The following is a 230,686-nucleotide window of genomic DNA, read 5'->3' on the forward strand; positions in this document are numbered from 1 at the left end:
ACGTGGCTGGACTCAGCGGCGGCGTCGGCGAGCGCCTTGGCGTGCATCGCATCGGCATCAGCGAGCTTCTTTGCCGCTTCGGCACTTTCGGCAAGGGCGACGCGGATGGCCTCCTGCTGCTTGACCATCAGCCCCTTGATCAGGGGAACCACCCATTTGCTGAGGATGAACACGATGACGGCAAAGCCGATCAGCTGTCCGATGAATATCGACATCTACCTATTTCCGTCCCGAATTCACGTCGACGCCGAGGATGCGGCTGGCCAGGGTGGCCGAAAGGCCATCCACTGACGAGGACAACTCGGCTTGAGCAGCGGTGCCCTGTTGGGACAGTTGCTCATTGGCCTGGCGTACCGTCTCGGCGACCTCTCCGCTGGCCTCGGCGCGCTTGGCGTCGACGACCTGGCGGCCCTCGTTGCGCGCCTCGTCACGCAGAGCCGATGCCTCGGCGCGTGCGCCGGCCATCGCCTCCTGGTAGTCGGCCTGCGCAGCAGCCACCTGTTCGGCGGATTTGCGACTGTCGGCCGCGGTCTTGGCCAGCATGGCCTCGCGCTCGGCCAACACCTTGCTGATCGGCGGCACCACCCACTTCCAGATCACGCCGAGCGTGATCAGGAAGATGAGCAGCACTGCGAAGAAGGTGCCGTTGGGGAGCAGGAAGTTACTGGTCCCCCCGCCCTCTTCGGCCGCGAGAATGGTCGTGGTGACTTCACCCATGTGGCAGGTTCTTAACCCTGGAGGCCGGGCGTGGCGAAGACGAACAGCGCCATGAAGGCCAGGTTGATGAAGTACGCGGCCTCGACCAGACCGACGGTGATGAAGAACGGCGTGAACAGCCGGCCCTGGGCCTCGGGCTGGCGGGCGATGCCCGAGATCAGCGCGTTACCGGCGATACCGTCACCGATACCGGCGCCGATGGCACCGCCACCCATGATCAGACCGCCACCGATCAGAGCGCCAGCAGTGATGATGGCGTTGGGATCGAGTTCCATTACTTTCTTCCTCCTTGTAACTGGCGGCGGTGCCACCAGGACTGCTTCATTCGGGTCGTGCGGGTCGTGTTAGTGCGCGTGCTCTTTGGAGTCGTGATCGTCGTGAACTTCCATCGCCTGGCTGAAGTACAGAATGGTCAGCAGGCTGAAGATGAACGCCTGGATGAGGCCGACGAACAGGTCGAAGGTCTTCCAGATGGCGTTGGGCGCCCACTGGATGTACCAGGGGAACATCGCGATCAGGCCGACCAGGATGCCGCCGGCGAAGATGTTGCCGAAAAGACGGAGGGCCAGCGAGATCGGCTTGGCGATCTCTTCGACGATGTTGATCGGCGCCAGGAAGGCCACGTGGCCCTTCACGACGGCCACCGGGTGACCGACGATGCCGCGACGCCAGATACCGGCCGCGTGGTAGGCCAGGAACACGAACAGAGCCAATGCCAGCACGAAGTTGATATCCGAGGCGGGCGGCTTGTAGATCTCGCCCGCGGCACCGTCGGACCCGCCGTACTGCCACGGGAAGACCGCCAGCCAGTTCGAGATGAGGATGAACGCGAACAACGTCACGGCCAGCGGCAGGACGAACGGCGCGATCTTCATGCCGATCGAGCTCTCGATCTGCTGGCGCATCTGGATGGTCAGTGCCTCCCAGAACAGCTGCACGCCACCGGGGACACCGGTCGAGGTGACCTTGGAGCGCAGATAGAACGCCAGCCCGATGATGATCAGCGCCGTGATGGCGGTCGCCATGATGGTGTCGCCGTTGAAGGTCATGCCGAAGAGTTCGAACACCATGACGTGGTGTCCGACGTGGATGGCGGCGCCACCCTCTTCGGCGGCGAGAATGGTTTCAGTCATGCCCGTGCGCTCAGCCCTTCGAATCCGATGCAGGGACGTCTTCGACGTCCAAACCGTTGGCGCGGATCTTCCGCAGTACCGGGATGCTGGTGCTCATCACCAGCAACGCCTGGAAGATCGCCAGCCCGAACAGCACGGCGATGCCGCCGTGACCCTTGAAAAAGATTGCGATTGCCAGCCCGACCGCGGTGATGACCAATAGACGCGTGGCGGAGTTTACGGCCATCTTCTTCTTCAGCGGATGGTCTTCCATCGTGATCGACTCGACGGCCCGGCGCACCATGAGTGCGTTGAGCAAACCGAGACCGAGCCCGATACCGAAGAAGACACCGAAGAAGATGTGACCGACGAAGCCTGCCGCGGCGACGGCCAATGCGGTGAGGGCGACGCATACCACCAGCAGACGCACCGGACGGAAAGCGACTGAGGGGAACACCAAGGGCGCATCATGCGCTGGTGTCGTCACCTGGTTCACCTCAATCCCGCGGCGTCGAGGGGCGTGGTCGTCTGGTCCGTCAAAAACACTGAAAACTGCAAAATCCCTGTGCGTGCCCGCCGAGAATATCGGAGGGCAGCAGGCTCGCTGAACTCACCCAAGGGGAAGCTCCCTTTGTCGGTCGTGTATCGGCACCGATCGGTCTGTTCGACCGATGGGCCGGGCCGGCAACCCGCGAGGTTTTTCGGGTTATGAGGCGAACGGTACCACAAGGTAGGAGGCACAAATACAGGCCTACTACTTTTCGTCGTACACCTGCGTTCACGGCTCCTCGATGGGACCGTTGCGGCCCCGGAGCAGCGGAATGACGGTGACGACCCCGGCGACGACGATCGCGGCCAGCATCACCGCCCCGGTGTATCGCGGGTCGAAGAAGATCGTGCTGGCGGCGCCGAGGGCGACGATGCCCACCCACATGTAGATCAGCAACACCACCCGTCGATGCGAGTGGCCGATCTGTAGCAGCCGGTGATGCAGATGCATCTTGTCCGGGCTGAACGGGCTCTTGCCCGCCCGGGTGCGGCGCACGATGGCCAGCAACATGTCCAGCGCGGGCACGAACATCACCGCGACCACGAGCAGGAACGGCGAGAGCAACGCGAAGACGTCGCGCGCGCCGTAGGCGTTCTGCGATATCGGGCCTGCTGCTGTCGTCGACGCGGCGGCCAGCATGAGCCCGATGAGCATCGAGCCCGAGTCGCCCATGAAGATCTTGGCGCGATGGAAGTTGTGCGGCAGGAAACCCAGGCAGGCACCGGCGAGCACCACCGAGATCATCGCCGGCGGGTAGAACAACACGTCACCGCCGTGGTCGCGCAGCAGCCCCACCGAGAAGATGCAGATCGCCAGCGCGGTGATCAGCCCGAGACCGGCAGCCAACCCGTCCAGGCCGTCGACGAAGTTCATCGCGTTGACGATCGAGACCGTCAACGCCAGCGTCAGCAGGATCGAGGTGACCTGGTCGAGCACGATCGTGCCGACACCGCCGAACGGGATGTAGAGAACGCTCCAGGCCACGCCCATCGTGACCAGCACACTGGCCGCGGTGATCTGACCGGCGAACTTGGTCAGCGCATCGAGGCCCCACCGGTCGTCGATCAGGCCGACGACCATGATGAGCCCGCCCGCGACGACGACGGCAGGCATGCCGGTGGAGTACACGAAGCCCCGGTTCAGCGCAGGCAGTTGGGAGGCCAGCAACACCGCTGCCACCACCCCGATGTACATGGCGAGCCCACCCATCCGCGGGGTCGGCTGGACGTGGACATCGCGCGTGCGCGGGTAGGCGACCGCACCGATCCGGGTGGCCAGCACCCGCGCCCATCCGGTCGCGAAATAGGTGATGATCGCCGCGGTCAGCCCCACCAGCGCGAGCTCGCGCAGGGGTACGCCGGCGCCGCGGTCCGATAGCGCCAGCAGTCCGTCGGCCAGCAGTCGGTCAGCCAGCAGAACCATCGGCGTCCTCGGGTGCGAGGGCGGCGGCGTCGATACCGAGCACGCGGGCGATGTCGGCGACCGGGACCGGGCCCTCGCGCAACACCCGTGGCTCCGGCCCGGACACGTCGACGATGGTCGACGCGGCACCCTGCGGGGACGGCCCGGCATCCAGGTAGACCTCGACCCGGTCGGCCAGTTGTGCCTTGGCATCGGTGGCGGTGAGCGCGGCCGGGAAACCCGAGACGTTGGCGCTCGACACCGCCATCGGTCCGACCTCGCGCAGCAGATCGATGGCCACCGGATGCAGCGGCATGCGCAGCATCACGGTGCCGTTGGCGTCGCCGAGATCCCATTGCAGTGACGGAGCGTGCCGGACGACGAGGCTCAGGGCCCCTGGCCAGAAGGCCTGGATCAGCTCGCGCGCGGCGGGGGGCACGGCGTAGACCAGACCGTCGATGGTGTGCCAGGACCCGACCAGCACGCCGACCGGCATATCGCGACCCCGGTTCTTGGCCGCCAGCAGGGCGCCCACCGCGGCGTTGTCGAAGGCATCCGCACCGATCCCGTAGACCGTGTCGGTGGGCATCACGACCAGCCGGCCGCCTTTGGCCGCGCTGATCGCCGAGGCCAGACCACTGGCCCGCTGGTCGGGATCGGAGCAGTCGAAGGTTGCGCTCATGATGTTCAGCTTCTCACCGCGGTCACGAAACGCGGACGGCCGGTCAGGTCGCGGCGCGCCGTGATGCCGTCGAACGCCCCGTGTCCGGCGAAAACGTCGGCGGTGGCCGCCGATGTGGTGTCGTCGTGCTCGACGCCGATCCCTCCGCCGGGACGCAGCAGCCGCGCGGCCAGTCCGACGATCGGCACGATGACATCCATCCCGTCGGGTCCACCGAACAGCGCTTGGTGCGGATCATGTTCGGCGACTTCGGGTTCCAGGACGGCACCGTCGGGAATGTAGGGCGGGTTGGCGACGATCAGCTCGACGGTTCCGTCGAGTTCGGCGAGCAGACCGGGCTGCCGCACGTCGGCATGTACCAGCTCCACCCCGGATCCTTCGGTGTTCATCCGGGCATAGCGCAGCGCCTCCGTCGAGCGCTCCACCGCGATGAGGCGGGCATCGGGACGGTGCGCGGCCAACGCCAACGCCAATGCCGCCGACCCGGTGCAGAGATCGACGATCACACCCCCGGCGGACACCGGCACGGTGTGCGCCCATTCCAGCAGGGCCTCGGTCTCGGGCCGCGGGATGAACACCCCCGGACCCACCGTCAGCGTCACCGGGCCGAACGCCGCGGTGCCGATCAGGTGTTGCAGCGGGACGCGCCGCGCCCGCTGGTCGACAAGGGCCCGGTACCGCTGTCCGAAGTCGGGTTCGGGCTCGACGAACGCGAGCAGCCCACGGTCCACACCGGCTATGTGGGCGGCCAGCTGTTCGGCATCGGCGCGCGCCGAGTCGATCCCGGCGGCGGCCAGGATGGCGGCGCCGTCGGAGATCTCCCGTCGCAGTCCGCTCATCCGTTCACGCCTGTTGCAGTCGGGCCTGCTTGTCGGCGGCGGCCAGGGCGTCGAGCAGCGCATCCATGTCACCGTCGAGCACCTGGTCGAGGTTGTGGGACTTGAAGTTGATGCGGTGGTCGGCGATGCGGTTCTCGGGGAAGTTGTAGGTGCGGATCCGCTCGCTACGGTCGACGGTGCGGATCTGGCTGGCCCGGTCGGCCGAGGCGTCCGCCGAGGCCTGCTCTTCGGCCAGCGCTTGCAGCCGCGCGGCCAGCACGACCATGGCGCGGGCCTTGTTCTGCAGCTGGCTGCGCTCGTTCTGGCAGGTGACCACGATCCCGGTGGGCAGGTGGGTGATGCGCACCGCCGAGTCGGTGGTGTTGACGCCCTGGCCGCCCTTACCGGAGCTGCGGTAGACGTCGATGCGCAGATCGGATTCGTCGATCTGGACGGCCTCGACGTCTTCGGGCTCGGGGTAGACGAGCACGCCGGCGGCCGAGGTGTGCACCCGGCCCTGCGATTCGGTGACGGGCACCCGCTGCACGCGGTGCACGCCGCCCTCGAACTTCATCCGCGACCAGACACCGTCGGCCGAGTCGCCCTTGCTGGCGATGGTGATGGTGGCGTCCTTGTAGCCGCCGAGGTCCGACCAGGTCTCGTCGAGCACGGTGACCGTCCAGCCGTGGCGTTCGGCGTAGCGGATGTACATCCGGGCCAGGTCGGCGGCGAACAGCGCGGATTCCTCGCCGCCCTCACCGGATTTCACCTCGAGCACGACATCGTCGGCGTCGTGCGGGTCGCGCGGGGCCAGCAGATCGGTCAGCTTGGCGTCCAGGTCGGCGACGGTCTTTTCCAGTTCGGGCACCTCGGCCGCGAACGTCTCGTCCTCGCCGGCCAGCTCGCGGGCGGCCTCCAGGTCGCCGCGGGCGGCCTCCAGCTTGCGATAGGTCGACACGATCGGCGAGATCTGGGCGAAACGGCGCCCAACCTTGCGGGCGGCACCGGCGTCTGCGTGCAGCGCAGGGTCGGCGAGTTGGCGCTCGAGGTCGGCGTGCTCGGCGAGCAACGCCTCGATCATGGGCGCGGTGTCAGTCACCGGCAAACCTCCCTGCAAACGCAGATCGGCGCCCGGCCTGACACGTGGACAGGAACGGGCGCCGATCGGACAACTAGTTTTCGGCTGCGGCCTTCGTGTTGCGCTTGCCGTAGCGCTTCTCGAAGCGGGCGACGCGGCCGCCGCTGTCGAGGATCTTCTGCTTGCCGGTGTAGAACGGGTGGCACTGCGAGCAGACCTCGACCACGATGTGGCCGCTGTCCTTGGTGCTGCGGGTGGTGAAGCTGTTACCGCAACCGCAGACCACAGTGGTCTCGGCATAGTTGGGATGGATACCCGATTTCATGGTTTTCCTCTTCAATCGTTGGCCGCCGGGTCGCCCGAGCCCAGACCTGGGAGTCTTCGAGCGTGAACCGGAACCGAGGGTCGACGGTCCATTATGCCAGGTCAACCGCCAGTTGCGAAAACGCGTGACCAGCGGCAACTATTCCCGGCCGATCGGCACATAGGTGGCACCCTCGCGACGCCAGATCAATCGGCCCGCCGGCTCGACTCCGAGGGCCACCAGCTCGCGTTTGAGGATCTTGTTGGTCGCGGTGCTGGGCAGGTCCTCGGCGATCCAGACATAGCGCGGGCGGGCCTTGGTGGCCAGGTCGGACTGCGCGGCAAGGAACTCGGCGAAGTCGTCGGGGGTGAGCTCGGCGCCATCCTGCAGGACGATGGCGGCCATCACCTGATCGCCGACATACTCGTCGGGCACCGGGTACACCGCGACGCGGTTGGCCTGCGGCAGCCGCAGCAGGATCCGCTCGATCGGCGCGGTGGTCAGGTTCTCCCCGTCCACCCGCATCCAGTCGGCGGTTCGCCCGGCCAGGTAGATCCAGCCCTCGGCGTCCCGGTAGGCCAGATCCCCCGACCAGTAGATGCCGCCCCGCAGGCGTTCGTCGGTCGCGGCCCGGTCGTTGTAGTAGCCGCGGAACAGTCCGCTGCCGGTCGTGTTGACCAGTTCGCCGGTGGCGGCGTCGGCGTTGACCAGCAAGCCGGCGGCGTCGAACTGCGCGACCGGGCATTCCTGCATGGTCTCCGCGTCGTAGATCGCCACACCGGGAAAGCCCTGCCCGATCGATCCCGGTGGGGTGTCCTCGGGGCGGGTGATGATGATGGCGGTCTCGGTCGACCCGAAACCGTCCCACACCGTGCATCCGAAACGTCGCCCGAACGCCTCGATATCACGGTCGGCGGCCTCGTTGCCGAAGGCGATGCGCAGCGGGTTGTCCGCGTCGTCGGGTTGCTCGGGGGTGGCCAGGATGTAGGCCAGCGGCTTTCCGACGTAGTTCATGTAGGTGGCGCCGTAGCGCCGGATGTCACGCAGGAACGCCGATGCCGAGAACGTCGCGGGTGCCATCGCGGCCCCGGCGCCGACGGCCACGCTCCAGCCCGCGTAGACGGCGTTGGAGTGGAACAGCGGCATCGCCAGGTAGCAGGTGTCGGCAGGGCCGAGTCCGTAGCGTTGGACCAGCGCGCCGCCGGCGAACAACACGGTCGAGTGCGGTACCTCGACGGCCTTGGGCTCACCGCTGGTACCCGAGGTGAAGATCATCATGAAGGTGTCGTCTCCGGCGACCTCGCGATGTGGGCGCAGGGCGGGAGCGGCGGCCAGTCGTTTGGCCCACTGTTCGTCGGTGACGTCGTACACGGTGACCCCGGGCAGGTCGACACCGTCGAGCAGCCCGCGGTGGTCGGCGTCGGTCAGCAGGATCTGGGTGTCGACCTTGGCGATATCGCGGGCCAACGCCGCACCGCGGCGGGTGGTGTTGAGACCGCACAGGACGTATCCGCCCAGGCCGGCCGCGGCCAGCGCGGTGAGCATGGGCGGGGCGTTGCCCAGCAGCGCGGCGACGTGCAGCGCGCGCTTCGGGTCGGCGGCGGCGATGACGGCGGCAGCCTGGCGGGCGGCATCCTCGATGTGCGTGCGCCAGCTGATGGTGGCGTCCGCGTGCTTGACGGCGGTGCCGTCATCGTCGGCCCTGCTGCGCAACAGCTGCTGCAACGTCTCCGCCATGCGCAGACACCTCTCGTCGGTGAACAGATTTCCTCAACTGTCTACCATCGTCGACTCCCCCGCGGCACCGACGCGCTTGTTGGCAGAATGCAGCACAACACGTGCTCGAGGAACCGAATCCGAGGAGACCACCCTTGCCGACCGCCACGGCCACCGTTCGCGACCGCCTGATCGACGCGGCGGAGGTCTGTCTGCGCGCCAAGGGCATCCGGGCCACCACGGTCTCGGAGGTCGCCGAGACCGCCGGGGTGTCCCGCGGCTGGCTGTACCGGCATTTCCCGGACAAGGTGACGTTGCTCGGCGCGGCGATCGTGCGCCTCAACGAGGTGTACTGGTCGCAGGCGCACGCCGTGCTCGCGTCGGTGACGGGCCTGGACCGACAGATCGTGGCGGGGATCCGGCACGGCCGCACCGCCTATGACGATCCGGGCGCGCTGCTGATGAAGCTACGGATCGCCGAACCGGAGGAGTTCGCGGCGTGTGCGGGGGCCGGTGTGCAGGGACTGGTGCCGGATCTGGCGGGCTTCTGGTCGCGCTATCTGGTGGCCGCCCGCGATGCCGGTGAAATCCATCCTGACGTGGTGATCGATGAAGCCTCGGAATGGGTTGCGCGCGTGGTGATTTCGATGGCGACCGTTCCCGGTGACACCTTGGACCCGAAGGACGCCGCCCAGCTGCTCGTGCACGTCCGCCGGTACGTCATTCCGGCGCTGAAGGCCGATCCGAACGTCTGAGAAACGACTTCGGCGCGGTCACGCTCGCTGAGCGAGCGTTTCCGCGCCGAAATCGTTGGGGCCGATCAGTCGTTGTCCATGCCGCCCGGGGTGGTCTTGGACACCTGGACCAGGAACTCGTAGTTGGTCTTGGTCTTGCGCAGCTGGCTCATCAGCAGGTCGATGGCCTGGTGGCTGTCCAGCCCGGACAGCACGCGGCGCAGCTTGTGCACGACGGCGAATTCGTCGGCGCCGAGCAGCAGCTCGTCCTTGCGGGTGCCCGACGGGTTGACGTCGACGGCAGGGAACACCCGGCGCTCGGCGATCTTGCGATCGAGCTTGAGCTCGGCGTTACCGGTGCCCTTGAACTCCTCGAAGATCACGGTGTCACCGGTGGAGCCGGTCTCGACCATCGCGGTGGCGATGATCGTCAACGAACCACCGTGCTCGATGTTGCGGGCCGCGCCCAGGAACCGCTTGGGCGGATAGAGCGCGGTCGAATCGACACCACCGGAGAGGATGCGTCCCGAGGCGGGCGAGGCGTTGTTGTACGCACGCCCCAGACGGGTGATCGAGTCCAGCAGGACGACGACGTCCTTACCCTGCTCGACCAGGCGCTTGGCCCGCTCGATGGCCAGCTCGGCGGCCTGGGTGTGATCTGACGGCGGCCGGTCGAAGGTGGAGGCGATGACCTCACCCTTGACCGAGCGCGTCATATCGGTGACCTCTTCGGGGCGCTCGTCGACGAGCACGACCATGAGGTGACATTCCGGGTTGTTGGTGGTGATCGCGTTGGCGATGTCCTGCATGATCGTGGTCTTACCGGCCTTGGGCGGCGACACGATCAGGGCGCGCTGCCCCTTGCCGATCGGCATGATCAGGTCGATCACGCGGGTGGTGAGACGATCCGGAGTGGTCTCCAGGCGCAGCCGCTGATTGGGGTAGAGCGGCGTCAGCTTGGTGAAATCGGGCCGGTTCTTCGCATTCTCCACCGGTCCACCGTTGACGGTGTCCAGCCGGACCAGCGGGTTGAACTTCTGCCGCGGGTTGTTGCCACCGCCGCTGCTCTCACCCTCGCGGGCGACGCGCACCGCACCGGTGACGGCGTCACCGCGGCGCAGGCCGTTCTTGCGGACCATGTTCATGGAGACGTACACGTCATTGGGGCCGGCCAGGTAACCCGAGGTCCGGACGAACGCATAGTTGTCGAGCACATCGAGGATGCCCGCCACGGGCTGCACGACATCGTCCTCGCGCAATTCGGTATCGCGCTCGCCGCCGCCACCGCCCTGGCCGCCGCCCTCGCCGCCACCGGAGCGCTCGCCGCGCCGCCTGCGGTCCCGGAACCGCCGACCGCGACGGCCACCGCGGCCGTCGTCATCGTCGGCATTGTTCTGATTGTTGGCGTTTTGATTGTTGGCGTTCTGATTGTTGGCGTTTTGACTGTTGGCGTTCTGGTTGTTGCCGCCGCTGTCATTACGGTCGTTGCGGTTCGAGTTCTCGTTGCGGCCCGAGTTGTCGTTCCGATTCGCGTTGTCGCGGTTCGCGTTCTCGCTGCGGTTCGCGTTCTCGTTGCGGTTGCCCTGCTGGTTGCCACCGGACTTGGCGTTGTCGGTCTCGCCGCCCTTGTCCGTGGTGTCCTTGGCTTCGCCGGAATCACCGTCCTGGCGGTTGCCCGGTGCACCGGACTGGCGACCGGCGCTGCGGCGTTCACGGCGCTGCGGGCTCTGCTGCGGGGCGTCGCTGTCCTGGCCGGCGTCTGCCGCGGCGGGCTGCTCAGGGGCCGAATCGAGCGTCGGCTGCTCCACCGGAGCGGCCTTGGGTGCCTTCTCCGCCTTCTCGGCGGGTGCGGCCTTGGCGCCGGCAGACTCGCCGCGCTGCTCCTTGATGGCGGCGATCAGATCGCTCTTGCGCATGCCCGAGGTGCCCTTGACACCTACTTCGCTGGCCAGTGCCCGCAGGTCTGGGAGCAGCATCGACGTCAGCGAGCCGGAACGGCTGCGGCTGGCGCCTGCGCTCGGCGCGGCATTGGTCGAGTTCACGGCTTCCGAGGGCGCACTGCCACTGTCGGCTGCCGAGATGAGGTCCGTATCAGTCACGGATTTCCTTTCTTTCCCCCGCATATGACGTTGCGCGAGGGGATCCCCGAAGGTCAGCTGCGCTCAGCCAAGCGGCCGGGCGCGTGGTTTCTCGCGACGCCACCGCCACATACGCGACGGCGATCGTCAGGGTCGGCCGAGGTTCGGCAGACCATGAGTCCACGAGTGAAACACGAGAAGATTGGGTGTCGTCCTAGTGTCGGCGCAGGTAGAAATGCTGCGATTGCTGGACAAAAGCGAGAATAACCCGCATCAGGCGCGGTTGCAAGAAACGCGACACTTTGCGTGTTGTCCCGCGCCTTACGTCCCCGAACTCCACCGAACGCCGTCGCCGGCGGACATCTCGGTCACGGTGAACCCGTTGGCGGCGCCGTAGTCCAGCGCTTCCGCCGGTAGATCGCGACCATCGGTCAAGGCGATCACCGCAGGTCCGGCACCGGATAACACCGCTGCCACCCCACAACGCCGCAGCACGGCCAGGTATTCCGCGGAGGCGGGCATCGCCGGACCGCGCTGGCTTTGGTGCAGGCGGTCACCGGTTGCCTCCAGCAGCAGGTCCGGTCGCTGGGTGAGTGCCACCACCAGCATCGCCGCCCGCGCCACGTTGAACCGGGCGTCGGTGTGGCTCACCTCATCGGGCAGCAGACCGCGGGTCGTCGCGGTCGAGGACCGGGTTTCGGGCACCGCCGGAAACAGCCGGATATCCGGGTGCAGCTGCAATTGGGCGGCGTCGTAGCGGGCGGGATCACTTCCGTCGACGGTCCAGGACACCACTGCCCCACCGAGGACGGCGGCCGCGGCGTTGTCGGGATGACCCTCGAACTCCGAGGACAGTTGCACCAGTTGGTCGCGGGTCAACTCCGGTGAACCCGATTGGGCGGCAAAGCCGTTGGCGACAGCGAGACCACCGACCACTGCCGCCGCGGATGATCCAAGCCCGCGCGAATGCGGAATGACATTGCGGCACAACACTTTCATCCCGCCAGCATGCAGACCGGCAGCATCCAGACCGCGCCGGATCGCCCGCACCACCAGGTGGTCGGCATCCAGCGGCACCTGTCCGGCACCCTGCCCTTCGACATCGACGACCAACCCGCAATCGGTTGTCTCGACTTCGATTTCGTCATACAGACTCAGCGCGAGACCCAGGCTGTCGAAGCCCGGGCCCAGGTTGGCACTGGACGCCGCGACGACGGCTCCGGCCCGCAGTCCGGAGGGCAGGGTGTGGGACACGTCAGATCGCCGCCTGTCAGCCCAGGCCCAGCGCCGCGACGACGGCGGCGGCGTCGACCGGGATCGGGGTGACGTCGGGCATGGTCTTGAGCGCGGTGTCGGGATCCTTGAGCCCGTTGCCGGTCACCGTGCACACCACGGTCGAGCCGGGCTTGACCCAGCCGTCCTCGATCGACTTGAGCAGACCGGCGATGCTGGCCGCCGACGCAGGCTCGACGAACACACCCTCGGCCGCAGCCACCAGGCGATAGGCGGCCAGGATCTCCTCGTCGGTGGCGGCCAGGAAGCGACCGTCGGACTCCTGCTGCGCGGCGACCGCGGAGTTCCAGGACGCCGGCGAGCCGATACGGATGGCCGTCGCGATGGTCTCGGGGTTGGCGACCGGCTCACCGGACACCAGCGGCGCGGCACCGGCCGCCTGCGTTCCGAGCATGCGCGGCAACCGATCAGACACTCCGTCGTGATGGTATTCGCGGTAGCCGCGCCAGTAGGCGGTGATGTTGCCTGCATTGCCGACCGGCAGCGAGTGCACATCAGGTGCGGCGCCCAGCGCGTCGACGATCTCGAAGGCGGCCGTCTTCTGCCCCTCGATGCGGACCGGGTTGACCGAGTTGACCAGGCCGATCGTCGGATAGTCGGCGGTGAGCTTGCGGGCCAGTTCCAGACAATCGTCGAAGTTGCCCTCGACCTGAATGATCTTGGCGCCGTGCATGACCGCCTGGGCCAGCTTGCCCATCGCGATCTTGCCCTGCGGGATGAGCACCGCACAGGTCATCCCGGCGACAGCAGCGTAGGCCGCCGCCGAGGCCGAGGTGTTACCGGTCGATGCGCACAGTACCGCCTGCTGTCCGCGGGCCAGCGCATCGGTGACCGCCATCGTCATACCGCGGTCCTTGAAGGAGCCGGTGGGGTTGAGCCCCTCGACCTTCAGATGCACCGTGCAGCCGGTCTGCTCGGACAGCCGCTTGGCGTGGATGAGCGGAGTTCCGCCCTCCAGCAGGGTGATCGGGGTCCAGTGGTCCTCGATCGGCAGCCGATCCCGGTAGGCGGCGATCAGGCCGGGCCAGGGGCGGTGAACGGGGTTGCTCACGAATCGGAACCTTCCATGCGAAGCACGCTGTTGATGTCCTGCACCACGTCGAGCTCGGCGAGTGCCTTGACGGTGTCCGACAGGGCGGCGTCGGTGGCCCGGTGGGTGACGACGACGATGCGCGCGCCACAGGGCTCGCCCTCGGGATCGGTCATGCCCTCCTGGCGGACCTCGGCGATGCTGACCTCGTGCCTGCTGAACTCGGCGGCCACCGCCGACAGCACACCGGGCTGATCCTTGACGTTCATGTTCACGTAGTAGCGCGTCGGGATGGCGCCGATCGAGGCGATCGGCAACTTGGCGTACTTGGATTCCCGCGGCCCGCGGCCGCCCTGAACGCGGTTGCGCGCGGCCATCACCAGATCACCCATCACCGCCGACGCGGTCGGGGCGCCGCCGGCGCCCTGGCCGTAGAACATCAGCCGGCCGGCGGCCTCCGCCTCGACGACCACGGCATTGAAGGCGCCGTTGACCGAGGCCAGCGGATGATCCAGCGGGACGAGCGCCGGGTAGACCCGCGCCGAGACGCGGTGCTTGCCTTTGCCGCTGACCAGCCGTTCGCAGATCGCCAGCAGCTTGATATTGCAGCCGAGCGCCTTGGCCGAGGCGAAATCCTCGGCGCTGACCTTGGTGATGCCCTCGCGGTAGACGTCGTCGGCGGTCACCCGGGTGTGGAAGGCGATCGACGCCAGGATCGCGGCCTTGGCTGCGGCGTCGTAACCCTCCACATCGGCGGTCGGGTCGGCTTCGGCGTAGCCCAGCGCGCTGGCATCGGCCAGCGCACTCTCATACGACGCGCCGGTGTCGTTCATCGCCGAGAGGATGTAATTGGTGGTGCCGTTGACGATTCCGGCCACCCGCACCACCGAGTCACCGGCCAGGGACTGGGTCAGCGGTCGGATGACCGGGATGGCACCGGCTACGGCCGCCTCGAAATAGAGGTCGACGCGGGCCTTTTCGGCGGCCTGGGCCAACTCACCGGTGGACTGCGCCATCAGCGCCTTGTTGGCGGTGACCACCGACTTGCCCCGCTCCAGGGCGGCCATGATGGCCTTGCGGGCGGGCTCGACCGGGCCCATCAGTTCGACGACGATGTCGACATCGTCGCGAGAGACCAGCTTTTCGATGTCGTCGGTGAGAAGTTCCTCGGGAACCCCGCGGTCCTTGGCGACCCGCCGGACGCCGATCCCGCGCAGCTGCAGCGGCGCGCCGATGCGCGCTTCCAGATCTGCCGCGCTCTCCTCGATGATGCGCACCACCTCGGTCCCGACATTGCCGAGTCCGAGAACGGCTACTCCGATTGGCTTCTCACTCATTGACCCACCTCCAGGCTCAGAAGATCCTCGACGGTTTCCCGGCGCAGAATCAGCCGTGCGCTTCCGTCTTTGACTGCGACCACGGCCGGGCGCCGCAGCAAGTTGTAGCGACTCGACATCGAGTAGCAGTACGCGCCGGTGGCGGCAACCGCCAGCAGGTCACCGGGCACCAGGTCCTCGGATACCCAGGTATCGCGCACGATGATATCGCCGCTCTCACAGTGCTTTCCGACGATCCGTGCCAGCACCGCCGGCGCGTCGCTGGTGCGCGACACCAGCCGGGCGTCGTATTCGGCGTCGTAGAGGGCGGGCCGGATGTTGTCGCTCATCCCGCCGTCGACGCTGACGTAACGGCGGTGCTCATCAGCCGAGACGGCGACATCCTTGACCGTGCCCACCTCGTAGAGCGTGATGGTGCCGGGACCGGCGATCGCGCGCCCCGGCTCGACCACCAGCGTCGGGGTCGGCAGGCCGACGGCGGCCGATTCGTTGGCGACGATGGCCTTGAGCTTGTCGGCGAGTTCGCGCATCGGTGGCGGATTGTCGCTCGGCAGGTACGAGATACCCAGTCCCCCACCGAGGTCCAGGATGTCCATCTGCGCGGTCTTCTCGACACCGAACTCGGCGACGATATCGCGCAGCAGCCCGAGCAACCGGCGCGCGGCGATCTCGAAACCCGACACATCGAAGATCTGCGATCCGACATGGCAGTGCAGACCGACCAGGCGCAGGTTCTCGGTGGCGAAGACCCGCCGTACCGCTTCCAGCGCGGCACCACTGGCAAGTGACAGCCCGAACTTCTGGTCCTCGTGGGCGGTGGAGATGAATTCGTGGGTGTGGGCCTCGACGCCGGGCGTGACACGGACCAGGACATCCTGGACCACGCCGGCCGCACCGGCGATGGCTTCCAGGCGTTCGATCTCGATCTCGGAGTCCACCACGATATGCCCGACACCGGCGGTGACCGCGGCGGTAAGTTCATCGACCGATTTGTTGTTACCGTGCACGGTGATTCGCTCGGCCGGGAAGTCCGCGTGCAGAGCCACCGCGAGTTCGCCGCCGGTGGCCACGTCCAGCGACAGGCCTTCTTGGTGCACCCAGCGCGCGATCTCGGCGCACAGGAACGCCTTGGATGCGTAGTGCACGTGCTCGCCGCCGCCGAAGGCCGATGCGATCTCGCGGCAGCGGGACCGGAAGTCGTCCTCGTCGATCACGAACAGCGGGGTGCCGAATTCGGCGGCCAACTCGGCGACGCTGACCCCTGCGACAGAGACGACGCCATGGTCGTCGCGAATCAGGTTCTTCGGCCACACGTTCGGGGCGAGCAGCATCACCTCGTCGGCGGTCTGCGGTCGGGGTGGCGCACCGGCGCCGGGGTGGGCGCTCACATGCGCTCCGGCGCGCTGACCCCGAGAATGGCCAGGCCGTTGGCGATCGTCTGCCGGGTGGCCTCGCACAGCGCAAGGCGCGCGGTATTGAGGTCGGTGGGATCCTCGTCGCCCTGGGGCAGCACCCGGCAGGAGTCGTAGAACCGGTGGTAATCGCCGGCCAGGTCCTCCAGGTAGCGGCACACGCGGTGCGGTTCGCGCAGGGTGGCGGCGGTTTTCAGGATGCGGCCGAACTCGCCGAGGTTGCGCATCAGGGTGGCTTCCCGGTCGTGGGTCAGCAGATCCAGATGCGAGGTGTCGGCGGACAAGCCCAGTTCGGCGGCGCTGCGGGCCAGTGCCGACAGCCGCGCGTGCGCGTATTGCACGTAGTAGACCGGGTTCTCGTTGGACGCGCTGGCCCACAAGCCGAGGTCGATATCGATCGGGCTGTTGACCGAGGACCGGATCAGCACATAACGCGCGGCGTCGACACCGATCGCGTCGACCAGGTCGTCGAGGGTGATGACGGTGCCGGCCCGCTTGCTCATCCGCACCGGCTGGCCGTCGCGGACCAGATTGACCATCTGCCCGATGAGCACCTCGACGGTGGCCGGGTCATCACCGAGTGCGGCGGCAGCGGCCTTCAGCCGTGCGATGTAGCCGTGGTGATCGGCACCGAGCATGTAGATGCACAGGGTGAAACCGCGCTCGCGCTTGTCCAGGTAGTAGGCGAGGTCACCGGCGACATATGCCGGGTTACCGTCGCTCTTGATGACCACCCGATCCTTGTCGTCACCGAATTCGGTGGTGCGCAACCAGGTTGCGCCGTCCTTCTCGTAGATGGCGCCGTTGTCGCGCAGCCGCTGGATGGCCTGCTCCACCCGGCCCGAGGTGTGCATCGAGTCTTCGTGGGTGTAGACGTCGAAATCGGTGCCGAATTCGTGCAGGGATTTCTTGATGTGGGCGAACATCAGGTCCACACCGATGGAGCGGAAGGTCTCCTGCTGCTGCTCGGCGGGCTGGCTCAACACATCGGGGGCCTGCGCCACGATCGCGGCGGCGATATCACTGATGTAGCTGCCCGCGTAACCGTCCTCGGGCGCGGGCTCACCCTTCGCGGCGGCGACCAGCGAGCGCGCGAACCGGTCGATCTGCGCGCCGTGATCGTTGAAGTAGTACTCCCGGGTGACCGCGGCGCCCTGTGTGCTCAGCAGCCGGCCCAGCGCGTCACCGACGGCGGCCCAGCGGGTGCCGCCGATATGGATCGGTCCGGTCGGGTTGGCCGAGACGAACTCCAGGTTGATCACCTGATCGGCCAGCTCGGTCGAGTTGCCGTAGTCGGCGCCGGCGGCCAGCACGTTGGTGACGACGACGCCCTGGGCCGACGCCTCGATGCGCAGGTTGACGAAGCCCGGTCCGGCGATCTCGGCGGCGGCGATACCGTCGGCGTCGGTCAGCGCGGCGGCCAGCCAGCCGGCGAGCTCGCGCGGGTTGACCCCGACCTTCTTACCCAGCTGAAGTGCGATGTTGGTGGCGTAATCGCCGTGTTCGGGGTTGCGCGGGCGCTCGACGGTGATGGTGTCGGGCAGCGCGCTGGTGTCGAGGCTGTGCTCGGCCAGGACCGCGGCGGCGGTGGCCTTGAGCAGGGCGGCCAGATCGGCAGGTGTCACGAGGGACCATCCTATGGTGCGGGGTCCTCAGGTCCCGAATCCATTACCGGTTGGAGATGGGTTACGCTATGCACGCCCAACGGCGCAGCACCAGTTGCTCGCGCCCCCGTAGCTCAGGGGATAGAGCGTCTGCCTCCGGAGCAGAAGGCCGCAGGTTCGAATCCTGCCGGGGGCACACTTGGACGCGGTTCTTTACCTAGGTCGGGCTATGAGGTAGTCACCGCGTGTCCCTAAGTTCGGCCCTCGAAACAGAGCAAACACTTCAAGGCAATGCGGGACGTTGCCGCCCGCCGACGCAGTTTGTCAATGATCGAACGTCTGTCGTAGCCGTCGATTAGGTTGCTTGAGGTACAGGTCTCATCACGCTCAGGCCATAGGGGGGGTATCGGTGGACAGAGTTACGAAGGGGCTTCTGAAGACCTACGTGGATGGTGCGGGGCTCGGAAAGCTCAACGAAAGCCAACAGTTCGAACGCTTCGTCACCCACATCGCTTTGTCCAAAGTCTACGCGGGCAGTTTCTCGGCCGATGATTTCTGCGTTGGCGATGGGGTTCAAGGGGTCGACGCGGTCGCATTGTCGGTCAACGGAGCGTTGATACAGGATCTATCAGAGCTTGAGGACGTTCTCTCTGACTCAGGATCGATACGAGCAGAATTGATTTTCTTGCAAGCAAAGACATCCGAGAAATTTGAGCTAGGCGACTTAAGTGTTTTCGCCGATACAGCAGCTTCTCTTGTTACAACTGACGATTCTGACGCACTGCCCGAGTTTTCCCAAATGGTGAACATGTTACTGGAACACTCGGACCGGTTTGTTGAGAATCCGGTGGTTCGCCTCTATTACATCACCACCGGTAAGTGGGAGTCACCTGATCCACTACAAAGAAAGATTGCTCAGACTAAGAGTGCGCTGCTCGACTCGAATCTGATATCTAAGGTCGATTTTCATACCTGGGGCGCCCTCGAAGTTCAGACAAATTGGCGGGCAATCGACCGTGGACTAAAAACGACGATTCTCTTCGAGAACAAAGCGACGCTGCCCGAAATGCCCCAGGTCGAGCAAGCTTTTCTCGGGATACTTCCTGCAGAACAGTTGCTCGAACTGGTCACTGACGAGGAGGGCGAGATACGCAAAGCACTGTTTTACGACAACGTGCGCGATTTCCAAGGAGACATCGATGTCAACGCTGATATCCGCAGGACCCTGCGGTCGAACGACCGGAAACGCTTCTGTGTGCTGAACAACGGTGTGACGGTGGTTGCGAGAGCCCTCAAAACAACCGGAGACCGATTCACACTTGAGGACTACCAGGTAGTCAACGGTTGCCAAACGAGTCACGTGCTATTTGCTGAGCGACAGTTCGCCAAGGGTGTCCACGTGCCGTTCCGCTTGATAGTGACCGCCGACGATCAGGTGGCGAGGTCCATCACAACTGCCACTAATCAGCAAACGCAGGTCAGCAAGGAGAACCTCCTCGCCCTGCTTGATGAGCAGAAGGCGATCGAGCAGTACTTTAATGCCTTTAAAGCCGATGAAGGTCACCGGATCTACTACGAACGTAGGTCGAAACAGTGGGCTGGCTCACAGCAGGTCCGTGGCGCCTGGCGAGTTATCACGCTCCGGAACCTTCTACAGTCATACGCGTCTATGTATCAAAAGGTTCCACACACGGCCGCTCGCTACTACGGCGATCTTCGCGACCGGGCCAAGACAGAAGTGTTCATAGCAGGCAATCACCCGGCTTACTTTTACTCGGCAGCGTATGCATATTGCAAGCTCGATCAGTTTTTCCGTAACGAGCAGATCGATCGCAAGTTCAAACCGGCGCGATACCACTTGTTAGCCGGTGTTCGCACTGCATTCACCGGATCTCAGCAGACCGATAAGATTGAGAAAACGGAAAAGAGGGCCGAACGAGCTCTTGCCTCATTCAACAAGTTCCTTTGGGATGACAAGAAGTACCTACAAGCACTTCTTGATGTTGGGGCGGTAGTGGATAGAATGGCCGGCGGCAACATCACTCGAGACTTTGGTCGAAATAGGGAACAGACAGAGGCATTGCTGGCCGACGTTCTCGACAGTGTGACGCTCGCATAAATGTGAGCGGGGGGTTACTCGCGTCCACGTAGTCAACTGTCAGGCCGATGCGTAGTGGCCGCAAGCGGTTAGAGTTGCTCGACGGGCTGGGTGCCAACTCGCCGCCACCGAGCGCTGTCGCTGCGATGAACGTAACGCCTAGGTTGTTCACCTCTGCCCACGCAACTGCAGCGACGGTTGCGAGTCGGACGGCCGAAACATCAAATGGCTACTCTGACATCCACCGACGAGCCCGAAACTCCGCTACCTTGTCTGTAAGGATCATTCCAGACATAGGAGCGTCCGGTGCCCCCCAGTCAGAAACAACGTCAGGGCGAGAACTCCCGTGAGCAGATCCTCGACGCCACCGAACGGTTGATGTCCACACAGGGTTACGCCGCCACCTCGATCACCCACATCCGCCGCGAGACCGGTCTGCCTGCCAGCTCGATCTACTGGCATTTCGGCTCGAAGGAAGGCGTGCTGGCCGCCGTCATGGAACGCGGCGCGCAGCGGTACTTCGCCCAGATACCGCGCGAGAGCCCGGATGTCGAGACGCAGCGCGCCGCGGTCGCCAAGCTCATGGTGGCCAACACCGACTTCTTCCGGCTGATGTACATGCTGTCCCTGGAACGCAGCGACGACCCCGCGGTGGCCGGCGCGATCCGGCGGGTACGCGACACCGCGATCGACGGATTCGCCTCCGTCATCCGGCCGATGCTGCCCGCCGATGTCCCCGCCGCACGAGCCGACCGTGTGGTCGGCGAACTCGCCGCAATCGCCACCGCCATGTCCGACGGCATCTTCTTCGCCGATCACCTCGAGCCCGACGTCACCGACGTCGACCGCATGTACGTACGGCTGATCCAGGCCGTCCGGGCCCTGATACCGATCCTGTTGGAGGAACAATGACCACCCGAACCGTCACCATCACCGGCGCCAGCGCCGGCCTTGGACTGGAGTGCGCGCGCGCCATTCTCACCGCCGATGATTCCTGGCATATCGTGCTGGCCGTCCGCGATGCCGGCCGCGGGCAGGCGGCCGTCGCCGATCTCGGCGCCCCCGATCGCTGCACCGTACTGACCTGCGACCTCGCGTCGCTGCGTTCGGTGCGCGCGTTCACCGCGGCGTTCCCGGCCGCCGGCCTCCCGCCGTTGCACGCGATCGTCGCCAACGCCGGGCTCCAGATGGTCTCCGGTCTGCAGACCACCGAGGACGGAGTGGAGGCCACCTTCGGGGTGAACCATCTCGGTCACTTCGCACTGATCGAAGGTCTCCGCGAGCACCTCGTCGCGCCGGCGCGAATCATCCTGGTGGCCAGCGGCACCCACGATCCCGAGAAGTTCACCGGAATGCCGCACCCCGACTACACCACCGCCGAGGAGTTGGCCCATCCGCAGCCCGGCGCCCCGGTCGACGGGCGTCGCCGCTACACCACCTCGAAACTGTGCAATGTGCTGCACGCATACGAACTCGACCGTCGGCTCGACCACGGTGCGCACGGCATCACCGTGACCGCGTTCGACCCCGGTCTGATGCCGTCGTCGGGATTGTCCCGTGACTACACCAGGGGGCAGAAGATCGTGTGGCGCATCATCTCTCCCCTGCTGCGTGTACTGCCCAACGTGAATTCGTTGGCGACCTCCGGAGCACGGCTGGCCGCGCTGGCCATCGATCCGCGCCACGACGGGGTGACCGGCGCGTACTTCGAGGGGACGACGGCGATCAGGTCCTCGACCGACTCCTATGACGTCGACAAGGCCAGGGACCTGTGGGAGACCAGCATGCGGCTGGTCGCGGCGAGCGCAGATCGCCCGTCAACGCGCCCTAACCCAGTAGCACCCGGTAACTCTGGGGCCAGTCCTTGCCGCTGATCAGATACTCATCGCCGGCGATATGGGCGATACCGCTGACCACCTGCCTGTTGCGGTCGCGCTGGTCGGAGTTCCACAGGTTGGACACATCGGCCACCAGATTCACCGCGCCGCTGCCCGGATCGATGCGCAGAAAGGTGTCCTGCGGCCAGCCGGCCGCCCACACCTGACCGTCGACACATTCGAGTTCGTTGAGGCCCCGCACGGGCTGACCGTCGCGGGTGACCTGCACGCTGCCGATCTGGGTGAACGACGTATCGAAGAAGCGGAGTCGGTCGCTGCCGTCGCTGACGACGAATCGGTTGCCGTCGCGACACAGCCCCCACGCCTCGCCTGCCAGCGGGATCTCGCGGCGCACGGTCAGGGTGGCCTTGTCCCATTCGAGGACGACGCCGTCGCGGTAGGTCAACTGCCAGATGGTGTCGCCGACGATGGCGATACCCTCGCTCCAATAGTCGTCGGGCAGCGCCGTCGAACGCAGGACCGCCCCGGTGTCGGGATCGATCTGGCGCAGCTCGGACTTGCCCACCTCACCGGTGGCCTCGTAGAGCGCCGGGCCGTCGAACTCCAGACCCTCGCTGTAGGCGCCGGGATCATGCGGCATGGTCGAGACGATGGTCGGGACGATCACCGGCACCGCATCGGCCTGCGCCTGCGGCGACGCGAGCATGCCGCCGCCCACCATCACCATGGCCAGCACCAGCGCTCGCATCATGGATCTTTTCTACCCGAGATCACCACCATCCAGGTAGACCATTGCGGCCTCCGGATGGCCTCAGCTTCATCCCAGTGTGCTGACATGAAACGCTCCCGCCCACTGTGGTGTGTCCTGGGACACGCCACCAAGGACGCCGGACGCGCAGCGGCGCCCGATAGCTCGGGCACAACGCCAAACTCCTTGCTGTAAGTGTCTTTTCGCCATCGCAACCGTTGCCCTTCGACCACCTTGGGCAGGCTTTGCCCGACCTGGAAGCGACGCGGAACACACAGGGAGAACACTGTTTTCTGATCCTTAACCGACGGTTTCTTGCCAGATCGTTGAAAACCGTCGTCTCGGGTCGCTGTGAGCCCATCGGTGTCCGTACTTTCCGTAATCAGTCCCACGACACACGATGATCGGAGCATCAATGACCAAACACCTCGTCCTCTCGGCACTGGGCGTACTGGGTGCGGGCGCGCTGCTCAGCCTCGGTGGCGGCGTGGCCGGCGCCAGCATCAACCAGGTATCGCCCAGCCCCAGCGTGACCGTCGATACGCCGGCGTTCAAGGGCCAGAACGCGGTGCGCAACGCCCCGATCGGCGAGGTGACGGCCCAGGGTGCGGTGATCGACTGCAAGATCGACGTGGTGTGCGCGGACGGCAAGGTCGGCGACACCGTCCAGGCCGCGGAGGGCTCGGCGAAGGCCACCCCGTTCGGCGTCGGCAAGAACGGCAAGTTCATGCAGAACCCGCCGATGGGCAACTGGGACGAGACGCAACACTGACCAACTCACGGTGCGGTCGCGGTGTGCATTGAGCACGGCGCGGCCGCACCGCGTCACAACGCGGCGACGACCTCGGCGACCCGGTGCACCTGTTCGATGTCATCCGAGGTCGGGATGAGGTGCACCTCGTCGGTGCCGATGGCCGCGAAGCGACGCAAGACTTCCGACAACTCCTCTGGACTACCCGACCAACCGGTCGTCGGCGCCATCGCATCGACGAACTCGGCCGGGATCCAGTTCATATACCGCAGTAGATGGCGGCGCACCTGCGCACGGGCCGCCTCGGGCTCGCCGATGGCGAACCAGAACGACGTCGCCAGATGGGGTTTGGGCCTACCGGCCTCGGCCCACGCGCTCCGGGCGACGTCGAACAGCTCGTTCTGCTTGTCGACGTCGAGGTCCAGGGTGGTTCCGGCCAGACCGGCCGCCCAACCGGCGGCGCTGCGCAGGGTTTTCGGCCCGATGGTGCCGACCATCAACTCCGGTCCACCGACCTGCACCGGGGCCGGGCCGACCGGCAGCACCGAATCGGTGATCTTCTCCCCCGCCCAGACGCGCTGCATCACCGCGATCCGCTCGTTCATCCCCCGGATCGTCTGGGTCGCCGGATCGGCGCCGGCGGCCAGATAGTCCTCTTCCCGGCCCCCAACGCCCAGACCGACCGTCAACCGCCCGCCACTGAGCACATCACCGGTGGCCAGGGCCTTGGCAAGTGCCACCGGATTGTGCAGTTGCGGCACGATCACCGTCGTCACCAGTCGCACCCGTTCGGTCCAGGCCGCCACCGCGCCGAGCAGCGTCAGCGAATCCGGGTTGTCGAAGGCGACGCGTTCACCCCAGCACAGTGACGAGAACGGACCCTCGTCGATCACCTCGGCCCACGTCCGCAGGGTTGCCGCATTCAGGTCCGGTTCCATCACCGGCATCGTCATTCCGACTCGCACGTCGGCGATTCTGGCACGCGGTGCCATCCCGGAAGGCGAAAACCGGGGGGTTATCCCCCACCGGACCGGCGGGGAAACGCGGTGTCCTCCCGGCTCGGCAGTCCATAGGTTGTTCCCATGGTCGCAATAAGCCCCGAGCAACCGGTCACCGATGTCGTGGAACCACCGGCCCGCCGTCGCATCGAGCACATCGGGATCGTCCCGACGGCCTCGATGCTCACCAACGCCTTCCTGGCCATCGTGTGGTTCTGGGTCCCGGTGACGATCGTCATCATCGGGGTGTCGTCGATCTTCTCGATCATCGGCTTCCTGATATCGGCGGTCGTCTTCGTCTACCTGATGCGTGCGGTCGAGTGGGTCGAGCGCATACGCAGCGAAGCGGTGTTCGGCATGCAGATCCCGGTGCCGCCGCGGCCGATCACCGGCTACACCGGAATACAGGGATGGGCCCATCAGCTGTGGCTCGATTTCAGCGGTATCCGCTTCTGGAAGGCCACCGCACAGCACTTCCTGCGCATGACCTACGACCTGATCGCGGTGGGTATGGCCACCGCACTACTGGGCTTTGCCTTCCTCGGGCCTGCGGCGGCAACGGCGGTCCAGCGCAGCGATGACGATGCCGGACTCGGATTCATCTCGCCCCCGCTGTCCTGGGTGCTCGCCATCCTCGCCGCCGGCGCCGCGGTCGCCATCCTGGTGCTGGCGCCTGCCCTCGACGCGCGAATCGACCGCTGGCTGCTGGCCGCTTCACCCACCGCGGCGCTCAAGCACGAGGTGCGGGCGCTGTCTCGGGCCCGGCAGGGAGCACTCACCTCGGCGCAGACCGAACGACATCGCATCGAACGCGATCTGCATGACAGCGTGCAACCCCGGCTGGTGTCGCTGGCGATGACGATCGGGCTGGCACAGACGAAGCTCGACAGCGATCCCCCGGCGGCGCGCACGCTGATCGCCGAGGCCCACACCGAGGCGATGAGCGCGCTGGCAGAGCTGCGCAATGTGGTCCGTGGCATCGCGCCGACCATCCTGTCCGACCGTGGCCTGGACGCCGCACTATCCGCGGTGGTCCAGCGCACCGAGATCGCCGGGGTGCCCACCACACTCGACATCAGCCTGCCGCACCGCCTGCCCGCCGAGGTCGAGGCGTGCGCCTACTTCGTGGTGGCCGAGGCACTGACCAACGTGGCCAAACACGCCGACGCAGGCCAGGCTGTCGTCACGGTCCGCCTCGACCCGATATCGAATGCGCTGTATGTCACGGTGTTCGACGACGGGCGCGGCGGCGCCCAGGTCGGCGTCGACGAAGACGCCACCGGGCTGCGCGGCCTGGCCGAGCGGGTGCGAGCCGCCCGCGGCACATTCGAAGTCTCCAGCCCCGCAACGGGTCCCACGATCGTGACGGCGGTGCTGCCATGCGCATCGTGATCGCCGAGGATTCGGCGCTGTTGCGGGCCGGGATCGAGCGCATCCTGGCCGACGCCGGCCACGAGATCGTCGCCGGGGTGCCCGATGCCACCGAACTGCTGCGCATCGTCAACGAGCATCGCCCCCAACTGGCCATCCTGGATGTCCGGATGCCACCGACCTTCACCGACGAGGGAATACGCGCCGCCGCGCTGCTGCGTTCGCAGAACCCGGACTCACCGGTGCTCGTCCTCTCACACTATGTCGAGGAACGCTACGCTGCCGATCTGATCGCCTCGGACACAAAGGGTTTCGGCTATCTTCTCAAGGACAGGGTCGCCGACGTCCCCGCCTTCCTCGACGCGGTGGAGGTGGTCGGGGCAGGCGGCACGGTGCTCGACCCGGAGGTGGTGTCCCAGATCCTGGTCCGCTCCCGCAGGCGCGCGACCCTGGACGCCTTGACCCCTCGCGAACGTGAGGTGCTCCAGCTGATGGCCGAGGGCAAGACGAACTCGGCGATCGCTGCGGCCCTGTACATCTCGGTGGGTTCTGCCGAGAAGCACATCGCGTCGATCTTCACCAAGCTGGCACTGGCGCCCGATGACAGCGAGAACCGGCGCGTTCTGGCCGTGCTGCGCTACCTGGAATCCTGATCCGCTCCGCCCGACCCGAGAGGGACATCGTGACCACCACCCTGACCGATCCGCCCGCACCCGCACCCGCACCACCGCAGTTGTCACCCGGCGGCCGCACCGCGGTACGCGCCATGCTGGTGATCACGGGTGTCACCATTCTGGCCGGCACCCTGGCGCTGCTGGCCACCGGAGCGGCCGGCCTGAGTGCCTTCCGCCTGGTGACCGACCACCGGAGCCTGCCCGCCGCCATGCGGGTGCTGACCGTCGACACGGCGGATTCGCCGGTGGCAGTGCGCATCATCGCCGACAGCAATGCCACCGAACCGCGGGCCGACGTGCGGATGCTCACCACCGACCGCGCCGACCGGCAGGAACTGACCGTGACCGACGAGCCGGGCGGCACGGTGTTGCGCGTCGAGGGCCAGACGAGCTTTCTGGCCTGGGGTGACCCCGGCGAGGTCACCGTGACGTTACCCCCCGAGCTGGGGCGTCGGTTGGCCGTCACCGTGCGCCAGGAAACCGGAATGCTCATGGTCGACGCCGATCTCGACGAACTGACGGCCACCGCGACGGACGCGTCGGTGCTCCTGCGCGGGACGCTGCGACGCAGCGAGATTCGCACCCAGAACGGTGATATCCTTGCTCGCCAACCGATCTCGGTGTCCGAATCGTTCGATGCCAGCACCGTCGACGGCAGTGTCGAGGTCCGCTTCGCCGATGCTCCGCCACGTATCGGCGCCACCACCCGCAACGGTGACGTCTCCGTCGCGTTGCCCGCGCCGGGGCCCTATCTGGTGCATGCGCAGTCGGCCAACGGGCCCTCCCGGGTGCGTGTGCCCGAGGCCACCGATGCCGCAGCCGCGGTGGCCGAGGTCAACGCCGGCACCGAGAACGGCGCGGTGACCATCGAGACCACCAGTGCGCTCCCGTCGGTCGACGATCAGCCGTGGCCGCGCTGGGCCTCCTGGCTGAGGTAGCTGCCGGCCAGCGCGGCGACATGATCGGGAAGCGCACCCGATGCCACATCGGCGAGGCTGGTCTCCTCGAGAACTGCACGCATACTGGCGCGCAGCGCCCGCCACACGTCGGTGAGCTTGGCAGTGGGCCCGGAGTACGGCAGGTCCCCGAGACCGATATCGCGCACGCTGGCCAGCGGTCCGTCGATGCAGCGCAGCACATCGGCGATGCTGATCTCGGCGGCCGGGCGGGCCAGCTCGTAGCCGCCATCGCGGCCGCGGTGGCTGCGCACCAGCCGGTCGGTGCGCAGGTCGGAGAGGATGTCGACGAGGAACTGCGCGGGGATGCCCTGCGCCTTGGCCAGGTCGTCGGTCTTGACCAGCTCGCCGGCGTCCACAGTGGCCAGCTGGATCATGGCACGGACGGCGTACTCCGCCTTCGCCGACATCCGCATACCGCGAATTGTGCCATCTGCGTGATCGGTTACTGCGGTTCCCCGACCGCGCCGGCCCAGATCTGCTCGGCGTCGACGGGATAACGCTGATCGCGCACCGCCTGCGTGACGAGCAGCACTCCGGTCGAGGTCAGGTGAGAGCGCATGGCGCGCAGCGCATCCGAGGGACGATTCGCGATGATCGCGTCGACGACGGGCCGATGCTCGGCGTCGATATCGGACATCGTGCGTTCGGTCGTCGCGCCGAGCAGCCGTGTCGTCTCGCGCAGCGACCGGACGATGGCGCGGGCACGCCCGTTGTGCGCGGCGACCAGGATGTCGTCATGGAGCAGCTGATCCTGGTGGGCGAAGATCCGCGCGTCGCCGCTGTCGGCGGCGGCCTGCATCGCCGCCATCCGGTCGCGTAACCGGCCGGCCAGGGCGTCGTCGCAGCCACTCGCGGCGCGGGCCGCGGCCGGGGGTTCCAGTGCCAGCCTGATGGCGAAGATCTCGGCGATCTCGCGAGGGTCGGGCAGCCGGACGCGGAAGCCCTGGCGCGCTTCGAAGCCGATCAGGCCGACCTCCTCCAGCCGCAGCAACGCATCGCGCACGGGAGTGCGGGACACGCCCAGGGCGGCGGCCAGCTGGTACACCGAGTACTTCACCCCCGGTTGCATGACCCCGGCGTCGAGCGCCTCCCGAACGGCCTCCATGACCTGCTCGGCCCGACGGCCGTCGGAAGCGGGCAGCGGCGCCAGATCCAGCGGCGGCGGGCCGGTCATCGGCACCCGGCCAAGGCCATGTCTTCCCCCGATCCGCCGATTCGTAGCATGCTAGTATTTGTAGCATGCTACGGGACGCTCTGCGGGCGGCGGGCATCGCAGACGTCCGTGTCGACGGCACCTCACGAGCGCTCTATTCTTCCGACGCCTCGCTGTACCGCGTCACCCCGCAGGCCGTGGTGTTCCCCGCCCACCCCGACGAGGTCGCCGCGGCCCTGTCGGTATGTCGCGATCGAGGTGTTCCGCTGACCGCCCGCGGCGCCGGCACATCCATCGCCGGTAATGCCGTCGGGCCCGGCGTGGTGCTGGACTTCAGCCGCCACCTGAACAAGATCGTCTCGGTCGACCCGGAAAGCCGTATCGCCGTCGTGCAACCCGGTGTCGTGCAGGCCGCGCTGCAACGGGCGGCCGCACCACACCGGTTGCGCTTCGGCCCCGATCCGTCGAGCCACACCCGCTGCACCATCGGCGGCATGATCGGCAACAACGCCTGCGGGTCACGGGCGCTGGGCTACGGCCGCACCTCCGACAACATCGCCGGGCTACGGGTGCTCACCGCCGCCGGTGACGAACTCGTCCTGGGCCCCGGACAGTCGACATCGCCGGCGCTCGACGAGCTGGCCGCGATCACCCGCGCCGGCCTGTCGACCATCCGCACCCAATTCGGCCGGTTCGGTCGGCAGGTTTCGGGCTATGCCCTGGAAAACCTCCTGCCGGAGAACACCTTCGACGTCGCGCGACTGATGGCCGGCAGCGAGGGCACCCTGGCGGTGCTCACCGAGGCCACGGTGCGACTGGTCGGCGAACCCGCCCACCGCATGCTTGTCGTGCTGGGCTACCCCGATATCGCGACCGCCGGGGACGCGACACCGGCCATCCTCGAGCACCGCCCCACCGCCTGTGAGGGAATCGACTCGCGCATCGTCGACATCGTCAGGGAACGCAAGGGCCCCCGCGCCGTGCCGCCGTTACCCGGCGGGGCGGCCTGGGTTTTCGTCGAGGTCGTGGGTGACACCCACGCCGAGGTCGAACAGCGAGCCGCACGTGTGGGAACCAGCTGTGCAGCAACCGATTTCCTTGTGGTCGACGATCCGGTGCGGGCGGCGGCGCTGTGGCGCATCCGTGAGGACGGCGCCGGCCTGTCGGCGCGCAGCGTGCGGGACCGGCCCGCGCATGCGGGCTGGGAGGATGCCGCCGTCCCGCCCGAACGCCTCGGCGCCTACCTGCGCGATTTCGACGCTTTGCTGACCGAGTTCGACGTGACGGGAATGCCCTACGGCCATTTCGGCGACGGCTGTATGCACGTGCGCATCGACCTGCCGCTGGACCGCCCCGGCGGCTCCGCGGTGTTCCGTGAATTCCTGCTCGCGGCAGCCGATTTGGTGGTCGGCTACGGTGGATCGTTGTCCGGTGAACACGGCGACGGCCGGGCGCGCTCGGAACTGCTTGACAAGATGTATTCCCCGGAGGCGCTGGCCTTGCAGGCCGCGGTGAAGCAGGTCTTCGATCCGGGTAACCTGCTCAACCCCGGGGTGATCGTCGATCCGGCGCCGCTGGATGCCGATCTGCGCATCCCGGCGGCCCCGCTGGTGCGCCAGAAGCTGGCATTGGCCTACCGCCACGACGGAGGCAATTTCACCCAGGCCGTGCACCGCTGCACCGGAGTCGGCAAGTGCCGCGCCGACAACACCGACACCGGCGGCGTCATGTGCCCGTCCTATCTGGCCACCCGTGAGGAGAAGGACTCGACCCGCGGCCGGGCCCGGGTGCTGCAGGAGATGATCAACGGCACCGACGTGCGCGGGGGATGGCGCTCACCCGAGGTGCACGCGGCACTGGATCTCTGCCTGTCCTGCAAGGGATGTGCCTCCGATTGCCCGACGGGGGTGGACATGGGCTCCTACAAGTCCGAGGTGCTCTACCAGAGTTACCGGGGTCGGCTGCGCCCGGCGTCGCACTACTCGCTGGGCTGGCTGCCCCGCTGGGCGGCGCTGGCCCGCGTCGCTCCCGGTGTGGTCAACACCGCCGCCCGCTGGGGCGGCCGGGCGGGCCTGGCCGCCGCCGGTATCGACCATCGCAGGCATATCCCGGCGTTCGCGCCCAGAAGTTTTCGGTCCTGGTTCGCCGACAACGTGCCCGCCGATGCGGCCGGTGACGAGGTGGTGCTGTTCGTCGACACGTTCACCGACCACTTCACCCCCGAAATCGGCGTCGCCACCGTGCGGGTACTGCAGGACGCCGGTTACGCGCCCCGCCTTACCCACCGACGGCAATGCTGCGGGCTGACCTGGATATCGACCGGCCAACTCGATACCGCGCGGCGCGTGCTGGGACGTACCGTGGCGGCGTTGCGGCCCTTCGCCGACCGTGGTGTGCCGGTGGTCGGCATGGAGCCCTCGTGCACCGCGGTACTGCGCGCCGATGCCGCCGAACTGCTGGACTCCCCCGCCGCCGCCACCGTCTCGGAGGCCACGCGCACGCTGGCCGAGTTGCTGACCACGCGCGGCTGGGCGCCGCCGTCGATGCAGGGCAGGCGGGTCGTGGCGCAGCCGCATTGTCACCACCACTCCGTGATGGGATGGGCCGACGATGCCGCACTGTTGACCACCGCCGGCGCCGAGGTGGTCCTACTCGGCGGATGTTGCGGCCTGGCCGGTAATTTCGGTGTGGAGAAGGGGCACTACGAGGTGTCGGTCGCGGTCGCCGAGCAGCAACTGCTCCCCGCCGTGCGGGCCGCGGACCCTGAAACCGCGGTACTGGCCGACGGTTACTCCTGCCGCACCCAGCTCTCGGATCTGTCCGACCGGCGCGCGCTGCACCTAGCGCAACTGTTGGCGGCGCGGCTACCCGACCGACCGTGATGTCACACCGGGTTGGCCCAGCTCCGCAGCTCGCCGGTCATCGACCGGACCGATGCGGGTTCGGGGATCTCCGGACCGCAGTCGGGCGCACGCCGCGGGGTGCCGTAGGTGACCGACAGCGGCACCACACCGGCCCACGCCCCGGCGGCGATGTCCTCGTCCGGATCTTCCGGCCAATCATCGCTGACCTTGAGCGACCAGTTGTCGGCCGTGATCGGCAACCGCAGCGCCAGACTCGCGGCGAGCTCGCGGCGCGTGCTGACGCGCAGCTCGGACACCCGGCCGGGGATGAACGCGTCGGTCAGCGCCTCCAACACCGCCAGCTTGTCGGCGTCGGCGATCGGCTCGAAGCAGCCGTACAGGGCGGCGCTGCGATAGTGGAACGAGGATTCGAAGCCGCTGCGGGCGATCACGACGCCATCGAGCGTCGTCACCGAGACGGCGGCCGGTACGCCGGCGGACAGCGCGCGCAGCCACGGTGACCCGGTGGACCCGTGGATCACCAGATCGTCACCGAGGCGGGCGAATCCGATCGGGAACGCCACCGGGTGTCCATCGCGGATCAATGCCACCGTGGCCAGCGGTGTGCTGTCGAGCAAGTGGTCCAGACCGGCGCGGTCGGTGCGCTGCTTCTCCCGCAACCGGGTGACCGTGGTGGAGGGCGTTTCGGTGCTCACGCTGCACAGCTTGGCCGGTCCGGGCGGGTTTCGCAGCTTGTTTTCTCAGTCGGGTATGGCTGCGGCGTCGGGAACGACGATCGCGAACAGATCGCTCAGCGCGGCCAGGCTCGCCGATTGCAGTGCCGCGGCGGGCACGTCGGCGCCGTCGGGACCCGGCAGCGACCGGGTCGCCGTCGCGGCGGCCACCACCGTCGGGGCGTACCCGAGGTTGAACGCGCCGCGCGCGGTGGAGTTGATGCACATGTGCGTCATGAACCCGGCCACCACCAGATCGGTGGCGCCCACCGCCTTGAGCCGCTCGTCGAGATCGGTCTGGACGAAAGAGTTCGGGTACTGCTTGACCACCACCGGTTCACCGTCACGAGGCGCGACCGCGTCGACGATCGCGCCGACCTCCGCGGTGATGTCGTACGGCGAACCCACCCCACCGTTGTGCTGGATGTGGATCACCGGGATGCCGGCGCTGCGGGCGCGATCCAGCAGTACCGCGGTCTGCTCGAGCGCGGCCTGCACACCGTCGAGCTCCATCACGCCGTAGGTGTAGGTGTTCTGGCAGTCGACCAGCACCAGCGCCGAGTCCTTCAACGATCGCGGTGCGGCGGGCAGATCTTCCAGGTTGCGCAGGGTGGGGCGACTCATGACATCAGCCTAGTGAGCTTCGCTCCGCGGTAGTACTCCCTCAACGGCTAGTTTGGCGGCATGGTGCGTCCCGCCTCTGCAAGACTCGGACGATGACCGATACCCCACCACCGCGCACCGGCGGCAGTGAGATCGAGGTGTTACGTGGGTTCCTCGACTATCTGCGCACCTCCATCGCGGGCAAGGTCGACGGCGCTCCCGAACCCCAGGTGCGCACCGCGCTGGTGCCCTCGGGCACCAACCTGCTGGGTCTGCTGAACCACCTGATCTTCGTGGAGCGGTGGATCTTCCTCGGCGCCAACGTCTCCGATTGGTCGGCGACCTTCACCGCGGCCTCCGATGACACCGTGGCCGACGTGGTGCAGCGGTACCGGGCGACGGTGGCGCAGGCCAACGACGTGCTCGACCGAGGCCTCGACCTCACCGAACCGGTGGTGACCGGTACGAAGTCGCCCAGCCTGCGATGGGCGCTGACGCACATGATCGAGGAGACCGGCAGGCACGCCGGGCATGCCGACATCCTGCGCGAGCTGATCGACGGTTCGACCGGCCGGTGACTCGACAGAAGGCGGCGCGGAAGCAGAATGAGTTGCCAAACGTGGTACTACCGGCAGTATCACCGGCGGGCCAGTACTACCGGTAGTACCACGGTTCACCTCGCTGTGTTGCCCGGCGGGCGACGACGCAGGCCAACCCTCACTCGAGCTTGGTGACCGTCAGCACCGCCTCGGCCAACTCGGGACGGCACACGATGAGGTCGGGCAGCGAGACATCGGACTGGTTGTAGACCAACGGTGAACCGTCGATGCGGGAGGTGAACAGCCCGGCGGCCCGTGCGACCGCGACCGGGGCCGCCGAATCCCACTCGTACTGTCCGCCGGCGTGCACGTACACATCGGAGATGCCCTGCACCACCGAGGCGACTTTGGCTCCTGCCGAACCCATTTCGACGAGCACCCCACCCAGTGCGTCGCGGACCGCCAGCGCCACCGCAGGCGGGCGGGTGCGTGAGACCACCACCCGGGGCGGACCCGGCGCGGCGGCCGGGGTCTCCACCGTCGGGGTGGCCAGCGTGACACCCTGTGCGGGCAGCGCGACCGCACCGGCGACCAACTCACCGCCCTCCCAGAGCGCCACGTGCACGGCCCAGTCGGTACGCCCGAGCTCGGAGAACTCACGCGTCCCGTCGAGCGGATCGACGATCCAGACCCGTTCGGAGTTCAGCCGGACCAAGTCATCGGCGCCCTCCTCGGAGAGCACCGCATCATCGGGTCGGTGCTCGGCGAACGCGGCCATCAAAAAGTCGTGGGACCGCTTGTCCCCCGCGGCCTTCCGATCCTTGGCCTCGGCCTCGGCGAACTCCTCGCGAACCCTGAGCAGCAGTTCGCCTGCTTCGGTGGCGAGCCGGGCCGCCAACTCGTGATCGGTCACGACCGACTGCTTAGCAGGTCGACCACCTGTTGGGCCAACTCCTCCGGCGACTGATCGGGCGTGAGCCGCAGATCCGGGTTCTTCGGCCGCTGGTAGGGGCTGTCGATGCCGGTGAAGTGGGTGATTTCACCACGGCGAGCTTTAGCGTAGAGACCCTTCGGGTCCCGGCGCTCGCAGTCCTCCAGCGGGGTGTCGCAGAACACCTCGAAGAAGTCGAAACCCTGCTCGGCGTGCACGGTGCGGGCGAGCTCACGATGGGCCTCCAGCGGACTGATCGCCGGGACCAGCACGATCTGACCGGAATCGGCGAGCAACGTCGCGATATGGGCCAACCGGCGCAGGTTCTCGGCGCGGTCGTCCATCGAGAAACCGAGATCGGCGTTCAGCCCGTGGCGCAGGTTGTCTCCGTCGAGCACATAGGCCGGACGGCCCGCCGCCAACAGCTTCTGCTCCACGAGCATCGCGACCGAGGACTTCCCGGAGCCGGACAACCCGGTGAACCAGACCGTCGACCCCTTCGACAGCCGGTCATCGGCGGTGACGAGGTTCTGGTGGCGCACCGCGTTCGGGCTGGCGGCCCGGTTGGCGGCCGGGGTGGTATCGCGCACCATGCCTGCCCCGACGGTGCCGTTGGTGTCCGGGTCGATCAGGATGAACGAACCGGTTGCCGGATTGCGGGAGTACTCGTCGAGCAGCAGCGGCACCTGGGTACGCAGCGTCACGCGGCCGAGTTCGTTGAGCTTCAACGCCGTTGCGCTCTTGTCTCGGTGCAGAGTGTTGACATCGAGTCGGTAGTCCAGCGCCGACACCCGGGCCCGCGTGGTGCGGGTGGTGTGCTTGATGATGTAGTCCCGGCCGGGCTCCAGCGCCGATCCGTCGGCCATCCAGCACACCGTCGCATCGAACTCACTGCTGACATCGGGCTGATTGTTGGGCCGGGCGAGCATGTCACCGCGGGAGATGTCGATATCGTCGGCGAGGCTGATCGATACCGCCATCGAGGCGAACGCCTCGTCCACCGGTCCGGAGGGCCCGGCGATCTCGGTGATGCGACTGGATTTCCCGGCGGGCAGGACCACGACCTCGTCGCCGACGCGCATCACGCCACCGGCCACCGTGCCCGCGTAACTGCGGTGATCGGCGTGTTCACGGGTCTGCGGCCGGATGACGTACTGCACCGGGAATCGCACGTCGACCAGATTGCGGTCGCCGGCGACATACACCTCTTCGAGATGGTTCAGCAGGGCCGGGCCCTCGTACCACGGCGCCACATCCGATTTGGTGACGACGTTGTCGCCGTTGAGCGCCGACATCGGGATGGTCGTGACATCGTGGATGTCCAGACGCGCGGCGAACTCGTGGAAGTCATCGCGAATCTGGTTGAACCGCTCCTCATCCCAGTCGACCAGGTCCATCTTGTTGACCGCCAGCACGATGTGCTGGATGCCGAGCAGCGAGGCGAGGAAGGCGTGCCTGCGGGACTGCTCGAGCAGGCCGTGGCGGGCATCGACGAGCACGATCACCAGCTGCGCCGTCGAGGCACCGGTGACCATGTTGCGGGTGTACTGCACGTGGCCCGGGGTGTCGGCGATGATGAATTTACGCTTGGCCGTGGCGAAATAGCGGTAGGCGACATCGATGGTGATGCCCTGCTCCCGCTCGGCGCGCAGGCCGTCGGTCACCAAAGCCAGGTCGGTGTAGTCGTTTCCGCGTTCCTTGGAGGTCCGCTCGACGGCGGCCAGCTGGTCCTCCATGACGGCCTTGGAGTCGAACAGCAGCCGACCGATCAGCGTCGACTTACCGTCGTCGACGGAGCCTGCGGTCGCGATGCGTAACAAAGTGGCCATCAGAAGTACCCCTCGCGCTTGCGATCTTCCATACCTGCTTCGGAGATTCGGTCATCGGCGCGGGTCGCGCCACGTTCGGTCAGCCGGGAGACGGCGGTCTCGGCGATCACCTCGGCCACGGTGCCGGCCAGCGACTCCACGCAACCGGTGCAGGTGACGTCGCCGACCGTGCGGAACCGCACCGTCTTCTCGATCACCGGTTCGTCCTTGCGCGGCTGCATGAACTTGTGCACCGCCAGCAGCATCCCGTCGCGCTCGAACACCTGGCGCTGGTGGGCGTAGTAGATGGACGGCAGCGTGATCTTCTCCGCCCCGATATAGGACCAGATGTCGAACTCGGTCCAGTTCGAGATGGGGAACGCACGGATGTGCTCACCCTTCTTGTGCCTGCCGTTGTAGAGATTCCAGAGTTCGGGCCGCTGCGCCTTGGGGTCCCACTGACCGAACTCGTCGCGGAAGCTGAACACCCGCTCCTTGGCCCGGGCCTTCTCCTCGTCACGACGGGCGCCGCCGAACGCGGCGTCGAACTTGTTCTCCCGGATGGCCCGTAGCAGTGTGAAGGTCTGCATCGGGTTGCGCGACGGGATGGTCTCGACCACGCGGCCGGCGTCGATATCGTCCTGCACGCTGGCCACCACCAGGCGCACCCCGTGCTCGGCCACCAATTCGTCGCGTACCTGCAGGACCTCGTCGAAGTTGTGGCCGGTATCGACGTGCATCACCGGGAAGGGCAACCGGCCCGGCGCGAACGCCTTGATGGCCAGGTGCAGCATGACGATCGAGTCCTTACCGCCGGAGAACAGCAGCACCGGCTTCTCGAACTCGGCGGCAACCTCTCGGATGATGTGGATGGCCTCGGCCTCCAGCGCGCGTAGATGGCTCAGCTCGTACCGGGCGGCGGCCGGGTCGAGATCGGCGGACGCTGTCATCACATCTCCATAAAGTTGGTAGATTTGACCAGAATTGCAAGCATGGTTGAGTATTAAACCGCTGCGATCCGGTGCTGTCAACGCTCCCCCGCGCGAGCAGACGCAAACCTGCCGATATCGGTGCGATACCGGCAGGTTTGCGTCTGCTCGCGGGTCAGGGCTGCAGGTCGTACACCTGCACGCCGTCGACGTCCACCGCGGTGAAGTGCTGTTGCACCCACTCGGTGATCTGGGTCGCCGCGCCGTCGCGCTGCTCCCGGTGCATCCCGAAGGCCTCACTGGTGAGGAAGTAGCGCACCTGCCCGTCGGCCACGTACTGCCGGAACTGCTGCAGGGTGGGCGAGTTGTCCCCGCCGGAGAAACCGCCGACCGCCATGATCGACGCACCGGACTTGAGCTCCAGGTCACCGGCCAGCATCGAGCCGACCGTCGCCGCTGCCCACCGGTTGTCGAGTCCGGTCACCATCTGGGCGAGCGCGGTGTCCTCGATATGCGAACCCATCCGGATGGACCTGCCCGGCCCACCCAGCCCATTCGGGGCACCCGGGAAGGCCATATCGCGCGGCATCGCGGGCCCGGCGGTGGCCATCGGTCCCCCGCTGCCGCCGTCGGCGACCGTCGCCACCGACCACGCGACGCTGCCACCCGCTCCGGCCAGCAGTGCCGCCACCACGACCGCGACGCCGGCACGGCCGAACCTCTGCACGCCGACGGCGATGGCGACCGCGAGCACCACCGAGGCGACGAGCACCGTCCACCGCACCGCCGGCCACCAGTCCGCGTGCCGGGACAGCAGCACGAACGTCCACCCGCCGGTACCGGCCAGGCTCAGAGCCAGCGTGATGCGCGCCGCGGGATGCGCCCGGCGCTGCCACAACTGGGCCACCGAAATCCCCACCAGCGCAGCCACGGCCGGGGCCAGCGCCACGGTGTAATAGGGGTGGATGGTGCCGTCCATGAAGCTGAACACCACACCGGTGACCAGCAGCCAGCCACCCCACAGCACCGCCGCGGCGCGCACCGGATCGGTCCGCCCGGCCCGTCGCGTCACCCACAGCACGGCGAGAAGCCCGAATAGGGCGGCCGGCAGCAGCCAGGACGCCTCGGTGCCCATCGCCGAACCGAACAGCCTGCCGATTCCCGGCTGACCGCCGAAGAACTGATGCATCTCGGCACCGGGGTCGCCCGGCCCCGCGCCGTGTCCGCCGCCCGGCTGACCCCGACCGACGATGCGGTCGATGCCGTTGTAGCCGAAAGCCAACTGCAGCAGGTTGTTATCGGTCGACCCGCCGATATAGGGCCGGGAATCCGCCGGCCACACGCTGACCAACGCGATGTACCAGCCCGCCGAGACGACCATGGCTGCCGCCCCGGCCAGCAATGATCGGACGCGCTTCCAGAACGGGACGGGCGCGGCGATCAGGAATACCAGCGCCAGTCCCGGGACCACCAGGAATGCCTGCAACATCTTGGTCAGGAAGGCGAATCCCAGGGCGGTCCCGGACAGCGCCACCCAACGGGTGCTGCCCCCCTCGGTGGCCCGCACCATGCAGTACGCGGCGACCACCAGGAGCAGCACCAGCAATGCGTCCGGGTTGTTGTACCGGAACATCGCCACCGCGACCGGGGTGATGGCCAACGCGGCGCCCGCGATCAGACCGGCGGCAGCACCTGCGCTGCGACGGACGGTGAAGTAGAGCACCGCGACGGCCGCCACGCCCATCAGCGCCTGCGGTAGCAGCATGGTGAACTCGTTGAACCCGAACAGCCTGCCCGACAGCGCCATCACCCACATCGCGGCGGGCGGCTTGTCGACGGTGATGGCATTACCGGCATCGAGCGAACCGAACAGCCAGGCCTTCCAGTCCTGAGTTCCCGCCTGCGCCGCAGCGGCGTAGAAACTGTTGCCCCACCCGTGAGATCCCAGCCCCCACAGGTAGAGCACCGAGGTGCTTACCAGCAGGGCCAGCAGGCCCGGGCGTTCCCAGCGGCCCCGTGGGCTGTCCGACTCGGTGGTGGCGCTCGGTTCTTCGACTGTCAATGTCATTGTGGCGGTCCTCAGCTCGTGGAATGGATCAGCGACGGGGGTGGAACACCCAGCCGCGCAACAGGACGAAGCGGGCAGCGGTGGCGATGAGGTTGGCGGCCACCAGCACGGTGGTCTCCAGCACCTTGCCGGGATGCTCGGCGATGGCGTGCAACCCGGCCAGCGAACCGCTGGTGATCGCCAGCGCGACAGCGAAGACGATCAGCCCTTCGACATGATGGCGGGCGACGGCTTTCGATCCGCGGACACCGAAGGTGAAGCGCCGGTTGGCAGCGGTGTTACCGATCGCGGTGATCAGCAACGCTGCGAAGTTCGCCAGCTGCGCACCGAGCAGCGGATGCAGCACCAGGAACAGCACCAGGTAGGCGACGGTGGACAGCACCCCGATTCCGGCGAACCGGACCGTCTGCCGCAACAACGATCCCGGTGCGGCGGCACGGCGTGAACCGAGCTGTGCGGCAAGGGAGTTGATCGGGATGCTACCCCCGGCGAAACCACGCAGCAGTCGACCGATACCGAGCAGATCGGCCTTCGCGGTCGCCACGATGTCGACGCGGCTGTCCGGATCGTCCACCCAGTCCACCGGCACCTCGTGAATCCGCAGTCCGCTGCGTTCGGCAAGCACCAGCAGCTCGGTGTCGAAGAACCACCCGGTGTCGCGGACATGGGGCAACAGCTGACGGGCGACGTCGGCGCGGATCGCCTTGAATCCGCACTGGGCGTCCGAGAAGTGTGCGCGCAGAGTCGATTTGAGTATCAGGTTGTAACAGCGCGAGATGAACTCGCGTTTGGCCCCGCGCACCACCCGTGAACTGCGGTTGAGCCGGGTGCCGATGGCCAGGTCGGAGTGCCCGGATATCAGCGACGCGATCAGCGGTGCGAAGGCGGCCAGATCCGTGGACAGGTCCACATCCATGTAGGCCAGCACCGGGGCATCCGAGAGTGACCAGACGTGGTGCAGTGCCCGGCCGCGGCCCTTCTCGTCGAGCCGGACGACCCGCACACCGGGGAGTTCGGCGGCCAGGTCCGCCGCGATGCGCGGGGTGTCGTCGGTGCTGGCATTGTCGGCGATGGTGATCCGGACGGGGAAGGTGAAGCTGTCCTGTAGGTGCTGGTGCAGCCTGCGCACCGACCTCTGCAGGGCTGCCTGCTCGTTGTACACCGGGACCACGACGTCGACGACGGGGATGTCGGTATCGCGACCGACCTGGACGGCGCTGGGGAGCGCAACGGAGACGGTGTCTGTCATGTCCCCATCGTCGGATCTCAGAGTGTGCCGCCGGTGGGACCGACCTGTGTGCACGCTATGAGTCCGTCAGGTCGTAGATGACGGTGCCGCCAACGGTAACCGGGGCGTAACTGCGGTGTACCCAGTCGGTGATATCGGCCGCGTCGTGGCTGCCCGCGTGCTCACCGCGGCCACCCATCAGGTGCGCATCGATGAAGTAGTGAATCCGGCCGTCGGCCACCAGCTGCCTGAAACGCTCCAGGGTCGGCGCGGGATCCGTGCCGTTGAAACCCCCCACTGCGAGCACCGGCACGTCGGCGCCCAGTTGGTAACCCGCCGCGTTGGTCGAGCCGACCACCGCAGCCGGCCAGGTGTAGCCCTCGGCATCGTCCCTCAGCCGGGCGACGAGGTCGGGTCCGGGTGTCGGGGCCGCGAACAGTCCGCCCCCGAAAGATCCAGCCCCGAACGACCCACCCTCGAACGGTGGTGGGCCCCCGCGGCCCGGACCACCCTCACCGTGCCGGTCCGGCGGCGGACCCGGGAACGATCCGCCGAACGGCGGGCCGGAGTGTGCGGGCCCCACCGTCGGGATCGCCCCGGTGTGCGGGGTGAGCGCGGTGGCGACCGAATACGCGGTGGGCCCGGCGAGCGCACAGGCCACGGCCAGGACGGCCGCGACCGGTGCGAGCGTGCGCGTCACCACCAGTACCACCGCGATCGCGCCTGCCACCACGATCAGCCACCGCAACCATGGCAGCCAATCCGGCAGCCGGGCCAGCAGCACGAAGGCCAGTCCCGCTGTGCCTGCCACCATGGCGGCCATCACCCATCGGCACCAGAGTTCGACGCGGTTGCGCCACAACAGATCTGCACCGACGGCGGCGCACACGGCCACCGCGGGCGCCAGCGCGACGGTGTAGTACGGGTGCACGATGCCGTTGGCGAAGCTGAACACCCCGGCCGTCACCACCAGCCAACCACCCCAGACGATCAGCGCCGTCCGCGCCGGATCGGTGCGGGGCGCGCGTCGGCAGACCACGAATCCGGCGACCATGCCGATCAGCGCCGCAGGCAGCAGCCAGCCGATCTCGGCGCCCATGCCCGGACCGACCAGTCGCGCCCACCCCACATCGAAGTTCGGGTTGCCCAATCCGCCGGCCTGCGCGCCGGTCAACCGGCTCACACCGTTGTAGCCGAGCGCGAGTTCGACGATGCTGTTGTGTTGCGAGCCACCGATATACGGCCGCTCGGCGGCGGGCCACAACTCGACCAACACCAGATACCAACCACCTGCCACCACCAGTGCCGCCGTTGCCGCGGCCAGCCGCCGCAGCCGGGTACACAGCGGAACCGCCGCGCACACCAGGTAGCCGACCGCGAAGGCCGGCAGTACCAGAAATGCCTGCATCATCTTGGCCAGGAAGGCGAATCCGCACAGCACGCCGACGCCCACCAACCACCACCGTCCGGCATCGGGCTCGCAGGCGCGCTGCACACAGTAGGCGGCGGCCACCAGCAGCAGCACCAGCAGGGCGTCGGGATTGTCGAAGCGGAACATCAGCGTGGCCACCGGCGTCACCGCGAGTGCGGCGCCGGCCAACCAGGCGGCCACCGGGCCACTGACCCTGCGCACCGACGCGTACACCAGGGCCACCGACGCGACGCCCATCAACGCCTGCGGTCCCAGCAGCGACCACGAGTTGAATCCGAAGATCCGCGCCGACAGACCCATCACCCACAGCGCCGCGGGCGTCTTGTCGACGGTGATGGCGTTGGCGGGGTCACTGGACCCGAACAGCAACGCCGTCCAGTTCTGGCTACCCGCCTGCACGGCGGCGGCGTAGAACGTGTTGGCCCAGCCGCTGACCGACAGATTCCACAGGTAGAGCGCTCCGGTGAGGCCCAGCAGGGCACCGAGAGCAATTCGTTGCGGGGCACTCCGGACGGCAGTCATCACCCTCATCGTGACAACCGTGGCTACGCGGCCGATTTGAGCTTGCTGTGCCTCAGCTATGAGCCGGCAGAGTGACCACGAACCGGGTCTCGCCGGGCACGCTGTGCAGTTCCAGCCGGCCGCGGTGGGCCTTGACGACGGCGGCGACGATGGCCAGCCCGAGGCCGGTGCTGCCGCCGCGGCGCGACCGCGACGAGTCACCGCGGGCGAACCGTTCGAACACTTCCGGCTGCAACGCATTCGGGATACCGGGTCCGTCGTCGGCCACGGTCAACACGACCTCGCCCGTGCCTGCCGTCGCGACCGACGTCGTCACCGTCGTTCCCGCAGGCGTGTGCACCCGGGCATTGGTGAGCAGATTGGTCAGCACCTGATGCAGCCTGGCCCGATCGCCGGTGACATACACCGGCTCATCGGGCAGGTCCAGCGTCCAATCGTGATCGGGGCCGGCGGCATGCGCGTCACCGGCGGCATCGAGTACCACCTGGGCCAGATCCACCGGTTCACTTTCCAGCGGTCGGCCCTCGTCGAGGCGGGCGAGCAACAGCATGTCCTCCACCAGCGTGGTCAGCCGCCGTGTCTCGGATTCCACCCGGTTCATCGCATGCGCGACGTCATTCGGTAACTCGGCGCTCTTGCGCTGGGCCAGTTCGGTATACCCGCGGATGGCGGCCAGCGGGGTGCGAAGCTCATGGCTGGCGTCGGAGACGAATTGCCGCACCCTGGTCTCGCTGTCGTGGCGCGCCCGCAGCGCCGCGGCGATGCGGTTGAGCATCCGGTTGAGCGCCGCGCTGAGCTGACCGACCTCGGTGTGCGCACTGACCGGGTCCACCGCGACGATGGTCGACGGCAGGCGCACCTCACCGGTATCGAGTTCGAGGTCGGCGACATCGCGGGCCGCCGCCGCCACCCGTTCCAGCGGCGCCATCTGTCGTCGGATGATCATACTTCCGACGATCGTCGCCGCGGCAAGCGCGATCGCCGATACCGCGCAGAACATCACCAGTACCCACAGCAGGGTGTCGTCGACGACGGCGGTGGGTAGTCCGACGATGAGCGTCTGCGGGCCGTGCCGGGCGGGTATCGCGATCACCCGATAGGAGCCCAATCCATCGATCTTCAGACTCACGGGCACCTGGCTCGGAGGAACCGCCGTCAGCTGTTCTGTTGCGGCAGAGCTGATATCGGCGGTCGACCCGGCCGCGGTGATGACACCCGCATCGGTGCGGCCGCCACCGGTCACCACGCCCACCGTGTGAATGGCCTGACCGGGCGCGTTGAGGAAGCCCGGGCCGGGGCCTCGTTCGGGATCGAATCGGAACGGGTTCGGGTTCCCGGACACCTCCGACCCGGGTGGGACGCTTCCCGGTCGCGAAGGAAAGCGGTAGAACGGCGGCGGCAGCTCCAGGATGGCCGCCGAGCGATTGGCCGCCTCGACCACCTGACCGTCCAGCTGATTCATCAGAAAGCGTTGCAACGCAAACTCACTGGCCACGCCGATGGTGACACAGACAACCGCCAGCAAGGTGACCAGAGTGACCACCAGGCGCGTACCCAGCGACCAGGCTTGCGGGGTGAAGACCCGTCTCATCGCGGCGGGCGCAGGACGTAACCGGCTCCGCGGAGGGTGTGGATCATGGGCTCGCGCCCGCTGTCGATCTTCTTACGCAGGTAGGAAACGTAGAGTTCGACGATATTGGACCGGCCGCCGAAATCGTAGCTCCACACCCGGTCGAGAATCTGCGCCTTACTGAGCACGCGCTTGGCGTTGCGCATCATGAATCGCAACAACTCGAATTCGGTGGCGGTCAGGGTGATCGGCTCGCCGCCCCGGCTGACCTCGTGGCTGTCCTCATCGAGGATGAGGTCGCCGACGACCAACTGGGCATCGCTGGCATCGTCGGCGACTCCGGTTCGGCGCAGTAACGCGCGCAGACGCAGCACCACTTCTTCGATGCTGAACGGCTTGGTGACGTAATCATCGCCTCCGGCGGTGAGGCCGGCGATGCGATCCTCGACCGAATCCTTGGCGGTCAACAGCAGCAGCGGCAGCCCTGGCTGGCGCTCGCGCAGCGATCGCAGCACATCCAGACCGCTCATATCGGGAAGCATCACATCGAGCACCACGACGTCCGGTGGGTTGTCGCGCGCGAGTGCGATGGCCGCGGCGCCGTCGCCTGCGGTGGCGATGTCCCACCCCTCGTATCTCAGGGCCATCGACACCAACTCGGCCAGCACCGGCTCGTCGTCGACAACCAGCACCTGGATCGGCTTGCCGTCGGCTCTGCGCATCGTCGCGCGCACCGGAGCGTCGTGGGCCGACCCGCGGGCTGAGGGGGACATGCCTTCCATTATCGACGCCCGGGTGGGCGCGACATGTGCCGTTCCTGTGAGCCCGCTATGAAAGTCAGGGTCAGGGGGCGGGCGGGAGCGTGGTGGTCGTGGTCGGGATGACCGTCTCCTCTGGCGCCGGCCCCGCCTCGGGCGCCGCACCATCGGTGGGCGGCCACGCCGCAGGCTCCGAGGAGCTCGGGGTGGTGACGGCCGTCGGTTCGGTGGGCTCGGCGCTCAGCGTGGGCATCTGGGTGGCAACCGTCAGGCCCGCCATCCCCAGCACAGCACCCACCCCCGCACCGGCAAAGATCAGCTTCAGCTTGTTGGATGTCATGGGCAAAGGACTACCCGCGGCCCGGCCCGCGAAAACCAGTTCGACGCGCCGGACATGGGTCAACGCACCTGGACCGGGCAGATCTCCTAACCTGTCGGGATGCAGCACCGCGGCGGAGCCACCGCATGACCCGCTTCCTGATGCGTCGGCTGCTGAACTACGCCATCCTGCTGGCCCTGGCTTCGGTGCTGACGTTCACGCTGACCTCGCTGACCTTCTCGCCGCTGGACAGCCTGCTGGAACGCAACCCGCGCCCGCCGCAGGCCGTCATCGACGCCAAAGCTGCCGAGCTGAACCTGGACAAGCCGATCCCGGTCCGCTACCTGGACTGGGTTTCCGGTGCGGTGCGCGGTGACTTCGGAACGACCGTCACCGGCCAGCCCGTCAGCGAGGAACTGTGGCGGCGCATCGGGGTGAGCCTGCGGCTGGTGCTGATCGGATCGGTGTTGGGCACCGTGATCGGCGTGGTGGTCGGGGCGTGGGGCGCCATCCGGCAGTACCGATTCTCCGACCGCGCCATCACGCTGGTGTCGCTGTTGATCCTCAGCGCGCCCACCTTCGTCGTCGCCAACCTGCTGATCCTGGGCGCTCTGAAGGTCAATTCGGTCCTGGGTGTGCAGTTGTTCGAATACACCGGGGAAACGTCGTCCGATGCGGTGGGCGGATTCTGGAATCAACTCGTCGACCGGTTACAGCATCTGGTGCTGCCCACCTTCACCCTCGCACTGGCCGCCATCGCCGGCTTCAGCCGGTACCAGCGCAACGCCATGCTCGACGTGCTCGGGCAGGATTTCATCAGGACCGCGCGGGCGAAGGGGCTCACCAGACGCCAGGCGCTGTTCAAACACGGCTTGCGGACCGCCCTGATCCCGATGGCCACGCTGTTCGCCTACAGCGTGGGCGGACTGTTCACCGGGGCGGTCTTCGTGGAGAAGATCTTCGGCTGGCATGGCATGGGCGAGTGGGTGATCCAGGGCATCAGCACCCAGGACACGAACATCGTGGTGGCCATCACGGTGTTCACCGGCGTGACGATCCTGCTGGCCGGTCTGCTCTCGGACATCATCTACGCCGCCCTCGACCCCCGGGTGCGTGTCTCGTGACCGATACCGACTATCAGTTCGTCTCACGTCGCACCCTGGTGCTGCGCCGGTTCCTGCGCAACCGGCCCGCCGTCGTCGCGGTCGCCGTGCTGTGCCTGCTTTTCGCGGGCTGCTGGCTGCTGCCGCCGTTGCTGCCCTACTCGCACACCGATTTGGACTACTACGCGCTGCAGCAACCTCCGTCCACCACGCACTGGTTCGGCACCAACGCCATCGGCCAGGACCTGCTGGCCCAGACTCTGCGCGGCATGCAGAAGTCCCTGCTGATCGGGATGGCGGTGGCGTTCATCTCGACGATCATCGCCGCCACCGTCGGTGCGATCGCGGGGTACTTCGGTGGCTGGCGCGACCGCACCCTGATGTGGATCGTGGACCTGCTGCTGGTGGTGCCGAGCTTCCTGCTGATCGCCATCGTCACACCACGGACCAGGGAATCGGGCTCCATTCTGTGGCTCATCGTGCTGCTGGCCTGCTTCTCCTGGATGATCAGTTCACGCATCGTGCGCGGGATGACGATGAGCCTGCGGGAACGCGAATTCGTCGCGGCCGCACGCTATATGGGTGTCCCGAACTGGCGGATCATCGTCCGCCACATCGTGCCGAATGTGGCCTCCATCCTGATCATCGACACCGCCCTCAATGTCGGGCTGGCGATCCTCGCCGAAACCGGGCTCAGCTTCCTCGGTTTCGGTGTGCAGCCCCCCGATGTGTCGCTGGGCACACTGATCGCCGACGGCACCAGGTCGGTCACCACATTCCCGTGGGTGTTCCTGTTCCCCGCCGGCGTGCTGGTGCTGATCGTGCTGTGCGCGAACCTGGTGGGCGACGGCCTGCGCGATGCGCTGGACCCGGCGGCCCGACCGGGGAGGCGGCGGGCATGACGCTGTTGCAGGTGCGCGATCTGCGCGTCGAATTCCCCGGTGAGACCGAGACTGTCGCGGCGGTCCGCGGCCTGAACTACACGGTGGCGGCCGGTGAGGTGGTCGCCCTGGTCGGGGAATCGGGAGCTGGTAAATCCGCCGGTGCAATGGCCGTCGTCGGGTTGCTGCCCGAATTCGCCGCCGTGTCCGGGTCGGTGCGGCTACAGGGCCAGGAACTGATCGGACTCGGCGACACCGAGATGTCGCGGATCCGGGGCGCACGCATCGGTACCGTCTTCCAGGATCCGATGTCCGCCCTGACGCCGGTGTACACCGTCGGTGACCAGATCGCCGAGGCCATCCGGATCCACCAGGGCGATACCGACGCCAGGAAAGCCCGCAGCCGTGCCGTCGAGTTGCTCGAGCTCGTCGGGATCAACCAACCGGACCGGCGCGCCAGGGCGTTTCCCCACGAACTGTCCGGCGGTGAGCGGCAACGGGTGGTCATCGCGATCGCGATAGCCAACGATCCCGACCTGTTGATCTGCGACGAACCCACCACTGCACTCGATGTGACCGTGCAGGCGCAGATCCTCGATGTGCTGCGCACGGCGCGTGATGTCACCGGGGCCGGGGTGCTGATCATCACCCATGACCTGGGGGTCGTCGCCGAGTTCGCCGACCGGGCCCTGGTGATGTACGCCGGGCGCGCGGTCGAGACCGCCCCGGTCGACCGGCTCTACGCCGACCGCCGAATGCCCTACACCGCAGGACTTCTCGGATCGGTTCCCCGATTGGATGCGCCACGGGGCGAACGGCTGGTGCCGATACCGGGTGCTCCCCCGTCATTGGCCGCACTGCCCGACGGTTGTCCGTTCATGCCGCGCTGCCCGCTGGCCGTCGACGAATGCGGCAGCGCCGAACCGGAATTGGTCACCGTCGGACCCGCGCATCAGGTCGCCTGCATCAGGCACGAGCAGGTCGCAGGCCGCAGCGCCGCGCAGATCTACGGGGCGCCGACGCCTGCCGAGCCGACCGACCCGACGGTGCCTGCCGAGATCGGCGACATCGTGTTGTCGGTGCGTGAGTTGACCAAGACCTACACCCTGACCAAGGGGGTGGTGCTACGCAGGCGGATCGGTGAGGTGCGCGCCGTCGATCGCGTCAGCTTCGACCTGGAGCAGGGCCGCACGCTGGGCATCGTCGGCGAGTCCGGTTCCGGCAAGTCGACCACCCTGCACCAGATCCTCGATCTGAGCGCACCGGAGTCCGGTCGTATCGAGATTCTCGGTACCGACGTCGCCACCCTGGATCGCCGGAGCCGGCGTGCCCTGCGCGGTGACCTGCAGGTGGTTTTCCAGGATCCGGTGGCATCCCTGGATCCCCGCATGCCGGTGTTCGATGTCCTGGCAGAACCACTGCGTGCCAACGGCTTCGGCAAAGCCGATACCCAGGACCGGGTCGCCGAGCTGTTGGGGCTGGTCGGGCTGCGGCGCGCGGATGCCGGCCGCTACCCGGCCGACTTCTCCGGTGGGCAGAAGCAACGCATCGGCATCGCCAGGGCCCTGGCCCTGCAACCGAAGATCCTCGCGCTCGACGAACCGGTGTCGGCGCTGGACGTGTCGATCCAGGCGGGCATCATCAACCTGCTGCTGGACCTGCAGGAGCGGTTCGGGTTGGCGTATCTGTTCGTCTCCCACGACCTGTCGGTGGTGCGTCATCTCGCCCATCGGGTGGCCGTCATGCATCGGGGCAGCATCGTGGAGCAGGGCGACAGCGAACAGGTTTTCACCGACCCCCAGCACGAGTACACGCGTCGTCTGTTGTCGGCGGTCCCCCGCCCCGCACCCGATCACCGTTAGAGTCAGATCGCATGAGTGCGATTTCGCGTCTGCTCGCCGTGGCGTCCGTGGCGGCGCTGGCCCTGACCGGTTGTTCCAGCCCCGACACCTCGGTGCCCTCGGCGGGCGGGAATGCCGAGATCGGCGCCACCGCCGATATCAACCCGCAGGACCCGGCGACCCTGCAACAGGGCGGCAACCTGCGTCTTCCGCTGACCGGATTCCCGCCCAACTTCAACTATCTACACGTCGACGGCAACCTCGGCGAGCTCGGCAGGATGCTGCGCGCCACCCTGCCGCGGGCCTTCGTCATCAAGCCCGATGGCCAGATGACGGTCAACAGCGACTACTTCACCGACGTCGAACTCACCAGCACCGACCCGCAGGTGGTGACCTACACGATCAACCCCAAGGCGGTGTGGACCGACGGCTCGCCCATCACCTGGGAGGACATGGCCGCCCAGATCAACGCCACCAGCGGTAAGGACAAGCGCTTCCTGTTCGCCTCGCCGAACGGCAGCGAGCGGGTCGAATCGGTGACCAAGGGTGTCGACGACCGCCAGGCCGTCATCACCTTCAGCAAGCATTTCGCCGACTGGCGCGGGATGTTCGCCGGTAACGCGATGCTGGCGCCCAAGTCCGTCACCTCCGACCCGGAGGCATTCAACCGGGGCTTCCTCAACGGCCCGTCGGCATCGGCCGGGCCCTTCATGATCAGCACGGTGGACCGGGCCGCGCAGCGGATCGTGTTGACCCGCAACCCGAAATGGTGGGGCACCCCGCCACTGCTGGACTCCATCACCTATTCCGTGCTCGATGATGCCGCGGTGATCCCGGCCCTGCAGAACAATGCCCTCGACGCCGCCGGATTGGGTTCCCTCGACGATCTGGAGAACGCCAGGCGCACCCCCGGTGTCACGATCCGCCGCGCCCCCGCCCCGAACTGGTACCACCTCACCATGAACGGCGCCGACGGCGCGATCCTGTCCGACCCCGGACTGCGCACCGCGATCGCCAAGGGGCTGGACCGCCAGGCCATCGCCCAGGTCACCCAACGCGGGCTGGCCGATACCCCGGCGGCGCTGAACAACCACATCTACCTGGCCGGCCAGGAGGGCTACCAGGACAACAGCATCGCCTTCGATCCGGAAGCGGCCAAGGCCGATCTCGACTCCCTCGGCTGGAAAATGAACGGCCAGTTCCGGGAGAAGGACGGCCGCCAGCTCAAGATCCGCAACGTCTTCTACGACGGACAGAGCACCCGCGCCGTGGCACAGATCGCGCAGAACCAGCTGGCCCAGATCGGGGTCAACCTGGAGTTGGTGCCCGCCGCCGGCGGCGATCTGTTCCCCAAGTACGTCACCACCGGGAATTTCGATATCGCCCAATTCGCCTGGGGCGGAGATGCTTTTCCGCTGGCGAGCCTCACCCAGATCTACGCCTCCGGCGGTGAGAGCAACTACGGCAAGATCGGCAGCGCGGAGATCGACGCCAAGATCGAGCAGACACTGGCCGAGCTCGACCCGGCCAAGGCCCGTGAAGAGGCAAACGAGCTGGACAAGTTGATCTGGAACGTCGGGCACAGTCTGCCGCTGTTCCAGGCCCCCGGCAACATGGCGGTGCGCAGCAATCTGGCCAACTACGGCCCGACCGGCATCGGGGATATCAACTACTCGACGATGGGCTTCATGAAGTAGCCAGGCGCGGTGCCCCGTCGGGCACCACACCTTCTGCCTTGGCGGCCAGTTCGACGCCGCGCACCAGCAGTCGGATGCTGCGATTGGCCGGGAGCGCGTCGAGTTCGGCCGCCCGGGACGCGAGCTCACCCGTCTCGCCCGCGCTGACGGCGCGGCAGACCCGCAACGCGGCCCGCTCGCGGGTGTCCAACATGCTGTGCCCGGCGGTCGGCAGGTCCACCAGCGTCGCGTCCGGGATGAGTCCGGCGATCCGGCGCGCGACCGCGGGCGGTGTGGTGAGGTCGCGGCCGCCCGAAAGCACCGCGGTGGGCCAGGAGAAGCCGGGCATCGCCGCAATCAGATCGTAGGGCTCGGCCGCGAATTCGGGATCCCCGAGCGCGACCTCGCGCAACGCGACGGCGGGATCCAGCGGCAAACCATCGGGCTCGGCACCGTAGTTCAACTCGCGATAGGCGATGCGCTCGACCAGATCTGGCTCGTGGTGAAAGGCCGTCTCCCGCTCGAGCATCAGCCGGGTCCCCAGCCCGACGGCCGCCCACAACCAATCGTGGCCGTTCACCAGCAGCTCAAGTTGGCGGCGCAACACGTCGGGTCCGGCCAGTTCGTAGAGACCCGTCGCGCGCAGCACCGCGGTCGGCCCGAAGTCACCACGGGCCACCAGCTCGCGGATCATGGCCGCGAGTTCCTCGGTGCCCGGTTGGCCGTCCCACAACACCGCGCGGACGTGGGCGCGCACCTCGGCGATATCGTCGGCGGACAGCAGCGGGGAATCCAGCACCATGCCCGCGACACGTCCCGGGTGCCGAACACCGAACCCGGCGGCCAGATAGGTCCCGTAGGACGCGCCGTAGATGTGGGCGGCCTCGACCCCGGCATCGTCGAGTACGGCGGCGATATCGTCGACCGCGGCATCGACGGTCATCGCCTCCGGCGGCAGGTCGCGGCCATCGTCGTCCTGTCGGGACAAACCGATCCCCCGGTGCTCGACCATGATGACGTCCAGACCGGCGTGGGCGGCCTTCCTGCGAAAGGCCCGATAAAGAGCCACCGAGGCGGCCCCGGGCCCACCGGGGATGACGACGATCGGACGAGCGGATTTGCGGCCCGCCCGCACGTAGTGCAGGTCGAACTCATCGCCGGCACAGCCGGCACCGGCGGCACCGGCGAGAACGGGCCGTCGGATGGCTCGCACACCCGCCAGGGCGGCAAGCCTGTCGTGGGCCCGGCGGCGCGCGGTGGAGGTCATCGTTGTTCATTGTGCCCCGCGCGCCGTTCATGTGAGTCCGCGGAGCCCGTTCTCAGGATCGTGGTGAGCACAAGCCGTGCGGGCATCGGGGCTCCCTCGGTACTACTGAGGCATGACGACCGTCGAGAACACCCACCACATCCTGCCGGGAACACCCGAATGGGCCGATCTGCTGAGTACCATCGGAGCCGGATCCCGTGACCGAGACCTCAACGACGAGAATCCATTTGATCAGGTAGCGGCGTTGAAGCGGGCCGGTTTCGGCACCCTGCGCCTGCCGAAGGAGCTCGGAGGCGCGGGCCTGACCGTGCCCCAGCTGTTTTCGGCCGTGATCGACGTCGCCCGTGCCGATCCGATTGTCGCCCACATCTTCCGGGCGCACTTCTGGTTCGTCGAGGAGCGGCTGCGCGCGCAATCCCGCAGTTGGCTGGACCTGGCGGTCGCGGGCAAGATCTTCGGCAACGCCTTCAGCGAAAAGGGCGGCAATGCCGTCGGCAGCCTGGTGTTCAACACCCGCCTGCTGCCCCACCCCGAGGGCGGATTCCGTCTGGACGGTGAGAAGTACTACAGCACCGGCACGCTGTTCGCCGACTATCTGACCGCGACCGCCACCACCGACCACGATTCGGTGGCCACCGTGGTGGTGCCCGCCGACCGGCCAGGAGTCAAGATCATCGACGACTGGGACGGTTTCGGTCAGCGCCGGACCGGCACCGGGACCACCACATTCACCGGTGTCGCGGTGGCCGAGGACGAGGTGCTGGCCGACACCCCCTATGACGCCGAGCCGGTCCCGACCGTGCAGTACGCCTCACTGCAGCTCTACATCCATGCCGTGGTGGCCGGGGTACTGGCCAATGTGGTCGATGACGGCGTGGCGCTGCTGCGCTCCCGGCAGCGCAGCTTCAGCCACGCCGTTGCCGAGAGCCCGACCGACGACCCGCTGTTGCAGCGTCAGCTCGGCGAGCTCGCCAGTACCGCGCACGTGGCACGCATCGCGGTGCTGGACGCCGCCGCGGCCATCGGTGCGGCCACCGATTCGGAGATCAACGGTGTCCCGGACGCCGAACTGGCCGCCGAGGCGCAACTGCGGGTGGCCAAGGTCAAGGTGCATCTGGACACCATCGCCCCGGACGCCGCGTCCCGGCTGCTCGAGCTCGGCGGAGCCAGCGCCGCCAGCCGGACCCGCAACCTCGACCGGCACTGGCGCAACATCCGCACCATCACATTGCACAACCCGGTCGGGCTGAAGGCACGTGCCATCGGGCAGAACCTGCTGCACGACGCGCCGCTGCCCGCCAACGCATACTTCTGATCAGCGATTTGTGGAGCGCCACCCGCGCTCAGCGCGGGTGGCGCTCCACAAATCGCACGGAAAGGTGACCCAATCATGCCCAAGCAACTGCACCTCGGCGGATTCCAGATCGCATCCCAGGTGACCCACTCGCACGCCGCGTGGCGTCACCCGGGCAGTGACACCGACTTCACCAGCCCCGAGTACTACCACCGCATCGGGCGGATACTGGAGCGCGGCAAGTTCGACTTCGTGTTCTTCGCCGATCTGCTGGCCGCCCCGGCCCAGTACGGTCGCGATATCACCGAGCCGTTGCGTCGCGGCACGCAGGCGACCGCCACCCTGGACCCCTCGATCGTCGCGGCCAGCATCGGAGCGGTGACCTCCAAGCTGGGCGTGGCGATCACCAAGTCCGCCACCTTCTTTCATCCCTACGAACTGGCACGCATCTTCGCCAGCCTCGATCACCTCACCCGAGGGCGGGTGGCGTGGAATATCGTGACCTCCTTGACGGCCAGTGAGGCCCAGAACTTCGGGCAGGACAGCCACCTCGATCACGAACTCCGTTACGAGCGCGCCGAGGAGTTCCTGCGCGCCACCCTGGACTTGTGGTCCTCATGGGATCCCGATGCGCTGGTCGTCGACAAGGGCACCGGTGTGTTCGCCGACCCCGACAAGATCCGCCGCGTCGAGCACGACGGAAAATTCTTCCGCACCCGCGGCCCGCTGAACGTGCCCCGATCCCCGCAGGGTCGCCCGGTGCTCATCCAGGCCGGCTCGTCGAACACCGGCCGGGACTTCGCGGCCCGATGGGCCGAGGCCATCTTCGAGATCGACCCCACCCCGGAGGGCCGGCGCGCCTACTATGACGACATCAAGTCGCGGGCAAGCAATTTCGGCCGCAACCCCGATCAGGTGCTGATCTTCCCGGCATTCATCCCGTTCATCGGCGAGACCGAGTCGATCGCCCGCGAGAAGCAGGCGTTCCACAACGAGCTGGCCGATCCGATTTCCGGTCTGATCACGCTGAGTGTGCACACCGACCACGACTTCTCCAGATACGACCTGGACGCACCCGTCGAGGATGTCCAGGTGACCGGAACCCAGGGCTTGTTCGACACCGCCCGGCGGGTGGCCAACCGGGACAACCTGACCTTGCGCGATATCGGCAAGTGGTATGCCCAGGGGGTGCTGCTGCCACAGTTCGTCGGTACCGCCACCCAGGTCGCCGATCAGATCGAGGAGTCGTTCAGCGCGGGCGAGGCCGACGGCTTCATGGTGTCGGCCGCCCAGAGTCCGGGCACCTTCAACGATTTCGTCGACTACGTCGTGCCCGAGCTGCAGCGGCGCGGGTTGTTCCGCAGCGAGTACACCGGTGACACCCTGCGCGAGCACCTCGGCCTCGATACCGCGTCGGCCGGAGCAGGCCGGGTGGAGGCGGTCGCCTAGGTCACGACAACTAGGCGGTCAGCTCGATCAGCTGGGCGTCGTCGATGGCGGCGTACCGGTCGGGGCTGCAGGTCAGCACGATCACCTGACCGTCGCCGCCGACGGCGTCGAACACCGCGGCCATCTTGGTCAACCGCTCGGGGTCGGTGAAGCCGAGCGCGTCGTCGATGACGACGGGCACCGTGTCCTCCTTGGCCACCAGCGAGGCGCAGGCCAGCCGCGCGACGATACCCATCTGTTCCTTCGCGCCGCCGGAGAGAGATTCGTAGCCGACGGTGGTGCCGGCCAGCGTGCGGCTGCGGATGGTCAGATCGGTGTCGATATCGACCTCGAAGTCCGGCCCGAACACCAACCGCCCCAGCCGCTCGATCTCGGTCCGGAACGGCTGGACATAGCGCAGCCGGGCCGACTCACGATGGCGCATCATGACGGTACGCAACAACGCCGCCGCGCGGGCGCGACGACCGACCCGCAGGAACTCGCCGTGGGCGTGCTCACGTTCGGCCTCGGCGGCATCCAGCTCGCCGCGGCGTCCCTGACTGCCGTAGACCTTGAGCGCAGCGGAGATCTCGGCCAGTGCGGTGGCCACGGTCTCGCGCTCACCCAGCAGGGCCTCCAACGCCGCGGTGGCCGATCGGAGTTCTGCGGCAACGATATCCGGCTGCGCTGCGGCCAGTTCGCCCTCGAGGCGGGCCAGCTCCGCGGCCGCCCGGCCTGCCCGTTCGGCATCGGCCTCGGCCTGCAGGCTCAGCTGTTCGTCGGTCGCGGCCATCCGCGCGACCGTCAACCGCTGGGTGGCCGCGTCCAGCTCGGCCTGTACACCTTCGAGCTTCTGCCGCAGCATCCCGGCGGCAACGGCGGCGTCATTGCATTTCGCGGTGGCCGCGGCGACCACGTTGCGCCGCAGGGTCGCCTGCTCGACCGCTGCGGTGTGCGCCGACACGGCATCGGTAAGCGCGGCGCGCGCGGTATCGGTGTCGCCCAGATGACCCGTGGCCTCGGATCCTGCCGGCGGCCGGCCGGCGGTCAACTCGGCATGGCGAGCGCGCAACTGCGCCGCGGTCTCGTGGTCGGTGAGCGCGGCGACCGTGGCCTGGGCGGCGGACCGCGCGGCACGCAGCTCGCGGCGGCGCTCGTCGAGGGCGTGGGCTGCCGCCACATCGGCAACTGTGGCCCGCTCGAGTAGCTGTGCCAGCACCCGCTGCGCGGCATCCAGTTCGGCATGGGTCTGCAGCGCATCGGCACCCGGTGACACCCGGGCGCGCAGTACCCCTGGCACCTCGATCATGGTGGGCTCGGCGATCGCGGCGCCCCAGTCCGTACCGGCGGCCAGGTCGACGGCCGTGTCGCCGACGCGCACGGTGATATCGCCCAGCGCGACGAGTTCCACGTGCGCCGAGGCCAGTTCGGCCCGGCCCGCGGCGCGCTCCACCGCGCGGGCCGCGATGTCGATGTCCTTGACCAGGGCGTCGGTCATCGGATTGGCGGCCAACTCACCTTCGATGCCGGCGAGCTCACCGGTCACGCTGTCCAGCTTGGCGATCCGCGTGGCGAGCCTTGCCGCCTCGTCACGGGCCACGCATGCGGCCAGTTCGGTTCGTGCGGTGTCGACGGCCGCGGCGGCGGCCGCGGCGAGGGCGTCGGCCTGCTCGGCTTCGGCTTCGGCAGCCTCGACCACCTCACCCGCCAACCGATGCGCCTGCGCGGATTCGGCCGCAGTCGCCACCAGTTCCGCTGCCACAGTCGATCTTTCGTCGATATCGATGCGCAAACGACGGCGTTCGGTCACGGCGGCGGCCGCCGCGCTGTGCGCGGCACCGGCGGCCTCGGACAGCAACTTGGCGGTATCCCGGGCGGCCGCCAGAGTACGGACGGCCTCGGCGGACTGCTGCGCCGCGCCGCGCCGCGCCTGGGCGGTGCTGATCCGCTCGGCCAGCCCGGACAACTCCGTGGTCAGCACCGCGTGCCGGGCGACGGCCTGCTCGACCTCGTGCAGCGCGGCGGTGCATCGGGCCACGGCATCGTCTGCCGTGCGCAACCGAGACGTGGCGGCCGCCCAGACTCCGGTCGGCCTGCCGGTCGCGGTGAAGTACTCCAGGTACTCGCGCTCGATCTTGTCGATCAACAGCGGATCGGCATCACCGGCCGGCCCGCCGGGGGCGTCGGAGACCTCGGCGGCACCGTCTGCCGCGCCGGCCGCCACATCCAGTGCCCGCGACAGGGCATCGCAGCCCGAGAGGTCGACCGGTGCGGTCGCCGAGGCCTGCAGCACCCGCTGCGCCTGCCAGAGCGCGGTATCGACAGTCGCGTCGAGGATCGCCAACACCCGGTCATGGGCTTCGTCCCCGGTCAGCTGGCGACGGGTCGGCGCCAGCTCGGTGAGCACGGTCTCGGCCTTCTTGTGGAAACGTTTGCGATAGATGAATCGGTATGGCCCGGTGGAGATCTCGGCACTGACCTCGGCACCCACGTCGGCGTGGGTCGGCTTGACCGCCTTGACCTCCTTCTTCGACGAACGGTCCTTGACGGTCAGCAACAGGTCCAACGCCTCGATCATCGAGGACTTGCCGACCTCGTTGGCACCGCTGACCACCACGACACCACGCTCGGGGAATTCGATGTCGCGGTGCAGCACGCCGCGATAGTTGGTGAGGGTGAGCCGATGCAGCTTCACGCGACATTCCCCTGTCCGTGCGGCACGCTCAGGCGCAGCAGCAATGCCAGCGCCGAGCGCGCGTCGTCGGCATCGGTACCGTCGGCGCGCGCGGCGGCGACCAACTCCTGCACGGCCCCGGTGGCGAAACCGCCGATCGACAGCTCGTCGAACTCGCCGTCGGCGGGCAGCACTGCCAGGTCACAATGCCGGTCCCAGGTGCGCAGCGAGGCGAACAACCGGGCGTAGCGATCGAGGCAGTCGTCGAGTTCGGCCTTGTGCCCGATGGTCAGCGATCCAGTCAGCACCAAACGCACCACGGTGCGCTCCTTATCGGGTAACTGGTCGAGGTTGATGTCCAGCCCGGCGATATCACGGTCGTCGTTGACATCGTGGCGCAGTGTGATGAAGCGCCACCTGCCGACCCGGCGCGCGGTGACCTGCACGGGATGGGCGGGATCGTCCTCGTCGATATCGACCACCAGGACATGTCCCGGGTCGGTCTCGACATCGTCGTAATTGGTCACCTCGGGAGCGCCGGAGTACCAGACGCGTCCCGTCGAGCCGACCTCGGTCCGAGAGTGCCTGTCCCCCAACGCCACATAGTGCACCGCGCCGGCGGCCAGCGTCTCCTCCAGCGCGGCCAACCTGATCAGCGACGGCTTGGACGAATCGGGATCTAGGACGTCCACACCCCCGTGCGCGACCAGCACCCGGACCGTGCCGTCGGCAACCACACCCGCGGTGGCCGCGGCGGCCAGATCGGTGGTCGGGGCCTTGGAACGCCATGGGGCAGCGAGGATCTCCACACCGGGGCGCACCCGGAACACGCCGTCCCGGTCGAGAACCGTCACATTCGCCGGGCGCTCGGCGGCAAACAGCGTGCTGGTGTAGACCGAACCGGCGTCGAGCTGATCATGGTTGCCGGGCAACAGATACACCGGGACCTCGATGGCACGCATGGCCTCCAGCGCCAGGCTGACCTCCCGCGGTGAGAGCTGGTTGTCCTCGAAGACGTCACCGGCCACCACGACGAATTCGGCGCCCACCTCCGCGGCCAGCGCACCGAGCCCGGCGACCGCCTCACGCCGGGCGGCCCCGTAGCGGGACTGCGCTTCTCCACCGGCTGCGCTGAGGAAGTGGCGCGTCATCCCGAGTTGCCAGTCGGCAGTATGCAGAAAGCGCATCGGTGCACTCCCTTCCGTGTTCGTCTCCCGGTCCAGGAAAAGACCCAGCGGTGAGTCTAGGTCGGGCCCCCGACAAGTCCCGGGAGGTGCATCGGCATGGCCTCGCTGTCTTGACCTAGCCTGGTTGCGATGAGGACCCTGTTGTTGCTGCGCCACGCCAAGTCTGACTACCCGGCCGATACCGTCGATCACCAGCGACCGCTGGCCCCGCGCGGTGAGCGTGAGGCGGGACTGGCCGGCGAGTGGTTGCGGTCCCACGCACCGGCCGTCGACGCGGTGCTGTGTTCGACGGCCACCAGGACTCGGTTGACGCTGAAGCGCACCGGAATCGACGCACCGGTGAGTTTTGTCGACCGCCTCTATGACTCCACACCCGGGATCGTGCTGGCCGAGATCAACGACATCGGCGACGAGGTGTCCACGCTGCTGGTGGTCGGGCACGAGCCGGTGATGTCCGGTCTCGCACTCGGCCTGGCCGGTGACGACAGCGATCCCGCGACCGTGGCCGAGATCGAGTCGAAGTACCCGACCTCGGCGATATCACGGCTGGAGGTCAGCTGTTCGTGGCGCGACCTGCAGCTCGGCGGCGCACGCCTGGCCGAATTCCATGTACCCCGCTAGGAGGCACGTACCCGCTAGGAGTTGGTGGCCAGCGTCAGTTCCATGAGCTTGATCGCCATCCCGCAGGCATCGATGCCGGGTGCCTGCGGATTGACCCACCAGCCGACGACACCGCTGGCATCGCTGGCCACCCCGCAGGCGTTGGCGTCGGTGGGGTTACGCATGACGATCGACTGCACGCCGGCGATGCGGCGCTCCTCGACTCCGAACTTCAGCTCCTGGGCGACCTGGCGCTCGTAGTCCAGGCTGCCCATCTCGAACCAGAATCGGGTGATGTCGACCAGCCCGTTCGGGTTGGCTGCCTGCCAGCGGCACACCGCACCGACGAAGGTGCTCTGGATGTCGCGCGGGTCGGCGCCCACGGTCTCGGCAAGGATGTCCTCGGTCAGCACATCGCATTCTTTGAGCAGGTTCGGGTAGCTGCGCTGGGAGTCGTTGTTACGCGGCCCCGCACCCGAGGACTTGATCGCGGTGCCGTCGACCGCCCGCGAGCAGCCCTGCACCCCGAGCACCATCGTCAGCGCCGCGAGCAACGCCACAACCACCGTCAACGGACGCTTCATCATGCTCATCGCTGCGCATTCACAATCGATTGGCGGGTCAGTTCTTTGGCCACTTCACAGGCATCGGGGAACGGCTTCTGGGTGTAGCTCACCGACCACTCGATGAAGTCGTCGCCGAATCCGATGCCGACCTCGCAGAGGTTCCGGCCGAGCACCAGGTCCTCGCCGATGCCGACGAAACCGTCATGTCCTTCGATGCTGACATCCTCGACGCTGGCCCGCGAGAGCTCCATGGTCTTACGTTCACGGCCCATCGGACTGCCGCGGAAGTGCGTGAACGAGAAGTGCGGGCCGATGATGCCGCCACCGACGAGCCACTGGCACCCCACCGAGGTGCGCGCGGTGTTGACCAGCCCACGGACCTGGGTCAACTGGGCGATGGTCTCATCGCTGATGCCACCGCACTCGGGGAACACCGGCCCGTGCTGGGCCTCCGGGGCGGACTCCGTTGTCGAGGGCACCGAGGGTGTACTCGGGCTCTCGGAGTCCGAACACGCGACGACGACGGGCAGCACCGCAGTGGCGACAACCAGCATCTTCGCCGCGCAGCTGAGTCGGGCGTCACCGCGTCGGAAGATCACGACATGCACTGTAGCGGCCGACCCGCACCACACCGTTGACATACGGACTGACCTGCCTTTTCGTGTCTCGGCCGATGAGCGGTCCGGACAGCACGGTGTGCAAGAGTGACCACATGCTGCTGGCACTGGTCCGCCACCACGTGCGGCCCTACCGCGGGCTGCTCGCGGTGGTGGCGGTGCTGCAGGTCATCAGCACCCTGGCATCGCTGTACCTGCCGACGGTCAACGCCGCCATCATCGACGACGGCGTGGCCAAGGGTGACACCGGCCGCATCGTCGACCTCGGCCTGGTGATGCTCGGGGTGACCGCACTGCAGGTGGTGTGCGCGGTGGGCGCGGTGTTCTTCGGGTCCCGGGCCGCGATCGGGTTCGGCCGTGATCTGCGCGCCGCCATCTTCGGCCATGTCCTGACGTTCTCGGCCACCGAGAGCGCCCGGTTCGGTGCGCCGACACTGCTCACCCGGACCACCAACGATGTCCAGCAGATCCAGCTGCTGGTGCAGATGACGGCGACGATGCTGATCACCGCGCCGATCATGGGCGTCGGCGGTATCGCGATGGCGATCCACCAGGACGCCGGCCTGTCGTGGCTGCTGCTGGTCAGTGTGCCGGTCCTGGCGGTGGCGAACTGGTGGGTGGTGTCCAAGCTGCTGCCGATCTTCCGGTCGATGCAGCGGCTGATCGACAACATCAACCGGGTGATGCGCGAACAACTCGCCGGTATCAGGGTGGTCCGCGCATTCGCCAGGGAACCGCTGGAGCGAGAACGTTTCGCCGAGGCCAATACCGCACTGACCGATACCGCACTGGTCGCCGGGCGATGGCAGGCGCTGATGCTGCCCGCGACGACGCTGGTGATCAACATCTCCAGCGTCGCGTTGATCTGGTTCGGGGGCCAGCGCATCGATACCGGCCAGATGCAGGTCGGCTCGTTGATCGCGTTCCTGGCCTATTTCATGCAGATCCTGATGGCGGTGGTGATGGCCACCCTGCTGCTGGTGCTGCTGCCACGCGCCTCGGCATGCGCGGAGCGGATCACCGAGGTGCTGTCCACCGTCGCGCAGATCGGCAATCCCGCCGAGCCCGTCGACGGCACCGGTCTGCGCGGTGAGATCACGCTGGAAAATGCCACATTCAGCTATCCGGGCGCCGACCGTGCTGTCGTGCAAGGAGTCTCGCTGACCGCCCGGCCCGGCACCGTGACGGCGATCGTGGGAAGCACCGGGTCGGGAAAGTCGACGCTGCTGTCGCTGATCTGCCGGCTCTACGATGTGACGGGCGGAGCAGCCCGCCTCGACGGCGTCGACGTGCGCGACTATGACACCGAGGATCTCTGGGGGGCCGTCGGCCTGGTGCCCCAGCGCGGTTACCTGTTCTCCGGAACCGTCGCCGACAACCTGCGGTACGGCAAGGCCGACGCCGATGACGACGAGATGTGGGACGCGTTGCGGGTGGCCGCCGCCGACGATTTCGTGCGCGCTCATCCCGACGGTCTGAACATGCGGGTGGCCCAGGGGGGCATCAACTTCTCCGGTGGTCAGCGGCAACGACTGGCCATCGCCCGCGCGGTGATCCGCCGTCCCGCGGTGTACCTGTTCGACGACGCCTTCTCGGCGCTGGACACCCGCACCGACGCCAGGGTGCAGACCGCGCTGCGGCAGGTGTCCGGGTCGGCCACCGTCGTCATCGTCTCGCAGCGGATCAGCACCGTGGCGCAGGCCGATCAGGTGATCGTCGTCGAGGACGGCATCGTGGTGGGCAGCGGCACCCACGAGTCGCTGCTGCAGACCTGCCGGACATATGGGGAATTCGTGGATTCCCAGACGGTGGGGATCGCATGACGCGCCCGACGCGCGGGATGCAACCGCCGACCGTCCGCTCCCGCGATTTCACCGGTTCGGCGCTGCGACTACTCAAACGGCTGACCCCGCAACGCATGTTGACCGCGACGGTGATCATGCTGGCCGTCGGCGGCATCGCGATCGGTGTGATCGGCCCACGAATCCTCGGCCACGCCACCGACCTGCTGTTCGACGGTGTCATCGGCCGTGGACTGCCGGCCGGGCTGAGCAAGGAGGAGGCGATCGCCGCCGCCAGGGCCCGCGGTGACGACACCCTGGCCGACCTGTTGACCCGGATGAACGTCATACCCGGCAACGGGGTCGATTTCACCGCGGTCGCGCACACCCTGCTGCTTGCGCTCGGGCTGTATCTGGTTGCCGCCCTGCTGGTCTGGCTGCAGGCACGCATCCTCAACGTGGTGGTGCAGCGCACCATGATGACGCTGCGCGCCGATATCCAGCAGAAGGTGCACCGGTTGCCGCTGTCCTATGTGGACGGCCGCCAGCGCGGCGAACTGCTCAGCCGCGTCACCAATGACGTCGACAATGTGCAGTCCACGCTGGGCATGGCGATCAGCCAGCTGCTCACCTCGGCGCTGACGGTGCTGGCCGTGCTGGTGGCGATGCTGACGATCTCCCCGCTGCTGACGGCGCTGACCGTGCTCACCGTCCCGCTGTCGCTGTGGGCGACCCGCGCCATCGCCCGCCGGTCGGCGAAGCTGTTCGCCGAGCAGTGGGCCAACACCGGCCGGCTCAACGCCCATATCGAGGAGACCTACAGCGGTTTCACCGTCGTGAAGACCTACGGCCACCGGGCCGCCGCAGGCCGGCAGTTCGACACGCTCAACGCCGATGTGCACCGCACCAGCCTTGCCGCGCAGTTCCTTTCCGGGTTGGTCGGGCCTGCCACCACCTTCATCGGCAACCTCAGCTACGTCGCCGTCGCGGTGGTCGGTGGCATCCAGGTGGCCACCGGGCAGATCACGCTGGGCAGCATCCAGGCCTTCATCCAGTACGTCCGCCAGTTCAACCAGCCGCTGACGCAGGTCGCCGCGATGTACAACGCGCTACAGTCCGGGATTGCCAGCGCGGAGCGGATTTTCGAAGTGCTCGACGCCGAGGAGGAGCCCTCGGACGCGCCGCCGTCCACCCGGCCGGCCGGCCCTGGTCGGGTGCGGTTCGAGCGGGTGTCCTTCGGCTACCGGCCGGGCTCCCCCGTCATCGACGAGCTGTCGATGATCGCCGAGCCCGGCTCCACCGTCGCGATCGTCGGGCCGACCGGAGCCGGTAAGACCACGCTGGTGAACCTGCTGATGCGGTTCTACGACGCCGACTCCGGCCGGATCACCATCGACGATGTCGACATCGCGACCATGCCGCGGGCCGATCTGCGTTCGCGGATCGGCATGGTGCTGCAGGACACCTGGCTGTTCAGCGGGACCGTCTACGACAACATCGCCTACGGGCGACCCGATGCCGATGCCGACGAGGTGCACGCGGCCGCCCGGGCCGCCCACGTCGACCGGTTCGTGCGAACGCTGCCGCTGGGCTACCAGACCCGCGTCGGCGATGACGGCGGTGCGATCAGTGCCGGTGAGAAACAGCTGATCACCATCGCCAGAGCGGTGCTGGCCCGACCCCAGCTGTTGATCCTCGACGAGGCGACCAGCTCGGTGGACACCCGCACCGAACTGCTGATCCAACAGGCAATGGCCGAGTTGCGCAGGGATCGGACGAGTTTCATCATCGCCCACCGGCTGTCCACGATCCGCGACGCCGACCAGATCCTGGTGATGGAGGCCGGCCGCATCGTGGAGCGCGGCACCCATGCCGAGCTGCTGGCCCGGCGCGGCGAGTACTGGGAGATGGCCCGGGCCTGACGGCTCAGCGCTTGACGAGCACCGCAACTCCCCCGCCGAGAACCAGCGCCACCAACAGCAGTGCCGCCCAGCCGGCCCCCGCGAGCCACCACACCGCGATCAACCCGATGATCGCCGGCGAGGCCAGGAACAACACCATGCCCGGATGCTGCTTGACCACCGCCAGCGCGCTTCTCCCCCGGACCCGATCGATCTCGTCAGCTGCCATGCGACCCAGCATGCCAGCGTGAGGTGATTGGATGGGTGGTGATCGGATACTGGACGAGACGATTGATGTCGAGGAGCACACGGTGAGTGGTCAGTGGTTGCGGGATCCCGAGGGACGCTACGAGTACCGCTGGTACGACGGGCAGAACTGGACCGACCAGGTATCCCACCAGGGCCAGGTGTTCGCGTCCCCGCTGGGCCCGCCGCCGGGCGCCGGCGGCCATCCGCAGGACGAGCAGCAGGCCGCGCCAGTACGCCAGGATCCCCAACCGCAGGGCGGCGGTGACGGGTTCAGCGGTATCAGCGGTGACCTGATCGACGGCCGGTTCAGCGAGAAGGAGTCGTCGGCGATCGCGCTCCAGAACGAGCGGCTGCTACGGGTCCGGGTCGGCGAACCGTTCATGGCCCGGCAGGGCTCCATGGTCGCCTACCAGGGCAACGTCGATTTCGCCTTCGAGGGCGGCGGGGCCGGCAAGTTCCTCAAGAAGGCACTGACCGGCGAAGGCCTTCCACTGATGCGCGTCCAGGGCCAGGGTGATGTGTTCCTGGCCGAGCAGGCCAACTACGTGCACCTGCTGCAGCTGACGAACTCGGGGCTGTCGATCAGCGGTAAGAACGTGCTGGCCTTCTCGGCGAGCCTGGACTGGAACATCGAGCGGGTCAAGGGCGGCAGCATCGCCGTCGGTGGCCTGTTCAACACCACTCTGCGAGGCAGTGGGTGGGTTGCCCTGACCACCGACGGACCGCCGGTGGTGCTCAATGCCGCCGAGGCGCCGACCTACGCCGACACCAACGCGGTGGTGGCCTGGTCGGCGAACCTGCAGACCCAGCTCAAGACCAGCTTCAAGGCGGGTGCCCTGATCGGTCGCGGCTCCGGTGAGGCCGTGCAGGTCGCCTTCCACGGCCAGGGATTCGTGATCGTGCAGCCCTCAGAGGGCATCACCATCCCCGTGCAATAGTCAGAGGCTGTCCAGAATCGACTTCATCTCGTCGATCTCCTTCTGCTGACTGTCGATGATGGCCCGGGCCAGGTCGACGGCCTGCGGGTACTGTCCGCCGTCGATCTCGCTCTGCGCCATGGTGACCGCACCCTCGTGGTGTCCGATCATCTGCTCCAGGAACAGCTTGGTGGCCTCCGGGCCCGGTGCCGCGCGCAGCTTCTCGATATCGGCGGGTGAGACCATGCCGTCCATCGAACCGTGGTCCATGGCGGGCATCGGCGGGTTGCCCCATTGGTCCAGCCAGCCCTGCATCTGCTCGATCTCGGGCGCCTGCGCGGCGCGGATCTGCTCGGCCAGCGTGACCACCCGTGGATCCACGTCGGGCTTGGCCAGCAGGATGTCGACCATCTCCACGGCTTGGCTGTGGTGCGGAATCATGTGCTGGGCGAATGCGACGTCGTCACCGTTGTGCGTGCCGGCGTCGGGACCCGGGTTTGCCCCGCTGCCATCGTGACTGGTGTTGTGACCGCTCTCCTGACCGGTGTCGTGGCCGTGGTCGGTGTGACCGTCGGCGGCGGGTTCGGACTGACTGGTACAGCCTGCCAGTAGCAGGACGGCGGCCGCTCCCGTTGCGATCGCCATCGCCGTTTTCCTCATCGATGTGTTCCTCCCTACAGACGTGGACGTAGACGTTTACCCATACCCCCTACCGGTATACCATGGCGGCATGAGCATCGTCCTTCACGTCCACGGTATGACCTGTGGCCATTGCGTAAAGTCCATCACCGCCGCGCTCACCGCCGTCGAGGGTGTGACCTCGGTGGATGTCGATCTGAGCGCGGGAACCGTCACCGTGGCAGGCAGCGCGGCGACCGAATCCCTCGCGGCCGCCATCGAGGACGCCGGCTACGACGTGGCCGTACCGGCCTGAACCGACCGGCGGGCGCCCGCACGCCGCCACCCCCACCACAACGCCAGAGAACCGGAGGCGAGATGAGTACCGTCACCCTCGACGTCGGCGGCATGACCTGCGCATCGTGCGCGGCCCGAATAGAGAAGCGACTCAACCGGATCGACGGTGTCGAAGCCAGCGTCAACTTCGCCACCGAACAGGCGCGGGTCGACTACCCCGACACCGTCACACCGGAGGATCTCGTCGCCGCCGTCGAGGCCACCGGGTACACCGCCGCGGTGCCCGCCGCCCGGACCGACAGGACCGAAACCGACGACACCGCAACCGAACCCGACGAGTCCGCACCCTGGCGGCAGCGGCTGTTGATCTCGGCGGCATTGTCCCTGCCGGTGGTCGCACTGTCGATGATCCCGGTACTGCAGTTCGACAACTGGCAATGGCTGACCCTCACCCTGGCCTCCCCGGTGGTGGTATGGGGTGCCTGGCCGTTCCACCGGGCCGCCTGGACCAACCTGCGCCACGGGGCGGCCACCATGGACACGCTCATCTCGGTGGGCGTGATTGCGGCCTACGTCTGGTCGGTGTGGGCGCTGTTCTTCACCCATGCCGGCATGCCCGGTATGAAGATGCCGTTCGAGTTCATCTCGCGCAGCAACGAACCGCATCTCTACCTCGAGGTCGCCGCCGCCGTGACGACCTTCCTGCTGGCCGGGCGCTATTTCGAGGCGCGGGCCAAACGGCAGTCCGGTGCCGCGCTGCGGGCGCTGCTGCACATGGGCGCCAAGGATGTGGCCGTGCTGCGCCCCGGGGCGAGCGGAGCGACGGGGAAAAACACCGGGGCGAGCGAAGCGACGGGGGAAAACACCGGGGCTGGTGAGATCCGCATCCCCATAACGCAACTCGCCGTCGGGGACACGTTCGTGGTGCGCCCCGGCGAGAAGATCGCCACCGACGGCGTGGTGACCGCGGGCACCTCGGCCGTCGACGCGTCGATGCTCACCGGTGAGTCGGTGCCGTTCGAGGTCACCGTCGGCGATCCGGTGGTCGGTGCGTGCGTGAACGTGTCCGGGCGGCTGGAGGTCCGCGCCACCCACGTCGGCGCCGACACCCAACTGGCGCAGATGGCCCGCCTGGTCACCGATGCCCAGAGCGGTAAGGCCGACGTGCAGCGGCTGGCCGACCGGGTTTCGGCGGTCTTCGTCCCGATCGTGCTGGTGTTGTCGCTGGCCACTCTGGTGGGCTGGTTGTTGGCCGGAGGTGCGCCGGCCGCCGCCTTCACCGCGGCGGTTGCCGTGCTGATCATCGCCTGCCCATGCGCCCTGGGCCTGGCCACGCCGACGGCGCTGCTGGTCGGTACGGGCCGCGGCGCCCAGTTGGGCATCCTGATCAAGGGACCTCAGATCCTGGAATCCACTCGCCGGGTGGACACCATCGTTCTGGACAAGACCGGGACCGTGACCACCGGCCGGATGTCGGTGGTCGACGTGCACGTCGCCGACGGCGAGAACGCCGACGAGATCCTCAGATCGGTCGGCGCGTTGGAGCACGGCTCCGAACATCCGATCGCGCGCGCTGTCAGCGAGTATGCGGCCCGGCGCGGCCCGCTGCCCGCGGTCGAGGGGTTCACCAATCACGGCGGTCTCGGCGTCACCGGGGTGGTCGAGAACAGGGCGGTGGCCGCCGGCCGGATCAGCTGGCTGCGCGCGGACTGGTCGCTGGATGCACCGCAGCGCCTGGTGCGGCTCGCCGATGAGGCTGCCACCCATGGACATACCCCGATCTGGTTCGCCTCCGACGGGCAGATCCGCGCCGTCATCGTGGTGGCAGACACGATCAAAGACACCGCCGCCGAAGCGATTTCCGGATTTCGTGCGCTCGGCCTGACCCCGATCCTGTTGACCGGTGACAACCGCCGGGCCGCCGAATCGGTGGCCGGCCAACTGGGTATCGAACGCGTGGTCGCCGAGGTCCTGCCCGCGGGAAAGGTCGACGTGATCACCGCGCTGCAGGCCGAGGGTCATGTCGTCGCCATGGTGGGCGACGGTGTCAACGACGCACCCGCGCTGGCCACCGCCGATCTCGGCCTGGCGATGGGCACCGGCACCGATGTTGCCATCGAAGCATCGGATCTGACCCTGGTGCGCGGGGATCTACGTGCCGCCGTCGATGCCATTCGGCTGTCCCGCGCCACGCTGGGCACCATCAAGGGCAATCTGTTCTGGGCGTTCGCCTACAACGTCGCGGCGTTACCGCTGGCCGCGGTCGGCCTGCTCAACCCGATCATCGCCGGCGCCGCGATGGCCTTCAGTTCGGTGTTCGTGGTGAGCAACAGCCTGCGGCTGCGCCGGTTCTCGCCGAGCACGGACTCCGCAGGCGGTCGGGTCGGCTAACCGGGGCCGTAGCGCGCCCGGAACAGCTTGACCTCGTCCTTGATGCCCTTGAGCCGTTTGGCGCCCGCGAAGGACCACTCGATGCCGGCGTCCTCGCCGATGGCATCGTGCACCGCCTCGGTGACCAGCACGGCGCCGGGCCGGGCCGCGCCGGTGACTCGGCTGGCCAGATTGACCGGGCTGCCGAACCAGTCGCCGGCCCGGTTGACCGCCTTCCCCGAGGCCAAACCCACCCGCAGTCGGGGGAATTCGTCATCGGCACCCGCGGCTTCCAGCAGCGCCAGCACCGCCGTCAACAACGCCATCGGTTCGGGACTGACCAGCATCACGGCATCGCCGATCGACTTGACGAATCGCACCGGCGGCGCGACCACCTCGTGTGTGGTCTGCACCAGCCGGTTGGCCAGGCCTTCGAGTTCCTCGGGCGGCACCGCCTCGCCCAGCTTGGTGAAGCCCACCAGATCGGCGAACGCGACGGTCACCTCTCGGGCACCCGGTAGTGGCCGTCCCTCGGCACGCTCGCCCGCGGTCACCGCATCGGACTCCATGGTGCGGCGCAGTTCCAGGCGCAGCATGTCCTCGATCAGCGGGCCGAGCAGCGGGTTGACCTGTCGCAACAACGCTTCGGACGCGACCGCGACATCCAGCTCGCTGACCCCGGGGGCCATGACCGCCGCCATCGAGGTGAACCGCATCGCCTCGGCCGTCTTGGACAATCCGTCGGCGAGCGCCCTCACGACCAGGACGATATTGTCCTCGTCGATACCCATGTCGGCGAATTGCTTTGCATAGCGGGCTATCTCACCATCGACACGCAGGTGCGCAGGCTCGTCGACATCGTCGACCCGTGGCAGGCCAAGGGCCCGCTGAACCCGCTGCAGCAGCTCCAGATCGATCCCGATGTTCTCGCAGATCTCGCGGGCGGACACATAATCGCCGTCATCGCCCAGGATCCGGCGCGACGCCAACAGGACCGGTTCGTCGCAGTCGCGGATCTGTTCGACCGTGACGCCCTGGTCCAGCAACCATGGGATCAGTTCGGCCCGGTCGGCACGGGCCTGGCCGGTCAACCCGTCGAGCAGGCCGGAGGCCTCGACGTCGAAGTCGATATCGGAGTTGCTACCCACCGGGCCAACCTATACCGGAGGCGGGCAAGATCGGGGCGGTGAGCGACGTGCTGCACGGCCTTGCGCCCATCATCGGCGCGCACCCCACCATCCTGGTGTTGGGGAACATGCCCAGCGCACTGTCCCTGGAGCATCGGCAGTACTACGGCAATCCGCGCAACGCGTTCTGGCGGATCTGCGCCGACATCTACGGTTTCGAGCCGGACGCACCCTACCCGCACCGCGCGGCGGCACTGGCCGGGCACGGCGTCGCGGTGTGGGATGTGCTGAAGTCGTGCCGGCGGATCGGCAGCCTCGACTCGGCCATCGAGCCGGCCAGCATGGTGGCCAACGATATCGGCGCACTGCTGGCCGACCACCCCGGCATCGGCCGGCTGGTGTTCAACGGCAAGGCCGCCGAACGCAACCATCGCAGGCTGGTCGTCGATGCGCCGGACCTGCCGATCGTGCAACTACCGTCCACCAGCCCGGCGCACACGATGGCCTATGCCGAGAAGTTGCGGCACTGGCGGGACGCACTCGGCTGACCGCGGGACGGACAGACCGGCCGGGGCGGGCGGATACGGTGTCTGCATGTCCTGCGTGTTCTGCGCCATCATCGCCGGTGAGGCGCCCGCCGTCCGCATCCACGAGGATGACGACCTGCTGGCGATCCTCGACATCCGCCCCTTCACCCGCGGCCACACCCTGGTGATCCCCAAGACCCACAGCGTCGATCTGACCGACACCGCACCCGACACCGTCGCGGCGATGGCGGCACTGGGCCAGCGCATCGCCCGCGCCGCCAGGCGCTCCGGGCTGCACGCCGACGGCAACAACATCGCCATCAACGATGGCAAAGCGGCGTTCCAGACGGTGTTCCACATTCACCTGCATGTCGTGCCGCGCCGTGCCGGCGACAAACTGAGTTTCGCCAAGGGCATGCTGGTACGCCGCGACCCCGACCGCGAGGAGTCCGGGCGACTGTTGCGCACCGCACTGGCAGAACTCGACGCGGCCGAGCAGGATTGACCCATGAGCATGCCGCCATGGGAGCGATACATCGGGCTTCCGCTGCTGTTGTTGCACGACAAGTTGTACAAGGCCACCGACGGCCGGATCGGCCACACGATCCCGTTCGGCCCGAAGGCCCTGATCCTGCACACCGTCGGCGCCAAGACCGGACTGGCCCGGGCCAACGCGTTGACCTACGCCCGCGACGGCGCGGACTACCTGGTGGTGGCCTCCAAGGGCGGCGAGCCCAAGGCACCCGGCTGGTATCACAATCTGAAGGCCAACCCTCAGGTCGAGATCAACGTCGGTCCGCGGCGCATTCCGGTGACGGCCAGGGCCGTGTTTCCCGGCGATCCCGATTTCGACCGGTTGTGGCGGATCGTCAACGATATGCGCGGTAACAAAGACCGCTACATCGGCTATCAGAAGCGCACTTCGCGGCCCATCCCGGTGATCGTGCTGAGCCCCTAGAGCAGTTCCTTGGCCAACAGCTCCAGGGTGCGCTCGCGGGCCGGCGCGGTGCCTGCCGCGGTGCCGGCGAACGCCGACGCGACGGGGTTCACCATCACCTCGTCGACGTCGAATTCCGCTGCCAGCGCCCGCATCTGATCGGCCGCGCCGGCGGCGTCCCCGACGACGGTGCGCGCCACCGACGAGTCGATGATCAACTGCTCCTGCGCCGATACCGAAGTGGCCTCGGCGGCCTCGACCAGATCCAGCGGCCCGAGCGGACGGCCGGTACGCAACCGGCCCATCATCTGCAGATTCGGCAGCAGCAACCGGTGCGCCTCCTCGGCGGTGTCGGCCACCGACGCATTGACGGTCAGGAAGGTCCGCGGCGCGGAAAGCTCGGGGCTGGGCCGGAATTCGGCACGATAGGCGGCCAGCGCCTCGGCGGTCCCCTGCCCGGAGAAGTGGTTGGCGAACACGTAGGGCAGCCCCTTGGCGGCGGCCAGGTGCGCCGAATACATCGACGAACCCAACAGCCACAACGTGCACTCCCCGACCGCGGCCGGAGTCGCCTTGAGGGTGTAGTCCTGCTGGGCCAGCATCCCGCGCGACAGTCCCACCCGCGCCCCACCGGTGCTCATCAGGGCCGCGACATGGTCGAGGTACTCGGGAAACCGCTCGATGTCCTCGTCGTTGGCGGCACGGGCCCCGCGCAGCGCCATCGATGTCACCGGGTCGGATCCCGGCGCCCGGCCGATGCCCAGGTCGACACGGCCGGGGGCCATCGCCTCCAGCAGGGCGAACTGTTCGGCGACCGCCAGCGGCGCATGGTTGGGCAACATCACCCCACCCGACCCCAGCCGGATCCGCTCGGTCTGGTTGGCCAGATAGGCCAGCAGCACCGGCGGGCTGGTGGCCGCCACGGCGGGCATGTTGTGGTGTTCGGCCACCCAGTAGCGGGTGAAGCCCAACCGATCGGCGGTCTGGGCGACCTGCACGGTCGCCGCCACCGCGTCGGCGGTGCTCTGATCGGTACGGACAGGAACGAGGTCCAGGACAGATAGACGCATTAGTGGTTCAACGTCGCCGCGGTCCCGTTTCGTTCCCCGCGATCCGGGCCGCTGTGGTGAAGACATCATCGAGCATCGCCGGGGTCAGCCGGCCGGTGAACATGTTCTGTTGGCTGGGGTGATAGCAGCCCAACAGCACCGCGCCGGAGGTCAATCGCACCTGCACACCGTGGCCGAACACCGGCTTGGGCCCCGCGGCCAGCTCGTCGGCCACCAGCCCGGCCGCCACCTGCCAGGCGAATCCGCCGAGGGCCACCACCACCCGCACCGACGGTCTGACCCGCTGCCACTCCGCGGTGAGCCACGGCGCACAGGTGGTCCGCTCCTGCGGGGTCGGCTTGTTGGCCGGGGGCGCGCACCGCACCGGCGCGACGATCCGGACCGCCTCGGTGCTCAGCCCGTCGGCGGCGTCGACGCTGACCCCGGCGCTGACCAATCCGGCCCGGAACAGCGCCGCGAACAACTGATCGCCGGAGCGGTCCCCGGTGAAGACCCGGCCGGTGCGATTGGCGCCGTGCGCGGCCGGTGCCAATCCGACGATCAGCACCCGCGGGCGGCGCGCACCCCAGCCGGGGATGGGCCTGCCCCAGTACGGCTGGTCGGCGAACGCGCGGCGCTTCTGCACGGCGACGTCCTCACGCCAGGTCACCAGTCGCGGACATGCCCGGCAGACACTGACCTCGGCGTCCAGGATCGGCAGCGAGCGCGCCCCGGCGGCCAGCACCTCGACATCGGCGGCGGCACGCGCCACCGGAGTGGTCCGCTTGGCGGGGTCCCCCGGCCAGCCCGAGCCGGCAGGCACCGGCGAACTGAACGGCTGCCCGGTGCGCGGATGCGGCAGTTTCGGCTCTTTTCCAGGCATCGATCCATCCTGCCCCGCGGTCGGTAAATCGGTCGCGGGGACGCCGATACCGCTGCTACATTTCGCCGCGATAGCCATGCAGACCCCCAGCCGAGGCCCGGCGTACCTCATCTTGTTCGCCGCGCTGATGGCCGGCGCCGGCAACGGCATCTCCATGGTCGCGTTCCCGTGGCTGGTGTTGCAGCGCAACGGGTCGGCATGGGAGGCATCGCTGGTCGCGATGGCCGGGACCCTGCCCCTGCTGGCATCGACTGTCATCGCGGGTGCGGCGGTGGACTATATCGGCCGCCGCCGGGTCTCGATGATCTCCGATGCGCTGTCGGGGCTTTCGGTGGCCGCCGTACCGGTGATCGCGTTGGTATTCGGGGTGGACGCCGTCAACGTCGCGGTGCTGGCCGCGCTGGCGGCACTCGGCGCGGCCTTCGACCCGGCGGGGATGACCGCCCGCGAGACCATGCTGCCCGAGGCCGCAACGCGCGCCCGGTGGACCCTCGATCACGCCAACAGCGTCTACGAGGCGGTCTTCAACCTGGCCTATATCGTCGGTCCGGGCATCGGCGGCATGCTGATCGCCACCGTCGGCGGTATCGAGACGATGTGGGTGACCGCGGCCGCGTTCGGCTGCTCGATCCTGGCCGTCTCGGTGCTGCGCCTCGACGGCGTCGGACCACCGGACCGCTCCCAGCTGCCCGAACAGGTCTGGGCCGGTGTCCTCGAGGGCCTGCGCTTCGTCTGGAACCTCAAGGTGCTGCGCACCCTGGCGTTGATCGACCTGGCGGTGACCGGCCTCTACATGCCGATGGAGGCGGTGCTGTTCCCGAAGTACTTCACCGACCGCGACGAACCCGCCCAACTGGGCTGGGTGCTGATGGCCCTCTCGATCGGCGGGCTGGTCGGCGCGCTCAGCTATGCGGTGCTGTCGAAGTACATGAAACGGCGCACCACCATGCTGATCGCAGTCATCACCCTGGGCGTCGCGATGACGATCATCGCGTTCCTGCCGCCGCTGCCGTTGATCCTCGGGCTCTCGGCGATCGTCGGCTTCGTCTACGGACCGATCCAACCGATCTACAACTACGTCATGCAGACCAACGCTCCGGCACATCTGCGTGGCCGGGTGGTCGGGGTGATGGGTTCGCTGGCCTACGCGGCCGGACCGCTGGGACTGTTGCTGGCGGGTCCGTTGGCCGATTCCGCGGGGCTGCACGCCACCTTCCTAGCGCTGGCGGTGCCGATGTTGCTGATCGGCCTGGTCGCCATCGGGTTGCCCGCGCTGCGCGACCTCGACCGCGATCGCGGCGTCGACCGGTAGTGCGCCCCGCGCCGGAACCGGAACTGCCGCCGTGCCCGACGTGGATCGCCGACTAGGCTTTGCGAGTGCGGTTGAAGTGGCCACTGGTGGGACGAGCGGCGGAGATCCAGACGATCCGCCAGGCCGTCACGTCCCCGGAGCTGCGCGGCATCGTGGTGTCCGGGCCCGCCGGCGTCGGCAAGAGCAGGCTGACACGCGATGCGCTGCAGGGTAGCTCGGCACGGTGGATCGTCGGCACCACGGCGGCGCGCACCCTGCCGCTGGGCGCCTTTGCCGAATGGGCCCCCGACCCCGATGGTGACCGGTTGCAGTTGGTGCGCGGCGTCATCGACGCCGTGACGGCCACCCCGACCGGCGAACCGGCGGTCATCGGTGTCGACGACGCCCATCTGCTCGACGAGCTGTCCGCGTTCGTGCTGCATCAGATAGTGCAGCGCGGCGCCGGCCGCGTCGTGCTCACCGTGCGCGATGGCGAACCGGTCCCCGACACCGTCCGCGAGATATGGAAGGACCATCCGTTCGATCGGCTGGAGCTCCGTCCACTGCGCCAGCCCGACAGTTCCGCGCTGCTGACGGCGGTGCTCGGCGGAACCGTCGACGAGTCTGCGGCGCAACGCCTTTGGGATCTGACCCAGGGAAATGCGCTCTACTTGCGCAATATCGTCGAACACGAACTCGCCGAGGGCAGGCTGGTGTCACGCGAGGGCCGCTGGCAATGGCTGGGCCGCCCGGTGCTGCCGACCGGCCTTGTCGAGCTGATCGAATCCCGGTTTCGTGATCTCGAGCCCTCGGTCGGTGAGGCCATCGACGCCCTGGCCGTCGCCGAACCACTCGAACTCGCGGTTCTGCAACGGGTCACCTCGGTCGACGCGGTCGAAGCGGCCAATGTCCGCGAACTGGTGGTGCTGCAGGACACCGCCGAGGGGGTACAGGCCCGCATCGCGCATCCGCTCTACGGCGAACTGCGGCGCAGCCGCTGCCCGGCGGCCACCCTGCGCCGACTTCGTGGTCGCATCGCCACGGAGTTGACCACCCGCAACCAGGCCGACGACCTGCGGGCGACGGTCCGGCGCGCCACCCTGCTCATCGACTCGGACCTGGCCCCCGATCCCGACCTGCTGGTGCGGGCCACCCGCGGTGCCATCAGACTTGCAGACCTCGCGCTGGCCGAGCGGTTGGCGACGGCCGCCCAACAGGCCGGCGCGGGCCCGGAGGCCACCTACCTTCGGGCGCACGCGCTGTCCTGGCTGTTCCGTGGGCAAGAAGCCGAGGACATTCTGGCGGCGTTGGACACCACGACGCTGTCCGACACCCAACGCGCCGGGTTCGCCCACCTGCGCGCCTCCAACCTGCTCTGGGCGCTGCACCGACCCCACGACGCCAAGGCCCACGCCGACGCGGTCGCCGCGGGCCTCGACCCGGCAGGCAGGCAGTGGCTGGACGCCTTCCGCACCGTGTACTGGTTTGCCATGGACCGGCCCGATGACGCCGAGCGGGTGGCCGAATCGGTCGACCTCGGCGCCCTGCCGGAGGTGCTGCGCGCCGAGACCGCATGGGCCTTGGCCACCATCGCCGCCGACGCCGGCCGGATGACCGCGGCCGGCGAGCTCGTTGCACTGGGCTACCGGACCGCGGCGCACGGTGCCTTCGACACACCCCACATCAGGTTCAACCTCGCCGACTCCGAGCTGACCGCCCTGGTGCTGGCCGGCCGGATCCAGGATGCCCGGCAGGTGGCCGAGCGGGTCGTCTCCGAGGCCACCGATCTTCCCGGCACCGCGCACTCCCTCGGCCCGGCCATAGCCGCCCGCGCCGCGCTGGCGGACGGTGACATCATCGGGGCGACAACGCTTTTCCAACAGATCTCCGCGGTGATGGCCGGACATGAGAAAGGGTGGGGTTTCCGCTACGACATCGCCCATGCGACGGCGTTGGCCATGCGGGGCGCGGCCGATGATGCCGAGGCCATCCTCGACCGGCTCGATACGCTGGACCGCCCCTTCCGCCCGTTGCGCTACGAGCGTGCGGTGGCCCGTGCCTGGGTGGCGGCCGCGCGCGGCTGGGTCAGCCAGGCCACCGCGACCCTGTCGACGGCCGCGCACCAAGCCGGTGCCGAGCACAGGTTCGCCGCCGAGGTCTGGTGCCGACAGTTGGCCACCCAGTTCGGCGACCGCAGCCACGCCGAACGGCTGACCGAACTCGGCGACCTGGTGGAAGGCCCACGGGCCGGCCTGGCCGCCCGGTTCGCCACCGCGCTGCGCGCCGGTGATGCGGCCGAACTGTGCTCGGTGTCAGAGGAATTCGAGAAGATCGGCGACCGCGTCGCCGCGCTCGACGCCGCCGCCCACGCGGCGACGATCTTCCGCAATCAGGATAAGCGAGGATCGGGCCTGACCTGTTCGACCCGCGCGGACGCCCTGGCCGCCGAGTGCGGCGTGCGCACCCCGACCAAGGAGTCGGCCAGCGAGGAGATACCGCTGACCGGCCGGGAACGGGAGGTGGTCGCCGTGCTGGCGGCGGTGACACCGCTGCCGAGCAATCGCGATATCGCCGACCGGCTGAGCCTGTCGATCCGGACCGTCGAGGGCCACATCTACCGTGCGATGAACAAGACCGGCACCACGACCCGCGAAGAGCTGGCCGAACTGCTGCGCCGGCGCCGCCCATAGACTCAAGTGGTGAGTTCCGCGCTGGACGGCCTGATCGCCGCATTGCCCGAGGGCACCGTCGTCACCGACCCCGATATCGTCGCCTCCTATCGCCAGGACCGCGCCGCCGATCCCGATGCGGGCACCGCGCTGGCGGTGCTCCGCCCCCGCGGTACCGAGGACGTGCAGACCATCGTCCGGTGGGCCGCGGCGAATGGGGTCGCCGTCATCCCGCGTGGCGCGGGCACCGGCCTGTCCGGTGGTGCGACGGCGCAGGACGGCAGCATCGTGCTGTCCACCGAACGGATGCGCGATATCACCGTCGACACCGCCACGCGCACGGCGGTGGTGCAGCCCGGACTGCTCAACGCCGAGGTGAAGAAGGTAGTCGCCGAGCACGGACTGTGGTACCCGCCGGACCCCTCCTCGTTCGAGATCTGCACCATCGGCGGGAACATCGCGACCAACGCCGGCGGGCTGTGCTGTGTGAAGTACGGCGTCACCACCGACTACGTGCTGGGCCTGGAGGTGGTGCTGGCCGACGGGACCGCGGTGCGCCTCGGTGGTCCGCGCCTGAAAGATGTTGCCGGACTGAGCCTGACGAAGTTGTTCGTCGGCAGCGAAGGCACCCTCGGCATCATCACCGAGGTGACGTTGCGGCTGCTGCCCCCGCAGCACCCGGCGTGCACCGTGGTGGCGACGTTCGCCTCGGTGGAGGCCGCCGCAGACGCCGTCGTCACCATCACCGGCAAGATCAGGCCCTCGATGCTGGAATTCATGGACGCCGCGGCCATCAACGCCGTCGAGGACAAACTCAAGATGGGGCTGGACCGCACCGCGGCCGCGATGATGGTGGCCGCCTCCGATGACCGCGGACCGGCCGGGGCCGCCGACGCGGAGTTCATGGCCGAGGTGTTCACCGCGGCCGGTGCCACCGAGGTGTTCTCGACCTCGGACCCGGCGGAGGGCGAAGCATTCGTGGTGGCCCGCCGGTACGCCATTCCCGCCGTCGAGGCCAAGGGGTCGCTGCTGCTGGAGGATGTGGGCGTGCCGTTGCCCTCGCTGTCGCATCTGGTCGCCGGTATCGAGAAGATCGCCGCGCAGCACGATCTGCTGATCTCGGTGATCGCTCATGCCGGTGACGGCAACACCCACCCGCTGATCGTGTTCGACCCCGCCGATACCGATATGGCCCGCCGCGCCGAGATCGCGTTCGGCGAGATCATGGACCTCGCGGTGTCGCTGGGCGGCACCATCACCGGTGAGCACGGGGTGGGCCGGTTGAAGAAACCGTGGCTGGCCGGGTACCTGGGCCCCGAGGCGATGGAACTCAACCGCCGGATCAAGGCCGCCCTGGACCCGGCCGGAATCCTCAACCCCGGCACCGGGCTCTGATCGAGGCGCCGAGTCAACGACCGGCGACCTGCCAGGCCGATGCGTCGGTTTGTTCGGTCCAGAACCGGGCGAACCGGCCACCGGCGGCGAGCAACTCGTCGATGGAACCATCCTCGACGATCCGCCCGCCCTCGACGAACAGCACGCGTTCGGCTCCCCGGATGCTGGCCAACCGGTGCGCGACGATCACCCGGGTGCGGTCACGCAGGTCGGCGGTCAACGCCGCGACGACGGCGGCCTCGTTCTCGGTATCCAACGCGCTGGTGGCCTCGTCGACAAGCAGCACCGGAGCCGGTTTGATCAGCGCACGAGCGATGCTCACCCGCTGACGCTCACCACCGGACAGGGCCGAACCGGCCTCCCCCACCACCGTGCGATCACCGTCGGGCAATCGTTCGGTGAGCTCGTCGACCCGCGCGAGTGCGGTTGCCGCACGGTAGGACTGCTCCCGGGCATGTGGCTCGCCGATCAGGATGTTCTCACGCAGTGACCCGTCGAACAGGTAGGGGTGCTGGAACACCATGCTGATCGCAGCGCGCCGCGCCGCCGGGTCGAGGTGCGCCAGATCCTGTCCGTCGAACAGCACGCGGCCGCTGCCGGGTTCGTGCAGACCGGCGATCAAACCGAGGATGGTGCTCTTACCCGAACCGGACGGTCCGACGATCGCGGTGGTGGTACCCGGTTCGAGGGTGAAGCTGAGCCCGTCCAGAACCGTCGATTCGCCGTACCCGAAAGACACCCGCTCGAATTCGATGCGGGGTGCGCGGTCACCGGGCAACACATCGGTGCCCGCGCTGGGGGTGGGGGCATCGAGCACCTGTTGGATCCTGGCCAGCGTGGCGCGGGTGGATTCCAGCGCACCGGACAACTCACTCAGGACGGTGAACGGTTCCAGATAGCGTGCGATGACCACGATGAGCGCGACCGCCTCGGGCACCGTCAACGCACCGCGCACCGTGAGAATGCTTGCGGCCGCAGCGAAGACGATCAGCGCGAGTTGGCTGGCCAGGCTGAACAGGAGCTGCCCGGGAACCTGCATGCTGAGCAGCCGCAGGCCGGCCCCGTGCTGGGCCTGCAGCGCGGAGCCCACCAGACTGCGGGCGGGCTCGACGCGGCGTGCCGCACGCAACGCCTGCTGCGTGCGGGCGAACTCGATGATCCGTTCGGTGAGCGCGGTGTTGGCGTCGGCGGCGATACGGTCGGCGCCGCGGGTCAGCCGACCCGAGCACCACAGGGCGCCGAGCAGCACCGCGACGCCGGCCAGTGCGGCCAGCCCGAGCGGCACCGAGATCCTCAACAGGGCAAGCGATATAGCCGCGGGAAGCAGCACGGCACCGATCAGCGGGGTCAGTAGGTTGACCACCAGGCCGACCAGCTCGGGTCCGGTGGCCGCGATGGCCGCCCGGGTGGTCGCGGTGTTGTCCTGGGACAGCCAATCCAGTCGGATATCCGGGAGCCGGTCGGCCATATCGTGCTGGGTGTTGTCCAGCACGGCAAAGCCGATATCGAAACCGAGTGCCGCCGTGCGGGTGTCGATCACCCAGCCGGCCACGGTGACCGCCGTCAGCCAGCCAAGCCAACCCCAGGCGTCACCGGGTGTGGTGCTGAACAGCGCGGCGACCAGCGGCACCAACAGCACCACGCCGACCGCCCGCAGCACCACCGAGATGACGGCCAGCACGGTGTACAGCCCGACCTTGTTGCGCCGGTCGGCGGGGATCAGGGCCAACAGGGTGCGGATCATCGGGTGGCCTCCGCGGCTTCGGTGGTGGGGTGCGCCGATTCCCACAGCGCCCGGTAGCGCCCGTCTGCGGCGAGCAGTTGTTCGTGGGTTCCGGCCTCGGCGACCACGCCGTCGTCGAGGACGACGATCTGGTCGGCGTGGGTGATGGTGTGCAAACGGTGCGCGATGACCAGCACGGTCCTGTCCTTGGTCAATCGGTTGATCGCCTGCTGCACAAGGTATTCCGATTCCGGGTCGGCGAAGGCGGTGGCCTCGTCGAGGATCAGCACCGGGGTGTCGGCCAGGATGGCGCGGGCGATGGTCAGGCGTTGCCGCTCCCCACCGGACAGTCCCGCACCGGAGCCGAGCACCGTGTCGTAGCCCTGCGGCATGCCCTCGATACGGTCGTGGATGCGGGCGTCGCGGGCTGCGGCGATGATCCGGTCGATATCGGCGTCCGGATCGGCGAGAGCGATATTGTCGGCGACGCTACCGTGCACCAGCTGTGCGTCCTGCAGCACGAATCCCACCCGCCGGTACAGCTCGTCGGCCGACAGCGCGCGGATATCGTCACCGCCGATACTGATGGCGCCCTGCTGGATGTCGTGGAACCGGGCCAGCAGCGCGGCGAGTGTGGACTTGCCCGAGCCCGACGGGCCGACCAGGGCGGTGACCGTCCCGGGCGCCAGGGTCAGCGAAACATCCTTGATCACCGGAACTTCGGGTCGGTAACCGAAGCTCACGCGGTCGAAGACCACCGTCGGTGCACCGCCGTCGGCACCGGTCGCGAGATCCTCACGGACGGTCAGCTCGGGTTCGTCGAGCACGCTCTGCACCCGGCGCGCGGCGAGCGTGCCGCCCTGGATACCGGCCAACCCGTAGCCGATACCCAGCAGCCGCGCCCCGAACGTCGTGCCCAGCAACAGGAATGGCAGCAGATCGACGGGGTCGAGCCCACCGCCGATGACCAGCGGAGTGCCCACGGCCATGATCAGCCACAGGAACGTCGTCGGCCTGGTCACCAGGTCCATCAGGGTCTTCTTGCCGATGAAGGGGCGCTGCCAGTCGACGAGGAAGGCGATGTAGTCGTCGAGCCGGTTGCGGAAACTCGACGATGCGGCGCCGCCGAAGATGCGGACGACCGGCTGCCCCTCGAGGTAGGCGCCGGCCTCCCCGCTCATCCGTTCGGCCCATTTGGGCGCCTGGGTGATCTTGTTTCCGGATTGGATGGTCATCACCGACATCAGCACCAGGTAGACGAGCACCGGGCCGAAGAGCACCAGGGCGATGCGCCAGTCCACGACGAAGAGGTACACCAGCACCGCCACGGGCGCGATGACCGCGGCGACCGCGTCGGGGATGGCGTGGGTGATCAGGTAGTGCAGCGACAGGGTGTCGTCCTGGACGAGCTGTTTGATCGATCCCGATCCGCGCGCGGTGAACCAACCCAACGGCAGCCGCGAGAGCTTGGTCAGCAGCCTGCCGCGCAGGTCCCTGGCGAATGCCGCGTCCACCCGGTGCAGCCACAGCGCCAGGGCCGCGGTCAGGAAGGTGCCGGTACCCAACAGCGCGAGCGCGGCGATACCCAGGTCCCACAGCCGGTCCGCGTCGGCACCGGCAAGCAGCAGCCGGGCCAACTCGACCAGCAACACGAACGGCGCCAGCTCGACCAGGGTGATCAGCGCCTGCAGGACACCGGAGATGATCATGGTCTTCTTCAGCGGCGCCAACAGCCGGCCCGCGGCCTGCGCCCGCCAGGTACCCGTCGGCGCCGAACGCGGCGTGTCCGCCGGCTCGGGTGCCGCAACGGGAGTCTCGACCGTCGGTTCGTCACCGCGCGTGCTGCCCATGGCGCGGCCCTCGGTCCAGTAGGCCTGGGCGTGGATCTCCTGTTTGGGGAAGCCGAATTCGTCGCGCAGCCGGGTCCGCAGACCCTTGAGCGTGCCGGCCTCGGGGCCGGCCCAGGCGTACCAGTTGGACCAGTCGCGGGATTCGATCGCAGCGGTGACCGCGGCGGCATCGGTCCGCGGCACCCGGTGCACCCGCAACCGCGGATGCTCGACCAGTGGGATCAGCGGGTCGTCGTCATGGTGTTGCTCCAGGTACACCTCGACGGGGATGTCGTGTGGGACGGCGCCGATGATGCCGTTGATGGCCGGCTGGGAGGCACTGTCGCCGATCAACAGGTAGCCGGCGGGCCGGTCCGCCGGGTCCTCGGGGACCGAGAAACCCTTGGATCCCATGACCATTGCCGCGATCGTGGCACCGGGTGTGACGTCGGCGGCCCAGCGGGATGCCGGGCCGGCGGGCTCGTGCAGCACCACATCGATGGCGAAGTGCCCGGTGGTCGGGTCGGATTCCGAGAGCGTGTACGCGCGCTGGAACTCGGTGTCGGTGCCGTCGGGATCGGGGAACCAGAACCGCAGCCAGGAGGTGGGTTCGGCGGCCGAGTCCTCGAAGATCGTCGGTGACACCATCTGGATGCGCACACAGTGTGGGGCCAACCGTTGCGTACCCAGCACGGTCACCTGGTGATCGCGCGCACCGAAACCGCGCATCATCACGCCCTGGAATCCGCGTGCCATCTCGGGGCCTCCTTCTCAGATGCCACCGGTCTGCATCCGTTAGGAGTTTAGGCTAGCCTTACCCGGCGCCCGATCCGGGCGCACCTCGGCGCGCGCTCAGTGGGTGTAGAGCTCCGGGCGGCGCAACCGCAGATAGTTCACGTGCCCGCCGAGCGCGCTGCGCAACGCGAGGTCGACGGTGAGGACGTCGTCGTCGCGGCCGAGTTCGGCCACCACCCGGCCGTCGGGGTCGACCGCGCGGCTGCCACCGCAGAATCGGTGCCCGATCTCGGCACCGCACCGGTTGGCGTAGACCAGCGGCAACCGGTTCTCCAGCGCGCGGGACTGTGCGGCGATCAGGTGATCGTTGTACAGCGGATCCATGTTGGCCGAGCTGACCACCAGCAGCTGCGCCCCGCCGTCGGCCAGGGTGCGGGCCACCTCCGGGAACTCCATGTCGAAGCAGTTCACCAGGCCCACCCGCAGCTCGCCGAGCTGCGCGACCACCAGCCGGTCCCCGGCGGTGAACGCCTGTGCCTCGGCGTCGAACAGGTGTGTCTTTCGGTAGTTGGCGACCAACGCGCCGGAGGCGTCGATGGCGGCCATCGAGTTGTAGGGCTTGCCCGGCCCTGGCTCCAGGTAACCGCCCACGAACGCGGTGCCGGAAGCGGCGCAGGCCTCGGCGATCTCGGCCATTGCCCGCTCCGGCGGGGCGGCCAACTCGTCGAGATCGTCAATCTCGTACCCGGTGAGGGCCAGTTCGGGCACCACCACCAGATCGGCGTCGGCGTGCCGGCGGACGAGTGCGCTGAGCCGGGCGCTGTTGCGCGCGATATCGCGTGCGGCGACGTCGAGTTGAGCGATCGCGACTCGGACGGTGTCAGCGCTGTCGGCCATCTGGCCATTCTGCAGCAGCGGCGTGGCGAACCGGCCCACGAAGGCACGGGTACGCCGTTACGCTCCTGGACACGGGTGTTTCGCTTGGGGAGGCGGACGGGGATGGCGGTGCGCGGGGGCGGACGTGTGTATGTGATGCGGCGTGCGGGGGCGGCCGCGGCCATGGCTGCGGCGGCCCTGCTGTTCGGAATCGGCGGGGTCGGGATCGCGTATGCCGACGAGCCGAGCCCGGCGAGCGCGCAGCAGGACGTAGCGACCGCATCGGATCCGGCGCCCGAGACGGCATCCGTGCGGTTGGCCGACGCCGGTGCGATCTCCGGACCGGACGATCACGACCGCGATGCCGCGGTGGGTACCGATCACCCGAGCACGGGCCGGGTCGCGACGCGCGCGCGGACCCTGCTCGATGATGACCCGCCGGCGGCGCGCGCCGAACCGGCGACCCTGCCCGCACCGACCGACGAGATGTCCACGGCGCACGGCGATATCGGGAAGTGGATGCTCACGCCCGCGGGCCAGATCTCCGACTGGGGCGGTAAGCAACACGACGGCCGGACGCTGTTGGAGGCGGTGAACGTGATCATCGTCGATCCGCGGTCGACGTCGCCGGGGCAGGCCGGGCGTCGGCTCAACCAGGCGATGTTCGCATCCGGATTCCCGGCACAGCCGCTGCACAGCTTCGGGTTCCAGGGCCGCATCGACGATGTCACGTACGGCCAGCAGCCGGGCGGGGTGCTGCTGAGCTACTCCGACGACTTCTTCCTGCGTCAGAACGACCATGGCCGGATCTTCGGGCCGGATCCGATCGAGACCGCGACCGGGTTCGTCTGGAGTGGCGCGTTCTCCACCGAGCGGGTCGAGTTCACCGGCTGGGTACCCGGCCACGCCTACGTCTCATCGAATCAGGCGCGGGACTCGCTGGCGACGGCGTTGGTCACGAGCGGGCAGGCCACATTCGGCGGTCTCGTCGCGCTGGACAATGCGTATCAGAGCCTGACGGCCACCACCGGTGACCATGACGGATTCGCCGTCGTGCTGGTGCTCACCGGGGTCGGCGGGCCGTCGCGCCGCGAGCTGCTGGCGAGCACGCGGGGTGCGGCCACCTCCGGGATCGTGGCCGCCCCGGTGACGGCCGAGCGGACGTGCCCGGTCCTCCCGTCGACGGTTCGGAGCCTGACGCAATGCCGGCCGGACGACCCCGTTGTCGCCGTATCCGCGCGACGAGCTCTTGACAGTGCTTTCCAGTTGTCGTAATCATGAGACATGACGGCTCAAATGTCTCACGACGATGCGGTGTTTCAGCTGGCGACCGCCGAGACCTGGCCCGATCCGTGGCCGATGTACCGGGCCCTGCGTGACCACGATCCGGTACACCATGTCCGCGCCGATCACCCCAGCCACGACTACTCCGACCACGACTACTACGTGCTGTCCCGGCATGCCGACATCTGGGCCGCCGCCCGCGATCACCGCACCTTCTCCTCGGCCCAGGGGCTGACGGTCAACTACGGCGAGCTGGAGATGATCGGGCTGACCGACAATCCGCCGATGGTCATGCAGGATCCACCGGTGCACACCGAATTTCGCAAGTTGGTGGCACGCGGCTTCACCCCGCGGCAGGTGGAGGCGGTGGAGCCCAAGGTGCGCGAGTTCGTCGTCGACCGCATCGAGAGGTTGCGCGCCGATGGCGGCGGCGACATCGTCGCCGAGTTGTTCAAACCGCTGCCGTCGATGGTCGTCGCCCATTACCTCGGGGTGCCCGACGAGGACCGCGGTCAGTTCGACGGCTGGACCGACGCGATCGTCGCCGCCAACACCGCCGACGGGGGCATCGGCGGCGCGCTGGAAAGCCTCGGCGACGCGCTGGGCGCCATGATGGCCTACTTCACCGCACTGATCGAGAAGCGGCGCGCCGAACCGGCCGATGACACCGTGTCACACCTGGTGGCCGCCGGCGTTGGTGCCGACGGGGACATCGCCGGGGTGCTGTCCATCCTGGCGTTCACCTTCACCATGGTCACCGGCGGGAACGACACCACGACCGGAATGCTGGGCGGCTCGGTGCAACTGCTGCACCGATACCCCGACCAACGCCGGCTACTCGTCGAACATCCGGACCTCATCGACGATGCGGTCGACGAGTTCCTCCGGCTGACCTCACCGGTACAGGGGTTGGCACGCACCACGACCTGCGATGCCACGGTGGGCGACACCACGATTCCCGCTGGCCGCAAGGTGTTGCTGCTCTACGGTTCGGGCAATCACGACGAACGCCAATATGGTTCCGACGCCGAGCAACTCGATGTCCGGCGCAGGCCACGCAACATCCTGACCTTCAGCCATGGTGCGCACCACTGCCTGGGGGCCGCGGCCGCCAGGATGCAGTCGCGGGTCGCGCTGCAGGAATTGCTGCTTCGGATACCGGATTTCGAGGTCGACCTGGACAAGGTGACGTGGGCCGGTGGCAGCTATGTGCGGCGGCCACTGTCGGTACCGTTCACCGTATGCCGATGAGCGATTGGCTGGCCGCCCGGCGGACCGGGGCCGCCGCCGAACGCATTCTCGATGCCGCCGAGGAACTGTTCGCCCAGCACGACGCGGCCAAAGTGGGAATGAACGAGATCGCCCGCGCCGCAGGGTGTTCGCGCGCCACGCTGTATCGCTACTTCGAGAGCCGCGATGCCCTCTACACCGCCTATGTGCACCGCGAGACGCATCGACTGTTCGGTGAGATCGGCGCACAACTCGCCACGATCACCGACCCACGGCAGCGGTTGGTCGAGGGCGCGCTGGGCGCATTGCACCGCGTGCGGGACAGCCCGGCGCTGGCGTCATGGTTCGCTCACTCGGCCCGCCCGATCGGCGGTGAGATGGCCGAACGCTCCGAGGTGATCAGGGCGCTGGCCGAGGCCTTCCTGACGTCGATGGGCGATGATCAACCCGGCGTCACACTGCGCGCCCGCTGGCTGGTGCGGGTGCTGATCTCACTGCTGCAGTTCCCCGGCCACGACGACGCCGACGAACGCGCCATGTTGGAAACGTTCGTCGCCCCGACGGTCGGCGAGTTCCTCACGCAGCCCAGTACGCGCGTGCTTTGACCGATTTGCGCGGGATCTTGTAGTCCTCGCGCAGCACCTTGGCCACCGCCCTGGTGGTGCGGTTGTCGCAGGCCACCCAGCCGAAGTGGTCCGGAGCGTCGAAGGCCGCCTCGGCGACGGCCCGCACCAACTCGGCACCGCCGTCGACCCGGTCGACCCAGGTGACATCGGCCCTCCCGGTGGGAATCTCGCGGTCATCGTCATGGGACGACTCGAGGAAGATCTGCGCCGGTGCGTCACCGATGGCCGCGAGCAGCGAGTTGATCGCGGGCAGTGACGCGGCATCGCCGACGATGATGTATCCCGCGGGGGCCGGTTCCGGGACGGCGAAATCACTGCCCAGCACCGTCACCTCGAGCGTGTCACCGACCACCGCATGACGCGCCCACCGGGTGGCGACACCGTCGTGCATGGCGAAATCGATATCGACGGTGCCCTTTTCGGGGTCCGGGTTGACCAGGGTGTAACCACGTTGATGGGAACGCGCCCCGTCGGGAAACCAGCCGCGCACCCACATCGTGGGGTGGATGGACTGCTCGCTCAGCAGTTCGGGTGCGGAGAAGTGCAACCGCAGGAAGTTGTCGGTGATATCGGTGCGACCGGTGACGGTCAGTTCGTAGTCCCCGCCGCGCCACAGCTTGACCAGCACGCCCTCGATACCGCGTGACGGCTTCAGATCGATCATGAGCCCTCCTAAGTCGATGCTTAGGTAAGGGTAGCCTAATTTTCCTTCGGGTGTTCTCGCACCCGCGTCAGCCGGTGCAACAACCAGGCCAACGGGACGGTGGCCACCATGGTGCCGAAGAACAGCGCCCACATCGAGCCGGTGTAGATCGGGAAGCGCAGCACCTCGACCATCACCAGCTCCATCAGGATGAGATGGATCAGGAAGATCTCATAGGAGATCTCACCGAGGAACACCATCGGCCGACTCGCCATCGCCCGGTAGTACCAGCCGGTCTGACCCGGCGCCGATTCCGTCAGCGCCAAAGGCGCCGACCCCGTTAGCGCCAAAGGCGCCGACCCCGTTAGCGCCAAAGGCGCCGACCCCGTTAGCGCCAAAGGCGCGACCACCAGCGTGGCGATCGCCATGTAGAACACTGTCTTCACCACCGCCTCGCTCAGCAACGCCGGCGAGGTGGTCGGCGCACCGGCCAACGGCGTGGCGGCGATCAGATAACAGACCGCCGCCAGCGGCAGGCACAGCATCGCGTATGCGCGAACACCGGTGGCCTCCCACACCGCCAACAGCATGCCGCCGACGAACCAGGCCAGATAAGTCGGCAACCACAGCGGTGCGGCGTCGGGCAGGAAATCGGTGCTGTGCACCAACCACAGCCACGCCGGGCTGATCGCGAACAGCACGCCCAACCCGGTCAGCAGCAGACCCGGTCGCCACCGTCGCCGGCACACCACCACCAGCAGCAGCCAGGCCAGCACCGGCAACACCAGATAGAAGGCCACCTCGACGGCCAGGCTCCACATCTGCGTCATGCCCTGGTGCAGATACGAATACAGATAGTTGTCGGTGTAGATCTGGGTCAGAGTCAGGTTGCGCAGCAACCCTTCCCAGGTGTGTCCGGGGTTGGGCCCGGCCTCGCGGAAGTGATACACCGCGTAGGCCACCAGCACGGTCACCACATAGGCGGGCATGATGCGGCGCACCCGGTGCCAGGCATAACGCCGGACCGACGGGGACGGAAGCCCGGCAGCGGACGCGCGCACCCACGGGCGGAACAGCAGAAAACCCGACAGCACGAAGAAGATCGGCACACCGATCTCGGCGCGCGACCAGAACGACCCGATGAACCCCTGCGGGTATTTTCCGGTGGTGTACGCCGCGTGCGTCAGCACCACCAACAGTGCGGCGACCGCGCGCACACCGGTCAGCGCGTCGACCCGACCGGCGGCCGAGACCGACTCCAAACCGCCCTGGGCGTCGCGCTGCGACGTCACGAGTCCTTGCGGCGGGGCTTGCTGGTGCCGCTCCCGCGGTCGGGTTGCAGGTTGATCAGCACACCCTGGATCCGGGTGTTCTCCAACTTCTTGTACACCTCACGCGGCAACTTGGCCGGCAGCTCCACCAGCGAGTGGTCGACCCGAATGGCGATATGACCGAAATCGCTGCGGTTCAGCCCACCCTCGTTGGCGATCGCACCGACGATAGCGCCGGGCGCCACCTTGTGCCGCTTGCCCACCGCGATGCGGTAGGTCGCCAGATCGGTGCGGGTGCTGTGCTTCTTGCGCGGGCGGTCCTCGCGGGCACCCCGATCGTCGCGGTCGGGGCGCTCCTTGCGCTTCTCCGGCGGCGGCTCGGTCATCAGGAACGCTTCGCCGTCACGGGACAACAGCGCCAGCGCCGCGGCGATATCGGCCAACGGCACATCGTTGTCACGCTCGTAGTCCTCGATGAGGCGGCGGAACAGATCGATGCCCGGCGAGTTGAGCGATTCGCTGATCGAGTCGCGGAACTTCTGGACACGCTGGGCGTTGACATCGTCCACCGACGGAAGCTGGATCTCGACGAGCTTCTGGCGGGTGACGCGTTCGATCGAACTGAGCAGGTGCCGTTCGCGCGGCGTCACGAACAACATGGCGTTGCCCGACCGCCCGGCGCGACCGGTACGCCCGATGCGGTGCACATAGGACTCCGGGTCGTGCGGAATGTCGTAGTTGACCACGTGGCTGATGCGTTCGACATCCAGGCCGCGGGCGGCGACATCGGTGGCGACCAGGATGTCGATGGCACCGCTCTTGAGCGAGGCGATGGTGCGCTCACGCTGGGCCTGCGCGATGTCGCCGTTGATGGCGGCCGCGGCGAAACCACGGGCACGCAGCTTCTCGGCGACCTCTTCGGTGGCCTGCTTGGTGCGGACGAACACGATCATCGCGTCGCCCTCTTCGACCTCGAGAAGCCGCGTCAGCGCATCCATCTTGCGCGGGTAGGACACCTGCAGGTAGCGCTGGGTGATGTTCTCGGCGGTCTGCGTCTTCGCCTTGACGGTGACCTCGACCGGATCGTGCAGGTACTTGGAGGTGATCTTCTTGATTGCCGGCGGCATGGTCGCCGAGAACAGCGCGACCTGCTTGTACTCGGGGGTGTCGGCCAGGATGCGTTCGACATCCTCGGCGAAGCCCATCTGCAGCATCTCGTCGGCCTCGTCGAGCACCAGGTAATCCAGATGCGAGAGGTCCAGGCTGCCCTTCTCCAGGTGGTCGATGACGCGACCCGGCGTGCCGACGACCACCTGCGCACCCCGCTTGAGACCGGACAGCTGCGGCCCGTAGGACGAGCCGCCGTACACGGGCAGCACGTTGACCGACAGGTGTGCACCGTAGCGCCCGAAAGCCTCGGCGACCTGCAGCGCCAGTTCCCGCGTCGGGGCCAGGACCAGGGCCTGGGTGTGACGGCTGGCGACGTCGATCTTGGACAGGATCGGGATGGCGAAGGCCGCCGTCTTCCCTGTTCCGGTCTGCGCAAGGCCGACGACATCGGAGCCCGCCAGCATCGGCGGGATGGTGGCCGCCTGGATCGCCGAAGGCGACTCGTAGCCGACCTCCGTGACGGCCTGCAGGACAGACGGGTGAATCTGCAGGTCAGCGAAGGTCAGTTCGGCGGCGGGGCTGGGTTCATCGATCGAGGTCATTTCACGAGCAGTCTAATGTGTGCGCGTCGCCACCCCCGACCAGACGTGGCACACCGGTACGGTGCGGTGTTGTGATGACGACTGCCAACGGTGCACTGGTACTGGCAGCCGCCCTCTTACTGGCGGGTTGCGGGTCCAGCGATTCCACGGTGTCCAAGACCCCGGACGCACCGGCGCCGGTGTCGGCACCGGCCAGTGCGACGGTCACGGCCGCCCCGCCGCCACCACCGCCGGAACCCACCCCGGCCGCCGACCCGTGTGCGGTGAACCTGGCCGCCCCCGAGGTCGTCCGCGCGGTGTCCGAGCTGCCGCGTGACCCGCGCAGCAATCAGCCGTGGAGCGCGGAACCGTTGGCGGGCAACTACAACGAGTGCGCCCAGCTGTCGGCGGTGATCGTCAAGGCCAACACCAATGCCCAGAACGCCAACACCCGTGCGGTGATGTTCCACCTCGGAAAGTTCATCCCCACCGGCGTGCCCGACACCTACGGGTTCAACGATATCGACACCACCGCCAGCACCGGGGACACCGTGGCGCTGATGTTCACCGGTGGCGTGCCCGGAGTGAACAGTGTGGTGCGGTTCCGGTGGAACGGCGCCGGTGTCGAACTGATCGGCAATACCGGCTGACTCGCCTCCGGATCGGTGTCGGCGGCGTCACCTAGCCTGGACGCGTGTTCACCGACCGCGAGACCGAAGGCCTCGTGGTCTACAGCGCCTCCGACCTCGCGGCGGCCGCCCGGTGTGAATACGCGCTGCTGCGCTCCTTCGATGCGCACCTAGGTCGCGGCCCGAAGATTTCCGGTGACGACGAGCTGCTCGCGCGCACCGCCGGTCTGGGCGACGATCACGAACAGCGTCACCTCGAGGCGCTGCGCGAGGATGTCGAGGTCACCGTGATCGGACGGCCGCGCTACACGGTCGCCGGGCTCACCGCGGCCGCCGCCCAGACCATGGACGCCATCGAACGCCGCGCACCGGCGATCTATCAGGCCGCCATGTTCGACGGCCGGTTCGCCGGTTTCGCCGACTTTCTCACCCTGCAGGCCGGCCCCCACGGCGGGCGCTACCGGCTGCGCGATACCAAACTGGCCCGCTCGGTGAAGGTCGAGGCGCTGTTGCAGTTGGCCGCCTACGCCGACACCCTGGCCACCGCCGGTGTCCCGGTCGCCGACGAGATCGACCTGCTGCTCGGCGACGGCGCGGTGGCCACCTATCGCGTCGACGAGCTGTTGCCGGTGTACCGACCGCGCCGCGCCGCGCTGGAACGGCTGCTCGACGAGCATCTGGCCGGCGGCCGACCGGTGTCCTGGGCCGACCCGGGGGTGCGCGCCTGCTTCCGCTGCCCCGAGTGCAGCGTGCAGGTCAAGGACAGTGACGACCTGCTGCTGGTCGCCGGGATGCGGGTCAGCCAGCGAGCCCGGCTGCTGGACGCAGGGATCACCACCGTGCACGAGTTGGCAGGCCATCAGGGCCCGGTTCCCGAACTGTCGGCACGGGCGGTCACCGCGCTGACCGCGCAGGCCCGGTTGCAGATCGCCGAGCGCACCGACGGTAAGCCGCCCTATGAGATCGTCGATGCCCAACCGCTGATGGTGCTGCCCGACGCCGACAAGGGTGACCTGTTCTTCGACTTCGAGGGCGACCCGCTGTGGACCCGCAACGGTGTCGACTGGGGTCTGGAATACCTGTGGGGTGTGCTGACCGTCAGCGATGAGTTCACCCCATTGTGGGCGCATGACCGGGCGGCCGAAAAGCAGGCGTTGCAGGACTTCCTGGCCATGGTCCGCAAGCGGCGCAAGCGCTATCCGAACATGCACATCTACCACTACGCGGCATATGAGAAGAGCACGCTGCTGCGGCTGGCCGGTCGCTACGGAGTCGGCGAGGACGATATCGACGACCTGCTGCGCAACGGGGTTCTCGTCGATCTGTACCCGTTGGTGCGCAAGAGCATTCGGGTCGGCACGGAGAGCTACAGCATCAAGTACCTGGAACCGCTCTACATGGGCAACGAACTGCGTGATGGTGAGGTCACCACCGCCACCGACTCGATCACCCAGTACGCGAAGTTCTGCGCCCTGAACGCCGACGGGCGCACCGCCGACGCCGAGATCGTGCTCAAACAGATCGAGGACTACAACCGCTACGACTGCCGCTCGACACGACGGCTACGCGACTGGTTGGTGGCCCGCGCCATCGAATCCGCGGTCCCCCCGCGCGGCCCGCAACCGGTGCGCGACAACGGCTCTCGGGCTGGATCCCGGGACGGCACCCAGGCCGCCGTCACGGTCATCGACGGTACCGACCGCGCACTGCTGAAGTTCGCCGGAGACAACACGAGCGAGCGCAGCGCCGAGCAGACCGCGGTGGCCATGGTCGCCGCGGCCCGCGGCTATCACAAACGCGAGGACAAACCGTTCTGGTGGTCGCATTTCGACCGGGTCAACAACCCGGTCGACGAATGGGCGGACAACAGCGACGTGTTCGTCGCCGAGACGGCCGAGATCATCGCCGACTGGCACACCCCGCCGCGAGCACGCAAGCCGCAGCGGCACATCCGGCTCACCGGTGAACTCGCCAACGGTGAGCTGTGCCGAGAGATGTTCGCCCTGTACGACCCGCCGTCGCCGGCCGGGTTGTCCGAGGACCCCGACCGGCGCGCCTTCGGCAACGTCGTCGTCACCGAGTGCGACAACCCGGAGGCGCCGACGGCGGTCGTCGTGGTCGAAAAGCACAGCGCGCCGTTCGACCGGCTGCCGTTCGCTCTCACCCCGCCCGGGCCCATCAACACCAAACCGCTGCAGGAGTCGATCGCGGACACCGCGGCGACGGTGGCCACCGGGCTGCCCACCTTGCCCGCGACCGCCGTCACCGACATCCTGTTGCGCCGCCCGCCGCGCACCCGCAGCGGCGGCCCGCTCCCCCGCACCGAGGACGTCTGCGCCGATATCACCGCGGCGCTGCTGGATCTCGACTCCTCCTATCTGGCCGTGCACGGCCCACCAGGAACCGGCAAGACCTACACCTCGGCGGCGGTGATCGCCCGCTTGGTCGACGAGCACGGCTGGCGGATCGGCGTGGTCGCCCAGTCCCATGCCGTGGTGGAGAACCTGCTGGGCGGGGTCATCGATGCCGGTGTGGACGCCGAGCGGGTGGGCAAGAAGAAGAGCCCGGACCGCCCGTGGCGCGAGATCGCCGAGAAGGACTATCCGGCGTTCATCGCCGAGACGCCCGGGTGTGTCATCGGCGGCACCGCATGGGATTTCGCGAATCCTGCGCGGATACCGCGTTCCGCCCTCGACCTGCTGGTCATCGAGGAGGCCGGCCAGTACAGCCTGGCCAACACCATCGCCGTCGCCTCGGCGGCGCGCACCCTGCTGCTGCTCGGCGACCCGCAGCAGCTACCGCAGGTCAGCCAGGGCACCCACCCCGAGCCGGTCGACGGATCGGCGCTGGGCTGGTTGGTGGACGGCCACGCTACCCTGCCCGAGGAGCGCGGCTACTTCCTGGACCGCTCCTTCCGGATGCACCCGGCGGTGTGCCGTCCGGTGTCACGGTTGTCCTACGACGGGCGGTTGCAGGCCATGGCGGAGGTGAGCGGGGCCCGCAGGCTGGCCGGCGTGCAACCCGGGGTGCATGTGCTGACCGTCGAGCACACCGGCAACTCCACCGACAGCCCGGAGGAGGCCGACGCGATCATCGCCGAGATCACGTCCAGGCTGGGCAGTGAGTGGACCGACGAAAAGGGCACCGCCGCATTGGATCAGCACCACGTCCTGGTGGTGACCCCGTACAACGCCCAGGTGGTGACGCTTCGCCGCAGGCTCGACGCGGCGGGGCTCGACGAGGTCGAGGTGGGCACGGTCGACAAGTTCCAGGGCCGTCAGGCGGCGCTGGTGTTCGTCTCGATGACGGCCTCCTCGGCCGATGACGTCCCGCGCGGAGTGTCGTTCCTGCTCAACCGCAACCGCCTCAACGTCGCGATCAGCCGAGCCAAGTACGCCGCGGTGATCGTGCGCTCGGCGACGCTGACCGACTACCTTCCCGCCACCCCGGCCGGACTGATCGAACTGGGCGCCTTCCTGGCGCTCACCGATCCGGTGTAGCCACCCGCTACGGGTCAGTCCCCGCGGGAGTGCCTGCCCCGCGCGGGGCGCGCCACCGACAGGCTCGACCAGTCCTCGGCCGGTGCCGACCAGGAGTCATCGACGCGGTGTGCGCCCAGCGGTCCGCCCGATGCCACCTCCCCGGTGTCGCCGTGCCGCAGGCTCAGCTGATCGGTCACCGAGTCATCGCCCGCGACAACATCGTCGACGAACTCGTCGGCGAACTCGTGAGTGACGGCAGGCACGACATCGGTGGGCATGTGGTGCTGCATGTCGGCGTGCGGACCCGACACCGACCACTCCATGTATTCGTCGTCGGCGTAGTCGTCGTCGTAATCGTCATAGTGGTCCCCATCGGCCCAGTCCTCGCCGAGGGAATGTTGGTCGGCCAGCGGCGTCGCCGCGAGCGGATGGTCGGGCACCACGTCGCCGCGGTCCCCGCCGCGCAGGAAGATCGCCCCCACCACCCCGAACAACGCGATGAACGCCGGCAGCAGCAGCGACTGGGCCAGCGCCGCCGAGAACGGCGCTTCCAGGAAGGACGGCAGATCCGGGGCCGGGCCCTCGCCGGAGACCGGTTGCCCGCCGCCGCCCAGATCGGCTCCGATCCGGCTGGTCATGAAGGCCGCCATCGCGGCGCTGCCGAGCACCGCGCCGACCTGACGGGTGCTGTTGTAGACCCCCGACCCCGCACCGGCCGATTCTGGCGGCAGATTGCGGGTGGCGGTCGCGGCCAACGGTGACCAGACGAACGCCATGCCGACACCCATGACCGTCAGCGGGAGCAGCAACCGCCAGATCGCGGTGGACGGCGTCATCTCGAACGACAACCAGGTCAGCCCGATGGCCAGCAGCGAGAACCCGAAGCCGATGATCGGCGTCGGCGGCTTGCGGTCGACCATGCGGCCGACGAACGGGGCCAGCGCACCCGAAGCGATCGCCATCGGCGCCGTCAGCAGGGCCGAGCGGGTGTAGGACAACCCGAGGACCACCGGGGCGTAGAACATCACCGGCAGGATCATCGCGGTGACGGTGAAGCTGATGACGGCGACACCGACGGTAGAGAGGGTGAAATCGCGGTCGGCGAAGATGCGCAGCGGGATCAGCGGTTCCCGCGGGTTCACCGACTGCCAATAGACGAAGCCCACCAGGAAGGCGCAGCCGAGGGCCATCGTCGCCCAGATCCATGGTGCCCAATCGTGGGACTGTCCCTCCTGCAGACCGAAGACGATGAAGAACATCGCCAGCCCGGACAGCGCCACCCCGAGCAGATCGAAATCGTGCCGCTCGGTGGGCAGCGAGGGAACCAGCCACATGGCCAGCCCGATACCGATGATGCCGATGGGCACGTTGACGAAGAAGATCCACTGCCAGCCCAGGCCGTCGATGAGCACCCCGCCGGCGATCGGCCCCACCAGGGTCGCCACCCCGGCCGTGGCGCCCCACACGCTCATCGCGACGCCGCGGCGCGCGGCCGGGAACAGCCGGGTGATCGTGGACAGGGTCTGCGGGGTCAGCAGCGCCGCACCAAGACCCTGCACGACGCGGGCCGCGATCAACATCTCGATGGACCCGGCCAACCCGCACCACAGCGATGCGGCGGTGAACACGCCGAGGCCGATCAGATAGAGGTTCTTGGGCCCGAACCGGTCGCCAAGGCGCCCGGCCACCAGCAGCGGGACGGCGTAGGCCAGCAGGTAGGCGCTGGTAACCCAGATGACGCCGTCGTAGTCGGTGCCCAGCGCGTCCATGATCGGTTTGTTCGCGATCGCGACGATCGTGGAGTCGACCAGGATCATGAAGAAGCCGACCAGCATCGCCCACAGGGCATGCCACGGGTTGGCAGGACGGGCCTGCCCGGTCATCCGGGAGGCCGAGGGTGATCGGCGATCAGTGGGATTCTCGAACATCTACTCGTCATCGGGGGGTGTGGCGACCGGACCGACGGTACGGTTCGGCCCGTTTCCCGACAAGTCGGGTGGGATCCTCGAGATCCTCGGTCAGACCGTATCGGTCGCGATCTCGGCCGACGACGCCGATCCGTCCTGCCGGGCCGGCGCGCCGACGGTCAACAGGCCGACCAGCGCGACGCCCGATCCCACCAACATCACCAGGGCGAGGCTGAATTCACTGTTGCCGAGCACCCCGACCAAGGGGGCGACGGCCGCGCCGATACCGAACTGGGCGGCACCCAGCAACGCCGCCGAGGTGCCCGCAGCTTCGGAGTGCCGCGACAACGCGACCGCCGGCGCGTTGGGCAGCACCAGCCCCATCGCCCCGAGGATCACCATGACGGGTACCAGGAATCCGGTCAGGCCGGCCACACCGGTGAACGCCAGCGCGATGAACACGACCCCCGCCACGACCGACACACCGAGGGCGGCGACCATGATCTGCTGCGGGGCGAACCGGCGCAGCAGCACGACATTGAACTGGGTGGAGCCGATCAGGACGACCGCCCCGCCCGCGAACACCAGCGCGAACATCTGTTGATTCAGCCCGTAGTCACCCTGCAGGACGAAGGGCGCCGCCGAGATGTAGCCGAACAGCCCGGCCATGCTCAACCCCGCGACGGCGACCAGCGTCACGAAGCGCGGGTCGCGCAGGAGGCCGGCGTAGGTGCGCGCGATCCCGCGCACCTGTAGCGGACGCCGGTGGCTGACGGGCAGGGTTTCGGGCAGGGCGAGTGCCGCCAGCAGCAAGAGCGCGGCGGCCAGTACGACCAGCACCGCGAAAACCCAATGCCAGGAGGCGTGCAGCAGCACCGCCGCACCGAGCGACGGCGCGATCACCGGTGCCACCCCGAGCACCAGGATCAACCGCGACATCACCGTCGCCGCGACATTGTCGACGTACAGGTCACCCACCACCGCGACCGCCACCACCGAGGCTGCGGCCGCACCGAAACCCTGCAGCACGCGGCCGGCGCCGAGCACTGCGATATTCGGGGCGAACAGACAGACCAGTGAGGCCACGATATGGATCGCGATGCCCGCCATCAGCGGCAACCGACGGCCCAACGAATCCGACAGCGGGCCGATGACCAACTGGCCGAGGGCCAGCCCCGCCAACGTGCCGGTGAGGGTGAGCTGCACCATCGAGGAGGACACCGTGAGGTCCTGTGCGATCCGCGGCAGCGCGGGCAGGTACATGTCGATGGTCAGCGGCCCGAGCGCCACCATCAGTCCGAGCACCGCGATCATCCGCAGCCGGTTCGGCGCACCATCCGTTCGGGTCTCGGTTGTCACGGTCGGCGATGGTGTCACGGGTAGGGACAGCAACGCACATCGGTTTTTTCTTCCCGATCACCACGACTGCCCAACCACTCACCACCGAGGCGGCCCGGTTGACGGTCGCGGGCGCGCCGGGCACCAGAGCGCCATCTCAGACGTTGAACGCACGTTAGCCTGGGTATTTAACAGGCACCGCGGGAATGACCCGAGGATGCGAAGGGAAGTGCGCCGATGAACGCCCGCTCCAGCAAGAACCTGCCAGCCACCCGCGACCGCGTCGACGAAGACCCCAGCGCCGCCGCCAAGGCGCTGTCCCAGATCCTGGAGCGCAGCAACCGTCTGCAGGGGCCGGCGGTCACCGCCTATGTGCAACGGCTGCGCAGCCAGCGTCCCGACGCCACCCCGGCGGAGATCATCACCGCGTGCGAGAAGCACTACCTGGCCGCGGTGATGGCCTCCGGCGCCGCGGTCGGGTCGGCCGCTGCGTTCCCCGGTATCGGCACGTTGGCCGCGCTGTCGGCGGTGGCCGGTGAGACGGTGGTCTTCCTCGAGGCGACCGCGGTGTTCGTGCTGGCGGTCGCCGAGGTACACGGTATTCCCGCCGATCACCGCGAGCGCCGGCGCGCGTTGGTTCTCTCGGTGCTGGTCGGCGAGGACGGCAAGGGTGCGGTCGCCGACCTCGTCGGTGGTGGACGCACCAGCGGGGCGTGGATCTCCGACGGTGCGGCGACGCTGCCGCTGCCTGTGGTGTCCCAGCTGAACAACCGACTGGTCAAGTACTTCGTCAAGAAGTACGCGCTCAAGCGCGGGGCGCTGGCGTTCGGCAAGCTGCTCCCCGTCGGGGTCGGTGCCGTCGTCGGCGGCATGGGCAACCGGCTGATGGGCAAGAAGATCGTCGGCAACGCCCGGCTGGCGTTCGGAAAACCGCCCGCGCGCTGGCCATCGGCACTGCACCTACTTCCCGCGGCTAACTCTGAGTGACAAGTCCCACTCTCATGGTGGGGGTTTGCTCCGAGGCGTAGCCTTTAGGGCGGCAAAACGCGGGTAAACCGCACATATCCAGGGGGCGGGTGGCGTAGCACGACGCCTGCCGTGAGCAGATGGAATCGAGGCGAAAAGCTGCTGTGAGCAGTGCACCTTCACCCTTCGGACAAAATGAGTGGCTCGTCGAAGAGATGTATCGCAAGTTCCGCGAGGATCCTTCGTCGGTGGATTCGAGTTGGCACGAGTTCCTCGTGGACTACGCGCCGGAACCGGTCGACGGGAGCAGCGAGCCCGCCAAGAGCGCAGCGCCTGCCCCGACCACCACCAACAAGACCACCACCAACACGACCGCCGCCCCCTCCTCCAACGGCTCCGCTCCCGCCAAGCCGGCTGCCTCGGCCGACAAGCCCACCAAGTCCGCGGCCAAGTCGGACACCAAGTCGGACACCGAGTCGGACACCAAGCCCGAATCGAAGCCCACCCAGAAGCCGGCAGAAAAGCCCGCGGCGAAGGCCGAACCGGCCAAGCCCAAGACACCCACTGCCGCGCCGGTCACCGATGACCAGACCGCCGTCCTGCGCGGTGCGGCCGCCGCCGTCGTCAAGAACATGAACTTCTCGCTGGAGGTGCCCACCGCCACCAGCGTGCGGGCCATTCCGGCCAAGGCGATGATCGACAACCGCGTGGTCATCAACAACCACCTCAAGCGCACCCGCGGCGGCAAGATCAGCTTCACCCACCTTCTCGGCTACGCCATCGTGCAGGCGGTCAAGAAGTTCCCGAACATGAACCGGCACTTCGCCGAGGTCGACGGCAAGCCGAATGTTGTCACCCCGGCCCACACGAATCTCGGCCTGGCCATCGACCTGCCCGGCAAGGACGGCAACCGCACGCTGGTGGTCGCCGCCATCAAGAAGTGCGAGACGATGGCCTTCGGGCAGTTCATCGCCGCCTACGAGGACATCGTCCGGCGCGCCCGCGACGGCAAGCTCACCGCCGAGGACTTCAGCGGTGTCACCATCTCGCTGACCAACCCCGGCACCATCGGCACGGTGCACTCGGTGCCGCGGCTGATGCGCGGCCAGGGCGCCATCATCGGCGCGGGAGCCATGGAGTACCCCGCCGAATTCCAGGGCGCCTCCCAGGAGCGCATCGCCGAACTGGGTGTGGGCAAGCTGATCACGCTCACGTCGACCTACGACCACCGCATCATCCAGGGTGCGGAATCCGGCGACTTCCTGCGCACCGTGCACACCCTGCTGCTCGACGACGAGTTCTACGACGAGATCTTCCGCGAACTCGGCATCCCCTACGAGCCGGTCCGGTGGCGCACCGACAACCCGGACTCGATCTTCGACAAGAACGCCCGGATCATCGAGTTGATCGCGGCCTACCGCAACCGCGGGCATCTGATGGCCGATATCGACCCGCTGCGGCTGGACAAGACGCGTTTCCGCAGCCACCCCGACCTCGACGTGCTGACCCACGGCCTCACGCTGTGGGACCTCGACCGTGAGTTCAAGGTCGACGGGTTCGCCGGGGCCGAGTACAAGAAGCTGCGCGATGTGCTCTCGGTGCTGCGCGACGCCTACTGCCGCCACGTCGGGGTCGAGTACACCCACATCCTGGAACCCGAGCAGCAGCGCTGGATCCAGGAGCGCGTGGAGACCAAGCACGACAAGCCCACGGTCGCCGAGCAGAAGTACATTCTGAGCAAGCTCAACGCCGCAGAGGCCTTCGAGACGTTCCTGCAGACCAAATACGTCGGGCAGAAGCGTTTCTCGCTGGAGGGTGCGGAGACCGTCATCCCGATGATGGATGCCGCGATCGACCAGGCGGCCGAGCACGGTCTCGACGAGGTCGTCATCGGCATGCCGCACCGCGGCAGGCTCAACGTGCTGGCCAATATCGTCGGCAAGCCCTACAGCCAGATCTTCAGCGAGTTCGAGGGCAACCTGAACCCGAGCCAGGCCCACGGTTCCGGTGACGTGAAGTACCACCTCGGTGCCACCGGCACCTACCTGCAGATGTTCGGCGACAACGATATCGCCGTCTCGCTGGTCGCCAACCCGAGCCACCTGGAGGCCGTCGACCCGGTCCTGGAGGGTCTGGTCCGGGCCAAGCAGGACATGATCGACTTCGAGGCCGGCAACGAGCATCCGGCGTTCTCGGTGGTGCCGATGATGTTGCACGGCGATGCCGCCTTCGCAGGCCAGGGTGTGGTCGCCGAGACGCTGAACCTGGCGCTGCTGCGCGGGTACCGCACCGGCGGCACCATCCACATCATCGTCAACAACCAGATCGGTTTCACCACCTCGCCGCACGACTCGCGCTCCAGCGAGTACTGCACCGACGTGGCCAAGATGGTCGGCGCGCCGATCTTCCACGTCAACGGCGATGATCCCGAGGCGTGTGTGTGGGTGGCCAAGCTGGCCATGGACTTCCGCCAGAAGTTCAACAAGGACGTCGTCATCGACATGTTGTGTTACCGCCGCCGCGGCCACAACGAGGGTGACGACCCGTCGATGACCCAGCCAGGGATGTACGACGTCATCGACACCAAGCGCGGTGTCCGCAAGTCCTACACCGAAGCACTGATCGGCCGTGGTGACATCTCGATGAAGGAGGCCGAGGACGCGCTGCGCGACTACCAGGGCCAACTGGAGCGGGTGTTCAACGAGGTCCGTGAGCTGGAGAAGCACGAGATCGAGCCGAGCGAATCGGTGGAGGCCGACCAGCAGACGCCCAAGGGGCTGAACACCGCCGTCGACAAGTCCGTGCTGGCCCGCATCGGCGACGCCCACCTGGCCGTACCGGAGGGCTTCAACGTGCACCCGCGGGTGCAGCCGGTGCTCGACAAGCGTCGCGAGATGGCCTACGAGGGCAAGGTCGACTGGGCGTTCGGCGAACTGCTGGCCATCGGATCGCTTGTCTCCGAAGGCAAGACGGTTCGGCTGACCGGTCAGGACGTGCGCCGCGGCACCTTCACCCAGCGGCACGCGGTGATCATCGACCGCAAGACCGGTGCGGAGTTCACCCCCATCGATCTGCTGACCACCGACGCCGACGGCAACCCCAACGGTGGCCGGCTCGAGGTGTACGACTCGGCGCTGTCGGAGTTCGCGGCCGTCGGCTTCGAGTACGGCTACTCGGTGGGCAACCCCGAGGCGATCGTGTTGTGGGAGGCCCAGTTCGGCGACTTCGTCAACGGCGCCCAGTCCATCATCGACGAGTTCATCTCCTCCGGTGAGGCCAAGTGGGGTCAGCTCTCCGACGTCGTGCTGCTGCTGCCGCACGGCCACGAGGGCCAGGGCCCCGACCACACCTCGGGGCGGATCGAGCGGTTCCTGCAGGTGTGCGCCGAGGGGTCGATGACCGTCGCGGTGCCGTCCACGCCGGCCAACTATTTCCACCTGTTGCGCCGCCACGCGCTCGACGGCATCCATCGCCCGCTGATCGTCTTCACCCCGAAGTCGATGCTGCGCAACAAGGCCGCGGTCTCCGAGGTCCGCGATTTCACCGAGATCAAGTTCCGCTCGGTGCTCGAGGAGCCCACTTACGAGGACGGCGACGGCGACCGGTCGAAGGTCAAGCGCGTGCTGCTGACCAGCGGCAAGATCTACTACGAGCTGGTCGCGCGCAAGGCCAAGGAGAAGCGCGACGATATCGCCATCGTGCGTATCGAGCAGCTCTACCCGCTGCCCCGGCGCCGGCTCAACGCGACGTTGGATGAGTACCCGAATGTCGAGCAGTACTTCTGGGTGCAGGAGGAGCCGGCCAACCAGGGTGCGTGGCCGACCTTCGGGCTGTCCCTGCCGGAGTTGTTGCCCGAGAAGCTGACCGGCATCAAGCGGATCTCACGGCGTGCGATGAGCGCGCCGTCGTCCGGGTCGTCGAAGGTCCATGCCGTCGAGCAGCAGGAGATCCTCGACGAGGCGTTCGCGCCCTGACCTGATCCCGCCGAGCGTGCGTGTCTGCGCCCCGACACTCCGGTGTCGGGGCGCAGTTCGTGCACGCTCGCGGCGCTAGAAGCCCAGCAGCCCCAGCGGGACGGGCGACTCACCATTGGCGATCGAGGTGACCGCGCCCGGGCAGAACGCCGAGATGGCGAACCCGGTGAACATCGTGGCGGGCCCGATCGGGCGGCCGATGGTCTCGGACACCCGGCCGGCGACATCGGCCAGGTTCTGGCCGCCGTCGGCCAACATCGGGCAGACGGACTGCCCGGCAGCCACGGCATCGGCCGGGTTGAGGGTGCTCAGCCCGGTGCCGTCGAGGGTGTTGAGGAAGTCGCCCGCCGGGTCCGCCTGGGCGGGGGCTGCGGCCAGCAGACCGACGGACAGGGCGGCAGCGGCGGCAGCCGCCAATCGCAAACGCATCATGGTGGAGAATCGCTGCCGGACGCCGGATCATTACAGCCGGGTCGCACAGAATGCACCGCATGGACCACGATCGGGTGCGCTTTGCCCCTGGTCAACGGGTAACAGTCATCACATCATGATCGGATGCACGTCGTGAACGTCGATGGCCGCACCGTCCGCGCCCTGACCGCCGGTGATCGAGCCGACACCCCGCTGCTGTTGCTGCACGGTATCGGCCGCAGCCTGGAGGACTGGACCGAGCAGATCGAGCGCTTGTCCGGGCGCTTCTACGTGATCGCGATCGACCTGCCCGGATTCGGCCGGTCCGCACGTCGCGACGGCCCCGCCGACCTGGCCACCGTGGCCGACGGGGTGGCCGGGGCACTGGCCGCGCTCGACGAGGACCGGCCGTGCCATGTCGTCGGCAACTCGCTCGGCGGTGCGGTGGCCATGCAACTGTTGGCCTCGCACCCGGACCGCGTCGCCAGCCTCACCCTGGTCAACAGCGCCGGTTTCGGCGCCGAGGTCACTGCGCTGCTGCGGATGCTCTCTCTTCCCGGCATCGGGCGCTACCTCGCCACCCGCAGCACTCCGGCCGGCGCCCGGCTGATGGAACGGCAACTGTTCGCCGACCCGTCCCTGGCCACCCGCGAACGCATCGACCATGCGCTGAGCATCGCCGCCCAGCCCGGCACCGGAGAGTTCCTGCTCGAGATGGCCAACCACCTCGGGACCATGCGCGGCGTCCGGCCGCAGTGGCGAACCCAGTTGCTGGCCACCGTCGCCGCGCATCCCCGGCCCACCCTGCTGATCTGGGGTGACCGTGACCGCATCCTTCCCGCGGCGCATCTGGCCGCGGCTCGGCGCCAGTTCCCCGACGCCCAGGTCCACCTGTTCACCGAGACCGGGCACATGCCGCAGATCGAGCGGGCCGACGAGTTCGCCGACCTCGTCACCGCTTTCGTGGCGAACGGACCGACCCTGTCGGGCTCGGTACCGCCGGTAACGGCTAAGGTCGGACACAATCGCATAGACAGTCGATCGCAGAGGAGTGCGTGCATGGAGGGCTTCGCCGGAAAAGTTGCCGTCGTCACGGGAGCCGGGTCGGGAATCGGGCAGGCGTTGGCCGTCGAGCTGGGCCGCTCGGGCGCCAAGCTGGCGATCAGCGATGTCGACACCGAGGGCCTGGCCGTCACCGAGGAGCGGCTCAAGGCCATCGGCGCCCCGGTGAAGGCCGACCGCCTCGACGTCACCGAGCGCGAGGCCTTCGAGCTCTACGCCGATGCCGTCAAGGAACACTTCGGCAAGGTCAACCAGATCTACAACAACGCGGGCATCGCCTACCAGGGCGATATCGAGGTCAGTTCCTTCAAGGACATCGAACGCGTCATGGACGTCGACTTCTGGGGTGTCGTCAACGGCACCAAGGCGTTCCTACCGCACCTGATCGCCTCCGGTGACGGGCACGTCGTGAACGTCTCCAGCGTCTTCGGCCTGTTCGCGGTGCCCGGCCAGGCGGCCTACAACTCGGCCAAGTTCGCGGTGCGCGGTTTCACCGAGGCGCTGCGCCAAGAGATGGCGATCAACAAGCACCCGGTCCAGGTGACCTGCGTGCACCCCGGCGGCATCAAGACCGCTATTGCGCGCAACGCCACCGCGGCCGAGGGGATCGACGTCGCCGAGATGGCCAAGGCCTTCGACACCAAGCTTGCCCGCACCAGCCCGGAGAAGGCCGCCCAGATCATCTTGGAAGCGGTCCGCAAGGACCGGGCCCGGGTGCTCGTCGGCGCCGACGCCAAGATCCTGGACGTGCTGATCAGGATCACCGGCTCCGGCGGCTATCAGAAGCTGTTCTCGTCGGTCGCCAAGGGCCTGATCCCCAAGTAGGCGCTAATGCCCCAGCGGGTGGGTGCCCAGCCAGGCACCCGCCACGGCGCCGGGCTCGCCACCGGCGGCGACCTCGGCCCGCATCTGGGCCAGCGCGTCGGTATCGAGGACACCGGCCAGTTCGTTGACCGAACGCTGCTGAGTCTGGGTCAACCCGTTGCGCCGGAACACCGGGACGATGTTCTCGGCCCGGATCAGCGCCGTGCGGTCGGACAGCACGCTCAGGTCCGCTGGTTGATCCGGTGCGGCAGCCGTCGTCCAGGCCAGGTTGATCCGGCCGCTGCGCAGGGCGGCCTGCATCGCCGCAGCATCGGCGAACTCGCGCGGCGCAGGCAGCGTGCAGGCGCCCAACGCGGTGGGCACCTGGGCGCCGCGCACCGCACCGGGTTCCAGTTCCGCGCACCGACCGACCAATGCCAGCACGTCGGTGGCCGCCCAATCCGCGGCAGTCCGCCCGGTCACGGCCACAGTCGGCTTGTCCGAGGCGCTTTCGGTGTAGTCACCGGCACCGAGCCCCTCCGGTAGCGCTCCGACCATCGCGCGGTACACCTGTGCCGCCGAGCGGGCCGGCACGTCGGGGGCGAACCGGTGTAGCGCCCGGCCGGTGAAGGCCGGCACCACGTCGACATCCCCGGAGTCCAACGCGCCCAACGGGTCCGGGACATCCTTGACATGCGCTGCGCTGCCGTAATAGCCGAGCGCGGCGACATAGAGATGGGCAAGCAGAGCCGATTCGGCATCGGCGCCGGCCCCCACCGCCACCGAAGGTGGCGGCGGCGTCTGCCCACCGCAACCGGCGACCAGCAGTGCGATCAGCGCGACTGCCAGATACCGGATCGCCGAACCGATCTCAGACCCCGGAGGCTGCGGCCACGGCCTCGGCGACCGCGGGACCGACCCGCGGATCCAGCGCGCTCGGCACGATGTGGTCGACGGCGAGGTCGTCCCCGACGACGGAGAAGATCGCATGCGCGGCGGCCACTTTCATCTCCTCGGTGATACGGCGGGCGCCCGCGTCCAGGGCACCGCGGAACACGCCGGGGAAGGCCAGCACATTGTTGATCTGATTCGGGAAGTCACTGCGACCGGTCGCGACCACCGCGGCGTACTTACGGGCCGCGTCGGGGTGGATCTCGGGGTCGGGGTTGGACAGCGCGAACACGATGCAGCCCGGCGCCATGGTGGCGATGAACTCCTCGGGGACCAGCCCGGCCGACACACCGAGGAACACGTCGGCGCCGTCGAGTGCCTCGGCGACCCCGCCGGTGAGTCCACGCGGGTTGGTGCGCTGTGCCAGCTCGGCCTTGAACGAGTTCAGGTCGGAGCGACCGCTTTCGACGATGCCCTTGCTGTCCAGCACGATGATGTCGCTGATCCCGCTGTTGAGCAGGATGTTGGTGCAGGCCACGCCGGCGGCGCCGGCCCCGGACACCACGACCTTGAGGTCGGTGATCTCCCGATCGAGGATCTTGACCGCACCGAGCAGGGCGGCGAGCACCACGATCGCGGTGCCGTGCTGGTCGTCGTGCATGACCGGGCAGTCCAGCGCCTCGATGACACGGCGCTCGATCTCGAAGCAGCGCGGCGCCGAGATGTCCTCCAGGTTGACCGCCCCGAACGTCGGGCGCAGCCGGATCAACGTCTCGACGATCTCGTCGGGGTCCTTGGTATCCAGCACGATCGGGATCGAGTCCAGGCCGCCGAAGGTCTTGAACAGCGCGCTCTTACCCTCCATCACCGGCAGCGAGGCGGCCGGGCCGATATCGCCGAGGCCCAGCACGGCGCTGCCATCACTGACGACGGCTACCAGCCGGTTGGCCCAGGTGTACTTCTTGGCCAGCGTCGCATCGGCGGCGATCGCGCGGCTGACCTGGGCTACGCCCGGGGTGTAGGCGATCGACAGTGCACGCTGGGTATCCAGCGGCGCTTTCAGATCGATCGAGAGCTTTCCACCCTCGTGGGCGGCAAAGATCTCGGCGTCGTCGACGACAACCTGTGGGGTTCGCACCAGTTCGGACATGCGCTCGACGCTACTTCATCCGTTCAACTCACCGGCACCCCAACCCCGCTGGTGAGAGGTTGGAAATGCGACTGACGAGTAACATTCTGCCCGGGTTGTCCTGTGATGCTGGGAGGTAGCGATGCCGACGTTCCGCACGCCGTCACCGTCCAAGCTGCGCCCTTCGGCGCGCCGCGCCGCCGAGCCGGATGCCCGCACCATCCACGTGCCGGTCTCGCAGGCGATGGTCGATTGCGGGGTGTACAGCGACGGCGCCCGCCTGCCCGGCAAGTACACCCACGCCGCGGCCCTGGACAAGGTCCGCGAGATCGAGGCCACCGGAACCACGGCGTTCGTCTGGATCGGTCTGCACGAACCCGACGAGCACCAGATGCAAGCCGTCGCCGACGTGTTCGGGCTGCACGAACTGGCGGTCGAGGATGCCGTGCACGCCCATCAGCGCCCGAAGCTGGAGCGCTATGACGACACCCTGTTCCTGGTGCTCAAGACGGTGAACTACGTCGAACACGACTCGGTGGCCAGCGCCCCCGAGATCGTGGAGACCGGCGAGATCATGATCTTCGTGGGTACCGATTTCGTCGTGACGGTCCGGCATGGCGACCACAGCGGGCTGGCCGGGGTCCGCCGCACGATGGACAACTCGCCGGCCAGTTGCGCGCTCGGCCCGTACGCGGTGATGCACGCGATCGCCGACCATGTCGTCGACGGCTATCTCGAGGTGACCGATCGGGTGGAGACCGATATCGACGCGATGGAGGAGAACGTCTTCTCCCCCAGCTCGCCGACCGATATCGAGAACATCTACATGCTCAAGCGCGAGATCGTCGAGCTGCGTCGCGCGGTCAGTCCGCTGACGACGGCCCTGCAGCGACTGGGTTCCGACCACAACGACCTGATCTCCAAAGAGGTCCGTCGCTACATGCGCGATGTCCTGGACCACAACACCAGTGCCTCGGATCGCATCGCCAGCTACGACGAGGTGCTCAGCTCACTGGTGCAGGCCGCCGTCGGCAAGGTGGGCATGCAGCAGAGCACCGACATGCGCAAGATCTCGGCATGGGTGGCCATCGCCGCGGTGCCCACCGCGATGGCCGGCATCTACGGGATGAACTTCGAGAACATGCCGGAGCTGAAGGCCACCTACGGCTACCCGGCCGTGCTGCTGGCGATGCTGACCATCTGCACGCTGCTGTACCGGCAGTTCCGCCGCAACCACTGGCTCTAGTGTTCCTGCGATTTGTGGAGTCTGAGCCGCGACCGTCGCGGCTGCGGCTCCACAAATCGACGAAATCAGGACGGCTCGGAGGCCCGGCGGTTCGGGTCGAACACGTCGACGCCGTCGGTGCGCCAGGCCTCACGCATAGCCTCGGCGCCCTTGAGCCGCACCCAGGCCGCCTCGGTGGGGGTGATCGGCGTGGCCTGCAGCACGGTCACCGCCGACAGCGGTTCCCCCAGCTCGATATCGGCTACCGGGCCGGCACTCAACAGGAATGCCGTGAACGGCGCGGCCTCGAACAGCGGGCCGCTCAGATCGATCAGCGCGTCGGGTTCGAGCACCAGACCCTCGACCGCGGGGGCGGCGGCGAGTATGGCGATGGACTTGGCCAACCCGACCGGGCTGGGCGGGCGCAACGACACCATCACCTCGGCACGCGGCCCACGCACCCCGTCGGCGACCAGATCCGTCGGATCGGCCATCGGATATCGCGAACAGCCGAGCGACACATAGTGATTGACGCCGGCACCATCGGGACCGAAGCGCAGGATGTCGATCCGGTCGGCGCCGAGAAAGGTCACGCTGGCCTCGCCGGGATCGCCGAGCACACCGGCATCGGCGAAGTGCTCGCGCACCCCCCGGCGCACCTCGGCCAGAACGTCGGTCACTAGCCCACCGGCGGGATCGACAGATTCACCCCGGAGTCGGCGTCGAAGATCAGCAGCTTGGAGGTGTCCACCGCCAGCTCGGCCTTGCCTCCCGCGCGCACCTTCGAATCCGCGGAAACCCGCGCCACGAACTCGTTCTCACCGGTTCCGGATTCTGCAGCCAGCTGCTCGAGCTGCGCCGACTTGGCCCCGGAGCCCTCGGTGCGGAAGTACAGGTACTTGTCGGCGCCCAGTGATTCGACCAGGTCGACATCGACCTCGAAGGTGACCGCCCGGATGCGCGAGTACGTATCGATCAACGCGGCATCGTCGAAATGCTCGGGGCGGATACCGGCGATGACGTTGCGGGGCGCGGGATGCTGCTCCAACACCCGCTGCGCCTCGTCGGAGAGCATCACCTCACCGAAGGGCAGCTTGATGCCCCCGTCGGTGAGCGAGGCCGGGAAGAAGTTCATCGCCGGCGAGCCGATGAACCCGGCGACGAAGAGATTGGCCGGGGTGTTGTACAGCTCTTCGGGGGTGCCGATCTGCTGCGCGACACCGGCCAGCATCACCACGACGCGATCACCGAGCGTCATCGCCTCGGTCTGATCGTGGGTGACGTAGACCGTGGTGGTGCCCAGCCGGCTCTGCAGCCGCGCGATCTCGGTCCGCATCTGCACGCGCAACTTGGCATCGAGGTTCGACAGCGGCTCGTCCATCAGGAACGCCTTGGGGTTACGGACGATGGCCCGCCCCATGGCAACTCGCTGCCGCTGCCCGCCGGACAGCTGAGCGGGCTTGCGGTCCAACAGGTTCGCCAGATCCAGGATCTTGGCGGTCTCCTCGACCTTGCGGTTGATCTCGTCCTTGCCGACCTTGGCCAGCGTCAGCGGGAAGGCGATGTTCTGCCGCACCGACAGGTGCGGATACAGCGCGTAGGACTGGAACACCATCGCGATATCGCGGTCCTTGGGCGCCTTGTCGTTGACCCGCTCGCCGCCGATGCGCAGTTCCCCGGAACTGATGTCCTCCAGCCCCGCAATCATGTTCAGCGTGGTCGACTTCCCGCAACCGGACGGCCCGACCAGGATGATGAACTCACCGTCGGCGATCGTCAGCGACAGGTCCTTGACCGCGGTGGCGCCACCCGCGTAACTCTTCGACACGTTTTCCAGCACGATTTCGGCCATGACTTACCCCTTCACCGCGCCGGAGGTCAACCCGGCCACGATCCGTCGCTGAAAGATGAGAACAAAGATGATGATCGGGATGGTGATGACCATCGCGCCCGCCGCGATGGAGCCGGTGGGCTCCTCGAACTGCGAGCTGCCGGTGAAGTTCGCGATCGCGACCGGTGCGGTGATCGCCCGCTCGGTCGCCGTCAACGACAGCGCCAACAGCAGATCGTTCCAGGCGAAGATGAACACCAGAATCGCCGCGGTGACGATGCCAGGCGCGGCCAACGGCGCGATCACCTTACGGAACGCCTGGCCCGGCGTGGCGCCGTCCATCTTGGCCGCTTTCTCCAGATCCCATGGGATCTCCTTGAAGAAGGCACTCATGGTGTAGATCGCCAGCGGCAGCGCGAAGGTGATGTAAGGAATGATCAGGCCGGGCCAGGTGTCGAACAGCCCCAGCCGGCGCTCGATGTTGAAAATCGGTGTCACCAGCGAGATCTGCGGGAACATCGCGATCAGCAACGCCACCCCCACGAGCAGCTTCTTACCGGGGAAGGCCAACCGGGCGATCGCGTAGGCGGCCATCCCACCGATGGTGACCGCGATCAGCGTGGTGATCAACCCGATACCGATCGAGTTGACCAGCGCGGAGGTGAAGATGTTTCCCTCGAAGATCGCCTTATAGTTGTCGAAGGTGATCTGCTCGGGGATGAACTTGCCGTCCTTGACCGACGATGTCGGCTTGAGCGACAGCGACAGGATCCACAGCACCGGGATCAGTGCGTACAGGACGACGATGACGTTGACGATCGCCCACCCGGTCGCGCGGCGGGCATTCACCTGCTCGCTCATCGGATGTCCCTGCTCTTCGCGCAAGCGCTCATCGGACTCATGCTCTTCGCGCAAGCGCTCATCGGACTCATGCTCTTCGCGCAAGCGCTCATCGGACTCATGCTCTTCGCGCAAGCGCTCATCGGCGCGCCCCTTCCTCGTCGCTACCCGGCGCCGCAGCTCCGAAGATCTTGATGAAGATGAACGCGATGATCGCGACGCACAGGAATATCAGCACGCTGATCGCCGAGCCCAACCCGAGGTTGAATGCCTTGAAAAGGTTGTTGTAGCCCAGGATCGACACCGACCCGGTGTCATTGGCGCCACCGGTGAGCACATAGATGTTGTCGAAGATGCGGAACGCGTCCAGGGTGCGGAACAACAGGGCGACCAGGATCGCCGGTTTGATCAGCGGCAGGATCACCTTCGTCAGCCGCTTCCACGGCCCGGCGCCGTCCATCTGGGCCGCATTCAGCAAGTCCTGGGGCACCAGGGCCAACCCGGCGAGCAACAGCAACGCCATGAACGGCGTCGTCTTCCAGACCTCGGCCAGCACGACGATGGCCAGCGACGGAAGCTGTTCGGTCAGCGGCGCGCTGCCGTCGGGCAGCAGGTTGGCCAGATATCCCGTCCCCGGCGTCCAGGCGTAATACCAGCTGTAGGACGCCGCGACGGTGACGATGCCGTAGGGCACCAGGATCGCGGTGCGCACCGTGCCCTTACCGAAGATGGTGCGGTGCATGACCAGTGCCAGCGCCATGCCGAGCACGAACTCGATGACCACCGAGACGATGGTGATACCGACCGTCACCACGAAGGCCGTCCACCAGTACCGGTCGGTGAGGATGGTCTGGTAGTTGCCGAGGCCGATGAACTCGACATCGTCGGGCGCGGCCAGGTTGTAACGCTGCAGGCTGAGCCAGACCGCGTAGCCGATCGGGTAAGCGGTGACCGCCAACATCAGGAACACCGCGGGGCTGATCAACCAGAACGCAAGTCGTCGCTGCGCGGCGAGGTCATCCGTGCCCGTCTTCGCGCTCACGGAATGAGTCCCTTCCCATCGATCGCCTTCTGGACCTGTTCGGCCAGCTCGTCGGCGGTGCGCTCCGGATCGATATCGGTGATCGGGGCCAGCGTTGCCGATATCCGGGTCGACAGCGCCTGGTACACCGGCGTCGCCGGACGCACCGCGGCGTTGGTGAGCTGTTGCCGGATGATCTCGTACTGCGGGTACTTCTGCTGGAAGGCCGGGTCGTCGTAGAGCGAGGCCCGCACCGCGGGCAGCCCGCCCTCCACCGAGGTGTAGCGCTGGTTGTCGACGTTGCGCAGGCAACGGATGGCCTCGAAGGCCTCGGCCTTGTGCTGGGTGTTCTTGCCGACGGCCAGATTCAGCCCGCCGAGGGTGACCTTGGCCTGCTCACCGTCGACCATGCCGGGGAACGGGGCGAACCCGAAAACCTTCTTGCTCGCGTCGTAGGCGATGTTGAACTGCTCGTCGGACGGCGAGAAGCTGCCCGCATCGTTGATGGCACTGGTCAGTGCCGGGTCCTCGTTCAGCGGCAGGAACGGCACGCCGCCCTTGACCGCGTTCTCCAGCATGGAGGGCAACACGAACGGCCAGTTGACCTCGAGCGCGGCTTTGCCCTGTTCGAGCGCGAGGCGCGCGGTGCCCTCGTCGGTCTGGGTGATCGACGGGTCCGCACCCGGTGCGGTGGCAACGTCCTTGATGGTCTTCAGCGCCTTCACCGTCGCGGCACGGTGCTCCGGGGTGTCGGTCAGGGTGACGGTCTGCCCGTCATCGGAGAGCACCTGTCCCCCGGCGCTTTCCAGCAGCGTGTTGAACCACACCACCAGACCCTCGTACTGCTTGGCCTGCACCGCGATCCAACTCGGCCCGCCGGCGGCGTACTGGCGCTTGGCCTCGGCCACCATCTGATCCCATGTCGTCGGCGGAGCGGGCATCAGATCGGCTCGGTACCAGAGCAATTGGGTGTTCGTGGTGATCGGTGCCGCGTACAGCTTGTCCTGCCACTTGGCGGTCTCCAACGGCCCCGGCAGCGTGTTCTCGGTGGCGTCGGCCTCGGCCTGCCCGGCCGGATCGTCCGAGAGTGGCAGTGCCCAACCGGCTTCGGCGAACTCCGCGGTCCACACCACGTCGAGGGCCATCACATCCAGCGATTTGTCGTTGCCGGTGAGCCGGCGGGCCAACTGCAGGCGTTGGTCGTCGGCGCCCTTGGGCAACGACACCTGCCTGATCGTGAATCGGCCGCCGAGTTGCTCATTGCATTTCTGCGCAACAGCGGTGAACGTTGCCATCTCATTGGCGGGTGTGTAATAGCTGATGACGATGCCGTCGTCGGCGGAACCACACGCCGTCATGACCGACCCGGCCGTCAATGCAGCCATCACCGCCGCACAAAGCCGTCGTGTGCGCACTACCGGCCTCCGTTTGCGTCCGATGTCGCCGCCGTGGCGACCTGCAGGAGAAACCTCCGCGGGGCCAACGTAGAGCCATAGGCGCGTACTATGCAACCACTTGCCGGGCGCGTCGGCCCATCAGATCGTCAAGCGTGCCAGCAGATCCCGCCCCTGCTCGGCACTGCGCGGGTCGCACAGCACGTCATAGCGGCCGGCGACCAGCTGTAGTGTCGAGCTGAAATCCCTTGTGCCACGCGCCATCGCGTACGGAATGGCCGAGGTGATCAAGCCGAAGAACACGCCGGCGATCAGACCCGTGGCCAGTGCACCCCAAGGGCTCGGGCTGAAGAAGCCGAGGATCAAACCGATGAACAACCCCAGCCACGCCCCGGACAGCACACCGCCGCCGAGCACCTTGGGCCATGACAGCCGGCCGGTGACGCGCTCGACCTGCATCAGGTCGACGCCCACGATGGTGACCTGCTCCACCGGAAACTGTTGATCGGAGAGGTAATCCACCGCGCGCTGGGCCTCGGCGTAGGTCGGGTAGGAGCCGATGGGCCAGCCCTTGGGGGGTGTCGGCAGCGCGGCGGGCCCGCGAGCACCCGGGTCTTGGCCTGGTCGAAGGGGACCCGTCATGACTCTGCTCTCCTCACGTTGACAAGCCGGTATGCGAACAACCCTATGCCGCTGCGCGCCATCATGGGTACCCGCGTCCCGATCGCCGAATCAACACCACCACCAGCACGTACGCTACGTTTGGGTCATGAGCAATCCGGGAGAGGACGCAGCAGCCACACCGCCGTCGGAGCCGGGTTCACAGGCCGAGTCGAGTTCGCAACCGTCCGCCTCCGGATACGAGGCGCCCCCCATCGAGCGTTCAGCCGAGACGCCGGGCTACCCGGACTACACCCCGCCGCCCGCATACGGGTACAGCCAGCCACCCCCGCCCGCCCAGCCGCCGGGTTACCCGCAGCAGGGTTATGCCGCCCCCGGATACACCGACCCCGGATATGCGGCACCTGACTACGCGGCCACCGGATACCCGCCCCCACCTCCGGGCTACGGCGCCCCGCAGGACATCGGCTCGCCCTATCCGCCGCCGGGGTTCGGCCCACCCCCCATGTCGCCGACCCAGTTCGGCGGACCGCCACCCTATGGCGGCCAAGGCGGCTATCCCCCGGGCTATCCGGCACCCTACGGCGGGCCCGCGGCGGTTCCGCAGAACAGCATGGCCGTCGCCTCGCTGGTGTGTTCCGGGCTTGCCGTCCCGCTGTTCTTCCTGTGCTTCATCATGGGCGTACCCGCCACCATCGCCGGCATAGTCCTGGGGATAGTCGCGCTCAACCAGATCAAGAAGACCGGACAGCGCGGCAAAGAACTGGCGATCTCCGGCATCGTCCTCGGCGGGCTGGTCCTGGTCGCCGGCATAGCGCTGGGCATCTTCATCGGCGTGCTCGCCAGCGTCTCCCCGTGACCGGCGGGTATCCGCACGGTCATCCCGGCGATCCGGGGCTACCGCCGCCACTGCCCCCGCAGGGCTACCCGCCCGCAACCGGGGCCCCGTATGCGCCCTACCCGGGCTATCCGCCGTACGCCGGCTACCCGCCCTACCGCCCGCCGGGCACCAACGGCATGGCGATCGCGGCACTGGTCAGCGCACTGGCCGGACTCGTCTTCTGCGGACTGCCGTCGGTGGCCGGGCTGATCCTCGGCGTGATCGCCATGCGCCAGACCAAGAGAACCGGTCAGGATGGGTACGGTCTGGCGCTGGCCGCGACGATCGTCGGCGCGCTGGCGACCGTCGTCATGGTCCTCGGCGCGCTGTTGTGGATAGGGCTGATCGCCGGCAGCGTGGCCCTGCACTGAGGCGCTATGCCGGCGGCCGATACGGCTCTCCGGTGCGGGCCATACCCGCCGCGCGACCCTTGCCCGCCACCACCAACGCCATCTTCCGGCTGGCCTCGTCGATCATCTCGTCGTCGAGCATCACCGCCCCGCGCGCACCGCCGGCCCGCGAGGTGTGCCACGCGTAGGCCTCCAGGATCAGTTCGGCACGGTCGTAATCAGCCTGGCGTGGGCTGAACAAGTCGTTGCCCGCGGCGATCTGGTCGGGATGCAGCACCCATTTACCGTCGTACCCCAGCGCGGCGGACCGGCCCGCGACGCGACGGAAACCCTCGACATCGCGCACCTTCACGTACGGGCCGTCGATGGCGTTGATGCCGTGGGCACGAGCGGCGACCAGGATCGTCATCAGCACATGGTGGTGCGCGTCGCCGATGTCGTAGCCATCTGGCTGCCCGCCGACCTCGAGGGTCCGCATGTTCAGGCTGGCCGCCATGTCACCGGGGCCGAGCACCAGCGCCTGCACCCGCGGGACGGCGGCGATCGCGTTGATGTTGACCAGGCCCTTGGCGTCCTCGATCTGCGGTTCGATACCGATGCGCCCGATGGGGAGGCCATGTGTCCGCTCCAGCTGGGTCAGCAGCAGATCCAGGGCATGGACATGGGTGGCGTCGGAGACCTTGGGCAGCACGATCAGATCGAGCTGCGCGCCGGCACCGGCGACGACCTCGATGACATCGGCATGCGTCCACGGCGTGGTCCAGTCGTTGACCCGCACCCCGCGCAGCGCCCTGTCCGACCAGCCCGGCCCGGCGAGCGCGGCGGCCACGCGCGAGCGCGCCTCGGCCTTGGCGTCGGCGGCGACCGCATCCTCCAGATCCAGAAACACCTGGTCGGCGTCGAGCGTTTTGGCCTTCTCGATCATTTTGTCGCTGCTACCCGGAACGGACAGGCAGGTTCGGCGGGGGCGATACAGGTTGTCCACGGCTCAAGTCTCTACGCTTTGTCCCATGGTTGCGGTCACCCGGGTGTATGCGGCCCGCCTTGCGGGCATGGTCGTGCTGGGCCCGGACGGCGAATCCGTCGGGCGGGTCCGCGACATCGTGGTGAGCATCAGCATCGTCCGCCAACAACCACGCGTTCTCGGCCTTGTCGTCGAATTGCTCACCCGCAAAAGGATTTTCGTACCGATTCTGCGTGTCACCGCGATCGAGCCCGGCACCGTGACGCTGTCCACCGGAAACGTCTCGCTGCGCAGGTTCTCCCAGCGACCCGGTGAGGTGCTGGCACTGGGCCAGGTGCTGGAAACCCGCGTGCGGGTCGACGATCCCGATCTGGAGCAGCTGGCCGGGATGGACGTCGTCGTCGTCGATCTGGGTATCGAGCAGACCCGCACCAGGGACTGGATGGTGACCAAGGTGGCCGTCCGCCCACAACGCCGCCTCGGCCGGCGCAGCAACGTCTACTCGGTGGACTGGAAGCATGTGCACGGTCTCACACCATCCGGTCTGGCCATGCCGGATCAGGGCGTGGCCCAGTTGCTCGAACAGTTCCAGGGCCAACGCCCGGTCCAGGTCGCCGACGCGATCCGCGACCTGCCGGCGAAACGCCGGTTCGAGGTCGTCAACGCCCTCGACGACGAGCGGCTGGCCGATGTGCTCCAGGAACTGCCCGAAGACGAGCAGGCCACCGTGCTGCGCCAGCTCAAGACCGATCGCGCCGCCGACGTGCTGGAGGCGATGGATCCCGACGACGCCGCCGACCTGCTGGGGTCGATGGCACCCGCCGATGCCGAACAGTTCCTGCGCCGGATGGATCCCGAGGACTCCGAAGACGTCCGACGCCTGCTCAGCCACTCGCCGAACACCGCGGGCGGTCTGATGACCTCCGAGCCGGTGGTGCTGGCGCCCGACACCACCGTCGCCGAGGCGCTGGCGCGGGTCCGCGACCCGGATCTCACCCCGGCGCTGGCCTCGCTGGTGTTCGTGGTGCGCCCGCCGACGGCCACCCCGACCGGCCGCTATCTGGGCTGTGTGCACCTGCAGCGGCTGCTGCGCGAACCGCCCGCGGCGCTGGTCAGCGGCATCGTCGACACCGACCTGCCGAGCCTGCGCCCCGACGAACCGCTCGGAGCCCTGACCCGCTACTTCGCCGCCTACAACCTGGTGTGCGGCCCGGTGGTCGACGAGGAGAACCACCTGCTGGGCGCCGTATCGGTCGACGACGTGCTGGACCACCTGCTGCCCGATGACTGGCGCGAGCACGAGGGTGAGCCGGTGATCATGAAGGAGTCCACGACGTGACCCGGGCCGACGCCGCCACGACCGACGAGAGCGTCGCATGAGCGATTCGGCACGCCAGCGTCTCGACACACCACGCCGCTCACGCTCGCTGCGCCCCCGCTTCGATGTCGAGGCGGTGGGACGCGTCAGCGAGCGCATTGCCCGGTTCCTCGGCACCGGCCGTTATCTGGCCATCCAGACCATCGTGGTGATCGTGTGGATCCTGTTGAACGTCGGCGCTTTTGCCTGGCAGTGGGATCCGTATCCGTTCATCCTGCTCAACCTCGCATTCTCCACCCAGGCGGCCTACGCCGCACCGCTGATCCTGCTGGCCCAGAACCGCCAGGAAAACCGGGACCGGGTGTCGCTCGAAGAGGACCGCCGGCGCGCCGAGCAGACCAAGGCCGACACCGAGTACCTGGCCCGGGAGCTGGCGGCGCTGCGGCTGGCCGTCGGCGAGGTGGTCACCCGCGATTACATGCGTCGCGAATTGGAGGACCTGCGCGACATGCTGGTCGAACTGGTGCCGCCGAAACCCAAGAAGACCAAGGGCAAACGAGCGGTGTCCGACAGCGCGGAGCCGGACGGTTCCGACGAGTCCGAACAGGATCAGTGAACCCATTGGCCCACCACGCCGACCTCGCAATGGGTATGGTGACCTGGTTCACAACGGTCGGGTAACGGATTTAGGACGGTTGAGTGGCAAAACGGGGAAGCGCCGCCCTCGCAGCGGCGCGGCGCCGCGCTGATCAGGCGCTCCGGTCCGTGGCCGATTCGGCTCCCAGCTCACGCGGGTTGTTGGGTGTCGCCGTGCTCGCCCCACTGGTGCTGACGCTCGGCGTCGGCGCGTCCGGGCCGTCGGTCAAACCCGTGCTGGAGGCCACCGTCACCCCGCTGGCCGCGGTGGTGCCCACCCCCGACGAAAGTGCCGGCGCGGTCGTGGTTCCGGTCTACCGGGCGCCGCGTCCGTTCCAGACCGCGGGCACCGCGCTGGCGGCTCCCCCGCCCGCCGCGGTGGTCAGCTCGCCGGGCAGCCTGCGGATCCCGACGGTTGCCCTAAACGCCTACCGCAACGCCGAACGCATGATGGCCACGGCCGCGCCGAACTGCGGGATGAGCTGGAACCTGCTGGCCGGTATCGGCCGCATCGAGTCCATGCACGCCAGCAACGGCGCGACCGATATCAACGGCACGGCGGTGCGGCCGATCCTCGGCCCGGCGCTGGACGGCTCGCTGCCCGGCAACGAGGTCATCGTGCAGAGCCGCAACAACGACCGGATCACCTATGCCCAGGCGATGGGCCCGATGCAGTTCCTGCCGGGCACCTGGTCGCGGTACGCCTCCGACGGCAACGGTGACGGCAAGGCCGAGGTGCAGAATCTCTTCGACGCCACCCTGGCCGCGGCCCGCTACCTGTGCAGCGGCGGACTGAACATGCGGGATCAGAGCCAGGTGATGACGGCGATCCTGCGCTACAACAACTCCGTGGCCTATGCCCGCAACGTGCTGGGTTGGGCGGCGGCCTATGCCACCGGGGTGGTGCCGGTGGACCTGCCGCCGATCACCGGGTCCGTGCCGCAGCTGCGTGACGCCAACGTCCACCTCGCGACCAACGCCGAGGGACTCGGGCCGGGCCTGCCGCTCAACGCGCTGGGACTACCGTCGACCGATCCGATGGCCGTGATGCCGTTCTTCGATCTGGGCCGGGCCAACGTCGCCGACCGGTTACCGGTGCCGCCGGGACCGGATCAGCCCGCGGCCGTGCCGAATTGCGCGGTCTTCTGCATCGGGGAGAACAAGCCCGCCCCGGCGGCACCGTTCAACCCGTTCGCACCCCCTCCGCCGGCCGCCCCGCCCGCGCCGTTCAACCCGTTCGCACCGCCCCCGCCGGCCGCCCCGCCCGCGCCGTTCAACCCGTTCGCACCGCCCCCGCCGGCCGCCCCGGTCGCACCGGTGCTCCCGGCGGCGCCCGGTCCGGCTCCGGGCCCCGCGCCCGGTCCGGCGGCCTGAGGCACCGAGGTCACCAACCGACGAGTCGGCCCGGCGGTCCGACGGTCGACGACTGCGGCCTAGACTCGGTGGCAATGTCCTCGACACATACCGACCTGGAAGCCGCGGTGCGCTCCGCGCTGAACAAGGTCGTCGACCCCGAACTGCGCCGTCCGATCACCGAGGTCGGCATGGTCAAGAGCGTCTCCATCGCCGACGACCATTCCGTCGCCGTCGAGATCTACCTGACCACCTCGGCCTGCCCGAAGAAGACCGAGATCGTGGACAAAGTCACCGCCGCGGTGACCGATGTGCCCGGTACCGGCGCCGTCACCGTCGCACTCGACGTGATGAACGACGAACAGCGCGCCGAGTTGCGCAAGCTGCTGCGCGGCGATTCCCGTGAGCCGGTCATCCCGTTCGCCCAGCCGAACTCGCTGACCCGGGTGTACGCCGTCGCCTCGGGTAAGGGCGGCGTCGGAAAGTCCAGTGTCACGGTGAACCTTGCCGCCGCGCTCGCCGCACGCGGGCTGCAGGTCGGTGTCCTCGACGCCGATATCTACGGCCATTCCGTGCCGCGCATGATGGGCATCGTCGATCGACCGACCCAGGTCGATTCGATGATCCTGCCGCCGATCGCCCATGACGTGAAGGTCATCTCGATCGCGATGTTCACCCAGGGCAATACGCCGGTGGTGTGGCGTGGTCCGATGCTGCACCGGGCACTGCAACAGTTCCTCGCCGATGTCTACTGGGGCGACCTGGACGTCCTGCTGCTCGACCTTCCGCCGGGCACCGGTGACATCGCCATCTCGGTGTCCCAGCTGATCCCCGGCGCGGAGATCCTGGTCGTCACCACGCCGCAGTCCGCCGCCGCCGAGGTCGCCGAACGCGCCGGTGCCATCGCGCTGCAGACCCGCCAGCGCATCGTCGGCGTCGTCGAGAACATGGCCGGTCTGACACTGCCGGATGGCACCGTCATGCGGGTGTTCGGTGAGGGCGGCGGCCGGCAGGTCGCCGAGTCGCTGACCCGCTCGGTCGGTGCCGAGGTGCCGCTGTTGGGGCAGGTGCCGTTGGAACCCGAGCTGGTCTCCGCGGGTGATTCCGGGGTGCCGCTGGTGTTGTCGGCGCCCGATTCGGCGGCGGGCAGGGAACTGCGCAAGGTCGCCGACGCCCTCGGTGCGCGCAAGCGCGGACTGGCAGGCATGTCGCTGGGTCTGGACCCGGCCGCACGTTAGCCGGACACCGACCGACTCAGGTCGCGTCCGCGTCGAACCTGGTGGGTCCGGGATCCCGCGGCTTCGGCGGGGTCTCCGGGACAGCCGGCGCGGGCGCGTCGGGAGAGACCGGTTTGACCGGCTTGTCGAAGTTGCCGGTCAGGAACGAGTCGTCACCGTCGAGTAGATGCTTGGTCAGCGCGGCCCGCGGCGTCATACCGCGAAGCTTCTGCAACTCGCTCAGCGGTTGACGCAGGTCGTCGAACTCGGGGCCGAGATCCTCACGCAGTTGGTTGGTTGCGCCACTGAGATACTCGCGGGCCTGACGCACCGCGTTGGAGGTCCACCGGATCGCTCCGGGCAACCGTTCCGGGCCGAGGATGACAAGACCCGCCACCACCAGGATGAGCATCTCGCCCCAGCCGACATTGGCGAACATCTCAGGCCGTGCCGTCGCCGATCGGCGTGACGGTCAACGTGACCGGGCGTCCGTCACGCAGCACCTCGACGGGCGCCGGCTCGCCGATCTTCAGCTGACGGACCGCGACGACGAACTCGTCGGCGTCTGCCACCTTGCGGTTACCGATCTTGATCACCACGTCATTCTCCAGGATGCCCGCCCGCTCGGCAGGCCCACCGGCCTTGACGTTGGCGATCTGGGCCCCGGAGGCCAGATCGTTGCTGACCGAACGGGCCGTCAGGCCCAGCGACGGGTGCTCGATCTTGCCCGCCTCGATCAGCTTCTGCACGACATCTTTGACCTCGTTGACCGGAATGGCGAAGCCCAGGCCACTGGCGCTGTCGGACAACGACTTTCCTGCCGTGTTGATGCCGATGACCTCGGCGTTCATATTGATCAGCGGGCCACCGGAGTTGCCATGGTTGATCGAGGCGTCGGTCTGCACGCCGTCGATCACGGTGTCGGTGTCCGAACCGTCGCCGGACAGCGGCAGCGGCCGGTGCAGCGCGCTGATGATGCCGCTGGTGACGGTGCTGCGCAGGCCAAGGGGCGCACCGGCGGCGATGACTTCCTCGCCGACCTGGAGCTTCTCGGAATCACCGAGCCTGGCCACGGTCAGGTTGTCGACGTTGTCGACCTTGAGCACCGCCAGATCGGTCTTGGGATCGCGGCCGACCAGGTTGGCGGGCACCGACTTACCGTCGTTGAACACGACGAACATCTTGAACTTGGCCGGATTCTTGGCGGCCTCGGAGATGACGTGGTTGTTGGTCACGATGTAACCGCGGCCGTCGACCACCACACCGGATCCCTGAGATCCCGACTGATCGCTGGTGGCCTCGATGGTGACCACCGAATCGGCCACCGCGGCAGCCACCTCGGCGAGCCGGCCCGCCGGTTCTGCGGGCAGGTCGCTGGTCTCCAGGGTGACCTTGGAGGTGGTGAAGGCCTCGACCACCTCGGCGGTCTTGTTGCCGACCAGACCGCCGAGCGCGCCGATCAGCAGGGCGATCAACGCAAGGATCACCAGCGCGACGACCGAGACCTTGCGGCCGAAGAGCACGTCGCGCACCCCGAGCTTGCCCTGGGGCGCCTGCACCACCACCGGCGCGGAGGCCACCACGGCCGGCGCACCGAGGGCCGCGGCCGCGGCCGGGTCGCGCCATGGGTCGGGGGTGTCGTCCTCATCGGAGAGGTTCTCGGCGTCCAACGCACCGGCGTCGGCGGGATGACGTTGCAGTGAGTCGCCGCCGGCGTACGGCCGACCGAAGGCCTCGGCCAGTACCGGGTCCGGGTTCAGGCTCTTGGGGGTGTACTCCCCCTGGTCGACGTGCTTGTCGGCACCCAGGAACGAGCCGGACACCCCGGCGGGGCGGCCGAAGGCACGCTGCGAGGCCGGATCCACCGGCGGACGCGACACCGGGCGCGGAGCCAACCGAGGGTTGTTACCCGATTCGTCCTTGTTGCTCACCCGTGCATCACTCCCCGGTCACAGCACGCATCCGCGGTTGGGACGCGCGACTATTGGTCTCGATTGCAACCCTACCGGCGCTTACGGCGCGCCCTGGCGACGCCGTCTGCGACGCGCTGTGGGTCTTCATGGGACGGCTGCTCCGGTGGATCCCGGTCCGGGATCTGGGACAACAGGCCGAGTAGAGAGCTGGGCATGGCGATATGGCAGGAATCGCGTAGTGCGGTACGGGCCTGACGCTGGGCTTCGACCTCGTCGGCGCACATCGGACACAGCGAGAGGTGGTGACCGGCGCGCAGATGCGCCGTCATCCGGAGCTCACCGTCGACGAAGGCGGCGATGGCCTCGGGCGAGAGATGCTCGGTGGAGCCGAACCGGCGCGGGCCGACCGGGGCGCTGCTCTGCGACGCGAACTGGGTGGGCAGCCAGGAGAACGCGCGACGGAATACATCCCCGGGATCGGCCATCGCCCCGCTCCTTCCGGATCGCCGCGTCGTCACACCGACAACACTCATCTGAATGTAGCGCGGCACGCCGCGGCGCACACCCACGACCGCTCAGGCCGATGCGCTCAGCTGATCGGAGTTCTTGGCCAGGTGCTCACGGAGAGCCTGGCGACCGCGGTGGATACGGCTGCGGACGGTTCCGAGCTTCACACCGAGGGTGGCGCCGATCTCTTCATAGGACAGACCCTCGATATCGCAGAGCACGACGGCGGCGCGGAACTCCGGCGGCAGCGAGTCCAGCGCTGCCTGCAGGTCCGGGCCCAGCCGCGAATCGTGGTAGATCTGCTCGGGGTTCGGGTCCTCGGCGGGCACCCGGTCATAGTCCTCGGGCAGCGCCTCCATGCGGATACGGGTGCGCCGCCGGACCATGTCGAGGAACAGGTTGGTGGTGATGCGGTGCAACCAGCCCTCGAAGGTGCCGGCCTGGTAGTTGTGCACCGAGCGGAAGACCCTGATGAAGGTCTCCTGGGTCAGGTCCTCGGCGTCCTGCTGGTTACCGGAAAGGCGGTAGGCCAGCCGGTAGACGCGGTCGGCGTGTTGGCGCACCAGCTCATCCCAGGACGGCATGGCCGCCTTGTCGCCGGTGGCGTCGAACACCGCGGTGCCGGTCAGCTCGTCGGAGGGCTCGACCCAGTCGCCGTCGGTGAACTGCTCCAGGTGGGGCATGGTGACGGGACTGGCAGCCGGGCTGCTCGTGGTGCTCACTGAAGCGGTGATCGGATCCTCCAAATCGAGATGGCAGGCGGACGTCTGCTCGTTGCTAGGGGAAACGTGGCCGGTATCGGCCGTATTCCGAAGACGCAAGCTGTCGCCGTGTTCCATGCGTAGTACGTTCTCCCGCCGGGGTGTGCCAGGCATATGAGCAAACTGAACAATTCCTGAGAAAGCAGGTACCCACGCCGCAACCAGGCAAAACGGGCACATTTTCGTTGTGATCTCCGCATCAGGGGCGGGCGTGTCGGCGGGCGTCTGAGCACCGCTGCTCTACGCTGCGGGCATGGCCAGCACCGACGACGCCGCCCAGTCGATCGTCTCGCACGCAGAGGCGTCGATCACCGAGGACGCCGTGACCGCCGCGGCCCGCGAGCGCGCCGTCGACAGCGGGGCAGGCGCGGTCACCCCCGCGGTCGGCGCCCTGTTGTCGGTGTTGGCGCGGTTGACCGGCGCCAAGGCCGTGGTCGAGGTGGGCACCGGCGCGGGCGTGAGCGGGTTGTGGTTGTTGGCCGGTATGCGCGAGGACGGTGTGCTGACCACCATCGACGTCGAGCCCGAGTACCAGCGCCTGGCCAAGCAGGCGTTCACCGAAGCGGGCGTCGGGGCCTCGCGCACCCGGCTGATCGGCGGCCGCGCCCAAGAGGTGCTGACCCGGCTGGCCGACGAAACCTACGACCTGGTCTTCATCGACGCCGCGCCCGCCGACCAACCCCAGTTCGTCGCCGAGGGCGTGCGCCTACTGCGCGCCGGCGGGGCGATCGTGGTGCATCGCGCGGCGCTCGGCGGGCGGGCCGGCGACGCGTCGGCCAATGACGCCGAGGTCAGCGCGGTCCGCGAGGCGGCCAGGCTGATCGCCGAGGACGAGCGCTTCACCCCGGTGCTGGTGCCGCTCGGCGACGGGCTGCTCGCCGCCGCCCGCGACTGACCCTTCTTTACCTCCCGCGAGTCTTTCCTCCCGCGAGCAGACGCAGAACTGCCGAAAACCTCGCATTTTCGGCAGTTCTACGTCTGCTCGCGGTGTTATCCACAGGGCGACGGGGCTCGGCCTTGGTCTGGCGCGTCACCGAGGCCAGCATCACTTCATGGCCATCGAGGATGTCATCGCCGCACACGGTGGCCTGGCGACTGCCCGACAGCTGCTCGGAACAGCGTCACACCGCGCCATCGCCAATCGGCTGCGGAAAGGGCTGATCTTTCGCGCGGCCTACGGCGTCTACTCCCTCACCCCGCCTGACACCCGAATGCGTCTCGCCGCACTGGAACTGGCCTCCGGTGCCCGGATCGTGGGCTGTTTGCACACTGCTGCCGAGTTGTACGGCTTCGATACCGATCACGACCACCGCCTGCACATCCTCGACCCCGGTGTACGCATACGGCCGACGCGTGAGCTCGCCGTTCACCAGCGGGTCGGAGCACCCCTGCGCTCGGTCTCCGGCCGGCTGCTCACCGCGCCGGGCTGGACGACGATCGAGATTGCGCGTACCGTCCGACGGCAACGCGCGCTCGGGGTGCTGGATACCGCTCTGCGTTCGGGTGCCTGTGACCACACCGCGCTGTCGATGGCTCTCGAGGAGCAGCGGGGACGCCGCGGGATCGTGCAGGTCCGCGAGTTGCTTCCGCTGGCCGATGCCCGCTCCGAGTCCCCGCTGGAAAGCGAAGTCCGGTTGATCCTGCACGACGGTGGCGTACCGGCACCCGAGCTGCAGTTCGAGATCGTCGACCGCCACGGCAGGTTATGGCGCGTTGATTTCGCCTGGCCTTCCGCGCATTTGGCGGTGGAGTACGAAAGCATGGACTGGCATGTCAGTGCAGCCGCACTTCGGCACGATCGAATGAAAGTGGCACGGCTGCAGGAGTGCGGATGGACTTCGATGCCGATCGTGATCGACGACGTCCGACGCCATCCGGAAGAGCTGATCGCCCGCATCTTCGGACATCTCGATCGGGGTCGCCACGCCGGTTGAGCAGACGCAGAACTGCCGCTGAACACCGGAAATGCGCAGGTTTACGTCTGCTCGCGGGAGAACCTTGACCACGGCCTGAACGGGCGTTTAATGTGTTGAACATGCGTTCAAGCGAGGACCTGACCACCGCGGCCCGCATCCGCGACGCGGCGATCGAACAATTCGGCACGCATGGGTTCACCACCGGGGTCCGCGCCATCGCCGCCGCGGCCGGCGTCAGCCCCGGTCTGGTGATCCACCATTTCGGCTCCAAGGACGGTCTGCGCAAGGCGTGCGACGACTACATCACCGGGTACATCCGCACCGCCAAATCCGAGTCCATCCAGTCCTCGGATCCGGCCACCTGGCTCGCGCAGGTGGCCGAGATCGAGGAGTACGCACCGCTGATGGTCTACCTGGTGCGCAGCATGCAGACCGGCGGGGACCTGGCCAAGGCGTTCTGGCAGCGGATGCTCGACAACACCGAGCAGTACCTCGACGACGGTGTACGCGCAGGCACCATCAAACCCAGTGACGACCCCAAGGCGCGGGCACGGTTCCTCGGCATGCTCAGCGGCGGCGGATTCCTGCTCTACCTCCAGTTGCACGACAACCCCACCGATATCCGCGCGGTACTGCGCGATTACGCCGAGGACATGGTGTTGCCCGCCCTGGAGATCTACACCCGCGGCCTGCTGACCGACACCACCATGTACGACGCCTTCATCGCCCAACGCCGACAGGGCATCCCGTTCAGCCATCCCACCGAAGGGGGTCAGTGATGACCGACGCAGTACAGATCCAGGGACTGACGAAGCGGTTCGGCCGCAGCATCGCACTCGATGGCTTGGACCTGACCGTGGCACCCGGGGAGGTGTCCGGATTCCTCGGCCCGAACGGCGCAGGGAAATCGACGACCATCCGGGTGTTGCTCGGCCTGTTGCGCGCCGACGGCGGACACGTCCGACTGCTCGGCGGCGATCCTTGGCGCGATGCCGTCGCCCTGCACCGGCGCATCGCCTATGTCCCCGGCGATGTCACGTTGTGGCCCAACCTCACCGGTGCACAGGCGATCGATTTCCTGGCCCGGCTGCGCAACGGCGCGGTCGACACCCGCCGCCGCGACGAGCTCATCGAGCGCTTCGAGCTCGACCCTGACAAGGTGGCGCGCACCTACTCCAAGGGCAACCGGCAGAAGGTTGCCATCGTCGCCGCCTTCAGCACCGACGCCGAGCTCTACATCCTCGACGAACCGACCTCCGGGTTGGACCCGTTGATGGAGAAGAACTTTCAACAATGCGTCGCCGAGGTCGCCGACCGTGGCGCGGCAGTGCTGCTGTCCAGCCACATCCTGGCCGAGGTCGAGCAGCTCTGTGACACCGTCACGATCATCAGGGCCGGCAAGACCGTGCGCTCCGGATCACTGACCGACCTGCGCCATCTGATGCGCACGACGGTCACCGCGCGTACCCGTACCGCGGGCACCGGGTGGGCGGACCTGCCGTTCGTCCACGACTTCGCCGAGCACGACGGCCAGGTCTGCTTCTCGGTCGATCGCGCCGACCTGGACATCGCCATGGAACACCTCACCGGACTGGGCATCACCGAGCTACAGGTCGCCGCGGCGTCATTGGAAGACCTGTTCATGCGTGAGTATCAGGCGGTCAGCTGATGAACGCCGTCATCGAGCGCGCCGGCCGCCATACCGCGACCGGGTCACTGACCGGTGTCACCACGCTGCTGCGACTTGCCCTGTGCCGGGACCGGATTCGGCTGACCGTGTGGATCGTGCTGCTGACCGCACTGCCGGCCTACACCCCCGCCGCACTGGCCATGACCTACCCGGACCACGAGCAGCGGTTGGCCCGCATCGAGTTGATGCAGACCCCCGCCGGAATCATGCTCAGCGGTCCGATGTTCGGGACGGACCACACCACGCTGGGCGCGATGATCGCCAACGAGCTGATGCTCACCCTCATCATCGCGACCTCGATTCTGGCCATCCTGACCGTCATCCGGCACACCCGCGCCGAAGAGGAGGACGGGGCGGCCGAACTGGTGCAGTCCTCGGTGGTGGGACGTCACGCCCGCACCGCCGCGGCGCTGCTGCTGGTCACCGCCACCAACGCCGTGCTCGCGCTCACCATGACCGCGGCGCTGACCCTCGGCGGGTTCGACGTGGCCGACAGCGCGGCGTTCAGCCTCGGTATCTGCATGACGGCAATGGTGTTCGGCGCCCTCGCCGCCGTCACCGCCCAACTCCTGCGTCAGTCGCGGACCGCCACCGGCGCCGCCATGGGCGGATTGGCCCTCGCGGCCCTGATCCGTGGCATCGGCGATGTCATCGAGCATTCGGGCAGCGCGGTGAGTTGGCTGTCCCCCATCGCCTGGGCGCAGCAGATGAGGTCATTCGTCGAACTGCGTTGGTGGCCCCTGGCGATGCTCTCGGGGTTGGCAGCCGCGCTGGTCGCCGTGGCGTCGGCATGCGAGACCCGTCGCCAGTACGACGCGGGCATCATCACCTCGACCGGTGCGCGCCCCCGTGCCAGGACCATCCCGAACCTGTTCGTGCTGAACCTCGTTCTGCAACGGGGGCAGCTCATCGGCTGGGGTGTCGCGCTGTTCCTGGCCGGACTGACGTTCGGGTCGATGACCCGATCACTGCTCGACGCGGCCCGCGGCAACGAACTGCTGGCCCGCATGTTGACCGACGCCGGCGCCGACGGCGCCTACACCACCATGACGCAGTTCCTGGCCGCCGCCACAGGCGCTTTCGTGGTTGCCGCGGTGCTGCGCATCCACACCGACGAACAGCGGGGCCTGGCCGAGCCGGTCCTGGCGGCATCGGTATCGCGCTGGGACTGGCTGCTGAGCGCGGTGGCCGCGACACTGGTCAGCACCGCCGCCCTGCTGGCAGCCGCCGGACTGGGCAACGGTCTGGGTGCCGGCATCGCGACCGGTGTGCCGGCCGAGATCTGGCGGCTGACCGGCGCCGCACTGGCACAGTTACCGGCGATGGCGGTGCTGGCAGGTATCGCCGCCCTCGGCGCGGCGTTGCGGCGACCGCTGATCGGCTGGCTCGCTGCGGGTTTCGTGGTGGTGGCGCTGTATCTAGGGGCACTGTTACGGCTGCCCCGATGGCTTGTCGATCTCTCCCCGGTGGGGCAGACGACCGCACCCACAGAGGTGCCCACCCTCGCCCTCGCGGTCATGGTGGCCGTGGCAGCAGGGCTCACCGCGACCGCCGGATACATCTATCGTCACCGGGACGTCGCATGAGATTCGCGATCCAGACGTGTGCGGGCCTGTTGTTCTTCGTCGCCGTCCTGTTCTGGCCCGCAGGCACATTCGCCTATTGGCAGGCCTGGGTGTTTCTCGCGGTGTTCGTGGCCACCACCACGCTGCCGAGCGTCTACCTGGCCGTCCGTTACCCGGAGGCGCTGGCCCGCCGCATGCGGGCAGGCCCGACCGCCGAGAGCCGGCCCGCTCAACGGATCATCATGTCGCTGATCCTGGTGTCGGTGACCGTGACGTTCGTCCTGTGCGCGCTGGATCACCGGTTCGGTTGGTCGTCGGTGCCGATGTGGCTCGTCATCGTCGGCAACATCCTGGTCGCGGTCGGACTGGCCATCGCGCAGCTGGTCGTCGTACAGAACAATTACGCCGCGGCCACCGTGCGGGTGGAAGCCGATCAACCGCTGGTCTCGACCGGGCTCTACGGCCGGGTACGCCACCCGATGTACACCGGGGCCGCGATCATGATGTTCGGCACGCCCCTTGCACTGGATTCACTGTGGGGTCTGCTTGGCGTCGCGGCGGCGGCGCCGGTGATCGTCGCCCGCATCCGTGACGAGGAGCAGATGCTCGCCGCCGAGCTGGCCGGGTACCGCGAGTACATGGACACGGTGCGATTCAGGCTGATTCCGCACGTGTGGTGAGCGTCGATAGAGTTGTCGGCATGGCAGACAGAGCGTGTTCGGGCAGCGGCAAGAAGTGGACGGTCGACATCGCCGGTAAGCCGATCTGCCCGAAATGCCGTCGTTCGCTGGCCACGGTGGCGGGCCGGGGCCGCAAGATCACGGACCTGCCCCAGGTACCGCGGCACGACAAGCCTGCTCGCGCAGCGCGGACAGCGAACTAGTCACCGGCTTACTGATCGCCGACGTCCTGGTGACCGATGTCGGCGAGCCGACACCCGTTGCGGCCGGCCGCCTTCGCCTCGTACATCGCCCGGTCGGCGGCAAGCAGGAGTTCCTCTGCGTCGTCCGCCGCGCGGGCGATGGCGATCCCTACGCTCAGACCCACGGCACCGGTCCAATCGCCGACCGTCATCGGGGCCGAAACGGTGTCGATGAGCCTGCGCCCCAATGCCATTGCGGATTCGGGTAGCAGTGCGTCACACAGGATCACCACGAACTCGTCACCGCCCCGGCGGGCCACCGTATCGCCGGTCCGCACCACTGCAACCAGCCGCTTCGCCACCGTGGTCAGGACGATATCGCCCGTACTGTGCCCGAGTTGGTCGTTGACCTGCTTGAACCCGTCCAGATCGATGCACAGCAGCGCGAACGGTGTGGCCCGCGCGATGTATTCGGCGAGACGTTGGTAGAGCAGCGCCCGGTTCGGCAGGCCGGTCAGCGGGTCATGGGAGGCGTTGTGCACCAATTGTTCTTCGAGCTCTTTACGGCGCGACGTGTCGCGCACCGACACCACGTAACCGTCACGCTCACCGGTAACGGCGTCCCGGGTGACGCGGACGAATGCCTCGATCCACACCCAGCCGCCGTCCTTGTGCCGCATCCGGTGCTCGGTGGTGAAGCTGTCGACCTGGCCCTCTCGCATCGCCAGCATCTTGCGCCCGAAGGTGCCGACGTCATCTGGATGGGTGATATCGCTGGCCCGTTCACCGACCAACTCGGCGGCCTCGTAGCCCAGCAGCGAGCGGATCGAGGGCGAGACGTAGCGGCGGATGCCGTCCATGCTGCCGCGGATGAGCGTGTCCGCCGAGTTCTCGGCAACCAGCCGGTACAGGCCCGCGGCGGCCGTCAGCTGCAGGTGGTGGGCGGCCAACGATCCGAATGCCTCGAGTTGGTCCCGCAGACCGGCGGTGATGGTGCGTGGCTGCGGGTCGGCGACCCAGAGCGCGCGCTCGGCGGTCGAATCGATGATCACCGGCACGGCGGCGACGAACCTGGCCTCGCCCAGCACGCTCGGCACCGGGTACCCCTGACCCGACGCATCGTCGAGGAACACCGCGCTCGGTGGGATATCGGCCCGATCGCCGAGCACCATCGCCTGCCGGCAATCCAGTGCCGTCCGGACCGTTCGGCAGAGCGTGTCGAGGAACGACGCGCCGCGGTCGGTCAGATCCACACACCCTTGCCGACGGCCACCACACCGCCGGAGCTGATGGAGAATCGCTCGCGGTCCTTGTCCAGGTCGACACCGACCATCTCGCCGGGCCCGACGACGACGTTCTTGTCCAGGATCGCCCGCCGCACCACCGCGCCCCGACCGATCCGTACACCGGGCATCAGCACGCTGCCCTCGACGATCGCGCCGTCTTCGATGGCCACATTCGACGACAGCACCGAGTTGCGCACCGACGCCGCGGAAATGATGCTCCCCGCACCGACCACCGATTCCTGAGCGGAACCGCCGTTGACGAATTTGGCGGGCGCCAGGTTCTCCGAGCCCCCGCGAATCGGCCAGCGCTTGTTGTACAGGTTGAACACCGGGTGCACCGAGACCAGGTCCATATGGGCGTCGTAGAACGCGTCCAGCGTGCCGACGTCACGCCAGTAGCCGTGGTCACGTTCGGTGGCGCCGGGCACCTCGTTGTCGTCGAAGTCGTAGACGCCGGCCATCCCGTCGGCCACCAGTCGCGGGATGATGTCCCCGCCCATGTCGTGGTCGGAATGGTCCTCGTCGGCATCGGCGCGGATCGCGTCGATGAGCACCTTGGTCGTGAAGATGTAGTTGCCCATCGAGGCGAAGGTCTGTTCCGGATCATCCGGGGTGCCCGGCGGGTCGGCGGGCTTCTCGATGAAGCTGCGGATGCGACCCGATTCGTCGGCATCGATGCAGCCGAAGGCCGACGCCTCCGACCGCGGCACCCGGATACCGGCGACTGTCGCGCCGGCACCGCTCTCGATGTGATGCGCGAGCATCTGTTCGGGATCCATCCGGTAGACGTGGTCGGCACCGAAGATGACGATGTAATCCGGGTCCTCGTCGTAGATCAGGTTCAGCGATTGATAGATCGCGTCGGCCGATCCGGTGTACCACCGCGGTCCCAGACGCTGTTGTGCCGGGACGGGGGTGATGTATTCACCGGCCAATCCGGACAGTCGCCAGTTCTGCGAGATATGCCTGTCCAGCGAGTGCGATTTGTATTGCGTGAGTACGCAGATACGGAGGAACCGCGCGTTCACCAGATTGGACAGCACGAAGTCGATCAACCGATATCCGCCGCCGAAAGGCACCGCGGGCTTTGCCCGGTCCGCCGTCAAAGGGTAAAGGCGCTTACCCTCCCCCCCAGCGAGGACGATGCCCAGCACATGTGGCGCTTCCCTCATGGTCCCAACCTATCGGGCTGACCGCGGTGCGGCTAGCCAATCGCCCGAACAACAGGCTGCACGTCAAGGTGTTTGGGCCCGCCGAGATGTCCACGAGATGTCCAGAAAGCGCACAGGGGTGCGCCGGTCCGCCCCCGCCCGTTACCGTGCACACCATGCGGGTGGCGATGATGTCTCGGGAGTATCCGCCGGAGATCTACGGTGGAGCCGGTGTGCACGTGACGGAGCTGGTCTCGCAGTTGCGCCGATTGTGCGAGGTGGACGTGCACTGTATGGGCGCTCCGCGCGATACCGCGATCGTCGCCCAGCCGGACCCCGCACTGAAGTCGGCCAATCCCGCGCTGGCCACGCTGTCGGCGGATCTGGTGATGGCCAACGCCGCCGCGTCGGCGACGGTGGCGCATTCGCACACCTGGTACACCGGGATGGCCGGGCACCTCGCGGCGCTGCTCCACGGCATTCCGCACGTGCTGACCGCCCATTCGCTGGAACCGATGCGGCCGTGGAAGGCCGAGCAGCTCGGCGGCGGGTATCGGGTGTCCTCCTGGGTGGAGCGCACGGCGGTGGAGGCGGCCGACGCGGTGATCGCCGTGAGCTCCGGGATGCGCAACGACGTTCTGGCCACCTACCCGGCGCTGGACTCCGATCGGGTGCACGTGGTGCGCAACGGGATCGACACCGAGGTCTGGTACCCGGCCGCGCCCGAACCGGGCGCCTCGGTACTCGCCGAGCTCGGCGTCGACCCGTCCCGCCCGATCGTGGCATTCGTCGGGCGCATCACCAGGCAGAAGGGCGTCGCACACCTGGTCGCCGCCGCCCACAAGTTCGATCCCGCGATTCAGCTGGTGCTGTGCGCTGGCGCCCCGGACACTCCAGAGATCGCCGCTGAAGTCAGCGCGGCCGTGCAGGAGCTCGGCGCCGCGCGATCCGGGGTGTTCTGGGTGCGCGAAATGCTGCCGGTACCCAAGATCCGCGAAATTCTCTCGGCATCAGCCGCTTTCGTCTGCCCGTCGGTCTACGAGCCGCTGGGAATCGTCAACCTGGAGGCGATGGCCTGCGGTACCGCCGTCGTCGCATCCGATGTCGGCGGCATCCCCGAGGTCGTCGCCGACAACAGCACCGGTCTGCTGGTCCACTACGACGCCGCGGATGCCCGCGGTTTCGAGGACGGGTTGGCCCGCGCCGTCAACGCGCTCGTCGCCGATCCCGAGCGCGCCCGCGGCTACGGCGCCGCCGGTCGACAGCGGTGCATCGAGGAATTCTCCTGGGCGCAGATCGCCGAGCAGACGCTTCGCATCTACGAAGCCGTATCGCGCTGACCTACGGTCAGCGCGATACCGAGGGCATAGCCCTAGCTGGTGACGCCCTTGAGTTCGTCGCCGAGGGCGGCCGCCTCAGCGGGGGTCAGCTCTACGACGAGCCGTCCACCGCCTTCCAGTGGTACCCGCATCACGATGCCGCGCCCCTCCTTGGTCGCTTCCAATGGACCGTCTCCAGTCCGGGGCTTCATCGCCGCCATCGTGTGCTCCCTCCGCGTGAGCCGGCCCGCTGTGAAACGGACCCGATCAAGACCGGCGTGTGCCGGCACAGAATTGCCAGTGAACTCATCCTATTGTTCCCTATCGCTACGGCGGGGTGTGAAAAGACCCGGCAAAACTGACGGAACGTGACCGGATCGAGGCGAGCTACCCCGCACTGGGCACCCAGCACGTCGCTATATGGTCGTCGACCATCCCGGTCGCCTGCATCAGCGCATAGGCCGTCGTCGGCCCCACGAAGCGAAAGCCGCGACGCTTCAGTTCCTTGGCCATCGCGGTCGATTCCGCAGTGACCGCGGGGACATCGGCCATCACTTCCGGGCGGGGCCGCCGGGCCGGCGCGAAAGACCACAGCAAATCCGAGAAGTCGACATCGAGATCACCGATGACACGCGCGTTGTTGATGGTGGCCTCGATCTTCGCGCGGTTGCGCACGATCTCGACATCATCCATCAGGCGCGCGATATCGGCATCGGTGAAGCGCGCGACCTGTTCGGGGTCGAACCCGGCGAAGGCGCGGCGGAACCCGTCACGCTTACGCAGGATGGTCAACCAGGACAGCCCACTCTGGAACGCCTCGAGGCTGACGCGCTCGAACAGGGCACGCTCGCCGCGCAACGGCACACCCCACTCGGTGTCGTGGTACTCCTGGTAGAGCACCGAATTCGGCGCTGAACCCGTTGGCACCCAACCGCATCGGACCCGGGTGTCCACCTCCGCGGCGGTCACGGTTGCTCACTGCGCGTGTGGGCGGCCCGGTGCTCGGCCGGGAACATGGTCGGGTCATCGACACCGTAGGCGGCCCGCAGTGCCGCCAACTCGCCACGCACCGAGTCGAGTTCGGCACCGAGGCGGTCCAACACCCAGTCGACCTCGCTGGTCTTGTATCCGCGCAGGGTCTGGGTGAACTTCACCGCGTCGACATCGGCGCCGGTGACACCCGAGGCGGGCAGGACCGTCGCCGTCGTGGCCTTCGGCAGCGGCGGCAGCTGCTCACCGCGACCGAACAGCACACTTCCGATGGCAAACAACACCGCGCCGACCAGGATCAGCACCACCAGGTACATCAATATCAGCGTCACGATATCGATACTGCCCTACCGGTGTGACAAGCCTGTGCGACGACTTACGGGCGCAGGGTGTTCATCGGCGGCCGGTCGGCCAGCGACACCCCCGACGTGCGGGGCGTGTAGTCGTCACCATCGGCGAAGAACTGCGTCAGCCCCATCCCGGAGTCCTCGATCCCGCACCGGTTGAGCAGGGTGGCGATCACCTGGCGGCTCATGCTGGCCAGTTCGGTCAGCGGGCGGTTGCGGTGTGTCCGCACCCCCAGGTTGACCTGCGCGATACCGTCCAGCCCGTACCGGTTGTAGGTGTCGACCAGCAGGCCGATCTCCACGCCGTATGCCGGTGCGAACGGCACCGAGGTCAGCAGTTCACGGGTGCCTGCGTACTCGCCGCCCAGCGGCTGCAACAGACAGGTCAACTCGGGGCGCAGGGCGGCCAGCAACGGGCGCGCAACCAGTTCGGTGACCCGCCCGCCGCCATTGGCATCCTCGCTGCCGCTGACCTTGAGCGGGCGCCGGTAGAAACCCTTGACCAGGTGCACGCCGTCGACGGTCAACAACGGACCCAACAGCTTCGGGACGAACATCGGGTCGGGATCGATCAGATCCGAGTCGACGAAGACCACCAGGTCGCCGGTGGTGGCGGCCAGTGAGCGCCACAGCACCTCGCCCTTGCCGGACCGCGGCGCAAGTTCGGGCAGGGCGGTTTCGCGGCTGATCACCCGGGCACCCGCGGCCACCGCGCGGATCTCGGTGTCGTCGGTGGAACCGGAGTCCAGCACGATCAGCTCGTCGACCAGGTTGCCCAGCAGCGGGGTGATGGTCTCGACCACCGATGCGACGGTCTCCTCCTCGTTGAGCGCCGGGAGTACCACCGAGATGGTGCGGCCCCGCTTGGCCTCGATGAGTTCCTCGACCGTCCACGCAGGACGGCCGAAGCTGTGGTCTGCGAACCACGGGTGTCCCACCACCGCATCAGTCTTGTCGATATCGGTCAGTTCTGGTGTCAGCTCAGATATCAGAGTCATGCGCGATCCGCCTTCGGCTGCTCGCTGGGTGTCCTGCACAATCTCACGTTCGGCTGCTCGCTGGGTGTCCTGCACAATCTCACGTTCGGCTGCTCGCTGTACGTCATGCCAGTCCCCTCACCGTGCGCGTCGGCGGACGCGATCCCTGTATCGACGCGACCATCTCCAGTACGCGTCGAGTGGGGCCGACCTCATGCACCCGGAACATGGCGGCTCCGTCGGCGGCGGCCAAGGCCGTCGCCGCCAGCGTGCCCTCCAGGCGTTCGGTCAGTCCCACACCCAGAGTCTCCCCGACAAAATCCTTGTTGCTCAGGGCCATCAGGACCGGCCATCCCGTGTTTACAAGATCTTTTACGTGGCGCAACAAACTAAGACCGTGATGAGTGTTTTTCCCGAAATCGTGGGTCGGATCGATCAAGATCCGATCCCTGGCGACACCGATCGCGTGCGCCCGTTCGGCCGCAGCGGTCACCTCGGCGATGACATCGTCGACCACGCCACGCTCGGTGATGCCGTAGTGCACCCGGAACGGCCGGGTGCGCGGAACCGCGCCGCCGGTGTGTGAGCAGACCAGCCCGGCGCCGAACTCGGCGGCGACCTCGGGCAGACCCGGATCGGCACCGGCCCAGGTGTCGTTGATCAGGTCGGCCCCCGCCGCACAGGCCTGCTTGGCCACCGCCGCACGCCAGGTGTCGACGCTGATCAGCTGATCAGGGTAGGCACCACGCAGCCACTCGATGAACGGCACGACCCTGGCGATCTCCTCGTCCGCATCGACGGTCTGACCGGGCCCGGCCTTGACCCCGCCGATATCGATGATGTCGGCGCCGTCGGCGATCTTGCGGTGGGTGGCCTCCTTGGCCGCCTCGTCGGAGAAGGTGGCCCCGCGGTCGTAGAAGGAGTCAGGCGTGCGGTTGACGATCGCCATGATCAGGGCCCGGTCACCGGCGACCGGGCGGCCGAGGAAAGTCCGCTGCACACGTCCAGGCTAGCCGTGCCGCGGACCGCCCCCGGCTCGCGCCGAATCACCCAGCCGAGTCACCCAGCCGAATCACCTACTTGGGGCGCTTGCCCTCGACGACCTCGTCGACGTACTCGGGGTAGAAGGGCACGTAGCCCTCGTCCTTGCCGGCCAGCACGTACAGCGGGTCCTCGACCTCGTCGCCGTAGCCCTGTTTGCGTAGCTCGACCTTCTGGCTCTTGAACGTCGAGGTGTGCGCCAATTCCTTGACGATCCGGACGAACAGCGGAACCGCGTACCCCGGCAGGTTCGCGTAGACCGACTTTGCCAGCGCCGCACCGTCGAATTCCTGGCCGTCCTTGAGCTGCAGCGCCACCATGCCCGCCCGGCCGCCGGCCCCGGGTACCTCGACGCCGAACACGGTCGCCTCCTCGACCTGGCTGTCGGCCGAGATGGCGGCCTCCACCTCGGTGGTGGCGACGTTCTCGCCCTTCCAGCGGAAGGTGTCCCCGAGCCGGTCGGCGAAGGCGGCGTGGCCGAATCCCTGCGCGCGCATCAGATCGCCGGTGTTGAACCAGACGTCGCCGTCCTTGAACGCGTCGCGGACCAGCTTCTTCTCCGAGGCGGACTTGTCGGTGTAGCCGTCGAACGGCTGGAAACTGCTGACCTTGGACAGCAGCAGGCCAGGCTGGCCGCGCTTGACCTTGCGCAGCCGCCCGTCGGGGCCCCTGGCGGGCTCGCCGGATTCCAGGTCGTATTCGACGTAGGCCACCGGGCTCGGGCAGATGCCGGTCGACTTGGACACGTTGAAGACGTTGACGAAGGCGGTGTTGCCCTCGCTGGCCGCGTAGAACTCGCAGACCCGCGGAATTCCGAACCGCTCGACGAACTGGTCCCAGATGGCCGGCCGCAACCCGTTGCCGACGATGACGCGCACCTTGTGCGCTCGGTCGGTGGGCTTGGGCGGCTGGTTGAGCAGGTATCCGCAGATCTCGCCGATGTAGACGAACGCGGTGGCGTCGAACCGGATGACGTCATCCCAGAAGCGTGATGCCGAGAACGACTTGCCAAGGGCCAGTGCGGCTCCCGCGTTCAGCACCGAACCGACCGAGACAGTCAGCGCATTGTTGTGATAGAGCGGCAGGCAGCAATACAGGGTGTCGCTGCTGTTGAGCCGCAGCCCCAATCCGCCGAAGCCGGCCAACGCGCGCAGCCAGCGGTAGTGCGTCATGACGCTGGCCTTGGGCATACCGGTCGTTCCGGAGGTGAAGATGTAGAAAGCCTTGTCCCCGGCCAGCACCGCGGCGGTGGTCGCCGGATTGGTGGTGGGCGCGGTGGTGGCGGCCTGGCGCATCTCCTCCAGAGTCGTCAGACCGGTTGTCTGAACCCCGCTCTCGGTGATCGGCTCGACGAGATCGGACTCGGCGATGATCGCCTTGGCGTTCAGCAGACCGATGCTGTGCGCCAGCACGTTTCCGCGCTGGTGGTAGTTCAGCATGCCCGCGGTGGCACCGCACTTGACCGTCGCCAGCATCAACAGCACCGAGTCGGGCGAATTGCGCAGCATGATGCCGACCACGTCGCCGTGGCCAACGCCCTTGGCCGCCAGCACCGCCGCGTATCGGTTGACCGTCTCGTTGGCCTTGCGATAGGTGATCTGTTGGTCGTCGAATTTCAGGAACACCCTGTCGCCGTACTGTGCGGCGCGTTCCTGGAACACCTTGCCGATGGATGTCTTGGCCGAGGGCCGGGCACTCATGCCGGTCAGGACGCCGCGGGCAATGGCCGGCGCATCGCGGAGGAAGCCTGGGAGTTTGGTGGCGATTTCCAGCAGTCCCACGCTGGTGCGCGTCGTGTCGTCACTCATGACCACACCTTAGTGATTCGGGCTACATGCGCTGAGAGCCGTCTCAACATCGGCGGTGACCACCAACCGGTCCAGCGCACCTTCGCTGACGTATCCGGTCGCAACCAGGCCGCGCAACCAGGTCAGCAAACCGTCGTAGTGCCCGAACGGGTCGAGCATGATGATGGGCTTGTCGTGCATGCCCAGGTAGCCGGCCGTCCATGCCTCGAAGAACTCCTCGAGCGTGCCGATCCCGCCGGGCAGCGCGATGAAGGCATCGGCACGCTCCTCCATGACCTGCTTGCGTTCCCGCATGGTGTCGGTGACGACCAGTTCGTCGGCGTCGACGTCGGCGAGTTCGCGGTGCACGAGCGCCTTCGGGATGACCCCGATGGTGGCTCCGTTGTGCTGGCGGGCACCATCGGCGACGGCGCCCATCGCCGAGACGTTGCCGCCGCCGGAGACCAGGGTCCAGCCCCGGTCGGCGATGGACCGTCCGACCTCGCCGGCGAGTTTGAGCAGTTCGGGATGGGTGGGGCCGGATGCGCAGTACACGCAGACGGCCCAGGGGCGGGTTTCGGGCACGGGTAGAACGTACCGACGGTTTCGCCGAGGTTCCATCGACATTCGCCCTAGACTGCCGCTGTGCCGGATCTGGTCGACGCTGCCGCTGCGGCGCTGGCCCGTGGTGACCTGGCCGTCGCGGAGGAACAGGCGCGCAGCGCGCTGGCCGACGGCACGTCGTTACCCGCCCTGTTGATCCTGGCCCAGGCGCTGGCCTGGCAGGGCCGCGGCACCGATGCCGACGCGGTCTTGGCGCAGGTGGATCCCGCTGGTCTCGGCGACGGGGACCTCATCGCGTGGGCGCTGCCGCGGGCGGCCAATCAGTTCTGGATGCTCGATCAGCCGGAACGGGCAACGGCATTCCTGCGGGCGATCCGCGGCCGGCTGTCTTCGGCGGTGACGATCGATGCGTTGCTGTGCACGTTCGCGATGAACGCCGGTAGCCCACAGCGGGCGCTGGACATCGCCGAGTCGGTGCTGTCGTGCGACCACGCCGAGGATCGTGCGGTCGGCTGGGCCGCGGCGGCCGCCGGGCTGTCTGCGGCCAGGATGGGCCGGTTCGACCAGGTCGATGGACTGGCCGCCCGGGCGGGCGCGGCCGGGCACCCCGGAGTGCTGCGCTTCACCTCGGCCTATGGCCAGATCACCGCGCGACTGCTGACCGGTGACATCGGTGCCGCCGACGAGGTGGCCGACGGGCTGGTGTGCGATACCGGCCCGTCACGGGCGATCGCGCTGGTGCTGCGCGCCGATATCGCGCTGGCCCGCGGGATGCTCGACGAGGCGGTCGAGGGGTTGCGGGAAGCGGCGCCGGCGCTGTCGACGACGGGATACTCGTGGGGGCCGCTGGCGTGGATGTTGTTGGCGCAGGCGCACGCTCAGCAGGGGCGGGCGGTCGACGCGGCCAAGGCCCTGTCGCGAGCAGAGTCCCGGCACGGTTTGAAGTCCATGCTCTTCGCCCCGGAGCTGGCGCTCGCCAAGGCCTGGACGGCGGCTACCCGGCGGGATCAGGCGGGTGCGGTGCGGGCCGCCCGCGAAGCAGCGCGCGCGGCGTTGCGGGGCGGGCAGCATGCGGTGGCGTTGCGGGCACTGCACGATGCGGTCCGCCTCGGTGACACCCGCGCCGCGGAGGCGATCGCCGGTGTGTCGTGTGAGTGTGTGTTCGGCAGGCTGACCGCCGAGCATGCGCAAGCGCTGTCGATGGGCGATATCGCCGGACTCGAATCCGTGGCCGCGCGGTGGGATGGGCTGGGCTGGGGCGCGGCGGCCCGCGACGCGGCGCGGCAGGCCGGTCGGAGCTGACCAGATTCGTGCAGTTCACCGCGGCGGTGCCGCCATAGAATTGGTGCGATATCGAACGGGGGCCGCTCATGACCGATCAGTTTTCCGTCCAGACCGACGGGGTGCGTAACTATGCGCAGACGCATTCGGACGTCAACTCGGGCCTGGTCGGACTGCCCGCTCTCGACGGCACCGGCCTTAACAACAGCCACGGGGCCATCGCCGCGTCGGTCAGCACCGCGTTGGGGTCGGCACTGAGCGGGCGCGGCGGGGCCATGGGCGCCACCTCCACCTCGGCATCGACGATCTCGGATCTGTTGCAGCAGGCGGCCAGGGCCTACGCCGGTGGCGACGAGGAAGGCGGCCGGCGACTGCGGGCGGCCGCCGACGCATTGGACGGCGGGCAGCCCGGTGCCGGTGGGACGGGTGCTGCCGGTGCGGCGGGTGCCGGTGGAGCCGACGCGATGGGCCAGATGGGCCAGATCATGGGTCAGGTCGGCCAGCAGGTCGGCCAGCTCGCCCAGTCCGTCACCGCACCGCTGCAGGGCTTGGCCCAAGGGCTGCAACAGGTTCCGCAGCAGATCATGCAGGGTGTCCAGCAGGCCGTCCAAGCGGCCGGCAGTGCCGGTGCGGCGGGTGCTGCCGGCGGCGCGGGCATGAAACCACCCTCCCGCGACGAATTGAAGGATGCGGAGAAAGCCGTCGCGGAGAACGCCGAGAAGGCCGATCGCGCCGAACGCCGTGAGACCGGCGAGCGCACCGAAGCCGCCGACGCGCAGGGCGGGCAGGACGGTTCCGGGCGGGCGCCGGTCGAGGCCCCCGCCCCGGCGCAGCCCGCGCCGACGCGCCCCCAGGTGGATTAGGCCGGCCGTCAACTACGTCGCCAACACCCCGTCGGCCAGCCGCAACCGCCGCTGGATACCGATGTTGTCCAGGAAGCTTCGGTCGTGGCTGACCACGACGAAGGCGCCGCGGTAGGCGTTCAGGGCAGACTCCAGCTGCGCGACGCTGGCCAGGTCGAGATTGTTGGTCGGCTCGTCGAGCAGCAACAGCTGGGGCGCGGGCTCGGCGAACAGCACACACGCCAGGGTCGCCCGCAACCGCTCGCCCCCGGACAGCGCGGCGATCGGCAGATCGATGCGATCGCCCCGGAACAGGAACTGCGCCAACAGGTGCCGGCGCCGGGTGATCGACAGGCCGGGTGCGGAGACCGCCAGACTGTCGGCCACCGTGGCCCGCTCGTCGAGGAGGTCCAGACGCTGGGACAGATAGGCGATCCGCCCGTCGCCACGCTGCACGACGCCGTCACCCGGTTCGAGATCACCGGCGATGATGCGCAGCAACGTCGACTTTCCGACCCCGTTGCCACCGGTCAGTGCGATGCGCTCCGGGCCACGGATGTCCAGATCGATATCTGCGAAAACCGGCGACGACAAGCCGGTTCCGCTGAACAGCACCCGGCCGGCGGGTACCTCGGTCTCCGGAAGGTCGAGGGCGACCACGTCCTCCTCACGCAGGGCACGCTCGGCATCGTCGAGGCGACTGCGGGCGTCACCGACGCGCCGCGCGTGCATGTCATCGGCCTTGGCCGCGGACTGTTGGGCATCCCGTTTCAACTTGCCCGCAACAATTTTCGGCAGACCGGCATCCTTGAGATTGCGTTTGGCGGTGGACGCCCGCTTGTCGGCGCGTTCCCTGGCCTGCTGCATCTGCTGCCTCTGCCGTTTGAGCTCCTGCTCGGCATTGCGGATGTTGTTCTCGGCCAATTCCTGTGCCGACCGCACCGCTTCCTGGTAGTCGGTGAACCCGCCACCGAAGTGCGACACCTCGCCGTCCCGGAGTTCGGCGATACCGTCCATCCGGTCCAACAACACCCGGTCGTGACTCACCACGAGCAGGCATCCGCCGAAATCGTCGAGAGCCGCGTAGAGACGTTGACGCGCATCGATATCCAAATTGTTGGTGGGTTCGTCGAGCAGCAGCACATCAGGGTGGCGCAGCAGCTGCGCGGTCAGCCCGAGTGAGACCACCTGCCCACCGGAGAGCGTGGACAGCGGCCGGTCCAGCTCCAGGTCCACAAGGCCCAGCCGGTCGAGCTGGGCGCGCGACCGTTCGGCGATGTCCCAGTCGTCACCGATCGCGGTGAACACATGCTCGCTCGCATCGCCTGCGGTCAGCGCATCCAGCGCCGCCAGCACCGCGGTGATGCCGAGGACGTCGGACACCGTGTGCCGGGCCAGGAACGGCAGATTCTGCGGCAGGTATCCGAGGACGCCGTCGACCGTGAGACTGCCTGCGGTCGGTGTCAATTCTCCGGCGATGAGCCGCAACAAGGTGGTCTTGCCCGCGCCGTTGGGCGCGACCAGGCCGGTGCGGCCACGGCCGAACGAAGACGACAGCTCGTCGAATACGACGGTGCCATCGGGCCAGCTGAACGAAAGATGGGACAGCACAATAGACATGCGGGGACTCCACGGAGACGAAGAGGATGGTGGACGACAGCAGAAATCTCGGGGACTTACCCGGAGATGTCGTCGATTCCCAGCACGAAAACCATGCTACCCATCGGGTCAAGCGGTTAAGTACGCCCGCAACGTCTCGGTAGTCGCGGTGATCGCGGTGATGTCGACATGTTCGTCGACCTTGTGCGCCAGGTTCGGGTCGCCCGGCCCGTAGTTCACCGCGGCGATGCCCAGCGCGGCGAAGCGGGACACATCGGTCCAGCCGTACTTGGCGCGCACCTGTCCCCCGGCCGCGGCGACCAGTGCCGCCGCAGCGGGATTGGCCAGCCCCGGCAGCGCGCCGGCGGCCGCGTCGGTGGTCTCGCAGGTCACGTCGAGGCCCGCGAGCACCTCGTGCACGTGCGCCACCGCCTGCTCGACGCTGCGGTCGGGCGCGAAGCGGAAGTTGATGGTCACCGACGCGGCGTCAGGGATGACATTGCCCGCGATGCCACCGTCGATCCGCACGGCGGACAACCCTTCGCGGTACACGCAGCCATCGATGTCCACGCTGCGGGCCTGATACCGGGAAAGTCTGTCGAGCACGGCGCCGAGTTTGTGGATGGCGTTGTCGCCCAGCCAAGATCGCGCCGAGTGCGCTCGGGTTCCCGAGGCCGTGGCCACCACGCGGATGGTTCCCTGGCAGCCCGCCTCGATGAAACCGCCGGAGGGCTCCCCGAGGATCGCCACATCGGCGGCCAACCACTCCGGCAGCTCTCGCTCGATGCGGCCCAGGCCGTTGGCGCTGGACTCGATCTCCTCGCAGTCGTACATGACCAGGGTCAGATCATGGGCGGGCTCGGCGATGGTGGCGGCGAGGTGCAGGAACACCGCGTCACCGGATTTCATGTCCGAGGTACCGCAGCCGTACATCAGGTCCCCGTCGCGACGGCTCGGCACATTGTCGGCGGCGGGCACGGTGTCGGTGTGCCCGGCCAGCAGCACCCGGGAGCTGCGGCCCAGGTTGGTGCGCGCCAACACCGCGTTCCCGGAGCGGATGACCTCGAAGTGCGGGGCCTGCGCCCGGAGCGCGGACTCGATCTCGTCGGCGATGCGCTGCTCGTGACGCGACTCGCTGGGGATGTCCACCAGGGCGGCGGTCAGTGTGATCGGGTCGGCGCGCAGGTCTAGCCCCATGACGGTCAACCGTAGTCCAGTAACGTAGGGCGACGTGACTGCCGCATCTGGCGTCGGCCTGGCCACCATCGCCGCCGACGGAACCGTACTGGACACCTGGTTTCCCGCCCCCGAGCTGACCGGCGACGGCAGCACCGGCACGGTGCGACTCTCTGTGGCCGAGTTGCCCGAGTCCCTCGGCGCGCTGACCGGCCCGGATGCCGAGCGCGATGTCGAGGTCGTGGCGGTGCGCACCAGCATCGCCGCCCTGGACGACAAGCCCGTCGACACCTATGACGCCTACCTGCGGCTGCACCTGCTCAGCCACCGGCTGACCAAGCCGCACGAGGCGAACCTCGACGGCATCTTCGGCCTGCTCGCCAATGTGGTGTGGACCAACTTCGGCCCGGCCGCGGTCGAGGGCTTCGAACTGGTGCGCGCCAAGCTCCGCAGCCGCGGCGCGGTCGCCGTCTACGGGGTCGACAAGTTCCCGCGGATGGTGGACTACGTGCTGCCCGCCGGGGTGCGTATCGCCGATGCCGACCGCGTCCGCCTCGGGGCGCACCTGGCCCCCGGCACCACCGTGATGCACGAGGGCTTCGTCAACTTCAACGCAGGCACGCTCGGCAACTCGATGGTCGAGGGACGTATCTCCGCCGGTGTGGTCGTCGACGACGGCTCCGATGTCGGCGGCGGCGCCTCCATCATGGGCACGCTGTCCGGCGGCGGTAAAGAGGTCATCTCGATCGGCAAGCGCTGCTTGCTGGGCGCCAACGCCGGTGTGGGCATCTCGCTGGGCGACGATTGCGTCGTCGAGGCCGGGCTGTATGTCACCGGCGGCACCAAGGTCACCACCGGCGACGGCCAGACCATCAAGGCCAAGGAGCTGTCCGGGTCGAACAACCTGCTGTTCCGCCGCAACTCGGTGTCCGGCGCAGTGGAGGTCGTCAAGCGCGACGGCACCGGCATCACGCTGAACGAGGCGCTGCACGCCAACTGATCGTCGCGACCGGATTTCTCCCGCGAGCTGGGGGCACCTCCCGCTTGCGGGGGAACGTAAAACTGTCGATTTCGCGCTGAAAGCAGCAGTTCTACGTCTGCTCGCCGGGGATCAGAGGATGCAGAACTCGTTGCCCTCCGGGTCGGCCAGCACGACCCAGCTCTGCTCGCCCTGGCCGATGTCAACGTGGGTGGCGCCCAGCGCGAGCACCCGGGCCACCTCGGCGGCCTGATCATCGGGCCGGAAGTCCAGGTGGATGCGGTTCTTGACCACCTTGTCGTCCGCGACCGCCAGGAACAGCCACTTCGGGCCCTGGCCGGGTGGCGGGGTCAGCACCACATCACCGTCGGCGTCGGTGTGCGCGGGCCAGTCCAGCACCCGCGACCACCACTGACCGAGCGCCTCCGGGTCATGGGCGTCGATGCAGATCTCGTCAAAGGTCAAAGACATCGGTCGACTCCCGCGTTCGCTCCGGTCCTCGCTCGTCCCTCGCTGCGATCCTCACTCACGCCCGTCTCCCGCGCCATCGGTCGACTCCCGGGTCACTCGGCCAGCTCCTTCTTGAGCACCTTGCCCATCGCATTACGCGGCAGACTCTCGACGATGCGCACCTCACGCGGCCGCTTGTGCACCGAAAGCTGTTCGGCCACAAAGTCGATCACCCGTTGTGGCTCGACATTCCCGACGACGAAGGCGACGATGCGCTGTCCCAGATCCGCATCGGGCAGCCCGACGACCGCCACCTCGTCGATGCCGGGATACCCGAGCAGGACGGTCTCGATCTCACCGGCACCGATCCGGTATCCACCGGACTTGATCAGATCCACCGACTCGCGGCCGACGATGCGGTGCATGCCATCGGCATCGATCACCGCGACATCGCCGGTGCGGAACCAGCCCTCGGGATCGAAGGCCTCGGCGGTGGCATCCTCGCGGTTGAGATAGCCCGTGAACACGGTGGGCCCCTTGAGCTGCAGGTGCCCGATCGTCTCACCGTCGTGCGGCACGAGCGCGCCGTGCTCGTCGACAAGGCGGGTCTGCACCCCGTCCAGCGGTAGCCCGACCCACCCGGGACGCCGCTCACCGTCGGCTCTGGTGCTCAGGGTGATCAGCGATTCGGTGCTGCCATATCGCTCGACGGGCGCATGCCCGGTCAGCCGGACCAGCTCCTCGAACACCGGCACCGGGAGGGCCGCGCTGCCGGACACCAGCAACCGCGCCCCTGCCAGTGCGCGCGCGGCCTGCTCGTCGGCGGCGATCCGCGACCACACCGTGGGCACCCCGAAGTACAGCGAACCACGCGCCTCGGCGTAACCGGCCGGTGACGGTTTCCCGGTGTGCACAAACCGGTTTCCGATCCGCAGCGATCCCAGCAGGCCCAAGACCAGACCGTGCACGTGAAACAGCGGCAGCCCGTGCACCAGGGTGTCCTCGGCCGTCCATTGCCAGGCCTGCGCGAGTGCGTCGATATCGGCGGCGATGGCCTGCCTGCTGATCTTCACGCCCTTGGGCAGCCCGGTGGTTCCCGACGTGTACATGACCATGGCCGTAGACTGCGGCGCAGGTTCTGCGTAACGATGCCAGGACCGCGCGTGCATGCGCACCGGAATATGCGGCAGGCCTTCGGTTTCGGCGGGAAGCTCACCGAGCCAGGCCTGCGCCCCCGAATCGTTCAGCAGATGTGCGCGCTCGGTGGCACCGACGTCGGGCGGCACCGGGACGAACGGCACCCCGGCGATCAGACAGCCGATGACCGCCAGCACCGTGGTGGCCGTCGGGGTGGCCAGGATGGCCACCCGCTGTGCTCGCGCGACCCGTTCGGCGACCGAGGTTCCCGCGCCCACCAGGTCGCTGCGACTCAGGCTCACACCATCGATGCGCACGGCGTCGGCAAGGTCGTGCCCGGCGGCGACCGCGGCCGGGTCCAGCGAGGTCAGCAACACCCATGCGAGGTTACTCTTGGGCCATGGCCCGCATCGAACGGCTGTCCAGTCGTGAGGTATACCGCAACAACTGGATGACGGTGCGCGAGGATGCCATCCGCAGGCCCGACGGCAGCGAGGGCATCTATGGCGTCATCGACAAGCCCACGTACGCACTCGTGATCGCCCGCGACTCGGACCGGTTCCACCTGGTAGAGCAGTATCGATATCCGATCGGGTTGCGGCGCTGGGAATTCCCGCAGGGCACCGCACCGGATCTGGCCGACCTGGAGCCCGAGGAACTGGCCGCCCGCGAGTTGCGAGAGGAGACCGGGCTGCGGGCCGAATCCTTGGTGCGGCTGGGCATGCTGGACGTGGCCCCCGGGATGAGCAGCCAACGCGGCTGGGTCTTCCTGGCCACCGGATTGCACGAGGGCGCTCATGAGCGTGAGCACGAAGAGCAGGACATGCGCAGCGAGTGGTTCACGGCCGCCCAGATCGAGGAGATGATCCGCGGCGGCGCGATCACCGACGCGCAGACCATTGCGGCATGGGCCATGGTCCTGCTGTCCGAACGGAATTGACACCGGAATTGCGTCACAATGTGGTCTCTAATTGACGCAACGGATATGACGATCCGCATTTTTGTCATAACCCGCAGTTACGGTTGGACAGAGCTGATTCCACGACTGAAATGGGAAAGGGATGTTGGTCCGTCGACTGTGCGCCGCGCTTGCCGCCCTTATGGTGGCCGGCCTCTTTCCCGCACCCTCGGCCGGCGCTGCAGCCCAGTGGTGGAACGGTCGCTATCAGGTCGTGAGCTACGCGTCGCAGAAGAACGGCACCAGCGTCGCGGCGCGCCAGCCCGAGGGTGACCTGACGGCGCTCTACACATTCGCCACCGCCTGCGGAACCGCCTGTGTGGCGACCGTCGTGGACGGGCCGGCACCGTCGAATCCCACCATCCCGCAACCGCAGCGCTACACCTGGAGCGCAGGCAAGTGGACCTTCAGCTACAACTGGCAGTGGGAGTGCTTCCGCGGTGAGGGGTTGCCGCGGGTGTACAGCCCCGCGCAGTCGTGGGTCACCTACACACCGCAGCCCGACGGTTCGTTGCAGGGCAGTTGGTACACCGACATCCTCAGTGGGCCGTGCCGCGGTAACGTGCTGATTCCGGCCGCGGCATTCCCCGCTCCCTGACGCTCCTGACGATCAGTCCCGCAATGCGCGCAGGAAGAACATGAGGTTGGCGGGTCGTTCGGCAAGGCGACGCACGAAGTAGCCGTACCACTGCGAGCCGAAGGGCACGTACACCCGAACCCGTCCGCCGGCGTCTGCAAGCCGGCGCTGCTCGTCGTCGCGGATGCCGTAGAGCATCTGGTACTCGAAATCATCGGCGCCACGCCCGTATTCGGCCGCCAGACCGGGCACCCTTTCGATGATCGCCGGATCGTGGGAGGCGACCATCGGATAGCCGGTTCCCGCCATCAGGATCCGCAGGCACCGCAGATAGGACTCGGTGACCTCCTCGGCATCGCGGTGGGCCACCGAGGCCGGTTCGTCATAGGCGCCTTTGCACAGCCGGATCCGAGAGTCCGCCAGATCGGCACAATCGGCCGGGGTGCGTTTCAGATAGGCCTGCAGCACCGTGCCCACCCACCCGAAGTCGGCCCGTAGATCGCGCACGATCGACAGCGTCGAGTCGGTGGTGGTGTGGTCCTCGGCATCGACGGTCACCCACACCCCGGCCGTGGCGGCCCGCTCACAGATGACCCTGGCATTCTCCAGCGCCACCTTCTCACCGTCGCGTTCGAGGGCCTGGCCGAGCGCGGACAGTTTCAGCGACACCTCCAACGGTCGTACCGCCGAGGCGGTCTCGGCGCGGGCGTGCAGCGCGTCCAGGAGGCCGAGATAGGCCCGCACGGTGGCCTGGGCGGTCGCGATGTCGTCGACATCCTCACCGAGATGGTCGATGGACACCATCCGGCCGGAATCCCGAAGGTCGGCCACCGATGTCATGGCGTCCTGCACGGTGTCACCGGGGACGAATCGGTGCACCACCGCACGGGTGATCGGTAATCGTTGCGCGGTGCGACGTAGACCGTCGCGCCGGCCGGCTGCCAGGATCGCCGGGCGCGCCACCCGGGTGAACACACTCATCGCCGGTCTCCCATGTGCGGATACTCATGCCGGGTGGGTGGCACGAACGTCTCCTTGATGGATCGCGGTGACGTCCAGCGCTGCAGATTCAACGGGGATCCGGCCTTGTCATTGGTGCCCGAGGCGCGCGCGCCACCGAACGGTTGCTGGCCGACCACTGCACCGGTGGGCTTGTCGTTGACGTAGAAGTTGCCCGCCGTCTGCCGCAGACGATCCTGGGCGGTGACGATGGCGGTGCGGTCATCGGCGATCACCGCACCGGTCAACGCGTACGGCGCGGTCTGATCCACCACGGTCAGGATGCGGTCGAACTCCGCATCGGGATAGATGTGGACGGCCAGAATCGGTCCGAAGTACTCCGTGGCGAACGACTCGTCGCTGGGGTCGTCGGCCAGCAGCACCGTCGGCCGCACGAAATACCCTTCGCTGTCGTCATATTCGCCGCCGACGGCGATGGTCAGCCCGGGTGTGCTCTTGGCCCGCTGCAGGGCGCGGACGTTCTTGTCGTAGGCGCGGGCATCGATCAGCGCGCCGCCATAGTTGCTCAGATCGGTGACATCGCCGTAGCGCAGCGCCTCGGTGGCCGACAGCAGGTCATCGCCCATCTGCTGCCAGACCGACCGCGGCACATATGCCCTCGATGCTGCCGAGCATTTCTGGCCCTGATAATCGAAGGCGCCCCGGATCAGCGCGGTGCGCAGCACATCCGGCCGGGCGCTGGAATGGGCCAGCACGAAATCCTTACCGCCGGTCTCACCCACCAGCCGCGGATAGCTGCGGTAGCGCTCGACGTGCGTACCGACCTGCCGCCACAGGTGTCGGAACGTCGCCGTGGATCCGGTGAAGTGGATGCCTGCCAGCCGCGGATCGGCCAGCACCACCTCCGATACGGCCTTCCCGTCACCGGTGAGCAGGTTGATCACGCCGGGCGGCAGTCCCGCTGCCTCCAGCAGCTGCATGGTGAGGTATGCCGAGAACGTCTGGGTAGGTGCGGGTTTCCAAATCACGGTATTGCCCATCAGGGCGGGCGCGGTGGGCAGGTTGGCCGCGATGGCGGTGAAGTTGAACGGGGTGATCGCGTAGACGAAACCCTCCAGCGGTCGGTGATCGGTACGGTTCCACACTCCGGGACCGCTCACGGGTTGCTGGGCCAGGATCTGCCGTGCGAACGCCACGTTGAACCGCCAGAAGTCGACGAGCTCGCAGGGCGCGTCGATCTCGGCCTGATACGCCGTCTTGGATTGGCCCAGCATGGTGGCCGCCGCGATCTTCTCCCGCCACGGCCCGGCCAGCAGGTCGGCCGCCCGCAGGAACACCGCCGCCCGTTCCTCGAAGGGTAGGTGCGCCCACTGCGCCTTGGCATCTTCGGCGGCCTCGATGGCAGCCTGCGCCTCGGCGTGCCCGGCGTTGGTCATGGTGCCCAACCGCGCGCGGTGTCGATGCGGCTGCACCACATCGATGGACTCGCCGCCGCCCATCCGATGGACACCGGCGATCACGTGGGGCAGGTCGATCGCGTTGCCGGACAGTTCGTTCAGCGCTGCGGTCAGCCGGGTGCGTTCGGGGGAACCGGGTGCGTATTCGTGCACGGGCTCGTTGGTGGGTGCGGGCACCTGTGCGATGCCGGTGATGGCGTTCATGGCCTCAGGATGACGTGGCAACGTCCGGAATCTTTTGGCCGAACGGCCAACACCTCCTCTACCCGATAGTACGATCGGACAGCATGGGTGGCGTCCGTCTCGGCCAGTTGCTGCTGGCGTTGGACGCCACCCTGGTATCGCTCGTCGAGGCGCCGCGCGGCCTGGATCTGCCGGTGGCCTCTGCCGCACTGTTGGACCGCGAGGACATCCAACTCGGCGTGGCCCCGGCCTTCGGATCCGCCGACGTCTTCTTCCTTCTCGGGATCGACCACCCCGACACCATCCGCTGGCTCGACCAGCACGGCCGCTCCCCCGTCGCCATCTTCGCCAAACACCCGAGTCCCGAGGTGATTCGGCGAGCCACCCGTGCGGGTATCGCGGTGGTGGCGGTCGAACCCCGCGCCCGCTGGGAACGGCTGTACCGGTTGGTCGACCACGTCTTCGACCACCACGGCGCGGGTTCGGCACACGACTCGGGCACCGACCTGTTCGGCCTGGCCCAATCGATCGCCGAGCGCACGCGCGGCATGGTCAGCATCGAGGACGCCGAATCGCATGTGCTGGCTTATTCGGCGTCCAACGAGGAGGCCGACGAGTTGCGCCGGTTGTCGATCCTTGGGCGCGCTGGTCCTCCGGAGCACCTGGCCTGGATCGCCCGGCGTGGCATCTTCGACGCGCTGCACGCCAAGCCCGATCCGGTCCGGGTCGCCGAACGCCCCGAGCTCGGGCTGCGGCCGCGGCTGGCGATCGGGATCTTCGCGGCCACCGGCGACACCCGGCGCGCACCGGCATTTCTCGGCACCATCTGGCTGCAGCAGGGTGATCGGCCGCTGGCCGAGGACACCGAGGAGGTGCTGCGCGGCGCCGCGGTATTGGCGGGTCGGCTCATCACCCGGCTGACGGCCAAACCGTCCGGTCACGCGGTGCTGGTCCAGGACATGCTCGGGCTCACCGGGGACCCGCCCGATATCGAGGCGATCAGTCGCGAGCTCGGCATCCCGGCCACCGGTCGGGCGGCCGTCATCGGCATCGATTCCACCGCCGAGGTCACCCGGCTGGCCGACGTCCTTGCCCTGAGCGCCAGTGCTTTTCGACCCGACGCCCAGGTCGCCGCGGCCGGTGGCCGGGTGTACGTACTGTTCCCGGATGCGGGCAAGGGCCTGCCCTCGTGGGTGCGCAGCACGGTGTCCGCGCTACGGACCGAGCTGGGCCTGGAGCTACGGGCGGTGACCGCCGCGCAGCTCGAGGGTCTGGCCGGTGCGGCCGCCGCCCGTGCCGAGGTCGATCGGGTGCTCGACAGCGCTGCGCGCAGGCCGGGCAGCCTGGCGGCGATCACCTCCCCGGCCGAGGCCCGCACCACCGTTCTGCTCGATGAGATCGTCACGATGATCGCCGCCGACGTGCGCCTCGTCGATCCGCGGATCAGGGCATTGCGCGCCGAGGAACCGATGCTGGCGCACACCCTGACCGCGTATCTGGACAGCTTCGGCGATGTCGCGTCCGCCGCCACGGCGCTGCACGTGCATCCCAACACCGTGCGCTACCGGGTGCGCCGCATCGAGGCAATCCTCGGCGCGTCTCTGGCCGAGCCCGACGTGCGCCTGCTGGTGATGCTGAGCCTGCGCGCCACGGCTGACCCGTAACGTCCGTCTTGAGGCAGGATTACCCGGGTGGGACGTTTTCTGGCCGTGTCGGCTCTGGCCGTATCGACCCTGGCCGTATCAACCTTGGCCGTGGGCCCTCCTGCGTCCGCGGCGCCGGCCGCGCTCCCGCCGACCACCGGTGGATTCGACTACCAACTGGGCGGAGCGTCGGATGCGCAGGGGTTGGCGGTCGTGGTGCGCGATTCCACCGCACAGCCCTTGGCGGGGGCATACAACATCTGTTATCTCAACGGCTTTCAGACCCAGCCGGGATCGGACTGGTCCGGCGGACTTGGTTCGGCACTGTTGCGTGATGAGTCGAACACACCCGTCACCGACGCCGACTGGCCCGACGAGTACATCTTGGATCCGTCCACTCCGGCACAGCGCGCCACCATCCTGGCTGCACTCACCCCGGGTCTGAATCGCTGCGCGGACAACGGATTCGATGCCATCGAGATCGACAACCTGGACACCTTCACCCGCTTTCCGGCCATCGAGAGGGCCGGTGCGCTGGACCTTGCCCGAAGCTATATCGCGTTGGCCCACGGCCGCGGACTGGCGATCGGCCAGAAGAATGCCGCCGAGCTCGCCGGGATCGGGCGCGGCCAACTGGGTTTCGATTTCGCCGTCACCGAGGAGTGCGCCGCTTATGACGAGTGCGGCGCCTACACCGGACCGTACGGACCGCACGTGCTGCAGATCGAGTATGTCGACAACCTGCCCGCACCGTTTGCCGCGGTGTGCGCCGCACCGGATCGAGCCCCGCTGACCATCCTTCGCGACCGTGACCTCACCCCGCCGGGCGCGGCGGGCCATGTGTACCAGCAGTGCTCCTGAGCGCCGCGCCGAGTGGCCACTTGTGACACGTAATCCGGCCGGCCGCGTGCCATAACCGGCCGTTCGGCGAATGAAGGGCTACTGCGCCAGCCGCTGCACGGCCGCGGTGATGCGCTCGTCGGTGGCCGTCAGCGCGACGCGCACGTGCTGGGCGCCCGCCGGGCCGTAGAACTCACCGGGCGCCACCAGGATTCCCCGCTGCGCCAGCCAGGCCAGGGTCTGGCGACACGGCTCCCCGCGGGTGGCCCACAGGTACAGGCCCGCCTCGGAGTGGTCGACGGTGAAGCCGGCCGCCCGCAGCGCGGGCAACAGCAGCGCACGCCGGCGCGCGTAGCGTTCGCGCTGCACCGCGATGTGTTCGTCATCGGTCAGCGCGGCCACCATGGCCGCCTGCACGGGACCGGGCACCATCATCCCGGCATGCTTGCGCACCGCCAGCAGCTCGGTCACCACCGCCGGGTCACCCGCGACGAATCCGGCGCGGTATCCGGCCAGCGATGACGTCTTGGACAGCGAGTGGATGGCCAGCAGGCCCGTGTGGTCGCCGTCGCAGACCGACGGATGCAGCACCGAGCGCGGTTCGGCATCCCAGGCCAAGCCGAGGTAGCACTCGTCGGAGGCGACCAGCACACCGCGTTCCCGCGCCCAGCCCACCACCTTGCGCAGGTGGTCGGCTCCCAACACCTTGCCGGTCGGGTTGCTCGGTGAGTTCAGATAGATCAGCGCCGGCACCTGCGGACCGATCTGGGTCAGCGAGTCCGCCGCCATGACCTGCGCACCCGCCAGTCGGGCGCCGACGTCATAGGTCGGATAGGCGAGCTCGGGAATCACCACGGTGTCCTCGGCGCCCAAGCCGAGCAGCGTGGGCAGCCAGGCGATGAGCTCCTTGGTGCCGACCACCGGCAACACGGCCTCCGCCGCGACATCGGTGATACCGAATCGGCGCGCCAGCGCGGCATGAATCGCCGAACGCAACGCGGACGTGCCCGCGGTGGTCGGATATCCGGGCACACCACTGGCCTGGGCCAGCGCATCGCGGATCACCGGGGCCACCTCGTCCACCGGCGTGCCGACCGAGAGGTCGACGATGCCGTCCGGATGAGCCTTCGCCGTAGCGGTGACGTCAGCCAGCGTGTCCCAGGGGAACACCGGCAACTGGGCCGATCTGGCCGGTCGTGACGCGGTCACTCGCCCTTGGGCTCGAGGTCCTTGACGGCCTGCGGATCGTTGTCGGTCTGGCCGACCTTCGACGCACCACCGGGCGAGCCGAGCTCACTGAAGAAGTCGGCGTTGCTCTGCGTGTAGCTGCTCCACTGGTCGGGCACGTCATCTTCGTAGTAGATGGCCTCGACGGGGCACACCGGTTCGCAGGCGCCGCAGTCGACGCACTCGTCCGGGTGGATGTAGAGCATCCGGCCACCCTCGTAGATGCAATCGACCGGGCACTCCTCGATGCACGCCTTGTCTTTGACGTCGACGCAGGGCTCGGCAATGACGTACGTCACTGATGTATCTCCTGTCCAGTGGGCTGCTGGTCCGGGTTTCAGTATTGGGTGGGCGCGCTGAGCGAGCGCCCGCGGGCCAGTATGAACGGCCCGTAACTGGACGTGCGTCTCAGTGTGCCCTAACTTCACACGCCGCCCTCACCGCGGCGGCGTGCGGTTACTGATACTAGACGTCGCACATACAGAAGGCCTAGTCACCACGCGCAGGTTTCCACCCTGTGCAACTTGTTGCATAGGACCGCCGGTACCGTTTAGCCTTCGGACATGGCCTTGCCGCACGCCATCCTCGTATCCCTCTGCGAACAGGTCGGTTCGGGCTACGAGCTGGCTCATCGCTTCGATCGCTCCATCGGGTACTTCTGGTCGGCCTCACACCAGCAGATCTATCGGTCGTTGCGCGCCATGGAGGCCGAGGACTGGGTACAGGTCCGCGCGGTCGCACAACGGGGTCGCCCGGACAAGAAGGTGTACTCGGTGACGCCGGCCGGCCGCGCCGAGCTGGCTCGCTGGATTGCCGCACCCCTTTCCGGACGCGGCTCGACCGTCGCCGACAACCGCACCCGCGACCTGGCGGTCAAGATCCGAGGTTGCGGTTACGGCGATATCGACGCCGTCCGCGAGCAGGCGGTCGCGCTGCGCGCCGAGCGGCTGGCGCTGCTGGACACCTACCGCGGCTTCGAGAAGCGCCAGTTCCCCGATCCACTCCGGCTGACCGGCGCCGAGCTGCACCAGTACCTGGTGCTGCGCGGCGGTATCCGCGCCGAAGAGGGCGCCATCGAGTGGTTGTCAGAAGTCCTGTCGGCACTCGGAGGTGTGCAATGACGTATCCGAAAATGACCTATCCGAACCTGCTCTCGCCGCTGGATCTGGGCTTCACCACCCTGCGCAACCGCGTGGTGATGGGCTCGATGCACACCGGTTTGGAGGATCGTGCCCGCGATACCGACAGGCTGGCCGCCTACTTCGCCGAACGCGCCCGCGGTGGGGTCGCCCTGATCATCACCGGCGGGTACGCGCCGAATCGGACCGGCTGGCTGTTACCGCTGGCCGCCGAGATGCGTTCGGAATCCGATGCGCGCAGGCACCGCAAGATCACCGCGGCCGTCCATGCCGAGGGCGGCAAGATCGCGCTGCAGATCCTGCACGCCGGACGCTATGCCTACCATCCGCTTTCGGTCAGCGCCTCCTCGATCAAGGCACCCATCAACCCGTTCCGGCCGCGGGCGTTGCGCAATGTCGAGGGCACCATCGACGATTTCGTGCGAGCCGCCCTGCTGGCGCGTTCCGCCGGGTACGACGGCGTCGAGATCATGGGCAGCGAGGGGTATCTGATCAACCAGTTCCTCGCGCCGCGTACCAACAAGCGCACCGACGCCTGGGGCGGGACGCCGGAGAAGCGGCGACGTTTTGCCGTCGAGATCGTCCGCCGGGTACGCCAGGCGGTGGGAGCCGATTTCATCATCGTCTACCGGCTGTCGATGGCCGATTATGTCTCCGACGGCCAGACCTGGGCCGAGATCGTCGCGCTGGCGACCGAGGTCGAGGAGGCGGGCGCGACGATCATCAACACCGGAATCGGGTGGCACGAGGCCCGGATCCCGACGATCGTCACCTCGGTGCCATCCGGCGCGTTCGTCGGCACCAGCAGCGCGCTGGCCGAACATGTCGACGTCCCGGTGGTGGCGTCGAACCGGATCAACATGCCTGAGGCGGCCGAGCAGATCCTCGCCGACTCGCACGTTCAGTTGATCTCGATGGCGCGCCCCCTGCTGGCCGATCCGGACTGGGTACACAAGGCCGCCGAGGATGCCGCCGACCAGATCAACACCTGCATCGCCTGCAATCAGGCGTGCCTGGACCACGCGTTCGTGCACAAGACGGTGTCGTGTCTGCTCAATCCGCGGGCGGGACACGAGACGACCCTGATCCTGGGACCTACTCGGCGGACACGCACAGTCGCGGTCGTCGGGGCCGGGCCTGCCGGGCTGTCGGCCGCGGTGAACGCGGCGCAGCGCGGGCATCGGGTGACCCTCTTCGAGGCCGGCTCGACGATCGGTGGCCAGTTCGACCTCGCCCGGCGGGTGCCGGGCAAGGAGGAGTTCAACGAGACCGTGCGCTACTACACCCGGATGCTGGAGGTTCACGATGTCGACGTGCGACTGGGCGTGCGGGCGACGGTGCAGGCGCTGACCGGATTCGACGATGTGGTGCTGGCGACCGGGGTGACCGCGCGGATGCCGAGCATTCCCGGCATCGAACATCCGATGGTGCTGACCTACGCCGAGGTGCTCTCCGGCGCGCCGGTGGGCAACGCGGTGGCGGTGATCGGCGCGGGCGGGATCGGGTTCGACGTGAGCGAGTTCCTGGTCACCGACCAGTCCCCCACGCTCAACGTCAAGGAGTGGAAGTCCGAGTGGGGCGCGCTCGACCCGTTCGAGGCACCCGCGGTGCGCGGCGCGTTGACCACGCCGGTGCCGCTACCACCGGCGCGCCAGGTTTTCCTGCTGCAGCGCAGCAAGGGGCCCCAGGGCCGCGGGCTGGGCAAGACGTCGGGCTGGGTGCACCGCGCATCGTTGAAAGCCAAAGGCGTCGAACAGCTCTCGGGTGTGAACTACGAGCGAATCGACGATGACGGCCTGCACATCAGCTTCGGGTCCGACCATGCGCGGCCCCGGGTACTGACGGTTGACAATGTGGTGATCTGCGCCGGCCAGGAATCGGTGCGCGATCTCGAGGACGGGCTGCGGGCCCACGGTGTCGAGCCGCACGTCATCGGCGGGGCGGCCGTCGCCTCGGAGTTGGATGCCAAGCGCGCGATCCGTCAGGGCACCGAATTGGCCGCCCGGCTGTAACTCCCGTTCCCCGCGAGCGTGCGTGTCTGCACCCCGACACGCCGTGCCCAGCTCAGAGTTCACGCACGCTCGCGGGGAGGAGTCAGGCCTGCTTGAGCGCTTCGATCTCCAGGGTGACGGTCACCTTGTCGCCGACGACGGCACCGCCGGTCTCCAGCGGGGCGTCGAAGTCGATCCCGAAGTCCTTGCGGTTCAGCACGACCGACGCCTCGAACCCGGCGACCGCACCGTGCCCCATACCCGGGTTCACGCCGTTGAACTGAAGATTCAGCGCGACGGGCTTGGTGACACCCTTGAGCGTGAACTCGCCGTCGAGTACGTAGTCGTCGCCGTCGGCGCGCACGCCGGTCGAGGTGAACGTGGCCGTCGGGAACTGTGCGGCGTCGAAGAAATCGGGCGCCTTCAGGTGCGCGTCCCGCTGCTCGTTGCGGGTGTTGATCGAGGCGATGTCGATCGTGGCGGTGACCGACGGGGTGCCATCCTCGGCGATGGTGATGGCGCCGGCGACCGAGTCGAAGGTGCCACGCACCTTGCTGACCATGAGATGGCGAACCGAGAAGTTCACCGAGGAGTGCACGGGATCGATCGCCCAGGTTCCGGCGGTCAGGTCGGCGGCTGCGGCTGTGGTCATGATGTCTACTCCTGTGGTCATCGGGCCGGCTCTCCGGACACCTCTCACCCGAGTCAAACGGACCACGGTCCGATTTCATTCCCCGCGGCCCGGGTCCGTGGGTGTCAGCCACCGGGCGATATTGCGGACATAGTCGAAGAACACGTCCAGACGAGCTGGATCGTCCTTGATCCCACGGCCCGGCCGCTCGGTGACGAAGTCCGGCGCGCCGCGTTCGACGTCCCAGTTGTAATCGGCGAAATGGTGAAACGTCGAGCAGGCCAACGCCCGGCCGAGCATCGAACCGTCGGCGGCACGATCACCGTCCAGCGCCACCGCAAGGTTGAACACCCGCCCCGTCGTCGCGCTGCGCCCCTGTGCCACCACCCGGGCACCCGGAACCTCCGCGGTCACCAGCCCCTCGTGCGGATGCGCCGGGAACCATTCGATGCGGCCACTGCACACCGCGGCGGTCGCGAGCAGTTCATGACCGCAGTCGAGAACCGGCTGATAATCACCGTTGGCACCGGAATGGTAATTCGGCCAGGAAATCTCGGGATTGTCCATATCGTCACGTAGGTCGGCCGGGTCGACGCTCTCGTCGTGGAACCGGTTCACCCCGCCCAGTGATCCGAGTGCCGACAGACACCTGCCGAGGTCCTGATGATCCCGCGCGGTCAGCACACCGCCGCCCCTGCGCCGGAATCCGGCGATGGCCCCGCATTCACGCTCGGTCAACCCGGCTCCGGTGTCGACCGCCAGCAGCCAGAGTTGGTCGAAATCCGACCGATCCAGGCCGGCGAGCACCGGATCGTCACCACCGCGGGCCCGGTTCCTGGCGACCACCTGGTGCCCGGCGACCCGCAGCACGTCGGCCAGCATGGAGAAGCGCTCGACCGACCAATCCTGTGCGTCGAACGGGATCGTGGTCTGGAGCAGGACTCTGGCCATCGACCTCACTCCGTGACACGTAAGCGCGCCCGGGCCGCCAACTCGTCGGTGTCGACGAGCACCAGCATCGGAATTCCCGGGGTGCAGAACATCGTGACGAGGAACCGGCACGGGATGTCGTCGCGGTTGTTGGCATCGCTGTAGTGGATGACGTCCCCGCCGGGTTCCCAGAACGTCTCACCGGCGCGCACGACGCGGGGCGCCGATCCCTCCAGCTCGAACAGCACCTCCCCGTCGAGCACATAACCGAACGCGGGTCCGCCGGGATGCTTGTGCGGCGGCGCCCCGGCACTACCGGGCGGGTACTCGATGACCACCGTCATGGCTTGTGCGCCTTGCGCTATGGCCGGCGGTGTCGCCTCACCCACCACGGTGAGGGCATTCTCCCAACCTGGGTCGTATTTCACGGTCATCTCACTCCTAGGTAGTCACAGGGCGGCACCGCCGCGGGTTCACAGGGCGGCACCGCCGCCAGGTCACAGGGCGGCACCGCCGCCGTCGACGTGCAGTGTCGAACCGGTGATGAAACTCGATCGCGGCGAGGCGAGGAACAACACCGCCTGCGCGATCTCCATCGGCTCCGCGGTACGGCCCAACGGCAGCGAGCTACCCAACTCCTCATTGGATTCGCCCCACTCTGCTTGCACCCCTTCGGTTCTCGTGGGACCCGGAGCCACACTGTTGACCCGGATCCCCGCGGTGCCGAATTCCACGGCCCAGGTACGGGTCAACGATTCCACCGCCGCCTTCGATGCGCTGTAGGCCGACGCCCGAGCGACTCCCTTGGTGGCGACCATGGTGGTGATGTTGACGATGCTGCCGTGGCCGCGTCCCAGCATGCCGCGGACGATCCCCGCGGTCAGGAAATACAGTCCGCGGACATTGATTCCGAAGGTCTGGTCAAAGGAGGCCGGATCTTGGTCGACGGTCAGCGCAGCCGGGAAGTAGGCCGCGTTGTTGACCAGGATGTCGACCTCCCCCGCGGCCCGGACCAGGTGCTCCACCCCACTGGGTGCGCCGAGATCGGCTTGTACGAATTGCGCCCCCAGCCGATTCGCCACCGCCATACCGCGATCGGCATTGCGTCCGGTGATGACGACGGCGGCCCCGGCCTCGGCGAGCAACCAGGCCGAGGCCAGCCCGATGCCCGCGGTGCCCCCGGTGACCAGCGCCCGTCGCCCGGCCAGTTCCATCAGGCGACCTCCTGGTCGATGAGCGCCAACGCCAGCCGCAGCCGTTGCCGCGCCCGCGACGCGCGCGACATCACCGTCCCCACCGGGATGTCCATGATGGCGGCGATTTCGGCATAGGTGTAGCCCTCGACGAACGCATAGAACAACACGTTGGTGAAACCATCCGGCAGCTCGCCCAGCGCATCGCTGAGATCGGGGTGTGCCAGCGCGTTCAGCACCTCGGCTTCGGCCGACACGTGGGCGCCCGCGCGGGCCAGCATCCGGTCGGTGATCTCGTCGACCGGTGTCTCGGTGGGTCGACGTTGTTGGGCACGGTGGTTGCTGACCCACCGGTTGTACATGATCTTGAACAGCCACGCCTTGAGGTTGGTGCCGTGTCGGAACCTCGGATATCCCGCGTAGGCGTGTAACAACGTGTCCTGCAACAAGTCCTCGGCGTCGGCCTCGGACCGGGTCAGTCGGCGGGCACCGCGATGCAGCATCTCCAGCAGCGGTCGGGTCTCCGCCGCAAAACGCACGGCGAGGTGCGGGTCGGGTACGGATGTCAGTGTCATATCGGCGTGTCCCCTACTGGCACACGGCCGCGGAATCGGCCAGCCAGTCCGCGAAGCGGGTACCCAAGACCGTCGCCTCGCCACCGGCGAGCAGCGTCGTGTCGTCGAGCACCACCCCGAAGTAGGGCGCCGCTCGATCGGTGATGACCTCGCGGTCGTCGCCACAGGCCCGCAGCTGCAGGCTCACCAGCTCATCGAGTCCGATACGTTCCGGTCCGCACACCTCGACGATGCCGCCGGCGGGTCGAGCGACCGCGACACCTGACACCGCGGTCGCGACATCGTCGGCGGCCATCGGCCGGCTCGCCGCCGAGGTGATCCGAACCGACCCGCCCTCGGTGGCCGAATCGGCGATGCGGCCGACGAATTCGAAGAACTGGGTGGCACGCACGATGGTGAAGGGGATCCCTCCGTCCCGGATCAACCTCTCCTGGGCCAGTTTCGCGCGGAAGTAGCCGCTGTCCTGAAGCCGATCGGTGCCCACCACCGACAGGGCGACGTAATGCGAGATCCCGGCGGCCCTGCCGGCCGCGAGCAGGTTGTTGCCGGCACGGATGAAGAAGTCCAGCGCAGGCGCGTCCTCGAACGACGGCGAGTTGGCCACATCGACGATGACATCGGCGCCCGTCAGCGCATCGGCCAACCCTTCGCCGGTCAGGACGTCGACCCCCGACGACGGGGATGCCGACAGTACGTCGTGGCCCTGCCTGCCGAGTTCGGCGACCACCCGTGAGCCGATGAGCCCGGTGCCACCGATAACCACGATTTTCACAAGTTCCTCCAGTTCCGACTGTTTATCCGGAACCAGACTGTCCCGATGCGTTGGCACACCGAGCCCTTGAAAGTCCGTAGTCTGCGCGACTACGTGGTCAGCGGGCGGCGGCGCGCAGCTGCCGGCGCGACCTGATACCCAACTTCACGAACACCTTGCGCAGATGCCACTCCACGGTGTGGGTGCTGATGAACAACTGGGCGCCGATCTCGGCGTTGGTCAGCCCGTCGGCGGCCAGCCCGGCGATTTGCGCCTCCTGTGCGGTGAGCGCGTCCCCGGCCCCGAGCGGCTGGGAGCGCACCTTCGCGCCGACCGCCACCAGCTCGCGCCGGGTCCGCTCCGAGAAGGCCTGCGCGCCCATCGCGGTGAACAGCTCATGTGCGACACCGAGCTGATTCCGGGCGTCGGTGCGGCGATTCGCCCGGCGAAGCCACTCGCCGTAGGACAGCCGCACCCGGGACAGCAGCAACGCGATCCCGGCCTGATCCAACCGCTCGATCGCATCGAGGAACGTCGCGTCGGCGTCGGCGTCATCGGCCAGCAGGGCCTGCGCGGCCGCCACCGCACCCCGGCCCCAGTTGGTGTCGCTTGCGGTGGCACGTTCGACGAACCTCGGGAACGTCGCGGCGGCGGTCGTCCGGTCACCGACGTGCACAGCGGCCTCGATCAGCTCGTACAGGCACCAGCTGTGGAACCCGAGATCTTCGTACTCGCAACAGTGTCGGGCGGCAGCCAACGCCTCCGCGTACCGACCGAGGCCGTTGTACAGCACCGCGCCACAGAACGATGCCAATCCGATCAGCCGGCCTTCACCGCGTGCCGCACCACGGGTGGCCGCACTCTCGATGAGCCCGAGGGCCTCCTCCGGTACACCGCGCCAAGCCGCGACATTCAGCGAGTGATACCGCACCGGCTCCTGCCCCATGGCGGCGCTGAGCGCCGCGGACTCCTCCAGAACATCTGCGGCAACACCGAACTCACCTCGATAGAAGTGCACGCCGGCCCGGTAACCCAGCGCCGGCGGCAGCGCGGCCAGGGCACCGGCGTCACGCGCGCGACGCACGGTGTCGGTGGCGATGCGTTCGAGCACCGTGTCGTCCCACAGCTCGTGGGCGGCCGATTCCTGGATCACCGGGAACGGCCAGAAGTGCCGGCGGGCCCGGTTGTGCTCCGCATCGGCATTCCACATGTCCAGTGCCGCGGCGAGTTCCGCCGAACCGGCACCGGGACCGTCGATGATGCGCGCGCACATGCCGGCCAGGAGTAGATCGACCGACCGTGCCGGATCGCCGACCGACCGCGCGGCCTCGGCTCCGCCGGTGGCCACCTCCGCCAGCAGCGTCGGCGGTCCCAGCCGCCCGGCGTACATCGCCGCCGCGAGTGCCTCCAGATAGGTTTCCCTGGCGAGTTCATCATCGAGGCCGACCAGACCACGGGCGGCGGTCAGCAGTCCCACCGCGGCCTCGCCGACGGGTAGCGCGCCCGCCGTCGCCGCCCGACTGCGGGCGAAGTCCATCTGTGCCCGCATGCGCACCACCCGGGCCTTCTGCGCCACATCCAGCGGGGCGGAGTCTGTCATCGCCAACAGCGCGTAGGCCGAATCCGGCTCGGCCACCTCGCGTTTGGCCTGTGCCGCGGCGATGGCGCGTGCTCCGCGAAGGTGCGGATCGCCGGTCAGCACGGCCGCGCGCTCCAGGAAGGTGGCCGCGGCTGCCATACCACCGCGCCGCTGAGCGCGGCCGGCCGATGCTTCCAGTTCGGCCGCCACCACATCATCGGGCCCCAACGCGGCGTTGGCGGCGTGCCAGGCCCGCCGGTCGGGGTCGACCTGCGGGTCCGTCGCCCCAGCCAACGCGCGATGGACGTCGCGACGCTCACCGAGTTCGGCGGCACGGTAGGCCGCCGAACGCATGAGTTGCCCTGTGTCAAGCCGCCCTGGGTTGATCTTGGTTGATCAGCTTTTGGAGGGCCCTGTGTTGGGTGGGATCGTAGGCGACTTCGTCGTGCCAGCAGTGCCAGATGATGTAGAGCCAGGCGCGGGCGAGGATGCGCACGGCGTGGGGGTGGTCGTGTCCGCGGGCTCGGGCGCGGTTGTAGAGATCGGCCGCCCAGGGGTTGGCTCGACGACTGTCGCCGGCGAAGTCGCATACGGCGTCGCGGAGCTGTTTGTCTGCAGCCCAGCGGAATCCGACGTGTTTGACTTTCCCGGATTGGCGGGTGGAGGGGGCGACTCCGGCCAGGCACGCCAGCGATTCGGGTGTGGGGAACCGTGCGCGGCAGTCGCCGATTTCGGCGAGCAGTCGGGCGGCACGGAAGGTGCCCGAGCGTGGCAGGCTGGTGAAGATATGAGTATCGGCGTGAGCGTCGAGTTGCTCGGCGATGCTCTGGTCGAGGGTTTTGATCTGGGCGCTCACAGTGCTCAACACCTCGACGAAGGTCGCGGTGATGGTGGCACCGTCGATACCGGCGGCACCGCGAGGCGCGGCGGTGAGTCGTCGGTGCAGTTCACTGGCGTGGGTGCGGCCGCTGTAGCCGACGCTGGCCAGCCAGTTGGCCATCCGGGTGACCGAGAGCCAATCGGCGCGGTCCTGGCAGTCAAAGCGGGCCAAAAAGGCCAGGCTGATCGGCGAGTCGATATCGGCGAACAGCCCGACCGCGCCGGGAAAGACGATCATCAGATGAGCCCGCAGCTGGTTGGCGATCGCCACGCGGTGAGCGACCAGATTTTTACGGGCTCGGCAGGTCTGGCGCAGGGCCACCGTGGCCGGGCTGTCGGGCTGCAGGGGCCGCAGCCGGGTCCGGTCGGTGCGCAAGGTGTCGGCCAGGACGAACGCGTCGAAGCGGTCATCTTTGTTGCCGGCCGATCCGTAGCGCCCGCGCAGGTTCTTGAGTTGGTTGGGGCTGATCACCACGACGGTGATCCCAGCGTCGAGCAGGGCGTGTACGACCGGACCGTCGGGGCGTTCGATGGCGACTTCGCTGACACCGGCGCGTTGCAGTGTGGTGAGCAGATCTCGCAGCCCAACGGCGTTGTGACCGATCGTTTTGCGGGTGATCTCGCGGCCTTTGGCATCGACGATCGAGACCGCGTGATCATCGCAGGCCCAGTCGATTCCACACGTGAGCCCATTGGCGGGTTCCGTTGGCAGGGTATTTCGGGCAGACTTCATGACAGCCTCCTCGCTGCTAAGCCCAGTGGGGAGGCACCCTTATGTGCAGGTTCCGGGGCACGACTGCCGGTTCGCTCACTGAGCGGCGCTCGGTGGCGCATAGCCCTGTCGACGGTCAACGCGCCCCGGGTAACCACTGACCTCCGCAGAACTCATGCTGGACATCAACAGCGTCGAGCGAGCAGGGCGATAGATCAGCGGCACCTCGGGTGCATCGGCAATCCATCCAAGATCACCGACACAAGGATGGTGCACCAGTGAGCGGATGGGTGAACCGTATCCGCACCCCGAGTTCGATCAGGCCCGCCGCCTCGGCGGGGCCCAGCTCGTCGACCGGAACCCCCAAGAGCGCTGCGGCGCGCAGGAACAACGCCGCGTCACCGACGGGTTCGGCAGCAGCGAGCAACAGTAGCTGCCGGGTTGGCGTGGGCAGCGTCAGGATGCGTTCGATGTACCCGTCCTCGAGGGCGGCCGTCGAGGAACGCCGACCGGAAATCCAGAAACCACCGGCCAATTCGGCGGCCGACACACTGTGCGGCACATCGATGATGGCCAGTGGCACACCGCGGGTTTCGGCGACGATGCGATCACGCACCAGCGGGTCGATACCGCCGATCATGATCGACTCAAGTAGCTCACGTGCGGCGGCGTCACTCAGTCCCGCCACGGTGTGTTCGGGCAACCCGGTGAGCACGTCGGGATTTCCGTCGCGGACGGCGAACACCATGGCCACCGGCTCTGCCAACAGCCGCCGCGCGACGAACGCCAGTACCTGCACCGAGACCTGGTCGAGCCATTGTGCGTCGTCGATCAGGCACAGAACGGGCCGCGCGGCCGAGGCGCCCGCCAGCAGGCTCAGCACTGCCAATCCCACCAGGAACCGATCTGGCGCGGGCCCGGTTCCGTATCCGAACGCGACCTCCAGGGCGGCGCGCTGCGGCGGCGGTAACGTCACGATATCCGCGAGCAGGGGCGCGCACAGCTGTTGCAGCCCGGCGTAGGCGAGCTCCATATCGGATTCCACACCGCCCAATCGGAGCAGAGTGAATCCGGTTGCGTTACAGGCCAGCTGATCCAGCAGCGCCGTCTTTCCGACGCCCGCCTCACCGCGCAGCAACAATACCCGGCCCCGGCCCGACCGGGCGTCATCGGTGAGGGCGTCGAGGACCGCGCAATCATGCTCACGACCGCGCAACCCCACCGACATAGCCGTCGATGCTAACGACTCGAACGCCCCGCCGTGGCGGGGATGACTCCCGCGCCGTGCGGGCGTTCGACCGACCAGAAGTGTGCAGCCCGCACCTTCGCGAGCATCGGAGAAACCATGAGCGTGGACAACCTCACCCGCAGCGACAACGGCCTCGACGAGCTGGTGCCGTCTCGGTACGCCCTGAAAATCGGCGATATCGACGTGCTGATCATCAGCGACGGCGTACTGCCGATCACGGCATCGACGATGGCCACCAACGCCGAACCGACCGAGTACTCGGCATGGCTGAAAGACATGTTCCTGCCGCCGGAGATCCTGGACTGGCCGCTCAACGTCGCCGTGGTGCGCAGCGCGGGCAGGACGATCCTGGTCGATTCCGGTCTCGGCACCGAGTTCCCGGACTTCCCCCGAGCCGGTCAACTGGGCATGCGACTGTCCGCGGCCGGGGTGGAGCCGTCCTCGGTCACCGATGTGGTGCTGACACATCTGCACATGGACCATATCGGGGGCCTGCTGGTCGACGGGCTGCGCAACAAGCTCCGTAACGACCTGCGGGTGCACGTGGCGGCCGCCGAAGCCGAGTTCTGGCAGTCCCCCGATTTCTCCCGCACCGTCATGCCGGCCTCGATACCACCCGTGCTGCGACGGACCGCCACCCAGTTCCTCGACCTCTACCGAGGCCAACTGCGCACATTCGAGAACGTCTACGAGGTGGCACCGGGAGTTGTGTTGCGGCGCACCGGTGGACATACCCCCGGGCACAGCGTCGTGCGTATCGAATCAGGGGGCGAGGCCTTGACGTTCGCCGGTGACGCAGTGTTCCAGCCGGGGTTCGACAACCCCGAATGGCAGAACGGTTTCGAACACGATCCCGAGGAGGCGACCCGGGTCCGGATTTCGCTGTTGACCGATCTTGCGGCCAGCGGTGAACAGCTGGTGGCCACCCACCTTCCGTTCCCGTCGGTCTGCCATGTGGCCGCCCACGGCGGAACCTTCCGCTTCGTCCCGGCGACCTGGGACTACTGACGGGCCGAGCCTGCGGTCGGGTCGGCTACTCGGCGATGACACCCCACTTCGCCTCGGCTCCCGAGTGCCCGATCAGCACCACGCTGACCGTCGTCGACACACCGACCACCACGGCGAGGACCGCCAACCCGACCGCGAGCCCGCGACCAGGTCGCTCCGTGCGCGACTCCCACACGTGCTGGACCGCCTGCAAGATCGCCACGAGCAACAAGCCGATCGCGAAGTAGATCATCCACTCGCCGCGCTCCTCATGCAGCTCGAGGATCGCGCTGTGCTCACTTTCGCGGTTGTACAGCCACTCACCCGCTGACGTCACCAACGGTGTGAGCACCATGACGCCTGCAGCCAGGGCCAGCACCAACCACACCAGACGAGTGCGGGCGGCCCGCCAGAATGCACAGAGAATGAGCAACGCGGCCGTCAACGGCGCCAGCACCACGACGCCATGCACCAGCAGGGCATGGGCGGGGATTCCGGCAATAGTGGTCATGGCTTCGCTCCTCGGATGTGCGCATCCAGAAGATACCCCCTCAGACGACCGAGCGGCGCACCAAACACCTTTTCCGGCAACACGATCCGAGTCAGGCAAGGCTACGCTCACCTCTGCCGCTCGGGTGGGTGATCAGGCCGCCAGCGGCGTGTAGTCCGTGGTGCGCTGCCGGGCAGGCCTGCCGATACCCTCGGCGATGGCGACGAGTTCGGCGACGGTCTTGGCCGACCCGTTCTCCGAACCGGCCATCCGCGAGATGGTCTCCTCCATCAGCGTGCCGCCCAGATCATTGGCCCCACCGTTGAGCATCACCTGGGTGCGTTCGACACCCAGCTTGACCCAGCTGGTCTGAATGCTGGGAATCCTGCCGTGCAACATGATTCGCGCCAGCGCGTGCACGGCACGGTTGTCGCGGTGCGTGGGCCCCGGCCGCGCGCCACCGGCCAGGTATAGCGGCGAGGACTGGTGCACGAAGGGCAGCGGGACGAATTCGGTGAAACCACCGGTGCGATCCTGGATATCGCGCAGCACATTCAGATGCCCCACCCAGTGCTTGGGGGTGTCGACGTGCCCGTACATCATCGTCGAACTCGATCGCAGCCCCACCTCGTGCGCGGTGGTGACGACGTCGATCCACTCCGAGGCCGGTAACTTGCCCTTGGTCAGCACCCAGCGGATCTCGTCGTCGAGGATCTCCGCGGCCGTACCAGGGATCGAGCCGAGACCCGCCGCCCGCAACTCGGTCAGCCATTCGCGCACCGACAACCCGCTGCGCGTGACTCCGTTGGCGATCTCCATCGGCGAGAAGGCATGCACATGCATCGAGGGCACCCTGGCCTTGACCGCGCGCACCAGGTCGGCATACCCGGTGACCGGCAGTTCGGGATCGATACCGCCCTGCATGCACACCTCGGTGGCACCGGCGACGTGCGCCTCCCAGGCCCGGTCGGCGACCTCGCCGGTGGACAACGAGAATGCATCGGCGTCACCCTTGCGCTGGGCGAACGCGCAGAATCGGCAACCGGTGTAACAGATGTTGGTGAAATTGATGTTGCGGTTGATCACGAAGGTGACGTCATCGCCGACCACCTCGCGGCGCAGCGAATCAGCCAGCGCGGCAACGGCGTCCAGCGCGGGCCCATCGGCGGTGGCAAGTGCCAGATACTCGTCGTCACTACAGCCACCCGGGTCACGCTCGGCCGATCGCAACGCCGCCAACACATCGGTGTCGATGCGTTCGGGTGCGCGCGCGGCGAGCTCGGACACCTTCTCCCGGATGGACTCCCAGTCCCCGAAGGCGCTGTCGAGGTCACTGCGGGTATCGGTGCGCCGGCCCTCCGAGTCGATGGCCGTGTGTAAATCCGTGCGACCCAACGATTCCGAGGCCTCGTCGGGCTCCTGCCATGGCCGCCCCACCGGGTTGACATCGCGGGCCAGACCGGTTTCCGGGTCGGCCAACGCGTCGACATGCCCACGCACTCGCGGGTCGATCCATGCCGCACCCGCCTGCACATACTGAGGCTGCGCGGTCAGCCGCTGCACCAGGTCATAGCCGGCCTCGGCGGTGACGGCCGCCAGATCGTCGAGATTCGGCCACGGCCGCTCCGGGTTCACATGGTCCGGAGTCAGCGGTGAGACCCCACCCCAGTCGTCGACACCGGCACCGATCAGCGCAAGGCACTCCGCGGACGACACCAGGTTCGGCGGCGCCTGGATACGCATCTTGGGCCCCAGCACAAGTCGCGTCACCGCGATGGTCGCCACGAAATCGTCGATACCGGCATCGGGCACCCCGGCCATGGCCGTGTGGTCCTTGGCCCGGAAGTTCTGCACGATCACTTCTTGCACGTGACCGAATTCCTTGTGCGACTTGCGGATCGCGTGCATCGTCTCGGCACGTTCGGTGAGCGTCTCACCGATACCCACCAGCAGGCCGGTGGTGAACGGAATGGACAGCCTGCCGGCGTCATCGAGGGTCCGCAACCGGACCGCGGGATCCTTGTCCGGGCTGCCGTAGTGGGCCAGTCCCTTGGTCTCGAACAGTCGCCGTGACGTGGTCTCCAGCATCATGCCCATCGACGGCGCGACGGGCTTGAGCCGGGAGAGTTCGGTCCAGCTCATGACACCCGGATTGAGGTGCGGCAGCAGGCCCGTCTCCTCCAGCACCCGGATGGCCATGGCTCGGACGTAGTCCAGGGTGGAGTCATAACCGCGCTCGTCGAGCCATTGCGCGGCCTCGTCCCAGCGCGCCTCCGGGCGGTCACCCAGGGTGAAAAGCGCCTCCTTACAACCCAGCTCGGCACCCCGGCGGGCGACTTCGAGGATCTCGTCGGGCTCCATGAACATGCCCTTGCCCTCGGCACGCAACTTGCCGGGAACCGTCACGAACGTGCAGTAGTGGCATTTGTCGCGGCACAGATGGGTGACGGGGATGAAGACCTTGCGCGAGTAGCTGACCGGCAGCCGTCCGGTGCCGCCGCGCCGCCCCGCCGATTCCAGGCCGGCGTCACGGACCCGGGCAGCGCTGGCGCACAGGTCGGCCAGGTCGCCCCCGCGGGCGGTCATCGCGATGGCCGCCTCGTCCACATTGAGTGCCACGCCGTCGCGGGCGCGGCGCAGCACACGCCGCAGCGCGGCCGGATTCGACTTCGGCGGGACCACCGGGCTGGGCAGATCGGAGCCGTGCTGGGGGTTCAGAGCCACTCCGGTGTAACCCCGCCGTCGGCGCGGATCATCCGCGCGTCTCACTATCTGAAACAGCTGCCACTGGCATAAGGGTCACGATAGCCTCCGACGAGACACCGCGACGCGACCCGTCCGCCGAATGCCTCCCAGCACGCTGACTAGCGCGTAAGTTATCCGACGTCGGGACTCATCACAGGAGCTGTCATGCGGTTGCGCGTTCGTCCTTATCTGATGGCAGGCGTGGCGGTGGTGGCCGCCGGCAGCATCTCGCTGCCGTCCTCGGTGACGCCGTCGAGCGCGCCGGCCGTCCGCCACGACGGTGTCGCGCTGACCGCGCAGGCACGAACCTTCGACACGCTGCCGGCCGCCCTGGTCGCGGTCCGGCCGTCCGCACCCGATGCCGGTCCGACCGAGCTTCCCAAGCTGCTCGCCGAGGCGCTGGAGGCCGCACCGGCCACCCAGGCGAGCGCTCTGGCCTTGCCGGGGCTGGGCAACGCCATCATCGACGCCTATTACACGGTGATGCCCTGGGTGGACTGGGGCGTAAATCTCGCGGTGTACGCGACCGAGTGGATTCCGCTGGTCAACCTGTTGACCCCGCAGATCGACATCTTCTACTACTCGCTGATCCGACCGATCATCACCAGCGCCGTGTTCAACTTCGCCTATTGGGTCGGCGGAAGCATCGACTTCGGGCAGGGACTGACGAACTTCTTCAACGAATCGGTCGCCGCAGGCGTCAACTTCGTCAACACCGAGATCGACTGGTTCCTGAGCTTCCTTCCCCCGCTGCCACCGTTCTTCCCACTGGCCGCGGCGTCCCAGGCCGTGATGGCCGTCGAAGGGGCGCGCACGGCGGTACAGATCCCGGCCGCCCCCGACGCCGCTGCGGAGTCTTCGGACGAGCAGCAGAGCGAGCCGGACGAGCCCGCGGCGTCGGCCACTGAGCCCGACCCGACGAGCCCCGACCCGACGAGCCCCGACCCGACGACACCGGAGCCGACTCCCGCGCCGCAGGCCCCCGTCGAGACCACCCCGCAGCCCGATATCACCCCGGAGACATCCGAAGGGGTCGACGAGGAGGGCTTCACCGAGCAGGCCGGCGAGCAGCAGGAAGAGGACCTCCGCGACACACTGCGCGACGAGCTCCGCGAGGAACTGCGCGAGGAGGCTGCCCAGGAGTCGAGCGACCTCGGCGCGGACGATATCGGCGACACGACCGGTGCGGACACCACCACCGGCGGCATCGTCGAGAACGCCTCCGATGACAGCCCGAAGACCGCGGACACCACCGCGCCGGCCGATCACGCCGCCGGGAACACTGCATCGGACGCCGGCGGCTCAGACAGCTGACCGGCGCAGGCCACCGGGTTCAGAGGTGGCGACGCAACACCGCCGCCGGCGGTAGCAACCCGCCGACGATCAGCAGGAGCACCGCGTAGGCCATCACGCCCGCGCCGTCGAACACCACGTCGCCGCCCGGTCCACCGAGCGCCAACCCCAGCACGGTCGCCAGCCAGGCCCACATCGGCGCGGCCGCGAGCCGGGGCGAGGACGTCCACTGCAGGGCCACCCACACCAGCGCCGCATTGACCGCGCCACTGACCACCACGGTGATCGGGAAGGGCACCGCGCCGATGCGCAGCGGGAGAAAGAACGCCGAAACCAGCGCCGCCAGCACACCATCGAGGGCGAGCACACCGAGGACGACGGGCGGCAACCAGGCCGGCCCGTCCGCACGATCGGCCGTCAGGTCGGGATGCTGTCGAGCAGCGCGACCAGCGAGCCGACGACCCACTGGAAGTTGTCGGCGCGGTCCTGCTGATGCTGCAGGTTGGGATCCAAGTCCGGGTCCATGACGGTGACCCTACCGCGTCCGCGCCCGGCTATTGCAGATTCAGCCCAGCCAACAGGTCGGATTCGACACCCTCGGCGCCCCGCTCGCCCGCCACCAGGACGTAATGCTCGATACCCCACAGCGGCAAAGCGATCTTGTTCGACAACGCCAGGGAGCGGCCATCCGGGGCGACCATCACCTGGGTGGCGTGCGCACGCAGCGCCGCGGCCTTGGCCGGCAGGTGGTCGGTGGCATCGATGACCGCGTCGACCCGGTCGTCGGGGAATCCGAAGGTGAAGTCCTCGGCCTTGATGACCACCCAATCCGCGGGCGGGGTGCCGATATTGCGGAAACCCTCGACGAATCCGGACACCGCCATCACCGTCCAATAGAACTTCGGCACCGCCCACCCGGCCGCGGCGGACGCAGCGACGGCGGCGGTGCTGACCTCGTGCACCCGGATGTGGTCGGGATGGCCGTATCCGCCGTTGGGGTCGTAGCCGACCACCACATGCGGCCGGAAATCGGTGATGACGGCGACCAACTCGGCCACCGGATCGGCCAACGGGGCCGCCACGAAGCTCTGTCGATGCCGCGCCGGCGTGCCCGGCATGCCGGAGTCCCGCCAGCGACCCGCTCCGCCGAGATAGTGCGGGGCTCCGACGCCGAGAGCGGCCAGCGCCGCGGTCAGCTCGCCGACCCGGTAGCCCCCGAGTTGATCGGCGTGGTCGACGGCCAATCCGGCCCACTCCTCGCCGATGACCTCGCCCTCCTCACCCATCGTGCAGGTGACCACCCGCACGTCGGCACCGGCGGCGGCATACTTCGCGATCGTCGCTCCGGTGGTCAGCGATTCGTCATCGGGATGGGCATGAACAAAGAGAAGCCGCGGCGTTTCCACTCCCCTAGGTTTACCGTGTGCCGCCACCCGATGCGAGACGCCGAGGTCTGCAGTTCGGTTGCGCGATCCTGGCGACCGGCCTGCTCGCCGGTGTGGCGGGGGCGGCGACCACCGTGGCGCTGCACGGAATCGAGCACCTCACCTACCACTACCGGTTCGGCAGCCTGCTCGACGGCGTCAGCGCAGCCCATCCGCTGCGGCGCGTCCTCGGACCGGCGGTCGGCGGTGCGCTCGCCGGCCTGGGTTGGTGGTGGCTGCGCCGCCGCAGCGCGGTGCCAGGCCTGTCTGGCTCGATTGCCTCGCATCGACCGCTGGCCCGCGGCCCGTTGGCGATGGACGCCGGGCTGCAGGTGTTGGTGGTCGGGTCCGGGGCCTCGCTGGGCCGCGAAGGTGCCCCGCGCCAACTGGCGGCCGTCCTGGCCGACGCGGCCACCGCACGGCTGGCACTGACGGCGCGGGACACGCAGATCCTGCTGTTCTGCGCCGCCGGAGCCGGGCTGGGCGCGGTGTACAGCGTGCCGCTGGGCGGTGCCCTGTTCACCGTCAGCATCCTGGCGCGCAGCTGGCACCCGCGGGTGGTGGGTACCGCACTGATCACGTCGAGCCTGGCGGTGGCCGTCGCCGCCCCGGTCACCCACCTGGACCACTCGCTGCGCTGGCCCGATGCCGACCTGTCCTATCTGTTCGTCGCGCTGGCCATCCTGATCGCGCCGTTGTCCGCCTGCGTCGCAGCGGCGTTCGTGCGTGTCACCGCCACCCGCGGCGCACCGCCCACCGGTTGGTGGCTGGTGCCGGCGATCGCCGGCGCGGGTCTGCTGACCGGCATCTGTTCGCTGTGGTGGCCGCAGCTTCCCGGCAACGGCCACAGCATCCTGGTGGTCAGCCTCGACACCCAGCTGAGCATCCCCTCCGCGCTGGCGATCCTGCTACTCAAACCCGTTCTCACGGCGTTGTTCCTGCGCGTGGGTGCCGTCGGCGGCCTGCTGACCCCGGCGCTGGCCACCGGAGCCGCCGCGGGATGCCTTGTGGCACTGCTGATCAACGAACTCACACCGGTCACGGGAGTCCATGTCAACACCGCTGCGCTGGCGTTGACCTGCGCGGCCGGGGTGCTGGCGATCACCCAACGCTCACCGGTCTTCGCCGCGGTGTTCGTCTGGGAGTTGGCACACCCGCCGATCTGGTTGCTAGCGGTGTTCGCCCTTGCGGCCTTCACGGCCACCCGGGTGTGGCACCGCACCGTTGATCGTGCGTGATCGGTACGGTCGAGGGCATCGGCCACCCACCGGAAGGACCACCTGATGGGAACGAACTTCTACTCGGCGGTGCCGTCGGCCTCCGAGCACGCATTGTCCGCGCTGGCCGCGACCGGTGGTACCCGGGTCGGGGTGCACCTCGACCCGATCTACGCCTGGGCCAGGGACCCCGATCCGGCGCGCCGGGTCGGGCTGGTCAGCGGCGGCGGGGCCGGCCACGAACCCATGCACGCCGGTTTCCTCGGTCGCGGCGGGCTCGATGCGGTCTGTCCCGGTGAGGTGTTCACCTCACCGCACAATCGCCAGATCCACGCGGCGAGTGCGAAAGTCGCCGGCGACGGTGGCGTACTGCACATCGTCAAGAACTACACCGGCGACGTGCTGAACTTCGCCATCGCCGCCGAACGATTGCGCGCCGACGGTATCGAGGTCGATCGCGTGCTCGTCGATGACGATCTCGGTTCGCAAGGCCAGGATGTCGGCAGGCGGGGCACCGGTGCGACGGTGGTGGTGGAGAAGATCCTCGGCGCCGCCGCCGATCGTGGTCTCTCGCTACCTGAGCTTGTCGAGCTGGGCCAGGCGGTAGTCGCATCATCGCGCTCGCTGGCGGTGGCCCAGCGCGCCTGCACCCCGCCCGGTGCGGACCGGCCCGCCTTCGACGTGGCACCGGGGACCCTGGAATACGGCGTCGGTATCCACGGTGAGGCGGCCCGTGAGTCGATCGTCCGCCCCGAGTTGGACGCGCTGGTGACGCGGATGGTCGGTGAGCTGCTCGATGATCTCGACATCACCGACGCCGGGGTTGTCGTCCTGGTCAACGGCCTCGGCGGCACCGGGGATCTGGAGCTGTGGCATGTGCTGGCCGAGGTCGCGCGGGCATTGGCCGATCGCGGGGTGCCGCTGCGCAGTGCGGTATCGGGCACGTTCGTCTCCGCACTGGACATGGCCGGGTTCTCGATCACCGTGACCGCGGTGGAAGACGAGCGATGGCTCCAGGACTGGTGTGCACCGCATCGCACCGCCGCTCTGCCGTCGCCGGTGCCCGCCGACATGACCATCACCGGCGACCAGGCGAGGCAGCCGGCGGGTGAACCCTCGCCATGGCTCGGTCAGCTCGCCGACGACGTGGCCCGGATCCGCGAGCCACTCAACGATCTCGACCGGCGGGCCGGCGACGGGGATATCGGCACCAACCTCGACAACGCCCTGCAGGCGGCGGTCCGTCGCGGGGCGGGCGCCGATGCCGATCTCACCGCCGATCTGCATTCTCTGGCAACGGCTTTCGCCGAGGACGTCGGTGGCTCCAGCGGGCCGCTGTTCGGCCTGGTCCTCGGTAGGGTCGCGGCAAGTGTCCACGCGAAAAGTTCGGCGGGCGCGGGCGATGCGGCGGCCGACGGGTTGCGCGACGGGGTGGCGGCGATCACCCGTGCCGGGGGCGCGCGCGTCGGTGATCGCACCATGGTCGACGCGCTGCATCCGGCGGGCTGGGACGGCGAGTCGCCACGGGACGCGCTCGACGACGACGCGCTGACCGCCGCCCTCGACGGTGCGGCCGCGACCAGTTCGATGGTCGGTAAGCGCGGGCGGTCCAGCTATGTCGGCGACAAGGCGATCGGCACCACCGATCCCGGTGCACTGGCCGTCGTCGTGGTGCTCACCGCCATCGTCGAGCGCATCGACGGCCGGCGCCGGGATGCGGTGCGCGCCAGGCTCGCCGAATTGATCGACGGCTGACCGTCAGGGCTGTTTGACCCACTTGCCCGCGTCGCCGACGATGCCGACCGGCACCGCTCCGCTCAGGCTCACCCCGGCCACATGCGGGCCGGCGGCCACGATGGTGGTGTCCTGCAGGATCGGCAGCACCGTGGCCATCTCCCACAGCCGCGGTTCCACGGCGTCGATCACCTTCCCGATCTCCTCGGTGCCGCGCAGCGCGGCATCGATCCTCGGCTGGATGCTGCGGTCGCAGATCCCGGTCAGGTTACTGGGCGCCTGCACCAATTCGCCTGGACCACCAGGATTTTGGGGTTCAGCAGTACCGGATGTCGTCGTCGCTGCGGTTGACGGCACCGTGGTCGGTGACGGTTTCGGCGGCGGCGTCGGGCTGGCGGGGGTGCCAGATTCGGGCGTCGTGGTGGTCACGGTGACGCTGGGGGTGGGCGTGAGGGTCGAGACGGCGGTGGCCTCCAGCGCCGGGCAGCCGTAGCGCGAGGCCAGCGCGGTGGCCAGATCGCCGCCGGCATGATGCCAGCCGACGATCGCGTCGACCGAATTGTCCGCCAGCGCATCGCCATAGAGCTTCACCGGGTCCAGCGCGGACACCGAGGCCGTGATGCCCACACTGCGTAGCTGGTCGGCGGCGGTGTTGGCGACGGCGATCGAGGTGGGGTCGTTGGCGGCCACACCGAGCACCAATGTCAGCGGTTCACCGTCGCGCATGAGCTGGCCGCGCGCCTCATCGGGTGCCGGTGTTCCCGGCGTCGCCGTCGCGGTGGGAGATACCGGGGTGATCTGGTAACCGGAGTCGGCAAGTAGGGCCAGCGCATCCTGCTGGCTCATCGCCTGTGGGGCGGTGGGCACATAACCCGGATCCGACGGGGAACGCACCTGCGATTGCGCCAGCGTCACGGTGTTGTCCGAGCCGGCGCCGACGGCGGCCAGCAGGTCGACGTCGAGCAGGCCCAGCAGTGCCTTGCGCACCCGCAGATCGGTCAGTTCCGGCTGTTGGGCGCGCAGGGTCAGTTGCATCACGCGCGGAGTGACGATCCGGGCGGTGCGCACATCCGGGATCGCCGACAGCTGGGCGAACGCGGCCTGCCCGCCGTGCACCTGGGCTACCTGGGTGTCGCCGTTTCTAATCGAATCGGCCAGGACGGCAGGCGAACCGCCCCGCCGGAACAGGATCTGGTCGGGGGCGGCGGGCTGACCCCAGTACCGGTCGTTGCGGGCGAGCATGATCTCGTCACGCTGCGGGTCGATGCTCTCCACCCGGAACTGGCCGCCGGTGACCGGCAGAGCGCGCACCAGCCCGGCACCGAAGCTGCCCGGCATGTCTTTGACGATGTGCGCGGGCAAGATGTTGTTGAACAGCTCGCGCCAGGCGGGATAGGGCTGGGCGAACGTCACCACGGCGGTCTTCCCGCCCTCGACCGACTGGACCCCGGTGATCAGGTCATACCCCGCCGGGTCGACGACCCCGGGAACGCTGACCATCTGGCGCCACAGGTACCAGAAGTCGTCGGCACCGATGGGCGCGTTATCGGTCCAGGCCGCTTCGGGGCGGATCTTGTAGGTGACCGTGAACGGTTCCTCGTTGGTGACCTCCGCCGAGATCAGCAGGGTGGGGTCCATCTCCCAGCGGGACCCGGTGGGCGTGTTCGCGTCCGGGATCGGCCGGAACGAACTGGGCAGCACCAACGCGGCGACGGCGGCGTTCACCGAGGACTGGTCCGAGAGCAGATGCGGGTTGAACCCGGCACCGATCGCGTCGATGGCCATGATGATCTGCATGGCCTTCGCCGGCGGTGGTGGCGGGGTCTGCGTCGTCTCGGTGCTCTGCGGGGCCGGCGGCGGGCTGACCGTGCAGCCGGCCACCACCAGTGCCGACAGCATGGCCGCAAGCACGGTCACACGGTGTCGGGCTGTCGGCACGAGTTTCAGACTATCGTCGCTCAGCTGTTCTGCTGCTTGGCTCGCGACTTCGCGCGCGCCCGCAGGCTCGCCGTCAGCTCCACCTTGCGCACCCGCACGATCTCCGGTGTGACCTCGACGCACTCGTCCTCGGCGCAGAACTCCATGGCCTGCTCCAGGCCGAGTTCCAGCGGCCGGGCCAGCGTCTCGAAGACATCGGCCGTCGAGGACCGCATGTTGGTGAGCTTCTTCTCCTTGGTGGCGTTGATGTCGAGGTCCTCGGCGCGCGGGTTGATCCCGACGACCTGGCCCTCGTAGGTGTCCTGGCCCGGCTCGACGAAGAACTGGCCGCGGTCGGCCAGCTGGGTCATCGCGAACGGGGTGATCTTGCCGGACCGGTCCGACACCAGCGAGCCGGTGTGGCGGGCGCGGATCTCGCCGGCCCACGGCCGGTAGCCGTCGAACACGGCGTTGGCGATACCGGTGCCGCGGGTGATCGTCAGGAAGTCGGTGCGGAAACCGATCAGCCCACGGCTGGGCACGATGAAGTCCATCCGCACCCACCCGGCGGCATGGTTGGTCATGTCTTCCATGCGGCCCTTGCGGGCGGCCATCAACTGGGTGATCGCGCCGACGAACTCCTCGGGAGTATCGATCGTCATCGCCTCGAACGGCTCATGCAGCTTGCCGTCGATGGTCTGGGTCACCACCTGCGGCTTGCCGACGGTCAGTTCGAAGCCTTCGCGGCGCATCTGCTCGACCAGGATGGCCAGCGCGAGCTCACCACGTCCCTGCACCTCCCAGGCGTCGGGCCGGCCGATGTCGACGACCTTGATCGACACGTTGCCGACCAGCTCGGCGTCCAACCGGCTCTTGACCATCCGCGCGGTCAGCTTGTGCCCGGACACCTTGCCCGCCAGCGGCGAGGTGTTGGTGCCGATGGTGACCGAGATGGCGGGCTCGTCGACGGTGATACGGGGCAGTGCGTGCGCATGCTCGGTATCGGCAAGCGTGTCGCCGATCATGATCTCCGGCATACCGGCGACGGCGACGATATCGCCGGCGATCGCTTCGTCGGTCGGGGTGCGCTCGACGCCGACGGTGACGAGCAGTTCGGTGATCTTGGCGTTGGTGATGACGGGATGCCCGTCGACCTCACGCATCCAGGCCACCTGCTGGCCCTTCTTCAGCCTGCCCTTGTAGATACGGACCAGGGCCAGTCGACCGAGGAACGCCGAGGCGTCGAGGTTGGTCACCAGCGCCTGCAACGGGGCCTCCGGATCGCCCTGCGGCGGCGGGATGTGCTCCATCAGCACGTCGAACAGGGGGTCGAGGTTCTCCCCGTCGGGGTTCTGCCCGTTGGCCGGTTCGGTGGTGCTGGCGATACCGGCGCGACCGGATGCGTAGAGCACCGGCAGACCGAGAGCGAACTCGGCGGCGGTCTGCGCCTCGTCGTCGAGGTCGGAGGCCACATCGAGCAGCAGGTCGTGGCTTTCCGAGACCACCTCGGCGATCCGGGCGTCCGGGCGGTCGGTCTTGTTGACCACAACGATCACCGGCAGGTGCGCGGCCAGCGCCTTGCGCAGCACGAAGCGGGTCTGGGGCAGCGGGCCCTCGGAGGCGTCCACCAGCAGCACGACACCGTCGACCATGGACAGGCCGCGCTCCACCTCGCCACCGAAGTCGGCGTGGCCTGGGGTGTCGATGACGTTGATCACCGTCATGGTGCCGTCCGGGTTCTGCCGGTGCACCGCGGTGTTCTTGGCCAGGATGGTGATGCCTTTTTCTTTCTCCAGGTCACCGGAGTCCATCAGGCGTTCAACGGCATCATCGCCACGGTGCGACAACGCACCGGACTGCCGCAGCATGGCGTCGACCAGCGTTGTCTTACCGTGGTCAACGTGCGCGACGATGGCTACGTTGCGAAAGTTAGGGCGAGAATCCACGTCAGTGATTGTCGCAGTGCGAGTACCCGATCACGAAAACGACGGGATTCAGCGGAAGGCGTGCGTGAAGAAGCTGCTCTTGGCCAAGCCGAAGAAAAAGTGCTGCCGTAGTAAGCCCCGGTGCAAGAAGTGCCCGCTGGTCCTGCACAAGGTACAGAAGGCTGCGCACAACGGGATACGGGGCAAGGATCTGGAGAAGGTGTACAAGCTCGCCAGAAAGGCCTAGTGAGCTGCGGTGATGCGGGTTTCATCCGGAGTCGCCGGCACATCGCGACGGCCCTGTCGGCGGTATCCGGGCGGCGGTGTGGACACCGTGGCACGGTGGCCCCGGCCACGCCGCGCGAGCCGGCCACAACGCCGGCCGCGCACCGGTCGCGACGATCCTCCGGGCGGCCCCGCACACCGCTCGGAATGTGCCGCATGTCACTACCTGCGGACTCGAGACCGAGAGTCTCCGACGGCACCCGCAGCGGCGTTTCCGGCAACCCGACACCGCGCCCGCCGGTGCACATCGACGGCGGCGAGCGCGCCGCCGAGCAAACCTGATCGCAGCCAGCGGACCATCGATTGACGGGCATCCGCACACGCCCCGCTACTGAGAACCTCTCAGATTCCCAATTATCTTGTTCGTCAATACATCTCGGACAGCAAAGCCCATAAAAAACCGCCGACGGCCCCGACCGGGGCGACCCCGGATGGTAACGTTCGCCGTTCCTGAGCGACGAGTAGAGCGACCATATTGGTCCGATGTGACGAAGGGTTCGAGCCGATGCCGGAGAACACCAGAAGCGTGTGGCGCCTCGCCACCAAGATGACCGCCATGGGCCTGGGCACCGCTGCCGTCGCCGCCGCGTTCGCCACCGTCGGCGCGGCCACGGCCGCCGCGGATGTCAAAGAGATCACCCCGCGACCCAACGTGACCAGTCGGCAGGCTTCGGAGTTCGACAAGAACGCGTTGCGTCGGTCGGGCCAAGGTGTCGCGCGTGGCGCGCTGGCCGACAACCGTCGCGCCGACGGCGGCGGCATCCAAACCCAGGGCGAGGTCCGCGACGGCGTCATCGCCGTGCCCGGCACCACCTCGAACCCCTTCGGCGTGCGCCCCAACGGACAGTTCCGGCGCGGTGCACCGCTGGGCAGCTGGTAACCAGCCTCATAGCGACAGCCTCAGCTCAACGCGGCCGTCAGCTCGGGTATCCAGGCACGGTCGGCAGGCACCCAGGCCAGCCCGTCGAGGTCGGCGGCACGCACCCAGCGCAATGCCTGGTGGTCATGGGGATGCGGACTTCCCGACCGCAGGGTCACCAGATGGGCGCGCATCGTCATCGTCGGGCTCAGCATCACCTGTGCGGCCAGCGCGTCGCCGACGCTGACCTCGACGCCGAGTTCTTCGCGCAACTCACGGGCCAGCGCGTCGGCTTCGCTCTCCCCTGGCGCCACCTTGCCGCCGGGCAGTTCCCACAGCCCGCGCAGTTCGACCGGACGTAGCCGCTGGGCCACCAGCAGCGCGCCGCCGGAAATCAGCGCACCCGCAACGACGATCTGCTCGGTCATCGGGCTCGACGGTATACCGTCGGATCCATGGCTGTATTGACCGACGACCGCGTCGACGCGGTGCTGGGCGAGCTGAACGGCTGGGAGCGCTCCGAGGGCGCGTTGCGCAGATCGGTGGAGTTCCCGACGTTTCTGGACGGTATCGGTGCGGTCAGCCGCATCGCCGAGCTCGCCGAACGGAAAGACCACCATCCCGATATCGATATCCGTTGGCGCACAGTAAAATTGGCACTGGTGACGCATTCCGAAGGCGGGATCACGGATAAGGATGTGGAGCTGGCGAAGGCGATCGATCAGCTGCTCGCCGACTGAACGGGCGGCTGCGGGCGGCCAACCATCCGAGGGTGAGCACGGTGGCCACCGGGTAGACCAGACCGGCCCAGGCCAACTGCCACGGCCTGCCGATCTCCCAGATGGTCGGCTGGGCGAAGCTCAGCAACCACGGCACGCCGATCAACGTCAGCACCAACCACCCCCAGCCGAGCACCCGGGCACCCAGGCTGTCGCGCAACGGTCCGTGCACCATCCAGATCATCAACGGGATCAACCACACCCAGTGATGCGTCCACGAGATCGGCGACAGCAACAGCCCGAACAGTTGCACGATGAGGATGCCGCCGAGGCGATCACCGGTGCCGATCGCGCGCCACGCGAGGACGGCGAGCATCGCGGTGAGCGCAAGCGCCACCAGCACGGCCGGCCCGTACCCGGCGTCATGGCCCACGATGCGCGAGATGGCGCCGCGCCATGACTGGTTGAACGAGGTGCCGATGGGCCCGACCCGACTTGCGTCGCCGAGCAGATCGGTGAAGTAGTAGCGGGCCTGCTCCCCCACCACCAGAGCCGACACGCCGATGGTGGCCACGAACACCACGGCCGAGAACGCCGCGACGCCCCAGCGCCGCACCCCCACGAAGTACAGACCGGCCACCGCGGGGGTCAGTTTGACACCGGCGGCCAGCCCGACCAGCAGACCCGACAACCACCACCGACTGCTCTGCACCGCCCACAGCACGGCCAGCACCAGCACCACGTTGATCTGGCCGTAGTCGAAGGTGCTGCGCAGGGGTTCGGTCCAGATTCCGACGGCGGTCCAGGCCATGGCCGGCCGGGTATCGGTGCAGCCCAGCAGGTTCAGGCTGATGCGCACCACACCGTAGAGGGCGGCGAAGATGCCGAGCTGCCAGATGAACGCCACCAGGGCAAAGGGCAACAGGCTCAGCGGGTAGAAGACCACGGCGGCGAACGGCGGGTAGGTGAACGGCAGCGGGAAGTCCGGGGTCTGCTCGGCGTAGACGTAGTCATACAGCGCGCCCGGGGTTTCCAGCGTGTCGGCGCCGCCCACGTAGACATGCAGATCGACGAAGTTCGCCCCGTTGGGTACCAGGTAGGTCCACGCCAGCCGGGCCAGGATGCTCAACACCAACAGCAGCGGCGCCCAGCGATGGAGCTGCGCGGTCGGGGAGGTGTCGCGGTCGGTGTTTACCGGCCCGACTCTATCGACCGAGATGCGCCGTGCCGCCGCGCTCCCGCCGAATGTGAACCCCGGGCGCCCGGGTACCTCAGATCCCGAAGAGGATCCGCGCTCGGCGCCGAACCGCTGACCGCGCCCGGAACGCGGTTCCGATCACCGTCGGCGCACGCCTCCGTAACGGTTGAATAAACCACACTCCTGTCACTTGAGTAACACCAGTAACTCGCTACCTTCGGTTTCAGACGTGCCGCCAACGAAACGGGGAGAACCGTGTCATCTTTCAGAAAACTCTTTGCCACCAGCATGATTGCCGGTGCAGGCGCGGCCGTGGCCGCGTTGACCCTGAGCCCGGCCGCCGTGGCCGAACCGGCTCCCCCGGCGCCCAACCCGCCGGCGATCCCCGGCGCGCCGAACGTGCCGTTCGCGCCGCAACTGGCCAGCATCCAGACCGTCGCCCCGCAGATCATCCAGGGTTTCGCCTCGGTGCTCACCGGCGGTAACCAGGCCCCCAGCACCCTGCCGGTCGATCCGATCACCCCGGCCGGCGCTCCGCTGACCCAGGCCGCGGCCACCCTGCCCGGCGCCGTGCCTGCCGCGGCGGGTCCCGCTGCCGCTGCCGCCCCCGCCGCCGCGATGGCCGGTATGCAGAACCTGGTGCCCGGACTCGCCGGCCTGATGCCGGCCGGCACCCCGCTGGCGGGTCTGCTGCCCGCGACCGGCGTCGCTCCCGCCGCGGCACCGGCAGCACCGGGTGCACCCGCCGCTCCGGCCGCGGGCCTGCCCAACCCCTCGGATGCCGCCCAATCGCTGGTGCCGATGTTCGTTCCGCTGTCGGGCCTGCCCTGATCAGCAACGCCGCCGACACAACCACCACCTAGCCAGGGGGAGACATGCCATCGATCCGGACCACGCTGACCAGCGCCACGGCCACCGCGCTCGTGATGCTGGGCGGGGGCTCGGTGATACCTGCCCACGCTGATCCGGCCGCGCCCATGCCGCTGCCGATCAACAATCTGCAGGCACCGGGACTACCGGCGATGGAGACTCTCGGACCCGCCATCCAGCAGGCCGCCGCCAACCCGGGCGATGCGGCGTCGATGCTGATGGCGGCCGCCGCCGCGTTCGCGGGAAACGCGGCGGCCCCGGCTGATTCGCAGAACCTGGCCACCGCGGTCAACCAATTCGCCGCCGCGCCGCAGGTACACACCCCTGCGGCCGGCGCGGGTGCCCAAGCGCACCTGCCCGCCGGGATCAACCCCGCCTACTCGGTGGGCCCGATCCCCGACGCCCTGCCCGCTGCCCCCGAGGCCGCCGTCGACGCGCCCGTGGTCCCGGCACCCGAAGCGGTGCCCCCGGCCCCCGCCCCGGCCCCGGCTCCCGCCGAACCGCTGGCCGCGGCGGCCGCACCCGCTCCCGCCCCAGGACCAGCGCCGGCACCGGGCGCGATGCCCGACTTCGGCCCGGACGCGCCCACCACACAAGACTTCATGTACCCGTCGATCAGCAACGGGTGCCTCAAGGACGGCGGTAACGTGCTGGCCGCCGCCATCTCGGTCGCCGGTCCGGCGAAGATTCCCGCGCCCGGCCCGGGGCCCGGCCAGACCGCCTACATCTTCACCGCCATGGGCACACCGGGACCGGCCGCCGAGCAGAAGCTGCCGCTCAATGTCACCTGGGTGAACCTGAGCACCGGAAAATCCGGCACCGCGACGCTCAAACCGCAGGCCGATATCAACCCGGCAGGCCCGACCACGCTGACCGCCATCGCCGACACCGGCTCGGGCAGCATCATGTCGACCATCTTCGGTCAGGTCACCACCACCGAGAAGCAGTGCCAGTTCATGCCCACCATCGGCTCGACGGTGGTGCCCTAGATCGGCTGCCTCAGTAGGCCATGAACAGGATCATCTCGCGGTCGTATTCACGCCCGGGATGTGATTCGGATAGATGCGCCTGCGCCTTGGCGACCAGGTCGTCCTCATCGGCGCCCTGAATGGCTTCTCCGCAGGGGCAGTTCAGATGTGTCTTGGCCATATGTCCACAATCGCATACGCACCAAGATGGTGAGCATGGACACCTACGACGTCATGCGTACAACCGGCGCGGTACGCCAGTTCACCGGCGAACCCCTGCCCGATGAGACGCTGACCCGCATCCTGGACAACGCCCGGTTCGCGCCCAGCGGCGGTAACAGGCAGGGCACCCACGTCATCGTGATCCGCGACGAAGCCACCAAGTCGGCGCTGGCCGATCTGAGCGTGACCGGCGCGCGACGCTATATCGCCCAGAAGCGCAACGGCGAAAGCCCGTGGAATCCCTTGCACCCCATGGGCGTGTCCGATGAGGACCTGGCAGCGGTGCAGGTGCCGCGGGCCACCCATCTGCTCGACGCCGAGGTGCTGCTGGTGATCTGCATCGACCTCGGCGTGGTCGCGGCCTTCGATCAGGACCTCGACCGCATCGGCGTGGTGGCGGGCGCCTCGGTGTATCCGCTGGTGTGGAACATCCTGCTGGCCGCGCGGAACGAGGGATTCGGCGGTGTCCTGACGACGATGGCCATCGCCGAGGAACCGGCGGTGAAGCAACTGCTCGCGATACCCGATGACCACGCGCTCGCCGCGGTGCTGCCGCTGGGTAAGCCCGTCACACAGGTCCGCAGGCTCACCCGCAAACCGGTATCGGAATTCGTCACCCGGGAGCGCTTCGACGGCCCCGCGTTCTGAACGTCGGTCCGCGACGGTGCACCCAGATCGAGAAATCAGCCAAAAGTTCGATCCGTACGCACCGTCGGTGCCCAACACGCGTTGACTCTGCGGTGACGGCGAGCGCTACTCGCACTTCCGCGCCGTGAGCGCAGAGTCAGCTGGTGTCAGGCCTGCTTCGCAGCCTTCGGGGTATACGGCTCAGGCCTGCTTCGCAGCCTTCGGGGTATACGGCTCAGGCCTGCTTCGCAGCCTTCGGGGTCGACGGCTCAGGCCTGCTTCGCAGCCTTCGCGGCGGCCTTCATCTTCTTCTTGTACGCCCGCACCTCCTGCAGCGAGTCGGCGTCGACGACGTCGGCCACCGACATGTGCGTGCCCGCCTTGCCGTAATCCCCTGCCGCGGTGCGCCACCCCTTCGGCGTCACGCCGTACTGCTTGCCCAGCAGCGCAAGGAAGATCCGCGCCTTCTGATCACCGAAACCGGGCAGCCGCTTGAGCCGGCGCAACACCTCCGCACCGTCGGGATCACCCTCGGTCCACAGCCGGCTCACCTCACCGTCGTACTCGTCGACGATGGCCTGGGCCAGCGCCTGCAGCCGAGTGGACATCGAACCCGGGAAGCGGTGGATCGCCGGGGTTTCCGAGCACAACGCGGTGAACTCGTCGGGGTTGTAGTCCGCGATCACCCGTGCATCCACCTCACCGATGCGGTCGGCGATCTTCTTCGGCCCGGCGAACGCCACCTCCATCGGGATCTGCTGGTCCAGCATCATCCCGACCAGCAGCGCGAACGGGTTGGATTCGAGCAACGCGTCCGACGCTGGATCTTGGGTCAGGCACAGATTCCCGGTCATGCCGGCAAGCCTACGACGTCCAGTTTCGCCAGAAGCGCCGACGGCAGCGCCACTCCTGCCAGACTGGAAGACATGAGCGCGGCGACCGCGGTGCTGCACCGGCTCCCCGAGATCAGGTCCTGGCAGGAGGACCTGTACCGCGATCTGCACCAGCACCCCGAGCTGTCCCATCACGAACACCGCACCGCACGACTGGTCGCCGACCGGTTGCGCGCCGCCGGTTACGACGTGCACGAGCAGATCGGAGGCACCGGGGTCGTCGGCATCCTGCGCAACGGCAGCGGTCGGTCGGTGCTGCTGCGCGCCGATATGGACGCGCTACCCGTCCAGGAGGCGACCGACCTGCCGTATGCGAGCACCGTGCGCAGCAGCGACGTGCCCGTCATGCACGCCTGCGGTCACGACGTGCATGTCACCTGCCTGCTCGGCGCCGCGACCTTGCTCGCCGGCGCCACCGAGCAGTGGTCCGGGACCATGATCGCGGTCTTCCAACCCGCCGAGGAGACCGGCGACGGTGCCCGCGGCATGGTCGAGGACGGCCTGGCCGATCTCCTCCCGCCGGTGGATGTCGCACTGGCCCAACACGTTTTCCCGATACCGGCAGGCCGGGTCGTGACGCACCCCGGCCCGTTCCTGGCGGCCGCCGACAGCATCCGGATCACCGTCTACGGCCGTGGTGCACACGGTTCGATGCCGCAGTCCGGGGTCGACCCGGTGGTGCTCGCGGCGATGATCGTGCTGCGCCTTCAGACCATCGTTTCCCGGGAGGTCCCCGCCACCGACACCGTGGTCCTGACCGTCGGCGCCATTCACGCCGGCAGCAAGAGCAACGTGATCTCCGACCGCGCCGTGCTGGAGGTCAATCTGCGCACCTATAACGACGGGGTCCGCGAGACGGTGCTGGCCGCGATCCGGCGCGTCGTCACCGCCGAATGCCAGGCATCGAATTCCCCGAAGGAACCCGATTTCGAGCTGTACGACCGGTTCCCCCCGACCGTCAACGATGAAACCGTCACCGCACGGGTCGGCGACGCCTTTACCGAGTTCTTCGGTGAACGACACGGGCCGATCGGGGCAGGCGCGGCCAGCGAGGACTTCAGCGACCTCCCCCGTGCACTCGGCGCGCCGTACACCTTCTGGGGCATTGGCGGCATCGACGAACACCGTTACCGTGAGGCGGCCGACTCCGGCCGCGTCGCCGAGGACATCCCGGTCAATCACGCACCGACATTCGCACCCGTCATCCAGCCCACCTTGGACACCGGCACCCAGGCCCTCGTGGTCGCCGCGCTGGCCTGGTTGACGACCTGAGCCGTTGTCGGTGGGCCGCCCGGTGACCTCGGTTCGACGTGGCCGGGAAGTACGCCTGCCCCGTTCAGTAGCCGCCGCGGCATAGGGTTGGCGCCACCATGTCGGGTCAGCTCACGGTCGCGCTGGCCGCGACGCTGCTGCTGGCAGCCGTCGCGGCCGTGTTCGTGGTGCGGACCCGGCGCGTGGTGGCCACCCCCACCGAGCGGGCCGTGCACGCCGCGCTGCACACCGCGTCGCTCGCCGCACGCGCCCTGCGCCGGGGCCTGGACACCGAATCCGCTGCCACCGCAGCGCCCTTCCTTCGCGATCTCACCGGCACCGACGGGATCGCCCTCTTCGACGGCGACGGGCAGCTGCTCGCCGCCGATCCGCAAGACAAGTTCATCTGGCGGCGCAGCGTCGCCGACACGGCGGCGACCGCCGCGGCGGCATCCATCGACGGTGAACGCCGGGTTCTCGACGATATCGACACCACGACGGTGGTGGCCCAACCCCTGCTCGCCGAGGCCGGCGATGTTCTCGGCGTGCTGGTCGTCGTCACCACCGGCACACCGGGACCCGGCATGCTCGGCGCCGTCGGCGAGGTGGCCCGCTACGCCGCCAGTCAGATCGAATTGGCCGAGCTGGACGCCTCCCGTGCCCGCCTCGACAAGGCCGAGGTACTGGCCCTGCGCGCGCAGATCAGTCCGCATTTCATCTACAACGCGCTCAACACCATCGCCTCGTTCGTGCGCACCGACCCGGCCCGCGCCCGCGAACTCATCTTGGAATTCGCCGATTTCACCCGCTACTCGTTCCGTGCCGCCGGGCAGTACACCACCCTGGCCGAGGAACTGCGCAATATCGACCGCTACCTGACGCTGGAGCGCGCACGATTCGGTACGGCATTGACGGTGCGCCTGCAGGTCGCCCCCGAGGTGCTCAACGTCGTGGTGCCGTTCCTCGCGCTGCAGCCGCTGGTGGAGAACGCGGTCCGGCACGGCCTGGCCGGACGGGGCGGCGGATCCGTGGAGATCATCGCCAATGACGCCGGTTCGGACTGCGTCATCACCGTCGAGGACGACGGCGCCGGAATGGATCCCGACACACTGCGGTCCGGGCCCGGTGACGCGCTGGCCGAGCGGACCCCGTCCGCCGGACACGATCAGTCAGCGCACGTCGGCCTGACCAATGTCGACCATCGACTGCGCGCGGCATTCGGCAACGATTACGGTCTGGTGGTCGAAACGGCGATCGGAGCGGGGACGAAGGTCATCATGCGGGTACCGAAGTTCCGGTCCGGTGTACGCGCCGACGGAGGTGGTTTCGGGTGAGTGCCGAGCTGACCGTGCTCGCCGTCGACGACGAGGCACCAGCCCTGGACGAATTGGCATATCTGCTGGGCGAACATGCCGATATCGCCACCGTCTACACCGCGTCCGACGCCACCTCCGCGCTGCGCGAGCTCAACGCCCACACCATCGATGCGGTCTTCCTGGACATCAACATGCCGGGCCTGTCGGGTATCGAACTGGCCGGGGTGCTGACCAATTTCGCCCATCGCCCCGCCGTGGTGTTCGTGACCGCCCACGATGACAAGGCGGTCGCGGCCTTCGATGTCGGCGCGCTGGATTATCTGCTCAAGCCGATCCGGCAGAACCGCCTCGACGAGGCGGTGCGCCGGGTGGCCACCGCCAGGACCACCGACGTGCCCGACGAGGACGCCCACGATTCCGATGTCATCCCCGCCGAACTCGGTGGCATCACCCATCTGGTGCCCAGGGAGAGCATCGGCTGGGTGGAGGCCGAGGGTGACTATGCGCGGCTGCACTCGGCAACCGGCGCGCACCTGGTGCGAATACCGTTGAGCACCTTGGAGACCCGCTGGCGCGATCACGGCTTCCAGCGCATCCACCGGTCCTATCTGGTGTCGCTGCGCGTGGTCACCGGATTGCGTACCGCCGACGGTGCGGTCCTGGTCCGGTTGCGCGCCAACGGCTCGTCACCGGCGGTCGAGCTGCCGGTGAGCCGGCGCCAGGCGCGGGAGTTGCGCGATCGGCTGGTCCGCGACCCGATGCGCAACCTGAAACCGGCCGGCGCCGATGAATGAGCGTCCTGGGTCGAATGCCCGGGCGGCCGGAGCCCGCCAGCGTGTCGTGCTGGCCCACCGGCGCGGCGCCAGGATGGTCCGCACCCGCGTCGAGGTGCAGGAGCAGACCCAGGTGGGTGACGCCCTGGTGCGCGGACTGGTCCGTGCGCAACTCGGGCTGGCGCTGCGCCTGAGCGTGGTCGTGGTGTGCGCGGTCGGCGGCATCCTGGTGCTCACCTCCGCACTTCCCGATCTGACGCTGCTGGGGATGCGGCTGAACTGGCTGCTGCTGGCCATCCTTGCGTTCCCCATGCTCTACGCGGTCGGCAGCCTCTATGTGCGCCTGGCCGAGCAGGCCGAACGAGATTTCGTCCGCGTCGTCGACAGCGAACCGTGACCGGCTCACCGCTGACGGCGGCCGCGCTGCTGGCCGCGGCGATCGCCACCGTGGTGATCGGCAGTTGGGGGGTGCGGCTGTCACGCACCACCTCCGATTTCCTGGTGGCCTCGCGCAGCGTCGGACCGCGCTGGAACGCCGCCGCCATCTCCGGTGAATACCTCTCCGCCGCATCCTTTCTGGGCGTCGCCGGGCTGATCGCGAAATACGGCGCCGATGCACTGTGGTATCCGGTCGGCTTCACCGCCGGTTACCTCGGCCTGCTGCTGTTCGTCGCCGCGCCGCTGCGCCGGTCCGGCGCTTACACCGTGCCCGACTTCGCCGAGTTCCGGCTCGGCTCACCACGTCTGCGCAAGGTCGCCATGCTCGTGGTGGTCGTGGTCTGCCTGTTCTACCTCGCCCCGCAGTACCAGGGTGCCGGGCTGGCGTTGAAAACGCTGCTCGGCATGCCGGTGTGGATCGGGCCGATACTGGTCGGTGCCATCGTCATCACCAATGTGGTCGGCGGTGGCATGCGGTCGATCACCTTCGTGCAGGCCTTCCAATACTGGCTCAAACTGACCGCGGTCGCGATCCCCGCGCTGGCGCTGCTCGGCCTGTTCCTCAGCGACCGTGGCGAACTCGGCGGGCCGTTGCCGCCGAGCGTGGAGCAGCAGACCACCGTGCTGGTCGAGACCGACGTGGTGGTCCAGGTGATCGACCCGGCCGGTATCACCATCACCGGTGAGCTGGACGGTAACGCCGTGCGCGACAGTGGCTTCGGTGTCCCCGGGCAGCACACACTCGGTGCCGACACCCGCCTCACCCTGGCCGCCGGCGCGGCAACGCCGGTGGTCGCGGGTACCCCGGGCACCGGCAGCGAATGGATTGCCTCCGGTACCGGACTCGGTGGCGAGCACCCGCTGTATCAGGTGCTGTCGATCATCATCGCGACGTTCCTGGGCACCATGGGTCTGCCACATGTGTTGGTGCGCTTCTACACCAACCCCGATGGACGAGCCGCCCGCCGGACCGCGCTCGCGGTGATCGCCCTGTTGTCGTTGTTCTACCTGTTTCCCATCCTGCTCGGCGTCTTCTCGCGCCTCTACGTACCGCAATTGCTGATCACCGGAACCGCCGACGCCGCAGTGCTGTTGGCCCCCGGCGCGGCCATCGGTGGCATCTTCGGCGAACTGTTGGCCGCACTGGTGGCCGCGGGTGCCATCGCCGCGTTCCTGGCGACATCATCGGGACTGCTGGTCAGCATCGCCGGCGCACTGGCCACCGATGTGCTGCGGGGCCGGGTCCGCGATTTCCGGGTGGCCGCGGTCATCGGAGGGCTCATCCCGATTCCGTTGTCGCTGCTGGTGTCCGATCTGGAACTCTCACGGACGGTGGGCCTGGCATTCGCCGTCGCCGCCTCCACACTGTGCCCGTTGCTGGTGCTCGGCATCTGGTGGCGCGGCCTGACCGCGACCGGGGCCGCCTGCGGACTGGCCGTCGGCGGCATGGTATGCGGTGGCGCGGTGTTGGTGGCCATCACCGGGGCCGTCGACGAGCACGCGCTCGGCGGCTGGCCCGCGGTGATGATCGGCTACCCGGCGGCGGTCAGCGTCCCGGTGGCCTTCGCCACGATGGTCCTGGTCAGCCGATTCACCAAGGCCACCCCGGGCGTCGCGCAGATCTTCGCCAGGATGCACGTGCCCGAACGTCTGGGCTTGGGGATCGAGCGCCTACCCGGCGCATGACGCCGGGCCGCCGGGCACCGAACCGCTCATCGTGGTCAGCGCGCCGTTCACCGCAGCGCATCCGGCGTCTGACAGGTTGACCTCGGATGACGCTTCGGTTGTGACGTGAGTCTCAATACGCTCTGGGCACGCTGCGGAACACACTCGATCAGTCAGGAGCAACACGGTGCCCACCACCGAAAGCCGGCCGGCCCCCACCGGTCAAGAGTTCATCGCCATGCAGGCGAGTCCGGAATTCCAGGAGTTGCGCAGTCGGCTGCGCCGGTTCGTCTTTCCCATGACGGCCTTCTTCCTGGTCTGGTACGGGATCTACGTCCTGCTGGGCGCCTTCGCCCACGACTTCATGGCCACCAAGGTCTTCGGTGACGTCAACATCGGGTTGATCATCGGCCTCGGACAGTTCCTCACCACCTTCCTGATCACCGGTCTGTACGTCCGGTTCGCCAACCGTGAGCTGGATCCGCGCGCCGCCGCGATCCGCGAGGAGCTGGAAGGGCCGGCCCAGTGAACATCGACACCGCAACGAACTATCTGGCCGCCACCGATTCCGTCGGCAACCCGGTCGCCAACATGTCCATCTTCGGCCTCTTCGTCGTCGTCACGATGGTGGTGGTGATCCGGGCCAGCAAGAAGAACGCCACCGCGGCGGAGTTCTTCACCGGCGGCCGCGGCTTCTCCGGCCCGCAGAACGGTGTCGCCATCGCCGGTGACTATCTGTCCGCGGCCAGCTTCCTCGGTATCGCCGGGGCCATCGCCGTGTACGGCTACGACGGATTCCTGTACTCGATCGGCTTCCTGGTCGCGTGGCTGGTGGCCCTGCTGTTGGTGGCCGAATTGCTGCGCAACACAGGCAAATTCACCATGGCCGATGTACTGAGCTTCCGGCTCAAGCAGCGCCCGGTGCGGGTCGCCGCGGCCACCTCCACGTTGACGGTATCGCTGTTCTACCTGCTGGCCCAGATGGCCGGTGCCGGTGGCCTTGTCGCGTTGCTGATGAACATCAACAGCAAGAGCGGACAGGCCGTCGTCATCGCCGTCGTCGGCCTGCTGATGATCGTCTACGTCCTGGTCGGCGGCATGAAGGGCACCACCTGGGTGCAGATCATCAAGGCCGTGCTGCTGATCGTCGGCGCCGGTTTCATGACCGTCATGGTGCTGACGAAGTTCGGCCTGAACTTCTCCGAGATCCTGACCTCCGCGCAGGCCGCCATCTCCGGGTCCGCCACCGAGGCCGTGGCCAGCCGTGACGTGCTCGCCCCCGGCGCGCAGTACGGCGGCTCGCTGACCAGCCAGATCAACTTCATCTCGCTGGCGCTCGCGCTGGTGCTGGGCACCGCGGGCCTGCCGCACGTGCTGATGCGCTTCTACACGGTGCCGACGGCCAAGGAGGCGCGACGCTCGGTCGTGTGGGCCATCGCGCTGATCGGTGCGTTCTATCTGTTCACCCTGGTGCTCGGCTACGGCGCGGCCGCTCTGGTCGGACCCGACCGCATTCTCGGCGCGGCGGGCGGGGTGAACTCCGCGGCCCCGCTGCTGGCCCTCGAACTCGGCGGCGTGGTGCTGCTGGGCGTCATCTCCGCGGTCGCCTTCGCCACCATCCTGGCGGTGGTCGCGGGTCTGACCATCACGGCCTCGGCCTCGTTCGCCCATGACATCTACGCCTCGGTTCTGAAGTCTCACAAGGTGACCGAGGAGGAACAGGTGAAGGTCTCCCGCATCACGGCGGTGGTCCTTGGCGTCCTGGCCATCGGCCTCGGCATCCTCGCCAACGGGCAGAACGTGGCCTTCCTGGTGGCGCTGGCCTTCGCGGTCGCCGCGTCGGCGAACCTGCCCACCATCGTCTACTCGCTGTACTGGAAGCGGTTCAACACCCGCGGCGCACTGTGGAGCATGTACGGCGGCCTGATCTCCTGCATCGTGCTGATCGTCTTCTCCCCCGCCGTATCCGGCAGCAAGACCGCCATGATCCCCGCGGCCGACTTCGCCTGGTTCCCGCTGGCCAACCCGGGCATCGTGTCGATCCCGCTGGCCTTCGCACTCGGCATCATCGGCACCCTGACCTCCAAGGACACCGGCGATCCGGCGGTCAATGCCGAGATGGAGGTCCGTTCGCTGACCGGGGTGGGCGCCGAGAAGGCGGTCACTCACTAACCGGGCGCACTAGTTCACATCCGGAACTACCGAGACCGGCGGCGGCGTTGTTCACACTCATGGACACCCGCCGCCGGTTCGCGTTCGCCGCCCTGGCCTACGCCTTCGCCGTCACCATGCTCGGGACGACCGTGCCGACCCCGATGTATGCGCTCTACGGCGAACAGATGCACTTCGCGGTGTTCACCACGACGGTGGTGTTCGCCGTCTACGCCCTCGGCGTGCTCGCCGCACTGCTGGTCGCCGGCGGCTGGTCCGATGTCCTCGGCCGCCGCCCGGTGCTGCTGGCCGGTCTGGCCTTCGCGCTGGCCAGCTCGGCGGTGTTCCTGTTCGCCGACAACATCGCGCTGCTGTTGGTGGGTCGCCTGCTGTCCGGACTGTCGGCAGGGTTGTTCACCGGAACGGCGACGGCGGCCGTCGTGGAATCGGTGCCCGCCCAACGGCGTGACCGGGCGGCCACCGTGGCCACCATGGTCAACATCGGTGGGTTGGGCAGCGGCCCACTGGTGGCCGGGGCGCTGGTCCAGTACGCGCCGCACCCGCTGCTGCTGTCATTCATGGTGCACATCGCGCTGTTGGTACTCGCCATTCCCGCGGTGCTGCTTGCCCCGGAGACCTCGGGCGGGACCGGCCGCATCGCCTTGCAACGCCTGGCCGTGCCCGCCGAGGTCCGCGCCGTGTTCCTCACCGCGGCCACCGCAGCCTTCGCGGGGTTCGCGGTCACCGGGCTGTTCGCCGCGGTCGCGCCGGCGTTCCTCGCCGAGGTCATCGGGGTGACCAACCATGCCGTCGGCGGGGCGGTGGCCGGTTCGATCTTCCTGTCCTCGGCCGTGGCACAGCTGCTCGGGCGCCGCATCCCGCCCACCCTCGCCGTGGCGGTGGGCTGTGCGATCCTGGCCGTCGGGATGGTCATTCTGGCTGTCGCACTATCGGGTTCATCGCTGCCAGGCATCATCGCCGCGGCGATAATCGCCGGGATCGGGCAGGGCATCAGCTTCAGCCGCGGGCTGGCGGCCGTCGTCGAGCAGGTCCCCGACCGGCAGCGCGGGGCGGTCAGCTCGACCTACTTCGTGGTCGCCTATGTGGCGATTGCACTGCCGGTGGTCGGCGTGGGTCTGGCCGCGCAGTCCTGGGGCCTGCGCACCGCCGGGGAGAGTTTTGCCGCCGCCATCGCGGTGCTCGCCCTCATCTGCCTGGCCGCGGTCCTGGTCCAGGAGCGCCGGGCCCGCCAATTGAGTGGTTCTACTCAGGCCTGACCGGTGTCGGGCACCCTAGATTCGGGACATGCCCGTTTCCGCCTTCCCGAGCATCGACGACGTCGCCGCGGCCACGCCCGCCGGGCGGGACCGTGCACTCGATGTCATCCGGATCACCGCACTGCTCGGGGTGATCGCCGGCCATACCGTGATGGCCACCAGCATCATCCGCGATGACGTCTTCGTCTGGGAGAACCTGCTCACCACATCGGTGGCGTTCCAGGCACTGACCTGGATCTTCCAGATCATGCCGCTGTTCTTCTTCGCCGGTGTCGCCGCGTCCGCCGGGTCGTATGCCGGTAATTGGGGCGGCTGGTTGCTGAAGCGCTGCACCAGGCTCTACCGACCGGTGTTCTCCTATCTCGCGTTCTGGGCCGTCGCCCTCGCCATCGGCCACCGGGTGCTGCCGACGCACGTCTACCAGCCGATCGCCGGCATCTCCATTCAGCTGCTCTGGTTCCTCGGCGCTTACGTCCTGGTTCTCGCCGCGGTGCCACTGCTGCGCTCGATCACGACCGTGGGCCGGATGGCGGGTGCCGTCGCGGTCATCTACCTGCTGATCGCCACGATCGACGCCATCCGGGTCAACGCCCCGGGCTGGGCCGCGCTGGGCTACCTGAACCTGGCGGTGTGGCTGATCCCCGGCATCTTCGGGGTGGCATACCGCAACCGGTTGTTGACCGTCCCACAGGCCGCGCTGCTGGGGTGCGCGATGTTGGCGTCGAACGTGGCGCTGCTGCGTTTCGGTCCGTACGAACTGAGCCTGGTGGGCATCGAAGGCCAGGAGCTCAAGAACATGATGCCGCCGTCGCTGTTGCTGGCCGGACACGCAATCATGATGTGTGCGTTCGCGATTGCCGCCGCACCTGCGATCGGCCGGTGGGCCCGCCGCCCGCGGGTCTGGTGGCTGACCGCGATCGGCAACAGCGGTGCGATGACACTGTATCTCTGGCACATTCCCGCACTGCTGGCCGTGCATCTGGCGTTCGACACCGCCGGGTTTCCGCGGTATCCGGGCCAGCCGCATTTCCTGGCACTGAGCATCGCGCAGGTGCTGATCATGGCGGCGCTGGTGGCGGTGTTGTTCGTGGCGCTGCGACCGCTGGAGAACAACCCGCTGCCCTATTGGGACGGCGGCGTGGTCACCGGCGATCGGAGCGTCGCGGTGGGGATGCTGCTGTGCGTCGCGGGGGCGGCGACGCTGGCCTCGTGCGTGTGGGGCCTGAAGGATCTCGGCCTGTACTGCGTGGCGGCCTTGCTGGTGGCGCTGGTCGGCGCCCGGGCGCTCGCCTAGCCGCTCTTGCGCCGGAACTCGCGCCGGTTTTCCACCGCACCGTGCGCGCGGCCCTTCTTGCGTCCACCATCGGCGTGCGAGGCGCCCCCGGTGGCCTGCGCCTTCTTGCGCTCCAGCGCTTCCCGGAACTTGCGCTTGGTGTCGTCTTCCGGAGTTTCGTCGGCCATGCGATCAGCCTAGACGTACGTTCTCGATATGTCCGTCAGCGCAGCCCGGGCGGCATTCCGTACAGATGCGCGATCGGCAGCGTCAGCAGCACGCGGCGATCATCGACCATCGCGCGCCGGTAGTCGGCCCAGTCCGGATGTTCACCGGCGATGTTGCGGTACAACGCAATAAGCCCCTCGACGGTGTCGTCGTGCGGGTTGGCCGCCGGTGGCGTCAGCACCGCATCACCCTCGGCCACCGCATAGGACCAGCCGTCGTCGGCGGACACATGTATCGAGGCGCGCGGATCGCGACGCAGGTTGCGGGTCTTGGCACGCGGTTCGGTGATGGACACCTGCAACGCCGTGTTGGGCGCGTCGAACCAGTAGGACACATTGGACAGCTGCGGCCGGCCGTCGCGCTTGATGGTGGCCAGCACCCCCAGCGCGTTGCCCTTGATCAATGCCAGCAGCTTGTCGTCGAACACCTGACGCCCCATGAGTCGAGCGTACGACTCTACGATCGGGAGCATGACCCGGATCGACGGAACCAGTCTGGAAGGAGTGTCCGCGACGACGTTGTGGACACTGCACAACCGCGGCACCGAGGCCAGGCGCTCCGACGGGGTGATCCGCGACCCGTGGGCGGTCAGCCTGCTCGATTCGATCGACTACGACTACCGCAAGTTCGGAAAGCCCAACCAGTCCCATCCGCTGCGCGCGCTGGCCTTCGACGCGGCGGCCACCGCGTACCTGAAAGCTCATCCGAGGGCGTCGGTGGTGGCGTTGGCAGAGGGCCTGCAAACCAGTTTCTGGCGGTTGGCCCGAGCCGGGGTCGCCGACGAATTGCACTGGTATTCGATCGATCTGGAACCGGTGATGCAGCTGCGCCGCCAACTTCTGCCCCGCGATGAACGAATCACCGAACTGGGCCAGTCGGCGCTGGATCGCAGCTGGATGGACCGGGTGGACGCGCAGGATGGCGTGTTCATCACCGCCGAGGGGTTGCTGATGTACCTGGAGCCCGAGGATGCGCTGGGACTGATCGCCGACTGCGCTGCCCGTTTTCCCGGTGCGCAGTTCATGTTCGACTCGATCCCGCACTGGTTCAGCCGCAAGACGCTCGGCGGTATGGCGCTGTCCGATCGCTACCTCACCCCGGCCATGCCGTTCGCGCTCACCCCCGACGAGGCGGTGTCGCTGGCGGGCACCATCGACGGTGTCCGGTCGGCCCGCGATGTGCCGTATCCGCCGGGGCGCGGGTTCTGGCGGCTGGCCAACCCCGTGCACTGGGACCGCATCGGCGCGTTCCGGCGAAACCGGCCAAGCATCACGCTGCTGGAATTCGCCTAGCGCTGAGTACCCTCGATGTAGTGACCTCCCCGAGAGCCGATGCGCGGTCGCTGACCGGCGTATCCGAGACCGCACTGTTGACGTTGAAGGTGCGCGCCACCGAGGCCGCCCGAGATGATCGGGTCATCGATGATCCGGTGGCCGTCGATCTGGTCGACGCCATCGATTTCGACTTTGCCAAGTTCGGTTTCGTCGGCCGCCAGGACATGGCGCTGCGCGCCCTGGCTTTCGACAAGCAGACCCGCAAGTACCTGCGCGATCATCCGTCGGCGACCGTGGTGGCGCTGGCCGAGGGCCTGCAGACCAGCTTCTACCGGCTCGACAACGGTGATGTCGGGCATGAATTCCGCTGGCACACCGTCGATCTCCCACCGATCATCGCATTGCGCGAAAAACTGCTCCCGCCGTCGGAGCGGGTCACCGTCAGCGCGCAGTCGGCGCTGGATTACAGCTGGATGGATGCCGTTGATGCCACCGATGGTGTGTTCATCACCGCCGAGGGCTTGCTGATGTACCTGCAGCCCGCCGAGGCGATGGGCTTGATCACCGAATGCGCCAAGCGTTTTCCCGGCGGGCAGATGATGTTCGACCTACCGCCCTCGTGGTTCGCGTGGTGGGCCCGGAAGGGGTTGCTGCGCCCCTCACTGCGCTACAAGGTGCCGCCGATGCCGTTCAGCCTGTCGGTCGCCGAGGCCGCCGACCTGGTCAACACGGTGCCAGGGGTACGCGCCGCCCACGATGTGCCGATGCCCACCGGACGCGGCACGGTGCTCAACGCGCTGCTGTGGGCTGCGCACCGGCTGCCACTGCTGGATCCGGTACGGCCGGTGCTGACCCGGCTGGAGTTCGGCTGAACCGCAAGCAGTCATCGGCGACCGGCCCGTTGCGCAGCACCTGGGCGTCTACGGTGTAGTTCATCGTCATCTGCCACGGACCGCGGGTGCCCTGGCGCGGTAACCGGTCGATCGCCCGCTGCACATAGCCCGCCGCGAAGTCCAGCAGCGGCAGGGTCGGCATGGCCGGGTCGGTCAGGACCGGACGCACCTGGTCGACGCCGCGGGCGTCCATATGCGACAAGAGCCGACAGAAGTGCTCGCACAGCAACCCGACCTTGAGCGTCCACGACGAATTGGTGTAGCCGAAGGCGAAGGCGAAGTTGGGCACGCCGCTGAGCATGATGCCCTTGTAGGCGACCGTCTCCGCGAGATCGACCGGCTCTCCGTCCACGGTGAGCGTCACCCCGCCGAACAGCTGGATGTTCAGTCCGGTGGCGGTGACGATGATGTCGGCCGCCAGCTCGGCGCCGGATTCCAGCCGGATCCCGGTCTCGGTGAACGTCGCGATCCGGTCGGTCACGACCGAGGCGCTGCCATCGCTGATGGCGGCGAACAGGTCGCCGTCGGGTACCGCACACAACCGCTGGTCCCACGGATCGTAGGCCGGGTTGAAGTGCTGGTCGACCGGATACCCGCCGGGCAGCTTGCTCGCGTTGATCCGGCGGATCAGCCGCCGCGCCAGCACCGGGTGCTTCTGGCAGAACGTGTACACCGCACGCTGTTTGAGAATGTTCTTGCGCCGGGCCAGTGCGTAACCACGGTCGTCACCGAGCACTCGGCGCGCGGCGTTGGCAAAAGGGTCCTTGGCCGGAACCGGCATGACGTAGGTCGGCGACCGCTGCAACATGGTGACGTGCTCCGCACGGGCTGCCATGGCAGGCACCAGCGTCACCGCCGTCGCGCCGCTACCGATCACCACGACGCGCTTGCCTGTGTAGTCCAGGTCCTGGGGCCAGTGTTGCGGATGGATGATCCGGCCGCCGAACCGGTCGCGGCCCGGGAAGTCCGGGGTGTATCCCTGGTCGTATCGGTAATAGCCGCCCGCGCAGAACAGCCAGCGTGCGTGGAGCTGGATCAGCTCACCGTCGTGCTCGACGTCGACGACCCAACGGCCGTCGGTGCTGCTCCAGGCCGCAGCAAGCACTTTGTGCCCGAAGCGGATTCGCTGGGCTATCCCGTTCTCGTCGACGGTCTCGCGCAAGTAGGCCAGGATCTTGTCCGCGGTGGCGATCGCATACTCGTCACGCCACGGTTTGAACTCGTAGCCGAAGGTGTGCAGATCGGAATCGGACCGAATACCCGGGTACCGGAACAGATCCCAGGTACCGCCGGTGGCCTCGCGCGCCTCAAGGATGGTGTAGTCGCGGCCCGGATGCTCGCGCTGCAGATAGTAGGCGGCTCCGATACCGGAGATGCCCGCTCCGACGATCAGCACGTCAACTGTGTCCATCAACCGATGGTGCCGACTGCGACGTCATCGGTGATAGGGCGAAATGCCCCAACAATGCGCCGACACTGGTGCCATCTGCACCCGCTGGCCTACGGTGTGATCATGAACCCGCCGGGACCCTCACCCGCCGTGCGGGAACTGATCCGCCAGTGCGCGCAGATCGTGGTCAACGCGCGCCCCGAATGGCTCGACGAACTCGACACCACCATCCTTGCCGGCAGCCCGGCCATCGCCGCCGACCCCGAACTGGCTGCGGCGGTGAGCCGCAGCAACCGCGCCAATCTGGCCTTCTGGGCGACCGCCAACATCCGGGATCCGGGTGGGCCCGTCCCGCCGAACACCGGTCCCGAACCGCTGAGCATCGCCCGCGAATTGGTGCGCCGTGGGGTCAACACACTGCCGATGGACGCCTATCGGATCGGCGAGGGGGTGGCGTGGCGGCGCCTGATGGACATCGCCTTCGAGCTGACCTCCGATCCGGCCGAACTCCGCGAGCTGCTGCAGGTCTGCTCGCGTTCGATCAGCGCATTCGTCGAGGCCACCCTGGCCGGTATCACCGCCCAGATCGAGCTGGAACGTCACGAACTCACCCACGGCACCCACGCCGAGCGGCGGGAAACCGTCGCTCTGCTGCTGGAGGGCGCCCCCATCCCCCGCGACCGCGCCGAAGGACGCCTCGGCTACGCCTTGACCGGCACCCACACCGCGGCGGTGCTCTGGGTTGCCGGGGCCGATCACAACCGCACCGAACTCGATCACGCGGCCGAAGCGATCGGCCGGGCGGCCGGGGCGCGGCCGCTGAGCGTGCTGCCCAGTAGCGCGACGCGATGGGTCTGGGTACCGGGCCAGGTGGATGTCGATGATCTGACCGGTTCGATCGGCTCGGTCCGGGTGGCCTTGGGCACCGCAGGCGAGGGTGTCGAGGGCTTCCGCACCAGCCATTTCGAGGCCATCACCACTCAGCAGATGGTGGCGCGTCTGCGTTCCCGCCAGCAGGTTGCGCGGTTCACCGATATCGAACTGGTCGCCCTGGTGACCGCCGATCCCGACCGCGCGGCCAGGTTCGTCGAACGCGTCCTCGGTGACTTCGCCCATGCGCCTGCCGAAGTGCACACCGCGGTGGGTGTATTCATCGCGGCGCAGTGCAACGCGGCGCGCGCGGCCACCCAGCTGTACACCCATCGCAACACCCTGTTGCGTCGGCTGGCCCGCGCCGAGGAGCTGTTGCCCGCCCCGCTGTCGGCGTGCAGCGTGGAGGTGGCCGTCGCCCTGGACGTCCTGCGCTGGACGGGTCAGTCCAGCAGCCCGTCCAGATAGCGCAGCGCCCGGTCCTTGCTGAGGCCCTGGGCGCGAGCCACCTCGGCGAAGGCATGGGCCGCGGCCGCCATCGCATTGTCGGCCGGATCGACCCGTGCGACGAATGTGCCGAAGCGGCCCCGGGTTTCGAGTACGCCGGCCGCTTCCAGCTCGCGGTAGGCGCGCGCAACGGTGTTGACCGCCAGGCCCAGCTGTCCCGCCAGATCGCGCACCGTGGGCAAGCGGGTACCCGGCGCCAGCCGGCCGTCGCGCACCCCGGCGATGATCTGGGTGCGCAACTGATCGAACAGCGGCGCGCCCGCATCGGCTTCCAGGTGTATCCAGTCCCCCAGACCTCCCACGAGTCCAGTATCACGCACACGCGCTAGTTTGGTGAGGTGCGAGTGACGTTGCTGAGCGGGGCCGGCATGTCCGCCGAGAGCGGGGTGCCGACGTTTCGCGATGTCGAGACCGGTCTGTGGGCCAACGTGGATCCCTACGAGATTTCCAGCAGCGACGGCTGGCAGCGCCACCCGGAACGGGTGTGGGCGTGGTATCTGTGGCGGCACTACATGATGAGTGCCGTCGAGCCGAACGCCGGCCACCTGGCGGTCGCCGCCTGGGAGGACTACGCCGAAGTTCACGTGGTGACCCAGAACGTCGACAATCTGCACGAGCGGGCGGGCAGCACCAGGGTCCACCATGTGCACGGCAGCCTGTTCGAATTCCGCTGCGATCGGTGCGGGACACCGTTCACCGGTGAGCTGCCCGCGATGCCCGAACCGGTGGAGGTCGTGCAACCGCCGCGCTGCGCGTGCGGCGGCCTGATCCGACCGAACGTGGTGTGGTTCGGCGAGGGGCTGCCCGATGACGCGTGGGACAGCTCGGTGGAGGCGGTCGCCAAGGCCGACGTGGTGATCGTGGTCGGCACGTCGTCGGTGGTCTACCCGGCCGCGGGACTCCCGGAGGCCGCGGTGGCCAACGGAATCCCGGTCATCGAGGTCAATCCGCAGCCGACTCCGCTCTCGGCCGCCTGCACCGCCGTGCTGCGGGAGACCTCGGCGACCGCGCTACCCACCCTGCTGCAGCGCCTGCCCCAGCTCCTCTGAGCCGCAGGCTATCCGCGCACGGCGCGACCGATCGCCAACTCCGACACCGGTACCGGCACCCAGGCAGGCACGCTCTGTTCGCGCCGCGACCCGGCCACCGTGAACCCGGCGTCGGCGATGGCGGTCTCGGTGTTGCGGTGGGTGTGACAGTTACCGAGCAGTCGCGGCCAGATCGTGGCATCGGCGACCCGCTGCAGCGTGGCGCGCCATCCGGTGCCGGCGACATGTTCCAGATAACGCAGTTCACCGCCGGGCTTGAGCATCGAGAACAGCTGGCGCAGAACACCATCCGGGTCATCAACCGAGCAGAGCACCAACGAGCAGACCACCGCGTCGAACGGCTCGCCTGCCTCGAATTCCTCGATGGTGGCGGTGCTGACCGATACCGGCACCGGCGCGGTGGCGGCCGCCTCCCTGGCCACCTCGGCCAGCTTGCGCTCCGGTTCGAGTGCGACGACCTCGCTGACCGCACCCGGGTAGTGCACGAAGTTGGTGCCGGTTCCCGCACCGACCTCCAGCACGCGGCCACTCAGACCGGCCAGGTTCTCCACCCGCAACCGGCGCACCGATTCCGGTTCGTGTCCACTGGTCACGAGCCACAACCGGGCGAAGAACGGATTGTCGACCGCGGCAGTCATGATCTCAGCGTACCGAGCTTGGCGATGGTCTCTTCCGGCGTCGAATCGGCGCCGACGATGCCGTAGACGATCCGGCCGCAGCAGACCGCACTGAGGACCCGGTCGGCGAACTCCTCGGCGTCGCCCCACGGCAGATACGGCTTGGCGATCAGCAGGGCGGCGACCCCGTGCACCGCTGCCCACAGCTCCAGTGCCGCGGCGGTCGAATCCCCCTGTGGGTAGATACCTTCGGCAATCAAGGCCTCCACGGAGGCGCGCATGTGCAGGAACGCCGAGCTGGCCAGCGTCACGTCGACATCGCTGTTCGGATTGCCCTCGCCCATGGTGGCGATGCGATACAGCTCGGGGGTCTGCCTGGCGAACCGCACATAGGCCAGCCCCTGGGCCCGCAGCACCTCGATGGTCGAGGTCTTATCGGCCGCGACGCGCTGCATCTCCTCGTCGAGTTTCTCGTAGTAACGGGCGCAGACGGCGTCCAGCAGGGCGTCCTTGTCGGCGAAATGCAGGTAGATCGACGGCGGGGTGACCCCGACCCGCTGGGCGACGGCCCGGATGGACACCGCCTTGGCGTGTCCGGTCTCCAGCAGCAACTCGGTGGCGGCATCGAGGATCTCGTCGCGCAGCTGATCGCCGGACCCGCGTGCGGCGCGGCGTCGTCTCAGTCGTGGGGCGGACACGTTATCCAGTGTCCGCCACCGGCGCCGATGCCGTCCGGGCAGGCTCGAGCGCGCCGGATTCGCTGATACCGATCCGCTGATGCAGCCACACCAGCGGTCGCGGCGACCACCAGTTCCAGCCGCCGAGGACATGCATGAAGGCGGGCACCAACACCATGCGCACCAGGGTTGCGTCCACAAGTACCGCCAACGTGAGCCCCAACCCGAACATCCGCATGAACGAGACCTCCGCGGCGATCAGCGCGGCGAACGAGATCGACATGACCAGTGCCGCCGCGGTGATGACCCGCCCGGTGCGGGCCAGACCGAGCGCCACCGCCTCGTCGTTGCGTACCCGCGCGGCGCCGCCGTCGGCACGCAGGGCCAGCCAGTTCTCCCGGATGCGGGCAAGCAGGAACACCTCGTAATCCATGGACAACCCGAAGGCGATACAGAACAGCAACACCGGCATGTTCGCCACCAGCGTGCCCGTCGGGGTTGTCCCGAGGGCCGACAGATGGCCGTCCTGGAAGATCCAGACCAGGGCGCCGAATGCGGCCGTCAACGAAAGCACGTTCAGCACAATCGCTTTGACCGGGAGCACGACACTGCCCGTCATCAGGAACAGCAACCCGAAGGTGATCACCGCGATCAGACCGAGCACCCATGGCAACCGGTCGGTGATGGCATCGACGCTGTCCCGATTGACCTGCGCGGTGCCGGTGAACTGGACGGGACGCTCCCCCGGTCCGGGAACGGCGTGCAGCGCGTCCAGTTGCCGCTCCGAGGCGTCGGAGAACAGCGGCGCGGTACTGGCCACGGTCAGGAAGGCGCTACTGTCGGCCAGGCCGGTGGCCGCCGCCGGTGGACCGGATTTGCGGCCGTCGACGAAGGTGCCCGTCGGGCTCGAGACAGCGGCCACGTCGGGCACGACGGACAACGCGCCGGCGTACCGCTCGATATCGGCGGGACCGAGACCGTCGGAGTCGGGGATCACGACGGTGACGGCGGTTGCGGAGTTGTCGGCGAAGTCGGTGCGCAGCTGGTCGCCGACCTGATGCGCCGATGCCGATGCCGGTAACACCCGGTCGTCGGGGAAACCCCACTTCACCCCGAGGAACGGCGCGCCGAGCATCAGCAGCAGGATCACCAGCGCGAGTCCGAGCGGCAGCGCGCGACGCATCACGCCGTGGGTCCACCGGTACCAGAACTGGGTCTGGACCGGTTTGGGAGTGGCGCTGCGGCGGAAGACGTTCAGGGCATCCAGCCGGTCGCCGAGCAACCAGATCACGGCAGGCGTCACCACGATGGCCGCGAGGGCGGCGAACCCGACGGTGGCCACCCCGGCGTAGGCGAAGGACGTGAGGAAGTACATCGGGAACAGCAGCATCGCGGCCATGGACAACGCGACCGTCGTGGCCGAGAACAGCACGGTGCGCCCGGCGGTGGTCATGGTGCGGGTCAGTGCGCGGTCGCGGGAAAAGCCTTCTGCGCGTTCGTCGCGGTACCGGCTGATGATGAGCAGCGTGTAGTCGATGGCCAATGCCAGGCCCATCGCGATGGACAGGTTGAGCGCGAAGATGGACACGTCGGTGGCGAAGGTGATGAGTCGCAGTACCGACATCGATCCGACGATCGCGAACAGTCCGACCAGCATGGGCAGCGCGGCGGCGACCAGGCCGCCGAACACCCACACCAGCACCAGGAAGCTGAGCGGGATGGCAATGGACTCCATGCGCAGCAGATCGCGTTCGGTCTGGGCGTTGATCTGCGCGTAGACCATCGCGCTGCCGCCGGTACGCACGGTGACGCCCGGCCGGTCGTGGTCGATATCGTCCGACAGCGCCGCGGCGTACTTTTGCGCGTCGTTCTCACCTCCGCTGATGCCCGCGATGATCAGTCCCGCGGTTCCGTCCTTGCTGAGGAGTTCGGCGGCGGCTCCCGGCGGAGCCGTCCACGCCGAGGTCACCTGTGCGACGTGTGGCGACCGGCTCAGGCGGTCGGTGATCTCGGTGGCGGCAGCGGTGGCGTCCGGGGCGAGTGCGCCCTGCGGTGAGGCGACGGTGACGAGCAACTGCATATCGCTCTGATCGAACTTGTCCGCGAGCAGTGCGGCCGCCTGCGACGATTCCGACGTCGGGTCACCGAAGCCGCCTGCGGACAGTGTCGATGCGACAGGGACGCCGAAGATGGCGGCGGCGGCCAGCAGAAGTCCCGCGAGGGCCAGCACGCGGCGTGGTGCGGCCATCGAGAGCTGCGCGACTCGGTTCAACATGGTCCCCCCTCAATTGACATATCGACGTTAAGTTAACAGCGATAAGTCACGCGTGGCAATACCCGCGGCGCGTCCATCCACCCGACCCGCTCCGCCTCTGGCTTACCGGAACACTCAAGTCACTTCAGTCACATCAGCCCCAAAAATCACTTCTGCCACACCCTCACACGGCTGTCGCCCTACTCGTGAGTAAGGATTTGCTGAGACACCCCCCGAAACCGATGGTCCCGGCAAACTTCGGATTCCGGGGTTTGGCCCGGCAAAACACCGCTAAGAAGCAGCTCAGGCATACTTTCAGGAGTGCGGAAAATGCATGTTTGAAACACGCCAGCAGCGGTAACCTACCCGCCGGTAAGAACTGCCACGAAATTGCGAGCGCAGCCTCAAAGAACCCTTAATGAGCGGTCATACGCTCAGTGTCATGTGGATCGACGACACCAGTGCCGATGTCATCAAGGTTGATTTCGACGCCCTCTATCACGGGGACGTCCTGGTCGAGGGTGACACCTCCGAGCAGTTCCCAGATCTCGCTGAAGCTGTCTGACTCCAGCTGCTCGACAGCGAGGCCCTGACGCGGCCCACCCGGAGACGTCAGGCTCTCCTCAGTTCTGTATGCGCTCGCGCCGTTGAGACGCACAGCACCGCCCGATCGGCCCATAGCGGGTCCGGCCGGGCGGTGTTCTGTCTCTGCGGTCGACGCCCGCGGCGTGACGCCGCCCGTCGACGACAAAGACCGCCCGGCCGATCACCGCGACGCTGCGGTGCCGACCGGGCGGTCTTCGTCTTGGAGCGGGCCGACGCCTACGCGGGGTCGTCCAGCTTGACCATATCGCCGAGCCGTCCGGTGATGATGTCTTCGGCTTCGTCGACGACGCGGCTGATCAGCTCCGCACAGGTCGGGATGTCGTCGATCAGACCCATCACGGTGCCGACCGTCCAGATTCCGGCATCGATATCGCCGTCGTCGAACACCTTGCGGCCACGCACCCCGGCGACCAGATCCTTGACGTCCTCGAACTGACCACCGTCGGCCAGGATCTGCACCACCTCACGCGAGACCGCGTTGGACGCCACCCGCGCGGTGTTGTGCAGGCTGCGGAAGATCAACTCGGTACCGCGCTCGTTGCCGGCCACGATCGCATCCTTGACGTTCTGGTGGATGCAGGACTCGACCGTGCACATGAAGCGGGTGCCCATGTTGATGCCGTCCGCGCCCAGCGCCAGGGCGGCCACCAGGCCGCGCGCGTCCCCGAAACCGCCCGAGGCGATCATCGGGATCTCGATCTCCTTGGCTGCGGCGGGAATCAGCACCAGACCCGGCACATCGTCCTCGCCCGGGTGGCCGGCACATTCGAAACCGTCGATGCTGATGCCGTCGACGCCCAGGGTCTGCGCCTTCACCGCGTGCCGCACCGAGGTGCACTTGTGCAGCACCTTGATGCCGTTGTCATGGAACATCGGCAGGTGCGGACCGGGGTTGGACCCCGCGGTCTCGACGATCTTGACGCCGGAGTCGACGATCACCTGTCGGTACTCGTCATACGGCGGCGGATTGATCGACGGCAGGATCGTCAGGTTCACCCCGAACGGCTTGTCGGTCAGGTCCCGGGTGCGGGCGATCTCGTTGGCCAGATCGGCCGGAGTCGGCTGGGTCAGCGCGGTGATAAAACCCAGACCGCCCGCGTTGGCCACGGCCGCAACCAGTTCCGCGCGGCCGACCCACTGCATACCGCCCTGGGCGATCGGGTGTTCGACACCGAAGGCCTCGGTGAACTTGGTAACCAAAGACATATCGGTTCCTTACTTACCTGGGAGCCATACGGATGGCACCGTCGAGGCGGATGACCTCACCGTTGAGCATCGGATTTTCCACGATGTGCACGGCGAGGGCGCCGTATTCGTCGGGATCGCCGAGGCGGGCCGGGTGCGGCACCTGCTGGCCTAGGGACTTCTGCGCCTCTTCGGGCAGCGAGCCCAGCAGCGGGGTCTTGAACAGGCCCGGGGCGATGGTGTTGACGCGGATCAGGCTGCGCGACAAGTCGCGTGCGATCGGCAGGGTCATGCCGACGACGCCACCCTTGGAGGCCGAGTAGGCGGCCTGGCCGATCTGGCCGTCGAACGCGGCGACCGAGGCGGTGTTGATGATGACGCCGCGCTCCTCGTTCTTGAGCGGCTCTTGCTTGGCGATCCGCTCGGCGGTCAGGCGCAGCACGTTGAACGTGCCGATCAGGTTGACCTCCACGACCTTGCGGAAACCGTCCAGCGGGAACGGCCCCTCCTTGCCGAGGGTCTTGATGGCGTTGCCGATACCGGCGCAGTTGACGTTGATGCGCACCGGCCCCATCGACTCGGCCACATCGAGTGCCTTGCTGACGGCGTCCTCGTCGGTGACGTTGGCGGCGACGAACTTCGCGCGCTCACCGAGCTCGGCGACGGCCTCCTCACCCTTGAGGTCGATGACGACGACCGAGGCACCGGCGTCGAGCAGCCGCTTGGTGGTGGCAAGTCCCAGGCCCGAGGCCCCTCCGGTGACGACCGCTACCGAATCTTTGATTTCCACGTGCTGAATGTCCTTTCTGGATGGTGATTTTCGAGATGAGCAGTGAGGGAGAAAGAGCCGTCAGGCCCAGTCCTTGAGGATGGTGTCGTTATCGGCACCGATCACCGGCGGCGCGCTCGGCACATCCGGCGCCGTGCGCGAGAACCGGGGGGCCGGCATCGGCTGCAGCCCGTCGGCGGTTTCGTAGAAGGTGGAGCGAGCCGTCACATGTGCCTCGTCGAGGACCTCGCCGAAGCTCAGCACAGGGGTCGCGCAGGCGTCGGTGCCGGCGAAGATGGCCGCCCATTCGTCGCGGGTCTTGGTCTTGAACGTTGCGGTGAACACCGAGCGCAGCTCTTCCCAGCGGCTCATGTCGTTCTGCCCCGGCAGCTCGGCGGCATCCAGACCGAGACCGGTGAGCAGCTCGGCATAGAACTGCGGTTCGATGGCGCCGATCGAGAAGTACTTACCGTCGGCAGTCTCGTAGGTGTCGTAGTACGGGGCGCCGGTGTCGAGCATGTTGGTGCCGCGTTCGTCGCTCCACATGCCCTGCGCGCGGAACGCCCACATCATCTGGATCAGCACCGAGGAGCCGTCGATCATGGCGGCGTCGACGGTCTGGCCCTTGCCCGAGGTCTGGCGCTCGAACAGTGCCGAGAGGATGCCGAGCAGCAGGAACAGCGAGCCGCCGCCGAAATCGCCGGCGAGGTTCAGCGGCGGGACCGGGCGCTCGCCCTTGCGGCCGATAGCGTGCAGCACACCGTTGAGAGAGATGTAGTTGATGTCGTGACCGGCCTGCAGTGCCCGCGGGCCCTCCTGGCCCCATCCCGTCATCCGGGCGTAGACCAGCTTCTCGTTGACCTTGGCGCAGTCCTGCGGCCCCAGACCGAGACGCTCGGTGACACCGGGGCGGAAGCCCTCGATCAGCACATCGGCCTTGGCGACCAGATCGAGGACGAATTGCCGTCCCTCATCGGATTTCAGGTCCGCGGTGACCGAACGCCGGTTGCGCAGCATGGCGTCCTTGCCCGGGCTGTTCTTCGACGAGGGACGGTCCACCCGGACCACCTCGGCGCCCAGATCACCGAGAATCATCGCCGCGTGCGGACCTGGGCCGATACCGGCCAGCTCGACGACTCGCAAACCCTGTAATGGTCCTGCCATGGCTACCGTCCTCCGCAGTTTCAAATCCTGATTAGTTGACCGCCGACATAGCTTACTTGTATAACCAAGTCGACCGGCTTCGGGCCACCCGCCCGCCGAACGTGAAGGCAACAGATGACCTACCGCAGCATCGATCAGCTCCCCGTACAGCTCGCCGACGGCGTGCTCTCGGTGACCTTGAATCGCCCCGACACGCTGAACTCGTTGACGGAGGACATGCTCAACGGCATCGCCGACACGCTCGAACAGGCCGCCACCGACGTGGACGTCCGCGTCGTGAAGTTGTCCGGCGCGGGCCGCGGTTTCAGCTCGGGCGCCAGCATCGGCGCCGATGACGTCTCCGAGACCGACACCGACGGTCCCCGCCGCGCCCTCGACGGTGCCAACCGCGCGGTGCGGGCCATCGTCGCACTGCCCAAACCGGTGGTCTCGGTGGTGCAGGGACCCGTTGCGGGCGTCGGGGTGTCGCTGGCCATCGCCTGCGACATCGTCCTCGCCTCGGAGAAGGCGTTCTTCATGTTGGCCTTCACCAAGATCGGGCTGATGCCCGACGGCGGCGCCTCGGCCCTGGTGGCGGCGGCCGTCGGCCGGATCCGCGCGCAACGGATGGCGCTGCTCGCCGAGCGCATCACCGCCGCGCAGGCCTACGACTGGGGCCTGGTGACCTCGGTGCACGCGCCCGAGGACCTCGACGACGCGGTGAACACCGTGCTCGCAACACTTTCCGGCGGGCCCGCGGTGGCGCTGCGTAAGACCAAGCAGGCCATCAACGAGGCGACGCTGACCGAACTGGAGGCGGCCATCGAACGCGAGCGGGAGGGTCAGTTGACCCTGCTGGCCGCCGAGGACTTCGTGGAGGGCGCCAAGGCCTTCCAACAGGGCAGGAAACCCGCCTTCGGCGATGGTTAAATCGGTGGACTGAGCGTCGTCATTGCGCCACCATCGACCACGTGAGTACGCATGTGGACGCCCGCGGTGGTTGGCGCGTACTGGCACCCTTCAAGATCCGCGACTACCGGCTGCTGATCGCCGCCGTGGCGTGCTCGATCTTCGCCACCGGCATGTGGACCGTCGTGATGGCGCTCCAGGTCATCGCGATCAGCAACGACCCCGCGGCGCTGTCCCTGGTGGCGAGCTGTCTGGCCATCGGCCTGGTGGCATTCGTCCTCGTCGGCGGTATCGCTGCCGACCGATTCCCGCAGCGCGCCATCATCATCGCGGTCGAGACGGTGAACACCGCCGCGGTGACGGCCGTGGCCGCACTCGGTCTTCTCGGCGAGCTTGCCCTGTGGCACATGGCCGTCGCGGCGGCGGCGCTCGGCATCGGGGCGGCATTCTTCTTCCCCGCCTACAGCGCCATCCTGCCGCGGCTGTTGCCGGCCGAACAATTGCTGGCCGCCAACGGGATCGAGGGCGTCATGCGCCCGACATTGCAACAGGCGATCGGCCCGGCGGTCGCCGGTGTGCTGATCGGCGCCACCTTCCCCACGGTCGGTGCCGTCGTCTGCGCGGCGCTGTTCGGTCTCGGCTTGTGCCTGCTGATCGCCACCCGTCCGGTCGCGCAACCCGGCGAAGTCACCCGGGAGAAGACACACGTCCTGGGTGATCTGCGCGAGGGATTCCGCTTCATGGCGCGCACACCGTGGCTGCTGGCGACGCTGTTGTTCGCCAGCGGGTTCATCCTGTTGATCATGGGACCGATCGAGGTCCTGCTGCCGTTCATCACCAACGCGCGTTTCGAACACGGCGAGCGCATCTTCGGTTTCGTGCTGGCCGCGTTCGGACTCGGCAGCGCGATCGGTGCGCTCGCGGTGTCCTCGCGGACGCTGCCCCGCCGCTACCTGACGGTGATGATGGCGTCCTGGACGGTGGGCAACATCCCGATCATCGTCATCGGTTACACCACATCGTTTGTCTGGATGGCGGTGGCGTCGTTCGTCGTCGGGGCGACAAGCGGTGCGGCGATGGTCATTTGGGGCACGCTCTTGCAGCGCCGGGTGCCACCGGCGATGCTGGGCCGGGTGTCCAGCCTGGACTTCTTCGTATCGCTGGTGTTCATGCCGGTGTCGATGGCGCTGGTGGGCCCGCTGTCCAAGATGATCGCCGTAGAGACCATCTTCCTGGCGGCCGGGGTGGGCCCGGTGCTGTTGGGTGGTGCGGCGTATCTGATGGCCCGGATGTCGCGCGACGAGATCGAGCATCCGCTCGACGGCTGAGATCAGACCCCGAAGATCGGCGGCAGGGCCAGCACCATCACCAGTCCCCAGAAGAAGTGCACGAGCATGGGGGCCAGCACCCCGCCGGTGGCCCGACGCAAGAACGCGCAGACGGTGCCCAGGATGATCGCGGCAAAACCGAGCATCGGATTGCCGGTGGTGGCCGCGGTGGCGATCACGTACAGCACCGTCGAGGTGAGTACGGGACGGTGCCGCAACAGCGCCGTGTACAGCGATCCGCGGAAGAACATCTCCTCGGCGAGTCCGTTGATCACCGTGATGAACACGATCAGGTACAGCGGCCCCGATTTCGAGTACTCCAACACGTCGCGGATGTAGTCGTTGACGCCGGGGATCTCGCGCGCCACCAACCCGCCGACCACGAACACCGCACTCAGCCCGAGCCCGATCGCCGTCCCGGTGATGAGGGGACGACGCATCCGCCCGCGGAAGTCGACGCGGCCCATGTGCAACGGTCCGGAGCAGTACGCGCCGATGGCCCACACGCCCGCCAGCGCAAGGGTGAGCCAGATGAACGTATCGTCGCCGGGAGGTCTGCTCAGCGAGTAGCCGAGTAGCGCGGCACCCACCAGCAGCACCGCACCGACCACGAACTTGCGGCGGCCGACCACCGCGGCCGGCTCGTCCGATGGCGGTGCCTTGCGGCCTGCGATCCTACGGAGCTCACCGGTCCACTTCGTCCGGTTCGTCACCGCGGGCTCACCTCGGATCCACCTTGGCCGCGATCTCGGCAAGGACGTCCAGGCCCGTGCGGACGGTCGCCCGCGCTGGACCGGGCAACGGCGCCAGGACGCCCAGCGCCGGTCGCACGATCGACGGTGTCAGTTCCCGGATGCGGGCGAAATCTCCACCGGCCCAGTCCGGGTCGGTGTCGGCAAGATGATGCGGGTCGGCCAGATCGTTGACCGGGCGACGCCGGTGCCGGGCCAGCGAACGGCGGATCGACTCGTCGACGCCGAGCAGACCACCGTCGGGGTCGGCAACCAGGTCACGCAGGCCCGCGTCGGTGGCCACCATCGGGTAGTCGAGGGAGGCGGTGAGGTCCGCGGTCAGGCTGCCCGGCACCGGCAGTGCCAGCGCGGACACCTTGGAGGCGAGCACGGTCGGCACCGGGCCCACCGGGATCTCGACCCTGATGTTGCCGGCCAACCTGGCATAGCCGGCGAGCAGATCCCGATAGGTGGTTCGCTCGGGACCGTAGATGTCATACGAGCCGGCCGGGACGCGCTCCGGATCGGCCGCGGCCACCAGATAGTGCAGGACGTCCCGGATGGAGATCGGATCGATCGGGTTGTGCATCCAGCTCGGGATCGGCAGGACCGGGAAACGGTCGCCGACATAACGCAGGATCTCGAACGAGGTCGACCCGGCGCCGAAGATCAATGCCGCGCCGAGCCACACCAGCTCCGCTCCCCCGGGCTCGGTCAGCGCCTCGGCGACCTCGGCCCGGCCGGCCAGGTGGTCGGAGAGCTCCTCGTCACCGGGGACGAACCCGCCCAGGTACACGATGCGGCCCACACCGGCGGCCTTGGCCGCCTTCGCCACGTTGGCCGCGGCACGGTTGTCGACCTCCCGGAACCCGGGGTCACCGATGCCGTGCACCAGGTAGTACACCGTGTCGATCTGCCCGGCATCATCGAATGCCTTTGTTGCCGAATCCTTCTCGCGTGCGTCCAACTGCACGACGGAAACCCCGTCGAACCAGCCATAGGCGCGCAGGCGTTCGGGTTTCCGGCTGGTCACCACCACCTGATGGCCCGCGTCGAGCAGTTCGCCGACCAGGCGGGAGCCGATGTAGCCGGTCGCACCGGTCATCAAGATCCGCATACGCCCCAACGTACCCAGGCCGCGCCGAACTTAAGCGCCGCTAGCGATGGAGCTCGATCAGGCCCTGATAGACCTGCGCATTCAGCTGATTACCGGCCTTTTCCTCGTCGCTGAGTTCGCGGCGTACCTTGCCCGGGACACCGGCAACCAGGGATCCCGGTGGCACGACCGTTCCCTGGGGTACCACCGCACCGGCTCCCACGAGCGAGCCGGCGCCGATGACGGCTCCGTTGAGCACGACCGCCCCCATCCCGATCAGGCAGTCGTCCTCGACGGTGCAACCGTGCAGCACCGCGTTGTGGCCGACACTCACCCCGGAACCCACCCGCACCGGGAAACCCGGGTCGACATGCACCGTGACGCCGTCCTGCAGGTTGGAACCGGCACCGATCTCGATGGGTTCGAACTCGGCCCGCAGGGTGGCGCCGTACCAGACGCTGGCCTTCGCGGCCAGGGTGACCTGTCCGATCACGGTGGCGTTGGGGGCCACCCAGGATTCGGCGTGCAACTGCGGGGCGCGGCCCTGGATGGGGATGATCAGCGGTTCAGCCATGGCCGTCATGGTAAACGGGCCGCGGCTAGCTCCCCTGATACACCTTGCGGTAACTCGAGGGCGACATTCCCACGCCGCGGCGCAGATGGTGACGCAGATTCCCGCCGGTGCCCAGGCCGGCTCGGCGGGCCACCTCGTCGATGGACAGGTCCTGTGATTCGAGCAGTTCCCTGGCATGGTCCAGGCGCCGGTTGCGGACCCAACTGGCCGGTGCCTCACCGGTTTCCGCCCGGAAGCGGCGATTGAACGTGCGCGGGCTCATATGCGCGTGCCGCGCCAGGTGCTGCACGGTCAGCTCCTCGTCCAGATGATCGAGCGCCCATTGCCGGGTCGCCGCCGTCGACGCGTGATCGGAAAGCGGAACCTGCCGGTCGATGAACTGCGCCTGGCCGCCCTCGCGCCACGGCGGCACCACGCAGTGGCGCGCCACGTCGTTGGCCACCTGGACACCGTGATCGGACCGAATGATGTGCAGGCACAGGTCTATCCCGGCGGCCAGCCCGGCCGAGGTGAGCACGTCACCGTCGTCGACGAACAACACGTTCGCATCCACACACACCGCCGGGTGCAGCGCGCGCAGCGCGTCGGCGTACCGCCAGTGCGTGGTGGCCGGCCGCCCATCCAGCACGCCTGCGGCGGCCAGCACGAACGCACCGGTGCAGATCGAGACCAGCCGGGTACCCGGCCGGATTCCGGCAAGGGCCGCGCGCACCGCGGGTTCCAGGGTGCCGTCGAGTCGGGCCGGTGGGTAGCGGGTTCCGGGAACCACGACGGTGTCGGCCTCGGCCAGCGCGTCGGGTCCGGCCGTCGGCAGCAGGGCGAACCCGTTGGTCGAGGGCACCGGACCCGGCTCGACGGCGCAGGTGATCACCTCGTACAGCGGATCGCCGGTGGTGCCGGCGGCGCTGCCGAACAGCGTCGGGGCGATGGTGGCGTCGAAGCCCACCACCGGCGGCAACAGCAATACGGCGACGCGGTGCATGCGATCCAGTTTGGCACGTTTTTGACGGGTGCTGTCATTTATGCCACTGGTGGACGGCACTCCCGTCGGTGACAGTCATGCCATGACAGTTCTGCGTGCCCCTGGCCGGGTGCACTGGGCCTGGGTGATCGCCGGCGTCAGCTTCGTCGCGCTGCTGGGCGCCGCGGCGTTCCGGTCGGTCCCCGGGGTGTTCATGGTGCCGCTGCACGAGGAGTTCGGCTGGAGCCACGGCACCATCGGGCTGGCGATGTCGGTCAACATGACGCTGTTCGGCGTCACCGCGCCGTTCGCCGCCGCGCTGATGGACCGTCTCGGGGTCCGCCCGGTGCTGGCGGGCGCGCTGGCCCTGATCGCGGCCGGATCGGCGCTGAGCGTCGTGATGACCACCGGCTGGCAACTGGTGCTGCTGTGGGGCGTACTGGTCGGAATCGGCACCGGCGCCATCTCCATGGGCTTCGTGGCCACCGTGGCCACCCGGTGGTTCGAGGCCCGCCGCGGCCTGGTCACCGGGGTGCTGACCGCCGCAAGCGCCACCGGGCAGCTGATCTTCCTGCCGGTGGTGGCCCAGGTGACCACGACGCACGGCTGGCGTTGGGCGGCACTGATCGTCGCGGGAGCGGCGTTGGCGGTGGTCCCGTTGGTGGCGGTGTTCATGCGCAACCGGCCGCAGGACGTCGGGCTGACCGCCTACGGCGCGACCTCCGACGAGCCCGCGCCGGTAGCAGGCGGATCGTTCGGCGCCGCGTTCGAGGGCTTGCGCATCGGCCTGCGTTCGCGGGCGTTCTGGCTACTGGCAGGCAGCTTCGCCATCTGCGGGATGACCACCAACGGACTGATCGGCACACACTTCATCCCGGCCGCCCACGACCATGGGATGCCGACGACCCTTGCCGCGGGATTGCTGGCGACCATCGGCGTGCTCGACGTGGTCGGGACCATCTTCTCGGGGTGGCTGACCGACCGCGTCGACCCGCGCGTGCTGTTGTGTGTCTATTACGCGGGGCGGGGCCTGTCGCTGGTGCTGCTGCCGTCGCTGCTGTCACCGCACGCCGAGCCGAGCACATGGGTTTTCGTCATCTTCTACGGGTTGGACTGGGTGGCGACCGTGCCGCCGACGATCGTGCTGTGCCGGGAATTCTTCGGCTCCCGCGCGCCGATCGTGTTCGGCTGGGTGTTCGCCGCGCATCAGCTCGGGGCCGCCGCCGCCGCGGCCGGTGCCGGCTGGATCCGTGATCTCCAGGGCCAGTATGACCTGGCGTTTTACCTGGCCGCCGGGCTGTGTCTGATCGCGGCACTGCTGTGCGCGGCGGTGCGCCGCCCGGCACGCTGACGGCTCTGCATTTGGCCTCACCGGGGCCGCCGCATACGATTCAACCGGCGCTGCGGGGACGCCATGGCTCGTCAACATCAGTTAGCTGACGGTGGGCAACGCTGGAGATCTCAGAGTTTCCGCTGCTGCGCGCCGACCAACCCAGGGACACAGACACCCTGTCTTGAGCGGAGGAAAACACGTGCACGCTCGCACCGGAAAGCTCTTCGGCGTCGCCGTCGCATCGGCGGCCATCGTCTTCGCGGGAACCGCGGTCACGGCCCAGGCCGAAGAACCCACGACCCCGAACATGGTGATCCCGGAGCCCAAGGGACCGGGCTGCGAGGCCATCAAGTCCGTGGCGTCCGGGCCCGGATCGCTGGCCGTGCTGTCCAAGGCGCAGTCCTCGGCCGCGCTGGCCAGCATCCCGGAGATCTCGACCTTCAGCGAGCTGGTGTCCGGGCAGTTGAACCCGGCCGTGAACGTGGCCTCAGTGCTCGACAACGGCCCCTACATCGTGTTCGCGCCCAGCAATGAGGCCTTCGCCAAGCTCACGCCCGAGCAGCTCGAAACGCTCAAGACCGACCCGGTCGCCGCGACCGCCACCGTCTACTACCACATGGCGCTGGGCATCCTGACCCCCAACGACATCAAGGGCATCATCTACACCCAGCAGGGCAAGCCGGTGACCGTCAAGGGCGATGAGAACAACCTGACCGTCAACGAGCAGGCCAAGGTCACCTGCGGCGGGATCGGCGCCGACCACATGCGGGTCTACATCATCGACACCGTGCTGGATCCGAACACCGCGCCGGCGAGCGTCACGCCGACGACCACCTCGAGCAGCACGTCCGCCACGACGAGCACCTCGGCAGCCGAGACCACCACGTCGGCGACGCCGACCTCCGGTGCCGCCGAGACCCCGGCGACCGTCACCGTCACCGAAACCGCAGCCGGATAGGTCTTCCACTTTCCGTCGAAACGGCGCCCACTCCCACGAGTCGGGCGCCGTTTCTGCGTGCGCTCGGTCTCACGGGCTCGGACGATCCGCCCGCTGAAACCAGGTGGTCGTAGACACGAAAACGGCGCCCGCTCCCCCAGGGAGTCGGGCGCCGCTCTCGTTGTTTCGGCTCTTTACAGACCCAGGTCTCGGCCGATGATCTCCTTCATGATCTCGGTGGTGCCGCCGTAGATCGTCTGGATCCGCACATCGACATAGTCCTTGGCCACCCGGTACTCGTTCATGTATCCGTAGCCACCGTGCAGCTGCAGGCACTGGTCGACGACCTTCTTGCCCAGCTCGGTGCACCACCACTTGGCCTTGGCGGCCTCGACCGCGGTCAGCTCACCGTCGACGACGGCCTGCAGGCAGCGATCCACGTACTGCTCGGCGATGTCGAGTTCGGTCTCCAGCTCGGCCATCACGAAACGGCTGTTCTGGAAGCTGCCGATCGGCTGTCCGAAGGCCTTGCGGTCCTTGACGTACTGCAGCGTCTCGTCGAAGGTGGCGCGCGCTCCGGCGACACCGGCGATGGCGATCGACAGCCGCTCGGACGGCAGATTCTCCATCAGGTGGTAGAAGCCCCTGCCCTCCTTGCCGAGCAGGTTGGCCGCGGGGACGCGGACGTCCTCGAAGTTCAGCTCGGAGGTGTCGGCGGCATGCTGGCCCATCTTGTCCAGCTTGCGACCGCGGGTGAAGCCCTCCATGTCCCGCTCGACGACCAGCAGCGAGAAGCCCTTGTGGCCGGCTTCGGGATCGGTGCGCGCCACCACCACGACCAGGTCGGAGTTGATACCGGCGGAGATGAAGGTCTTGGAGCCGTTGACGATCCAGTCGTCGCCATCGCGCACCGCGGTGGTGCGGATACCGGCGAGATCGCTTCCCGCGCCGGGCTCGCTCATGGCGATGGCGCCGATCAGCTCACCGCTGGCGAAGCCGGGCATCCAACGGTCCAGCTGCTCCTTGGTGGCCAGGTTCTTGAAGTACGGGCCGACGATGTCGTTCTGCAGGCTGATGCCGGGGCACGCCAGTCCGAACTTGGCGAACTCCTCGACGATCACCGCGTTGAAGCGGAAATCGTCGACTCCGCCGCCGCCGTACTCCTCGGGCATGTTGAACCCGATGAGGCCGTAATTGCCTGCCGCCACATAGGCTTCGCGGTCGACCAGACGATTGGCCTCCCACTTCTCCACGTTGGGCAGACACTCCTTCTCCAGGAACTGCTTGGCGGTCTCCCGGAGCTGCTCGTGTTCGGTTTCGAAAACCAGTCTCTTCACTGCTTACTTCGCCTTCCAGACGGGCTCGCGCTTCTGCGCGAATGCCAACGGTCCCTCCATGGCGTCCTCGGTCTTGAGCAGCGTCGCGAACTCGCCGAACGTCTGCTTCCAGAACGGTTCGTCGGCGGCGACGACGCCGTCGACGGCCCCGTAGGACACCCGCTTGCTGGCCCGAACCGCCAACGGCGCGTTGACCGCGATGCGTTCGGCCAGTTCCAGTGCCGCGTCGACGACGGTGCCGTCGGGCACGACCTTGTTGATCAGACCCCATTTGAGCGCGTCGGCCGACGACAGCGGTTCTCCGGTGAACACCAGCTCAAGTGCCAGCTTCTGCGGCAGTTGCGCCACGATGCGGAACACCCCGCCCGCGCCGGCGATCAGACCGCGCTTCACTTCGGGCAGACCGAATTTCGCGCGCTCCTCGGCAACCACCAGATCACTGGCCAGGGCCAGCTCGGTGCCGCCACCGAGGGCGGTGCCGTTGACCGCGGCGATCGTCGGCTTGTCGACGAAGTGCCGCACGTACCCGGCGAAGCCCCACTCCGGATGCTCCGGGTGGAACAGGTTCTCCCCGCGTGAGATCGCCTTGAGATCCGCTCCGGCACAGAAGGACTTGTCCCCTGAGCCGGTCAGCACGATGACCCGCACGTCCGGGTCGTCCTGGGCTGCCTGCAGGGCATCGCCGACGGCGGTCGACACCGACGCGTTGACCGCATTGCGGGCGTCGGGCCGGTTGATCGTGATGATCAGGACATTCCCGCGCTTCTCGGTGAGCGCCCCGGGCTGATCGTTGCTCACAACAGCTCCAGGATGGTCGCGTTGGCCTGGCCGCCACCCTCGCACATGGTCTGCAGTCCGTACTGAATGTTGTTGTCCCGCATGTGATAGAGCAGGGTGGTCAGGATGCGCGCGCCGGAGCCGCCGAGCGGGTGGCCCAGCGCGATGGCGCCGCCATTGGGGTTGAGTTTGTTCTCGTCGGCGCCGATATCCTTCAGCCACGCCATGGGCACCGGGGCGAACGCCTCATTGACCTCGAACGCACCGATCTGATCGACGCTCAGACCCGACTTGGCCAGCGCCTTCTGGGTGGCCGGGATGGGCGCGGTCAGCATGATGACCGGGTCGGCGCCGGCCAGCACCGCGGTGTGCACCTTGGCCAGCGGCTTGAGACCGAGGTCCTTGGCCTTCTCTGCCGACATGACCAGCAGTGCGGCCGATCCGTCGGAGATCTGGCTGGAGTTACCGGCGTGGATCACGCCGTCCTCGCGGAAGGCCGGTTTGATCTTGGCCATCGACTCGACCGTGCCGCCGCGGCGGATGCCGCCGTCTTCGAGCACGACCGTGTCGTTGCCGTCGGCGTCCTTGGTCTTGATGCCCACGATCTGGTCCTTGAATGCGCCGGAATCCTGTGCGGCAGCGGCCTTCTCATGCGAGCGCAGGGAGAACTCATCGAGCTGGGTGCGCGAGAAGCCCCACTGGTCGGCGATCATCTCGGCGCCGACACCCTGGTTGGGGGTCTGCTCGTAGCGCGCCCGGAAAGCATCGGGGTAGGGATGCCCGCCGTTGGCCAGCGAGGAACCCATCGGCGTGCGCGACATCGACTCGACGCCACCGGCGACCACGACGTCGTAATGTCCGGCGATCACACCGGCGACGGCGAAGTGCAGCGACTGCTGGCTGGAACCGCACTGGCGATCCACGGTCACGCCGGGGACGGTCTCGGGCCAGCCCGCGGAAAGCACCGCGGTACGCGCGATGTCGAGGGCCTGCTCGCCGGCCTGCATGACGCAGCCCCAGATGACATCGTCGACCAGGGCGGGGTCGACACCGGCGCGTTCGACCAGGCCGTTGAGCACCTGTGCCGACAGATCGGCGGCGTGCACACCGGACAGGGCGCCGTTGCGCTTCCCGACTGGTGACCGCACCGCTTCGACAATGACCGCTTCAGCCATGAACTTCTCCTTCGAAGGTTGTAGGCGCTATATATAGGTGAAGGTAGAGCAGAAGGTTTACTAGGTCAACCTACTGGTTGGTAGACGACCGGTGAACTCGGATACCGGCCGCGCGTGCCCCGACATGGTTTACTGAGTTGAACACCTAGACGCACGTTAGCCCAGAGGAGCCCACCGTGGCAGGCAGCACCCCGCTTTCGCCGATGATCGGCCGCGATGCCGTCCCCTCGGTGGCCGGTGCGCCCATCCGGAGCCCGAAGACCGCCGAGCTGGTCGCGGGCACCCTGCGGCGCATGGTGGTCGACGGCCAGCTCAAGGAGGGCGACTTCCTGCCCAACGAGGCCGAACTGATGGCGCATTTCGGGGTCAGCCGCCCCACGTTGCGAGAGGCCGTGCGGGTGCTGGAGTCCGAGCGGCTCGTCGAGGTGCGCCGCGGTTCACGCACCGGCGCCCGGGTGCGGGTACCCGGCCCCGAGATCGTCGCCCGCCCGGTGGGTCTTCTCCTGGAGCTCTCCGGGGCCACCATCGCCGATGTGATGACCGCTCGCGCCGGTATCGAGCCGATGGCGGTGCGCCTGCTCACCGAGTCGGGCAACACGGCGGCCTACGACGAACTCGACACGATGATCGCCGAGTATGTCCCGTCCGGGCGCGAGACGGGCCGCATGGCCGAGACGACGGGCGACTTCCACCAGCGCATGGTGGAGCTGTCGGGCAACGCGACGCTGACGATCATGGCCGGGATGCTGCACGAGATCACGGTGCGGCACACCGCCTTCGCCATGAAGGAGAACCGACCGCTGTCCAAGTCGGACTTCGAGATGCTGATGCGGTCCTACAAGCGGTTGATGACGTTGATGCGCTCGGGTGACGGCGGGGCCGCCGAGGCGCACTGGCGTAAGCATCTCGACACCGCCCGGGAACTACTGCTCAAGGGCATGGAGACCGTCAAGGTCCGCGATGTCATGGGCTGAGGAGCTCGCGGATCACCCCGATGTCATGGGCTGAGGAGCTCGCGGATCACCCCGATGTCATGGGCTGAGTTCTTCCCGTTGACTCTGTCGTCAGGGCCTCAGCCACCCGCACTCTCCCGCCCCTGACGCAGGGTCGATGAGCTGACCACGTCGTGCACCGGCACCGTGTCGTCCCACGGCTGGCGGGTCACCATATCGGCGACCTTGACGTGGCCGCGCTCGAACTCTCCGGTCGCGGCGTCGACCAGCCGGTACTGCTGGGTTTGGCGGTGGATGGGTTGCGCGTCGAGCATCACGATGCGCACCTCGCCGGGCTCGAAGTGGCAGCGTGACTGCAGGGCAGCCACCAACTGTTCGTTGCTCATGTGGCCGTCGCCGAAGTTCCAACCGATGGCGGTGGACACGATCCGCTCGCCGTCGGTCAGCGTGTAATCGTCCTCGTTGTGCCCGGCCATCGCCCGGTGGGCCAGGGTGAACAGGGCACGACCATGGGTGTTGAACGAGCGGAACGCATACCCCATGTACATCGGGATCTGCGCGGCCTCCTTGCTGCCATAGAACTTCTCCAGCTGGGCGGCGGGCATGCTCGCGATCGCGACGATACCCGCGGCGATCTTCGCATCGGCCGAGGGTTTGATGCACCACAGCGAGGTGTCCCAGTTCCCGGCGTAGTAGCGCATGCCGGGCAGGAAGGACACCTTGCGCGGGAACAGATTTCCCAGCACGACGGTGCCGGCAACGACAGCGAAGAGCACCAGCGGCCACGGGCTGTTCAGGTCGCCGAACCCGATCGGCGCCTGGCCGATGAACAGCGTCAGCACGCTGAACATCATGAAGACGTTCCACTCCAGTGGCACACCCATCGGGATGGAGCTCAGGATGCCGAAATGGAAGATGAGCATGATCGCCGCGGCGACCGCACCGGCCACACCCCCGTGACTGAAGAACAGCACCAACGGCACCAGCCCCTCGACGGCGGTCGAGAAGTGTCCGATGAATCGGGATCGCCAGCCGGGCCGCAGGTCGTCGGGGAAGTGCTCGAAGAACTTTCGTTTGATCGCCGGCGACCGGAAGATCGGGTTGTTGCTCATCATGGTGGAGATGACGAACGGGAAGTGCTTGTTGAGCTTCGATGTGGCCGCGCCCAACCAGATGACCAGGCACACCAGCTTCGCGGCGATGATGATGTCGGCGCCGCTGAACAGGAAGCAGAACGCCAGCGATCCGTACACCTCGCCGCGGGCGGCCAGGAAGATCACCTTGTCGCGCAGCCCGGCCAGCGCCAGCAGTGCGAGGATCGTCGCGGTCTGCCAGACCGGCAGCACCCCGACGTCGGTGCCCAGTTCCGGGATGGGTCCGGTGCCTTGCGAAAAGAGGGCGACGACGAGCATCACCAGCAGCGCCGCGTAGAGCACCACGTCCAGCACGGTGCGGCCGTCTCCTCTGGTCAGCGGGATCCGGTTGGGCCACGGTGGCAGGCGAATGGTGCCGGGCCGCAACCAGTACAGGATCGATCCCATCGGCGGGAAGAAGCGATTGTTCAGCGGCCCGAATCCGCAGCCGAAGCCGACGACCTCGAAGAGCATCGTGTAGAAGACGACCTTCTGGTACAGGATCGGCTCGGCGTACCAGGACGTGACGTCGGTGAACCCGCCGAGGCCATCGGTGGTGGACAACACCAACACCCAGGCCACCAGGATGTAGGCGAGGATCTTCACGACGTAGAAGAGGTGCAGGGCCACCGGTGTGCCGAAGCCGACCTCGGCCCAGTGCCGCGCCATCGGGACGATCCGTTCGGCGCGGGTGCCCTTGCTCCACTCCTCGAAGTCGATCACCGGAGTGTTCTGCTTCAGGAATCCCATGCCGGTCAGATTAGAACGTGTTCTAGTGCGACCGCCAGCACTTCGGCGATCTCATCCGGCACGCATCATCGGCGGGTGCAACAGCTGCAGGTCTCCCCGCCGGTACAGCTGGGCAGGCCTACCGCCATCGCGTCCGGTGGTGCGGCCCGTCGACACCAGGAATCCGTCGGCCCCGGTCACCTTTCGATGAAAGTTGCGACTGTCCAGGGTTGTCCCCCAAACGATCTCATACACACGACGCAGTTCTGCCACGGTGAATTCGGCCGGGCAGAACGTGGTGGCCAGCGGGGTGTATTCCAGTTTGGCCCTTGCGCGTTCGACTCCGTCGGCCAGGATCCGGTCATGGTCGAACGCCAGGCCGGCGAGGGCGGCCACCGGCAGCCATTGCGCGCCGTCGGCATCGCCGCCGGGGACGGGCAGCGGAAGATCGGGCGCCAACCCGAGGTAGGCGACGGAAACCACCCGCATCCGCGGGTCACGTTGCGGTGCACCGTAACTAGCGAGCTGCTCGAGGTGCAGCCGGTCGGTCGTCAGGCCGGTTTCCTCGGCCAACTCGCGTCCGGCGGCGGCATCGAGATCCTCGTCGGGGCGCACGAATCCGCCGGGTAACGCCCAGCGGTCACGGAACGGCTCCACGCCGCGGCGCACCATCAGCGCGCACAACGCGTCGGACCGGATGGTCAGCGTCACCAGATCGACGGCGACGGCGACCGGCGGATGGTCACCCGAGTCGTAGGACACCCCCGCAGCGTAATCGTCATCTTGACGAAAAGCCACGCCCAGGCTTATCGTCGAAATGACGATAATCAACCAGGAGGTGGCCCGATGGCCGTAATCACCCGATACCCACTGATCCGTCACCTGCGGGTGGCACCGACCGCGCACATCCGCGCACTGCGGTCCGGGAAGGTCAGCCACGACGGGGCCGGACTGGCGTTCTGGTTCCGTCCGCTCACCGCGGCGCTGTCGGAGATTCCGCTCGACGACCGCGAACTGCCGTTGTTCTTCCACGCCCGCACCGCCGATTTCCAGGACGTCACCGTGCAGGCGACGGTCACCTACCGCATCGTCGATCCCGCATTGGCGGCCGCCCGTATCGCTTTCGCCATCGACGTCGACACCGGAGCGTGGCGGGCGGCGCCGCTGGAGCAGGTGGCCGGCCTGTTGACCGAATCGGCACAGCAGCACGCGCTGGACCTGTTGGCGCGCACGGCGCTGACCGATGCACTGGTAGACGGGATCACCGCGGTCCGGGAGCGGATGAGCGGCGGGTTGACCGCCGATCTGCGCCTGGCCGAAACCGGCATCGCCGTGATCGGCGTGCGGGTGGTGGCCATCCGGCCAGAACCGGAGGTCGAACGTGCACTGCAGACGCCGACGCGTGAGAAGGTGCAACAGGATGCCGACAAGGCAACCTTCGAGCGCCGCGCGCTGGCCGTGGAACGCGAGCGCGCCATCGGTGAGAACGAGTTGCAGACCAAGATCGAACTCGCCCGTCGCGAAGAGGAGTTGGTGGCCCAGAACGGCGCCAACGACCGGCTCAAGACCCAGGAATCCTGGGCGGCCGATGCCATCGCCACCGAGGCCAAGGCGCGACGCGAGGTCGCACTGGCCGAAGCACAGGCACAGGCCGCACGGTTGGTCGGCGCAGCCGAAGCCGATGCCGAGGCCGCCCGGCTGGCGGCCTACCGCGACCTGGACGAGGCAACGTTGATCGGATTGGCGGTCAAGGAGTTGGCGGCGAACCTGCCGAAGGTGGAACACCTGGTGTTGACACCGGATCTGCTGGCGCCGGTGCTGGCGCGGCTGGGGGCGACGTCATGAGCACCGCGAGACGCAAGCGAGCGAGGATCGCAGCGAGGCACGAGCGAGGACCGGAACGAGCAGGAGTCGAGCCATGACACCCGCGAGACGCAAGCGAGCGAGGATCGCAGCGAGGCACGAGCGAGGACCGGAACGAGCAGGAGTCGAGCCATGACATTGCCACCGCGGGCGGTCATCGTGCACCGCCGCACCGAACTGGATGACGCGCTGGCCCGGCACGGCACGCACGGTCAGGCGGCCTACTTCCTGAGCAGCCGCGGACAGGACATCGCCGAGCTGGAGCAGCGGCACCGCCTGGTTCAGGAGGCCTTGACCACGGTCGGCGCCGCGATACCCGCGGATTGGCGACGGGGCCGGGTCGAGCGCGCGGACCTGTCTCGGTTCCTGTTCGAGCCCGAGGACGTCGTGATCGTCGTCGGGCAGGACGGACTGGTGGCAAATGTCGCGAAATACCTGCTCGGACAACCCGTTATCGGCATCAACCCCGAACCCGACCGCAACGCGGGTGTGTTGGTGGGCCACCCGCCCGCGGCGGTGGCCGGGCTGGTGCGGGCGGCTGTGCACCCCGACGCCGACGCCGAGTTCCGGGCCATGGTTGCCGCCAGGACCGACGACGGTCAGCAGTTGACCGCGCTCAACGAGATCTTCGTCGGGCACGCCGGCCACCAGACGGCCCGCTACACCCTGGGGCTGCCCGACGGCCGGGTCGAGCAGCAGGCGTCCTCGGGAGTGATCGTCTCGACCGGCACGGGCTCCACCGGGTGGTGCCGTTCGATCTGGCAGCAGCAGGCGCGCAGTGTCCGGCTGCCCGATCCCGAAGAAGCGCGGCTGGCGTGGTTCGTCCGCGAGGCCTGGCCCTCACCGACGACGGGGACGGCACTGGTCGAGGGCGAGTTGGCGTGTGCGGCAATGAGTCTGCGCGTCGAGTCCGATCGGTTGGTCGCGTTCGGCGACGGGGTGGAGTCCGACGCGCTTAGCCTGTCCTGGGGTCAGCGGATCACCGTCGGGCTGGCGCGGCAGTGGTTGCGGCTGCTGCGCTGACTCCCCTCGTGATTTCGGTGAGGATACGGGCGGTCACCGCCCGTATCCTCACCGAAATCACCGAGAGGTGGTGCTCGGGGGTCGGAAGAAGAGGACCAACTGCCCGATACCGCCGGCCAACCCGAGTCCGGCCGCGATGGCCAGCCCACCCCACCCCGACAGCCAACCGACATCCGGGAACAGCAGGTGATCGAGGCTGTAGCGGCCGGGTCCGGTACCGGCGATGGCCACCGCGGCGACCGCGAGCACCAGGTTGTACTCCCAACCCTCCTTGACGATGAAGAAGCCGTTGTGACGGTGCACGGTCCAGGCGGCGACGAGCATCAGCGCGACGAACCCCGCGGCCGGGACGGGGGTCAGCAGGCCCAGCGCCAAGCCGAGGCCTGCGGCGATCTCGGTACTGGCGGCAACCCGGGCATGGAACAGGCCCGGCTTCATGCCGATGCTGTCGAACCAGCCGGCCGTACCAGGGATCCGGCCGCCGCCGAAGAACTTGTTGTACCCGTGGGCGGCCATGGTCAGGCCGAGGACGACCCGCAGGACCAACAGCGCAACATCGTGAGGAGCTTCAGCCACCTGACGGAATCTAGGCCATCTGTCAGGTCGCTGCCCATCCCGGCGTCCACATTGCGGACCGCGGCGAAATCTAAGCCGGTGATCGATGCTGTATGAACGGTGAAACGCGTAGTGTTCGGACGCATGAATCCGCGAGCGGGCCGATGAGAATGGAGCCGCAATTCCAGTATCCGAGCTGTCCGCTCAGAACACTGGTGTATGCGACCGGGCGCAGCATATCGCCGGGCGCGCGATGACCGATATCGTCAGGTCGGCACCGGAGATCGGCTATCTGAGTCCCCAGTCGTTTGCCGAACTCGGCATCTCGCAGACCGTCATCGCCGGTGGCACGGTCTACGTGTCCGGTATCGCACCGCTGACACCCGAATTCGACGTGGTCGGTCCGGATCTCGCCGAGCAACTCCGTTTCGTGCTCGACGTGCTCGATCGCTCGCTCGTCGCCGCGGGCACCGACCGGACCCGCCTGGTCGCCTGGACCATCTATGCCCGTGACCTGACCGCGCTGTCGGGATGTCTTCCCATTCTGCGGGATTGGGTCGGGGAACACCGGCCCACCAGCACCTGGATCGGTGCGGCCGGGTTCATCCACCCCGCACAGCTGATCGAGCTCACCGCCACCGCGGTGATCTGAGGAGCCGCAGCCGTCATCAGCGCGGGTGCGTCTCCACAAATCTAGGAGAATGCGGAGCCCAACCGCTCCAAGTACTCGTCGACGTCGCCGACCGCCGACTCGGCGGCGAACACACTGACCGCGATGGTGTCACCGACGCCGGTCACACAGTGGGTCAATCCGACCATGGGCGACAACCCGGGGAACGCCGCCGCCATCCGCACCGGCCTCCCCCCGAAGGCGAAATCCGCCGGGCCACAGTTGACACTGGAGACGACGGTGTTCCCGGTCACCGCAGCCGGGCGCACCGACGGATCGAACTGGCTCACACCCCACCGCAGCAGGGGCGCCGGGGTGGCCGCGAAGGCGCGATCGGAGGCACGCATCGCCGGATGCGCGGCGCGGGCGCGGCGGTCGGCGAGTTCACCGGCAATCGCCGCTCGGCGTTGGGGCACAACCAGATCCGGATGCAGGCCGACGCCGACGGTGCCGAAATGGTTATAGGCCCGGCGCGGGCCCGGTTTGGCCATCGTGACCTCCGCCCCCAACGTGGACGTGTCCTCCCCCAGTGCGGACAAGTGCGCGGCCAGCGCCGCCGAGATGGCCGACAACGCGGCGACCGTCACCGTCGACCCTGCCAGCTTTGCGCGATCGAACACCAGCGCGCGCATGCTGCGCAGGCCTGTCGGACTGGCGTTGGTGCGCAACGGCGGTCGCGTCGCAGCCGGAGCAGGCACGCGGCCCATCTCGCTGTCGCGCAACAACTCCCGGTGCGCCCTTGCCGCCTCGATGCTGCGCCACACCAACAGCGCCGGATGACCGTACCTGGGTCGGATCGGCTCCACGACGGCGCGCCTGCCGAACATCACCGCGGCCGGAGCACAGGTCCGCCCGCCCCCGCCGAGGGCATGGGTGATCTGCAGTACCGCAACGGTTGCCGGCCCGGCGATACCGGGAACGCCGACGACACCGACGAAAAGGTGGATCCGCCAAGGCATCACCCGCGCATCGAGTTGACCGTCGACCAGCGCCACCACGGCCGACAGGCAGTCGGCCCAGCCGCCGGCCGGGTGGGTGGCGATGCACTCCCGCCCCACCGCGGCGGGCACCCACTCCGGGTAATGCAACCGGGACTCGTCGTGCACACGGCGCGTGAGATCGACCGAGGTACGCGCAGCGACGATCAGCTCGGCGATGGCCGCGTCGAGATCGTCGGGCACACCGTCGAAGGCATAGAGCAGGAAGGTGTCGTTGGGAATCTTGGCCGACAGCCAGAACATCTGGGCGTCGACCGCGGTCAACCTATCGGTGGCCACTTCCGATGAACTCCAGGATGTGGTGCGCGGTGGCCTCGGACTGATCGAGCTGCAGGAAATGCCCGCCGCCGCCGACGACCTGCGCGGAGCTTCCCGGTGGCAGCACCCGACGTACCCACTCGGTGTAATCGGCTGAGGCACAACCGTCATCGCTGCCGTGCAGATACAACGTCGGCAACAGCGGCGCCTGCAACCAGTGCCGCTGCAATTCGGCGTAGCGGACCGGCGGCCGCGAGTTGCGCACCATCGCCCGGTAGTAGCCCAGCGCCGCCCGCCAGTTCGCCGGCGCACCGATGGCGCGCAGAACCTGGCCGACATCCTCGGCACCGTCATATCCCGGAGACCAGTCGCGCCACAGTCGCGGGACCACCCGCTCGGCGACCCGCTCGGGCAGCCACGGCAATTGGAAGAACAGGATGTACCAGCTGCGGCGCAGCTGCCGGGGCAGGCGTGCCATGAGCCGGCCGGCATCGGCAAGACCGGTGCGCGAGCGGAATGCCGCCGAGGGCGGTACCGACATGATGGCAGCCTTCACGAACGGACCGTCCGGCATGGCCGCCAACCCGGTGGCCGCCATCGCACCCCAGTCGTGCCCGATGATGACATCGCGACCGGTCGGTCCGGCGGCGTCGAGTACCCGCAGCGCGTCATCCATCAACGCGCCGACGTGATAACTGTCCAGCGCCGAGAGCGAGGACGGTGCGTAGCCGCGCATGAACGGGGCCACCACCCGCCAGCCCGCATCGGCCAGCCGCGGCGCCACCTCGCGCCAGCCGTGGGCGGTATCGGGGAAACCGTGCAGACAGACCGCCACCGGCGCCGCCGCGTCGGTCCAGTCACCCCAGGTAAGCGCGCGCAGCGTGACATCGTCGGTGACGATGTCCAGGGGCCCCGCCGTCACGCGCTAGACCGGATCGAAGCCGGAGATGAGCCAGCGGTCGCCGTGCTTCTCCATGGTCACCCGCACGCTGGAGGCGGTATCGGTCGGGGCGTCACCGCCGACCACGACGGTCTGATTGACGAAGACGATCACCACCGCCTTGTTCGGATCCGCGGACACCGAGGCGGCCGCGGGAACCGTCGCCACCGCCGAGATCTGCTTCTCCTTGGCACCGGGAATGACCACATCGGTGGTCAGGTCGGTGTAGGCGTTGGCGAAATCTCCGGTCAACAGGGAGCGGGCATCGGTCAGTTGCTGCTCGACGGTGTCGGGCTGATACGACAGCAGCGCCACGGTGCTGTCCTTGGCCACCTGGACCGATTCGATGCGGGCGAGATCACCGTCGCGTACCGAGTTGTCCTGCCACTTCAGGAATCCGGCGACCAAGCCGAGGATGAGCGCCAGACCGGGCAGGATGCCGTAGGCGAGTACGCGTCCCCACCGGGTCCCCTGGGCGGCGGATACGCCGGTGGATTCGTCAGCGGCTTCGGTGCTCTCCGGGCTCTCGGGGCTCTCCGGGCTCTCCGGGCTCTCCGGGCTGTCGGTCGACGCGACGGTCTCGTCGAGCTCGACCGCGGTGGACTCCACGTCCGGAGTGTCGGATTCGGGCTTGTTCTCGGTCACGGCACGAACTCCACGTTGGACACCTTCACCTGATCATCGCCGACGTCCTGCACGGTGACACGCATCCGCCACAGTCGGGGTTGTTGTTCGGCGGCACCGGCATTGGAGGTCTGCACGGTCACCGCGACCAGC

General features: G+C 68.0%; 215 protein-coding genes and 1 tRNA gene (2 of these 216 running past the window's edge). 92 read left to right on the plus strand and 124 right to left on the minus strand.

Translation table 11 applies throughout. From position 1 onward, the window contains the following. From FBY28_RS06240 to fadD1, 11 genes are all read right to left on the minus strand, one after another. On the minus strand, positions 1-215 hold the start of the coding sequence (locus FBY28_RS06240) for a F0F1 ATP synthase subunit B/delta (RefSeq protein ID WP_141865176.1). The gene continues 1,117 nt to the left of window position 1, outside the view; only the first 215 of its 1,332 coding nucleotides appear in the window; the start codon lies at positions 213-215; its stop codon lies off the left edge, out of view. 4 nt (positions 216-219) lie between these two features. Next, positions 220-717 carry a F0F1 ATP synthase subunit B gene (locus tag FBY28_RS06245; protein ID WP_019512446.1) on the minus strand — a complete coding sequence of 166 codons (498 nt, stop codon included), beginning with the start codon at positions 715-717 and terminating at the stop codon, positions 220-222. A gap of 11 nt (positions 718-728) precedes the next feature. Next, positions 729-992 (minus strand): F0F1 ATP synthase subunit C, encoded by a 264-nt coding sequence (locus tag FBY28_RS06250; RefSeq protein WP_019512447.1) that lies wholly within the window; start codon positions 990-992, stop codon positions 729-731. Between the two features lie 69 nt (positions 993-1,061). Then, positions 1,062-1,850, minus strand: coding sequence for a F0F1 ATP synthase subunit A (gene atpB, locus FBY28_RS06255; protein WP_019512448.1), 789 nt, complete (start codon positions 1,848-1,850; stop codon positions 1,062-1,064). A 10-nt stretch (positions 1,851-1,860) separates the two neighbouring features. Then, on the minus strand, positions 1,861-2,325 hold the full coding sequence (locus tag FBY28_RS06260; protein WP_019512449.1) for an ATP synthase subunit I: 465 nt from the start codon (positions 2,323-2,325) through the stop codon (positions 1,861-1,863). 282 nt (positions 2,326-2,607) lie between these two features. Further along, on the minus strand, positions 2,608-3,801 hold the full coding sequence (locus FBY28_RS06265) for a glycosyltransferase family 4 protein (RefSeq protein ID WP_141865178.1): 1,194 nt from the start codon (positions 3,799-3,801) through the stop codon (positions 2,608-2,610). Further along, positions 3,785-4,462, minus strand: a complete 678-nt coding sequence (locus FBY28_RS06270; RefSeq protein ID WP_019512451.1) for an L-threonylcarbamoyladenylate synthase — start codon at positions 4,460-4,462, stop codon at positions 3,785-3,787. The genes FBY28_RS06265 and FBY28_RS06270 overlap by 17 nt, the downstream gene beginning before the upstream one ends. 5 nt (positions 4,463-4,467) lie before the next feature. Next, positions 4,468-5,301 carry a peptide chain release factor N(5)-glutamine methyltransferase gene (gene prmC, locus FBY28_RS06275; protein WP_141865180.1) on the minus strand — a complete coding sequence of 278 codons (834 nt, stop codon included), beginning with the start codon at positions 5,299-5,301 and terminating at the stop codon, positions 4,468-4,470. Between the two features lie 4 nt (positions 5,302-5,305). Beyond that, on the minus strand, positions 5,306-6,379 hold the full coding sequence (gene prfA / locus FBY28_RS06280) for a peptide chain release factor 1 (RefSeq protein WP_524912010.1): 1,074 nt from the start codon (positions 6,377-6,379) through the stop codon (positions 5,306-5,308). A gap of 73 nt (positions 6,380-6,452) precedes the next feature. After that, a complete protein-coding gene (gene rpmE / locus FBY28_RS06285) occupies positions 6,453-6,683 on the minus strand; it encodes a 50S ribosomal protein L31 (protein ID WP_019512454.1) in 231 nt (76 codons plus the stop codon). 138 nt (positions 6,684-6,821) lie between these two features. Continuing rightward, positions 6,822-8,399, minus strand: coding sequence for a fatty-acid--CoA ligase FadD1 (gene fadD1 / locus FBY28_RS06290; protein ID WP_141865184.1), 1,578 nt, complete (start codon positions 8,397-8,399; stop codon positions 6,822-6,824). 134 nt (positions 8,400-8,533) lie between these two features. Between fadD1 and FBY28_RS06295 the strand changes: the two genes are divergently transcribed. Next, the gene (locus FBY28_RS06295; RefSeq protein ID WP_141865186.1) at positions 8,534-9,133 is read left to right on the plus strand and encodes a TetR/AcrR family transcriptional regulator; all 600 of its coding nucleotides are present in this window, start codon (positions 8,534-8,536) and stop codon (positions 9,131-9,133) included. Between the two features lie 65 nt (positions 9,134-9,198). On the opposite strand, the gene rho is transcribed toward FBY28_RS06295, so the two are convergent. The 6 genes from rho to argS form a co-directional block, all read right to left on the minus strand. After that, a complete protein-coding gene (gene rho, locus FBY28_RS06300) occupies positions 9,199-11,088 on the minus strand; it encodes a transcription termination factor Rho (RefSeq protein ID WP_216848013.1) in 1,890 nt (629 codons plus the stop codon). Between the two features lie 423 nt (positions 11,089-11,511). Beyond that, positions 11,512-12,444, minus strand: a complete 933-nt coding sequence (thrB, locus tag FBY28_RS06305) for a homoserine kinase (protein WP_141865190.1) — start codon at positions 12,442-12,444, stop codon at positions 11,512-11,514. A gap of 16 nt (positions 12,445-12,460) precedes the next feature. Then, positions 12,461-13,534 (minus strand): threonine synthase, encoded by a 1,074-nt coding sequence (gene thrC, locus FBY28_RS06310; protein ID WP_141865192.1) that lies wholly within the window; start codon positions 13,532-13,534, stop codon positions 12,461-12,463. Further along, positions 13,531-14,850 (minus strand): homoserine dehydrogenase, encoded by a 1,320-nt coding sequence (locus tag FBY28_RS06315; protein ID WP_141865195.1) that lies wholly within the window; start codon positions 14,848-14,850, stop codon positions 13,531-13,533. Before FBY28_RS06315 ends, thrC begins: the two co-directional genes overlap by 4 nt. Further along, positions 14,847-16,238, minus strand: coding sequence for a diaminopimelate decarboxylase (gene lysA / locus FBY28_RS06320; protein ID WP_141865197.1), 1,392 nt, complete (start codon positions 16,236-16,238; stop codon positions 14,847-14,849). Before lysA ends, FBY28_RS06315 begins: the two co-directional genes overlap by 4 nt. Beyond that, positions 16,235-17,887, minus strand: coding sequence for an arginine--tRNA ligase (gene argS / locus FBY28_RS06325; protein WP_141865199.1), 1,653 nt, complete (start codon positions 17,885-17,887; stop codon positions 16,235-16,237). Before argS ends, lysA begins: the two co-directional genes overlap by 4 nt. Positions 17,888-17,989: 102 nt before the next feature. Between argS and FBY28_RS06330 the strand changes: the two genes are divergently transcribed. From FBY28_RS06330 to FBY28_RS06345, 4 genes are all read left to right on the plus strand, one after another. After that, positions 17,990-18,062: transfer RNA gene (locus tag FBY28_RS06330), tRNA-Arg, on the plus strand. Between the two features lie 213 nt (positions 18,063-18,275). Beyond that, positions 18,276-19,985, plus strand: coding sequence for an AIPR family protein (locus FBY28_RS06335; protein ID WP_141865201.1), 1,710 nt, complete (start codon positions 18,276-18,278; stop codon positions 19,983-19,985). Between the two features lie 285 nt (positions 19,986-20,270). After that, a complete protein-coding gene (locus tag FBY28_RS06340; RefSeq protein ID WP_141865203.1) occupies positions 20,271-20,876 on the plus strand; it encodes a TetR/AcrR family transcriptional regulator in 606 nt (201 codons plus the stop codon). Continuing rightward, complete coding sequence (locus tag FBY28_RS06345; RefSeq protein WP_141865205.1) at positions 20,873-21,838, plus strand: SDR family NAD(P)-dependent oxidoreductase; 966 nt, start codon at positions 20,873-20,875, stop codon at positions 21,836-21,838. The genes FBY28_RS06340 and FBY28_RS06345 overlap by 4 nt, the downstream gene beginning before the upstream one ends. Here the strand turns inward: FBY28_RS06345 and FBY28_RS06350 are convergent. Next, complete coding sequence (locus FBY28_RS06350; protein WP_141865207.1) at positions 21,792-22,553, minus strand: glutaminyl-peptide cyclotransferase; 762 nt, start codon at positions 22,551-22,553, stop codon at positions 21,792-21,794. The genes FBY28_RS06345 and FBY28_RS06350 overlap by 47 nt on opposite strands. A 412-nt stretch (positions 22,554-22,965) precedes the next feature. On the opposite strand from FBY28_RS06350, the gene FBY28_RS06355 reads away from it, so the two are divergent. Continuing rightward, on the plus strand, positions 22,966-23,322 hold the full coding sequence (locus tag FBY28_RS06355) for a hypothetical protein (RefSeq protein WP_141865209.1): 357 nt from the start codon (positions 22,966-22,968) through the stop codon (positions 23,320-23,322). A gap of 53 nt (positions 23,323-23,375) precedes the next feature. On the opposite strand, the gene FBY28_RS06360 is transcribed toward FBY28_RS06355, so the two are convergent. Next, on the minus strand, positions 23,376-24,239 hold the full coding sequence (locus tag FBY28_RS06360) for an LLM class flavin-dependent oxidoreductase (RefSeq protein WP_216847530.1): 864 nt from the start codon (positions 24,237-24,239) through the stop codon (positions 23,376-23,378). Positions 24,240-24,383: 144 nt separating this feature from the next. On the opposite strand from FBY28_RS06360, the gene FBY28_RS06365 reads away from it, so the two are divergent. From FBY28_RS06365 to FBY28_RS06375, 3 genes are read left to right on the plus strand one after another with little or no spacing between them, the layout of a single operon-like run. After that, complete coding sequence (locus FBY28_RS06365) at positions 24,384-25,691, plus strand: sensor histidine kinase (protein ID WP_141865211.1); 1,308 nt, start codon at positions 24,384-24,386, stop codon at positions 25,689-25,691. Next, positions 25,679-26,323 carry a response regulator transcription factor gene (locus FBY28_RS06370; RefSeq protein ID WP_019512469.1) on the plus strand — a complete coding sequence of 215 codons (645 nt, stop codon included), beginning with the start codon at positions 25,679-25,681 and terminating at the stop codon, positions 26,321-26,323. Before FBY28_RS06365 ends, FBY28_RS06370 begins: the two co-directional genes overlap by 13 nt. A gap of 29 nt (positions 26,324-26,352) precedes the next feature. Continuing rightward, positions 26,353-27,282 (plus strand): DUF4097 family beta strand repeat-containing protein, encoded by a 930-nt coding sequence (locus FBY28_RS06375; RefSeq protein ID WP_141865213.1) that lies wholly within the window; start codon positions 26,353-26,355, stop codon positions 27,280-27,282. On the opposite strand, the gene FBY28_RS06380 is transcribed toward FBY28_RS06375, so the two are convergent. Further along, complete coding sequence (locus FBY28_RS06380) at positions 27,246-27,716, minus strand: Rrf2 family transcriptional regulator (protein WP_141865216.1); 471 nt, start codon at positions 27,714-27,716, stop codon at positions 27,246-27,248. The genes FBY28_RS06375 and FBY28_RS06380 overlap by 37 nt on opposite strands. 29 nt (positions 27,717-27,745) lie before the next feature. Then, a complete protein-coding gene (locus FBY28_RS06385; RefSeq protein WP_141870082.1) occupies positions 27,746-28,477 on the minus strand; it encodes a GntR family transcriptional regulator in 732 nt (243 codons plus the stop codon). A gap of 65 nt (positions 28,478-28,542) precedes the next feature. Between FBY28_RS06385 and FBY28_RS06390 the strand changes: the two genes are divergently transcribed. Continuing rightward, the gene (locus tag FBY28_RS06390; RefSeq protein ID WP_141865218.1) at positions 28,543-31,338 is read left to right on the plus strand and encodes an FAD-binding and (Fe-S)-binding domain-containing protein; all 2,796 of its coding nucleotides are present in this window, start codon (positions 28,543-28,545) and stop codon (positions 31,336-31,338) included. Positions 31,339-31,340: 2 nt separating this feature from the next. Here FBY28_RS06390 and FBY28_RS06395 read toward each other — a convergent pair whose 3' ends face one another. Together FBY28_RS06395 and FBY28_RS06400 are read right to left on the minus strand one after the other, a co-directional pair. Beyond that, positions 31,341-32,015: a pyridoxamine 5'-phosphate oxidase family protein gene (locus FBY28_RS06395; protein WP_286177798.1), complete on the minus strand. Its 675-nt coding sequence runs from the start codon at positions 32,013-32,015 to the stop codon at positions 31,341-31,343. 45 nt (positions 32,016-32,060) lie between these two features. Continuing rightward, on the minus strand, positions 32,061-32,657 hold the full coding sequence (locus FBY28_RS06400) for a cysteine hydrolase family protein (protein ID WP_141865222.1): 597 nt from the start codon (positions 32,655-32,657) through the stop codon (positions 32,061-32,063). Between the two features lie 92 nt (positions 32,658-32,749). Between FBY28_RS06400 and FBY28_RS06405 the strand changes: the two genes are divergently transcribed. Next, a complete protein-coding gene (locus FBY28_RS06405) occupies positions 32,750-33,214 on the plus strand; it encodes a DinB family protein (RefSeq protein WP_141865224.1) in 465 nt (154 codons plus the stop codon). 139 nt (positions 33,215-33,353) lie between these two features. Here the strand turns inward: FBY28_RS06405 and FBY28_RS06410 are convergent, their stop codons facing one another. From FBY28_RS06410 to FBY28_RS06450, 9 genes are all read right to left on the minus strand, one after another. Continuing rightward, positions 33,354-34,088: a 3'(2'),5'-bisphosphate nucleotidase CysQ gene (locus tag FBY28_RS06410; protein ID WP_141865226.1), complete on the minus strand. Its 735-nt coding sequence runs from the start codon at positions 34,086-34,088 to the stop codon at positions 33,354-33,356. Further along, on the minus strand, positions 34,085-35,935 hold the full coding sequence (cysN, locus tag FBY28_RS06415; protein ID WP_141865228.1) for a sulfate adenylyltransferase subunit CysN: 1,851 nt from the start codon (positions 35,933-35,935) through the stop codon (positions 34,085-34,087). The genes FBY28_RS06410 and cysN overlap by 4 nt, the downstream gene beginning before the upstream one ends. Then, positions 35,935-36,864, minus strand: a complete 930-nt coding sequence (cysD, locus tag FBY28_RS06420) for a sulfate adenylyltransferase subunit CysD (RefSeq protein ID WP_141865230.1) — start codon at positions 36,862-36,864, stop codon at positions 35,935-35,937. The genes cysN and cysD overlap by 1 nt, the downstream gene beginning before the upstream one ends. 154 nt (positions 36,865-37,018) lie before the next feature. Next, the gene (locus FBY28_RS06425) at positions 37,019-38,911 is read right to left on the minus strand and encodes an ArnT family glycosyltransferase (protein WP_141865232.1); all 1,893 of its coding nucleotides are present in this window, start codon (positions 38,909-38,911) and stop codon (positions 37,019-37,021) included. A gap of 28 nt (positions 38,912-38,939) precedes the next feature. Further along, positions 38,940-40,160 carry a bifunctional glycosyltransferase family 2/GtrA family protein gene (locus tag FBY28_RS06430; RefSeq protein ID WP_141865234.1) on the minus strand — a complete coding sequence of 407 codons (1,221 nt, stop codon included), beginning with the start codon at positions 40,158-40,160 and terminating at the stop codon, positions 38,940-38,942. A gap of 55 nt (positions 40,161-40,215) precedes the next feature. Continuing rightward, positions 40,216-42,093, minus strand: coding sequence for a glycosyltransferase family 39 protein (locus FBY28_RS06435; protein ID WP_141865236.1), 1,878 nt, complete (start codon positions 42,091-42,093; stop codon positions 40,216-40,218). A 52-nt stretch (positions 42,094-42,145) separates the two neighbouring features. Continuing rightward, positions 42,146-43,684, minus strand: coding sequence for a sensor histidine kinase (locus tag FBY28_RS06440; protein ID WP_141865238.1), 1,539 nt, complete (start codon positions 43,682-43,684; stop codon positions 42,146-42,148). Further along, positions 43,681-44,385 (minus strand): response regulator transcription factor, encoded by a 705-nt coding sequence (locus tag FBY28_RS06445; protein ID WP_167305506.1) that lies wholly within the window; start codon positions 44,383-44,385, stop codon positions 43,681-43,683. The genes FBY28_RS06440 and FBY28_RS06445 overlap by 4 nt, the downstream gene beginning before the upstream one ends. Positions 44,386-44,506: 121 nt before the next feature. Beyond that, a complete protein-coding gene (locus tag FBY28_RS06450) occupies positions 44,507-44,761 on the minus strand; it encodes a hypothetical protein (RefSeq protein WP_141865240.1) in 255 nt (84 codons plus the stop codon). Between the two features lie 125 nt (positions 44,762-44,886). Here FBY28_RS06450 and oppB point away from each other — a divergent pair, with 125 nt between their 5' ends. The 4 genes from oppB to oppA are packed head-to-tail and all read left to right on the plus strand — an operon-like array spanning position 44,887 to position 50,262. After that, on the plus strand, positions 44,887-45,864 hold the full coding sequence (gene oppB / locus FBY28_RS06455) for an oligopeptide ABC transporter permease OppB (protein WP_141865242.1): 978 nt from the start codon (positions 44,887-44,889) through the stop codon (positions 45,862-45,864). After that, positions 45,861-46,745, plus strand: a complete 885-nt coding sequence (gene oppC / locus FBY28_RS06460; RefSeq protein ID WP_019510530.1) for an oligopeptide ABC transporter permease OppC — start codon at positions 45,861-45,863, stop codon at positions 46,743-46,745. Before oppB ends, oppC begins: the two co-directional genes overlap by 4 nt. Continuing rightward, positions 46,742-48,586, plus strand: a complete 1,845-nt coding sequence (gene oppD, locus FBY28_RS06465) for an oligopeptide ABC transporter ATP-binding protein OppD (protein WP_141865244.1) — start codon at positions 46,742-46,744, stop codon at positions 48,584-48,586. The genes oppC and oppD overlap by 4 nt, the downstream gene beginning before the upstream one ends. An 11-nt stretch (positions 48,587-48,597) precedes the next feature. After that, positions 48,598-50,262, plus strand: a complete 1,665-nt coding sequence (gene oppA / locus FBY28_RS06470) for an oligopeptide ABC transporter substrate-binding protein OppA (protein ID WP_141865247.1) — start codon at positions 48,598-48,600, stop codon at positions 50,260-50,262. Here the strand turns inward: oppA and FBY28_RS06475 are convergent. Next, positions 50,252-51,508: an alpha/beta hydrolase gene (locus FBY28_RS06475; protein WP_141865249.1), complete on the minus strand. Its 1,257-nt coding sequence runs from the start codon at positions 51,506-51,508 to the stop codon at positions 50,252-50,254. The two genes, oppA and FBY28_RS06475, sit on opposite strands and share 11 nt — an antisense overlap. 112 nt (positions 51,509-51,620) lie before the next feature. Between FBY28_RS06475 and FBY28_RS06480 the strand changes: the two genes are divergently transcribed. Together FBY28_RS06480 and FBY28_RS06485 are read left to right on the plus strand one after the other, a co-directional pair. Then, on the plus strand, positions 51,621-52,823 hold the full coding sequence (locus tag FBY28_RS06480; RefSeq protein WP_141865251.1) for an acyl-CoA dehydrogenase family protein: 1,203 nt from the start codon (positions 51,621-51,623) through the stop codon (positions 52,821-52,823). A 75-nt stretch (positions 52,824-52,898) separates the two neighbouring features. Beyond that, positions 52,899-54,251 (plus strand): LLM class flavin-dependent oxidoreductase, encoded by a 1,353-nt coding sequence (locus tag FBY28_RS06485; protein WP_141865253.1) that lies wholly within the window; start codon positions 52,899-52,901, stop codon positions 54,249-54,251. Between the two features lie 10 nt (positions 54,252-54,261). Here the strand turns inward: FBY28_RS06485 and FBY28_RS06490 are convergent, their stop codons facing one another. Both FBY28_RS06490 and FBY28_RS06495 read right to left on the minus strand, forming a co-directional pair. Then, a complete protein-coding gene (locus tag FBY28_RS06490) occupies positions 54,262-56,925 on the minus strand; it encodes an AAA family ATPase (protein ID WP_141865255.1) in 2,664 nt (887 codons plus the stop codon). Then, positions 56,922-58,091, minus strand: a complete 1,170-nt coding sequence (locus tag FBY28_RS06495) for a metallophosphoesterase family protein (protein ID WP_141865258.1) — start codon at positions 58,089-58,091, stop codon at positions 56,922-56,924. Before FBY28_RS06495 ends, FBY28_RS06490 begins: the two co-directional genes overlap by 4 nt. A gap of 129 nt (positions 58,092-58,220) precedes the next feature. Between FBY28_RS06495 and FBY28_RS06500 the strand changes: the two genes are divergently transcribed. After that, entirely contained in the window at positions 58,221-58,712 is a 492-nt protein-coding gene (locus tag FBY28_RS06500) for a SixA phosphatase family protein (RefSeq protein WP_141865260.1), read from the plus strand. A gap of 14 nt (positions 58,713-58,726) precedes the next feature. Here FBY28_RS06500 and FBY28_RS06505 read toward each other — a convergent pair whose 3' ends face one another. Continuing rightward, a complete protein-coding gene (locus FBY28_RS06505) occupies positions 58,727-59,284 on the minus strand; it encodes a DUF3558 domain-containing protein (RefSeq protein WP_030136079.1) in 558 nt (185 codons plus the stop codon). Then, entirely contained in the window at positions 59,281-59,856 is a 576-nt protein-coding gene (locus tag FBY28_RS06510; protein ID WP_216847531.1) for a DUF3558 domain-containing protein, read from the minus strand. Before FBY28_RS06510 ends, FBY28_RS06505 begins: the two co-directional genes overlap by 4 nt. Positions 59,857-59,969: 113 nt before the next feature. Here FBY28_RS06510 and FBY28_RS06515 point away from each other — a divergent pair, with 113 nt between their 5' ends. Together FBY28_RS06515 and FBY28_RS06520 are read left to right on the plus strand one after the other, a co-directional pair. Continuing rightward, complete coding sequence (locus FBY28_RS06515; RefSeq protein ID WP_174241788.1) at positions 59,970-61,697, plus strand: ABC transporter ATP-binding protein; 1,728 nt, start codon at positions 59,970-59,972, stop codon at positions 61,695-61,697. After that, entirely contained in the window at positions 61,694-63,577 is a 1,884-nt protein-coding gene (locus FBY28_RS06520) for an ABC transporter ATP-binding protein (protein WP_141865264.1), read from the plus strand. Before FBY28_RS06515 ends, FBY28_RS06520 begins: the two co-directional genes overlap by 4 nt. Before the next feature lie 4 nt (positions 63,578-63,581). Here the strand turns inward: FBY28_RS06520 and FBY28_RS06525 are convergent, their stop codons facing one another. Then, positions 63,582-63,785 (minus strand): hypothetical protein, encoded by a 204-nt coding sequence (locus FBY28_RS06525; RefSeq protein WP_036462010.1) that lies wholly within the window; start codon positions 63,783-63,785, stop codon positions 63,582-63,584. A gap of 31 nt (positions 63,786-63,816) precedes the next feature. Here FBY28_RS06525 and FBY28_RS06530 point away from each other — a divergent pair, with 31 nt between their 5' ends. Further along, entirely contained in the window at positions 63,817-64,743 is a 927-nt protein-coding gene (locus FBY28_RS06530) for an AIM24 family protein (protein ID WP_216847532.1), read from the plus strand. On the opposite strand, the gene FBY28_RS06535 is transcribed toward FBY28_RS06530, so the two are convergent. Further along, positions 64,744-65,367, minus strand: a complete 624-nt coding sequence (locus FBY28_RS06535) for a DUF305 domain-containing protein (RefSeq protein ID WP_141865268.1) — start codon at positions 65,365-65,367, stop codon at positions 64,744-64,746. 85 nt (positions 65,368-65,452) lie between these two features. Between FBY28_RS06535 and FBY28_RS06540 the strand changes: the two genes are divergently transcribed. Then, positions 65,453-65,656 (plus strand): cation transporter, encoded by a 204-nt coding sequence (locus FBY28_RS06540; RefSeq protein WP_141865270.1) that lies wholly within the window; start codon positions 65,453-65,455, stop codon positions 65,654-65,656. Between the two features lie 62 nt (positions 65,657-65,718). Next, positions 65,719-68,028, plus strand: coding sequence for a heavy metal translocating P-type ATPase (locus FBY28_RS06545; RefSeq protein ID WP_141865272.1), 2,310 nt, complete (start codon positions 65,719-65,721; stop codon positions 68,026-68,028). On the opposite strand, the gene FBY28_RS06550 is transcribed toward FBY28_RS06545, so the two are convergent. Continuing rightward, positions 68,025-69,155 carry an adenylate/guanylate cyclase domain-containing protein gene (locus FBY28_RS06550; RefSeq protein WP_141865274.1) on the minus strand — a complete coding sequence of 377 codons (1,131 nt, stop codon included), beginning with the start codon at positions 69,153-69,155 and terminating at the stop codon, positions 68,025-68,027. The genes FBY28_RS06545 and FBY28_RS06550 overlap by 4 nt on opposite strands. Positions 69,156-69,193: 38 nt before the next feature. On the opposite strand from FBY28_RS06550, the gene FBY28_RS06555 reads away from it, so the two are divergent. From FBY28_RS06555 to FBY28_RS06565, 3 genes are read left to right on the plus strand one after another with little or no spacing between them, the layout of a single operon-like run. Continuing rightward, complete coding sequence (locus tag FBY28_RS06555; RefSeq protein WP_174241548.1) at positions 69,194-69,682, plus strand: DNA-deoxyinosine glycosylase; 489 nt, start codon at positions 69,194-69,196, stop codon at positions 69,680-69,682. Between the two features lie 46 nt (positions 69,683-69,728). Beyond that, positions 69,729-70,166, plus strand: a complete 438-nt coding sequence (locus FBY28_RS06560; protein WP_030136090.1) for an HIT family protein — start codon at positions 69,729-69,731, stop codon at positions 70,164-70,166. 3 nt (positions 70,167-70,169) lie between these two features. Then, positions 70,170-70,619, plus strand: coding sequence for a nitroreductase family deazaflavin-dependent oxidoreductase (locus FBY28_RS06565; RefSeq protein WP_174241549.1), 450 nt, complete (start codon positions 70,170-70,172; stop codon positions 70,617-70,619). Here the strand turns inward: FBY28_RS06565 and FBY28_RS06570 are convergent. Together FBY28_RS06570 and FBY28_RS06575 are read right to left on the minus strand one after the other, a co-directional pair. Next, the gene (locus FBY28_RS06570; RefSeq protein WP_141865276.1) at positions 70,616-71,668 is read right to left on the minus strand and encodes an LLM class flavin-dependent oxidoreductase; all 1,053 of its coding nucleotides are present in this window, start codon (positions 71,666-71,668) and stop codon (positions 70,616-70,618) included. The genes FBY28_RS06565 and FBY28_RS06570 overlap by 4 nt on opposite strands. A 7-nt stretch (positions 71,669-71,675) precedes the next feature. Further along, positions 71,676-72,530, minus strand: a complete 855-nt coding sequence (locus FBY28_RS06575) for a uracil-DNA glycosylase (protein WP_141865278.1) — start codon at positions 72,528-72,530, stop codon at positions 71,676-71,678. Positions 72,531-72,606: 76 nt separating this feature from the next. Between FBY28_RS06575 and tap the strand changes: the two genes are divergently transcribed. From tap to FBY28_RS06590, 3 genes are all read left to right on the plus strand, one after another. Then, entirely contained in the window at positions 72,607-73,842 is a 1,236-nt protein-coding gene (gene tap / locus FBY28_RS06580; protein WP_141865280.1) for a multidrug efflux MFS transporter Tap, read from the plus strand. A gap of 65 nt (positions 73,843-73,907) precedes the next feature. After that, on the plus strand, positions 73,908-76,511 hold the full coding sequence (locus FBY28_RS06585; RefSeq protein ID WP_141865282.1) for an AAA family ATPase: 2,604 nt from the start codon (positions 73,908-73,910) through the stop codon (positions 76,509-76,511). A gap of 9 nt (positions 76,512-76,520) precedes the next feature. Next, positions 76,521-77,885 carry an FAD-binding oxidoreductase gene (locus FBY28_RS06590; protein WP_286177808.1) on the plus strand — a complete coding sequence of 455 codons (1,365 nt, stop codon included), beginning with the start codon at positions 76,521-76,523 and terminating at the stop codon, positions 77,883-77,885. A gap of 13 nt (positions 77,886-77,898) precedes the next feature. Here the strand turns inward: FBY28_RS06590 and FBY28_RS06595 are convergent, their stop codons facing one another. The 3 genes from FBY28_RS06595 to FBY28_RS06605 form a co-directional block, all read right to left on the minus strand. Beyond that, the gene (locus FBY28_RS06595; RefSeq protein ID WP_141865286.1) at positions 77,899-79,629 is read right to left on the minus strand and encodes an ABC transporter ATP-binding protein; all 1,731 of its coding nucleotides are present in this window, start codon (positions 79,627-79,629) and stop codon (positions 77,899-77,901) included. After that, the gene (locus FBY28_RS06600) at positions 79,626-82,193 is read right to left on the minus strand and encodes an ABC transporter ATP-binding protein/permease (protein ID WP_141865288.1); all 2,568 of its coding nucleotides are present in this window, start codon (positions 82,191-82,193) and stop codon (positions 79,626-79,628) included. The genes FBY28_RS06595 and FBY28_RS06600 overlap by 4 nt, the downstream gene beginning before the upstream one ends. Positions 82,194-82,289: 96 nt before the next feature. Beyond that, positions 82,290-83,069: a nitrilase-related carbon-nitrogen hydrolase gene (locus FBY28_RS06605; protein ID WP_141865291.1), complete on the minus strand. Its 780-nt coding sequence runs from the start codon at positions 83,067-83,069 to the stop codon at positions 82,290-82,292. Positions 83,070-83,171: 102 nt separating this feature from the next. Between FBY28_RS06605 and FBY28_RS06610 the strand changes: the two genes are divergently transcribed. From FBY28_RS06610 to FBY28_RS06620, 3 genes are read left to right on the plus strand one after another with little or no spacing between them, the layout of a single operon-like run. Further along, positions 83,172-84,323, plus strand: coding sequence for a hypothetical protein (locus FBY28_RS06610; RefSeq protein WP_141865293.1), 1,152 nt, complete (start codon positions 83,172-83,174; stop codon positions 84,321-84,323). Between the two features lie 9 nt (positions 84,324-84,332). Beyond that, positions 84,333-85,583: a cytochrome P450 gene (locus FBY28_RS06615; protein ID WP_141865295.1), complete on the plus strand. Its 1,251-nt coding sequence runs from the start codon at positions 84,333-84,335 to the stop codon at positions 85,581-85,583. Then, positions 85,580-86,167 carry a TetR/AcrR family transcriptional regulator gene (locus tag FBY28_RS06620; RefSeq protein ID WP_216847534.1) on the plus strand — a complete coding sequence of 196 codons (588 nt, stop codon included), beginning with the start codon at positions 85,580-85,582 and terminating at the stop codon, positions 86,165-86,167. Before FBY28_RS06615 ends, FBY28_RS06620 begins: the two co-directional genes overlap by 4 nt. Here the strand turns inward: FBY28_RS06620 and FBY28_RS06625 are convergent. Genes FBY28_RS06625 through FBY28_RS06635 form a run of 3 tightly spaced genes read right to left on the minus strand, consistent with a single transcriptional unit; the run spans position 86,139 to position 89,814 of the window. Next, positions 86,139-86,852 (minus strand): siderophore-interacting protein, encoded by a 714-nt coding sequence (locus tag FBY28_RS06625; protein ID WP_141865299.1) that lies wholly within the window; start codon positions 86,850-86,852, stop codon positions 86,139-86,141. The genes FBY28_RS06620 and FBY28_RS06625 overlap by 29 nt on opposite strands. Positions 86,853-86,887: 35 nt before the next feature. Then, complete coding sequence (locus tag FBY28_RS06630; RefSeq protein WP_141865300.1) at positions 86,888-88,123, minus strand: acyltransferase family protein; 1,236 nt, start codon at positions 88,121-88,123, stop codon at positions 86,888-86,890. Continuing rightward, positions 88,120-89,814, minus strand: a complete 1,695-nt coding sequence (locus FBY28_RS06635) for a DEAD/DEAH box helicase (RefSeq protein ID WP_141865302.1) — start codon at positions 89,812-89,814, stop codon at positions 88,120-88,122. The genes FBY28_RS06630 and FBY28_RS06635 overlap by 4 nt, the downstream gene beginning before the upstream one ends. A gap of 74 nt (positions 89,815-89,888) precedes the next feature. Between FBY28_RS06635 and FBY28_RS06640 the strand changes: the two genes are divergently transcribed. Together FBY28_RS06640 and FBY28_RS06645 are read left to right on the plus strand one after the other, a co-directional pair. Then, on the plus strand, positions 89,889-90,443 hold the full coding sequence (locus tag FBY28_RS06640; protein ID WP_019510445.1) for an LppP/LprE family lipoprotein: 555 nt from the start codon (positions 89,889-89,891) through the stop codon (positions 90,441-90,443). 44 nt (positions 90,444-90,487) lie between these two features. Beyond that, entirely contained in the window at positions 90,488-93,922 is a 3,435-nt protein-coding gene (locus FBY28_RS06645; protein ID WP_141865304.1) for a TM0106 family RecB-like putative nuclease, read from the plus strand. 14 nt (positions 93,923-93,936) lie between these two features. On the opposite strand, the gene FBY28_RS06650 is transcribed toward FBY28_RS06645, so the two are convergent. Together FBY28_RS06650 and FBY28_RS06655 are read right to left on the minus strand one after the other, a co-directional pair. Continuing rightward, entirely contained in the window at positions 93,937-95,787 is a 1,851-nt protein-coding gene (locus FBY28_RS06650; RefSeq protein WP_141865306.1) for an MFS transporter, read from the minus strand. 135 nt (positions 95,788-95,922) lie between these two features. Beyond that, positions 95,923-97,170: a multidrug effflux MFS transporter gene (locus tag FBY28_RS06655; protein WP_216847536.1), complete on the minus strand. Its 1,248-nt coding sequence runs from the start codon at positions 97,168-97,170 to the stop codon at positions 95,923-95,925. Positions 97,171-97,386: 216 nt separating this feature from the next. Between FBY28_RS06655 and FBY28_RS06660 the strand changes: the two genes are divergently transcribed. Then, a complete protein-coding gene (locus tag FBY28_RS06660; protein ID WP_141865310.1) occupies positions 97,387-98,136 on the plus strand; it encodes a hypothetical protein in 750 nt (249 codons plus the stop codon). A 119-nt stretch (positions 98,137-98,255) separates the two neighbouring features. Then, the gene (locus FBY28_RS06665) at positions 98,256-102,089 is read left to right on the plus strand and encodes a multifunctional oxoglutarate decarboxylase/oxoglutarate dehydrogenase thiamine pyrophosphate-binding subunit/dihydrolipoyllysine-residue succinyltransferase subunit (RefSeq protein WP_216847537.1); all 3,834 of its coding nucleotides are present in this window, start codon (positions 98,256-98,258) and stop codon (positions 102,087-102,089) included. A gap of 75 nt (positions 102,090-102,164) precedes the next feature. On the opposite strand, the gene FBY28_RS06670 is transcribed toward FBY28_RS06665, so the two are convergent. Beyond that, positions 102,165-102,518, minus strand: a complete 354-nt coding sequence (locus tag FBY28_RS06670; protein ID WP_216847538.1) for a DUF732 domain-containing protein — start codon at positions 102,516-102,518, stop codon at positions 102,165-102,167. 126 nt (positions 102,519-102,644) lie between these two features. Here FBY28_RS06670 and FBY28_RS25975 point away from each other — a divergent pair, with 126 nt between their 5' ends. Next, entirely contained in the window at positions 102,645-104,387 is a 1,743-nt protein-coding gene (locus FBY28_RS25975; RefSeq protein WP_141865315.1) for an SDR family NAD(P)-dependent oxidoreductase, read from the plus strand. Positions 104,388-104,390: 3 nt separating this feature from the next. Here the strand turns inward: FBY28_RS25975 and FBY28_RS06680 are convergent, their stop codons facing one another. Both FBY28_RS06680 and FBY28_RS06685 read right to left on the minus strand, forming a co-directional pair. After that, positions 104,391-105,143, minus strand: a complete 753-nt coding sequence (locus FBY28_RS06680) for a glycine betaine ABC transporter substrate-binding protein (protein ID WP_216847539.1) — start codon at positions 105,141-105,143, stop codon at positions 104,391-104,393. A 94-nt stretch (positions 105,144-105,237) separates the two neighbouring features. Beyond that, positions 105,238-106,407 carry an NAD(P)-dependent malic enzyme gene (locus FBY28_RS06685; RefSeq protein ID WP_141865317.1) on the minus strand — a complete coding sequence of 390 codons (1,170 nt, stop codon included), beginning with the start codon at positions 106,405-106,407 and terminating at the stop codon, positions 105,238-105,240. 121 nt (positions 106,408-106,528) lie between these two features. Here FBY28_RS06685 and corA point away from each other — a divergent pair, with 121 nt between their 5' ends. Continuing rightward, positions 106,529-107,632: a magnesium/cobalt transporter CorA gene (gene corA, locus FBY28_RS06690; RefSeq protein WP_141865318.1), complete on the plus strand. Its 1,104-nt coding sequence runs from the start codon at positions 106,529-106,531 to the stop codon at positions 107,630-107,632. 65 nt (positions 107,633-107,697) lie between these two features. Here the strand turns inward: corA and FBY28_RS06695 are convergent, their stop codons facing one another. From FBY28_RS06695 to FBY28_RS06720, 6 genes are all read right to left on the minus strand, one after another. Next, positions 107,698-108,291: a suppressor of fused domain protein gene (locus FBY28_RS06695; RefSeq protein ID WP_030136116.1), complete on the minus strand. Its 594-nt coding sequence runs from the start codon at positions 108,289-108,291 to the stop codon at positions 107,698-107,700. Then, positions 108,291-109,463 (minus strand): ABC transporter ATP-binding protein, encoded by a 1,173-nt coding sequence (locus FBY28_RS06700; RefSeq protein ID WP_036461889.1) that lies wholly within the window; start codon positions 109,461-109,463, stop codon positions 108,291-108,293. Before FBY28_RS06700 ends, FBY28_RS06695 begins: the two co-directional genes overlap by 1 nt. Positions 109,464-109,466: 3 nt before the next feature. Then, positions 109,467-110,303 carry a carbohydrate ABC transporter permease gene (locus FBY28_RS06705; protein ID WP_019510458.1) on the minus strand — a complete coding sequence of 279 codons (837 nt, stop codon included), beginning with the start codon at positions 110,301-110,303 and terminating at the stop codon, positions 109,467-109,469. 118 nt (positions 110,304-110,421) lie between these two features. After that, entirely contained in the window at positions 110,422-111,324 is a 903-nt protein-coding gene (locus tag FBY28_RS06710; protein WP_019510459.1) for a carbohydrate ABC transporter permease, read from the minus strand. After that, positions 111,321-112,688: an ABC transporter substrate-binding protein gene (locus FBY28_RS06715; protein WP_174241550.1), complete on the minus strand. Its 1,368-nt coding sequence runs from the start codon at positions 112,686-112,688 to the stop codon at positions 111,321-111,323. Before FBY28_RS06715 ends, FBY28_RS06710 begins: the two co-directional genes overlap by 4 nt. A gap of 150 nt (positions 112,689-112,838) precedes the next feature. Continuing rightward, complete coding sequence (locus FBY28_RS06720) at positions 112,839-113,339, minus strand: YflT domain-containing protein (protein ID WP_019510461.1); 501 nt, start codon at positions 113,337-113,339, stop codon at positions 112,839-112,841. A gap of 127 nt (positions 113,340-113,466) precedes the next feature. On the opposite strand from FBY28_RS06720, the gene FBY28_RS06725 reads away from it, so the two are divergent. Both FBY28_RS06725 and FBY28_RS06730 read left to right on the plus strand, forming a co-directional pair. Then, on the plus strand, positions 113,467-114,177 hold the full coding sequence (locus FBY28_RS06725; RefSeq protein WP_141865323.1) for a DUF4190 domain-containing protein: 711 nt from the start codon (positions 113,467-113,469) through the stop codon (positions 114,175-114,177). Further along, positions 114,174-114,569 (plus strand): DUF4190 domain-containing protein, encoded by a 396-nt coding sequence (locus tag FBY28_RS06730; RefSeq protein WP_141865325.1) that lies wholly within the window; start codon positions 114,174-114,176, stop codon positions 114,567-114,569. The genes FBY28_RS06725 and FBY28_RS06730 overlap by 4 nt, the downstream gene beginning before the upstream one ends. A 4-nt stretch (positions 114,570-114,573) precedes the next feature. On the opposite strand, the gene FBY28_RS06735 is transcribed toward FBY28_RS06730, so the two are convergent. Then, positions 114,574-115,533 carry an HpcH/HpaI aldolase/citrate lyase family protein gene (locus tag FBY28_RS06735; RefSeq protein ID WP_141865327.1) on the minus strand — a complete coding sequence of 320 codons (960 nt, stop codon included), beginning with the start codon at positions 115,531-115,533 and terminating at the stop codon, positions 114,574-114,576. A 25-nt stretch (positions 115,534-115,558) separates the two neighbouring features. Here FBY28_RS06735 and FBY28_RS06740 point away from each other — a divergent pair, with 25 nt between their 5' ends. The 4 genes from FBY28_RS06740 to FBY28_RS06755 all read left to right on the plus strand — a co-directional run bounded on the left by FBY28_RS06740 (position 115,559) and on the right by FBY28_RS06755 (position 120,057). Beyond that, positions 115,559-116,851 carry a magnesium transporter MgtE N-terminal domain-containing protein gene (locus FBY28_RS06740; RefSeq protein ID WP_019510465.1) on the plus strand — a complete coding sequence of 431 codons (1,293 nt, stop codon included), beginning with the start codon at positions 115,559-115,561 and terminating at the stop codon, positions 116,849-116,851. 37 nt (positions 116,852-116,888) lie between these two features. Further along, entirely contained in the window at positions 116,889-117,446 is a 558-nt protein-coding gene (locus FBY28_RS06745) for a DUF1003 domain-containing protein (protein WP_141865329.1), read from the plus strand. 149 nt (positions 117,447-117,595) lie between these two features. Continuing rightward, positions 117,596-118,840, plus strand: coding sequence for a lytic transglycosylase domain-containing protein (locus tag FBY28_RS06750; protein WP_141865331.1), 1,245 nt, complete (start codon positions 117,596-117,598; stop codon positions 118,838-118,840). A 74-nt stretch (positions 118,841-118,914) separates the two neighbouring features. After that, a complete protein-coding gene (locus tag FBY28_RS06755) occupies positions 118,915-120,057 on the plus strand; it encodes an Mrp/NBP35 family ATP-binding protein (RefSeq protein ID WP_141865333.1) in 1,143 nt (380 codons plus the stop codon). A gap of 16 nt (positions 120,058-120,073) precedes the next feature. Here the strand turns inward: FBY28_RS06755 and tatB are convergent, their stop codons facing one another. The 4 genes from tatB to sigE all read right to left on the minus strand — a co-directional run bounded on the left by tatB (position 120,074) and on the right by sigE (position 123,178). After that, complete coding sequence (tatB, locus tag FBY28_RS06760; protein WP_141865335.1) at positions 120,074-120,475, minus strand: Sec-independent protein translocase protein TatB; 402 nt, start codon at positions 120,473-120,475, stop codon at positions 120,074-120,076. A gap of 1 nt (position 120,476) precedes the next feature. Then, positions 120,477-121,967, minus strand: a complete 1,491-nt coding sequence (gene htrA, locus FBY28_RS06765) for a serine protease HtrA (protein ID WP_141865337.1) — start codon at positions 121,965-121,967, stop codon at positions 120,477-120,479. Between the two features lie 71 nt (positions 121,968-122,038). Then, positions 122,039-122,434: an anti-sigma E factor RseA gene (rseA, locus tag FBY28_RS06770; RefSeq protein WP_141865339.1), complete on the minus strand. Its 396-nt coding sequence runs from the start codon at positions 122,432-122,434 to the stop codon at positions 122,039-122,041. 90 nt (positions 122,435-122,524) lie between these two features. Next, a complete protein-coding gene (gene sigE, locus FBY28_RS06775) occupies positions 122,525-123,178 on the minus strand; it encodes an RNA polymerase sigma factor SigE (protein ID WP_286177820.1) in 654 nt (217 codons plus the stop codon). A gap of 292 nt (positions 123,179-123,470) precedes the next feature. Here sigE and FBY28_RS06780 point away from each other — a divergent pair, with 292 nt between their 5' ends. From FBY28_RS06780 to FBY28_RS06810, 7 genes are all read left to right on the plus strand, one after another. Then, positions 123,471-124,112: an O-methyltransferase gene (locus tag FBY28_RS06780; protein ID WP_141865343.1), complete on the plus strand. Its 642-nt coding sequence runs from the start codon at positions 123,471-123,473 to the stop codon at positions 124,110-124,112. A gap of 157 nt (positions 124,113-124,269) precedes the next feature. Then, positions 124,270-125,151 carry a type IV toxin-antitoxin system AbiEi family antitoxin gene (locus tag FBY28_RS06785; RefSeq protein ID WP_141865344.1) on the plus strand — a complete coding sequence of 294 codons (882 nt, stop codon included), beginning with the start codon at positions 124,270-124,272 and terminating at the stop codon, positions 125,149-125,151. A gap of 101 nt (positions 125,152-125,252) precedes the next feature. Next, entirely contained in the window at positions 125,253-125,912 is a 660-nt protein-coding gene (locus FBY28_RS06790) for a TetR/AcrR family transcriptional regulator (protein WP_141865345.1), read from the plus strand. Then, positions 125,912-126,802, plus strand: a complete 891-nt coding sequence (locus FBY28_RS06795; protein WP_141865346.1) for an ABC transporter ATP-binding protein — start codon at positions 125,912-125,914, stop codon at positions 126,800-126,802. The genes FBY28_RS06790 and FBY28_RS06795 overlap by 1 nt, the downstream gene beginning before the upstream one ends. Then, on the plus strand, positions 126,802-128,409 hold the full coding sequence (locus FBY28_RS06800; protein WP_141865347.1) for an ABC transporter permease: 1,608 nt from the start codon (positions 126,802-126,804) through the stop codon (positions 128,407-128,409). The genes FBY28_RS06795 and FBY28_RS06800 overlap by 1 nt, the downstream gene beginning before the upstream one ends. Next, on the plus strand, positions 128,406-129,068 hold the full coding sequence (locus FBY28_RS06805; RefSeq protein ID WP_141865348.1) for a methyltransferase family protein: 663 nt from the start codon (positions 128,406-128,408) through the stop codon (positions 129,066-129,068). The genes FBY28_RS06800 and FBY28_RS06805 overlap by 4 nt, the downstream gene beginning before the upstream one ends. Before the next feature lie 20 nt (positions 129,069-129,088). Then, entirely contained in the window at positions 129,089-129,271 is a 183-nt protein-coding gene (locus FBY28_RS06810; protein ID WP_141865349.1) for a hypothetical protein, read from the plus strand. 8 nt (positions 129,272-129,279) lie between these two features. Here the strand turns inward: FBY28_RS06810 and FBY28_RS06815 are convergent, their stop codons facing one another. Then, positions 129,280-130,503 carry a sensor domain-containing diguanylate cyclase gene (locus FBY28_RS06815; RefSeq protein WP_141865350.1) on the minus strand — a complete coding sequence of 408 codons (1,224 nt, stop codon included), beginning with the start codon at positions 130,501-130,503 and terminating at the stop codon, positions 129,280-129,282. Continuing rightward, positions 130,494-131,708, minus strand: a complete 1,215-nt coding sequence (gene glgC / locus FBY28_RS06820) for a glucose-1-phosphate adenylyltransferase (RefSeq protein WP_141865352.1) — start codon at positions 131,706-131,708, stop codon at positions 130,494-130,496. The genes FBY28_RS06815 and glgC overlap by 10 nt, the downstream gene beginning before the upstream one ends. A gap of 155 nt (positions 131,709-131,863) precedes the next feature. On the opposite strand from glgC, the gene glgA reads away from it, so the two are divergent. Then, positions 131,864-133,027 (plus strand): glycogen synthase, encoded by a 1,164-nt coding sequence (gene glgA, locus FBY28_RS06825; protein ID WP_141865354.1) that lies wholly within the window; start codon positions 131,864-131,866, stop codon positions 133,025-133,027. Between the two features lie 32 nt (positions 133,028-133,059). Here the strand turns inward: glgA and FBY28_RS06830 are convergent, their stop codons facing one another. From FBY28_RS06830 to log, 7 genes are all read right to left on the minus strand, one after another. Next, positions 133,060-133,227 (minus strand): DUF3117 domain-containing protein, encoded by a 168-nt coding sequence (locus tag FBY28_RS06830; RefSeq protein ID WP_019510482.1) that lies wholly within the window; start codon positions 133,225-133,227, stop codon positions 133,060-133,062. A 166-nt stretch (positions 133,228-133,393) separates the two neighbouring features. Continuing rightward, complete coding sequence (locus FBY28_RS06835) at positions 133,394-133,975, minus strand: DNA-3-methyladenine glycosylase I (protein ID WP_524912011.1); 582 nt, start codon at positions 133,973-133,975, stop codon at positions 133,394-133,396. Continuing rightward, positions 133,972-134,328, minus strand: a complete 357-nt coding sequence (locus tag FBY28_RS06840; RefSeq protein WP_141865355.1) for a DivIVA domain-containing protein — start codon at positions 134,326-134,328, stop codon at positions 133,972-133,974. Before FBY28_RS06840 ends, FBY28_RS06835 begins: the two co-directional genes overlap by 4 nt. A gap of 44 nt (positions 134,329-134,372) precedes the next feature. Further along, on the minus strand, positions 134,373-135,341 hold the full coding sequence (locus FBY28_RS06845; protein ID WP_019510485.1) for a glucosyl-3-phosphoglycerate synthase: 969 nt from the start codon (positions 135,339-135,341) through the stop codon (positions 134,373-134,375). 103 nt (positions 135,342-135,444) lie between these two features. Further along, a complete protein-coding gene (folP, locus tag FBY28_RS06850) occupies positions 135,445-136,320 on the minus strand; it encodes a dihydropteroate synthase (protein WP_141865358.1) in 876 nt (291 codons plus the stop codon). A 76-nt stretch (positions 136,321-136,396) separates the two neighbouring features. Further along, the gene (gene fadD6, locus FBY28_RS06855) at positions 136,397-138,169 is read right to left on the minus strand and encodes a long-chain-acyl-CoA synthetase FadD6 (protein WP_141865360.1); all 1,773 of its coding nucleotides are present in this window, start codon (positions 138,167-138,169) and stop codon (positions 136,397-136,399) included. Positions 138,170-138,178: 9 nt separating this feature from the next. Continuing rightward, positions 138,179-138,733, minus strand: coding sequence for a cytokinin riboside 5'-monophosphate phosphoribohydrolase (log, locus tag FBY28_RS06860; protein WP_019510489.1), 555 nt, complete (start codon positions 138,731-138,733; stop codon positions 138,179-138,181). Between the two features lie 60 nt (positions 138,734-138,793). On the opposite strand from log, the gene FBY28_RS06865 reads away from it, so the two are divergent. Continuing rightward, positions 138,794-140,014, plus strand: coding sequence for a hypothetical protein (locus FBY28_RS06865; RefSeq protein WP_141865363.1), 1,221 nt, complete (start codon positions 138,794-138,796; stop codon positions 140,012-140,014). Between the two features lie 68 nt (positions 140,015-140,082). After that, on the plus strand, positions 140,083-140,856 hold the full coding sequence (locus tag FBY28_RS06870; protein WP_141865365.1) for a type VII secretion target: 774 nt from the start codon (positions 140,083-140,085) through the stop codon (positions 140,854-140,856). Positions 140,857-140,868: 12 nt separating this feature from the next. Here the strand turns inward: FBY28_RS06870 and FBY28_RS06875 are convergent, their stop codons facing one another. After that, positions 140,869-142,455 (minus strand): ABC-F family ATP-binding cassette domain-containing protein, encoded by a 1,587-nt coding sequence (locus tag FBY28_RS06875; protein WP_141865367.1) that lies wholly within the window; start codon positions 142,453-142,455, stop codon positions 140,869-140,871. 108 nt (positions 142,456-142,563) lie between these two features. Next, positions 142,564-143,631 carry a succinyl-diaminopimelate desuccinylase gene (gene dapE / locus FBY28_RS06880; protein ID WP_141865369.1) on the minus strand — a complete coding sequence of 356 codons (1,068 nt, stop codon included), beginning with the start codon at positions 143,629-143,631 and terminating at the stop codon, positions 142,564-142,566. A 34-nt stretch (positions 143,632-143,665) separates the two neighbouring features. On the opposite strand from dapE, the gene dapD reads away from it, so the two are divergent. Further along, on the plus strand, positions 143,666-144,610 hold the full coding sequence (gene dapD / locus FBY28_RS06885) for a 2,3,4,5-tetrahydropyridine-2,6-dicarboxylate N-succinyltransferase (protein ID WP_141865371.1): 945 nt from the start codon (positions 143,666-143,668) through the stop codon (positions 144,608-144,610). Positions 144,611-144,721: 111 nt separating this feature from the next. Here the strand turns inward: dapD and FBY28_RS06890 are convergent, their stop codons facing one another. Continuing rightward, entirely contained in the window at positions 144,722-145,060 is a 339-nt protein-coding gene (locus FBY28_RS06890) for a VOC family protein (RefSeq protein WP_141865373.1), read from the minus strand. A 92-nt stretch (positions 145,061-145,152) separates the two neighbouring features. Then, positions 145,153-146,553, minus strand: coding sequence for an acyl-CoA synthetase (locus FBY28_RS06895; RefSeq protein WP_141865375.1), 1,401 nt, complete (start codon positions 146,551-146,553; stop codon positions 145,153-145,155). 23 nt (positions 146,554-146,576) lie between these two features. On the opposite strand from FBY28_RS06895, the gene FBY28_RS06900 reads away from it, so the two are divergent. Next, positions 146,577-147,116 carry an NUDIX domain-containing protein gene (locus FBY28_RS06900; RefSeq protein ID WP_019510497.1) on the plus strand — a complete coding sequence of 180 codons (540 nt, stop codon included), beginning with the start codon at positions 146,577-146,579 and terminating at the stop codon, positions 147,114-147,116. A 121-nt stretch (positions 147,117-147,237) separates the two neighbouring features. Then, positions 147,238-147,732: an Rv2253 family sensor-like surface protein gene (locus tag FBY28_RS06905; protein ID WP_141865377.1), complete on the plus strand. Its 495-nt coding sequence runs from the start codon at positions 147,238-147,240 to the stop codon at positions 147,730-147,732. 12 nt (positions 147,733-147,744) lie between these two features. Here FBY28_RS06905 and FBY28_RS06910 read toward each other — a convergent pair whose 3' ends face one another. Continuing rightward, positions 147,745-148,692, minus strand: a complete 948-nt coding sequence (locus FBY28_RS06910; RefSeq protein WP_141865379.1) for a proline dehydrogenase family protein — start codon at positions 148,690-148,692, stop codon at positions 147,745-147,747. After that, positions 148,689-150,332, minus strand: a complete 1,644-nt coding sequence (gene pruA, locus FBY28_RS06915) for an L-glutamate gamma-semialdehyde dehydrogenase (RefSeq protein WP_141865380.1) — start codon at positions 150,330-150,332, stop codon at positions 148,689-148,691. The genes FBY28_RS06910 and pruA overlap by 4 nt, the downstream gene beginning before the upstream one ends. Positions 150,333-150,415: 83 nt before the next feature. On the opposite strand from pruA, the gene FBY28_RS06920 reads away from it, so the two are divergent. Both FBY28_RS06920 and FBY28_RS06925 read left to right on the plus strand, forming a co-directional pair. After that, positions 150,416-151,975, plus strand: a complete 1,560-nt coding sequence (locus FBY28_RS06920) for a PucR family transcriptional regulator (protein ID WP_141865381.1) — start codon at positions 150,416-150,418, stop codon at positions 151,973-151,975. A 27-nt stretch (positions 151,976-152,002) separates the two neighbouring features. Then, on the plus strand, positions 152,003-152,815 hold the full coding sequence (locus FBY28_RS06925; RefSeq protein ID WP_216847541.1) for an endo alpha-1,4 polygalactosaminidase: 813 nt from the start codon (positions 152,003-152,005) through the stop codon (positions 152,813-152,815). Positions 152,816-152,893: 78 nt separating this feature from the next. Here FBY28_RS06925 and dapC read toward each other — a convergent pair whose 3' ends face one another. Further along, entirely contained in the window at positions 152,894-154,003 is a 1,110-nt protein-coding gene (gene dapC / locus FBY28_RS06930) for a succinyldiaminopimelate transaminase (RefSeq protein ID WP_141865382.1), read from the minus strand. Further along, positions 154,000-154,320, minus strand: a complete 321-nt coding sequence (gene fdxA, locus FBY28_RS06935; protein WP_036461862.1) for a ferredoxin — start codon at positions 154,318-154,320, stop codon at positions 154,000-154,002. The genes dapC and fdxA overlap by 4 nt, the downstream gene beginning before the upstream one ends. 264 nt (positions 154,321-154,584) lie before the next feature. On the opposite strand from fdxA, the gene FBY28_RS06940 reads away from it, so the two are divergent. Then, on the plus strand, positions 154,585-155,142 hold the full coding sequence (locus FBY28_RS06940; RefSeq protein WP_141865384.1) for a PadR family transcriptional regulator: 558 nt from the start codon (positions 154,585-154,587) through the stop codon (positions 155,140-155,142). Beyond that, positions 155,139-157,172, plus strand: coding sequence for an NADPH-dependent 2,4-dienoyl-CoA reductase (locus tag FBY28_RS06945; RefSeq protein WP_174241551.1), 2,034 nt, complete (start codon positions 155,139-155,141; stop codon positions 157,170-157,172). Before FBY28_RS06940 ends, FBY28_RS06945 begins: the two co-directional genes overlap by 4 nt. An 82-nt stretch (positions 157,173-157,254) precedes the next feature. Here FBY28_RS06945 and FBY28_RS06950 read toward each other — a convergent pair whose 3' ends face one another. From FBY28_RS06950 to FBY28_RS06990, 9 genes are all read right to left on the minus strand, one after another. Further along, positions 157,255-157,803, minus strand: a complete 549-nt coding sequence (locus FBY28_RS06950; RefSeq protein WP_141865386.1) for a YceI family protein — start codon at positions 157,801-157,803, stop codon at positions 157,255-157,257. A 75-nt stretch (positions 157,804-157,878) separates the two neighbouring features. Beyond that, a complete protein-coding gene (locus tag FBY28_RS06955; RefSeq protein ID WP_141865388.1) occupies positions 157,879-158,733 on the minus strand; it encodes a hypothetical protein in 855 nt (284 codons plus the stop codon). A 5-nt stretch (positions 158,734-158,738) separates the two neighbouring features. Continuing rightward, positions 158,739-159,146 (minus strand): cupin domain-containing protein, encoded by a 408-nt coding sequence (locus FBY28_RS06960; RefSeq protein WP_141865390.1) that lies wholly within the window; start codon positions 159,144-159,146, stop codon positions 158,739-158,741. 63 nt (positions 159,147-159,209) lie between these two features. Next, positions 159,210-159,926, minus strand: a complete 717-nt coding sequence (locus FBY28_RS06965; RefSeq protein ID WP_141865392.1) for an SDR family NAD(P)-dependent oxidoreductase — start codon at positions 159,924-159,926, stop codon at positions 159,210-159,212. Further along, positions 159,926-160,480 (minus strand): sigma-70 family RNA polymerase sigma factor, encoded by a 555-nt coding sequence (locus FBY28_RS06970; protein ID WP_141865394.1) that lies wholly within the window; start codon positions 160,478-160,480, stop codon positions 159,926-159,928. The genes FBY28_RS06965 and FBY28_RS06970 overlap by 1 nt, the downstream gene beginning before the upstream one ends. A 13-nt stretch (positions 160,481-160,493) precedes the next feature. Continuing rightward, positions 160,494-161,252, minus strand: a complete 759-nt coding sequence (locus FBY28_RS06975) for an SDR family oxidoreductase (protein WP_174241552.1) — start codon at positions 161,250-161,252, stop codon at positions 160,494-160,496. Positions 161,253-161,349: 97 nt separating this feature from the next. Then, on the minus strand, positions 161,350-163,164 hold the full coding sequence (locus tag FBY28_RS06980) for a helix-turn-helix transcriptional regulator (RefSeq protein WP_216847542.1): 1,815 nt from the start codon (positions 163,162-163,164) through the stop codon (positions 161,350-161,352). 13 nt (positions 163,165-163,177) lie between these two features. Then, a complete protein-coding gene (locus tag FBY28_RS06985) occupies positions 163,178-164,422 on the minus strand; it encodes an IS110 family RNA-guided transposase (protein WP_064896048.1) in 1,245 nt (414 codons plus the stop codon). Between the two features lie 232 nt (positions 164,423-164,654). Continuing rightward, positions 164,655-165,629, minus strand: a complete 975-nt coding sequence (locus tag FBY28_RS06990; protein WP_216847543.1) for an AAA family ATPase — start codon at positions 165,627-165,629, stop codon at positions 164,655-164,657. Positions 165,630-165,746: 117 nt separating this feature from the next. Between FBY28_RS06990 and FBY28_RS06995 the strand changes: the two genes are divergently transcribed. Then, entirely contained in the window at positions 165,747-166,658 is a 912-nt protein-coding gene (locus FBY28_RS06995) for an MBL fold metallo-hydrolase (RefSeq protein WP_141865398.1), read from the plus strand. 25 nt (positions 166,659-166,683) lie between these two features. On the opposite strand, the gene FBY28_RS07000 is transcribed toward FBY28_RS06995, so the two are convergent. Both FBY28_RS07000 and FBY28_RS07005 read right to left on the minus strand, forming a co-directional pair. Next, a complete protein-coding gene (locus tag FBY28_RS07000; RefSeq protein WP_141865400.1) occupies positions 166,684-167,148 on the minus strand; it encodes a DUF2231 domain-containing protein in 465 nt (154 codons plus the stop codon). Positions 167,149-167,280: 132 nt separating this feature from the next. Beyond that, positions 167,281-169,851, minus strand: a complete 2,571-nt coding sequence (locus FBY28_RS07005) for a bifunctional FO biosynthesis protein CofGH (RefSeq protein ID WP_141865402.1) — start codon at positions 169,849-169,851, stop codon at positions 167,281-167,283. A gap of 186 nt (positions 169,852-170,037) precedes the next feature. Here FBY28_RS07005 and FBY28_RS07010 point away from each other — a divergent pair, with 186 nt between their 5' ends. After that, entirely contained in the window at positions 170,038-171,186 is a 1,149-nt protein-coding gene (locus FBY28_RS07010; RefSeq protein WP_141865404.1) for a hypothetical protein, read from the plus strand. Positions 171,187-171,205: 19 nt separating this feature from the next. Here the strand turns inward: FBY28_RS07010 and FBY28_RS07015 are convergent, their stop codons facing one another. Beyond that, the gene (locus FBY28_RS07015; RefSeq protein ID WP_216847544.1) at positions 171,206-171,553 is read right to left on the minus strand and encodes a hypothetical protein; all 348 of its coding nucleotides are present in this window, start codon (positions 171,551-171,553) and stop codon (positions 171,206-171,208) included. Between the two features lie 166 nt (positions 171,554-171,719). Then, positions 171,720-172,571 carry an N-acetyl-1-D-myo-inositol-2-amino-2-deoxy-alpha-D-glucopyranoside deacetylase gene (gene mshB, locus FBY28_RS07020; protein WP_141865408.1) on the minus strand — a complete coding sequence of 284 codons (852 nt, stop codon included), beginning with the start codon at positions 172,569-172,571 and terminating at the stop codon, positions 171,720-171,722. A gap of 17 nt (positions 172,572-172,588) precedes the next feature. On the opposite strand from mshB, the gene FBY28_RS07025 reads away from it, so the two are divergent. Beyond that, entirely contained in the window at positions 172,589-173,827 is a 1,239-nt protein-coding gene (locus tag FBY28_RS07025; protein WP_141865410.1) for a chloride channel protein, read from the plus strand. A gap of 45 nt (positions 173,828-173,872) precedes the next feature. Continuing rightward, complete coding sequence (locus FBY28_RS07030; RefSeq protein ID WP_141865412.1) at positions 173,873-175,561, plus strand: dihydroxyacetone kinase subunit DhaK; 1,689 nt, start codon at positions 173,873-173,875, stop codon at positions 175,559-175,561. Between the two features lie 3 nt (positions 175,562-175,564). Here the strand turns inward: FBY28_RS07030 and FBY28_RS07035 are convergent, their stop codons facing one another. Then, positions 175,565-177,478: an ABC transporter family substrate-binding protein gene (locus FBY28_RS07035; protein ID WP_141865414.1), complete on the minus strand. Its 1,914-nt coding sequence runs from the start codon at positions 177,476-177,478 to the stop codon at positions 175,565-175,567. 20 nt (positions 177,479-177,498) lie between these two features. Then, on the minus strand, positions 177,499-179,403 hold the full coding sequence (gene typA, locus FBY28_RS07040; RefSeq protein WP_141865416.1) for a translational GTPase TypA: 1,905 nt from the start codon (positions 179,401-179,403) through the stop codon (positions 177,499-177,501). Between the two features lie 769 nt (positions 179,404-180,172). Here typA and FBY28_RS07050 point away from each other — a divergent pair. After that, the gene (locus FBY28_RS07050; protein ID WP_141865418.1) at positions 180,173-180,547 is read left to right on the plus strand and encodes a hypothetical protein; all 375 of its coding nucleotides are present in this window, start codon (positions 180,173-180,175) and stop codon (positions 180,545-180,547) included. A gap of 20 nt (positions 180,548-180,567) precedes the next feature. Here FBY28_RS07050 and FBY28_RS07055 read toward each other — a convergent pair whose 3' ends face one another. Further along, complete coding sequence (locus tag FBY28_RS07055; RefSeq protein WP_141865420.1) at positions 180,568-180,954, minus strand: (deoxy)nucleoside triphosphate pyrophosphohydrolase; 387 nt, start codon at positions 180,952-180,954, stop codon at positions 180,568-180,570. Positions 180,955-180,981: 27 nt separating this feature from the next. On the opposite strand from FBY28_RS07055, the gene FBY28_RS07060 reads away from it, so the two are divergent. Next, complete coding sequence (locus FBY28_RS07060; protein ID WP_141865422.1) at positions 180,982-181,266, plus strand: 4a-hydroxytetrahydrobiopterin dehydratase; 285 nt, start codon at positions 180,982-180,984, stop codon at positions 181,264-181,266. Here FBY28_RS07060 and FBY28_RS07065 read toward each other — a convergent pair. Further along, positions 181,211-182,380, minus strand: a complete 1,170-nt coding sequence (locus tag FBY28_RS07065; RefSeq protein WP_286177826.1) for a mannosyltransferase — start codon at positions 182,378-182,380, stop codon at positions 181,211-181,213. The two genes, FBY28_RS07060 and FBY28_RS07065, sit on opposite strands and share 56 nt — an antisense overlap. Positions 182,381-182,731: 351 nt before the next feature. On the opposite strand from FBY28_RS07065, the gene FBY28_RS07070 reads away from it, so the two are divergent. Both FBY28_RS07070 and FBY28_RS07075 read left to right on the plus strand, forming a co-directional pair. Next, on the plus strand, positions 182,732-183,274 hold the full coding sequence (locus FBY28_RS07070) for a hypothetical protein (RefSeq protein WP_141870090.1): 543 nt from the start codon (positions 182,732-182,734) through the stop codon (positions 183,272-183,274). 44 nt (positions 183,275-183,318) lie between these two features. Further along, on the plus strand, positions 183,319-184,302 hold the full coding sequence (locus FBY28_RS07075; protein ID WP_141865426.1) for an Rv1157c family protein: 984 nt from the start codon (positions 183,319-183,321) through the stop codon (positions 184,300-184,302). Between the two features lie 10 nt (positions 184,303-184,312). Here the strand turns inward: FBY28_RS07075 and FBY28_RS07080 are convergent, their stop codons facing one another. Next, positions 184,313-184,462: a DUF1059 domain-containing protein gene (locus FBY28_RS07080; RefSeq protein WP_019510838.1), complete on the minus strand. Its 150-nt coding sequence runs from the start codon at positions 184,460-184,462 to the stop codon at positions 184,313-184,315. 35 nt (positions 184,463-184,497) lie between these two features. Here FBY28_RS07080 and FBY28_RS07085 point away from each other — a divergent pair, with 35 nt between their 5' ends. After that, complete coding sequence (locus tag FBY28_RS07085; protein WP_141865428.1) at positions 184,498-185,151, plus strand: nitroreductase family protein; 654 nt, start codon at positions 184,498-184,500, stop codon at positions 185,149-185,151. Between the two features lie 248 nt (positions 185,152-185,399). Here FBY28_RS07085 and FBY28_RS07090 read toward each other — a convergent pair whose 3' ends face one another. Further along, positions 185,400-185,984 carry an HhH-GPD-type base excision DNA repair protein gene (locus tag FBY28_RS07090; protein ID WP_141865430.1) on the minus strand — a complete coding sequence of 195 codons (585 nt, stop codon included), beginning with the start codon at positions 185,982-185,984 and terminating at the stop codon, positions 185,400-185,402. A gap of 72 nt (positions 185,985-186,056) precedes the next feature. Here FBY28_RS07090 and FBY28_RS07095 point away from each other — a divergent pair, with 72 nt between their 5' ends. From FBY28_RS07095 to FBY28_RS07135, 9 genes are all read left to right on the plus strand, one after another. Next, entirely contained in the window at positions 186,057-187,295 is a 1,239-nt protein-coding gene (locus FBY28_RS07095) for an amidohydrolase (RefSeq protein WP_141865432.1), read from the plus strand. Positions 187,296-187,393: 98 nt separating this feature from the next. Further along, complete coding sequence (locus tag FBY28_RS07100; RefSeq protein WP_141865434.1) at positions 187,394-188,608, plus strand: sensor histidine kinase; 1,215 nt, start codon at positions 187,394-187,396, stop codon at positions 188,606-188,608. Beyond that, positions 188,605-189,384 (plus strand): LytR/AlgR family response regulator transcription factor, encoded by a 780-nt coding sequence (locus tag FBY28_RS07105; RefSeq protein WP_141865436.1) that lies wholly within the window; start codon positions 188,605-188,607, stop codon positions 189,382-189,384. Before FBY28_RS07100 ends, FBY28_RS07105 begins: the two co-directional genes overlap by 4 nt. Next, positions 189,377-189,760, plus strand: a complete 384-nt coding sequence (locus FBY28_RS07110; protein ID WP_141865438.1) for a hypothetical protein — start codon at positions 189,377-189,379, stop codon at positions 189,758-189,760. The genes FBY28_RS07105 and FBY28_RS07110 overlap by 8 nt, the downstream gene beginning before the upstream one ends. After that, complete coding sequence (locus tag FBY28_RS07115) at positions 189,757-191,487, plus strand: sodium/solute symporter (RefSeq protein WP_141865440.1); 1,731 nt, start codon at positions 189,757-189,759, stop codon at positions 191,485-191,487. Before FBY28_RS07110 ends, FBY28_RS07115 begins: the two co-directional genes overlap by 4 nt. Before the next feature lie 217 nt (positions 191,488-191,704). Then, positions 191,705-191,995, plus strand: coding sequence for a DUF485 domain-containing protein (locus FBY28_RS07120; RefSeq protein WP_141870091.1), 291 nt, complete (start codon positions 191,705-191,707; stop codon positions 191,993-191,995). Positions 191,996-192,057: 62 nt separating this feature from the next. Further along, positions 192,058-193,638: a monocarboxylic acid transporter gene (locus tag FBY28_RS07125; RefSeq protein WP_216848021.1), complete on the plus strand. Its 1,581-nt coding sequence runs from the start codon at positions 192,058-192,060 to the stop codon at positions 193,636-193,638. A 59-nt stretch (positions 193,639-193,697) separates the two neighbouring features. After that, a complete protein-coding gene (locus tag FBY28_RS07130; protein WP_141865444.1) occupies positions 193,698-194,894 on the plus strand; it encodes an MFS transporter in 1,197 nt (398 codons plus the stop codon). A gap of 28 nt (positions 194,895-194,922) precedes the next feature. Next, entirely contained in the window at positions 194,923-196,188 is a 1,266-nt protein-coding gene (locus tag FBY28_RS07135) for an acyltransferase family protein (RefSeq protein WP_141865446.1), read from the plus strand. Here FBY28_RS07135 and FBY28_RS07140 read toward each other — a convergent pair. After that, entirely contained in the window at positions 196,185-196,355 is a 171-nt protein-coding gene (locus tag FBY28_RS07140) for a DUF5302 domain-containing protein (RefSeq protein ID WP_141865448.1), read from the minus strand. The genes FBY28_RS07135 and FBY28_RS07140 overlap by 4 nt on opposite strands. A 35-nt stretch (positions 196,356-196,390) precedes the next feature. Further along, entirely contained in the window at positions 196,391-196,834 is a 444-nt protein-coding gene (locus FBY28_RS07145; RefSeq protein ID WP_019510852.1) for a PPOX class F420-dependent oxidoreductase, read from the minus strand. Positions 196,835-196,865: 31 nt separating this feature from the next. Between FBY28_RS07145 and FBY28_RS07150 the strand changes: the two genes are divergently transcribed. Together FBY28_RS07150 and FBY28_RS07155 are read left to right on the plus strand one after the other, a co-directional pair. Then, positions 196,866-197,687, plus strand: coding sequence for a class I SAM-dependent methyltransferase (locus FBY28_RS07150; RefSeq protein ID WP_141865450.1), 822 nt, complete (start codon positions 196,866-196,868; stop codon positions 197,685-197,687). Between the two features lie 20 nt (positions 197,688-197,707). Further along, positions 197,708-198,541, plus strand: coding sequence for a class I SAM-dependent methyltransferase (locus FBY28_RS07155; protein ID WP_141865452.1), 834 nt, complete (start codon positions 197,708-197,710; stop codon positions 198,539-198,541). On the opposite strand, the gene FBY28_RS07160 is transcribed toward FBY28_RS07155, so the two are convergent. Then, on the minus strand, positions 198,459-199,973 hold the full coding sequence (locus FBY28_RS07160; protein ID WP_141865454.1) for a flavin-containing monooxygenase: 1,515 nt from the start codon (positions 199,971-199,973) through the stop codon (positions 198,459-198,461). The genes FBY28_RS07155 and FBY28_RS07160 overlap by 83 nt on opposite strands. Positions 199,974-200,075: 102 nt before the next feature. Between FBY28_RS07160 and FBY28_RS07165 the strand changes: the two genes are divergently transcribed. Further along, on the plus strand, positions 200,076-201,290 hold the full coding sequence (locus FBY28_RS07165) for a PucR family transcriptional regulator (RefSeq protein ID WP_174241556.1): 1,215 nt from the start codon (positions 200,076-200,078) through the stop codon (positions 201,288-201,290). On the opposite strand, the gene FBY28_RS07170 is transcribed toward FBY28_RS07165, so the two are convergent. Continuing rightward, complete coding sequence (locus tag FBY28_RS07170; RefSeq protein ID WP_353618509.1) at positions 201,266-201,649, minus strand: Rv1152 family transcriptional regulator; 384 nt, start codon at positions 201,647-201,649, stop codon at positions 201,266-201,268. The two genes, FBY28_RS07165 and FBY28_RS07170, sit on opposite strands and share 25 nt — an antisense overlap. A 24-nt stretch (positions 201,650-201,673) precedes the next feature. Between FBY28_RS07170 and FBY28_RS07175 the strand changes: the two genes are divergently transcribed. Then, a complete protein-coding gene (locus FBY28_RS07175) occupies positions 201,674-202,378 on the plus strand; it encodes an NAD-dependent deacylase (protein WP_141865458.1) in 705 nt (234 codons plus the stop codon). A gap of 8 nt (positions 202,379-202,386) precedes the next feature. Here the strand turns inward: FBY28_RS07175 and FBY28_RS07180 are convergent, their stop codons facing one another. The 3 genes from FBY28_RS07180 to FBY28_RS07190 are packed head-to-tail and all read right to left on the minus strand — an operon-like array spanning position 202,387 to position 205,947. After that, on the minus strand, positions 202,387-203,016 hold the full coding sequence (locus FBY28_RS07180; RefSeq protein WP_141865460.1) for a class I SAM-dependent methyltransferase: 630 nt from the start codon (positions 203,014-203,016) through the stop codon (positions 202,387-202,389). Beyond that, a complete protein-coding gene (locus FBY28_RS07185) occupies positions 203,013-203,693 on the minus strand; it encodes a TetR/AcrR family transcriptional regulator (protein WP_174241558.1) in 681 nt (226 codons plus the stop codon). The genes FBY28_RS07180 and FBY28_RS07185 overlap by 4 nt, the downstream gene beginning before the upstream one ends. 1 nt (position 203,694) lies before the next feature. Then, positions 203,695-205,947, minus strand: a complete 2,253-nt coding sequence (locus tag FBY28_RS07190; RefSeq protein WP_141865462.1) for an MMPL family transporter — start codon at positions 205,945-205,947, stop codon at positions 203,695-203,697. 421 nt (positions 205,948-206,368) lie between these two features. Here FBY28_RS07190 and FBY28_RS26150 point away from each other — a divergent pair, with 421 nt between their 5' ends. Beyond that, entirely contained in the window at positions 206,369-206,491 is a 123-nt protein-coding gene (locus FBY28_RS26150; RefSeq protein ID WP_019510862.1) for a hypothetical protein, read from the plus strand. A gap of 257 nt (positions 206,492-206,748) precedes the next feature. Here the strand turns inward: FBY28_RS26150 and FBY28_RS07200 are convergent, their stop codons facing one another. From FBY28_RS07200 to FBY28_RS07210, 3 genes are read right to left on the minus strand one after another with little or no spacing between them, the layout of a single operon-like run. After that, a complete protein-coding gene (locus tag FBY28_RS07200) occupies positions 206,749-207,738 on the minus strand; it encodes an NAD(P)H-dependent flavin oxidoreductase (protein ID WP_141865464.1) in 990 nt (329 codons plus the stop codon). Positions 207,739-207,751: 13 nt separating this feature from the next. Next, the gene (locus FBY28_RS07205) at positions 207,752-208,507 is read right to left on the minus strand and encodes a 3-hydroxyacyl-CoA dehydrogenase (RefSeq protein ID WP_019510864.1); all 756 of its coding nucleotides are present in this window, start codon (positions 208,505-208,507) and stop codon (positions 207,752-207,754) included. Between the two features lie 60 nt (positions 208,508-208,567). After that, positions 208,568-209,650, minus strand: coding sequence for a CaiB/BaiF CoA transferase family protein (locus tag FBY28_RS07210; protein ID WP_141865466.1), 1,083 nt, complete (start codon positions 209,648-209,650; stop codon positions 208,568-208,570). A gap of 114 nt (positions 209,651-209,764) precedes the next feature. On the opposite strand from FBY28_RS07210, the gene FBY28_RS07215 reads away from it, so the two are divergent. Together FBY28_RS07215 and tet(V) are read left to right on the plus strand one after the other, a co-directional pair. Continuing rightward, entirely contained in the window at positions 209,765-210,559 is a 795-nt protein-coding gene (locus FBY28_RS07215) for an enoyl-CoA hydratase (RefSeq protein WP_141865468.1), read from the plus strand. A 53-nt stretch (positions 210,560-210,612) separates the two neighbouring features. Continuing rightward, a complete protein-coding gene (gene tet(V) / locus FBY28_RS07220; protein WP_141870094.1) occupies positions 210,613-211,866 on the plus strand; it encodes a tetracycline efflux MFS transporter Tet(V) in 1,254 nt (417 codons plus the stop codon). 2 nt (positions 211,867-211,868) lie between these two features. Here tet(V) and FBY28_RS07225 read toward each other — a convergent pair whose 3' ends face one another. From FBY28_RS07225 to FBY28_RS07240, 4 genes are read right to left on the minus strand one after another with little or no spacing between them, the layout of a single operon-like run. After that, a complete protein-coding gene (locus FBY28_RS07225) occupies positions 211,869-212,579 on the minus strand; it encodes a CPBP family intramembrane glutamic endopeptidase (protein ID WP_141865470.1) in 711 nt (236 codons plus the stop codon). Positions 212,580-212,586: 7 nt separating this feature from the next. Then, on the minus strand, positions 212,587-213,714 hold the full coding sequence (locus tag FBY28_RS07230) for an NAD(P)H-binding protein (RefSeq protein WP_141865472.1): 1,128 nt from the start codon (positions 213,712-213,714) through the stop codon (positions 212,587-212,589). A gap of 40 nt (positions 213,715-213,754) precedes the next feature. Continuing rightward, positions 213,755-214,267: a gamma carbonic anhydrase family protein gene (locus tag FBY28_RS07235; RefSeq protein ID WP_141865474.1), complete on the minus strand. Its 513-nt coding sequence runs from the start codon at positions 214,265-214,267 to the stop codon at positions 213,755-213,757. A gap of 25 nt (positions 214,268-214,292) precedes the next feature. Then, entirely contained in the window at positions 214,293-215,249 is a 957-nt protein-coding gene (locus tag FBY28_RS07240) for a GlxA family transcriptional regulator (protein WP_141865476.1), read from the minus strand. 82 nt (positions 215,250-215,331) lie between these two features. Here FBY28_RS07240 and FBY28_RS07245 point away from each other — a divergent pair, with 82 nt between their 5' ends. After that, complete coding sequence (locus FBY28_RS07245; RefSeq protein ID WP_141865478.1) at positions 215,332-216,579, plus strand: MFS transporter; 1,248 nt, start codon at positions 215,332-215,334, stop codon at positions 216,577-216,579. 181 nt (positions 216,580-216,760) lie between these two features. Continuing rightward, positions 216,761-217,519 carry a fasciclin domain-containing protein gene (locus FBY28_RS07250; RefSeq protein ID WP_141865480.1) on the plus strand — a complete coding sequence of 253 codons (759 nt, stop codon included), beginning with the start codon at positions 216,761-216,763 and terminating at the stop codon, positions 217,517-217,519. Positions 217,520-217,692: 173 nt separating this feature from the next. On the opposite strand, the gene FBY28_RS07255 is transcribed toward FBY28_RS07250, so the two are convergent. The 3 genes from FBY28_RS07255 to FBY28_RS07265 are packed head-to-tail and all read right to left on the minus strand — an operon-like array spanning position 217,693 to position 220,787. After that, on the minus strand, positions 217,693-218,835 hold the full coding sequence (locus tag FBY28_RS07255; protein WP_019510874.1) for an acyl-CoA dehydrogenase family protein: 1,143 nt from the start codon (positions 218,833-218,835) through the stop codon (positions 217,693-217,695). A gap of 3 nt (positions 218,836-218,838) precedes the next feature. Then, entirely contained in the window at positions 218,839-219,633 is a 795-nt protein-coding gene (locus tag FBY28_RS07260) for a crotonase/enoyl-CoA hydratase family protein (RefSeq protein ID WP_141865482.1), read from the minus strand. Continuing rightward, complete coding sequence (locus FBY28_RS07265; protein ID WP_019510876.1) at positions 219,630-220,787, minus strand: thiolase family protein; 1,158 nt, start codon at positions 220,785-220,787, stop codon at positions 219,630-219,632. Before FBY28_RS07265 ends, FBY28_RS07260 begins: the two co-directional genes overlap by 4 nt. 176 nt (positions 220,788-220,963) lie before the next feature. Here FBY28_RS07265 and FBY28_RS07270 point away from each other — a divergent pair, with 176 nt between their 5' ends. Further along, positions 220,964-221,761 carry a FadR/GntR family transcriptional regulator gene (locus tag FBY28_RS07270; protein ID WP_141865484.1) on the plus strand — a complete coding sequence of 266 codons (798 nt, stop codon included), beginning with the start codon at positions 220,964-220,966 and terminating at the stop codon, positions 221,759-221,761. Between the two features lie 98 nt (positions 221,762-221,859). On the opposite strand, the gene FBY28_RS07275 is transcribed toward FBY28_RS07270, so the two are convergent. Both FBY28_RS07275 and FBY28_RS07280 read right to left on the minus strand, forming a co-directional pair. After that, positions 221,860-223,623 carry a DUF3556 domain-containing protein gene (locus FBY28_RS07275; RefSeq protein ID WP_141865486.1) on the minus strand — a complete coding sequence of 588 codons (1,764 nt, stop codon included), beginning with the start codon at positions 223,621-223,623 and terminating at the stop codon, positions 221,860-221,862. A gap of 51 nt (positions 223,624-223,674) precedes the next feature. After that, positions 223,675-224,364, minus strand: coding sequence for an NUDIX hydrolase (locus FBY28_RS07280; RefSeq protein WP_141865487.1), 690 nt, complete (start codon positions 224,362-224,364; stop codon positions 223,675-223,677). An 84-nt stretch (positions 224,365-224,448) separates the two neighbouring features. Here FBY28_RS07280 and FBY28_RS07285 point away from each other — a divergent pair, with 84 nt between their 5' ends. Together FBY28_RS07285 and FBY28_RS07290 are read left to right on the plus strand one after the other, a co-directional pair. After that, on the plus strand, positions 224,449-225,447 hold the full coding sequence (locus FBY28_RS07285) for an SPFH domain-containing protein (RefSeq protein WP_141865489.1): 999 nt from the start codon (positions 224,449-224,451) through the stop codon (positions 225,445-225,447). Positions 225,448-225,597: 150 nt separating this feature from the next. After that, a complete protein-coding gene (locus FBY28_RS07290) occupies positions 225,598-226,488 on the plus strand; it encodes an NAD(+)/NADH kinase (protein WP_141865491.1) in 891 nt (296 codons plus the stop codon). Between the two features lie 57 nt (positions 226,489-226,545). Here the strand turns inward: FBY28_RS07290 and FBY28_RS07295 are convergent, their stop codons facing one another. Next, on the minus strand, positions 226,546-227,064 hold the full coding sequence (locus tag FBY28_RS07295; RefSeq protein WP_141865493.1) for a DoxX family protein: 519 nt from the start codon (positions 227,062-227,064) through the stop codon (positions 226,546-226,548). A gap of 232 nt (positions 227,065-227,296) precedes the next feature. On the opposite strand from FBY28_RS07295, the gene FBY28_RS07300 reads away from it, so the two are divergent. Next, positions 227,297-227,695, plus strand: a complete 399-nt coding sequence (locus FBY28_RS07300; RefSeq protein ID WP_141865495.1) for a RidA family protein — start codon at positions 227,297-227,299, stop codon at positions 227,693-227,695. Between the two features lie 41 nt (positions 227,696-227,736). Here the strand turns inward: FBY28_RS07300 and FBY28_RS07305 are convergent, their stop codons facing one another. The 4 genes in view from FBY28_RS07305 to FBY28_RS07320 are tightly spaced (at most 3 nt apart) and all read right to left on the minus strand, a layout consistent with a single transcriptional unit that may run on beyond the window. Beyond that, positions 227,737-228,990: a WS/DGAT domain-containing protein gene (locus FBY28_RS07305; RefSeq protein WP_141865497.1), complete on the minus strand. Its 1,254-nt coding sequence runs from the start codon at positions 228,988-228,990 to the stop codon at positions 227,737-227,739. Beyond that, complete coding sequence (locus tag FBY28_RS07310; RefSeq protein WP_141865499.1) at positions 228,977-229,891, minus strand: alpha/beta fold hydrolase; 915 nt, start codon at positions 229,889-229,891, stop codon at positions 228,977-228,979. The genes FBY28_RS07305 and FBY28_RS07310 overlap by 14 nt, the downstream gene beginning before the upstream one ends. A 3-nt stretch (positions 229,892-229,894) precedes the next feature. After that, positions 229,895-230,554: a hypothetical protein gene (locus FBY28_RS07315; protein ID WP_141865501.1), complete on the minus strand. Its 660-nt coding sequence runs from the start codon at positions 230,552-230,554 to the stop codon at positions 229,895-229,897. Next, on the minus strand, positions 230,551-230,686 hold the 3' end of the coding sequence (locus tag FBY28_RS07320) for an Rv1363c family protein (RefSeq protein ID WP_174241560.1). It continues 542 nt past the right edge of the window; only the last 136 of its 678 coding nucleotides appear in the window; its start codon lies beyond the right edge, outside the window — the gene reads right to left on this strand; it ends in the stop codon at positions 230,551-230,553. Before FBY28_RS07320 ends, FBY28_RS07315 begins: the two co-directional genes overlap by 4 nt.

Origin of the sequence: Arthrobacter sp. SLBN-53, from assembly GCF_006715585.1 — a bacterium.
Lineage (GTDB): Bacteria > Actinomycetota > Actinomycetes > Mycobacteriales > Mycobacteriaceae > Mycobacterium > Mycobacterium neoaurum_A.

Coding starts and splice junctions, on each gene's coding strand:
- FBY28_RS07110 (WP_141865438.1), top strand. CDS start 189,377: ATGAATGAGCGTCCTGGGTCGAATGCCCGGGCGGCCGGAGCCCGCCAG.
- FBY28_RS06920 (WP_141865381.1), top strand. CDS start 150,416: ATGGGTGGCGTCCGTCTCGGCCAGTTGCTGCTGGCGTTGGACGCCACC.
- FBY28_RS06665 (WP_216847537.1), top strand. CDS start 98,256: ATGGAATCGAGGCGAAAAGCTGCTGTGAGCAGTGCACCTTCACCCTTC.
- FBY28_RS06985 (WP_064896048.1), bottom strand. CDS start 164,422: ATGAAGTCTGCCCGAAATACCCTGCCAACGGAACCCGCCAATGGGCTC.
- FBY28_RS06990 (WP_216847543.1), bottom strand. CDS start 165,629: ATGTCGGTGGGGTTGCGCGGTCGTGAGCATGATTGCGCGGTCCTCGAC.
- FBY28_RS06615 (WP_141865295.1), top strand. CDS start 84,333: ATGACGGCTCAAATGTCTCACGACGATGCGGTGTTTCAGCTGGCGACC.
- FBY28_RS07285 (WP_141865489.1), top strand. CDS start 224,449: ATGGCCGTAATCACCCGATACCCACTGATCCGTCACCTGCGGGTGGCA.
- FBY28_RS07265 (WP_019510876.1), bottom strand. CDS start 220,787: ATGGCTGAAGCGGTCATTGTCGAAGCGGTGCGGTCACCAGTCGGGAAG.
- FBY28_RS07130 (WP_141865444.1), top strand. CDS start 193,698: ATGGACACCCGCCGCCGGTTCGCGTTCGCCGCCCTGGCCTACGCCTTC.
- FBY28_RS06805 (WP_141865348.1), top strand. CDS start 128,406: ATGAGATTCGCGATCCAGACGTGTGCGGGCCTGTTGTTCTTCGTCGCC.
- FBY28_RS07145 (WP_019510852.1), bottom strand. CDS start 196,834: ATGGGGCGTCAGGTGTTCGACGACAAGCTGCTGGCATTGATCAAGGGC.
- FBY28_RS06560 (WP_030136090.1), top strand. CDS start 69,729: ATGTCCTGCGTGTTCTGCGCCATCATCGCCGGTGAGGCGCCCGCCGTC.
- FBY28_RS06910 (WP_141865379.1), bottom strand. CDS start 148,692: ATGAGTGTGTTCACCCGGGTGGCGCGCCCGGCGATCCTGGCAGCCGGC.
- prmC (WP_141865180.1), bottom strand. CDS start 5,301: ATGAGCGGACTGCGACGGGAGATCTCCGACGGCGCCGCCATCCTGGCC.
- FBY28_RS06900 (WP_019510497.1), top strand. CDS start 146,577: ATGGCCCGCATCGAACGGCTGTCCAGTCGTGAGGTATACCGCAACAAC.
- FBY28_RS07290 (WP_141865491.1), top strand. CDS start 225,598: ATGACATTGCCACCGCGGGCGGTCATCGTGCACCGCCGCACCGAACTG.
- fadD1 (WP_141865184.1), bottom strand. CDS start 8,399: ATGGCGGAGACGTTGCAGCAGCTGTTGCGCAGCAGGGCCGACGATGAC.
- FBY28_RS06875 (WP_141865367.1), bottom strand. CDS start 142,455: ATGTCTATTGTGCTGTCCCATCTTTCGTTCAGCTGGCCCGATGGCACC.
- FBY28_RS07215 (WP_141865468.1), top strand. CDS start 209,765: ATGACCTACCGCAGCATCGATCAGCTCCCCGTACAGCTCGCCGACGGC.
- FBY28_RS06380 (WP_141865216.1), bottom strand. CDS start 27,716: ATGCGGATGTCGGCGAAGGCGGAGTACGCCGTCCGTGCCATGATCCAG.
- FBY28_RS07120 (WP_141870091.1), top strand. CDS start 191,705: ATGCAGGCGAGTCCGGAATTCCAGGAGTTGCGCAGTCGGCTGCGCCGG.
- rho (WP_216848013.1), bottom strand. CDS start 11,088: ATGCTGCTCCCAGACCTGCGGGCACTGGCCAGCGAAGTAGGTGTCAAG.
- FBY28_RS06540 (WP_141865270.1), top strand. CDS start 65,453: ATGAGCATCGTCCTTCACGTCCACGGTATGACCTGTGGCCATTGCGTA.
- FBY28_RS06530 (WP_216847532.1), top strand. CDS start 63,817: ATGGGTGGTGATCGGATACTGGACGAGACGATTGATGTCGAGGAGCAC.
- FBY28_RS06505 (WP_030136079.1), bottom strand. CDS start 59,284: ATGAGCATGATGAAGCGTCCGTTGACGGTGGTTGTGGCGTTGCTCGCG.
- FBY28_RS06435 (WP_141865236.1), bottom strand. CDS start 42,093: ATGACTGCCGTCCGGAGTGCCCCGCAACGAATTGCTCTCGGTGCCCTG.
- FBY28_RS06965 (WP_141865392.1), bottom strand. CDS start 159,926: ATGGAACTGGCCGGGCGACGGGCGCTGGTCACCGGGGGCACCGCGGGC.
- FBY28_RS06425 (WP_141865232.1), bottom strand. CDS start 38,911: ATGACATTGACAGTCGAAGAACCGAGCGCCACCACCGAGTCGGACAGC.
- FBY28_RS06980 (WP_216847542.1), bottom strand. CDS start 163,164: ATGCGTTCGGCGGCCTACCGTGCCGCCGAACTCGGTGAGCGTCGCGAC.
- FBY28_RS06595 (WP_141865286.1), bottom strand. CDS start 79,629: ATGATCCGCACCCTGTTGGCCCTGATCCCCGCCGACCGGCGCAACAAG.
- FBY28_RS06500 (WP_141865260.1), top strand. CDS start 58,221: ATGAGGACCCTGTTGTTGCTGCGCCACGCCAAGTCTGACTACCCGGCC.
- FBY28_RS06430 (WP_141865234.1), bottom strand. CDS start 40,160: ATGACAGACACCGTCTCCGTTGCGCTCCCCAGCGCCGTCCAGGTCGGT.
- FBY28_RS06545 (WP_141865272.1), top strand. CDS start 65,719: ATGAGTACCGTCACCCTCGACGTCGGCGGCATGACCTGCGCATCGTGC.
- FBY28_RS07000 (WP_141865400.1), bottom strand. CDS start 167,148: ATGACCACTATTGCCGGAATCCCCGCCCATGCCCTGCTGGTGCATGGC.
- FBY28_RS06315 (WP_141865195.1), bottom strand. CDS start 14,850: ATGAGTGAGAAGCCAATCGGAGTAGCCGTTCTCGGACTCGGCAATGTC.
- FBY28_RS06485 (WP_141865253.1), top strand. CDS start 52,899: ATGCCCAAGCAACTGCACCTCGGCGGATTCCAGATCGCATCCCAGGTG.
- FBY28_RS06635 (WP_141865302.1), bottom strand. CDS start 89,814: ATGACCTCGATCGATGAACCCAGCCCCGCCGCCGAACTGACCTTCGCT.
- FBY28_RS07080 (WP_019510838.1), bottom strand. CDS start 184,462: ATGGCCAAGACACATCTGAACTGCCCCTGCGGAGAAGCCATTCAGGGC.
- FBY28_RS07235 (WP_141865474.1), bottom strand. CDS start 214,267: ATGGCTGAACCGCTGATCATCCCCATCCAGGGCCGCGCCCCGCAGTTG.
- FBY28_RS07210 (WP_141865466.1), bottom strand. CDS start 209,650: ATGGCAGGACCATTACAGGGTTTGCGAGTCGTCGAGCTGGCCGGTATC.
- FBY28_RS06350 (WP_141865207.1), bottom strand. CDS start 22,553: ATGATGCGAGCGCTGGTGCTGGCCATGGTGATGGTGGGCGGCGGCATG.
- FBY28_RS06365 (WP_141865211.1), top strand. CDS start 24,384: ATGGTCGCAATAAGCCCCGAGCAACCGGTCACCGATGTCGTGGAACCA.
- FBY28_RS06440 (WP_141865238.1), bottom strand. CDS start 43,684: ATGAGACGGGTCTTCACCCCGCAAGCCTGGTCGCTGGGTACGCGCCTG.
- FBY28_RS06570 (WP_141865276.1), bottom strand. CDS start 71,668: ATGCGTCTATCTGTCCTGGACCTCGTTCCTGTCCGTACCGATCAGAGC.
- cysN (WP_141865228.1), bottom strand. CDS start 35,935: ATGGCCACTTTGTTACGCATCGCGACCGCAGGCTCCGTCGACGACGGT.
- FBY28_RS06650 (WP_141865306.1), bottom strand. CDS start 95,787: ATGACCGGGCAGGCCCGTCCTGCCAACCCGTGGCATGCCCTGTGGGCG.
- FBY28_RS07030 (WP_141865412.1), top strand. CDS start 173,873: ATGGGAACGAACTTCTACTCGGCGGTGCCGTCGGCCTCCGAGCACGCA.
- FBY28_RS06785 (WP_141865344.1), top strand. CDS start 124,270: ATGGCCATCGAGGATGTCATCGCCGCACACGGTGGCCTGGCGACTGCC.
- FBY28_RS07090 (WP_141865430.1), bottom strand. CDS start 185,984: ATGACCGGGAATCTGTGCCTGACCCAAGATCCAGCGTCGGACGCGTTG.
- tatB (WP_141865335.1), bottom strand. CDS start 120,475: ATGTTCGCCAATGTCGGCTGGGGCGAGATGCTCATCCTGGTGGTGGCG.
- FBY28_RS06390 (WP_141865218.1), top strand. CDS start 28,543: ATGCTACGGGACGCTCTGCGGGCGGCGGGCATCGCAGACGTCCGTGTC.
- FBY28_RS07050 (WP_141865418.1), top strand. CDS start 180,173: ATGCCGGAGAACACCAGAAGCGTGTGGCGCCTCGCCACCAAGATGACC.
- FBY28_RS06370 (WP_019512469.1), top strand. CDS start 25,679: ATGCGCATCGTGATCGCCGAGGATTCGGCGCTGTTGCGGGCCGGGATC.
- FBY28_RS07070 (WP_141870090.1), top strand. CDS start 182,732: ATGATTGCCGGTGCAGGCGCGGCCGTGGCCGCGTTGACCCTGAGCCCG.
- FBY28_RS06605 (WP_141865291.1), bottom strand. CDS start 83,069: ATGGCCGACAGCGCTGACACCGTCCGAGTCGCGATCGCTCAACTCGAC.
- FBY28_RS06745 (WP_141865329.1), top strand. CDS start 116,889: ATGAGCGATTCGGCACGCCAGCGTCTCGACACACCACGCCGCTCACGC.
- FBY28_RS06625 (WP_141865299.1), bottom strand. CDS start 86,852: ATGATCGATCTGAAGCCGTCACGCGGTATCGAGGGCGTGCTGGTCAAG.
- FBY28_RS06950 (WP_141865386.1), bottom strand. CDS start 157,803: ATGACCACAGCCGCAGCCGCCGACCTGACCGCCGGAACCTGGGCGATC.
- oppA (WP_141865247.1), top strand. CDS start 48,598: ATGAGTGCGATTTCGCGTCTGCTCGCCGTGGCGTCCGTGGCGGCGCTG.
- FBY28_RS06970 (WP_141865394.1), bottom strand. CDS start 160,480: ATGACACTGACATCCGTACCCGACCCGCACCTCGCCGTGCGTTTTGCG.
- FBY28_RS06535 (WP_141865268.1), bottom strand. CDS start 65,367: ATGGCGATCGCAACGGGAGCGGCCGCCGTCCTGCTACTGGCAGGCTGT.
- FBY28_RS06945 (WP_174241551.1), top strand. CDS start 155,139: ATGACGTATCCGAAAATGACCTATCCGAACCTGCTCTCGCCGCTGGAT.
- FBY28_RS06720 (WP_019510461.1), bottom strand. CDS start 113,339: ATGACGGGTCCCCTTCGACCAGGCCAAGACCCGGGTGCTCGCGGGCCC.
- FBY28_RS06995 (WP_141865398.1), top strand. CDS start 165,747: ATGAGCGTGGACAACCTCACCCGCAGCGACAACGGCCTCGACGAGCTG.
- FBY28_RS06700 (WP_036461889.1), bottom strand. CDS start 109,463: ATGGCCGAAATCGTGCTGGAAAACGTGTCGAAGAGTTACGCGGGTGGC.
- fadD6 (WP_141865360.1), bottom strand. CDS start 138,169: ATGAGTGACGACACGACGCGCACCAGCGTGGGACTGCTGGAAATCGCC.
- FBY28_RS07010 (WP_141865404.1), top strand. CDS start 170,038: ATGCGGTTGCGCGTTCGTCCTTATCTGATGGCAGGCGTGGCGGTGGTG.
- FBY28_RS07160 (WP_141865454.1), bottom strand. CDS start 199,973: ATGGACACAGTTGACGTGCTGATCGTCGGAGCGGGCATCTCCGGTATC.
- FBY28_RS07060 (WP_141865422.1), top strand. CDS start 180,982: ATGGCTGTATTGACCGACGACCGCGTCGACGCGGTGCTGGGCGAGCTG.
- FBY28_RS06360 (WP_216847530.1), bottom strand. CDS start 24,239: ATGGAACCGGACCTGAATGCGGCAACCCTGCGGACGTGGGCCGAGGTG.
- FBY28_RS07135 (WP_141865446.1), top strand. CDS start 194,923: ATGCCCGTTTCCGCCTTCCCGAGCATCGACGACGTCGCCGCGGCCACG.
- FBY28_RS06685 (WP_141865317.1), bottom strand. CDS start 106,407: ATGTCCGAACTGGTGCGAACCCCACAGGTTGTCGTCGACGACGCCGAG.
- FBY28_RS06795 (WP_141865346.1), top strand. CDS start 125,912: ATGACCGACGCAGTACAGATCCAGGGACTGACGAAGCGGTTCGGCCGC.
- FBY28_RS06245 (WP_019512446.1), bottom strand. CDS start 717: ATGGGTGAAGTCACCACGACCATTCTCGCGGCCGAAGAGGGCGGGGGG.
- FBY28_RS07275 (WP_141865486.1), bottom strand. CDS start 223,623: ATGGGATTCCTGAAGCAGAACACTCCGGTGATCGACTTCGAGGAGTGG.
- FBY28_RS07085 (WP_141865428.1), top strand. CDS start 184,498: ATGGACACCTACGACGTCATGCGTACAACCGGCGCGGTACGCCAGTTC.
- FBY28_RS06480 (WP_141865251.1), top strand. CDS start 51,621: ATGACGACCGTCGAGAACACCCACCACATCCTGCCGGGAACACCCGAA.
- FBY28_RS07180 (WP_141865460.1), bottom strand. CDS start 203,016: ATGACTGCCGCGGTCGACAATCCGTTCTTCGCCCGGTTGTGGCTCGTG.
- FBY28_RS06660 (WP_141865310.1), top strand. CDS start 97,387: ATGAACGCCCGCTCCAGCAAGAACCTGCCAGCCACCCGCGACCGCGTC.
- FBY28_RS07190 (WP_141865462.1), bottom strand. CDS start 205,947: ATGTTGAACCGAGTCGCGCAGCTCTCGATGGCCGCACCACGCCGCGTG.
- FBY28_RS06385 (WP_141870082.1), bottom strand. CDS start 28,477: ATGACCGGCCCGCCGCCGCTGGATCTGGCGCCGCTGCCCGCTTCCGAC.
- tap (WP_141865280.1), top strand. CDS start 72,607: ATGCAGACCCCCAGCCGAGGCCCGGCGTACCTCATCTTGTTCGCCGCG.
- FBY28_RS06725 (WP_141865323.1), top strand. CDS start 113,467: ATGAGCAATCCGGGAGAGGACGCAGCAGCCACACCGCCGTCGGAGCCG.
- FBY28_RS06740 (WP_019510465.1), top strand. CDS start 115,559: ATGGTTGCGGTCACCCGGGTGTATGCGGCCCGCCTTGCGGGCATGGTC.
- FBY28_RS06565 (WP_174241549.1), top strand. CDS start 70,170: ATGAGCATGCCGCCATGGGAGCGATACATCGGGCTTCCGCTGCTGTTG.
- FBY28_RS06940 (WP_141865384.1), top strand. CDS start 154,585: ATGGCCTTGCCGCACGCCATCCTCGTATCCCTCTGCGAACAGGTCGGT.
- FBY28_RS07245 (WP_141865478.1), top strand. CDS start 215,332: ATGACAGTTCTGCGTGCCCCTGGCCGGGTGCACTGGGCCTGGGTGATC.
- FBY28_RS06845 (WP_019510485.1), bottom strand. CDS start 135,341: ATGACTCTGATATCTGAGCTGACACCAGAACTGACCGATATCGACAAG.
- FBY28_RS06450 (WP_141865240.1), bottom strand. CDS start 44,761: ATGACATCCAACAAGCTGAAGCTGATCTTTGCCGGTGCGGGGGTGGGT.
- FBY28_RS07140 (WP_141865448.1), bottom strand. CDS start 196,355: ATGGCCGACGAAACTCCGGAAGACGACACCAAGCGCAAGTTCCGGGAA.
- FBY28_RS06515 (WP_174241788.1), top strand. CDS start 59,970: ATGCTGCTGGCACTGGTCCGCCACCACGTGCGGCCCTACCGCGGGCTG.
- FBY28_RS06525 (WP_036462010.1), bottom strand. CDS start 63,785: ATGGCAGCTGACGAGATCGATCGGGTCCGGGGGAGAAGCGCGCTGGCG.
- FBY28_RS06670 (WP_216847538.1), bottom strand. CDS start 102,518: ATGCGTTTGCGATTGGCGGCTGCCGCCGCTGCCGCCCTGTCCGTCGGT.
- atpB (WP_019512448.1), bottom strand. CDS start 1,850: ATGACTGAAACCATTCTCGCCGCCGAAGAGGGTGGCGCCGCCATCCAC.
- FBY28_RS06355 (WP_141865209.1), top strand. CDS start 22,966: ATGACCAAACACCTCGTCCTCTCGGCACTGGGCGTACTGGGTGCGGGC.
- FBY28_RS06790 (WP_141865345.1), top strand. CDS start 125,253: ATGCGTTCAAGCGAGGACCTGACCACCGCGGCCCGCATCCGCGACGCG.
- FBY28_RS06250 (WP_019512447.1), bottom strand. CDS start 992: ATGGAACTCGATCCCAACGCCATCATCACTGCTGGCGCTCTGATCGGT.
- cysD (WP_141865230.1), bottom strand. CDS start 36,864: ATGACAGCGTCCGCCGATCTCGACCCGGCCGCCGCCCGGTACGAGCTG.
- FBY28_RS06445 (WP_167305506.1), bottom strand. CDS start 44,385: ATGCGCAGAGCCGACGGCAAGCCGATCCAGGTGCTGGTTGTCGACGAC.
- dapE (WP_141865369.1), bottom strand. CDS start 143,631: ATGGGGCTAGACCTGCGCGCCGACCCGATCACACTGACCGCCGCCCTG.
- FBY28_RS06575 (WP_141865278.1), bottom strand. CDS start 72,530: ATGCCTGGAAAAGAGCCGAAACTGCCGCATCCGCGCACCGGGCAGCCG.
- rpmE (WP_019512454.1), bottom strand. CDS start 6,683: ATGAAATCGGGTATCCATCCCAACTATGCCGAGACCACTGTGGTCTGC.
- FBY28_RS06270 (WP_019512451.1), bottom strand. CDS start 4,462: ATGAGCGCAACCTTCGACTGCTCCGATCCCGACCAGCGGGCCAGTGGT.
- FBY28_RS06640 (WP_019510445.1), top strand. CDS start 89,889: ATGACGACTGCCAACGGTGCACTGGTACTGGCAGCCGCCCTCTTACTG.
- FBY28_RS06905 (WP_141865377.1), top strand. CDS start 147,238: ATGTTGGTCCGTCGACTGTGCGCCGCGCTTGCCGCCCTTATGGTGGCC.
- corA (WP_141865318.1), top strand. CDS start 106,529: ATGCCGACGTTCCGCACGCCGTCACCGTCCAAGCTGCGCCCTTCGGCG.
- oppB (WP_141865242.1), top strand. CDS start 44,887: ATGACCCGCTTCCTGATGCGTCGGCTGCTGAACTACGCCATCCTGCTG.
- glgA (WP_141865354.1), top strand. CDS start 131,864: ATGCGGGTGGCGATGATGTCTCGGGAGTATCCGCCGGAGATCTACGGT.
- FBY28_RS06705 (WP_019510458.1), bottom strand. CDS start 110,303: ATGAGCGAGCAGGTGAATGCCCGCCGCGCGACCGGGTGGGCGATCGTC.
- rseA (WP_141865339.1), bottom strand. CDS start 122,434: ATGGCCGATCCCGGGGATGTATTCCGTCGCGCGTTCTCCTGGCTGCCC.
- FBY28_RS06810 (WP_141865349.1), top strand. CDS start 129,089: ATGGCAGACAGAGCGTGTTCGGGCAGCGGCAAGAAGTGGACGGTCGAC.
- FBY28_RS07200 (WP_141865464.1), bottom strand. CDS start 207,738: ATGTCTTTGGTTACCAAGTTCACCGAGGCCTTCGGTGTCGAACACCCG.
- FBY28_RS06600 (WP_141865288.1), bottom strand. CDS start 82,193: ATGGCACGCGGATTCCAGGGCGTGATGATGCGCGGTTTCGGTGCGCGC.
- FBY28_RS06960 (WP_141865390.1), bottom strand. CDS start 159,146: ATGACCGTGAAATACGACCCAGGTTGGGAGAATGCCCTCACCGTGGTG.
- FBY28_RS25975 (WP_141865315.1), top strand. CDS start 102,645: ATGCACGTCGTGAACGTCGATGGCCGCACCGTCCGCGCCCTGACCGCC.
- FBY28_RS06715 (WP_174241550.1), bottom strand. CDS start 112,688: ATGGCTGCATTGACGGCCGGGTCGGTCATGACGGCGTGTGGTTCCGCC.
- FBY28_RS07100 (WP_141865434.1), top strand. CDS start 187,394: ATGTCGGGTCAGCTCACGGTCGCGCTGGCCGCGACGCTGCTGCTGGCA.
- FBY28_RS06520 (WP_141865264.1), top strand. CDS start 61,694: ATGACGCGCCCGACGCGCGGGATGCAACCGCCGACCGTCCGCTCCCGC.
- FBY28_RS06345 (WP_141865205.1), top strand. CDS start 20,873: ATGACCACCCGAACCGTCACCATCACCGGCGCCAGCGCCGGCCTTGGA.
- FBY28_RS07150 (WP_141865450.1), top strand. CDS start 196,866: ATGACCCGGATCGACGGAACCAGTCTGGAAGGAGTGTCCGCGACGACG.
- FBY28_RS06755 (WP_141865333.1), top strand. CDS start 118,915: ATGTCCTCGACACATACCGACCTGGAAGCCGCGGTGCGCTCCGCGCTG.
- oppD (WP_141865244.1), top strand. CDS start 46,742: ATGACGCTGTTGCAGGTGCGCGATCTGCGCGTCGAATTCCCCGGTGAG.
- FBY28_RS06620 (WP_216847534.1), top strand. CDS start 85,580: ATGAGCGATTGGCTGGCCGCCCGGCGGACCGGGGCCGCCGCCGAACGC.
- FBY28_RS07075 (WP_141865426.1), top strand. CDS start 183,319: ATGCCATCGATCCGGACCACGCTGACCAGCGCCACGGCCACCGCGCTC.
- glgC (WP_141865352.1), bottom strand. CDS start 131,708: ATGAGGGAAGCGCCACATGTGCTGGGCATCGTCCTCGCTGGGGGGGAG.
- FBY28_RS07230 (WP_141865472.1), bottom strand. CDS start 213,714: ATGCGGATCTTGATGACCGGTGCGACCGGCTACATCGGCTCCCGCCTG.
- FBY28_RS06495 (WP_141865258.1), bottom strand. CDS start 58,091: ATGCGCTTTCTGCATACTGCCGACTGGCAACTCGGGATGACGCGCCAC.
- FBY28_RS07095 (WP_141865432.1), top strand. CDS start 186,057: ATGAGCGCGGCGACCGCGGTGCTGCACCGGCTCCCCGAGATCAGGTCC.
- FBY28_RS07300 (WP_141865495.1), top strand. CDS start 227,297: ATGACCGATATCGTCAGGTCGGCACCGGAGATCGGCTATCTGAGTCCC.
- FBY28_RS06955 (WP_141865388.1), bottom strand. CDS start 158,733: ATGGCCAGAGTCCTGCTCCAGACCACGATCCCGTTCGACGCACAGGAT.
- FBY28_RS06870 (WP_141865365.1), top strand. CDS start 140,083: ATGACCGATCAGTTTTCCGTCCAGACCGACGGGGTGCGTAACTATGCG.
- FBY28_RS06800 (WP_141865347.1), top strand. CDS start 126,802: ATGAACGCCGTCATCGAGCGCGCCGGCCGCCATACCGCGACCGGGTCA.
- FBY28_RS06780 (WP_141865343.1), top strand. CDS start 123,471: ATGGCCAGCACCGACGACGCCGCCCAGTCGATCGTCTCGCACGCAGAG.
- FBY28_RS07165 (WP_174241556.1), top strand. CDS start 200,076: ATGAACCCGCCGGGACCCTCACCCGCCGTGCGGGAACTGATCCGCCAG.
- FBY28_RS07055 (WP_141865420.1), bottom strand. CDS start 180,954: ATGACCGAGCAGATCGTCGTTGCGGGTGCGCTGATTTCCGGCGGCGCG.
- FBY28_RS06405 (WP_141865224.1), top strand. CDS start 32,750: ATGACCGATACCCCACCACCGCGCACCGGCGGCAGTGAGATCGAGGTG.
- FBY28_RS06890 (WP_141865373.1), bottom strand. CDS start 145,060: ATGTCTTTGACCTTTGACGAGATCTGCATCGACGCCCATGACCCGGAG.
- FBY28_RS06830 (WP_019510482.1), bottom strand. CDS start 133,227: ATGGCGGCGATGAAGCCCCGGACTGGAGACGGTCCATTGGAAGCGACC.
- FBY28_RS07240 (WP_141865476.1), bottom strand. CDS start 215,249: ATGCACCGCGTCGCCGTATTGCTGTTGCCGCCGGTGGTGGGCTTCGAC.
- FBY28_RS26150 (WP_019510862.1), top strand. CDS start 206,369: ATGTGGATCGACGACACCAGTGCCGATGTCATCAAGGTTGATTTCGAC.
- pruA (WP_141865380.1), bottom strand. CDS start 150,332: ATGAACGCCATCACCGGCATCGCACAGGTGCCCGCACCCACCAACGAG.
- FBY28_RS06265 (WP_141865178.1), bottom strand. CDS start 3,801: ATGGTTCTGCTGGCTGACCGACTGCTGGCCGACGGACTGCTGGCGCTA.
- FBY28_RS06610 (WP_141865293.1), top strand. CDS start 83,172: ATGGCGGTGCGCGGGGGCGGACGTGTGTATGTGATGCGGCGTGCGGGG.
- FBY28_RS06475 (WP_141865249.1), bottom strand. CDS start 51,508: ATGACCTCCACCGCGCGCCGCCGGGCCCACGACAGGCTTGCCGCCCTG.
- FBY28_RS07125 (WP_216848021.1), top strand. CDS start 192,058: ATGTCCATCTTCGGCCTCTTCGTCGTCGTCACGATGGTGGTGGTGATC.
- FBY28_RS06400 (WP_141865222.1), bottom strand. CDS start 32,657: ATGAGTCGCCCCACCCTGCGCAACCTGGAAGATCTGCCCGCCGCACCG.